At 71.5% G+C, this 230686-nt stretch carries 173 protein-coding genes and 4 pseudogenes (2 of these 177 only partly in view); 94 read left to right on the top strand and 83 right to left on the bottom strand.

What is annotated here, in order from left to right; translation table 11 throughout:
- The 3 genes from ACFYY1_RS19375 to ACFYY1_RS19365 all read left to right on the top strand — a co-directional run.
- A protein-coding gene (locus ACFYY1_RS19375) for a phosphatase PAP2 family protein (protein WP_388586839.1) crosses the window boundary here: on the top strand, window positions 1-6 show its 3' end. It extends 693 nt beyond the left edge of the window; the window shows 6 of its 699 coding nt (coding positions 694-699); its start codon lies off the left edge, out of view; it ends in the stop codon at window positions 4-6.
- An 89-nt stretch (window positions 7-95) separates the two neighbouring features.
- Window positions 96-797: an HAD family hydrolase gene (locus ACFYY1_RS19370; RefSeq protein ID WP_388586836.1), complete on the top strand. Its 702-nt coding sequence runs from the start codon at window positions 96-98 to the stop codon at window positions 795-797.
- Window positions 798-866: 69 nt separating this feature from the next.
- A complete protein-coding gene (locus tag ACFYY1_RS19365) occupies window positions 867-1046 on the top strand; it encodes a hypothetical protein (RefSeq protein ID WP_388586833.1) in 180 nt (59 codons plus the stop codon).
- 164 nt (window positions 1047-1210) lie between these two features.
- Here ACFYY1_RS19365 and ACFYY1_RS19360 read toward each other — a convergent pair whose 3' ends face one another.
- Window positions 1211-2701: an LVIVD repeat-containing protein gene (locus ACFYY1_RS19360; protein ID WP_388586830.1), complete on the bottom strand. Its 1491-nt coding sequence runs from the start codon at window positions 2699-2701 to the stop codon at window positions 1211-1213.
- Between the two features lie 158 nt (window positions 2702-2859).
- Here ACFYY1_RS19360 and ACFYY1_RS19355 point away from each other — a divergent pair, with 158 nt between their 5' ends.
- Both ACFYY1_RS19355 and ACFYY1_RS19350 read left to right on the top strand, forming a co-directional pair.
- Window positions 2860-3546: a DUF305 domain-containing protein gene (locus tag ACFYY1_RS19355; protein ID WP_388586827.1), complete on the top strand. Its 687-nt coding sequence runs from the start codon at window positions 2860-2862 to the stop codon at window positions 3544-3546.
- A 77-nt stretch (window positions 3547-3623) separates the two neighbouring features.
- The gene (locus ACFYY1_RS19350; RefSeq protein WP_388586824.1) at window positions 3624-5036 is read left to right on the top strand and encodes an FAD-dependent oxidoreductase; all 1413 of its coding nucleotides are present in this window, start codon (window positions 3624-3626) and stop codon (window positions 5034-5036) included.
- Here the strand turns inward: ACFYY1_RS19350 and ACFYY1_RS19345 are convergent.
- The 3 genes from ACFYY1_RS19345 to ACFYY1_RS19335 all read right to left on the bottom strand — a co-directional run bounded on the left by ACFYY1_RS19345 (window position 5033) and on the right by ACFYY1_RS19335 (window position 7163).
- Window positions 5033-5416, bottom strand: a complete 384-nt coding sequence (locus tag ACFYY1_RS19345) for an ArsR/SmtB family transcription factor (RefSeq protein WP_388586821.1) — start codon at window positions 5414-5416, stop codon at window positions 5033-5035. The genes ACFYY1_RS19350 and ACFYY1_RS19345 overlap by 4 nt on opposite strands.
- Before the next feature lie 188 nt (window positions 5417-5604).
- The gene (locus tag ACFYY1_RS19340; protein ID WP_388586818.1) at window positions 5605-6702 is read right to left on the bottom strand and encodes an NADH:flavin oxidoreductase/NADH oxidase; all 1098 of its coding nucleotides are present in this window, start codon (window positions 6700-6702) and stop codon (window positions 5605-5607) included.
- Window positions 6703-6773: 71 nt separating this feature from the next.
- Window positions 6774-7163, bottom strand: a complete 390-nt coding sequence (locus tag ACFYY1_RS19335) for a hypothetical protein (protein WP_388586816.1) — start codon at window positions 7161-7163, stop codon at window positions 6774-6776.
- Between the two features lie 181 nt (window positions 7164-7344).
- Here ACFYY1_RS19335 and ACFYY1_RS19330 point away from each other — a divergent pair, with 181 nt between their 5' ends.
- On the top strand, window positions 7345-7908 hold the full coding sequence (locus tag ACFYY1_RS19330; RefSeq protein WP_388586813.1) for a GNAT family N-acetyltransferase: 564 nt from the start codon (window positions 7345-7347) through the stop codon (window positions 7906-7908).
- Here the strand turns inward: ACFYY1_RS19330 and ACFYY1_RS19325 are convergent.
- Complete coding sequence (locus ACFYY1_RS19325) at window positions 7896-8612, bottom strand: cupin domain-containing protein (protein WP_388586810.1); 717 nt, start codon at window positions 8610-8612, stop codon at window positions 7896-7898. The genes ACFYY1_RS19330 and ACFYY1_RS19325 overlap by 13 nt on opposite strands.
- A 194-nt stretch (window positions 8613-8806) precedes the next feature.
- On the opposite strand from ACFYY1_RS19325, the gene ACFYY1_RS19320 reads away from it, so the two are divergent.
- The gene (locus ACFYY1_RS19320) at window positions 8807-9895 is read left to right on the top strand and encodes a WD40/YVTN/BNR-like repeat-containing protein (RefSeq protein WP_388586807.1); all 1089 of its coding nucleotides are present in this window, start codon (window positions 8807-8809) and stop codon (window positions 9893-9895) included.
- 61 nt (window positions 9896-9956) lie between these two features.
- A pseudogene (locus ACFYY1_RS19315) lies at window positions 9957-12196 on the top strand (hypothetical protein).
- 85 nt (window positions 12197-12281) lie between these two features.
- On the opposite strand, the gene ACFYY1_RS19310 reads toward ACFYY1_RS19315, so the two are convergent.
- Window positions 12282-12959: a uracil-DNA glycosylase gene (locus tag ACFYY1_RS19310; RefSeq protein ID WP_266735092.1), complete on the bottom strand. Its 678-nt coding sequence runs from the start codon at window positions 12957-12959 to the stop codon at window positions 12282-12284.
- Window positions 12960-13101: 142 nt separating this feature from the next.
- Between ACFYY1_RS19310 and ACFYY1_RS19305 the strand changes: the two genes are divergently transcribed.
- Together ACFYY1_RS19305 and ACFYY1_RS19300 are read left to right on the top strand one after the other, a co-directional pair.
- Window positions 13102-14178, top strand: coding sequence for an N-acetylglucosamine kinase (locus ACFYY1_RS19305; RefSeq protein WP_388586804.1), 1077 nt, complete (start codon window positions 13102-13104; stop codon window positions 14176-14178).
- A gap of 119 nt (window positions 14179-14297) precedes the next feature.
- Window positions 14298-15221: a sirohydrochlorin chelatase gene (locus tag ACFYY1_RS19300; RefSeq protein WP_388586801.1), complete on the top strand. Its 924-nt coding sequence runs from the start codon at window positions 14298-14300 to the stop codon at window positions 15219-15221.
- Between the two features lie 99 nt (window positions 15222-15320).
- Here ACFYY1_RS19300 and ACFYY1_RS19295 read toward each other — a convergent pair whose 3' ends face one another.
- The 7 genes from ACFYY1_RS19295 to ACFYY1_RS19265 form a co-directional block, all read right to left on the bottom strand.
- Window positions 15321-16406 (bottom strand): lactonase family protein, encoded by a 1086-nt coding sequence (locus ACFYY1_RS19295; protein ID WP_388586798.1) that lies wholly within the window; start codon window positions 16404-16406, stop codon window positions 15321-15323.
- 150 nt (window positions 16407-16556) lie between these two features.
- Complete coding sequence (locus tag ACFYY1_RS19290) at window positions 16557-18068, bottom strand: FUSC family protein (RefSeq protein WP_388586795.1); 1512 nt, start codon at window positions 18066-18068, stop codon at window positions 16557-16559.
- Window positions 18069-18394: 326 nt separating this feature from the next.
- The gene (locus tag ACFYY1_RS19285) at window positions 18395-19549 is read right to left on the bottom strand and encodes a glycosyltransferase family 4 protein (RefSeq protein WP_388586793.1); all 1155 of its coding nucleotides are present in this window, start codon (window positions 19547-19549) and stop codon (window positions 18395-18397) included.
- A 250-nt stretch (window positions 19550-19799) separates the two neighbouring features.
- A complete protein-coding gene (locus ACFYY1_RS19280; RefSeq protein WP_388586790.1) occupies window positions 19800-20471 on the bottom strand; it encodes a response regulator in 672 nt (223 codons plus the stop codon).
- Window positions 20468-21838: a sensor histidine kinase gene (locus ACFYY1_RS19275; RefSeq protein ID WP_388586787.1), complete on the bottom strand. Its 1371-nt coding sequence runs from the start codon at window positions 21836-21838 to the stop codon at window positions 20468-20470. The genes ACFYY1_RS19280 and ACFYY1_RS19275 overlap by 4 nt, the downstream gene beginning before the upstream one ends.
- Window positions 21839-21863: 25 nt before the next feature.
- Window positions 21864-23030, bottom strand: coding sequence for an acyltransferase (locus ACFYY1_RS19270; RefSeq protein ID WP_388586784.1), 1167 nt, complete (start codon window positions 23028-23030; stop codon window positions 21864-21866).
- Entirely contained in the window at window positions 23023-24000 is a 978-nt protein-coding gene (locus ACFYY1_RS19265; protein WP_388586781.1) for an alpha/beta hydrolase, read from the bottom strand. The genes ACFYY1_RS19270 and ACFYY1_RS19265 overlap by 8 nt, the downstream gene beginning before the upstream one ends.
- A 235-nt stretch (window positions 24001-24235) precedes the next feature.
- Here ACFYY1_RS19265 and ACFYY1_RS19260 point away from each other — a divergent pair, with 235 nt between their 5' ends.
- From ACFYY1_RS19260 to ACFYY1_RS19245, 4 genes are all read left to right on the top strand, one after another.
- Window positions 24236-24721, top strand: a complete 486-nt coding sequence (locus tag ACFYY1_RS19260; protein WP_388586778.1) for an Lrp/AsnC family transcriptional regulator — start codon at window positions 24236-24238, stop codon at window positions 24719-24721.
- Window positions 24722-24953: 232 nt separating this feature from the next.
- Entirely contained in the window at window positions 24954-26216 is a 1263-nt protein-coding gene (locus ACFYY1_RS19255) for a protein kinase (protein WP_388586775.1), read from the top strand.
- 126 nt (window positions 26217-26342) lie between these two features.
- Complete coding sequence (locus ACFYY1_RS19250) at window positions 26343-26882, top strand: hypothetical protein (RefSeq protein ID WP_388586772.1); 540 nt, start codon at window positions 26343-26345, stop codon at window positions 26880-26882.
- 251 nt (window positions 26883-27133) lie between these two features.
- Entirely contained in the window at window positions 27134-30631 is a 3498-nt protein-coding gene (locus ACFYY1_RS19245) for a M28 family peptidase (RefSeq protein ID WP_388586770.1), read from the top strand.
- Between the two features lie 59 nt (window positions 30632-30690).
- Here the strand turns inward: ACFYY1_RS19245 and ACFYY1_RS19240 are convergent, their stop codons facing one another.
- Entirely contained in the window at window positions 30691-32136 is a 1446-nt protein-coding gene (locus tag ACFYY1_RS19240; RefSeq protein WP_388586767.1) for a helix-turn-helix domain-containing protein, read from the bottom strand.
- A gap of 629 nt (window positions 32137-32765) precedes the next feature.
- Between ACFYY1_RS19240 and ACFYY1_RS19235 the strand changes: the two genes are divergently transcribed.
- From ACFYY1_RS19235 to ACFYY1_RS19220, 4 genes are all read left to right on the top strand, one after another.
- On the top strand, window positions 32766-33722 hold the full coding sequence (locus ACFYY1_RS19235; protein ID WP_388586764.1) for a DUF3048 domain-containing protein: 957 nt from the start codon (window positions 32766-32768) through the stop codon (window positions 33720-33722).
- Between the two features lie 224 nt (window positions 33723-33946).
- Window positions 33947-34609 (top strand): DedA family protein, encoded by a 663-nt coding sequence (locus ACFYY1_RS19230; protein WP_388586761.1) that lies wholly within the window; start codon window positions 33947-33949, stop codon window positions 34607-34609.
- A gap of 92 nt (window positions 34610-34701) precedes the next feature.
- A complete protein-coding gene (locus ACFYY1_RS19225; protein WP_388586758.1) occupies window positions 34702-35919 on the top strand; it encodes a histidine kinase in 1218 nt (405 codons plus the stop codon).
- Window positions 35919-36554: a response regulator gene (locus ACFYY1_RS19220; protein ID WP_388586906.1), complete on the top strand. Its 636-nt coding sequence runs from the start codon at window positions 35919-35921 to the stop codon at window positions 36552-36554. Before ACFYY1_RS19225 ends, ACFYY1_RS19220 begins: the two co-directional genes overlap by 1 nt.
- Window positions 36555-36569: 15 nt before the next feature.
- Here the strand turns inward: ACFYY1_RS19220 and ACFYY1_RS19215 are convergent, their stop codons facing one another.
- The 3 genes from ACFYY1_RS19215 to ACFYY1_RS19205 all read right to left on the bottom strand — a co-directional run bounded on the left by ACFYY1_RS19215 (window position 36570) and on the right by ACFYY1_RS19205 (window position 39946).
- Complete coding sequence (locus ACFYY1_RS19215) at window positions 36570-37925, bottom strand: dipeptidase (RefSeq protein ID WP_388586755.1); 1356 nt, start codon at window positions 37923-37925, stop codon at window positions 36570-36572.
- Window positions 37926-38030: 105 nt separating this feature from the next.
- Window positions 38031-38453, bottom strand: a complete 423-nt coding sequence (locus ACFYY1_RS19210; protein ID WP_388586752.1) for a hypothetical protein — start codon at window positions 38451-38453, stop codon at window positions 38031-38033.
- Between the two features lie 11 nt (window positions 38454-38464).
- Window positions 38465-39946 carry an APC family permease gene (locus tag ACFYY1_RS19205; RefSeq protein ID WP_388586748.1) on the bottom strand — a complete coding sequence of 494 codons (1482 nt, stop codon included), beginning with the start codon at window positions 39944-39946 and terminating at the stop codon, window positions 38465-38467.
- 394 nt (window positions 39947-40340) lie between these two features.
- On the opposite strand from ACFYY1_RS19205, the gene ACFYY1_RS19200 reads away from it, so the two are divergent.
- Window positions 40341-41669 carry a geranylgeranyl reductase family protein gene (locus tag ACFYY1_RS19200; protein ID WP_388586745.1) on the top strand — a complete coding sequence of 443 codons (1329 nt, stop codon included), beginning with the start codon at window positions 40341-40343 and terminating at the stop codon, window positions 41667-41669.
- A gap of 58 nt (window positions 41670-41727) precedes the next feature.
- Here the strand turns inward: ACFYY1_RS19200 and ACFYY1_RS19195 are convergent, their stop codons facing one another.
- Window positions 41728-42552 carry a LysR family substrate-binding domain-containing protein gene (locus ACFYY1_RS19195; RefSeq protein WP_388586742.1) on the bottom strand — a complete coding sequence of 275 codons (825 nt, stop codon included), beginning with the start codon at window positions 42550-42552 and terminating at the stop codon, window positions 41728-41730.
- A gap of 58 nt (window positions 42553-42610) precedes the next feature.
- Here ACFYY1_RS19195 and ACFYY1_RS19190 point away from each other — a divergent pair, with 58 nt between their 5' ends.
- Window positions 42611-43015, top strand: coding sequence for a DUF5997 family protein (locus ACFYY1_RS19190; RefSeq protein WP_388586735.1), 405 nt, complete (start codon window positions 42611-42613; stop codon window positions 43013-43015).
- 102 nt (window positions 43016-43117) lie between these two features.
- Here the strand turns inward: ACFYY1_RS19190 and ACFYY1_RS19185 are convergent, their stop codons facing one another.
- Window positions 43118-43630, bottom strand: coding sequence for a nucleoside deaminase (locus ACFYY1_RS19185; RefSeq protein WP_388586732.1), 513 nt, complete (start codon window positions 43628-43630; stop codon window positions 43118-43120).
- 190 nt (window positions 43631-43820) lie between these two features.
- Between ACFYY1_RS19185 and ACFYY1_RS19180 the strand changes: the two genes are divergently transcribed.
- Together ACFYY1_RS19180 and ACFYY1_RS19175 are read left to right on the top strand one after the other, a co-directional pair.
- The gene (locus ACFYY1_RS19180; RefSeq protein ID WP_388586729.1) at window positions 43821-44984 is read left to right on the top strand and encodes an MFS transporter; all 1164 of its coding nucleotides are present in this window, start codon (window positions 43821-43823) and stop codon (window positions 44982-44984) included.
- 29 nt (window positions 44985-45013) lie between these two features.
- A complete protein-coding gene (locus ACFYY1_RS19175; RefSeq protein ID WP_388586726.1) occupies window positions 45014-46201 on the top strand; it encodes an amidohydrolase in 1188 nt (395 codons plus the stop codon).
- Between the two features lie 549 nt (window positions 46202-46750).
- Here the strand turns inward: ACFYY1_RS19175 and ACFYY1_RS19170 are convergent.
- Window positions 46751-47929: a PucR family transcriptional regulator gene (locus ACFYY1_RS19170; RefSeq protein ID WP_388586723.1), complete on the bottom strand. Its 1179-nt coding sequence runs from the start codon at window positions 47927-47929 to the stop codon at window positions 46751-46753.
- Window positions 47930-48122: 193 nt separating this feature from the next.
- Between ACFYY1_RS19170 and ACFYY1_RS19165 the strand changes: the two genes are divergently transcribed.
- Window positions 48123-49865, top strand: a complete 1743-nt coding sequence (locus ACFYY1_RS19165; protein ID WP_388586720.1) for an aldehyde dehydrogenase family protein — start codon at window positions 48123-48125, stop codon at window positions 49863-49865.
- A gap of 74 nt (window positions 49866-49939) precedes the next feature.
- Here the strand turns inward: ACFYY1_RS19165 and ACFYY1_RS19160 are convergent, their stop codons facing one another.
- From ACFYY1_RS19160 to ACFYY1_RS19135, 6 genes are read right to left on the bottom strand one after another with little or no spacing between them, the layout of a single operon-like run.
- Entirely contained in the window at window positions 49940-50095 is a 156-nt protein-coding gene (locus ACFYY1_RS19160; RefSeq protein WP_266735132.1) for a DUF6131 family protein, read from the bottom strand.
- 48 nt (window positions 50096-50143) lie between these two features.
- Entirely contained in the window at window positions 50144-51511 is a 1368-nt protein-coding gene (locus ACFYY1_RS19155; RefSeq protein ID WP_388586717.1) for an MFS transporter, read from the bottom strand.
- Window positions 51508-51966 carry a nitrite reductase (NAD(P)H) small subunit family protein gene (locus ACFYY1_RS19150; RefSeq protein WP_388586714.1) on the bottom strand — a complete coding sequence of 153 codons (459 nt, stop codon included), beginning with the start codon at window positions 51964-51966 and terminating at the stop codon, window positions 51508-51510. The genes ACFYY1_RS19155 and ACFYY1_RS19150 overlap by 4 nt, the downstream gene beginning before the upstream one ends.
- Window positions 51963-54545: a nitrite reductase large subunit NirB gene (gene nirB / locus ACFYY1_RS19145; RefSeq protein ID WP_388586711.1), complete on the bottom strand. Its 2583-nt coding sequence runs from the start codon at window positions 54543-54545 to the stop codon at window positions 51963-51965. Before nirB ends, ACFYY1_RS19150 begins: the two co-directional genes overlap by 4 nt.
- Window positions 54546-54576: 31 nt before the next feature.
- The gene (locus tag ACFYY1_RS19140) at window positions 54577-55803 is read right to left on the bottom strand and encodes an NAD(P)/FAD-dependent oxidoreductase (protein ID WP_388586708.1); all 1227 of its coding nucleotides are present in this window, start codon (window positions 55801-55803) and stop codon (window positions 54577-54579) included.
- Window positions 55800-57878, bottom strand: a complete 2079-nt coding sequence (locus ACFYY1_RS19135) for a molybdopterin oxidoreductase family protein (protein ID WP_388586705.1) — start codon at window positions 57876-57878, stop codon at window positions 55800-55802. Before ACFYY1_RS19135 ends, ACFYY1_RS19140 begins: the two co-directional genes overlap by 4 nt.
- A 191-nt stretch (window positions 57879-58069) precedes the next feature.
- On the opposite strand from ACFYY1_RS19135, the gene ACFYY1_RS19130 reads away from it, so the two are divergent.
- Together ACFYY1_RS19130 and ACFYY1_RS19125 are read left to right on the top strand one after the other, a co-directional pair.
- Window positions 58070-59197 (top strand): uroporphyrinogen-III synthase, encoded by a 1128-nt coding sequence (locus ACFYY1_RS19130; protein WP_388586702.1) that lies wholly within the window; start codon window positions 58070-58072, stop codon window positions 59195-59197.
- Window positions 59194-59946, top strand: coding sequence for a sirohydrochlorin chelatase (locus ACFYY1_RS19125; protein WP_388586699.1), 753 nt, complete (start codon window positions 59194-59196; stop codon window positions 59944-59946). Before ACFYY1_RS19130 ends, ACFYY1_RS19125 begins: the two co-directional genes overlap by 4 nt.
- Here the strand turns inward: ACFYY1_RS19125 and ACFYY1_RS19120 are convergent.
- The 3 genes from ACFYY1_RS19120 to ACFYY1_RS19110 all read right to left on the bottom strand — a co-directional run bounded on the left by ACFYY1_RS19120 (window position 59930) and on the right by ACFYY1_RS19110 (window position 63444).
- Window positions 59930-60550, bottom strand: coding sequence for an L-threonylcarbamoyladenylate synthase (locus tag ACFYY1_RS19120; RefSeq protein WP_388586696.1), 621 nt, complete (start codon window positions 60548-60550; stop codon window positions 59930-59932). The two genes, ACFYY1_RS19125 and ACFYY1_RS19120, sit on opposite strands and share 17 nt — an antisense overlap.
- Window positions 60551-60663: 113 nt before the next feature.
- Window positions 60664-62625 (bottom strand): DUF4157 domain-containing protein, encoded by a 1962-nt coding sequence (locus ACFYY1_RS19115; RefSeq protein WP_388586693.1) that lies wholly within the window; start codon window positions 62623-62625, stop codon window positions 60664-60666.
- 177 nt (window positions 62626-62802) lie between these two features.
- Window positions 62803-63444: a DUF1345 domain-containing protein gene (locus ACFYY1_RS19110; RefSeq protein WP_388586690.1), complete on the bottom strand. Its 642-nt coding sequence runs from the start codon at window positions 63442-63444 to the stop codon at window positions 62803-62805.
- A gap of 198 nt (window positions 63445-63642) precedes the next feature.
- On the opposite strand from ACFYY1_RS19110, the gene ACFYY1_RS19105 reads away from it, so the two are divergent.
- Entirely contained in the window at window positions 63643-65958 is a 2316-nt protein-coding gene (locus ACFYY1_RS19105) for an FdhF/YdeP family oxidoreductase (protein ID WP_388586687.1), read from the top strand.
- Between the two features lie 27 nt (window positions 65959-65985).
- On the opposite strand, the gene ACFYY1_RS19100 is transcribed toward ACFYY1_RS19105, so the two are convergent.
- The 9 genes from ACFYY1_RS19100 to ACFYY1_RS19060 form a co-directional block, all read right to left on the bottom strand.
- Window positions 65986-67722 carry an FUSC family protein gene (locus tag ACFYY1_RS19100; RefSeq protein WP_388586684.1) on the bottom strand — a complete coding sequence of 579 codons (1737 nt, stop codon included), beginning with the start codon at window positions 67720-67722 and terminating at the stop codon, window positions 65986-65988.
- Between the two features lie 116 nt (window positions 67723-67838).
- Entirely contained in the window at window positions 67839-69239 is a 1401-nt protein-coding gene (locus ACFYY1_RS19095; RefSeq protein WP_388586681.1) for an MDR family MFS transporter, read from the bottom strand.
- A complete protein-coding gene (locus tag ACFYY1_RS19090) occupies window positions 69236-79210 on the bottom strand; it encodes an amino acid adenylation domain-containing protein (protein ID WP_388586678.1) in 9975 nt (3324 codons plus the stop codon). The genes ACFYY1_RS19095 and ACFYY1_RS19090 overlap by 4 nt, the downstream gene beginning before the upstream one ends.
- 1 nt (window position 79211) lies before the next feature.
- Complete coding sequence (locus ACFYY1_RS19085; protein ID WP_388586675.1) at window positions 79212-79997, bottom strand: ABC transporter ATP-binding protein; 786 nt, start codon at window positions 79995-79997, stop codon at window positions 79212-79214.
- Window positions 79994-80989, bottom strand: coding sequence for a FecCD family ABC transporter permease (locus ACFYY1_RS19080; RefSeq protein WP_388586673.1), 996 nt, complete (start codon window positions 80987-80989; stop codon window positions 79994-79996). The genes ACFYY1_RS19085 and ACFYY1_RS19080 overlap by 4 nt, the downstream gene beginning before the upstream one ends.
- Window positions 80986-82008, bottom strand: a complete 1023-nt coding sequence (locus ACFYY1_RS19075; RefSeq protein ID WP_388586670.1) for a FecCD family ABC transporter permease — start codon at window positions 82006-82008, stop codon at window positions 80986-80988. Before ACFYY1_RS19075 ends, ACFYY1_RS19080 begins: the two co-directional genes overlap by 4 nt.
- Window positions 82005-83003 (bottom strand): ABC transporter substrate-binding protein, encoded by a 999-nt coding sequence (locus tag ACFYY1_RS19070; protein WP_388586667.1) that lies wholly within the window; start codon window positions 83001-83003, stop codon window positions 82005-82007. Before ACFYY1_RS19070 ends, ACFYY1_RS19075 begins: the two co-directional genes overlap by 4 nt.
- A gap of 104 nt (window positions 83004-83107) precedes the next feature.
- Window positions 83108-83959, bottom strand: a complete 852-nt coding sequence (locus ACFYY1_RS19065; RefSeq protein ID WP_388586664.1) for a siderophore-interacting protein — start codon at window positions 83957-83959, stop codon at window positions 83108-83110.
- Window positions 83956-84195, bottom strand: coding sequence for a phosphopantetheine-binding protein (locus ACFYY1_RS19060; RefSeq protein ID WP_388586661.1), 240 nt, complete (start codon window positions 84193-84195; stop codon window positions 83956-83958). The genes ACFYY1_RS19065 and ACFYY1_RS19060 overlap by 4 nt, the downstream gene beginning before the upstream one ends.
- Before the next feature lie 287 nt (window positions 84196-84482).
- On the opposite strand from ACFYY1_RS19060, the gene ACFYY1_RS19055 reads away from it, so the two are divergent.
- The 6 genes from ACFYY1_RS19055 to ACFYY1_RS19030 all read left to right on the top strand — a co-directional run bounded on the left by ACFYY1_RS19055 (window position 84483) and on the right by ACFYY1_RS19030 (window position 92607).
- Window positions 84483-85325, top strand: a complete 843-nt coding sequence (locus tag ACFYY1_RS19055; RefSeq protein WP_388586658.1) for a 2,3-dihydro-2,3-dihydroxybenzoate dehydrogenase — start codon at window positions 84483-84485, stop codon at window positions 85323-85325.
- 54 nt (window positions 85326-85379) lie between these two features.
- Window positions 85380-86594 (top strand): isochorismate synthase DhbC, encoded by a 1215-nt coding sequence (gene dhbC, locus ACFYY1_RS19050; protein ID WP_388586655.1) that lies wholly within the window; start codon window positions 85380-85382, stop codon window positions 86592-86594.
- Window positions 86591-88228 carry a (2,3-dihydroxybenzoyl)adenylate synthase gene (locus ACFYY1_RS19045; RefSeq protein WP_388586652.1) on the top strand — a complete coding sequence of 546 codons (1638 nt, stop codon included), beginning with the start codon at window positions 86591-86593 and terminating at the stop codon, window positions 88226-88228. The genes dhbC and ACFYY1_RS19045 overlap by 4 nt, the downstream gene beginning before the upstream one ends.
- A gap of 41 nt (window positions 88229-88269) precedes the next feature.
- The gene (locus ACFYY1_RS19040) at window positions 88270-88902 is read left to right on the top strand and encodes an isochorismatase family protein (protein WP_388586649.1); all 633 of its coding nucleotides are present in this window, start codon (window positions 88270-88272) and stop codon (window positions 88900-88902) included.
- Window positions 88903-88989: 87 nt separating this feature from the next.
- A complete protein-coding gene (locus ACFYY1_RS19035) occupies window positions 88990-91038 on the top strand; it encodes a DUF4139 domain-containing protein (protein ID WP_388586646.1) in 2049 nt (682 codons plus the stop codon).
- Window positions 91039-91044: 6 nt separating this feature from the next.
- Window positions 91045-92607 carry a mucoidy inhibitor MuiA family protein gene (locus ACFYY1_RS19030; protein ID WP_388586643.1) on the top strand — a complete coding sequence of 521 codons (1563 nt, stop codon included), beginning with the start codon at window positions 91045-91047 and terminating at the stop codon, window positions 92605-92607.
- 25 nt (window positions 92608-92632) lie between these two features.
- Here the strand turns inward: ACFYY1_RS19030 and ACFYY1_RS19025 are convergent, their stop codons facing one another.
- The 3 genes from ACFYY1_RS19025 to ACFYY1_RS19015 all read right to left on the bottom strand — a co-directional run bounded on the left by ACFYY1_RS19025 (window position 92633) and on the right by ACFYY1_RS19015 (window position 97512).
- Window positions 92633-93730 (bottom strand): hypothetical protein, encoded by a 1098-nt coding sequence (locus tag ACFYY1_RS19025; RefSeq protein ID WP_388586640.1) that lies wholly within the window; start codon window positions 93728-93730, stop codon window positions 92633-92635.
- Window positions 93727-94989 (bottom strand): hypothetical protein, encoded by a 1263-nt coding sequence (locus tag ACFYY1_RS19020; RefSeq protein ID WP_388586637.1) that lies wholly within the window; start codon window positions 94987-94989, stop codon window positions 93727-93729. The genes ACFYY1_RS19025 and ACFYY1_RS19020 overlap by 4 nt, the downstream gene beginning before the upstream one ends.
- A 402-nt stretch (window positions 94990-95391) precedes the next feature.
- Window positions 95392-97512 (bottom strand): LamG domain-containing protein, encoded by a 2121-nt coding sequence (locus ACFYY1_RS19015; protein ID WP_388586635.1) that lies wholly within the window; start codon window positions 97510-97512, stop codon window positions 95392-95394.
- Window positions 97513-97908: 396 nt separating this feature from the next.
- On the opposite strand from ACFYY1_RS19015, the gene ACFYY1_RS19010 reads away from it, so the two are divergent.
- Entirely contained in the window at window positions 97909-99771 is a 1863-nt protein-coding gene (locus ACFYY1_RS19010) for an APC family permease (RefSeq protein ID WP_388586632.1), read from the top strand.
- A gap of 228 nt (window positions 99772-99999) precedes the next feature.
- Here ACFYY1_RS19010 and ACFYY1_RS19005 read toward each other — a convergent pair whose 3' ends face one another.
- The 6 genes from ACFYY1_RS19005 to ACFYY1_RS18980 form a co-directional block, all read right to left on the bottom strand.
- Window positions 100000-100776, bottom strand: coding sequence for a fumarylacetoacetate hydrolase family protein (locus tag ACFYY1_RS19005; protein ID WP_388586629.1), 777 nt, complete (start codon window positions 100774-100776; stop codon window positions 100000-100002).
- 41 nt (window positions 100777-100817) lie between these two features.
- Window positions 100818-102329 (bottom strand): sensor histidine kinase, encoded by a 1512-nt coding sequence (locus tag ACFYY1_RS19000; protein WP_388586626.1) that lies wholly within the window; start codon window positions 102327-102329, stop codon window positions 100818-100820.
- Window positions 102326-103072 carry a response regulator transcription factor gene (locus tag ACFYY1_RS18995; RefSeq protein WP_388586623.1) on the bottom strand — a complete coding sequence of 249 codons (747 nt, stop codon included), beginning with the start codon at window positions 103070-103072 and terminating at the stop codon, window positions 102326-102328. Before ACFYY1_RS18995 ends, ACFYY1_RS19000 begins: the two co-directional genes overlap by 4 nt.
- A 108-nt stretch (window positions 103073-103180) precedes the next feature.
- Complete coding sequence (locus ACFYY1_RS18990) at window positions 103181-104896, bottom strand: CotH kinase family protein (protein WP_388586620.1); 1716 nt, start codon at window positions 104894-104896, stop codon at window positions 103181-103183.
- Window positions 104896-105573 carry a DUF4956 domain-containing protein gene (locus ACFYY1_RS18985; protein WP_358951428.1) on the bottom strand — a complete coding sequence of 226 codons (678 nt, stop codon included), beginning with the start codon at window positions 105571-105573 and terminating at the stop codon, window positions 104896-104898. The genes ACFYY1_RS18990 and ACFYY1_RS18985 overlap by 1 nt, the downstream gene beginning before the upstream one ends.
- Entirely contained in the window at window positions 105570-106433 is an 864-nt protein-coding gene (locus ACFYY1_RS18980; RefSeq protein WP_388586617.1) for a polyphosphate polymerase domain-containing protein, read from the bottom strand. Before ACFYY1_RS18980 ends, ACFYY1_RS18985 begins: the two co-directional genes overlap by 4 nt.
- Window positions 106434-106906: 473 nt before the next feature.
- Between ACFYY1_RS18980 and ACFYY1_RS18975 the strand changes: the two genes are divergently transcribed.
- From ACFYY1_RS18975 to ACFYY1_RS18965, 3 genes are all read left to right on the top strand, one after another.
- On the top strand, window positions 106907-108319 hold the full coding sequence (locus ACFYY1_RS18975) for a family 2B encapsulin nanocompartment shell protein (RefSeq protein ID WP_388586614.1): 1413 nt from the start codon (window positions 106907-106909) through the stop codon (window positions 108317-108319).
- Window positions 108320-108423: 104 nt separating this feature from the next.
- On the top strand, window positions 108424-109728 hold the full coding sequence (locus ACFYY1_RS18970; protein WP_388586611.1) for a family 2 encapsulin nanocompartment cargo protein terpene cyclase: 1305 nt from the start codon (window positions 108424-108426) through the stop codon (window positions 109726-109728).
- A 16-nt stretch (window positions 109729-109744) separates the two neighbouring features.
- Window positions 109745-110626, top strand: a complete 882-nt coding sequence (locus ACFYY1_RS18965; protein WP_388586608.1) for a geranyl diphosphate 2-C-methyltransferase — start codon at window positions 109745-109747, stop codon at window positions 110624-110626.
- Window positions 110627-110689: 63 nt separating this feature from the next.
- Here ACFYY1_RS18965 and ACFYY1_RS18960 read toward each other — a convergent pair whose 3' ends face one another.
- Window positions 110690-112921 (bottom strand): serine/threonine-protein kinase, encoded by a 2232-nt coding sequence (locus ACFYY1_RS18960; RefSeq protein ID WP_388586605.1) that lies wholly within the window; start codon window positions 112919-112921, stop codon window positions 110690-110692.
- A gap of 249 nt (window positions 112922-113170) precedes the next feature.
- On the bottom strand, window positions 113171-113845 hold the full coding sequence (locus tag ACFYY1_RS18955; protein WP_388586602.1) for a CBS domain-containing protein: 675 nt from the start codon (window positions 113843-113845) through the stop codon (window positions 113171-113173).
- Window positions 113846-114120: 275 nt separating this feature from the next.
- On the opposite strand from ACFYY1_RS18955, the gene ppk2 reads away from it, so the two are divergent.
- On the top strand, window positions 114121-114942 hold the full coding sequence (gene ppk2, locus ACFYY1_RS18950; RefSeq protein ID WP_388586599.1) for a polyphosphate kinase 2: 822 nt from the start codon (window positions 114121-114123) through the stop codon (window positions 114940-114942).
- 15 nt (window positions 114943-114957) lie between these two features.
- On the opposite strand, the gene ACFYY1_RS18945 is transcribed toward ppk2, so the two are convergent.
- A complete protein-coding gene (locus tag ACFYY1_RS18945; RefSeq protein ID WP_388586903.1) occupies window positions 114958-115830 on the bottom strand; it encodes a universal stress protein in 873 nt (290 codons plus the stop codon).
- Between the two features lie 259 nt (window positions 115831-116089).
- Here ACFYY1_RS18945 and ACFYY1_RS18940 point away from each other — a divergent pair, with 259 nt between their 5' ends.
- The 5 genes from ACFYY1_RS18940 to ACFYY1_RS18920 all read left to right on the top strand — a co-directional run bounded on the left by ACFYY1_RS18940 (window position 116090) and on the right by ACFYY1_RS18920 (window position 119635).
- On the top strand, window positions 116090-116554 hold the full coding sequence (locus tag ACFYY1_RS18940; protein ID WP_388586596.1) for a cyclic nucleotide-binding domain-containing protein: 465 nt from the start codon (window positions 116090-116092) through the stop codon (window positions 116552-116554).
- Between the two features lie 47 nt (window positions 116555-116601).
- Entirely contained in the window at window positions 116602-117225 is a 624-nt protein-coding gene (locus tag ACFYY1_RS18935) for a CBS domain-containing protein (protein ID WP_388586593.1), read from the top strand.
- A gap of 223 nt (window positions 117226-117448) precedes the next feature.
- Window positions 117449-118051, top strand: a complete 603-nt coding sequence (locus ACFYY1_RS18930; RefSeq protein ID WP_388586590.1) for a CBS domain-containing protein — start codon at window positions 117449-117451, stop codon at window positions 118049-118051.
- Between the two features lie 14 nt (window positions 118052-118065).
- Window positions 118066-118689 carry a CBS domain-containing protein gene (locus ACFYY1_RS18925; RefSeq protein WP_388586587.1) on the top strand — a complete coding sequence of 208 codons (624 nt, stop codon included), beginning with the start codon at window positions 118066-118068 and terminating at the stop codon, window positions 118687-118689.
- A 70-nt stretch (window positions 118690-118759) separates the two neighbouring features.
- Complete coding sequence (locus ACFYY1_RS18920) at window positions 118760-119635, top strand: universal stress protein (protein WP_388586585.1); 876 nt, start codon at window positions 118760-118762, stop codon at window positions 119633-119635.
- Window positions 119636-119672: 37 nt separating this feature from the next.
- On the opposite strand, the gene ACFYY1_RS18915 is transcribed toward ACFYY1_RS18920, so the two are convergent.
- Window positions 119673-120701, bottom strand: coding sequence for a zinc-dependent alcohol dehydrogenase family protein (locus ACFYY1_RS18915; protein WP_388586583.1), 1029 nt, complete (start codon window positions 120699-120701; stop codon window positions 119673-119675).
- A gap of 245 nt (window positions 120702-120946) precedes the next feature.
- Here ACFYY1_RS18915 and ACFYY1_RS18910 point away from each other — a divergent pair, with 245 nt between their 5' ends.
- Window positions 120947-121708 (top strand): HAD family hydrolase, encoded by a 762-nt coding sequence (locus ACFYY1_RS18910; RefSeq protein WP_388586580.1) that lies wholly within the window; start codon window positions 120947-120949, stop codon window positions 121706-121708.
- A gap of 80 nt (window positions 121709-121788) precedes the next feature.
- Here the strand turns inward: ACFYY1_RS18910 and ACFYY1_RS18905 are convergent, their stop codons facing one another.
- On the bottom strand, window positions 121789-124191 hold the full coding sequence (locus ACFYY1_RS18905; protein WP_388586577.1) for a glycoside hydrolase family 65 protein: 2403 nt from the start codon (window positions 124189-124191) through the stop codon (window positions 121789-121791).
- Between the two features lie 451 nt (window positions 124192-124642).
- Here ACFYY1_RS18905 and ACFYY1_RS18900 point away from each other — a divergent pair, with 451 nt between their 5' ends.
- Together ACFYY1_RS18900 and ACFYY1_RS18895 are read left to right on the top strand one after the other, a co-directional pair.
- Window positions 124643-125296, top strand: coding sequence for a CBS domain-containing protein (locus tag ACFYY1_RS18900; RefSeq protein ID WP_388586573.1), 654 nt, complete (start codon window positions 124643-124645; stop codon window positions 125294-125296).
- A 429-nt stretch (window positions 125297-125725) separates the two neighbouring features.
- Window positions 125726-126439: a response regulator gene (locus tag ACFYY1_RS18895; RefSeq protein ID WP_388586570.1), complete on the top strand. Its 714-nt coding sequence runs from the start codon at window positions 125726-125728 to the stop codon at window positions 126437-126439.
- A 33-nt stretch (window positions 126440-126472) separates the two neighbouring features.
- On the opposite strand, the gene ACFYY1_RS18890 is transcribed toward ACFYY1_RS18895, so the two are convergent.
- Window positions 126473-128098 (bottom strand): GAF domain-containing protein, encoded by a 1626-nt coding sequence (locus ACFYY1_RS18890; RefSeq protein ID WP_388586900.1) that lies wholly within the window; start codon window positions 128096-128098, stop codon window positions 126473-126475.
- 357 nt (window positions 128099-128455) lie between these two features.
- Between ACFYY1_RS18890 and ACFYY1_RS18885 the strand changes: the two genes are divergently transcribed.
- On the top strand, window positions 128456-130135 hold the full coding sequence (locus ACFYY1_RS18885) for a hydrogenase maturation protein (RefSeq protein WP_388586567.1): 1680 nt from the start codon (window positions 128456-128458) through the stop codon (window positions 130133-130135).
- Window positions 130136-130157: 22 nt separating this feature from the next.
- Here the strand turns inward: ACFYY1_RS18885 and hypB are convergent, their stop codons facing one another.
- Window positions 130158-130892 (bottom strand): hydrogenase nickel incorporation protein HypB, encoded by a 735-nt coding sequence (gene hypB / locus ACFYY1_RS18880; RefSeq protein ID WP_388586564.1) that lies wholly within the window; start codon window positions 130890-130892, stop codon window positions 130158-130160.
- Window positions 130893-130946: 54 nt separating this feature from the next.
- On the bottom strand, window positions 130947-131276 hold the full coding sequence (locus ACFYY1_RS18875) for a hydrogenase maturation nickel metallochaperone HypA (RefSeq protein WP_388586561.1): 330 nt from the start codon (window positions 131274-131276) through the stop codon (window positions 130947-130949).
- 259 nt (window positions 131277-131535) lie between these two features.
- Here ACFYY1_RS18875 and ACFYY1_RS18870 point away from each other — a divergent pair, with 259 nt between their 5' ends.
- The 14 genes from ACFYY1_RS18870 to ACFYY1_RS18805 all read left to right on the top strand — a co-directional run bounded on the left by ACFYY1_RS18870 (window position 131536) and on the right by ACFYY1_RS18805 (window position 147566).
- Window positions 131536-132591: a hydrogenase expression protein HypE gene (locus ACFYY1_RS18870; protein ID WP_388586558.1), complete on the top strand. Its 1056-nt coding sequence runs from the start codon at window positions 131536-131538 to the stop codon at window positions 132589-132591.
- A 46-nt stretch (window positions 132592-132637) separates the two neighbouring features.
- On the top strand, window positions 132638-134431 hold the full coding sequence (locus ACFYY1_RS18865; RefSeq protein WP_388586556.1) for a nickel-dependent hydrogenase large subunit: 1794 nt from the start codon (window positions 132638-132640) through the stop codon (window positions 134429-134431).
- Complete coding sequence (locus ACFYY1_RS18860) at window positions 134431-135375, top strand: NifU family protein (protein ID WP_388586553.1); 945 nt, start codon at window positions 134431-134433, stop codon at window positions 135373-135375. Before ACFYY1_RS18865 ends, ACFYY1_RS18860 begins: the two co-directional genes overlap by 1 nt.
- Entirely contained in the window at window positions 135372-136025 is a 654-nt protein-coding gene (locus tag ACFYY1_RS18855) for a DUF5947 family protein (protein ID WP_388586551.1), read from the top strand. The genes ACFYY1_RS18860 and ACFYY1_RS18855 overlap by 4 nt, the downstream gene beginning before the upstream one ends.
- Window positions 136022-136663, top strand: coding sequence for a DUF6084 family protein (locus ACFYY1_RS18850; RefSeq protein ID WP_388586550.1), 642 nt, complete (start codon window positions 136022-136024; stop codon window positions 136661-136663). Before ACFYY1_RS18855 ends, ACFYY1_RS18850 begins: the two co-directional genes overlap by 4 nt.
- Window positions 136660-138063: a hypothetical protein gene (locus ACFYY1_RS18845; RefSeq protein WP_388586548.1), complete on the top strand. Its 1404-nt coding sequence runs from the start codon at window positions 136660-136662 to the stop codon at window positions 138061-138063. Before ACFYY1_RS18850 ends, ACFYY1_RS18845 begins: the two co-directional genes overlap by 4 nt.
- Entirely contained in the window at window positions 138060-138179 is a 120-nt protein-coding gene (locus tag ACFYY1_RS18840) for a DUF6893 family small protein (RefSeq protein ID WP_388586545.1), read from the top strand. Before ACFYY1_RS18845 ends, ACFYY1_RS18840 begins: the two co-directional genes overlap by 4 nt.
- A gap of 36 nt (window positions 138180-138215) precedes the next feature.
- The gene (locus ACFYY1_RS18835) at window positions 138216-138746 is read left to right on the top strand and encodes a hydrogenase maturation protease (RefSeq protein WP_388586543.1); all 531 of its coding nucleotides are present in this window, start codon (window positions 138216-138218) and stop codon (window positions 138744-138746) included.
- A gap of 2 nt (window positions 138747-138748) precedes the next feature.
- A complete protein-coding gene (gene hypF, locus ACFYY1_RS18830) occupies window positions 138749-141301 on the top strand; it encodes a carbamoyltransferase HypF (RefSeq protein ID WP_388586541.1) in 2553 nt (850 codons plus the stop codon).
- A 57-nt stretch (window positions 141302-141358) separates the two neighbouring features.
- Complete coding sequence (locus tag ACFYY1_RS18825) at window positions 141359-141655, top strand: HypC/HybG/HupF family hydrogenase formation chaperone (protein WP_388586540.1); 297 nt, start codon at window positions 141359-141361, stop codon at window positions 141653-141655.
- Window positions 141652-142755: a hydrogenase formation protein HypD gene (hypD, locus tag ACFYY1_RS18820; protein ID WP_388586538.1), complete on the top strand. Its 1104-nt coding sequence runs from the start codon at window positions 141652-141654 to the stop codon at window positions 142753-142755. The genes ACFYY1_RS18825 and hypD overlap by 4 nt, the downstream gene beginning before the upstream one ends.
- A 17-nt stretch (window positions 142756-142772) precedes the next feature.
- On the top strand, window positions 142773-143852 hold the full coding sequence (gene hypE / locus ACFYY1_RS18815) for a hydrogenase expression/formation protein HypE (RefSeq protein ID WP_388586897.1): 1080 nt from the start codon (window positions 142773-142775) through the stop codon (window positions 143850-143852).
- Entirely contained in the window at window positions 143853-144602 is a 750-nt protein-coding gene (locus ACFYY1_RS18810) for a DUF6390 family protein (RefSeq protein WP_388586537.1), read from the top strand.
- 273 nt (window positions 144603-144875) lie between these two features.
- A complete protein-coding gene (locus tag ACFYY1_RS18805) occupies window positions 144876-147566 on the top strand; it encodes a SpoIIE family protein phosphatase (protein ID WP_388586535.1) in 2691 nt (896 codons plus the stop codon).
- A gap of 177 nt (window positions 147567-147743) precedes the next feature.
- Here ACFYY1_RS18805 and ACFYY1_RS18800 read toward each other — a convergent pair whose 3' ends face one another.
- Together ACFYY1_RS18800 and ACFYY1_RS18795 are read right to left on the bottom strand one after the other, a co-directional pair.
- Entirely contained in the window at window positions 147744-149681 is a 1938-nt protein-coding gene (locus ACFYY1_RS18800) for a glycoside hydrolase family 5 protein (protein ID WP_388586532.1), read from the bottom strand.
- A 153-nt stretch (window positions 149682-149834) separates the two neighbouring features.
- Window positions 149835-151025: an ROK family protein gene (locus ACFYY1_RS18795; RefSeq protein ID WP_388586530.1), complete on the bottom strand. Its 1191-nt coding sequence runs from the start codon at window positions 151023-151025 to the stop codon at window positions 149835-149837.
- Between the two features lie 193 nt (window positions 151026-151218).
- On the opposite strand from ACFYY1_RS18795, the gene ACFYY1_RS18790 reads away from it, so the two are divergent.
- Complete coding sequence (locus tag ACFYY1_RS18790; RefSeq protein WP_388586528.1) at window positions 151219-153348, top strand: alpha-galactosidase; 2130 nt, start codon at window positions 151219-151221, stop codon at window positions 153346-153348.
- A gap of 489 nt (window positions 153349-153837) precedes the next feature.
- Window positions 153838-154935: a hypothetical protein gene (locus ACFYY1_RS18785; RefSeq protein ID WP_388586525.1), complete on the top strand. Its 1098-nt coding sequence runs from the start codon at window positions 153838-153840 to the stop codon at window positions 154933-154935.
- A gap of 75 nt (window positions 154936-155010) precedes the next feature.
- On the opposite strand, the gene ACFYY1_RS18780 is transcribed toward ACFYY1_RS18785, so the two are convergent.
- Window positions 155011-156174 (bottom strand): ROK family protein, encoded by a 1164-nt coding sequence (locus tag ACFYY1_RS18780; RefSeq protein ID WP_388586522.1) that lies wholly within the window; start codon window positions 156172-156174, stop codon window positions 155011-155013.
- 197 nt (window positions 156175-156371) lie between these two features.
- On the opposite strand from ACFYY1_RS18780, the gene ACFYY1_RS18775 reads away from it, so the two are divergent.
- Window positions 156372-158987 (top strand): alpha-N-acetylglucosaminidase TIM-barrel domain-containing protein, encoded by a 2616-nt coding sequence (locus ACFYY1_RS18775; protein ID WP_388586520.1) that lies wholly within the window; start codon window positions 156372-156374, stop codon window positions 158985-158987.
- 258 nt (window positions 158988-159245) lie between these two features.
- On the opposite strand, the gene ACFYY1_RS18770 is transcribed toward ACFYY1_RS18775, so the two are convergent.
- The 8 genes from ACFYY1_RS18770 to ACFYY1_RS18735 form a co-directional block, all read right to left on the bottom strand.
- A complete protein-coding gene (locus ACFYY1_RS18770) occupies window positions 159246-161480 on the bottom strand; it encodes a TIM-barrel domain-containing protein (protein WP_388586518.1) in 2235 nt (744 codons plus the stop codon).
- Window positions 161477-162589 carry a glycoside hydrolase family 15 protein gene (locus ACFYY1_RS18765; protein WP_388586515.1) on the bottom strand — a complete coding sequence of 371 codons (1113 nt, stop codon included), beginning with the start codon at window positions 162587-162589 and terminating at the stop codon, window positions 161477-161479. The genes ACFYY1_RS18770 and ACFYY1_RS18765 overlap by 4 nt, the downstream gene beginning before the upstream one ends.
- Before the next feature lie 43 nt (window positions 162590-162632).
- A complete protein-coding gene (locus ACFYY1_RS18760; protein ID WP_388586512.1) occupies window positions 162633-163925 on the bottom strand; it encodes an ABC transporter substrate-binding protein in 1293 nt (430 codons plus the stop codon).
- Between the two features lie 7 nt (window positions 163926-163932).
- A complete protein-coding gene (locus ACFYY1_RS18755; protein ID WP_388586509.1) occupies window positions 163933-164769 on the bottom strand; it encodes a carbohydrate ABC transporter permease in 837 nt (278 codons plus the stop codon).
- The gene (locus ACFYY1_RS18750) at window positions 164766-165647 is read right to left on the bottom strand and encodes a carbohydrate ABC transporter permease (RefSeq protein WP_388586506.1); all 882 of its coding nucleotides are present in this window, start codon (window positions 165645-165647) and stop codon (window positions 164766-164768) included. The genes ACFYY1_RS18755 and ACFYY1_RS18750 overlap by 4 nt, the downstream gene beginning before the upstream one ends.
- Window positions 165644-166852, bottom strand: a complete 1209-nt coding sequence (locus tag ACFYY1_RS18745; protein ID WP_388586504.1) for an ROK family protein — start codon at window positions 166850-166852, stop codon at window positions 165644-165646. The genes ACFYY1_RS18750 and ACFYY1_RS18745 overlap by 4 nt, the downstream gene beginning before the upstream one ends.
- Window positions 166853-167466: 614 nt before the next feature.
- Window positions 167467-167718 (bottom strand): hypothetical protein, encoded by a 252-nt coding sequence (locus ACFYY1_RS18740; protein ID WP_388586502.1) that lies wholly within the window; start codon window positions 167716-167718, stop codon window positions 167467-167469.
- Window positions 167719-167874: 156 nt separating this feature from the next.
- On the bottom strand, window positions 167875-168465 hold the full coding sequence (locus ACFYY1_RS18735; RefSeq protein WP_388586499.1) for a hypothetical protein: 591 nt from the start codon (window positions 168463-168465) through the stop codon (window positions 167875-167877).
- A gap of 610 nt (window positions 168466-169075) precedes the next feature.
- On the opposite strand from ACFYY1_RS18735, the pseudogene ACFYY1_RS18730 reads away from it, so the two are divergent.
- Window positions 169076-169417 (top strand): annotated as a pseudogene (locus tag ACFYY1_RS18730) (IS5/IS1182 family transposase); the annotation flags it as partial.
- Between the two features lie 222 nt (window positions 169418-169639).
- Here ACFYY1_RS18730 and ACFYY1_RS18725 read toward each other — a convergent pair.
- The 5 genes from ACFYY1_RS18725 to ACFYY1_RS18705 all read right to left on the bottom strand — a co-directional run bounded on the left by ACFYY1_RS18725 (window position 169640) and on the right by ACFYY1_RS18705 (window position 178432).
- Window positions 169640-170935 (bottom strand): TIGR02679 family protein, encoded by a 1296-nt coding sequence (locus ACFYY1_RS18725; protein ID WP_388586498.1) that lies wholly within the window; start codon window positions 170933-170935, stop codon window positions 169640-169642.
- Window positions 170932-175089, bottom strand: coding sequence for a TIGR02680 family protein (locus ACFYY1_RS18720; RefSeq protein ID WP_388586495.1), 4158 nt, complete (start codon window positions 175087-175089; stop codon window positions 170932-170934). Before ACFYY1_RS18720 ends, ACFYY1_RS18725 begins: the two co-directional genes overlap by 4 nt.
- Window positions 175086-176399: a TIGR02678 family protein gene (locus tag ACFYY1_RS18715; RefSeq protein WP_388586493.1), complete on the bottom strand. Its 1314-nt coding sequence runs from the start codon at window positions 176397-176399 to the stop codon at window positions 175086-175088. Before ACFYY1_RS18715 ends, ACFYY1_RS18720 begins: the two co-directional genes overlap by 4 nt.
- Window positions 176396-177952 (bottom strand): TIGR02677 family protein, encoded by a 1557-nt coding sequence (locus ACFYY1_RS18710; protein ID WP_388586490.1) that lies wholly within the window; start codon window positions 177950-177952, stop codon window positions 176396-176398. The genes ACFYY1_RS18715 and ACFYY1_RS18710 overlap by 4 nt, the downstream gene beginning before the upstream one ends.
- A 129-nt stretch (window positions 177953-178081) precedes the next feature.
- On the bottom strand, window positions 178082-178432 hold the full coding sequence (locus ACFYY1_RS18705; protein ID WP_388586487.1) for a hypothetical protein: 351 nt from the start codon (window positions 178430-178432) through the stop codon (window positions 178082-178084).
- Between the two features lie 354 nt (window positions 178433-178786).
- On the opposite strand from ACFYY1_RS18705, the gene ACFYY1_RS18700 reads away from it, so the two are divergent.
- Entirely contained in the window at window positions 178787-179227 is a 441-nt protein-coding gene (locus tag ACFYY1_RS18700; protein ID WP_388586485.1) for a hypothetical protein, read from the top strand.
- A gap of 492 nt (window positions 179228-179719) precedes the next feature.
- Here ACFYY1_RS18700 and ACFYY1_RS18695 read toward each other — a convergent pair whose 3' ends face one another.
- Window positions 179720-180139 carry an FKBP-type peptidyl-prolyl cis-trans isomerase gene (locus ACFYY1_RS18695; RefSeq protein ID WP_388586483.1) on the bottom strand — a complete coding sequence of 140 codons (420 nt, stop codon included), beginning with the start codon at window positions 180137-180139 and terminating at the stop codon, window positions 179720-179722.
- 246 nt (window positions 180140-180385) lie between these two features.
- Here ACFYY1_RS18695 and ACFYY1_RS18690 point away from each other — a divergent pair, with 246 nt between their 5' ends.
- A complete protein-coding gene (locus tag ACFYY1_RS18690) occupies window positions 180386-181258 on the top strand; it encodes a hypothetical protein (protein WP_388586481.1) in 873 nt (290 codons plus the stop codon).
- A gap of 27 nt (window positions 181259-181285) precedes the next feature.
- Here the strand turns inward: ACFYY1_RS18690 and ACFYY1_RS18685 are convergent, their stop codons facing one another.
- The gene (locus ACFYY1_RS18685) at window positions 181286-182107 is read right to left on the bottom strand and encodes a hypothetical protein (RefSeq protein ID WP_388586478.1); all 822 of its coding nucleotides are present in this window, start codon (window positions 182105-182107) and stop codon (window positions 181286-181288) included.
- Window positions 182108-182288: 181 nt separating this feature from the next.
- Here ACFYY1_RS18685 and ACFYY1_RS18680 point away from each other — a divergent pair, with 181 nt between their 5' ends.
- The 7 genes and pseudogenes from ACFYY1_RS18680 to ACFYY1_RS18650 all read left to right on the top strand — a co-directional run bounded on the left by ACFYY1_RS18680 (window position 182289) and on the right by ACFYY1_RS18650 (window position 192110).
- Entirely contained in the window at window positions 182289-182657 is a 369-nt protein-coding gene (locus ACFYY1_RS18680) for an SseB family protein (RefSeq protein WP_388586894.1), read from the top strand.
- A complete protein-coding gene (locus tag ACFYY1_RS18675; RefSeq protein WP_388586477.1) occupies window positions 182647-183312 on the top strand; it encodes a hypothetical protein in 666 nt (221 codons plus the stop codon). The genes ACFYY1_RS18680 and ACFYY1_RS18675 overlap by 11 nt, the downstream gene beginning before the upstream one ends.
- Before the next feature lie 2 nt (window positions 183313-183314).
- Window positions 183315-188111 (top strand): putative T7SS-secreted protein, encoded by a 4797-nt coding sequence (locus tag ACFYY1_RS18670; RefSeq protein ID WP_388586474.1) that lies wholly within the window; start codon window positions 183315-183317, stop codon window positions 188109-188111.
- Window positions 188099-188581: a hypothetical protein gene (locus tag ACFYY1_RS18665; RefSeq protein ID WP_351258552.1), complete on the top strand. Its 483-nt coding sequence runs from the start codon at window positions 188099-188101 to the stop codon at window positions 188579-188581. Before ACFYY1_RS18670 ends, ACFYY1_RS18665 begins: the two co-directional genes overlap by 13 nt.
- Window positions 188582-189418: 837 nt before the next feature.
- Window positions 189419-189770 (top strand): annotated as a pseudogene (locus ACFYY1_RS18660) (transposase); the annotation flags it as partial.
- A gap of 552 nt (window positions 189771-190322) precedes the next feature.
- Window positions 190323-191159: a hypothetical protein gene (locus tag ACFYY1_RS18655; RefSeq protein ID WP_388586472.1), complete on the top strand. Its 837-nt coding sequence runs from the start codon at window positions 190323-190325 to the stop codon at window positions 191157-191159.
- Window positions 191160-191353: 194 nt separating this feature from the next.
- Window positions 191354-192110 (top strand): annotated as a pseudogene (locus tag ACFYY1_RS18650) (transposase family protein).
- 1253 nt (window positions 192111-193363) lie between these two features.
- Here the strand turns inward: ACFYY1_RS18650 and ACFYY1_RS18645 are convergent.
- Both ACFYY1_RS18645 and ACFYY1_RS18640 read right to left on the bottom strand, forming a co-directional pair.
- Window positions 193364-194518 carry a recombinase family protein gene (locus tag ACFYY1_RS18645; protein WP_388586470.1) on the bottom strand — a complete coding sequence of 385 codons (1155 nt, stop codon included), beginning with the start codon at window positions 194516-194518 and terminating at the stop codon, window positions 193364-193366.
- 66 nt (window positions 194519-194584) lie between these two features.
- On the bottom strand, window positions 194585-195007 hold the full coding sequence (locus ACFYY1_RS18640) for a secondary thiamine-phosphate synthase enzyme YjbQ (RefSeq protein WP_388586467.1): 423 nt from the start codon (window positions 195005-195007) through the stop codon (window positions 194585-194587).
- A 92-nt stretch (window positions 195008-195099) separates the two neighbouring features.
- Between ACFYY1_RS18640 and ACFYY1_RS18635 the strand changes: the two genes are divergently transcribed.
- From ACFYY1_RS18635 to ACFYY1_RS18610, 6 genes are all read left to right on the top strand, one after another.
- The gene (locus ACFYY1_RS18635; protein WP_356089011.1) at window positions 195100-195183 is read left to right on the top strand and encodes a putative leader peptide; all 84 of its coding nucleotides are present in this window, start codon (window positions 195100-195102) and stop codon (window positions 195181-195183) included.
- Between the two features lie 204 nt (window positions 195184-195387).
- On the top strand, window positions 195388-196281 hold the full coding sequence (locus ACFYY1_RS18630) for an ABC transporter permease (protein WP_388586465.1): 894 nt from the start codon (window positions 195388-195390) through the stop codon (window positions 196279-196281).
- On the top strand, window positions 196254-197057 hold the full coding sequence (locus ACFYY1_RS18625; RefSeq protein ID WP_388586463.1) for an ABC transporter ATP-binding protein: 804 nt from the start codon (window positions 196254-196256) through the stop codon (window positions 197055-197057). Before ACFYY1_RS18630 ends, ACFYY1_RS18625 begins: the two co-directional genes overlap by 28 nt.
- Window positions 197058-197130: 73 nt before the next feature.
- The gene (locus ACFYY1_RS18620; RefSeq protein WP_388586461.1) at window positions 197131-198159 is read left to right on the top strand and encodes an ABC transporter substrate-binding protein; all 1029 of its coding nucleotides are present in this window, start codon (window positions 197131-197133) and stop codon (window positions 198157-198159) included.
- Window positions 198156-199364 carry an LLM class flavin-dependent oxidoreductase gene (locus ACFYY1_RS18615; RefSeq protein ID WP_388586458.1) on the top strand — a complete coding sequence of 403 codons (1209 nt, stop codon included), beginning with the start codon at window positions 198156-198158 and terminating at the stop codon, window positions 199362-199364. The genes ACFYY1_RS18620 and ACFYY1_RS18615 overlap by 4 nt, the downstream gene beginning before the upstream one ends.
- Window positions 199365-199474: 110 nt before the next feature.
- The gene (locus ACFYY1_RS18610) at window positions 199475-200599 is read left to right on the top strand and encodes an NAD(P)-binding domain-containing protein (protein ID WP_388586456.1); all 1125 of its coding nucleotides are present in this window, start codon (window positions 199475-199477) and stop codon (window positions 200597-200599) included.
- Between the two features lie 132 nt (window positions 200600-200731).
- Here the strand turns inward: ACFYY1_RS18610 and mltG are convergent, their stop codons facing one another.
- Both mltG and ACFYY1_RS18600 read right to left on the bottom strand, forming a co-directional pair.
- A complete protein-coding gene (mltG, locus tag ACFYY1_RS18605) occupies window positions 200732-201580 on the bottom strand; it encodes an endolytic transglycosylase MltG (protein ID WP_388586453.1) in 849 nt (282 codons plus the stop codon).
- Between the two features lie 380 nt (window positions 201581-201960).
- The gene (locus ACFYY1_RS18600; RefSeq protein WP_388586451.1) at window positions 201961-203766 is read right to left on the bottom strand and encodes an ABC transporter ATP-binding protein; all 1806 of its coding nucleotides are present in this window, start codon (window positions 203764-203766) and stop codon (window positions 201961-201963) included.
- Between the two features lie 147 nt (window positions 203767-203913).
- Between ACFYY1_RS18600 and ACFYY1_RS18595 the strand changes: the two genes are divergently transcribed.
- The 5 genes from ACFYY1_RS18595 to ACFYY1_RS18575 all read left to right on the top strand — a co-directional run bounded on the left by ACFYY1_RS18595 (window position 203914) and on the right by ACFYY1_RS18575 (window position 213074).
- Complete coding sequence (locus ACFYY1_RS18595; RefSeq protein WP_388586448.1) at window positions 203914-204357, top strand: MarR family winged helix-turn-helix transcriptional regulator; 444 nt, start codon at window positions 203914-203916, stop codon at window positions 204355-204357.
- A gap of 73 nt (window positions 204358-204430) precedes the next feature.
- A complete protein-coding gene (locus ACFYY1_RS18590; RefSeq protein WP_388586444.1) occupies window positions 204431-207382 on the top strand; it encodes an FAD-binding and (Fe-S)-binding domain-containing protein in 2952 nt (983 codons plus the stop codon).
- Between the two features lie 271 nt (window positions 207383-207653).
- Window positions 207654-209105, top strand: a complete 1452-nt coding sequence (locus ACFYY1_RS18585; RefSeq protein WP_388586442.1) for a Gfo/Idh/MocA family protein — start codon at window positions 207654-207656, stop codon at window positions 209103-209105.
- 271 nt (window positions 209106-209376) lie between these two features.
- A complete protein-coding gene (locus ACFYY1_RS18580; protein ID WP_388586440.1) occupies window positions 209377-211296 on the top strand; it encodes an ABC transporter transmembrane domain-containing protein in 1920 nt (639 codons plus the stop codon).
- Window positions 211293-213074: an ABC transporter ATP-binding protein gene (locus tag ACFYY1_RS18575; RefSeq protein ID WP_388586438.1), complete on the top strand. Its 1782-nt coding sequence runs from the start codon at window positions 211293-211295 to the stop codon at window positions 213072-213074. Before ACFYY1_RS18580 ends, ACFYY1_RS18575 begins: the two co-directional genes overlap by 4 nt.
- A 34-nt stretch (window positions 213075-213108) precedes the next feature.
- Here ACFYY1_RS18575 and ACFYY1_RS18570 read toward each other — a convergent pair whose 3' ends face one another.
- Entirely contained in the window at window positions 213109-213900 is a 792-nt protein-coding gene (locus ACFYY1_RS18570) for a metal-dependent hydrolase (RefSeq protein ID WP_388586437.1), read from the bottom strand.
- Between the two features lie 79 nt (window positions 213901-213979).
- Between ACFYY1_RS18570 and ACFYY1_RS18565 the strand changes: the two genes are divergently transcribed.
- The gene (locus ACFYY1_RS18565; RefSeq protein WP_388586435.1) at window positions 213980-216553 is read left to right on the top strand and encodes a DEAD/DEAH box helicase; all 2574 of its coding nucleotides are present in this window, start codon (window positions 213980-213982) and stop codon (window positions 216551-216553) included.
- 49 nt (window positions 216554-216602) lie between these two features.
- Window positions 216603-217475, top strand: coding sequence for an acyl-CoA thioesterase II (locus ACFYY1_RS18560; protein WP_266735210.1), 873 nt, complete (start codon window positions 216603-216605; stop codon window positions 217473-217475).
- 14 nt (window positions 217476-217489) lie between these two features.
- Here the strand turns inward: ACFYY1_RS18560 and ACFYY1_RS18555 are convergent, their stop codons facing one another.
- Window positions 217490-217729 carry a DUF6011 domain-containing protein gene (locus ACFYY1_RS18555; protein ID WP_388586432.1) on the bottom strand — a complete coding sequence of 80 codons (240 nt, stop codon included), beginning with the start codon at window positions 217727-217729 and terminating at the stop codon, window positions 217490-217492.
- Window positions 217730-217949: 220 nt separating this feature from the next.
- On the opposite strand from ACFYY1_RS18555, the gene ACFYY1_RS18550 reads away from it, so the two are divergent.
- Entirely contained in the window at window positions 217950-218609 is a 660-nt protein-coding gene (locus tag ACFYY1_RS18550) for a hypothetical protein (protein WP_388586429.1), read from the top strand.
- Between the two features lie 67 nt (window positions 218610-218676).
- On the opposite strand, the gene ACFYY1_RS18545 is transcribed toward ACFYY1_RS18550, so the two are convergent.
- On the bottom strand, window positions 218677-218973 hold the full coding sequence (locus ACFYY1_RS18545; RefSeq protein WP_266735215.1) for an SHOCT domain-containing protein: 297 nt from the start codon (window positions 218971-218973) through the stop codon (window positions 218677-218679).
- Between the two features lie 162 nt (window positions 218974-219135).
- Window positions 219136-219579, bottom strand: a complete 444-nt coding sequence (locus ACFYY1_RS18540) for a DUF6325 family protein (RefSeq protein ID WP_351253777.1) — start codon at window positions 219577-219579, stop codon at window positions 219136-219138.
- Between the two features lie 283 nt (window positions 219580-219862).
- Here ACFYY1_RS18540 and ACFYY1_RS18535 point away from each other — a divergent pair, with 283 nt between their 5' ends.
- Together ACFYY1_RS18535 and ACFYY1_RS18530 are read left to right on the top strand one after the other, a co-directional pair.
- Window positions 219863-220702, top strand: coding sequence for an SDR family oxidoreductase (locus ACFYY1_RS18535; protein WP_388586427.1), 840 nt, complete (start codon window positions 219863-219865; stop codon window positions 220700-220702).
- 49 nt (window positions 220703-220751) lie between these two features.
- On the top strand, window positions 220752-222518 hold the full coding sequence (locus tag ACFYY1_RS18530) for a cation:proton antiporter (protein ID WP_388586424.1): 1767 nt from the start codon (window positions 220752-220754) through the stop codon (window positions 222516-222518).
- 6 nt (window positions 222519-222524) lie between these two features.
- Here ACFYY1_RS18530 and ACFYY1_RS18525 read toward each other — a convergent pair whose 3' ends face one another.
- Window positions 222525-224357, bottom strand: a complete 1833-nt coding sequence (locus ACFYY1_RS18525; protein WP_388586423.1) for a glycoside hydrolase family 15 protein — start codon at window positions 224355-224357, stop codon at window positions 222525-222527.
- A gap of 356 nt (window positions 224358-224713) precedes the next feature.
- Here ACFYY1_RS18525 and ACFYY1_RS18520 point away from each other — a divergent pair, with 356 nt between their 5' ends.
- From ACFYY1_RS18520 to ACFYY1_RS18505, 4 genes are all read left to right on the top strand, one after another.
- Window positions 224714-226138: a DUF2252 domain-containing protein gene (locus ACFYY1_RS18520; protein ID WP_388586890.1), complete on the top strand. Its 1425-nt coding sequence runs from the start codon at window positions 224714-224716 to the stop codon at window positions 226136-226138.
- 170 nt (window positions 226139-226308) lie between these two features.
- The gene (locus tag ACFYY1_RS18515; protein WP_388586420.1) at window positions 226309-227637 is read left to right on the top strand and encodes a chloride channel protein; all 1329 of its coding nucleotides are present in this window, start codon (window positions 226309-226311) and stop codon (window positions 227635-227637) included.
- 98 nt (window positions 227638-227735) lie between these two features.
- A complete protein-coding gene (locus ACFYY1_RS18510; RefSeq protein ID WP_388586417.1) occupies window positions 227736-228278 on the top strand; it encodes a GNAT family N-acetyltransferase in 543 nt (180 codons plus the stop codon).
- A 227-nt stretch (window positions 228279-228505) separates the two neighbouring features.
- The gene (locus tag ACFYY1_RS18505; protein WP_388586415.1) at window positions 228506-228994 is read left to right on the top strand and encodes a glutathione peroxidase; all 489 of its coding nucleotides are present in this window, start codon (window positions 228506-228508) and stop codon (window positions 228992-228994) included.
- Window positions 228995-229060: 66 nt separating this feature from the next.
- On the opposite strand, the gene ACFYY1_RS18500 is transcribed toward ACFYY1_RS18505, so the two are convergent.
- Window positions 229061-230287 carry an acyl-CoA dehydrogenase family protein gene (locus tag ACFYY1_RS18500; RefSeq protein WP_388586412.1) on the bottom strand — a complete coding sequence of 409 codons (1227 nt, stop codon included), beginning with the start codon at window positions 230285-230287 and terminating at the stop codon, window positions 229061-229063.
- Window positions 230288-230460: 173 nt separating this feature from the next.
- Here ACFYY1_RS18500 and ACFYY1_RS18495 point away from each other — a divergent pair, with 173 nt between their 5' ends.
- Window positions 230461-230686, top strand: the 5' end (the start) of a protein-coding gene (locus ACFYY1_RS18495; protein ID WP_388586409.1) for a TetR family transcriptional regulator. It continues 425 nt past the right edge of the window; only the first 226 of its 651 coding nucleotides appear in the window; the start codon lies at window positions 230461-230463; its stop codon lies beyond the right edge, outside the window.

The raw sequence follows: 230686 nt of genomic DNA, 5'->3' as shown, positions 1-230686 counted from the left end.
TCCTGAGCCGGCCCCGACCGGCCGCGTCACGCCTTCCCCCGATGCGGGGCGGGCCGCCTTGTCGGGGCCGCCCCGCACCGGGGAGGATCGCAGCCATGCAGATCAAGGGTGTGCTCTTCGACTTCTCCGGGACTCTCTTCCGCATCGAGTCCGTCCGGTCCTGGCTGCGCGCGGTCCTCGCCGAGCAGGGGGTGACGGTGGACGAGGCCGACTTCGAGCGGTGCGCGGGTGAGCTGGAGGCCGCCGGGGCGCTGCCGGGCGGCCCGCCTCCCCGGCACGTCCCCGCCCGGCTCGCCGCCGCGTACGCCACCCGTGACGAGAGCGCGGAACTGCACCGGGAGGCGTACACCGGGCTGGCCCGGCAGGTGGCCCTGCCTGATCCCGGACTGTACGACGCTCTGTACGAGCGGCATCGGACACCGGCCGCCTGGGAACCGTATCCGGACGCGGCGGAGGTGCTCGGCGCGCTGCACGACAGCGGAATCCGGATCGGTGTGGTCAGCAACATCGGCTGGGACCCGCGGCCGGTCTTCCGCGCGCACGGCCTGGACCCCCTGATCGACGCCTACGTGCTGTCGTACGAGCTCGGCGTCCAGAAGCCGGACTCACGGATCTTCCACATCGCCTGCACAGATCTCGGGCTGGATCCGGCGGATGTGGTGATGGTCGGCGACGACCGGAACGCGGACGGCGGGGCCGCCGCACTGGGCTGTGACGTGCGGTTCGTACAGCATCTGCCAGTGGCGGAGCGGCCCGACGGACTGCGGACGCTCGGACTGGTGCCGGACGTTGCCTGACAGACATGTGAGAGATGTCCCTGACGCCCAATGGGTCTGATTGTCACATCGGGGCCTTAGCCTGTATGCATGTCCCGTTCTCCGTGCCCCTCCGACTCCACGCGCACCGCCGCCGTGGTCAACAAAGAGATCCGTGAGCTGTGGCAGCGCTCGGGCGGCTGTCTGTCGCCCGAGGACGAGGAGCAGTACCAGCGCCTGCTGGTGGAGTGGGCCGCCGCGACGGGCGGCGGAGGCAGGTCCGCCGCCTAGAAGCGCGCCGACCCGCGAACCGCGCTGTCCCGCGGGGCGGTGGATCCGCCCCGCGGGACAGCCTTCCGTTTCACGGTGGATCCGGCCGGGTGGAGGTTCCGGTCGGGTGGTGGATCCGGTCGCGTGTCGTGCAGCGGATCCGGTCATGCTGTGGATCCGGCCGGTCAGCGGTCGAAGTACTCCGGCTGGGTCTGCACGTTGAGCTCGTCCAGCCGCACCCGCTTCGCCGGGTCGGTCCGCCGGTCGTCGAGCTTCAGGACGTCGAAGCCCTTGGCGATGTCGTTGGAGTAGATGTAGCCGTTGTAGTAGTACGCCGACCAGGGGCCGGCCGTGGTGACCGCGTCGGTGCTGACCGGGCCGCGCTCGAAGTAGCCGATCTCCTTGGGCTTCGACGAGTCGGTGAAGTCCCACACCGACACCCCACCCTGGTACCAGGCCTGGACCATCAGGTCGCGGCCCTTGACCGGGATGATCGAGCCGTTGTGGGCGACGCAGACCTCGGTGTCGGCCTGCGGGCGGTCGATCTTGAAGTAGCTGCGGAAGACCAGCTTGCGGTGGTCGCCCTTGCCGACGATGTCGTAGATGCCGTTGGCGCCGCGCTTCGGGCCGATCTCCTCGTTGCAGGTGGCCGCGCCACCGCCGCCGAGCTCATCGGTGAAGACGACCTTGTCCGTCGTCTGGTTGAACGTCGCCGAGTGCCAGAACGCGAAGTTCACGTTGTCCTGCACCCGGTCGATGACCTTCGGGTTCTCCGGGTCCTTGATGGAGAACAGCAGCCCGTCGCCCATGCAGGCACCGGCGGCCAGGTCCTTCGAGGGCAGCACGGTGATGTCGTGGCAGCCGGTGGTCTTGGAGACGCCCGGGTTGTCCGGGGCACCCGGGTTGCCGCCGTCCGGGAAGAGCACCGGGAAGTTCACGACCGCCGCCTTCTCGGGCGCGTTGCGCGGCACCTTGATGACGGAGATCCCGTCGTGCGGCGGCTGGCAGTCGGGGAACGTCGCGCTCGGCGAGTACGAGGAGACATACACGTACACGTTGTTGCGCTCGGGAACCAGTGTGTGGGTGTGCGATCCGCACGCGGTCTCGACGGCGGCGACGTACTTCGGGTTGCGCTTGTCGCTGATGTCGAAGACCTTCATGCCCTCCCAGGAGGACTTCTCCGTGGCGGGCTGGGTGGTGCTGGTGCAGGAGTTGTCGCTGCGCGAGGAGTCGGTGGACAGGAAGAGCAGGTTGCCCGAGACCGATATGTCGTTCTGCGAGCCGGGGCAGAGAACCTGCGAGACCGTCTTCGGGGAGCTGGGGTTGCTGATGTCGAAGATCCGGAAGCCGTCGTAGTTTCCGGCGAAGGCGTACTTCCCCTGGAAGGCCAGGTCCGTGTTGAGGCCCTTGAACGCGTCCTTCGGGACGTTGGCCAGATGAGTGATGTTGGAGCTGTGGACGATCTCGTCCACGCCTGGTACCTCGCCGCTCTCGATCGCGGCCTCGGCCTCTGCCTGCTGGGCGGCGGAGACACCCGTCCGGGCCTCGCCCCGGTCCCCGGGGTCGGGCGTCGCGGCCGCGGGTCCGGCCATCAGCAACGTGGCCAGCAGGCCGGCGGCTGCCGTCGCCACGCCCAGCCGTCTGCGCCGCACCGGGCTCGTGTGCAACGAATTCACTGCGTCCTCCCATGGATCCGAACGTAGTTGAACGGTTCACGGACCTCGGCAGTATCGTCCTTGCCATGGTGATCCCAACAGATGGCAACAGAGACGTAATGAAAGTTTCTGATCGCTGCTGCGCGGAAGCGTGTTAGGACGGTCGGCAACCACCCCATATGGCCATGGAGGTCCACTTGTTGATCCGCCGTCAGACCATGTGTGCACGTAGCTCCGCATTTGTCGCAGTAGCCGTTTCGGCCGTCCTCGCCCTCGCCGCGTGCGATGCGGGGAACGGCGAAAGCCGCACCGAGGCGCGGACGGACGGGGGTCCTTCGGTGGTGGCTCCCGGAAAGCCGGGGGAGCCCGCACGGACGCTCTCCGTCGAGGAGGCCGCGAAGGCCGCCGGGGACGACAGCCCCAACTCGGCCGACTACCGCTATGCGCAGATGATGATCCAACACCACGCCCAGGCCCTGGAGATGACCCGGCTCGTCCCGTCCCGTTCCGGTTCCGCCTCCGTCAAACGGCTCGCCGAGCGCATAACCGCCGGCCAGAAGCCGGAGATCGGCGCCATGGAGGGGTGGCTCACGCACAACGGCGGAGCGAAGCGCGCATCCGCCCACGACCACTCGGCGATGCCCGGGATGGCGACCGGGACGCAGCTGAAGAAGTTGCGCGCGGCGGACGGCGCGGCCTTCGACAAGCTCTTCCTGAAGTTGATGATCACCCATCACCAGGGGGCGATCACGATGGCGACCGAGGTGCTCGCGGAGGGGAACAACGTGCAGATCGAGGAGATGGCCGGCGACGTCGTCGCGCAGCAGACGGTGGAGATCAACCGAATGCGCACGATGTCGTCCTGACGACGGTCCCGGCGCGCCTCTCCCCCGCTCACCCCGCCGGTGCCATGCTGGAGGCATCCTCCGGGAAGAGGTGCGCCGTGCTCCGTGTCGCCGTCGTCGGCTCCGGCCCCAGCGGGGTCTACACCGCCCAGGCCCTGGTCGCGCAGGACCGGGTTCCCGATGTCCGGGTCCATGTGCTGGACCGGCTCCCCTGCCCGTACGGTCTGGTGCGTTACGGCGTCGCGCCGGACCACGAGAAGATCAAGTCGCTGCAGAACAGCCTGCGGACCGTTCTGGAGCACGAGCGGATCACCTTCCTCGGCAACGTTGAGGTGGGCGGGGGCGGGATTCCGCCCGAGCGGCTCGGCGAGCTCTACGACGCGGTGGTCTACTGCGTCGGGGCCGCGACCGACCGCTCGCTCGCCGTCCCCGGTGAGGATCTGCCCGGCAGTTTCTCCGCCACCGAGTTCGTCTCCTGGTACAGCGCGCACCCCGACGCGGCGGCCGACGGCTTCCCGCTGCGGGCCCGTTCGGCCGTGGTGATCGGGGTCGGCAACGTGGCGGTGGACGTGGCGCGGATTCTCGCGCGGAGCGCACAGGAGCTGCACCCCACCGACGTGCCGCACGGTGCGCTCGGCGCGCTGGCGGGCAGCCGGGTGCGCGAGATCCACATGGCGGGCAGACGCGGCCCCTCCCAGGCCAGGTTCACCACCAAGGAGCTGCGCGAACTGGGCAGCCTGCCGCAGGCCCGGATCGTGGTGGACGAGACGGAGCTCGCCCTCGATCCGGCGTACGCGCATCCGTCCGCCCGGCAGTCTCCCGCCCTGTCCTCGCCGCCGAACGCGCCGCCCCCGACGGCGGCGGCCCGGCGCAATGTCGAGGTCCTGCGCGGATGGGCCGCGGCCGGCAGCGAGGGCGCGGGTCCCGGCGGGCATCCGCCGCGCACCATCCGCCTGCGGTTCTTCCTGCGCCCCGTCGAGCTGCTGGAGCGGTACGGCCGGGTGGCCGGGGTCCGGTTCGCCCGGACCGTGCCGGACGGCAGCGGGGGTGTGCGCGACGCCGGTACGTACGAGGACATCGACGCCCAGCTCGTGCTGCGGGCGGTCGGCTACCGGGGGATCCCGCTGCCCGGACTGCCCTTCGACCCGGTACGCGGGACGGTGCCGCATCTGGCTGGGCGGGTGCTGCGGGACGGGGTGCCGTCCCCCGGAGAGTACGTCGCCGGGTGGATCAAGCGGGGGCCGACCGGGGTGATCGGCTCGAACCGGTCGTGTGCCAAGGAGACGGTGGCGTCGCTGCTCGACGACGTCCCGCTGCTCGCCGGGCACCCGTCGGCATCCGATCCCGTGGCAGCGCTGCGGGCGTGGGGGCTGCGTCCGGTGGAGTGGGACGGATGGCTGTCCATCGAGCGGGCGGAGGTGGCGCTCGGCCGGTCGCTGGGCCGGGAGCGGGTGAAGATCCCGGACTGGGCGGGACTGCTGAACGCCGCGCGGGACGGGGCCCGGGGCTAGGGGCGGTCCTCGCCGACGCGCCGGAGCTGCTGGTTCGCCGCGTCGAGGACGCTGTCGAGGAGCCCGGGGAACAGCGCGTCCAGGTCGTCTCGCCGCAGCCCGTTCATCTTGGCCGTGCCCCGGTAGATCTGCTGGACGATCCCGCTCTCGCGCAGCACCCGGAAGTGGTGCGTGGAGGTGGACTTGGAGACCGGCAGCTCGAAACAGGAGCAGGTGAGTTCGGCGTCGGCGGCGGCCAGCTCACGGACGATGCGCAGTCGCATCGGGTCGGAGAGCGCGTGGAGCACCCCCTCGATGCGGATCTCGTCCCGCGCGGGGTGGTCGAGCACGCGACCGCCCGCCTCGGCGGTACTCGTGGCAGGGGTGCTGGCGGCGGTCACGTCGGCTCCACTTGCTGTTGTCGCTCGGATCCTTCTTGGTCGGGCTCTTCATAATACGAGATTCGTCGTAGTTCTACACGCACGGTCCCGCGCCGCGTGGAGTGCGGCCATGGGGTCCCGGGCCGCCCCGGCCCGGGACCCCATGACGCATGACGGCGCGCGGGGTCCGGCCGGGTCCGTGCGGGGCCTCAGACCGCGCGGAGGTACTGCTCCGGCTTGCGGAGTTCGCTGCCCAGTTCGCGGGCCGCTTCCTGGGCCCACGACGGGCTGCGCAGCAGTTCGCGCCCGAGGAGCACGGCGTCGGCCCGCCCCTCGGTGATGATCTTCTCGGCCTGCTGCGGCTCGGTGATCAGGCCCACCGCCGCCACCGGAAGCGAGGTCTCGGACCTGACCCGCTCGGCGAAGGGGACCTGGTACCCCGGCCCGGTCGCGATGCGGGCGCGCGGGGCGTTCCCGCCGCTGGAGACGTCCAGCAGGTCGACCCCGTGGGCCTGGAGCCGGGCGGCCAGCCGCACGGTCTCGTCGACCGTCCAGCCCTCGCGGTCGTCCTCGTCGTTCTCCGTGAGCCAGTCCGTCGCGGAGATCCGGAAGAAGACAGGCAGTTCCTGCGGCCAGACCTCACGCACCGCGTCGACGATCTCCAGGGCGAGGCGGGTGCGGTTCTCGAAGCTGCCGCCGTACTCGTCGGTGCGCCGGTTGCTGTGCGGCGAGAGGAACTGCCCGATGAGATACCCGTGGGCGCCGTGCACCTCGGCGACCTCGAACCCGGCGTCCAGAGCGCGGCGCGCGGCCTCGCGGAACTGGTCGACGACGCCCCGGATCTCGTTCACGGTCAGCTCGTGCGGCACGGGGTGGCCGTCGTCGAACGGCAGCGGGCTCGGGGCGACGGGCGTCCAGCCGTGCGCCTTCGGCCCGACCGGCCCGCCGCCCAGCCAAGGGGCCGCCGTGGAGGCCTTGCGCCCGGCGTGCGCGAGCTGGATGCCGGCGACGGAGCCCTGCCCCTTGATGAATGCCGTGATCCGGCGGAGGGCGGCGACCTGGGTGTCGTTCCAGATGCCGAGGTCGGCGGGGCTGATCCGGCCCTCGGGACTGACGGCCGTCGCCTCGGTGATGACGAGCCCGGTGCCGCCGATGGCTCGCGCCGCGAGATGGGCGAAGTGCCAGTCGGTCGCGACGCCCTGATCGGGCCCGTCCGGTGCGGCGCTGTACTGGCACATGGGCGCCATCCAGACCCGGTTGGGGATGACCAGCGACCGCAGGGTGTAGGGCTCGAACAGGGCACTCACGTCGGACTCCGTTTCGACGGGTACGGAAGAATCGTTAGTACGATACATCCCGTACTACGACGCTCGTCAAATTACGATGACTCTCGTACTACCCGGAGCGTGATGTCGGCGTCCGCGTCATAGCCCTGGGTCCAGCTGCGCCCGGCACCGGACCTCCAGGTCACGTGGACGGTGGCACCGTCGGCCCTGACGTCCTCCACCGTCATGGCCCGGTCGCCGTCCCGTACGTCCCCCCGGCGCAGTTCGCGCGCCTTGACGGTGACGGGCTCCACCGACCGCGCGCTGTCGGCCTCGTCCGCCGCGAGGGTGAGCGCCGCCGCCAGCTCCCGGGCCCCGGCCGGGGTGCAGATCAGCGACAGCTCCCCCGAGGGCGCCTCGGCCCTGATCGCGACCCGCGCCCCGACGGGGTTCACCGTCAGTCCTGCCGCACGCCCTTCGGCGTCCTCGATCCCGCTCGTCATCGCTCCACGCTTCCTCTCGCCCGGCCGACCCTTCGTTCGTCCGGCCGCATTCTTCCCTCGGACCGAATTCTTTCCTCACCTCCGGCCGGTTCCCGAATCCCGCGTCCGGCCGGTCGGGGGCGCACCGGCCTGCGGCTATTGCGTTGCTGACCGCCCGGGAGCCTGCGTAGCGTCACCGGCCATGACGACCCCCGCCCTGCACACCGCACGCCTGCGACTCGCGCCGTACACGCCGGACGACGAGGAGGACTTCGTCGCACTCTTCCAGGACACCCGGGTATCCCGCTGGATGGGCGAAGGACCCCAGAGCGCGGCCGAGGACCGCGCCCTGTTCGGGCGGATCTTCAGCAAGGTCTACGCACAGGACCTGTTCGACGTCTGGGCGGTCCGGCACGAGGGCCGGTTCGTCGGCCATGCGGAGATCAAGCCGTCGGCGGACGTGGGCGGCCACGAGATCGTCTACGCACTGACCGCCACCGCCTGGGGGCAGGGGTTCGGCACGGAGATCGCACAGGCATTGACCGGGTACGGATTCGAGACGCTCGGGCTCGCCGAGGTGCATGCCACGGTGGCCGCCGACAACGCCGCGTCACTGGCGCTGCTGGGCCGGATCGGTTTCCGGCATGTCCGGGACACGGTGGAGGGTGACGGCAGCACGACCCGGGTCCTGACCCGCTCCGCCGCCTCCGCCGCCTCCGACGCCGCCGGGGCCGCCGGGGCCGCCGGGGCCGGTCAGCCCCGGTAGACGTCCAGACGGCCGCACATGCCGAACTTTCCGTACGCGGAAGGCTGTTCGGCATGCACACAGGCTTCGGCGAGGTAGTCGCCGTCACCCCGTGCCACGGCGTCGAGCTGGGCGCCGGTCACCTCGGAAGCGGCGGCGGCTCCCCGCTGCCAGCGGCCGCGCCAGTCCTCGGCCCTCGGGCGTACGAGCGCGGCCGCGGCCCGATGGAACGCCGCGAGCGGCTCGGGGTCGCCCGCTTCGGTGGCCCGGCGCAGGGCGAGAAAGCCCTCCACGGCCAGATCGCGGCGGGCGCGGGCGGCCCGTTCCTGATCCGCTTCCGGGCCGCCGACGGGCAGGGCGACCGACGCCCGGTAGACATCGGGGTCCGCCAGACGGTCCGGCGGCAGGGTGAGTACGGCATCGCCCGCCTCCGGCAGTCCGCTGTTCTCCATGAGGACGACGATGCGCAGCCCGTCCTCGTTGACGAGCCGGTGGATCGTGCCCGGCGTGAACCACACCAGCGCCCCCGGGGCCAGCGGTGTCTGCCGGAATCCTGACGCGGTGAGGGTCTGCACCGAGCCCGTGCCGCCGACCACCACGTACCCCTCGGAGCAGGTGAGGTGGAGATGGGGTGTCCCGCCGCGCAGGCCGTCCGCGGTGGGCCAGTCGTACACCCGCAGGTGGGACACGGCGACGGCGCCGGGCAACCCTTCGAAGGTCGGCACAGCTGCTCCTCGGTCTCGGCCCGGCAACCGCTCGGCGGGCTCTCGGCAAGCGCTTTCCACGCCCGCTGCACCGTACCCGCGCCGGCCGTGGAAGCAACAGGGCCCGGGTGTCACGGCTGCGCTCCGGCCCTCTGTCAGTGGTCGGGGGCAGACTTGCCGATATCCGACACAACGGCGTTTCGGGAGGTTCGGCCATGACCGACGTACTGCTCACCGTGGGCACCCGCAAGGGACTCTTCATCGGCCGCAGGCGCGGCGGCACGTGGGAGTTCGACGGCCCGCATTTCAATGCCCAGGCGGTCTGTTCGATCGCCATCGACACCCGCAGGCGGGTTCCACGTCTCCTGGCCGGCGGTGACAGCGCGCACTGGGGACCCTCGGTCTTCCACTCGGACGATCTGGGCAGGACCTGGGTCGAACCACGACAACCGGCGGTGAGGTTCCCCCGGTTCACCGGGACATCGCTGGAGCGGGTCTGGCAGTTGCATCCGGCGGGCCCCGAAGCTCCCGATGTCGTGTACGCGGGGACCGAGCCCGCCGCGCTCTTCCGTTCGGAGGACGGCGGGGAGTCGTTCGAGCTGGTCCGTCCGCTGTGGGAGCACCCGACGCGTTCGCAATGGGTGCCCGGCGGGGGCGGCGAGGGGCTGCACACCATCCTGACGGACCCGAGGGACGCCAGGGCCGTGACCGTCGCGGTGTCCACGGCCGGGGTGTTCCGCACCAAGGACGGCGGTGCGAGCTGGGCTCCGTCGAACAAGGGGGTGTCCGCGGTCTTCCTCCCCGACCCGGAGCCGGAGTTCGGTCAGTGCGTCCACAAGGTGGCGAGGGATGCGGTCGACCTCGACCGGCTCTATCTCCAGAACCACTGGGGAGTTTTCCGGAGCGACGACTCCGGGGACCACTGGACCGACATCGGACGGACACTGCCCTCGGACTTCGGTTTCGCCGTGTCCGCGCACCCGCACCGCGCGGACACGGCCTACATCTTCCCGATCAACGCCGATGCCGACCGGGTGCCCGCCGAGCACCGCTGCCGGGTGTTCCGGACCACCGACGCGGGCAGCACCTGGGAGCCGTTGTCGACGGGCCTGCCCGAGGAGACGCACTACGGCACGGTGTTGCGCGACGCGCTCTGCACGGACGACGCCGACCCCTCGGGGGTCTATTTCGGCAATCGCAACGGCGAGCTGTACGCGAGCGCGGACGACGGGGACAGCTGGCAGCAGCTCGCTTCGCACCTGCCGGACGTCCTGTGCGTGCGAGCGGCGGTGATCGACGCCTGACCCACCACCGGCAGCCGGCAGGCGCAGCCGGCGCCCGGTCGAACGGCACCCGGGTCGGCGCGTGCCGCCACTGGGCCGGTTCCTCCTGGCCATCGAACCAACTCGGCTCCCCGAAGCAGCAGTTCCGCGCGATGTGACGCGGCCTGAGGCAACCCCTGGGCTTCGCTCTCCGTCCTCCGGGAGCGGGGGCCCAGGGATCTCTGCTGTTCCTGCACGGCCGTCACTACACGTGCTTCAACGCCAAGGGCGACCAGGGCATCTCCTGGCCCTGCGCGGCGGGCACGCGTCCGGTGCCGAGCCATCAGGGCTATCTGCGCGACCAGAAGCTCCTGGCCTCCCAGGGCTACGTCACGGTGTCCGTCTCGGCCAACGGGATCAATGGGCAGGACGACAGCGCCGGCGACGGTGGCGCCCAGGCGCGCTCGTCCCTGGTGCGACTGCATCTGGCCCGCTGGGCGGACTGGGCCGCCCAGCGGTCCGCAGCGCCCTTGGCCGTGCGTGCCGCACCGCCGGCCGACATGTCCCGGGTGCTGCTCGTGGGCCACTCCCGGGGCGGCGAAGGCGTCAACCGGGCCGCGCTCGACAGCCTCTCCCGGCCGCCCGCGGACCAGGACGGCTACCGCGGCGCGGTGCGCTAGCGCATTCGTGGCACCGTCCTGATCGGCCCGACCGTCTTCGGGCAGAACCCGGTCCCCGATGTGCCGTCCATGACCATCCTGCCGGGCTGCGACGGCGACGTGTCCGACCTCCAGGGCCAGATCTACGTCGACGGCACCCGGGGCGTCAGCCGTGGCGCCGCACTGCACAGCGCGGTCTACATGGTCGGCGCCAACCACAACTTCTTCAACAGCGAGTGGACGCCGGGGCAGGCGAAGGCGCCCGCCGAAGACGACTTCCGGGACGACGGCACGCCGGACCCGGTGTGCACGCCCGGCAGGAAGGCCCGGCTCACCGCCGCTTCGCAGCAGGCCGCCGGGGCCACGTACATCGCCGCCGCGGCCCGGCTGTTCGTCGCGGGCGACGACCGCGTTCCTGCCGGACACCTCGATGTCCGTGACGGGCGGCCGGGTGTGCGCGCAGGTGGATCCCGATCCGCGCCGCGCCTGTCTGCCGCCCGAGGGGGCCGCCGTCTCCCCGCACTTCGCCATGTGGGAGACCGTGCGGGAGCCCGGCCGTCACGCGGTCGCGATGCGCTGGTCGAAGCCGGGCGGGGCGGTGCGGATCCGTCCCGCGCGTCCGGTCTCCGTGGCGGGCGCCGAGTCGCTGGCGCTGCGGGTGATCGTGCCGCCCGACACCACCGGCACCCGGCTGGACATCGCCCTCACCGACACCTCGGGCCGACGGGCCACGCTCGGCCGCGCGAGGATCGACGGGCTGCCGGGAAGCGACCGGACCGCCTCCTACTGGGGACGCGAGATCCGTGTGCCGCTCTCCGCCGCCGTGCGGAGCAAGGTGGACCTGAAGCATGTGCAGAGCCTGGAGCTGACTCCGGGAAGCGGCTCGGGGCGGGCCTGGCTGGTGGACGCCTGGGGCCGGCGCCCCGGTACACCCGCGGTCCGGGCGGCCTCGCTGCCGCGCGTCGACATCGGCCGTCTGGAGGTCGAGGAAGGCGACTTCGGGGTCCGCACCTACCGCGTTCCGGTCACCGTCTCCGGGCGCGGCAGCGGACAGGTCCGGCTGTTCGTCACCGGGCCGGGCGCGGACGGGCCCCGCCACCGGACGGTGACGGTGCGTCCGGGCAGCCATGACATCGATGTGCCGGTCGAGGTGCGGGGCAACACCCGCTTCGGCCACGACATCACGCACAGCGCGTTCGTCAAGGCGGCCCGGGGCGCAGTCGTGGGCTCCCACCTCGGGGGCGTGACCGTGCGGAACGACGATCCGATGCCCACGATCGAGGTGAAGCCGGTCGCGGACCAGGTCACCGAGGGGCAGAGCCTGCGTTGGAAGGTCTCGCTCTCCGCGGTCGCCGATGTCGATGTCGACTCGGCCGGATTCGCGGTCCAGCCGGTCGGCCGGGGTACGGAACTGTCCACGGTGGACGTCGACGGACCGTGGCTGCGGGACACGTTCGGCGAGTCGCCCGACCCGGCCCGGCCCCTGTCCGAGGTGGCGGAGCCGGCGTTCCTCCTGGCCGTGGTTCCCGCCGGGAAGCCGAGTGCCGAGGTGACCGTGCCCACGGTCCGCGACGCGCTGGAGGAGCCCGAGGAATCACTGCGGATGCAGCTGATGACCTACGGCGATTCCTGGGAGCCGCAGGAAGGGCCGGTGTTCACCGGCACGGTCCGCGACGGGTCCTGAACCGTACCGGCCGGCGCATCGACGGGAAGGAGGCGTGGCCCCGGCTCCACGGAGGGGCCGGGGCCACGACCGGGGCCGACAGGGCCTACGGCAGCTGCCAGTCGACGGCCTGGGCCCCCTGGCGCAGCAGGAGTTCATTGGTACGGCTGAACGGGCGCGAGCCGAAGAAGCCGCGGTCCGCCGACATCGGCGAGGGGTGCGCGGACTCGATCGCCGGGTAGCCGTCGAGGAACGGCCGCAGGTTGCGGGCGTCGCGCCCCCACAGCACGGACACCAGCGGCTTGCCGCGTGCGGCCAGGGCCCGGATGGCCTGTTCGGTCACTTCCTCCCAGCCCTTGCCGCGGTGCGCGCCCGGTTTGCGGGGCGCCGTGGTGAGTGCCCTGTTCAGCAGCAGTACGCCCTGTCGCGTCCAGGGCGTCAGGTCACCGTTCGACGGCCGCGGAAGTCCCAGGTCCGTGTGCATCTCCCGGAAGATGTTCTCCAGGCTGCCGGGCACCTGGGGGACCTCGGGGGCCACGGAGAAGCTCAGCCCCACCGCCATCCCCGGTGTCGGGTAGGGGTCCTGACCGACGATCAGGACGCGTACGTCGTCGAAGGGCTGCTGGAACGCGCGCAGAACGTTCGCTCCGGCCGGCAGATAGGTGCGTCCCGCCGCCACCTCCGCACGCAGGAAATCGCCCATCGCGGCGATGCGTCCGGCCACGGGGGCGAGTGCCTCGGCCCAGCCGGGCTCGACTACTTCATTCAACGGTCGTGGTGCCACGGAAGGTCACTCTACCGGCGTAAACGCCACGCCCTCGGCCCGAACCCGGTCCGGGCCGCCGAACTCGCACTCCCCCGGCCCGTTCTCGCGGTACGGGGGATAGGCTGCCGCCGTCATTCGTCTTCCTCCCTGGAGTCGGCCCATGAGCTCACCGCGACGATCACCGGAAAGCACCGGCGCCGGTGTGCGTCCGGACGAGGCGGCGGCCGCATCGGGTCCGTACGTGCTCGGCGTGGACTCGGGGGGTTCGGGGCTGCGCGTGGCACTGGGCGTCGTCGGCCCGTCAGAGCCCTTGGCGACGACGGACTGCGCCGCTCCGGTGCGCACCGGAGCGGCCGGGATCGACGCGGCCCATCTGCTGGAACAACTGCTGCCCGCCGCCCGCCGGCTGCTGGAGCGGTGCGGCGGCGAGGACGGCGCCGGGATCGACGCCGTGGCGATCGGTGCCGCCGGCATGGCGACGCTCGGCGGGCAGCTGCGCGCGGAGCTGCCCTCGGCGCTGGAGAGCGCGCTCGGGGTGCGGCGGCTGGCGCTGGCCGCCGATGCCGTGACCGCGTACGCGGGGGCGGTCGGCCAGCGCCCGGGGGCGGTCGTCGCAGCCGGCACGGGCATGATCGCGCTGGGCACGGACCTGACGAGCTGGCGCCGGGCCGACGGCTGGGGGCATCTGCTGGGCGACAGCGGCGGCGGGGCCTGGATCGGCCGGGCCGGACTCGACGCGGCCATGCGTGCCCATGACGGGCGGCGCGGCGGATCCGCCGCTCTGCTGTCCCGGCTGGAGGCGGTGTTCGGGCCGGCACCGGAGCTTCCCGGGCTGCTCTATCCGCGTACCGACCGGCCTGCCGTGCTGGCCTCGTTCGCGCCCGAGGTCGCCGCGTGCGCCGGGCACGATCCGGTCGCCGCGGGCATTCTGCGGGAGGCCGCGGCACATGTCGCGGAGGCGGCCGCCGCGGTGTGCCCGGAGGCGGGCGCCGACGGCGAACCATGCGAAGTGGCGCTGACGGGCGGCTTGTTCCGGATGGGCGATCCGCTGCTCGTACCGCTGCGCGAGGAGCTGGCCCGACAGCTTCCGCAGGCACGGGCGGTCCCCGGTTCGGGTGATCCATTGGCCGGCGCGCTGTCCATCGCCCGGGCGTTGGCGACCGGGGATCTGCGGCTGCCCCGCCACCCGACGCTGCTCCGGGTGCCTGGTGAGGGACCTGAGGACAAGCCCGAGTAGGTGGCGACAGAGCAGGACAGTAGACCAGTAAGCCACTCATCGGATAAAAGTGGACAGATAACGCCTGTCCGGACCCTCCCCGAACAGAGCCGCACCCAAAACCAGTAGCATGCGGCGCCATGAGCACCCCCACTGGGCCCGCTTCCGGCCTGCCTGTACGAATGCCGCGACCTCGCCAGTCCGGACGGCACCGCCGCCCGGAGCCCGTGGTCGCACCCGAGGGCGCTGCCGCGCTCGTTCTCGCCGTCCCCGGTACACCCTCCCCGGCCACGCGCAGTCTGGCCGAGGAGGTGATCAGCATCGCCCGTTCCGAGCTGCCCGGCCTCAACGCCCGGATCGGCTACCTCGACAGCGACGATGCCGAGTACCCGACGCTCTCCGCCGTACTCACCCACTGCGCGGCCGAGCGTGTCGCGCGCTACGAGCAGGCGCAGGCCGCGGGCCGTGAGGTCGCCGCGCCCGAGGGGCCGTCCGCCGTCGTCGTGCCGCTGCTCGCGGGGCCGGACAGCGCCCTGATCCGGCGGATACGACAGGCCGTGATGGACAGCGGTACGCAGGTCGAGCTGACCGATGTGCTCGGCCCGCACCCGCTGCTCGCCGAGGCACTGCACGTACGGCTCTCCGAGGCCGGTCTGGCCCGTGCCGACCGCGCCAGGCTCTTCACGGTGGCCACGGCCGCCGACGGCATCGTCCTGGCCACGGTGGGTGGCGACGAGGCCGTGCAGGCCGCCGGGATCACCGGCATGCTGCTGGCCGCCCGGCTCGCGGTTCCGGTGATGGCCGCGGCGCTCGACGTCGAGGGTTCGGTCGCGTCGATCGCCGAGCAGCTCACGAGCTCCGGCTCGGCGCAGCTCGCGCTGGCCCCGTACCTGGTGGGTCCGGAGGTGGCCGAGGGTCTGCTGGACGCCGCCGCGAAGGAGGCGGGCTGCGCGACGGCCGAGCCGCTCGGCGCGTACCCGGCGATCGGCAAGCTCGTGCTGTCGATGTACATGACGACGCTCGGCATCACGCCCGTCGCGCCTCAGGGCGCCCAGGCGCACTGACCCCGTGCCGGGTGCGCCCGGCAGCCGGACGGTGCACGAACGCCGGACGGGCCCGGAGAACCGGGCCCGTCCGGCGTTCGTGCTGTGCGCGGCGCGGGGTCAGGCGAAGATCACGCAGGACGCTGCGGGGACGGCCAGTGAGCCCGCGCGACGCGGGATGCCGGTCTCCGGGTCGATGTCGAACCAGCTGACGTCGCCGGACCGCTCGTTGGCCGCGTACAGCCGACGGCCGGTGGGGTCGAGTGCGAGGTCGCGTGGCCAGTGCCCGCCGCAGTCCACGGTCGTGACCAGGGTCGCCCGCTCGCCGGTCGCGTCGAGCGCCAGGACCGAGATGCTGTCGTGGCCCCGGTTGGCGGTCCAGAGGAACCGCCCGTCGTGCGAGACGACCACCTCGGAGGGGTACGTCGCCGGCTCGCCGTCCGCCGTCCGCGTCGCGGGCAGCACGGAGGTCTCCCCCACCGGCTCCAGGACGCCCGCGGCCGCGTTCCACCTGCACACGGTGACGGTCGGTTCGAGTTCGTTCAGGACGTAGGCGTGGCCGCCGGCCGGGTGGAAGGCCAGGTGGCGCGGGCCGGTGCCCGGCCGCAGGGCCGTCTCGCCGTGCAGCCGCAGCGCCCCGGTCGTCGTGTCGAGCGCGCAGATCCGTACGGAGTCGGTCCCGAGGTCCACGCCGAGCACCCAGTTCCCCGACGGGTCGGGCAGCACCTGGTGGGCGTGCGGGCCCCGCTGCCGGTCGGCGTCCGGGCCGCTGCCCTCGTGCCGGAACACGGCGGTGGCCGGGCCGAGGGACCCGTCCGGCCTCACGGGCAGGACGCTCACGCTGCCGGAGCCGTAGTTGGCGGTGAGCAGATGACCGCCCGCGAGCGCGAGATGGGTCGGTCCGTCGCCGTCCACCGGGTGGATCTCGCCGATCGGCTCCGGTACGTCGCCGGTGACGTCCAGGGCGGCTGCCGCACCGGGCTCGGTCTCGCTGACCGCGTAGAGGGCGCCGCCGCCCGGCCCCGGCCCATGGCCCAGGGCGAGATACGAGGGGTCGGGCACCGCGTCCGTGGCACCGAGAACGGTCAGCGCCCCGGTCTCCCGGTCCACGGCGGCGACGGTGATTCCCCGTCCGCCCGCCGAGGTGAACGACCCGATGAACGCCCGCACCGCGCCGTCGCCGCTGCCCGCTGCACTGTCAGTCACCGCACTGCCCCTCTCAGCCGACCGACCACGGCGGCCCGTACCGTCGTGATCTTCCGGGGCGACGGTAGCAGTCAGCCGTAAGGTCCAGACCAGTGCCTCGGCTGCCGGAGCCGCCGGGGAGGGCTCGGCCATCCCGCCGCGGGCGAGGGCTCAGGCGTCGGCCGGAATGCGGCCTGCCCTCCGCAGGGGAACCGCGAGTTCGAGCAGGGCCCGCTCCAGCGCATGAAGATGGGCGAGCACCGGTTCGACGCCTGCGGGCTCCGTGGCCGTCGCGTTGTCGGGTCGGGGTTCCCGCCCGAGGGCCGGTGCGTCGGTGAGGGCCTCCACGGCAGCCTCCACACGCCAGCAGGCCGCGGCGAGCCGGACATCGTGCGAGGCCTCCGGATCGGCGGCGACGGAGGCCAGGCCGCGCACCTCGCGTGCGCAGTCGTCGAGCAGCGCGAGCACCTGCCGCGCCCGTCGCTTGCGGGCCTTCAGCGGGTTGAGCGGATGCTCCAGCGGCGCGAGCGACAGGCGCACCCGGCCGAGGATCGCCTCCAGTTCGGCAACGCGCCGGGGCGGGTCGGCTTCCTCGCTCCCGGCGATCCGGGCGGCGGCCTCCGCCGTGCACGTGTGCACGCACCGCAGCGCCCGCTCCACCCACGCCTCGGTCACCGCGTGCGTGGTCACCGGCAGCACGAACAGCACGGCCAGTACGGCACCGAGCGCCCCGACCGCCGTCTCGGCCACCCGCAGCACGAGCAGATCCGCGTCGAGCACGCCGAGCAGCCCGTACAGCATGCTCGCCATCACGGTCACGGCCAGCATCATCCAGGTGTAGGAAACAGCGGCGGTATAGAAGATTCCGAACACGCTCAGGGCCACCACCACGGCGGCCACGACCGGCTCGTGGTGCAGCGGCACAGCCACGGCGAAGCCCAGCCCGATCCCGAGCACCGTCCCCAGGAATCGTCTGAACCCGCGCACGACGGCCTCGCCCCGCGAGGTCGTGGCCACGAACACCCACCAGGTGGCGCCGACCGCCCAGTACCAACGCTGATCGGAGAGCACCTGCCCGACCGCGAGCGCGAACCCCGCCCCCGACGTCGCTTGCACTGCCTGCCGTGTCGTGATCCGGCCGAGTCCCGATGCCCCGGCGGGGAGGGCGACTGCCACGGGCACCGTGAGCCGTCGCTCGTAGCACCACACCCCGAACCGCACCACTGACGACGCGACGAGCGACAGCAGCACGGCCGCGTACAGCTCGGGCAGCCGGCCGGGCACGGTGTGCAGGAACTGGGCGGAGAAATAGGCCATGAAGCCGAACACCCCCAACGCGTGCCCGCGAGGTCCCCACCGCCGCGCGTACACCCCTGCCCCCACGACGGCGAGGAACGCCAGGTCGCGCGCGACGGGCACATCGTGCAGCACGGCGGCGAGCGTGAGCACCGGGAGACCGACGACGGGAAGAAGCGCGGTCGTGATCGCCTGCCCACGCACCGTCGGGTCGGTCACCGTGAACAGTGCGAGCAGCGCGGCCAGGCCACCGGTGACGGCCGCTGCCAATGAGTGCCCGAACGCCCCGCACAACGCGACGGCCAGCCCGATGCCGAGCACGGCCCGGGACGCGAACCGCAGCCGGATCCGCCCCGGATCGGGTGCGACGAACACCTTCTTCAGCAAGTTACCCCGTCCCTTTCGCGCACGGACCAGCGCAGACATGAGAAAGGCGCCGCAGAGATCCCTGGGGGAACCCGCAGCGCCATTGACATCCCCATCTCAGCACCTGGGGGACTAGTGGTTCAAATCAGCCCTGACCCTATGGACCAATGGCCCAGCATGGCTTCTCCATGCTTGGCCGCATCGAAGCCAACGGCCCAACCTCACGCGACACCGACGCCCGAACGACAGCCGCCGGCCCGGAACCTCCACCCGATCACCGCAGCTCCCGCCGCCGGACCCACGCCGCCATCGAGGACCGCCCCGGCGACCCGCCCCCGCGCGGCTCGCTACTCCTCGCCCGGCAGGGGCGCCGTCACCTCCTCGACGGGGGTGAGGAGGTCCGTCAGGTGGCGGGCCGAGGCGTCCCACGACCAGGACTCCCGGACCCATGCACGGCCCGCCGCGCCCATCGCCTCCCGGTCGGGGTCCAGGAGTATCCCGGTCAGCGCCTCGGCGACCGCCGCGGGGTCGGTGCCGTCCACGACCCGGCCGGTCCTGCCGTCGAGAACGGTATCCGGGGCGCCGCCCGAATCGCCGACCACCACCGGCAGGCCGCTCGCCGCCGCCTCCAGGAACACGATCCCGAGCCCCTCCGCCTCCAGGCCGGCCCGCCGGGTACGGCACGGCATCGCGAAGACGTCCGCCGCGGCGTAGAACGGCGGGGTGTCGGTGTGGGCGACGCCGCCCACGAAGCGGACCGCTCCCCCGCCATACCGCGCCGCCAGTTTGCGCAGCCGGGCCTCGTCGGGCCCCCGGCCGACCACCACCAGCTCGGCGTCGGGCACCTTGCTCCGGATCAGCGGCAGGGCCCGGATGAGCGTGTCCTGGCCCTTGCGGGGAACGAGCCTGGCCACACAGAGGATGACGCGCCCGCCGTGCGGGGCGGGTTCGGCGCGTGGGCCGAATCCGGCACCGGCGCGGGGCCGGTACGCCTCGGCGTCGACGCCGGGAACCAGCCGGCTCATGCGGGCCCGCGGGCCGAGCGCGGGCTCGATCCGGGCGCGGGTGTACTGGCCCAGATACGTGACCACGTCGACGCCGTCGCCTATCCGGCGCATCAGCCCGCGCGCACCGGGTGTCCGCGCCCACCAGATCTCGTGGCCGTGGGTGGTCGCCACCATGCGCCGTACGCCGCTGCGCCGCAGGGCCGGCGCCATCAGGGCCAGCGGGGCGGCGGCACCGAACCAGACCCGGTCGCAGCCGTGGGCCCCGGCGATCTCGACGGCCCTGCGGGTGACCCGGCCGGTCGGCAGCAGGGTGCGGCTGGAATCCCGTACGACGGGGAACGGGAGGCTCGCGTCGTAGGCGGTGTCCCCGGGCTCGTGCGAGGTGTAGACGACCACGTCGTCGTCCGGCACCCGGGTGGCCATCGCGTGCACGAAGGTCTCGATGCCGCCCTGCCGCGGCGGGAAGTCATTGGTGATGACGAGTGTGGTGCCCATGGACTCTTCGGTTCCTTCGGTCGGATACGGAATCGGTCGGACCGTGCACGGAGACGGCTCGATGCCGTGGTCCGGAGGGCGCGACGACTCGCCGGGCGGCCCTCGGCCGCTCGGTGGTCCCGGGTCGTACGCCTCCGGGTGGTGGCGTACCCGCCGTCCTCCGGGCATGCCGGAGCGAGCGACGGGCGCGGACGCCGCGCCGGTTGCGTTGTGCTGTGCTGTGCTGTTCGGGTCGTGTTGTGGAGCCGGCTCAGTAGCCGGACGGGCGCACCAGGCCCGTTTCGTAGGCGTGGACCGCTGCCTGGGTCCGGTCGCGCAGACCCAGCTTGGACAGGATCCGGCCCACATGGGACTTCACGGTCTGTTCGGCGACCACGAGTCGCGTGGCGATCTCGGTGTTGGACAGGCCCTGTGCGATCAGGGCCAGGACCTCGGTCTCACGTTCCGTCAGTTCGCCGGTGCGGTCCCTGAGCGGGGCGCGTGGACCGGCGCTCACCCGGGCGAACTCGGCGATCAGCCGCTTGGTGATGTTCGGGGCGAGCAGGGCCTCGCCCTCCGCCACCACCCTTACCGCATGGGCCAGTTCGTCGGCCGACGCGTCCTTCAGGAGGAACCCGGACGCGCCCGCGCGCAGCGCCTCGTAGACGTACTCGTCGAGATCGAAGGTGGTCAGGACGAGGACCTTGACGGTGGCGCCGTCGGCCCCGGTGATGACGCGGGTCGCCTCGATGCCGCCGAGCCGGGGCATGCGGATGTCCATCAGGACGACGTCCGGGGCGAGTTCGGCCACCTTCTCCACGGCGTCCGCACCGTCCACCGCCTGGCCGACGACCTCGATGCCGGGTTCGGCGTTCAGCAGCACCGTGAAGCCCTGCCGGACCATCATCTGGTCGTCGGCGATCAGTACGCGGATGGCCGTCATCGGGTTTCCTCGGCAGGGTCGGTGGGATCGGGGGGATCCGCAAGGTCGGTGCGGTCGACGGGCCCGGCGGTGGGCCGTGCGGGCAGTATCGCAGTGACTTCGTAGCCGCCGTCGGGGGTGGGGCCGGTGGCGAGTTCTCCGCCCAGCATCGCGGCGCGCTCGCGCATGCCGAGCAGGCCGTGGCCCTCGCCCGTGGTGGGCGGGGCGGGGCGGACCGGTGCGGTGTTGGTGATCCGCACCGTGACCCCGGAGCTCCGGTGACGGATCTCCACCCGCACCGGGGCCCCCGGTGCGTGCCGCATCGCGTTGCTGAGCGCCTCCTGCACGATGCGGAACGCCGACAGCTCGACCCCCGGCGACAGCGGACGCGGCTCCCCGGTGATCCCGGCGGTGACCTCCACCCCGGCTCCGCGCGCGTTGCCGATCAGCTCGTCCAGTCGTTCCAGCGTGGGCTGCGGGGCGTGCCGCGCGGCCTGCGGCAGGGGGTCCTCGGAGCGCAGTACACCGAGGACCCGGCGCAGTTCGGTGAGCGCGTCGACCGCGTTCCTGCGGATGCCCTCGACGTTCTCCCGCAGTTCGTCGGACGGGTTCTCGACCAGGTGCGGGACGACCTGCGCCTGGATGGAGATGACCGACATGTGGTGGGCGACCACGTCGTGCAGCTCGCGTGCGATGCGGTTGCGCTCCTCCAGCAGGGTGCGTCTGGCGCGCTCCTCGGCGGTGAGCTCCTCCTGTTCGACCAGCCGGGTACGGGCCACCGCGAGGCCGCGCAGCGCGATGCCCAGCACCACCGTAATGACGAGGACGCCGATGGCGATGCGGATGTCGTTGGCGCTGCGCCAAGGGGTGGCCGCTCCGCAGAGGAGCCCCGCCAGCACGGTGATCGTCAGGGTCTCGGCGGCGATCCGGGGGCGCAGCCGCAGCGCGAGCAGGAACAGCACCCCGGCCTGCATCGCGATCCCGGCCCCGCTCCAGGGGAACGCGCCGTTCCACGGGAATCGCACCCCGGAGCCGACGTTCGCGGCGAACGGGGTGACCAGCACCGTGGCGAGCATCGACGCCCACCAGGCCTGGAGCGGGCGGTACAGGGCGACGATGATCGCCACCGACTGGACCCCGGCGAGCAGGAGGCCGAGCTGAACGCCCATCCCGAAGTCGAAGGCGTACTGGTTGGTGCCCGCGATGAGCACCCCCACCGCGATCATCACCAGCGGCACCATGATCACCGGCCGCCACTCCAGCCAACGCGGTCTCCCCGGCTGACCGTTCGGATCGATCGCCGTGGTCGCGAGGTCCTCGCGCAGGGTACGGGGCAGTTTCCGCAGTACCCGCAGTACCCGCAGTACCCGCGCCGAATGCTTCGTCATGTCCCCCCGGTTCACAGTTCGCACCTTAGACACGTCGTGCCGTCATCGAACCGGCGGGGCGTCCCTCGCGGACGACCAGGTTCTTCGTCCGTGTGCGCCGCTGCCGTTCGTGACCGCGGAACGCCAGCAGGCAGATCAGCAGCGCCGCGGCGAACGCCGGCAGCCAGGCCAGCCGGGCGAGTACCCAGCCGGGCTCATCGGGCAGGTCGTGCAGGCCCGGCAGCATGCCGCCCGCCCACAGGCCGGTCGCGGTGACCGCGATCATCGCCGTCTGGTGCCACAGGAACACCGTCATCGACGAGAGGTTCACCGCCGCCACCACCGCCCAGAGCGCGGGGCGCCGCAGCACCCGGCGCAGCGGGCCGGTCAGCAGCAGCGCCGCCCCGCACTGCGCAAGGCCGAAGGTGACCGCGGCAAGGGTCGGCGGGTCGAGATTGGAGACGGCCGTACCGGGGACCCCGACCATGGCCGCGGGGTATCCGGCCCACAGGACCAGCGCCGCGGTCGCCGCGGCTCCGCCGAGCAGCAGCGTCCAGCCGGTGCGGCGGCCGCACAGTTCGCCCCGGGCCCAGGCCGCGCCCAGGCAGTACGGCACCAGCCAGCCCGCCGCCACGTTGACCGAGGAGAGTCCGCCGGGCGCGTCCAGGCCGAACCGGTACAGGTCGACGACCAGCACGACGGCGAACGGCCACAGCGGATGCAGCTTCGCCACCAGCGGGGTGGCCGCCGTCAGCGCCGCGAAGACCACGAGGAACCAGAGCGGGGACCAGACCAGCTTGCACAGTGCGCGCACGGTGTCCTGGTCCACGCCGGAGGCGAGCATCGCGCAGGCCGCCACGGCCCAGACGACCGGCACCACGGCCAGCGGCCGCAGCAGCCGGCTCATCCGCGCACGGAGCCACCGGCCGTAACTCTCGCCCCTGGCGCGGGCGGAGGCATGGCTTCGCGCGCCGACGACTCCGCCGACCAGGAAGAAGACCGCGAGGGTCTGGAACAGCCAGGACGCCGGGGTGAGTCCGGGCAGGTACCGCAGCGGGCTCGCCCCGTGCACGGTGCCGCTGTCGACGACCAGCGCGGTCACCAGCCAGTGGCCGAGGACCACACCGAGGATGGCGACGGCGCGCAGGGCGTCGACCGCCCGGTCGCGGTCGGCGGGGGTTGCGGACTCGGTCCGCCGTACGAAGTCACGCATGGCGCTCTCCCGTGGGGTCTGCGGATCCAGCCGCTCCGGCCACGATCCGGGCAATGTTCCTCAGTGGTTCGGAACCGGCCTTCAGGTAGTCGCTGTGACCGCCGGAGCCCGCCGCGAAGATCTTGGCGCCGAATCCGGGCGCGACCGGGTCCGCACCGAATCCGATGTCCACGAAGGGCAGTCGGAGCACGGTGTGCGGCACGTCCGCGATCCAGTCGCCGCTGCTGCGGCCGGCCCAGACGGTGGCCGCGGTGTGCAGCGCGGCGGCGTCCGGGTAGCCGGTGCCCGGGCTGCCGTACAGGACGATGCCGGCGACCCGCAGTCGGTGGGCGGCCCGCGCGCAGACGACGGAGCCGTAGGAGTGGCAGAGCAGGGTGGTCCGGGCCGCGGGCTTCAGATGCCTCAACCCATCCATGAACCGCACCAGTTCGGGAGCGGCCTCGGCGGCCCGCCCCGAGGTGAGCGAGGCCGGGCTCACCGTCGCCGGCGTCCGGTACCCGAGCCAGGCGACCACCGCCGAGCGCCCGCCCAGCTCCTCGCGCAGGGCCCGCGCACCGTTGCGCAGGCGCCAGTAGTGGTCGATGCCGATGCCCGCACCGGGGATCAGCACGGCGATGCGTTCCGCGCGGGACAGATCGCCGAACACCTCGGCCGAGCGGCCGCCGTCCCTGCCGTCGAAGGCGAGGAAGCGGCGCGCGGGATCGGCCATCTCGCGCAGTGCGGCGGCCCGCTTGTGGTCTCCGTGGCGGGCCGCCGCCCGCTCGGCCGCGCCGATGTCGGCCCGGGTCGCGCCGTACCGCTCGGCGAGGACCTCGGGTGCGGCGCTGGTCAGCGGGGCGTGGACGGCCGGGGCGGGTGCCGGTACCGCCGCCGGGCCCTCCGCGCCCGAGAGGGGCAGGGCCACCGAGGCGGCCACCAGTGCGGCAAGCATGCCTCGGCGCAGGCGGGACCTGCTCGGATGGGACGGCATGGCGGTTTGTTCCTCCCGTACCTGGTGGCTGTGTGCTCGGGTGCTCGGGTAGAGAAGCTATGAACAGGGCGCCGTAGTCGGCGTCCCACCGGGGTGTGAACCTTTTCCGTAGCTCTCAGGGACTACAGGTATGACGGGCGGTCGGCTTCGGACCAGGGCGCTCCGGACGGGCCCCGGCTGTGCCGTTGGTACAGTCGCAGCCCGGATCGTCGTACCAGGAGGAGGCCGGCGGACCATGGCGGTGGACGCTCTCGACACCCGTATCCTTCGGTTGCTCATCGAGCAGCCCCGTACCAGCGTCCGCGAGTACGCGCGTATCCTCTCCATCGCCCGGGGCACCCTCCAGGCCCGTCTCGACCGGCTGGAGCGGGACGGTGTGATCACCGGCACCGGCCCGGTCCTCTCCCCCGCCGCCCTGGGCCACCCGGTGCTGGCCTTCGTCCATCTCGAAGTCACCCAGGGGCACCTGGACGAAGTCGGCGAGGCGCTCGCCGCGGTGCCCGAGATCATCGAGGCGTTCTCGACGACGGGCGGCGGGGATCTGCTGGCGCGGGTGGTGGCCCGGGACAACGGGCACCTGGAGGATGTGATCCAGCGGCTGATCCAGTTGCCCGGGGTGGTCAGGACACGTACCGAGGTGGCGTTGCGGGAACGCGTGCCGCACCGGCTGCTGCCGCTGGTCGAATCGGTCGGCCGTACGGCGGCCGGCGGCCGGAACTGACCACCGGGGCGCTGGACGTACAACGGTTCGGTACTGAAGGCGCGGACGGGGCCGCTCCGCTGGAACGCCGGGTCCGGCGGCCCGATATCCTGATCTTGCCGCGCGCCCCCCACCTCGTCCCGACCCCGTCGGGTCGTCGCCGTGGCAGCAGAAGCGGCCCACAATTCGAGATTGGTGCACAGTGCTGGTAGCTGGTCGGTACCGGTTGGTTTCCCCCATCGGCCGTGGCGGCATGGGGGAGGTGTGGCGTGCCTCGGACGAAGTCCTCGGCAGAGCCGTCGCCGTGAAGCTGCTCCTCGGCGACCACGCCGACGAGTCGGCCACCGCCCGGTTCCGGCTGGAGGCGCAGACCGCGGCCCGGCTGAGCCACCCTCATCTGGTGGCGGTGTTCGACTTCGGGGCCTGGGAGGACCGCTTCTACCTCGTGATGGAGCTCGTCGAGGGCAGGAGCCTGGGCGATCTCCTCAACGCCGAGGAGCGGCTCGGTGCCGAACAGGTGGCCCGGATCGCCGGGCAGGCCGCCGCGGGGCTCGCCGCCGCCCACCGGCAGGGCATCGTGCACCGCGACATCAAACCCGGGAACCTGATGCTGGACGCCGAAGGGTCCGTCAAGATCGGCGACTTCGGCATCGCCCAGTTCGTCGACGACCCCTCCGCCGCGCTGACCACCACGGGACAGATCGTCGGCACCAGCCTCTATCTCGCCCCGGAACGCGCCCTGGGCCGCACGGCCGGTGCGGCGTCCGACATGTACTCCCTCGGCTGTGTGATCTACCAACTCCTGCTGGGAGACCCGCCGTTCCGCTCGGACACGGCGACCGCCACGCTCTATCAGCATGTCGACACGGCGCCCGTTCCGCTCAGACAGCGGGGTGTCGACCTGTCCCCGGCCTTCGACTCCTATCTGCTCGGGCTGCTCGCGAAGCAGCCCGAGGACCGGCCCAGCGCCCAGCAGGTCGCCGAATGGTTCCAGAGCGATGCCTGGCGGGGACAGCCGGAGCCGCTGCCGATGTACGCGCCGGATCCGCCCTACGCGGCGAGCGGTGGTCCGCGCATCCCCGCACCCGCCCCGGCCGGGACCGGCCGTCCGCATGTCCCGGCCGCGGGCCCCGCGTTCGGCTCCGCCCCGACAGCCGGCTCCGCCCAGCAGGGCGACGGTCCGGCGACGTACCGGCTGCCGCAGTCCGGTGGTCACCGACGGCGCCCGGCGGACCGGACCGCGGCCGCCCGGCGGAGCACCGGCGCCCGCGAGGCGATCAGGCGTCGGCCCAGGGTGGCCAGCGCCATCGCCGGCACGGTCGCCTTCATCGCGGCCGTGTATGTGGGGATGGTGTTGTTCTCCCCGGATTCCGGCTCGGCCGATACCCCGGACACCGGCTCGACCGCGACCACCGGGCCCGATTCGTCCGTACCCTCGTCCGCCCCGTCCGCCCCGTCCGCCCCGCTGGATCCGGCCGGGGACGAGGAGGGCGACGAGGGCGACGAGGGCGACTGACCCCGTCGCCGGGCGCCCGGCGCTCCACGGCCACCGCGTCAAGCAACCGTCAGGGCTCCGCGCCCCGGCATCAGCGGTGCGTCAACGAGAGTCCGCCGGGCCGGCGCGCCCTCTAGCGTCACTGCCATGCAACGCCACACCGGCCTGCGGTGGCCGTCTCCTGCCGGCATGACCGCCCACGACCACGGCTGGGCCGCGGACCTGCGCTTCGCGGTCCACTGCGCCGTCGCGCTCCTCGGTCTGCTCCTGGCCGTCGACGCGGCGGCCCACCATCTGACCTGGCCACGCGCCCTGTTGTGGACGGGCCTCTCCGCCCTGCTGTGGGCGGTCCTGGTGCCGCCGCGGGTCCGCGCGGGCGCTGGGTGGCTCTCGTCCAGGCGCCTGTTCCACGAGCGGACCGTGCGCACCGACCGGCTGGTGTCGGCGCGCTGGTCGGAGGGCGTCGCCCAGCGCCTGGTGCTCCGGGATGCCGACGGCCACCGGGTCGAGGTCGACCCGGAGGTGTTCCTCGCGAACCCGGCGCTGTGGCACCGGCTGGACGAGGACGTCCGCGGCTGCGTGGAGCGCGGGACGCTGCGGTGCGGGGTGACGGCACTGCGGCAGCTGGCCGACCGTATCGACCGCAGGCACGCGCGGGCGGTGTTCACGGTCTCCGGGCTGGAGTGACCGCTCCGCGCCGGACCGGAGCAACCGCCCTGCCTGCCAAGGCCGTTGTGCGATCCCACCAGCGCGGCTTGACCAAACTTGCCAAGTCCCCCGGCACCCCTCGCAGTTCATTGACGAGTCCATGACGACGTGTGAGTGTTCGGTCGCTCGATCACGGACACCACGCACGGGGACGCCCGGCGACGGCCGGGGCACGTGTGCCGACGTACGCGGCTGCCCGTGATCGAGGCCCCCCAAGTCAAGGAGCCTCGATGAAACTCAGACCGTTGACGGCCGGGACGACCCTGGCCGTCCTCGCCGCGATGCTGGTCGTCACCGGCGGGCAGCCGGCGTCCGCCGAACCGGCCCCGCCCGCCCCCTCAGCGCTCTCGGCCGCCGTGTCGGCGGCCGACCGGGCGGCCGCCAGTGGTCTCGACACCCTGGCCAAGGGACCCGAGGAGCGGTACGAGCGCCAGATGGTGACCCCGTGGGTCAAGGGCATGTACTCCGTCGCCTACCAGCGCACCTATCGCGGTCTGCCGGTCGTCGGCGGGGACGCCGTCGTGGTGGCCGACTCCGAGGGCCGGGTACGCGGCACCCAGTCGGCCGTGTCCCGGCGGATCAACGTACCGACCACACCGACCGTTTCCGCCAGGGCGGCCGAGACCACCGCCCGCAAGCAGCTCCGCACGGTGAAGCGGGTGGAATCGCGCCGGCTCGTGGTCCGTGCCACGGACAAGTCCTCCCGGCTGGCGTGGGAGACGGTGCTCACCGGACGCACCGCCAAGGCCCCCAGCCGGCTGCACGTCTTCGTCGACGCGGGCACCGGCAAGGTCATCGACAGCTACGACGACGTCAGGGCGGGCACCGGCAACAGCCAGTGGAACGGACCGTCTCCGCTGGCCATCGACACCACCGCCTCGGGCAGCAGCTACTCGCTGCGGGACCCCAACCGGCCCGGCCTGAGCTGCGCCGACTACAGCACGGGCAGTGTCTTCACCAAGTCGAGCGACTCCTGGGGCACCGGCAACGCCTCCAGCAAGGAGACCGGCTGCGTCGACGTCATGTGGGCGGCGCAGCACGAGTGGAACATGCTCAAGGACTGGCTGGGCCGCAACGGGCACAACGGCAACGGCGGCAGCTGGCCGGTCAAGGTCGGGCTGAACGACGTCAACGCCTACTGGGACGGCTCGTCGGTCTCCATCGGCCACAACAACGCCAATCAGTGGATCGGCGCGATGGACGTGGTGGGCCATGAGTTCGGCCACGGCATCGACCAGTTCACGCCCGGCGGCGCCAACAACGAGTCCGGTCTCGGCGAGGCCACCGGCGACATCATGGGCGCCCTGACCGAGGCGTACACCAATGAGCCGGCTCCGTACGACGACCCCGACTACACCGTCGGCGAGAAGATCGACCTGGTCGGGAACGGGCCGATCCGGATCATGTACAACCCGGGGCAGACCGGCGACCCGAACTGCTACAGCTCCTCGATACCCAACACCGAGGAGCACGCCGCGGCCGGTCCGCTCAACCACTGGTTCTACCTGCTGGCCGAGGGCTCGAACCCGGGCGGCGGGAAGCCGTCCAGCCCCACCTGCAACAGCTCGTCGGTCACCGGCGTCGGTATCCAGAGCGCCGGCAAGGTCTTCTACGGCGGCATGCTGCTGAAGACGAGCGGGATGACCTACAAGCGCTACCGCACGGCCACGTTGACCGCTGCGAAGAACCTCGACCAGAGCTGTGTGCTCTTCGACCGGACCAAGGCCGCCTGGGACGCCATCAGTGTGCCCGCGCAGAGCGGCGACCCGGCCTGTACGCCCAGTGGCAACAACGACTTCACGATCTCCCTGGACCCGGGGTCGGGCTCGGTGAAGCCGGGCAGTTCGGTGACGGCCACGGTGCGGACCACGGTCAGTTCCGGGAGCGCGCAGACGGTCGCTCTGACGGCGAGCGGCCTGCCGAGCGGTGTCACCGCGACCTTCAGCCCGTCGTCGGTGCAGGCCGGGGCGAACTCGACGATGACCGTGTCGGCGTCCTCGAACGCCGCGCCCGGCGCGTACACCTTCACGGTGAAGGGTGACGGCACCCAGAGCCACACCGCGCAGTACAACCTGACCGTCGACAACGGGGGCGGCAATCCGGGCGGCAGCGCACCGGACATCAGCGTCGCCAACGTGCAGGCGCACCTCACCCAGCTGAACACCATCGCCACCCAGAACGGCGGCAACCGCCGGGCAGGCAGTGCCGGTTACACGGCCTCCCTCGCCTATGTGAAGAGCAAGCTGCAGGCGGCCGGCTACACCGTCAGCGAGCAGACCTGCACCAGCTGCACCTACCGCGGCAACAACCTGATCGCCGACTGGCCGGGCGGGCCGTCCGACCAGACGATCATGTTCGGTGCCCACCTGGACGGCGTCTCGGCCGGCCCCGGCATCAACGACAACGGATCGGGCTCCGCAACGCTGCTGGAGAACGCCCTCACCCTGGCCCAGCGCAACCCCACCATGACGAAGCACGTCCGCTTCGCCTGGTGGAACGGCGAGGAGCAGGGGCTTCAGGGATCGGAGTACTACGTCGGCCAGCTCAGCTCCACCGAGCGCAGCGCCGTCAAGGCGTACTACAACTTCGACATGGTGGCCTCGACCAACGGCGGCTACTTCATCAACAACATCAACTCGGCGGCCTCGGCGCCCATGAAGGAGTACTGGGACTCGCTGAACCTCGCGCCGGAGGAGAACGTCGAGGGCCAGGGCCGGTCCGACGACTACTCCTTCCAGCAGGGTGGCATCCCCACGTCGGGCTACGCGACCGGCGCCAGCGACACCAAGACATCGGCGCAGGCCGCCAAGTGGGGCGGCACGGCGGGCCGTTCCTACGACTCCTGCTACCACTCGTCCTGCGACACCACGGCCAACATCAACGCGACCGCGCTCGACCGCAGCGCCGACGGGGTCGCCCACACCATCTGGAAGACCTCCGTCGGCACCACCGCGCCCGCCGACGACTTCTCCGTCTCGGTGAAGCCGGTCTCCGGCAACGTCCAGCCGGGCGGCTCGGTCACCGCGAGCGTGTCCACCGCGACGACCGCCGGCTCCGCCCAGACCGTGAAGCTGACGGCCTCCGGCGCGCCGAGCGGCGTCACCGTCTCGTTCGCCCCGGCGTCCGTGCAGTCGGGTTCCTCCTCCACGATGACCATCTCGGCCGGGGCCCAGGCCGCGGCGGGCACGTACACCCTCACGGTGACCGGCACCGGCACGGCCACCCACACCACCACGTACTCGCTCGTCGTCGGTGGCGGCTCCACCTGCCAGGCCCGGCAGGTCGTCGCCAACGGCGGCTTCGAGGACGGCGTCACCCCGTGGACCCAGACGGACGGGGTGATCAACAACCGGACGTCGGAGGAGCCTGCCCACTCGGGCTCGTACACGGCCTGGCTCGGTGGCTGGGGATCCACCCACTCGGACACGGTCTCGCAGTCGCTGACCGTCCCCGCGGGCTGCTCGACGTACAAGCTGTCCTTCTATCTGAGCACCGACACGGACGAGTCGGCGGGTGACCCGACCGCGTACGACACGTTCACCGTGAAGCTGGGGACCAGGACGCTCGCGACGTACTCCAACGTGGACGCCACGGGTTCCTACATCCAGAAGACCTTCGACGTCGGCGAGTTCGCCGGCCAGACGGTCACGCTCGGATTCACCAGCAATGAGGACGCCTATCTGCAGACCAGCTTCGTCGTCGACGACGTGACGCTGAACGCCGGCTGATCCTTGCCGGTGCTGCATCCGGGGCGGGGCGTGTGCACACACGCCCCGCCTCCGGCGTGTCAGCGGACGACGGCCGCCAGCCTGCGGGTGAAGTCGTCGGTCTCCCGACGGTTGTCGTGCCGGGCCGCCAACCGGCTGTGCAGTCCGCGCAGTTCCTGTCCGAGCAGCGTCGAGGCGGTGACCTCGGTGGTGTCCAGGACCGGTCCGGCGATGGCGATCGCCGCCTGCGGGTCCTGGGCGCAGGCATGCGCGTCCGCCATCCGTACCTGGAACAGCATCCGCGCCGAGTGCATCTCCGGCGGGAGCAGACCCAGCGCGGTGCGGGCCGCGCCCACCGCGCGCAGGGCCAGCCGACGGTCCCCGGTCGCCGCCGCCAGGTCCCGCAGCGCCCCGGCGGCGCCGGACTCCACCCGCAGGCGCACCGAGGCGACGGACAGCCAGGGCGCCTCCGTCTCGTCCTGCTCGCCGACCCGGTCCAGCTGCGACCAGGCACGGTCGATGTGGCCCAGCGTCTGGCGGGCGTCGCCCCGTACCGCGTGGCCGCGTGCCAGGTACAGATCGCTCATGGCGCCGGCCCAGTACCGGCCGACTGCGGCCTGCCGGATCGCGCCTCCGTAGGCGAGGGCGGACGGGCCGTCGCCCTCCAGGCGGGCCAGTGTGCTCATGTCGCTGAGCGCGGCCACCTCCGTCCCGACGTGACCGGCCAGTTGGGCCCAGACCAGCGAGCGGTCGAGCCAGGCCATCGCGGTCGCGTTGCGGCCCCACAGCAGCCGCAGACAGCCGGCGGACTGCGCGTACTCGGCTGCCAGCGGGGCGAGTTGACGTTGGTAGGGCGCGGCGGGCAGGGCCATCCAGCGGAGCATCGCGTGCAGCGTGCGTTCGACCACGACGGTCGCTCCCGGCCAGGCGCGCTCCTCGTCGGCCCGCAGGCAGACGGCGAGCAGCGCCGTGAGGGCGTGCACCGTGTCGATGTCCAGCGCGGGGTGCGACGCGGCGGCCGGGCCGAGGGAGCAGAAGGCCGAGTGCAGGGCGACGACGTCGGCGAGTACCGGGACGGTGCAGCCGTCCCGGCCGTGCACCGGGCACATCAGCCCGTAGCTGGGCAGTCCGGCGGGCAGGACGGTGTCCGGGGGCAGCATCGCGAGCAGGGCGCCTCCCGCGGGCTCCCCCGGCAGCGGCCCCTGCCGGGCGGGGGCCGGTGCGGGGCGCGCCGCCGTGCCCTCCTCGCCCGTACCGCCCGCTCCCTCGGCCTCGGCCGCCTCGCAGGCGGCGAGGAGAGCACCGTCCGCCCTCATCAGCTCGTCCAGCCTGCGGGCCAGCGGCAGCGGGGTCCTGCGGGTGCCGTGCTCCAGTTTGCTGATGGCGGTGTGGTCGTAGCCGACGCGGGCCCCCACCTGGGCCTGGGTGAGCCCGGCGCGCCTGCGCCACTGGCGCAGCCGGGTGCCGAAGGCCCGCCATGCCTCCGCGGTACGGGCGTCGGGCGCGGGGCCCATGCCCTCGGTCACCCGGAACTCCGCGGAGCCCCGCCGGATGCCCCACCCATGTCATGCCCATGGCTCATAGCGGGGAAGGATAGCGAGCGCACGGGTGCACTGTCCCCGGTGCGGCGGGAAGACGGCGCCGCCGCGCAACTCCCTTGCCCGGACGGCCGGTCGGGAGGGTCCTTCCGGCCACCCGGGCTCCGTCCGCCGGGCGGTCCCGGGAGGCCCCGGCCCGAACGGTGCCCGTGGGGGCCGGGACAGGGGCGCGTCCACCGCTGTTGGCAACTGTTCGGACTCCGTGACCGGAAGATTCACGCGGGGGCCGCATGAACGCCTCACGCGCCGGGCATATGACGGGAGACCGACAGGGGGTGGTGGCAATGGGCCGCATCAGGATCGTCCGCCGACCGCAGCTGCCGTCCCGTCCGCCGCCCCTCGATCTGAGGACCCCCTCGGGCCGCCCGTTGCCGTACTGAGCGCGGCGCCCGACGCCGCGCCGTGGAGCCGGCCGAGGACCGTCCGCCCCGCCCCGCGGGAACCCCTGGTGCGCCCTTCTGCGTAATGATGGGCAGAGCCGTCGCGGCGAGCGGCCGCGGCCGGAGGCATCGCGCCGGCCGACCCGGAAGGGAGGCCGGCCCGGAAGGGCGGCCGTCATGCACTCGTTCAGGACGTGGAGGCCGGGCGCGGCATCAGCGCTCGTGCCGGCACTGCTCACCGCCGCGCTGGCGGGCTGCCAGGGCGGGGGCACGACTTCCTCGCCCGGCAGCCCCCAGCCGTCCACGTCCGGCGGATCACGCGCCCACGTCCTCGCCGTGAAGATCGACAACGTCGGACCCGCCCGCCCGCAGACCGGGCTCGACAAGGCGGACCTCGTCTATGTGGAGCAGGTCGAGGCCGGTCTCAGCCGCATACTCGCCGCCTACTCGTCCCGGCTGCCGCCCGTGGTCGGGCCGGTGCGCAGCGCCCGGGAGACGGATCTGGAGCTGCTCCGGCAGTTCGACCGGCCGACGCTCGCCTTCTCCGGGGCCCAGAGCAAGCTCCTGCCGGTCATCGCGGCGGCCCCGCTGGATCCGCTGCCTCCCGAGAAGGCCCCGGACGCGTATTTCCGCTCCGGTGACCGCGCGGCGCCGCACAACCTGTATCTGCGCCCCGGCCGGACCCCGCACGCCACCACCGGTGTGAACGCGGCCGAGGACATCGGACTGTCCTTCGCCGCGGCCGTGCCGGGTGGCAGACCGGTCGCCGATCGAACGGTGCGCTACCCGGCGGCGCGCTTCACGTTCACCTGGTCGGCCGAACAGCGCCAGTGGCTCGTCTCCATGGACGGCGCCCCGGCCCGTACGTCGGAAGGCGCCCGGCTCGGCGCGGCCGATGTGGTGGTGCAGTACGTGACCGTGCGCCCCTCGCAGTACCAGGACCGGTGGGGCAGCAAGTCCCCGTACACCGAGACCGTGGGCTCCGGCTCCGCCGTGGTGCTGCGCGACGGCAAGGAGTACGACGCCCGCTGGTCGCGTCCCGCGGCCGGTTCCACGACCGCCTTCACCACCCGGGACGGCAAGCGCATGACGTTCGCACGGGGCCAGGTCTGGGTCGTCTTCGCACAGAAATGACGGCCGCCCGCAGCGCCGGTGAGCGGGCGCCGCCGGTCCGGAGCGGGTGCGGCCAACCCGTCGGCGCGGCGCCGGGGTTACGGAAAACCGCAGGGTGGCGGATGCGGAGTACAGCATCCGGCCGGGTGGATTTCCTCGTACCGGTGCCGGTCATCGGTTCCTAGCGTTGCCGGTGCGGCGCGGCGGACTTCTCGCGCCTCACCACAACGGCCAGGAGTCAGTTCATGGATCTCGTCATTCTCGGTCTCGCCAAGGAACCCGCGGGCGGTGTCGCCGGCTGGGCGGCCGGCCTCGTCGACACCATGGGAGGCCCGGGAGCCGGGCTCGCCATCGCCCTGGAGAACCTCTTTCCGCCGCTGCCCAGCGAGGTCATTCTACCGCTGACCGGGTTCGCGGCGGGGCAGGGTGTCATCACTCTGGCCTCCGCACTCTGGTGGACCACACTGGGTTCGGTGGTGGGTGCGGTGGCTCTGTACTGGATCGGGACGCTCTTCGGCCGCGACCGCATGCACGCGATCTGGGCGAGGCTTCCGCTGGTGCGGGGTTCCGATCTGGAGCGTACGGAGCAGTGGTTCGCGAGGCACGGCACCAAGGCCGTCCTGCTGGGCCGCATGGTGCCGATCTTCCGCAGTCTCATCTCCGTGCCGGCCGGTGTGGAGCGGATGCCGCTGCCGCTCTTCGTGACCCTGACCGCCGTGGGCAGTCTGGTGTGGAACTCGGTGCTCGTGATGGCCGGTTACTGGCTGGGCGACCGCTGGGATCTGGTGGAGACCTACGTCGGGGTCCTGTCCAAGGCCGTTCTCGTCCTGGTCCTGCTGGCCGTCGCCGGGTATGTGACCGTACGCCTGAGGTCCGGTGGCCGGGCACAGCACCGCCGGGTTTCCTGAGCCCCGTGCCCCGGCTCCGTACGCCGTCGACGGCTCCCGCCCGGCCGGAAGGATCTTGCCGTGTCCCCGCCGTACCACTAGCCTCGGCAACCGTGCAGGGGGACTTCGCGGACGGTACGACCGGTCGGCTGCCGGAGCTGTCCGGTCTTCGGCCCGGCGGGGCGGGCGCGCCGGTGACCCGGGCGTGTCCCTGGCCCCGCAGGGCCTCTGGCGCTCTGCTCGGTTGCTGCACCGCCCTGTTCGGGCTGCTGTACTTCGCCGTGCCGGGCGGGTTGTCGCTGCCGTTCGTGCTGTGGCCCCGTACCCGGCCGCGTGCGCTGGCCCTGCTGAGTGCCGGGGCGCGTGGGCTCGCCGGGCTGGAACGGATCCGCCGCAGTGTCTTCTTCGGCGACGTGTTTCCCGCGCACCACGCGTCCGACCGGGATGTTCTCCGCTACCTGGCCGCCCGCACCGGCGCGGGGACGCTGTTCGCCGTGGTCCTCGCGCTGCTGGGGTACGGGGCCGTGCTGGCCGGATTGCTGGCCGCGGGCGTGGTCCGCGACCCCACCGACTGGCAGGGGCTGCTCGCCCAGGCGGTCCTCGGGAGTGTGCTGCTCTTCCTCGATGTGCAAGGGATCCTCTCGCTGAACGCGCTCGACTCCCGGTTGGCCCGCGAGCATTTCGGGCCGTCGGAACGGGAGTTGCTGGAGCAGCGCATCGCCGAACTGGCCGCCAGTCGGGCCGGGGTGCTCCAGGCGGTCGACGCGGAACGCAGGCGCATCGAGCGCGATCTGCACGACGGTGTGCAGCAGCGGCTCGTCGCACTGGCCATGCTGCTGGGCCGGGCCCGCCGCAACCGGCACCCCGAACAGGCCGAGTCGCTCCTCCAACAGGCCCACCAGGCCTCCCGGGAGGTCCTCACGGAGCTGCGCGAGGTGGCCTGGCGGGTCTACCCTTCGGCCCTCGACGACCTGGGGCTGGAGGAGGCTCTGGGCGGGGTGGCCCAACGCTGCGGCATTCCCCTGCACATGGAGTTCGCGCTGCCGCTGCCGTTGCCCCGGCCGGTGGAGACCGCCGCCTACTTCGTGGTCTGCGAGGCCGTGACCAACGCGGCCAAGCACGCGCGGGCGACCCGTATCCGGGTGAGGGTCCGGGGCGACGGGGACCGGGTCTCGGTGTCCGTCCAGGACAACGGCACCGGCGGCGCGGATCCGCTGGGCGGCGGACTGGCCGGGCTGCGCAGCCGGGTGGACGCGCTGGACGGCCGGCTGCACATCGACAGCCCCTGCGGGGGCCCCACCACGATCACCGCGGAGTTGCCGTGCGCGTAATGCTCGCCGAGGACTCGACCCTGCTGCGGGAGGGCCTGGCCCTGCTGCTGGCGGAGGAGGGGCACGAGGTCCTCGCCTCGGTGGGGGACGGTGACTCCCTCGTCCGGGCCGTCGAGGCGGACCCGCCGGACCTCGTCGTCGTCGACATCCGGATGCCGCCGACCCACACCGACGAGGGGCTGCGGGCCGCACTGGCGATCCGCGAGCGGTGGCCCCTGGTCGGTGTGCTGGTGCTCTCCCAGCACGTGGAGCGCAACTACGCGGTGCGGCTGCTGTCCCAGAGCGCCGAGCGGGTCGGCTATCTGCTCAAGGACCGGGTCGCGCAGGTCGACGAGTTCCTGGAGTCGCTGGAACGGATCCACGCGGGCGGGGCGTCCATCGACGCGGAGGTCGTAAGGCAGTTGGTGGTGCGGACCACGCACGTCGACCCGTTGGCCGGGCTGACGCCCCGGGAGCGCACCGTGCTGCAGGAGCTGGCGCAGGGCCGCAGCAACGCGGCCATCGCGCAGCAGCTGCACATCTCGCTGAGTTCGGTCGAGAAGAACCTCAACTCGGTCTTCGAGAAGCTCGATCTGCCACGCGCCACCGGCTACAGCAGGCGGGTGCTGGCGGTCCTGCGCTATCTGGAGTCGTAGCGGGGCCTCGACCGCTCAGTCGCGCCGCGCGGCGGCGTACCGGCTCAGGAAGAGGGCCTCGACATGGGCCATGTGCTGGATCTCGGTGGGGTCGACGCTCTCATTGGGGGCGTGGATGAGGCATTGCGGTTCCTCCACGCCCATCAGGACGATCTCGGCGCGCGGGTAGGCGTTGCCGAAGACGTTGCACAGCGGGATGGAGCCACCCTGCCCGAGGGCGGCCATCGGCTCTCCGTAGACGTCCGCCATGGCCCGGCCCAGGGTCGCGTAGGCCGGTCCGTCGGTGGCGGCCCGGAACGGTGCGCCGGTCCCCTCGGACTCGACCGAGACGTGCGCTCCCCAGGGGGCGGCCTTCTCCAGGTGGGCGGTCAGGGCCAACAGCGCGGCGTCCGCGTTCGTCCCCGGCGGTACGCGCAGGCCGACCCGGGCCCGCGCGGTGCCCTGGATCGCGGCGGACGAGCCGACGACCGGTGGGCAGTCGATACCGAGGACGGTGACGGCGGGGCGGGCCCAGAGCCGGTCGGAGACCGTGCCGGAGCCGGTGAGCGAGACCCCGTCCAGCACATCGGCGTCGCGCCGGAACTGCTCCTCGTCGTAGGGCGCCCCCGACCAGGTGCCGGAGGAGTCGAGTCCGTCGATGCGCGTTCCGCCGTCCGGGGCGCGCAGGGTGGACAGGATCTGGATGAGGGCGGCGAGGGCGTCCGGGGCCGGTCCGCCGAACATGCCCGAGTGCACTTCGGCGCCGAGCGTGGACACGGTCACCACGACACCGGCGAGGCCGCGCAGGGAGGTGGTGACGGTCGGCCGTCCCACGGCTGCGTTGCCCGTGTCGCAGATCAGCAGCGCGTCGGCCAGGAACTGCTCGCGGTGCTGCTCGACGTACGCCTCCAGGCCGCCGGTGCCCTGTTCCTCCGAGCCCTCGGCGACGAACCGCAGCCCGACCGGCAGATCGTCCCCGAGGGCCCGCAGTGCGGTGAGGTGCATGACGATGTTGCCCTTGCAGTCCGCGGTGCCGCGTCCGTACCAGCGGCCGTCGCGCTCGGTGAGCGTGAAGGGGGGCGAGGTCCAGGCGTCGTCGTCGAGCGGCGGCTGGACGTCGTAGTGGCAGTAGAGCAGCACGGTCGGCGCGCCGGGCGGCGGCGGGCGGTGGCCGAGCACGGCCGCGCTGCCGTCGGGCGTCTCGGCGAGGTGCACATCGCGCAGCCCCGCCTCGGTGAAGGCGTCGGCGACCCACTGGGCCGCCTTGCGGCATTCCTCGGGCGGGTACTGACGGGGGTCGGCGACGGAGGGGATCGAGACCAGTTCGGTGAGGTCCGCCTTCGCACGCGGCATCAGGGCGGCGATCCGGTCGGCCAGTTCGTGCTCGCTCATCGTTGTCTCCCGGTCGTCGGTCCGGACCTGGATGGTCCGGGGGCTTGTTGCTCTGCTTCGGGCGGCCTCTGATTCGGGGCGGCCCCGGCTTCGGGGCGGACGGGTTCAGCGCCGGACCGTGCTGTCGGTCCTGAGCTCGTCGACGGTCCGGTCGAACGCCTCGACCTGGTCCGGGCAGTAGACCTCAAGGACGATCCGCTCGGCTCCGATCGCCCTGGTGTCGGCGATGACGGGGCGTTGCCCGGGGCCGCCCGAGCCGTTGGACAGCTGGATCTTCCACAGGGCGGTCGTGAGCGCGTCGTCGGGGGACTCGCAGACGATGCCGCCGTCGGTGCCGAGGAGCCGCTGGACGGTGCCGGTGTCGGGGGCCGGGTATCCGGCCTCCACCAACTGGCCGCTGAGCTCCTCGGCCTTCCGGTGGGACTCGTCGGTGGCCTTGACGCCCGTGTACTGGATGACTCCGACGACGACCAGACCGATCAGCAGCACGATCGCACCGAGGTAGATCCAGCGGTGCTCGGAAGCCATGCGCGTGGGGCTCATGCGCCACCGTCCGCCGCCGCGCCGTCCTGCCCGGCGGGAGTGCGCCAGTTCGGCTTGCGGAGCCTGAGGAAGAGGTACGGCACGAGCAGACCGAGCACGACGAGCCCGCCGCCGACCAGAGCGATGTACGACCAGACGCTGCCGCCGCCGAACTGCGACGACGGTACGAAGCCGATCACCAGGGCGGCGAGCGAGGCGAGCAGACCGAGGACGCACAGCGGTACGAGGGCGGGGGCACGGTAGCCGCGCGGGTGGTCGGGCTGGGTCCTGCGCAGCCGGATCGCGGCGGCGAACATCAGCAGGTAGACGATGAGATACACCTGCGTGGTGATCACGGAGAAGATCCAGTAGGCGCTGGAGACATCGGGGATCAGCGCGTACATGAGGGCGATGGCGGTGGTCACGACGCCCTGGGTGACCAGGATGTTCTGCTGGATGCCGTTCTTGTTGAGCTTCTGGAGGAAAGGTGGCAGGTAGCCCTCCTCCCGGGAGATCAGCAGCAGGCCCTTGGACGGCCCCGCCAGCCAGGTGAGCATGCCGCCGAGCGCCGCCGCGACCAGGGCGACGGCCACGACCGGGGTGAGCCAGCCGATGTGGAAGTACGAGAAGAACGCGTCGAACGCCTGCATCACACCGGCCGTCAGGCTGAGCTGATCGGCCGGGACGACCCAGCTGATGGCCAGCGCCGGAAGGATGAAGATCAGCAGCACCAGTCCCATGGCGAGGAACATCGACCGCGGGTACTCCCTGGCCGGGTTCTTCAGCGACGAGACGTGGACAGCGTTCATCTCCATGCCGGAGTAGCTGAGGAAGTTGTTGACGATCAGGACGAGGCTGGCGAGCCCGGTCCACTGCGGAAGCAGATGACCGGCGGTCATGGGAGCCGCGGAGCCGTTGCCCTGGCCCAGGAAGACGAAGCCGAGCACGACGAGCACGGTGCCCGGAACCAGCGTCCCGATGATCAGGCCCCAGGACGAGAGCCCCGCGACGGCCTTCGTGCCCCGGGCGGAGACCCACACCCCGGTCCAGTACAGGACCATGATCACGATCGCGGTGTAGACGCCGTTGCCGGCCAGGCCCGGATCGATGACATAGGCGATGGTGCCGGCGACGTACGCGAGCAGGCTCGGGTAGTAGAAGATCGTCATCGCGAACTGGCACCACACGGCGAGGAATCCCAGCGGCTTCGACAACCCCTCGCTCACCCAGCGGTAGACCCCGCCGTTCCACCCCGACGCCAGTTCGGCGGAGACCAGCGCCGTGGGCATCAGGAACACGATCGCCGGGACGACGTAGAGGAAGACGCAGGCCAGTCCGTACACGGCCATCGTCGGGGCGGACCGCAGGCTGGCCACCGAGGCGGTGGTCATCAGCGCCAGCGTCACCCAGGTCATCCCCGGCACCGCGGGCTTCCTGGCCCGGGACCGCGATGCGGGGATCTCCGACTCGGCTTCCGAGGGGACGTCCATGGTGCTCATACGGCACTCCTTGCGGCGGCAGAGCCTTGCTGGCGGGAAGGGGCGACGGAACTCGTGCGGCCCGGGGGCGGGCGGGAGGGGGCCTCGGTGTGCGGCGGCCGGGAGGAGCCTGGTGACGCGGCGTCGGCCGGTGCGCGGGGTGCGCCCCCGGGCGGGTCGGGATCGGCCGAGAACCTCCGACTCGCCGGACGACACTCCATCAGAGGTGCCCCTTTCACCCGAGCAGCTGGTCAGCAAGGGTAAATTGTCACGGTTTCAGATGGTTCGCATCTTGAGGTTCCTGCCGGAGGGTGCCGGATTTCCGGACCGGGTCACACACCGGCCGTCCTTGATCGATGATGAAGCGGACGACTGCCGTCCCCGGTACGGCACCGGCTTCAGGAAGGGGTTCCCGATGCGGGAAACGACGCCAGACCGGTCCGGGGCGGACGCCCGGTCCGACCACGGCTCGGACGAGGAAGCCCAGGTGATCGTGGTGGGAGCGGGGCCCGCGGGATCCGCTGCCGCCTTCCACCTCGCCAGAGCGGGCGTCGATGTCCTGCTGCTGGAGAAGTCCCGCTTCCCCCGGGAGAAGGTGTGCGGGGACGGTCTGACGCCGCGTGCGGTCCACCAGCTCATCAGAATGGGCGTCGACATCAAGGCTCCGGGCTGGACCCGCTCGCGCGGGATGCGCTGGGTGGCCGGGGAGCATCAGGTCCACATCGACTGGCCCGCGCTCGGCCGCTATCCGGACTTCGGCCTCTCACGCAGTCGGCACGACTTCGACGACATCCTCGCCCGGCACGCCGTCGCCGCCGGAGCACGGCTGCGCAGCGGGGTGAAGGTCACCGAGCCGCTGACCGACCGGGCGGGCCGCATCACCGGTGTCACCGCCGTCACCGAGGAGAAGGAGCCCCTGGCCTTCCACGCCCCGATCGTGATCGCCGCCGACGGCGCCTCCGCCCGCCTCGCCCTCGCCATGGGTCTCCAGCGGGACCGGAACCGGCAGATCGCGACGGCCGCCCGCCGCTACTACCGCAGCCCCGAGCGCTCCGCGGAGGAGTACCTGGAACTGTGGGCCGACCTCCGGTTCCCCGGGAGCGATCACTATCTGCCCGGGTACGGCTGGATCTTCCCCATGGGCGACGGCCGCGTCAACGTCGGCCTCGGCGCGCTGCCGCACCGCCGGCACGGAAAGGCGGACCTGCGCGCCACGCTGGACGCATGGCTGGCCCGCACCCCCGAGGCATGGGGGCTGCGCGAGGAGAACGCGGAGGGCCCCGTCCGCAGCGCCGCCCTTCCGCTGGGCTTCAACCGCCATCCCCTCTACACCCGCGGGCTCCTGCTCGTCGGCGACTCCGGAGGCATGATCAGCCCCTGGAACGGCGAGGGGATCGGCCAGGCCATGGAAGCCGGCGAGGTCGCCGCCGAGACCGCCGCGCTGGCCCTCGCGATGCCCCGGGGCCCCCGGCGCGAGCAGGTGCTGCACGGCTACCCGATCGAGATGAACCGCCGCTGGGGGCGCTACTACCGCCTCGGCAACACGGCCGCCGACCTGATCTTCAGCCGCTCCGGATTCCAGCCGGTCCTCAACCGTTACGTGATGGGGTCGCCGTTCCTGCTCAACACCCTGGCCCGGCTGCTCACCAACCTCACGGACAAGCCCTCGCACGACCTGGTCGACCATCTGCTCAACGGCGTCGTGCGCCTCGTGCCGGAGCCGAAGGTACGGCGCAGGCGCTGAGCGCGGGACCGTGCGGCGCACCGGGCGGTCCCCGGTGCGCCGTACGTGCGCGCTCGCCTCAGGGGCGGCGACGGGGTTTGCCGCGTCTGGCGGCCTTGGGGGCGGCGGAGCCGCCGCTCCGGGGGCTCTTCCCGCCGGACTTCCCGGCGGTCCTGGCCCCCGGCTTTCCGGCCGACTTGCCCGCCGACTTTCCTGCGGCGGGCTTCCGCCCGGTGCCGCCCTTGTCGGCGCGCTCGTCCTTCGCCGTCGCCTTCGTCCGGGCCTGGGACCTGGGGCGGCCCCGTGTGCTGTTGACGGTCCGCCCGCGGACGATCCCGATGAACTCCTCCACCAGATCGGTGGTCTCGTCCTCCAGCCACGACAGCGCGACGCGCGATTCGGGTGCGTCGGTCACCGGCCGGTACGTGAGGTCCTTGCGGTGGTGGAGGCGGGCGAGCGACTGCGGTACGACGAGCAGCCCCACCCCCGCGGCCACCAGCTCGACGGCGTCCGCCGTGGTGGCGGGACGCTCGTTGGCCGGCCGCCCGGGGCGGTCCTCCCAGTCGAGGGTGTCGTCGAGGGGGTGCAGCACGATGTCGTCGGCCAGCTCCGCGGCCGAGACCTCGTCGACGGTCGCCATGACGTGGTCCTTCGGGACCACGACCACGGTCGTCTCGGTATAGAGGGGGATGGCGCTGAGAGCCGTCCGGTCGATCGGCAGCCGTACGAGGCCGACGTCGGCCTCACGCCCCCGCAGCGCGTCGGACGCCTCGGCGGCCGACACCCCCACGAGGGTCAGCGGGACGTCGGGCAGCCGCTCGTTCCAGATCCGCACCCACTTTCCGGGTGTCACCCCCGGGACATACGCGAGCCGGAACGAAGGGGTTTCTTCCGAGCTTGTCACTCCGCCAGGTTACCGGCCCTGGTCAGAGGTAGCGCACATGCTCGATACCCTTGTCCGTATGACGTCGCACAAGACCGCCCAGACGATGAAGCCCGCGACCGCGGCAAAGAAGCTGGGTGTGTACCTAGAGGCCACCCCCGCCGAGTTCCAGGAGGGTGTCGTCTCGCGCACCGAGCTGAACGCACTGCAGGCCGATCCGCCCGAGTGGCTGCAGGAGCTGCGACGCAACGGCCCGCACCCCCGGCCGGTGGTCGCCGCGAAGCTGGGTGTCTCGATCTCGGGGCTCGCCCGTGGCGGAATCACCGAAGCTCTCACGACGGAGCAGATCGAAGCGCTGAAGAAGGAAGCCCCCGACTGGCTCCAGCAGGAACGCACCACCCAGGCGGAGGTCCGCAAGGAGGCGGTGCGGATCAAGGAGAAGAACGCTGCCCGCGCGGACCGGTCCGACGACCAGCGTTCCTGAACGCCCCCGCCCGGGGCGAACGCGGAATCCCGCCCCGGGGTCTTCCTGCCTGCCCCTGTCCGGGGCGGGCAGGAAGACCCCGGGAAACCCGGGAAAGAACCCTCAGCCGTCGGTGGCCACGCCCAGCATCCGGGCGTGCAGGGCGCGGACCTCGTCGGCGAGCTCCGGATCGGGGCCTGCCACCGGGATGCCCGGAGCGACGGCGTTGATGGGGAGGGCCGCGACCGGCCCCGCGTCGAAGCCCCAACTCCGGCGCCACTCCACGAGTTGGTCGCAGCCGGACGCGTACACGATGCGGCCGAGGCCGACCCAGGCGTGGGCCGCGCTGCACATCGGGCAGTGCTCGCCGGACGTGTAGACCACGCCGGCGCTCCGCTCCTGCGGGGACATGTTCTCGGCCGCCCAGCGCGCGATCTCGAACTCCGGGTGGCGGGTCGCGTCGCCGCCCTGGACCCGGTTGCGGTCCTCGAACCGGACCGTGCCGTGCTCGTCCACGAGCAGCGAGCCGAACGGCTCGTCACCGGCCGCGAGGGCCTCACGCGCGAGATCGACGCAACGACGGAGGAACTCGCGGTCTTTTGCTGTGACAGACTGCGGATCGTTCATTGTGCTCATAGCACCAGGCTAACAGTCGAGCGGTATTCGGTATACCATTTACGCGCGTGGGCGGCCCCTGTTGCCGCCCTCCTTCGCATGCCGGCCGGCCGCGACGGCCGGTCCGTCGACGGCGCCACGGAGGCAGCAGCCAGTGAGGAACGCTCCGGCGGAAAGCGCCGCCCGGGAATCGGTCAGGAACGCACCGGGCATGCCCGCGCTGCTGCTCATGACGGCGACAGGGTTCGCGGGGTTCGCGGTGCTGCTGCCCACCGCACCGCTCTGGGCCGTGCACGGCGGGGCCGATGCCGCCGGCGCCGGTTCGGTCAACGCGGTCCTGATGCTCTGCACCGTGCTCGCCCAGACCCTGGTCCCGACGGCGATACGCCGCGTGGGCTGGCGGACCACCCTGGTCTGCGGGATGGTCCTGCTCGGCGTTCCCGCGCTCCTGCACCTGCTGACCGCGCAGCTCGGCGCGGTGCTCGCGCTCGCCGCGGTGCGCGGACTCGGGTTCGGGGTGCTCACGGTCTGCGGCGCCGGTGCCGTCGCCGAACTCGTCGAACCCGCGCGGCGCGGGCAGGCGATCGGTGCGTACGGTCTGGCGATCGCGGGGCCCCAGTTCATCCTGGTGTCGACCGCGCCGTGGGCCGCGCAGAACCTGGGCTTCGAGGTCGTGTTCGCCATCGGCGCGCTGCCCCTGCTCGGCGTGGTGCCCGCGCTCCGGCTGGCCCGCCGGCTGGACGGACAGCCGGCCGGGGCCGAGAGCGAGCCCGACCGGGCCGCCGCGCCGGACAGGCGCGCCGTGTACCTTCCGCTGCTGCGGCCGATGCTGCTCCTGCTCGGCGTCACCACGGCCGGCGGCGCCCTGATCACCTTCGCCCCGCAGATGAGCGGGGACTCCACCGCGACGACGGCCGGGCTGCTGCTCCTGACGGGAACGGCGGCCGTCTCCCGCTGGCGGTTCGGCGCGCTGGCCGACCGGTACGGGACGGAGCCGTTCCGCTGGCCGCTCGTGATCGTCACGGCGGCCGGACTCGCCCTGACGGCCTGGGCGGTGGCCGAGCCGGAGGCGACGGCCCTGGTGCCGCTGCTCGCCGGGATGGCCCTGGTCGGGATCAGCTACGGCGGGCTCCAGAACCTGACCCTGGTCGACGCCTTCGCCGCCGTCGACAGCCGGTCCAGCGGCGTCGCGAGCGCCGTGTGGAACATCGGTTTCGACGGTGGTACGGGAGTGGGCGCCCTCCTCGTCGGCTACCTGGCGACGGGGGCCTCGTTCTCCCTGGCGCTCCTGGCCACGGCCGTGCTCTGCCTCGCCACGCTGCCGCTCGCCTTCACGGGCCGGCGCGGCGCCGCTCCCCGCCGACAGGCCGGCTGACCCGAATCCATTCGGTATACCATAACTGCATGGCTCATGTGATACTGACGAACGTCCGCCCCTGGGGTTCGGCGCCCGCGGACATCGTGCTGTCCGGCGCCGAGATCCTCTCCGTAGTGCCCGCCGGAACGGCGGTCGACGAGGGCGAGCGCCTGGACGGCGGCGGCCTTCTCGCCCTGCCCGGCTTCATCAACGCGCACGCCCACCTCGACAAGAGCTGGTGGGGAAAGCCGTGGGTCTCCTACGGTGGCGAGGCCACGACCCAGGGGCGCATTTCCCACGAGCGCGCGGAGCGTGACGGACTCGGTATCCCGGGCACGTCCTCGACCACCGCCACGCTGGGCGAGTTCCTCCGCCATGGCACGACGGCGGTACGCAGCCACGTGGACGTCGACCTCGGTGTCGGGCTGCGCGGCATCGAGGTGGTCCGCGAGGCGGTGGCCGGGTTCGGCGGCGCGATCGAGGTGGAGATCGTCGCGTTCCCGCAGGACGGTGTGATGCGCCGTCCCGGCGTGCTGGAACTCCTCGACAAGGCGGCCGGGGCCGGGGCCACCTCCATCGGCGGCCTCGACCCCGCTTCGATCGACCGCGACCCGGTGGCGCAGCTCGACGGCCTCTTCGACATCGCGGAGCGACGCGGCGTCGGGCTCGACATCCACCTGCACGACGGAGGTGAGCTCGGCGCCTTCCAGATCGAGCTCATCGCCCAGCGCACCCTGCGCGCGGGGCTGCAGAACAAGGTGACGGTCTCGCACGGCTTCGCCCTGGGCGAGCTTCCGGCGGACCGGCAGCAGCGGGTGCTCGAAGCCTGTGAGGAGGCCGGTGTCTCCTGGGCGACCGTGGCCCCGGTCCGCACCGCGCCGCTGCCCTGGCGCGGGATGCGGGACCGCGGTGTCGCGATCGGCCTCGGCACCGACGGGATCCGGGACCTGTGGTCGCCGTACGGGGACGGCGACATCCTTCGCGTCGCGCTCGACTTCGCCCGGCTGCACGGCCTGCGCACCGACGAGGAGCTCGCGTACGCGGTGGAGCTGGCCACCACGCGCGCGGCGGGCTTCGTGCACCGAGACAGCCACGACATCGTCGCGGGGGCACGTGCGGACATCGTGCTCGTGGACGCCGAGAACGTCCAGGACGCCCTGGTCCGCGCGCCGCGCCGGCAACTGGTGGTGGCCGGTGGACGCGTGGTGGTCCGGGACGGCGAACTCCAGGTCTGATCCGGGTCCGATCCAGATCCGATCGGGGTCGGTGACGACCGGTACGGCCGCGGCGGACACGTTCCGCCGCGGCCGTTCCCGCACCCGGTCGTAGCGGTCGCAGAGCACTCCGGCGAAGGGCCCCAGGAGCATGGGGGCGAGCCGTACGGCGGTGAACACGGCGAGCAGGAACTCGGACCCGGTGGCGTCGAACACGAGCCAGCCCATGACGAACGTCTGGGTCCACGCGCCGCCGTAGAAGAACAGGTTGGAGACCCACAGCAGGCGGAAACCCGGGCTGCTGCGCAACGAGGCCAGTGCCTTGCCGGCACCCGCCGCCGCCCGCGGTTCCCCCGGTTCGAACCACGCCGATGCCTCCACCGGCTCCTTCTGCGACAACGCACCCCTCCTCGTCCGACGCCCCGCCCCGGTCCGCGGACCGGCCGGTCCTCCCACAGGAGCGGGTCGACGAAGGGCAGGGTGATCCCCGCCGGAAATGGTATCCCGAAAGTGCGGGGCCGGTCGGGGCGGTTCGCCGGGCCCTGTTCGCGGCTGCGGCCGGACAGCCCCTCAGCGGGTGTCGCCGGTCAGGCGCCGCGCCCGCAGGGCGACATAGAGCTCGGCGGCGTCGACCGGGCGGGTCGGGGCGCGGCCCGTCAGCTCGGTGATACGGGCGATCCGGTACAGCACCGTGTTGCGGTGGCAGTGGAGCCGGCGTGCCGCCTCGGCGGTCGAGCCGTCCGCGGCGAACCACGCGTCCAGGGTGTCGAGCAGGGCCGCGTCGCCGCCGTCGCCGGAGAGCAGCGGCCCGAGCACGTTCTCGCCGAGCTCGGCCGCGGACTCGGCGTGGGCCGCGACGAGGGCGTCGATCGGGGCGCTTCCGTAGCAGTGGACGCCGGTCCCTGCCGGGGCCACGCACTCCAGGGCGATCCGTGCCTGGCGCACCGCTTCGGGCGCCGCGGCGAGCGTGGTGAACGGCCGGCTCACGCCCACCCGGGCGGTCGCCGTCTGCCGTACGGTCCGGAGCACCGCGGCGGCCGCGGCCTCGCCGGCCGGGGCGACCAGGCCCAGCCGCTCGCCCAGTTCGGTGGTCCACGCGGATGCCACGTCGATGTCGGCCAGCCGGGCGGCGATCTTGGGGAGCGGGTCCTCGCCGTCGCGCCCGAGTTCGCCCGCCACGACGTGGAACGAGGCCCGTTCCGGCAGGCCCAGAGCGCGTTGGACGCCCGCGGCGCTGCCGAACCGTACGTCGTCGGACCCCTCGAAGACACGGAGCAGCGTGACCCGTCGCGCCACCTGCTCCTGCTGTTCCCGGTCGTCGGCGACCTCGCGGTAGGCCTCGGTCGCGGCGGTGGAGCAGCGGTCCAGGACGGCCCAGAAGTGGGTGGAGCGGCGCAGCAGCGCGTCGGCCTGCTCGCCGGGCGTGGCTCGGGCTATCGCACGCTCCCAGATCTCCATGCCGCCGAGCCGGAAGGCATGCAGCAGCGCCGGGAGCGGGACGCCGTGTTCGGCCTTGGTCCGCCCGGCCCGCCGGGCCGTCTCCTCGCAGACGTCGGGGCCGCCGGTCTCCTTGCGCAGAAGGGCCTCGATGTTGGCGTGGACGAGGTCGCGGAGCAGATCGGGCGGGAACGGGCTCGCGGTGTAACCGGACTCGTCCGCGGCGATCTTCCGGACGGTCACGTCGGTGAGTTCGCCGACGGAGGCGAGGATCCCGGCGAAGACGGGGCCGCAGCCCGTGGTGTCGCGCATGCCCCCACCGTACCCGCCCCGTCCACGGTCGAATTGTGCGGCCGCACAGTACAGTTCGGCGGATCTTGCGGTGCCCGCCCATGGTGGGCCGTTCGGATCTCCGTCATCTTGGTGTGGTCCGAAGAACCTTGTGCCACGGACCAACTCCGCAGCACGGCGCCTGTCCGTGCGGTCGCGATCGAGGGAGAGCACCATGACTGCCGCAGCACCCGAAGGCAGCACCGGGACGACGACCGGGGACACACCCGGACTCGACACGGTGCTGGCCGAACTCGCGGAGGGTGAACGGCGTTGGGCCGCGACGTCCCTGGCCGAGCGGGGCGCCCTGCTGACCCGGGTCCACGCGGCGGTCTGCGCCGAGGCCGAGAACTGGGTACGGATCGCGAGCCGGATCAAGCTGCTGCCGGACGACTCGCCGCTCGTCGGTGAGGAGTGGCTCTCCGGTCCGTACGCGCTGCTGACCTCCCTGGACGCGCTCGCCCGCACGCTGCGGACCATCGCGTCGGGCCACGGCCCGCTCGACGGTGCGAAGTTCGGGCAGGCGCCGGGCGGCCGGGTGAGTGTGCCGGTCCTTCCGCTCACCGCGCGGGACCGGCTGCTCATGAACGGCTTCAGCGCCGAGGTGTGGATGCCGCCCCGGGTCGACGCGGACACGGTGCGGCGCCGGGCGGGCCTCGGCGCGCTGCACCCGGAGCGCACTTCGGGCATCGGTCTCGTCCTCGGCGCAGGCAACATCACTTCCATCGCGCCACTCGACGTGCTGTACGAACTGGTCGCGCACAACCGGGTCGTCGTACTGAAGCTCAATCCGGTGCTGGGCGAGCTCGAACCGGTCCTGCGGCGCGCGCTCGCACCGCTCGTCGACCACGGTGTCCTGCGCATCGTCACCGGAGGGGGCGACGTCGGCGGCTACCTCGCCCACCATCCGGACGTCGCGCACGTCCACATCACCGGCGCCCTCGCCACCCATGACGTCGTCGCCTTCGGACCGGGCGAGGAGGGCCGGGCCCGCAAGGCCGCCGGCACCCCGCTGCTCGACAAGCCCATGACGAGCGAACTCGGCGGCGTCTCCCCGGTGATCGTGGTCCCGGGCGCGTGGAGCACCGCCGATCTCCGCTACCAGGCCGAACACATCGCGACCCAGCGGCTGCACAACAGCGGCCACAACTGCATCGCCTCGCAAGTGGTCGTGGTCAGCGGCGACTGGCCGCAGCGCGAGGCCTTTCTCGGGCATCTCCGGGACGCCCTGCGGACGGCCCCGGCCCGGCCCGCCTGGTATCCGGACAGCGCCGACCGGCTGGCCGACGCGGCGCACAGCCATCCGGGTGCCGAGTGGCAGGGCGCGGCGGGGTCACGTCTGCTGGTCGAGCTCGGCGGCGACGAGAGCCCGGGGGCGGCGGTGGAGACGACCGAGTACTTCGCGCCCGTGCTCGGCGTCCTCACCCTGCCGGGCCTGGGCTCCGAGTTCCTGGACCGGGCCGTCGAGCGGGCCAACCGGGACCTGTTCGGCACGCTCGGGGCGAACATCGTGATCGACCCGGCCACCATGAAGCGCCTGGGCCGGTCGTTGGACCGTGCGGTGGCGGAGCTGCGGTACGGGACGGTCGCCGTCAACGCCTGGACGGCGCTCGGCTTCCTCACCGCGACGGCGCCGTGGGGCGCCTTCCCCGGCCACACCGTCGCGGACGCCGGCAGCGGGACCGGCGTCGTGCACAACGCCCTGCTGATCGACGCACCGGAACGCACCGTCGTCCGGGGGCCGTTCCGGCCCTTCCCGAGGTCGGTCGCGGGCGGCGAGTTCGCGCTGTTCCCGAAGCCGCCGTGGTTCGTCACCGCGCGCAGCGCCGCTCTGACGGGCCGCCGGCTCACCCGGCTGGCGCAGCGGCCGTCCTGGGCACGGATGCCGGCCGTGTTCGCCGCGGCCTTCCGGGCCTGAGCACGCGCCCGGTCCGTACGGAGCCGATGGCGCCGGGGCTTCGACCCGCGCACCGGGCGGTCGGCACGGCAGCACTACCAGTAGTGGCGCCGGCCGCCCACCGCGTGCCCGACGGCGCCCAGGATCCACAGGACGGCGCCGATCACGACGAGCACGATCCCGATGGTCCACAGGATCGAGATTCCGGCCACCAGGCCGATGAGCAGCAGAATGACACCGAGGACGATCATGACGTCCTCCCATCGTGCGGCTCCTCCCAGTATGCGCCCGGGCCCCGGTCATACGCCGGGCAGCCGGCCCTCGGACCGGCGCAGATAGCAGGTCCAGGTCACCACCAGGCACAGACCGTAGTACCCGAGGAACGCCACGTACGCCGCCTGCCCGTTCCCCGTCTCCAGGAAGGACTGCCGGAAGGCCAGGTTGACCAGTACTCCGCCGAAGGCGCCGATGGCCCCCGCCGCTCCGATCAGGGCCGTGGTACGGCGCCGTGAGCGTCGCTCGGCCTCGGCCTGCGGGACCCCCTGCGCGACCTCCGCCCGTGCCGTGGCCCGGAAGATCGCCGGGATCATCTTGTACGTCGAGCCGTTCCCCGCCCCGCTGAGGACGAAGAGCGCGACGAACCCGCCGAGGAACAGCGTCAGGGAGTGCTGCCGTGACGCCTCCAGCACCGCGCCCGCGCCCAGTGCCATGGCTGCGAAGGTCCAGAAGGTGACCCGGGCGCCACCGTGGCGGTCCGCCAGGAGACCGCCCAGCGGGCGGGAGAGCGAGCCGAGCAGTGGCCCGAGGAAGGTGAGGGCCGCCGCCTTCGCCGGGGTGTCGAACTGCTGGTGGAACTGGACCTGGAGGACCTGTCCGAAGGCGAAGCCGAAGCCGATGAACGAGCCGAAGGTACCGATGTAGAGCAGCGACATCACCCGGCCGTGCGTGTTCCCCAGCACCTCGCGCATGGCGCCGCGCTCGCCGCGTGCGGTCGCGAGGTTGTCCATCCGCAGCGCCGCGCCGAGCGCCACCAGCACGATCAGCGGCAGGTAGACGAGGATCAGCAGCCGTGGGTGGCCGGCGCCCGCGGTGGCCAGCACCAGGAGGCCGAGCAGCTGTACGGCCGGAACGCCGAGATTGCCGCCGCCGGCGTTCACCCCCAGTGCCCAGCCCTTGAGGCGCTGGGGGTAGAAGGCGTTGATGTTGGCCATCGAGGAGGCGAAGTTGCCGCCGCCGACCCCGGCCACGGCGGCCACCGCGAGCAGCGTGCCGTACGAGACCCCGGGCTTGAGCACGATCCCGGCCAGGACGGTCGGCACGAGCAGCAACAGAGCGCTGAACACGGTCCAGTTGCGGCCGCCGAAGCGCGCCACGGCGACGGTGTACGGGATCCGCAGCACCGCTCCGAGTGCGGTGGGCAGCGCGGTGAGGGTGAACTTCCCGGCCGCGTCGATGTGGTACTCGGGGCCGAGGAAGAGGACCAGTACCGACCACAGGCTCCAGACGGAGAAGCCGATGTGTTCGCTCAGGACCGAGTGGACCAGGTTGCGGCGGGCGATCCGGGCGCCTGCCAGGGTCCAGAATTCGCTGTCCTCGGGATCCCAGTCCTCGATCCGCCGGGAGCCGGTGCGGCCGGTGGTGACGCCTGCGGTGGTGGTGGTGCTCATCGGTTCACCTCCGCAGGGGTGCCCGCGACCACACGCACGGGCCAGACGCGCAGGTCGGCGGGGATGCCGTCGGGGGTGTGCGGCTCGTCCAGCGAGCGTCCGGTGCGCAGTTCGAAGGCATGCTTGAACATCGGCGAGATCACCACGGGCACCCCGAGCCGGCTGCCGAGCAGCCCCCGGGAGATGACGTGGGCGCCGCTGAACGGGTCGCGGTTGGCCAGTGCGTGCACCGTGCCGCCGCGCTCGCGGAAGAGCGCGACCTGCTCGTCCCGCGGGCCGACCAGCACCGCGATCCCGCGTCCCGGGTCCAGATCCCGGTACCGGCACACCGGCGTCCAGGTCCGCCCGTCGTCGATCTCCACCACGGGTTCGATCTCCATCACGGGTTCGGTGTTCGTGTCGGGGGTGGCGCTCGTTCCGGGGGTGGTGTTCGTGTCGGGGGTGGTCCCGTTCATCGTGTGCGTACCTCCAGGGCCGGGCCGGCGATCAGGGCCGGAGTGAGGGGGAACCCGTCCTCGTCGGGGCGGGCCGGGCGGATCCCGTCGCGTTCGTGGACGAAGCGCACGGTGGGGTCGGGCGTTCCCGGGGCGTTGGCGAAGGAGACGAAGCGGCGTACCCGCTCGGGGTCGGCCAGGGTCGCCGCCCACTCGTCCTCGTACGTCTCGACGTGCCGTGCCATCAGTTCGTCGAGGTCCGCGCAGATGCCGAGCGAGTCGTCCAGGACGACGGCGCGCAGGTGGTCGAGGCCGCCCTCCAGGCGTTCCAGCCAGGGGGCGGTGCGCTCCAGGCGGTCGGCGGTGCGGATGTAGAACATCAGGAACCGGTCGATGGTGCGGATCAGGGTGTCGTGGTCCAGGCCGGCCGCCAGCAGATCGGCGTGGCGCGGGGTCGTTCCGCCGTTGCCGCCGACGTAGAGGTTCCACCCCTCCGACGTGGCGATCACCCCGAAGTCCTTGCTCTGCGCCTCCGCGCACTCGCGGGCGCAGCCGGACACCGCGGACTTGAGTTTGTGCGGTGCCCGCAGGCCCCGGTAGCGCAGTTCCAGTTCGATCGCCAGGGCCACCGAGTCCTGGACGCCGTAGCGGCACCAGGACTGCCCGACACAGGACTTGACCGTGCGCAGGGCCTTTCCGTAGGCGTGGCCGGACTCGAATCCGGCGTCCACCAGGCGGCGCCAGATCCCCGGCAGCTGGTCGACGGTGGCGCCGAAGAGATCGATCCGCTGGCCGCCGGTGATCTTGGTGTAGAGGCCGTGGTCGCGGGCGATCTCGCCGATGGTGATGAGCCCTTCGGCGGTGATCTCGCCGCCGGGGATCCGGGGCACCACGGAGTAGGAGCCGTTGCGCTGGAGATTGGCCAGGAAGTGGTCGTTGGTGTCCTGGAGTGCGGCCTGTTCGCCGTCCAGGACGTGGCCGTTGCCGAGGGCGGCCAGGATCGAGGCGACGGTGGGTTTGCAGATGTCGCAGCCCTCGCCGTTGCCGTGTTCGTCGATCAGCCGGGAGAAGCCGGTGATGCCCTTGACGCGGACGATCTCGTAGAGCTCCGCTCGGGTGCGGGTGAAGTGTTCGCACAGGCCCCGGGCCACCTCGTGCCCGCCCGCCGCCAGCTCATCGGCCACGACGGAGCCCAGCAGTTCGACGCAACTGCCGCATCCGGTACCGGCCTTGGTGCACTTCTTGACCTCGGGGACGGTACGCATGCCCTGTTCCGAAACGGCCGCCCTGACGGCCCCCTTGCTGACGTTGTGACAGGAGCAGACCACCGCCTCGTCCGGCAGTACCGGCGGGCCGCTCCCCCGGCCGTCCGGAGCGGCCGGGAGCAGCAGTTGTTCCGCCGGCGCCGGCAGTCGGGAGCGGCTCGCGGCGAGCGGGCGGAGTACGGCGTACGAGTCGGCGTCGCCGACCAGCACTCCGCCGAGCAGCCGGCCGTCCGGGCCGACGACCAGCTTCTTGTAGATTCCGGCCCTGCTGTTGGCATAGAGCACTTCCAGAGCGCCTTCGGTGGTGCCCAGCGCGTCGCCGAAGCTGGCCACGTCCACACCCAGCAGCTTGAGCTTGGTGGAGGTGTCGGCCCCGGTGAACCCGGCGGTGGTGCCGGTGAGTTCGCGGGCCACCGTGTCGGCCATCGCATAGCCGGGGGCGACCAGGCCGTAGACCCGGCCGTCGGCGGCGAGCGCGCACTCACCGATCGCCCGGATGTGCGGGTCGGCCGTGCGGCAGTGCTCGTCCACCACGATCCCGCCGCGTTCGCCCACCGGCAGCCCGCAGTCGCGGGCCAGCTGGTCGCGCGGGCGCACACCGGCCGAGAAGACCACCAGGTCGACGGCGAGGCGGGTGCCGTCGGAGAGCGCCATGGTGCGGACCCGGCCGTGCTCGTCGGTGTCGATCCGCTGCGTGCCGGCCCCGGTGTGGACCTGGACTCCGAGGTCCTCGATCTTGCGCCGGAGCACCGCGCCGCCGCCGTCGTCCACCTGGAGGGCCATCAGCCGGGGTGCGAACTCCACCACATGGGTCTCCAGGCCCATGGCCCGCAGCGCCCCGGCCGCCTCCAGGCCGAGGAGCCCGCCGCCGACCACCGCGCCGACCGCGGCCCGGCCCGCGCTCGCGGTGATCGCCTCCAGGTCCTCGATGGTCCGGTAGACATGGCAGCCGGTGGCGTCGTGGCCGGGCACCGGCGGCACGAACGGGTAGGAGCCGGTGGCCAGCACCAGGGCGTCGTAGCGCAGTACGTCGCCGCTGCGGGTGGTGACGGTACGGGCCTCCCGGTCGATCGCGGTGGCCGGGTCGGCCAGACGCAGCTCGATGCCGTGCCGCTCGATGAACCCCGGCGGGCACAGGGTCAGTTCCTCCGCCGACGTGCCGGAGAACCAACTGGTGAGATGGACCCGGTCGTAGGCGGGGCGGGGTTCCTCGGCGAGCACGGTGACGCGCCAGCGGTGTGTCTGCTCGGTGGTCGCCGGCTGCTCGTGCAGGGCTTCCAGGAAGCGCTGTCCGACCATGCCGTGGCCGACCAGGACCAGGGATTTCTCGATCACGGACGGTCTCCTCGGGTGATGTCACGGGGGGTCATCGGATGGTGGGGGCGAGCAGGTCGAGGGGGTCCTCGGGCAGCGGGTCGTCGCGCTCGTAGGCGCGGGCCAGATCGCCGGCCGCGGCCAGGTCGCCGAGCAGGATGCCGCCGACGAGCCGGTCGCCGCGGAGCACGAGCTTCTTGTACGAGCCACGCGTCGGGTCGACCAGGCGCAGCACGTCGGTGCCGGGGACGTCCTCGCCCACCTCGCCGAAGGCCGCGTACTCCAGGGTCCCCGCGGTGAGCCGGGTCATCGGGCGCGAGCCGGTGTAGCGCGCGTCCCCGTCCGCGCCCGCCAGCCGGGCCGCGAGCAGATCGGCCTGCTCCCAGGCGGGGCCGGCCAGTCCGTGGACGGTGCCCCGGTGTTCGGCGCAGTCGCCGATCGCGTACACCCCGGGCGCGGAGGCCGCCAGCCGGTCGTCCACCACCACACCCTTGCGTACCGTGATCCCGGCCGCCTCCGCCAGGCCGGTGCGCGGGCGGACCCCGCAGGCGAGCACCACCAGGTCCGCTTCCAGCAGGTATCCGCCGGCCAGTTCGACGCCGGTGACGCGCGCTCCGCCGCGCAGGGCACGGGCCCGGTTGCCCGGGTAGGTCTCCACGCCCAGCGCGGCGAGGTGGGCGCGCAGTGCGTTCCCGGCCCGCTCGTCGAGGTGGCGTTCGATCAGGTACGGGGCCTGGTGGACGATCTCCACCGGAAGGCCGAGCGCGGCCAGTGCGCGGGCGGCGCTCACCCCGAGCACCCCGCCGCCGATCACGACGGCGCGTTCGGCTGCGGCGGCTTCCTCGGCGAGGCGGGCGCAGTCGGCCAGGGTACGGAAGGCGTGCACACCTTCCTTCAGCCCGGCCCTGTGCCCGTCCTTCCGTCCATGGGGTTCGAACAGGCCGCGCAGGGGCGGCAGTACGGGGTTGGCACCGGTGGCCAGGACCAGTTCGTCGTAGCCGGCCGACTCGTCCCCGGACAGCCTCAGCCGACGTTCCACCGGGTCCAGGCCGACCACTTCGCAGCCGCTGCGCACGATCGTGCCGGCACCCTGGGGCAGCGCGATCGCCTCCGGGTCGTGCCGCCCGGTCAGCACATCGGCCAGCAGCACCCGGTTGTACGGGCCGCGCGGCTCGGCCCCGTACAGCACCACTTCCGCTTCGCCGCCGTGCGCCCGGTACTGCTGCGCGAACCTGGCGGCCGCCATCCCGGCACCGGCCACCGCGATCCGGCGGCTCATCGGATCCGCTCCACCCGCACGGCGCAGACCTTGAACTCGGGCATCCCGGAGACCGGGTCGAGGGCCGGGTTGGTGAGCGTGTTGGCCCGCCCGGCGCCCGCCCAGTGGAACGGCATGAAGACGGTGTCGGGCCGGATCGCCGCGGTCACCCGGGCGGGGGCGACCGCGCGGCCGCGCCGGCTGGTGACCCTGAGCGGCTCCCCCTCGGCCACGCCGAGCCGCGCCGCCAGCTGCGGGTGGAGTTCCACGAACGGGCCGGGCGCCGCCCGGTTCAGCTCGGGCACCCGGCGGGTCTGGGCGCCGCTCTGGTACTGGGAGAGGACCCGCCCGGTCGTGAGGTGGAGCGGGTACTCCCGGTCGGGTTCCTCGGCGGCCGGGCGGTGGGTGACCGGGGCGAAGCGGGCCCGGCCGTCCGGGGTGGCGAAGCGGTCCAGGAACAGCCTGGGTGTGCCGGGGTGCTCCGCGTCGGGGCAGGGCCAGAAGACCCCGTTCTCGGCCCGGATCCGCGGGTAGCTGATCCCGGCGTAGTCGGCCGGTCCTCCGGCCGAGGCGCGGCGGAGTTCTTGGAAGGCCTCCTCGGCCTGCTCGGGGAAGCCGTCGTCCACGCCGAGCCGGGCGGCCAGTTCGTGCAGGATGTGCAGGTCGGTGCGGACGCCCGGCGGCGGGGTCAGTGCCGCCCGGCGCAGGATCACCCGGCCCTCCAGGTTGGTGGTCGTGCCGGTCTCCTCCGCCCACTGCGCCGCGGGCAGCACCACGTCGGCGAGGTGCGCGGTCTCGGAGAGCACCAGGTCGCTGACCGCGAGGAAGTCCAGGGCCCGCAGCCGCTCGGTGACATGGGCGGCGTTCGGCGCGGAGACCACCGGGTTGGAGCCCATCACCAGCAGTGCCCGGGCGCCGCCCGCCGTGCCCAGACCGTCCAGCAGCTCGTAGGCCGAGCGGCCCGCGCCCGGCAGGTCGTCGGGGTCCACGCCCCAGATGTCCGCGATGTGCGCGCGGGCGGCGGGGTCCGTGATCGAGCGGTAGCCGGGCAGCTGGTCGGCCTTCTGGCCGTGTTCCCGCCCGCCCTGTCCGTTGCCCTGCCCGGTCAGGCAGCCGTAGCCGGAGCCGGGCCGGCCGGCCTTGCCGAGCGCCAGGCAGAGGTTGATCCAGGCGCCGACGGTGTCCGTCCCCTTGCTGTGCTGCTCGGAGCCGCGTGCGGTGAGCACCATGCCGGTGGCGGCGTCGGCGAAGAGCCGCAGGGCCTCGCGGAGTTGGTGCACCGGCACGCCGGTGAGGGCTTCCACCCGTTCCGGCCAGTGCGCCGTCGCCGCGGTGCGGGCCGCCTCGAAGCCGGTGGTGCGCCCGGCGACGAAGCCCTCGTCCACCCTGCGGTCGGCGATGGCCAGGTGCAGCAGGCCCAGCGCGAGCGCCAGATCGGTGCCGGGGACGGGTTGCAGGTGCAGGTCGGCCTGTTCGGCGGTACGGGTGCGCCGCGGATCCACCACGATCAGCGTGCCTCCGTTGGCGCGGAGTTCGCTGAAGTGGCGCAGGGCGGGGGGCATGGTGTCGGCCGGGTTCGCGCCGACCAGGATCACGCAGCCCGTGGTGGCGATGTCGGCCATCGGGAAGGGCAGTCCGCGGTCCAGGCCGAAGGCGATCCGGTGCGCGGCGGCCGCCGAGGACATGCAGAACCGGCCGTTGTAGTCGATGTTCGGGGTACGGAGCACCACCCGGGCGAACTTGCCGAGCAGGTAGGCCTTCTCGTTGGTGAGTCCGCCGCCGCCGAAGACCGCGACCGCGTCCCGCCCGTGGCGCCGGCCGGCCGCCGCCAGCCCGGAGGCCACCCGGTCGAGGGCCTCGCCCCAGGAGGCCTCGCGCAGCTCGCCGCCCCGCACGTCGCGTACCAGCGGCGCGGTCAGCCGGACCCCGGCGCCGAGCACCGCGGTGGCCGACCGGCCCTTGCCGCACAGCGCGCCGCGGTTGACGGGGAAGTCGGGGCGTTCCAGTACCTGCGCCTCGCCGCCGTCCTGCGCCGCCCGCAGGCGCATGCCGCACTGCAACGAGCAGTACGGGCAGTGGGTGTCGGTCGTCGTCATGCCCCGAGCGTCGATGGCCGCCGTTTCGCGGCCGGGTCGGCCCTGTTGCGTCCGGGGTACGACTCCTTCACCGGCCGCCGGACCCGGGGTGACCAGGCGGAAACCTCGCGTAACGTCAGGGGGCCTGCCGCTTACGACGACGTGACGGGGGTGACACGTGACCGAAACAGCGCCGCCGGAACCTTCAGGACATGAACAGCACCCAGCCCGCGGGCCCGCTCGTCGGCTTCACCATCGGGGTCACCGCCGCACGCCGGCGCGAGGAACTCGTCGCGCTGCTGCGCCGGCGCGGGGCCACGGTGGTCGAGGCGCCCGCGCTGCGGATCCTCCCGCTGGAGGACGACGCGGCGCTGCGCCGGGCCACCGCGCGCTGTCTGACCGGGCCGCTCGACTATGTGGTGGCGACCACCGGGGTCGGCTGGCGCGGCTGGCTGAGCGCGGCCGACGGCTGGGGGTACGGCGCGCGGCTGGCCGAGGTGTGCCGGGACGCCGTGGTGCTCACGCGCGGCCCGAAGGCGACCGGTGCGGTGCGTGCCGGGGGCCTGAGCGAGACCTACTCCCCCGTGACCGAGACCACCGACGCGCTGCTGACCTGGCTGCTGGCGCGCGAGCTGCCGGGCAGACGGATCGCCGTGCAGGAGCACGGAGTGCCGCTGGACGCCTTCTCCGCCGCGCTGCGTGAGCGGGGCGCCGAGGTGATCCCGATCCCGGTCTATCGCTGGGGCCCGCCGCCCGATCCGTCGCCGCTGCGCCGACTGGTCGAGCAGACGGTCCGTCGTGAACTGCACGCGCTCACCTTCACCAGCGCGCCCGCGATCGACGCCTTCCTCGCCGCCGCGGCCGGACTCGGGCTCGGCGACGAGGTGTTGACCGCGCTGCGGGAGGATGTGCTGCCGGTCTGCGTGGGGCCGGTCTGCGGCCGCCGGCTGGAGGAGGCCGAAGTCGCCGTGCTCCACCCCGAGAGGGGGCGGCTCGGCGCCATGGTGCGGACCGTCGAGGCCGCACTGCCGGCGCACGCCAGGCGTGAAGTACGCGCCGGTTCCAGCACCTTGGTGCTCCAGGGAAACGCCGTACTGATCGACGGCGGCCCGCCGGTGCGGCTTCCGCCGCTGCTCGCGGCCGTGCTGCGGGCGCTGGCCGAGCAGCCGGGGCGGGTGCTCAGCCGGGCCGAGCTGCTGCGCCGCGTCTGGGTCACCGGCCAGGCCGACGAGCACGCGGTGGAGGCGGCGGTCGCCCGGCTGCGCGGGGCGCTGGACGGGCACGCCCGGCTGGTGCGTACGGTCCCCAAGCGGGGCTACAGCCTGGCGGCGGCGACATGAGGGACGAGACGGCGCCGGCGCTGCTGGCCGTGGCGCACGGCACCCGGGACCGGGCGGGCATCGCCGCCTACCGGGCCTTGCTCGACCTGGTACGTGCCCGGCGGCCCGGTCTGACGGCCGAGCTGTCCTTCCTGGACCTCGCGCCGCCGACACCGGCCCAGGTGCTCGCCGCCCGTCGCGGTCCGGTGGTGCTGGTGCCGCTGCTGCTGAACACCGGCCACCACGTGACGGTGGACCTGCCCGCCGTCCGGGCCGCCGCGCCCCACCCGGGCATCCGGCAGGCGGCACCGCTCGGCCCGGACCCGTTGCTGGCCGCCGCCCTGGCCGACCGGCTCGCGGAGGCGGGCCGGAGCGCGGGCGGCCACGGATTGTCCGGGCCCGACGCCGTCGTACTGGCGGCCGCCGGGTCCACCGACCCGGCGGCCCGTGCGGACACCGAGGTGATGGCCGGTCTGCTCCGGGAGCGGCTCGGGCGCCCGGTGCTCGCCGCCTACCTCTGCGCGAACGCGCCGTCGCCGGCCGAGGCGGTGCGGGCCCTGCGGGCCGCGGGTCATCGCCGGGTGGCGGTGGCCCGCCATCTGATGGCTCCGGGCCATTTCGCCCGCCGCGCGCAGGAAGCCGGCGGCTGCCTCGTATCGGCCCCGCTGGGCGCGCACCCCGAGGTGGCGCGCCTGGTGCTGAAGCGCTTCGACGAGGCGTCCGGGGAGACGGCGCGGCATCCGGCCGGGGCGGCTATTCGAACCGTGTGACGTCTCCGGCGCCCCGGCGGACGATCTCGGGTTCGCCGCCGGAGAAGTCGATGACGGTGGTCGGCTCGGTGCCGCAGTCGCCCGAGTCGACGACGGCGTCCACCACATGATCGAGGCGTTCCTTGATCTCCCAGCCCTGTGTCATCGGCTCGTCCTCGTCGGGCAGGAGCAGGGTGCTGGACAGGAGCGGCTCCCCGAGTTCGGCGAGCAGCGCCTGGGTGACCACATGGTCGGGGATCCGTACGCCGACCGTCTTCTTCTTCGGGTGCAGCAGCTGGCGCGGCACCTCTCTGGTCGCGGGAAGGATGAAGGTGTAACTGCCGGGTGTCGCGGCCTTGATCGCACGGAACACGTCGTTGTCGACCTGCACGAACTGCCCCAGCTGGGCGAAGTTCTGGCAGACGAGCGTGAAGTGGTGGCGGTCGTCGAGGTTCCGGATCGAGCGGATCCTGCTGATCCCGTCACGGCTGCCCAGCTGGCATCCCAGTGCGTAGCAGGAGTCCGTCGGATACGCGACGAGGGCGCCGGACCGGATGCTGTCGGCAACGCTGCTGATGGTGCGCCGCTGAGGATTCTCGGGGTGCACGTCGAAGTACTTCGCCATTCGCGGAGTCTAAGCGCTGTCCGGTATCCGCCCCCTCGCTTCAAGGCGGACGCCGCCGTATCGGGTGAGTGGCGGGCGGCTCCGCGAGGCGCCCGGGCGCCGGCTCGATTCGGTCATTGCTCGGTCAGCGACCGCCAGGCCCGGGTCATGGCATGGAGCAGTGCGATCCTGCTTCGGACCGCCATGTCCACCACCTCGGCGTCGAGGCCCTTCAGTTGCGCGTCATCCTTGATCTTCTTCTTGAGTCCTGCGGCGTACCTGGTGTCGTCGGCGGCCAGGTCCATGTCCGCCAGCTTCCCGAGCACACCCACGTCGGTCACCTTCGTGTAGACGAGGTCGGCCAGGGCCAGCTTCTGCCGGGGGTCCAGTCCGTACGCCGCGGCGACGCGGTCCTGCCACTCCTGCTGCCTGGCGTGGCTCTGGGTGAGATCGAAGAGCTTGTCGAGGGTGGCTCCGGTGACGGCCGCACCGCGCTCGTGTCCGCCGACCTTCTTGCCGATCCGGCCCATGTCGGTGGTGATCGCGTACCGGGAGTCGAAGCCCTGCGTCGCGCCCGTGCGCCGGGAACGCAGCGACTCCACCAGTTGCTCGCCCTCCTCCTTGCCGGTTCCGAAGGAGATGCCGTCCTCCAGCTGGTACATGTCCCATTCCGTCTTCACCTTCACGAAGGTGTTCGGCTCGGGGTAGTAGACGGCACTCGGGTTCAACGCGGCCATGGCGTCCCGCACGGCCTGGTCCACCTGGCCGGCGTGCCAGATCAGGATGCCGTCGGCGGTGGCCCTGGTGCTCGCGGGAGCCGTGTAGCCGCCGCTGAAGAGGTCCGTCTCCCCCGTGCCGAGGGCGGTGTCGGCCGCGGAGAAGAGCGGCCCCGCCGCCGTGGCGAACGACTGGGTGTCGGAGTCGCCGATGTGCAGGTAGACGTGTTCCCTGCCCCGTTCCTTCAGCTTCTCCACCAGTTCGGCCACCTTGGGGTCGCGCTGGATCCGGTCCCTTATCTCGCCGTACGGAATGGTGTCCTGGCCGATGTCCGTGGCGGAGGTGACGCGGTGGTCGGACCAGGTGAAGCCGATGATCTCGACCCGGAACCGGTCGGCGTCCCAACGGCTCGTGAAATTGCTGATCTTGTTCCTCAGCAGCTTCTCCGGGTCGGTCCCCGGGGCGCGCCAGCAGTTCACCCCGATCACCAGGGCGAATCTGTCCACGAGCGAGACGCCCTCGTCGAATCCCGTGGTGTACATGTCGGCGATCGCGAAGAGGTCCAGGTCCTCCCTGAGCAGGGCGGGGACGAGCGCCACCGTCCCGACACCGCCCTCCTTCACCTGGCCCTCCCCGAACGCCCCAGCGCTCGCTGCCACGTCGAGGCCGGTGAGCGTCGCCCTCCGCTGTACGGCCGCGGGCCCCGCCGTGGTCGCGGACCGGGGAGCCGAACGCCCTGCCGCCCGCTGGACCGCTGCCCCGGCAGTGGTACGGAGTCCCATGGCGTGCGTGGCACTCGCCTCGGCCTCGCGCTCGAAGCGGTCGGACGGGTCGCTGACCTTGAGGCCGTCCCCCCGGTCGGTGCCCGCGACGGCGCCCCGGCGTTGCTGGATGACGTGGGTGAGTTCGTGGGCGAGGGTATGGGGGTCGCCGCCGCCGGTGCCGAACACGATGTGGTTGCCGCTGGTGTACGCGTGCGCGCCGACCTCGGCGGCGGAGGCCCTCGCCGCGGCGTCGGTGTGGATGCGGACGTCGGAGAAGTCCGCGCCGAGGCGGGCCTCCATGTCGGTGCGGGTCTCCTCGTCCAGCGCCCGGCCCGGAGTACGCAGCACGTCGTGGACGGTGGACCGCTGCACCGCCGGGTACGGGGGTGGCTCCTGGGCCCAGGGGTGGCCGGCCGCACGGAGCATCTGGACGACCACGGCATTGCCCGGTCCGGCCTGAAGCGCCGCCAGTGCGGTGGGCGGATCCTCGGTCCGGGTGCCCGGTGCGGGGCGGACCGTGGTGGTGACGGGCGGACCGGCCGACTTCTCCGGCCGCCGAGGGGTGTTGTGGCGGTGCGCGTGTGTCATGCCGCTGCTTTCCCTGTCGCTGTCCATGGCCGCCTTCTGATCCTTGCCGAGCATAGGTGCCGGTCCGTCGTCATGGCGACGCGTTCGTGAACGGCCGGATCGTCATCATTCCGTCGGGCGTGAACGGCTCCGACAGCGAACACGAGGCCCGCATGCCGTCCTTCGCCCGCGCGCAGCCGTGAGGAGCGGACCGGACCGGCCGGATCAGCCGGTGACGATTCCGGCGACGAGGTTGATGGTGGTGGCCAGGATGCTCGCGCCGAACACGTAGGACAGCAGGCAGTGCCGCAGGACGACCGCGCGGATGGCGGAGCTGGAGACTCCGGTGTCGGAGACCTGGTAGGTCATCCCGAGGTTGTAGCTGAAGTAGAGGAAGTCGACGTACTTCGGCGGGTCCTGCGTGTTGAAATCGATCCCGCCCTCGGACGGCACGTAGTAGAGGTGTGCGTAACGGGTGGCGTACATCAGGTGGAGCGACGCCCAGGCCATGAACACACCGCAGAGCGCCGTCGCGGCCGCCGCATGACTCAGGTCCGTATGGCCGACCAGGAGCAGCACCACGATGCCGACCAGTCCGCACAGGGAGGCGGCGACGACGGCCAGCTCCTCCAGGACGGGCCGGAACTCCTCGCGCCGGACGTTGCGGTGGGTGGTGGCCGCGTCCATGGGCCACAGCACCATCCACCCCGTCACCACGAAGAGCGTCTCCGCCACGGCGATTCCGGTCAGGACGCCCAGCGGCCCGTTGGCCGGCACGGCGGTGACCACGCCGACCGCCGCGCCGGTGATCACCGCGGCGACGAGGCGTGGCACCGCGGAGAGCGTCGGCCACTGCTTCCTGGACATCAGGGGTGACCACCTCGATGGCTCGGCGGATCACCGTGCCCGGCCGGGACGAGTACGTCCACGCTATCGGCGCCCGCGCCGGGGTGCAGCCCGGCGCGGGCGCCGATAGCCTGCCCGAAAGGATCGGTTCCGTCCGGAATCGCACTCCTTCTCGGGATCGCCCCCCACCTCGCCCGAACGGCGGAAGGGTTGAAGACCTTGAGCACCGACCACGACGAGCAGCAGCCACTGGAACCCGCGGTCGGTCCCGCCCCCGAGGCCGATCCGGAGTTCCGCCCCTACCACCACCCCGCGGCGGGCTGGGGCGCGGCGAAGAGCGTGACCGGTTTCCTGGTGCGCGAGGGTGCTCTCGTCGACGGTCCGCGGGCCATCATGCGGATGAACCACGAGAACACCGGGTTCGACTGTCCGGGATGCGCGTGGCCGGACGACACCAAGGGCCTGCATCTGGACATCTGCGAGAACGGAATCAAGCACGTCACCTGGGAGATGACCCGCAAGCGGGTCGGGCGCGAGTTCTTCGCGGCCCATTCGGTGACCGAGCTGTCCGGGTGGAGCGACTACGACCTGGAGAACCAGGGCCGGCTGACCGAACCGATGGTGTACGACCCCGAGTCGGACCACTACGTCCCGATCAGCTGGAAGGACGCCTTCGAGCTGGTCGGCAGCACACTGCGCGGGCTCGACGACCCGAATCAGGCGTCGTTCTACACCTCCGGCCGGCTCGGCAACGAGGCCACCTTCCTCTACCAGCTGATGGCCCGTGAGCTGGGCACGAACAACCTGCCGGACTGCTCCAACATGTGCCACGAGGCCAGTGGCCGCGCCCTTCAGGCGTCCCTGGGCACCGGCAAGGGCACCGTCGACCTCAAGGACTGGGAGTCCGCCGACGCGCTGTTCATCCTGGGGGTCAACGCCGCTTCCAACGCGCCCCGGATGCTCACCTCCCTCGCCGAGGCACACCGCCGCGGCGCACAGATCGTGCACATCAACCCGCTCGTCGAGGCGGCGGCCACCCGCACCATCGTCCCCCACGACTTCACGGACATGGCCCTGTTCAGGACGACCCGGACCAGCACCCTCAATCTGCAACCGCGCATCGGTGGCGACATGGCGCTGCTGCGCGGCATGGCCAAGTGGGTGCTGGAGCAGTCCGAATCCGATCCCAGGGCACTGGACCGGGAGTTCATCGACCGGCACACCTCGGGCTTCGAGGAGTACCGGGCGCTGTGCGAGGCCACGTCGTGGGAGGAGATCGAGACCCAGTCCGGGCTGAGCCGCGCCGACATCCTCAAGGCGGCACGGGTGTACGGCGAGGCCGACCGCTCCATCGTCAGCTGGTGCCTGGGGCTCACCCAGCACGAACACGGTGTCGACACCGTCCGGGAGATCGTCAACCTGCTCCTGCTCCGCGGCAACCTGGGGCGGGAGGGCGCGGGCCCCTCCCCCGTACGCGGGCACAGCAACGTACAGGGCAACCGCACCTGCGGCATCGACCACCGGCCCGGCGACGCGTTCCTGGACCGCCTCGCCGAGGTGTGCGGGATCGAGCCGCCCCGTGAGCACGGCCTGGACACCGTGAACACGATCAAGGCGATGCGGCGCGGCGACGTGAAGGTGTTCGTCGGCATGGGCGGCAACTTCGCCCTCGCGGCGCCCGACACCCCGGCCACGTACGCGGCGCTGCGCACCTGCGAACTCACCGTCCAGGTGAGCACCAAGCTCAACCGCAGCCATCTCGTCCACGGTCGCCGGGCCCTGATCCTGCCGTGCCTCGGCCGTACCGAGAAGGACCATCAGCGCAAGGGCGTCCAGAGCACGTCCGTCGAGGACTCGATGAGCATGGTCCACCTGTCCATCGGCATGAAGCGCCCCGCCTCCCCGCACCTGCTGTCCGAGCCGGCCATCGTCGCCGGCATGGCGCAGGCCGCGCTGCCCGACAGCGACACGCCCTGGCACTGGTACGTCGAGGACTACGACCGGATCCGCGACACCATGGCCCGGGCCCTCGACGGCTTCGAGGACTTCAACCGCCGGGTACGCCTGCCGCTCGGCTTCCGGATCAAGCAGCCCGCCCGTGAACTGGTCTTCCTGACCCCGTCCGGACGCGCCGAGTTCTCCACCGCCGCCCTGCCCGACGTCGTTCCCGCCCCCGGCACGCTGGCCCTGGGCACCATGCGCTCCCACGACCAGTGGAACACCACCATCTACTCCGACAACGACCGCTACCGCGGCATCAAGAACCTGCGCACGCTCGTCTTCATGAACCGGGCCGACATGCGTGAACGCGGCATCGCCGACCTCGGCCCCGTCGACATCACGAGCACCGCCAGGGATGGCAGCCGGCGGTCCCTCAAGGGCTACCTCGCCATCCCCTACGACATCCCCCGGGGCTGCGCGGCCGGCTACATGCCGGAGATGAACGTGCTGTGCGCGCTCGGCGACTACAGCACCCAGAGCGACCAGCCGATCATGAAGCACGTCAATGTCACCATCGGCCCCGCGGCCGGCTGAGCCGTCCGTGCACGGGGTCGCCGCGCGTCACCGCCACCGGACGAACCGTTCCAGGAGCAGGTAGGCCCGCTGTTCCGTGGCGGCGAGTTCGGCGGGGTCGATCTCGGCGGGCCAGAGCTCGCCCGCCGCCGCGTCGTCGGCCTCGCGCAGCTCCACCACCGCTGCCGCCAGGTAGGTCTGGACGACCGGGAACGACGCCTCCAGGCGGTTGTCCAGGAAGTGCTCCGCGTGTTCGGACGCCTGCGTGCACGCGGCCAGCGCGCGTTCCGCCCGGAGCGCGGCGTGGTCATGGACCACCAGCAGCGCACAGCCGAGCGCGACGACGATGCCGAGGACGCTGCCCAGGGCCCGGTCCAGGACGAGGGCCCCGGTGGGTGAGGGCGCGGCCAGGTCGGCCATCAGGAGCGCCAACGGGGTGAGGAAGACGACGCCGAGGCCGTAGTTGCGGGCCACGACGTACTCCAGCAGGAACTCCAGCAGCACGATCACGAGGACGAGCACCAGGGGATCGGGGTGCACGGCGAGCACGCCGAGCGCGAGCAGCAGCCCGGCGACCGTGCCCAGGGTGCGCTGCACCGCCCGCCGGGCCGCCGTCCGGACGTTGACCGAGTGCAGTACCGCGGCGGCCGAGATCGCCGCCCAGTAGCCGTGGCCGAGGCCCAGCAGGAGGGCCGTCCATCCCGCCAGGCCGGTGCCGAGGGCCATCCGCAGGGCGGGCACGAGCAGGACCGGCCCGTGGCCGTGGCGGCCGTGGTGCCGTCCCGTCACCAGTTCCGCGGCGCGCAGCTCGGCGGCGCGCCCGTCGGCGGGACCGGCCGGGGCGGGCCCGGGACCGGCCTCGGGGGCCGGGCCGGCCCGGTCGGTCGCGGGTGGGAGCGACAGCTCGGGCAGCAGTCGCGGTTCCCGGCGGCGACGGCTCACCAGCAGCCGGACCTGGCGGCGCAGGTGCCGCTCCAGACCGGCGGGTGCGCCGGGCGTCCGGCGGGCGGAACCGATGAGCAGCGACCAGGAGAAGTCGGTGAGGCGCAGGCAGGTGCCGCCCCGGGGGCCCCGCGCGGCGGCCGTCGGGGGCAGGACGCCGAGGGTCCGGTACGCCTGGAGCACGGCGGCGGTCGCCCGGTGCCTGCCGGGACCCCCGCCGCGCCCCGCGTCGGCCGCCCCGCCCAGCTCGGCGAGCTCGCGGAGTGCCGCGGCGACGGCGAGCCGCTGCGGACGGTCCGGGTGCACGAACCAGCCCGCCACGGCCAGCACCCAGGCGACGGCCGCACCCGACGCGGCCAGCGCGGTCTGCGGGAGTACGTCGGCGGGGGCCGGGGAGCCATTGGCCGCCACGGCGAAGGAGAAGAGCAGCAGCACGGCGCCCAGCCCGCTCAGACCTGCCGCGTCGCAGGCGAGCTTCGCGGCTCCGGCCACCACGGCCATGGCCGCGACCACCACCGCGGCGCCCGCTCCCCCGTCCCGCGGGTGGGCCCAGGTGGCGAGCGCCGAACCGCAGCCCACACAGGCGGTCATGGCCACCGCGACCAGTGCGAGGGTGCGGGCCCGACGCCCGTAGGGCAGGTTGCGGCCGAACGTGGTGGTGAAGGAGCCCAGCATGGCGTACACGGCCTGGTCGGCCCGCCCTGCGAGGGCCATCGGCAGCGCCGGCAGCGCCATGGCCAGCGCGGCACGCAGGGCGAAGGAGAAGGCGCCGTCCACCCTGTGCAGGGCGAGTGCGCCGCGTGGGGAGAGCGCACGCCCCAGATGGTCTGCCGAACGCCGCATTCCGCTCCCGGTGACCACGGGGAGCGGAATGCGCAAACGGGGCATATCTGGTGTATATCACCCGCTCTTGCGCCGGGGCACCTGCTCCCGTGCCCGGCCGTGCGATGGCTCGCGGCTCATGGCCTCCTGGCCTCGGTCCGGGGCAGCCGCGTCGCCCCTACGGCGGCGAACAGGCAGAAGCCGAGCACCCACCAGAACGTGTCGCCGAACGCGGCGGAGATGTCCGGGCCGCGGGCGGACAGCCGGTTCTGCAGGACCACCGCGAGGGCGGCGGTGCCGACCGAGCCGCCCACGGTGTTGAGCAGGTTGAGCGCCCCGGAGGCACGCGGGAGCTGCTCGGGCGCGATGCGGCTGTAGACGATGTTCATCACGGGCGCGCCGACCATGGCCATCCCGAAGCCGCGTACCACCAGCGCAGCGGCGATCACGGCGTCCGGGACCCCGTGGCCGAGCCGGGTGAACGGCACCGTGCCCGCGAGGATCAGCACGATGCCGGTGACGACCAGGGTCCTCGGCGCGACCCTGCGGATGGTCCGGTTGACCAGCACCGACCCGGCCGCCGCGCCCAGCCCCTGGGGGGCGAGCAGCAGCCCCGCCTGCCATGCCGTCATTCCGCGGCCGGCCTGGAAGTACAGCGGCAGCAGGAACATCGTGCCGAAGACCGACGCGCCCAGTACGAGCAGGGCCACGGCGGCGGCGCCGAAGGGCGGCCGGGCGAACAGCCGGGGATCGATCAGCGGTGTGCGGCGGGTCCGCAGCCCGTGCACGGTGAAGCCGGCCAGCAGCGCCAGCCCCGCGGACACTCCGGCCACCGCCGGGAGGGTCCGGTCGTGGGCGACCTCGGTCAGCCCGTACACCAGCACGGCCAGGCCGGGTGAGAGCAGCAGGGCGCCGCGCAGGTCGAACGCCGTCCGCCGCGTCGAGGGCGGTACGGCGGGCACGTGACGGCGGGCGAGCAGCACCGCGGCCACCCCGATCGGCAGGTTGACCAGGAACAGCCACGGCCATGGCGCCACCGCGAGGATCGAGCCACCCACGAGCGGGCCGAACACCGGTGACAGCAGCGGGACGACCGCGACGACACTGATCACCCGCCCGGTGCGGGCGGGGCCCGCGACGCGGGCCAGCAGCGCCTGCCCGGTCGCCGGAAGCAGCCCGCCGCCGAGGCCCTGGACCACCCGGAACACGACCAGGCTGGTCACCGACCAGGCCGCCGCGCACAGCACCGATCCGAGCAGGAACACCCCCACGGCGGCGAGCCAGGTCCGCCGGCCGCCGAACCGGTCGGCCAGCCAGCCGGACGCGGGCACGGCGGCGACGACGGCCAGCAGGTAGGCGGTGCTGACCCACTGGATCCCGGCGACGGAGGCGTCGAACTCCTCGGTCAGGCTGTCGATGCCGACGCTGACGATCGTGGCGTCCAGCGTCGCCATGAAGGTGCCGAGCACCAGGATGAACGCGGTCCGCAGCAGCTGTCCGTCCACCCGCTCGTCCGGCGGCGCGGCTTTCGCGGTCACCGGCCCTCCAGGAGATCGCGCACGTCGTTGTCGAGGTGCTTGTCCAGGGAGCGGAGCAGGCCGAGGAGCTCCTCGGCGAGCCCGTCGACGGACACGCCGGCCCGGTGGGCGAGCACACCGGTCCAGCCGTCCCCGTCCGGCATGACGGTCAGCGTCACGGGGTGGTGGGTGGCCTCGCGGAAGCGGGTGGCGAGGACCGTGAGTCCCGGGGCGGGTGCGCGGAGGCGGTCCGGGTCGACCGGGTAGTTCTCGAACACCACCAGGCTGTCGAACAGCCTGCGCCGCCCGGTCAGCCGTTCCAGGTCGGACAGGGCCACGTGGTGGTGCTCGACCAGCGACCGCTGCCGGGACTGGAGGCCGGCGAGCGTCTCGGCGAGCGTGCCGCCGAGACGTGCCCGTACCGGCACGGTGTTGGCCAGCAGCCCGATGATCTCCTCCACGCCCGCCAGCTCCGGGGGACGGCAGGAGACCATGGTGCCGAAGCAGACGTCCGCCCGGCCGGAGCGCCGGGCGAGCAGCACCGCCCACGCGCCCTGCACCAGTGTGTTGCGGGTCAGACCGCGCCGGGCCGCGAGGCCGGTCAGCTCGGCGACCAGCGCCGCGTCGAACTCGATGACCTCGGGTTCCTGCCAGGCCGGACCGGGTTCGCCGGTGCCCAGGTGGTCGCCCTCGGGCAGCCCGTCCAGCTCGGCCGCCCAGGCACCGAGGCCCGGTTCGTGGTCCGCGCACCAGTCCAGGTAGTCGGCGAACGGCACGGGGGCGGGCAGGTCGGGGGCCTCGCCGCAGACCCTCGCCGTGTAGAGCGCGAACAGCTCGGTGAGGATGCGCGGGGCCGACCAGCCGTCGGAGAGCACATGATGGCTGGTCAGGACCAGGTCGGCGCGCTGGGGGCCGCTCCGGATCACGGTCAGGCGCAGCAGCGGGCCCCGGGCCAGGTCGAACGGCTCGGCCAGATCCGCCGCCAGCACCTCCTCGGCCTCCCCGTCGACCACCCGGAAGTCCGGCCGGGGCGCGGCGGGGATCACCGCCAGGTCGGCGGGGAACACGGCGCCCAGGTTCGGGTGACGGACCAGCAGGTCGGCGCCCGCGGCGCGCAGGGCGTCGGTGTCGAGCGGCCCGGCGAGGGTGAACGCCGACTGCACGGTGTACGGGTCGGGGCGCTCGGTGCGCGAGTGCCGCAGCATCACCTCCTGCAAGGGGGTGAGCGGTTGTACGTCGGCGACCGGGCGGTCGCGGTCGAGCGCCCCGGCCTCCGGTGCGGCGGCGACCCGCAGGAGCGCGGTCCGCAGCTTCTCGGCCAGGTCCTCGACCTCGGCGGCGGTGAACAGCTCGGACGGGTGGGTGATCCGGACCCCGAGCAGGCCGTCGCGTACCAGGGCGTTGACCATCAGGGCGTACGGCAAGGGCATCGCGTCCCGGCCGCCCGAGCCGAGCGGGTCGGCGTCCGGGGGCGCCTGCCACGGCGTCTCCCGGTCGGGGGCGCCGGGGTACCGGCCGAGGTAGTTCCAGGCGATCTCCGGTGCCACCGGGTCCAGCAGGCCCGCCGTGGTGAGGATGCCGTGGCCGAGGCCGTCGCCCTGTGCGCGCAGCCGCTCCGCGACCGCCCGCACGTCGTCGTCCGCGTCGAGCCGTACGGGGTGCACGGCGGTGAACCAGCCGACGGTCTGGGACACGTCGACGTGGCGCGGGCGGCCGTGGCTCTCCAGCGCGACCAGCACCTCGGGGGTCCCGCGCCAGTCCCGTACCGCCCGGGCGAGTGCCGTCAGCAGCACGGCGTCCGGTGTGGTGCGGCAGGCGGCCGGCAGGGTCGTGATCAGTGCGCGGGTCGAATCGGCGTCGAGCCGGATCTCGTGGTGCGCCGCGGTGGCCGCGGTGTCCCGCGCGGGGTCGAGCGGGCGGGTGGTGAGTGCCGGGGTGGCGTTCATCCGCCGCCAGTGCGGCAGTTCGGCCCGGCGGTCGGCGTCGCGCAGCGACCGCGCCCAGCCGAGGAAGGACTGCCCGTGCCGGGCCGGCGAGCCGCCCGCGTACACGTGCTCCAGGTCGTCCAGCAGGACGCGCCAGGACACCGAGTCGACGATCAGGTGGTGCGCGATCAGGGCGAGCCGGCCCGGCCGGCCCGGTCCGGCGTCCACCCACACCGCGCGCAGCAGCGGACCGGTGCGCGGGTCCATCGCGTCCCGGGCTGCGGCGATCGCGGCGTCCACCGGGGCCCGCAGATCGTGCGAGGCCCGTACGCAGGTCAGTACCTCGGCGCCGGTCACCGCACCGGCCGGCGGGATGCGCAGGGCGTCGCCGGCCAGGTGGGCCCGGAGCACGTCGTGCCGGGCCAGGAGCGTGTCGAGCACCGCCCGCCAGCTCGTGGCGTCGCCACCGGGCGGGACGCAGATCTCCACCCACTGGCAGAAGCCGTCCGCGGCGGCCCCCGCCCGGCGCAGCAGGTCCCGCATGACGGGGGTCAGCGGCGCGTCCCCGGTCGCGGGTGCGTCACCGGCGTCGAGTGCGCGGGCCCGCGCCGCGATCCCGGCGACCGTCGCGCCCTCGAACACGTCCCGCGCGCTCAGGCCGAGTCCCCGGCGCCGGGCCCGCGACACCACTTGCAGCGAGACGATGCTGTCCCCGCCGATGGCGAAGAAGTCGTCGTCGGGGCCGATCCCATCGGTGCCCAGGACGTCCCGGAACACGTCGAGCAGCAACGCCTCGGCCTCGGTGGCGGGTTCGCGCCGGGCCGTGACCGCGGTCTCGGGAGCCGGCAGCGCGGCGGCGTCGAGCTTGCCGCCGGGGGTCAGCGGCAGCCGGTCGATCGGCACGAGCGCCGTCGGCACCATGTGGTCGGGCAGTTCCCCGGCCAGGTACTCGCGCAGCCGCGCGGTGTCCGGTTCGGCGCCGTCGGCCGGGATGACGTAGCCGACGAGCCTGCCCTCCCGCATGATCACGGCGCAGGCGCGTACGTCGGGGTGGCCGGTCAGTGTGGACTCGATCTCGCCCAGCTCGACCCGGAAGCCGCGGACCTTGACCTGGTGGTCGGCCCGGCCGAGGAACACCAGCTGTCCGTCCGGGCGCCACCGCACCAGGTCGCCCGTGCGGTACATCCGCTCGCCCGGCGGGCCGAACGGGTCGGCCACGAACGCGGCGGCGGTCAGGCCGGGGCGGCCGAGGTAGCCGCGGGCCAGGCTCGGCCCGGCGAGGTACAGCTCACCGGTCACGCCCACGCCGGCCGGCTGGAGCCCGCCGTCGAGGACGTAGGCGCGGACGTTGGGGTCGGGGCGGCCGATCGGCAGCGGTCCCTCGTCGTCCGGGGCGTAGTGCCATGTCGTGGAGTTGATGGTGACCTCGGTCGGCCCGTAGGCGTTGAACAGCGCCCTGCGGCCCGTGCCCCAGCGCCGCGCCAGTTCGGGGTCGAGGCGCTCGGCGCCGACGACGAAGAACACGTCGGGGTCGACGGTGCGGTCGTCGGGCATCGCGGCCAGGAACGACGGGAGCAGATTCACTCCGGTCACCCGGTGCTCGACGATGTAGTCGAGCAGTTCGTCGCCGGGGACGCGCACCTCCTCGGGCGCGATCACGGACGTACCGCCGGAGAGCAGCGGCACCATGGTCTGCCAGAACGCGACGTCGAAGCCGGTCGACGCGAAGTGCAGGTACCGGTCGTGCTCGGTGACCCCGACGACCTCCTCCTGGAGCGCGATCAGGTCGGGCACGCCCCGGTGGGTCACACCGACGCCCTTGGGCCGCCCGGTGGTGCCGGAGGTGTAGATGACGTACGCGAGGGCGTCCTCGGTGAGCCTTTCGCGTGCCTGGGCCGGGTCCGTGTCCGGTACGCCGGCGAGGGTGGCGGGGTCGTCCAGCCGCAGGACGGGGATGTCGCGGTCGACGGGCAGTTCGGCGCCGGTCGTCACGGCGGCGGCCGGGGCGATGTCGTCGAACATGTAGGCCAGCCGTTCCCGGGGGTAGCTCGCGTCCATCGGCACGTACACGGCGCCGGCCCTGGCCACACCGAACAGGGCCACGGTCATCTCGATGTCGCGTCCCGTCAGGACCGCGACCGGGTCCTGGGGCCGCACCCCGCGCGCGATCAGCGCATGGGCGAGCCGATTGGCCCGGCGGTCCAACTCCTGGTAGCTCAGGCTGCGTTCGCGGCAGACCAGGGCCTCGGCGCCGGGCCTGCGGTCCACCTGGGCGGCGAACTCGTCCAGCCAGTGGCCGCGTTGCCTGGCAGGGACGGCGGAAGTGCCGGTGCGCAGCATCCGGGCCCGCTCGTCGGGGGCGAGCGGGGACAGCCGGAGCACGGGCCGTGCCGGGTCGTCGACGATCTCCCGCAGCAGGTTGTGCAGCCAGCGGCCGTAGTCGCGCACGGTCTCCCGGGTGAAGGCGCTCGGCTGGTGTCCGAGGCCGATGGTGATCTCGTCGTCCGGGATCACGATGACGGTCAGCGCGTAGTGCGTGGCGTCGGTGATGTCCACCCCGGCCAGGTCGAGCCCGGGGGCGAGCGGAGTGCGCTTCCGGCTGGAGAGCGGGAAGTTCTCCATGACCAGCATCGTGTCGAAGAGTTCGCCGAGGCCGGCCGCCCGCTGGATCGCGGGCAGCCCCACGTGGTGGTGCTCGGCCAGTACGACGCTCTCGGCGTGCACCCGTGCCATGAGGTCCAGCACGGTCTCGTCCTGGGTGTGCCGCACGCGCACCGGGATCGTGGTGCCGAGCTGTCCGATCATCGACTCCACGCCATCGACCTCGGCGGGCCGCCCGGACACCGGGCAGCCGAACACGACGTCGCGGCGGCCGGTGAGCCTGCCGAGCAGCAGGCCCCAGGCCGTCTGGAGCACCGTCGTCAGGGTGACGCCCCGCTCACGGGCGAACGCGCGCAGCCGGTCGCTGAACCCGCGCCCCAGCCGGACGGTCTCGCGGCCGGGCCGCTCGACGGCGGTGCCGGTGCTCGCGGGTGCCAGCCGGGTCGATTCGTCGACGCCCGCCAGCGCGTTCCGCCAGGCGGTGAGCGATGCCTCCCGGTCCCGGCCCGCCAGCCAGCGGAAGTACTCCGACAGCGGCGGGGCGGCGGGGGCGGCGGGGCCGCCGCCCAGCTCGGCGTAGACGGCGAGCAGGGTGCGGCCGACCAGCGGCATGGACCAGCCGTCGAGCAGGGCGTGGTGGTTGGTGATCACGAGCTTGTGCTCGGCGGGCCCGACCCGGGACAGCAAGAAGCGGATCAGCGGCGGCCGGGCCGGGTCGAACGGGCGCTCCAGGTCGGCGCGGGCCGCTTCGGGGAACCGGTCGTCCTCCCGCCAGTCCAGGGCGACTTCGGCGGGAATCACCTGCACCACCAGGTCCCCGGCCGTGGCCAGGTGGGCCCGCAGGGCGGGGTGGCGGCGCAGCAGTTCGTGCGCGGCCCCGGCCATCCGGTCCGGGTCCAGCTCGCCGAGCAGCGTGGTCACGGCCTGGACGACGTAGACGTCGGCGGCGTGGTCGTCGCGGACCAGGGTGTGGAAGGACAGTCCGACCTGGAGGGGTGTGGCGGGCAGTACGTCGGCGATGCGGCCGGTGCGTTCGAGGGCGTCGATGGCTGCCTGGTCGAGGCCGGCCAGCGGGATGTCCGACGGGGTGAGCCCGCCCCCGGTGTGCAGCGCGTGCGCGGCCAGCGCGTCCAGCGCCGCCGCCCAGGCCTGCTGAAGGGCCGACACGGCTTCGGTGCCGAGCACCCCGGTCGCGGCGACCCACTCGACGGCGAGCCGTGGCGCGCCCTCCTCGTGGACGAAGCAGTTGAGCGCCAGCACCTGTTCCAGGGCCTTGGCGCCGGGCTCGATCACCCGGAAGGCGTCCTGTTCCGGCAGGCGCCAGCCGGTCTCCGGGAGCGGGGCGAACCGGCCCAGGTAGTTGAGCAGCACGTCCGGTGGCGGGGTGGCCGCGAGTTCGCGGGCGGCCTCCGGGTCGAGGTGGCGCAGGACTCCGTAGCCGACCCCGCCGTCGGGGACGGCGCGCCGTGCTTCCTTGGCGGCCCGCAGCGTCCGCCCCACGTCGTCGGAGGCGGGGACGCGCACCGGGTACTCGCTGGTGAACCAGCCGACGGTACGGGCCAGGTCGAGGTGTTCGCGGCCGTGGCTCTCCATCGACACGGTCACCGCGTTCTCTCGCAGGCCCCAGCCCCGCAGGGCGAGTACGAGCGCGGCGAGCAGCACCTCGTCGACACCGGCGCGATACGCCGCGGGCAGGGTGGTCAGCAGCGCCTCGGTGGCCTCGGCCGAGGCCACGGTGACCGAGCGGTGGGCGGTCGACACCTTGTCGCGCGCCGGGTCCAGCGGCCGGGCGCCCAGCCGGGACGCGGCGCCGAGCGCGGTCCGCCAGTGGTCGAGTTCGCCGCGCCGCGCACCGGATTCCCCCTGACGGGCGAGGAGTCGGGCGTGGAACCGCCAGGACGCCCCGACGGGGTCGAGCGTGCCGCCGGTGCAGGCCGTGTGCAGGTCGGGCAGCAGGATGCGCCAGGACACGCCGTCCATGGCGAGGTGGTGCACGACGACGACCAGCCGGTCCGGGGTGCCGTCGCCGGTGCGCAGCAGGGCCGCGCGCAGCAGGTCGCCGGAGCGCGGGTCGAGTTCGCCCGCGAGCCGCCCGGCCAGGGCGGTCACGTCCTCGCCGTGCACCTCGTCGACGACGGCCCGCACCAGGCCGCGGGGCAGTACGTCCAGGCCGTCGCCGGCCCGCAGCCGCAGCGCGTCGTGGTGGTCGAGCACCGTCTGCACGCCCGTGACCAGGTCGTGGTGGTCGAGTCCGTCTACCTGCAGGGCGGTCCACTGCGCGTATCCGGCGACGGCGTCCACGTCGGGGTGCGGGTCGAGCAGGCCGCGCGCGATCGGCGGGGCGGGCACGGGCCCGGTCGGGTCGTCCGCCGGCTCGGGGGTCCGCGACAGCGGTTCGGCCGAGGCCGCCAGGGCGGCGAAGCTGCGGCGTGCCAGCAGGTCCCGGGGCCGCAGTCCGAGGCCCGCCGCCCGCAGTCTGCTGCTGGCGGTGATCGCGGTGATGCTGTCGCCGCCCAGCGCGTAGAAGTCGTCGTCCACGCCGACCCGTTCGACGCCGAGCGCCTCGGCGAGGACCGCGCAGAGCAGCCGCTCCCGCTCGGTGCCCGGCTCCCGGCCGCCGCTGTGCAGGGCGGGCGCGGGCAGGGCTTCGCGGTCGAGCTTGCCGTTGGGCGTGACCGGCAGCCGGTCCAGTACCACCACCGCCGCGGGCACCAGGTGTTCGGGCAGCCGCTCGGCCAGGTGGGCACGTGCCGCGTCCCCGGTGACCGAGGCGGACACGACGTAGCCGACCAGCCGCGACGACCGCACCGCGGCGGCCGCCGCGGTCACCCCGGGCACCGCGGCGAGCGCCGCCTCGACCTCGCCGGTCTCCACCCGGTGGCCGCGGATCTTGACCTGCCCGTCGCCCCGGCCCAGGTACTCCAGGCCCCGGCCGGGCGCCCAGCGGGCCAGGTCGCCGGTGCGGTACATCCGCTGCCCCGGCACGCCGAAGGGGTCGGCGACGAAGCGTTCGGCGCTCGCCCCGGGGCGGCCGAGGTAGCCGCGGGCCAGGTGCGGCCCGGCCAGGTACAGTTCGCCCGCCGTGCCGTGCGGCACCGGTTGCAGCGCGCTGTCCAGGAGGTAGGTGCGGGTGCCCGCGAGCGGGTGGCCGACGGCCGGCTCGTCGCCCTCGATCCGTGCGGTGGTGCTGTCCACGGTCGCCTCGGTCGGCCCGTAGATGTTGCGTGCGGTGATCCCCGATCCGGCGATCCGCCGCCACAGTGCGGGCGGGGTGGCTTCTCCGCCGAGGACCAGGAGCGTGGGCCGCAGGTCCAGCAGGCCGCCGTCGACCAGTGGCGCGGCCATGGACGGTGTGGTGTCCACGATGTCGATGCCGTCGCGGGCGTACGCGGCGAGCAGGGCGTCGGCGTCGCGGGAGGTGTCGGCGTCGTAGACGTGCAGTTCGTGCCCGCACAGCAGCCACACCAGGTGGTCGAAGGCGGAGTCGAAGGCGAACGAGTAGGTGTGCGCGGCGCGCAGCCGCCTGCCCGCGGCCCGTTCGGCCTCGGCGACGACGGTCGAGCGCTGGTGGTGCAGCAGCGCGGCCAGGCCGCCGGCGCGGCCGAGTACGCCCTTGGGGCGTCCGGTGGACCCGGAGGTGTGGATGACGTAGGCGAGGTGCTCGGAGTGCCGGGGCGCGGCCAGTTCACCGGTGGTCAGGGGCGCGCCGGACAGCCCGGCGGCCTCGGCGAGCAGGGTGTGCCACGGCAGTCCGTCGACCGCGCCGGCGGTCAGTACCAGCGCGGGGCGGGTGTCGTCGATCAGCTCGCGCAGCCGCTCGGGCGGGTACGCGGTGTCCAGGGGCTGGAACGCGGCGCCCGCGTCCAGCACGGCCAGCAGGGCGGTCACCGAGTCGGCCGAGCGGGGCAGGGCGAGGGCCACGATGTCGTCGGCCCCGATCCCGCGCGCCCGCAGGGCGCGGGCCAACCGGTGCACCCGGTCCGCCAGTCCGGCCGCGGACAGCCGGTCGTCCCCGCAGACCAGGGCGGTGTGCCCGGGGTGGGCGGCGGCCATCGCGTCGAAGGCGTCCGGCACGTCCACCGGTGTGCCGGGCAGCGCGGGCGGGCACCAGTCGGCGAGCAGCCGGTCCACGTCGTCGGTCAGGGCGATCCGCCCGACGGGCAGGCCGTCGGCGAGCCCGGACAGCAGCGCCCGCAGCCCGGCGAGCAGGCCGTCGACGGCGGCCTGGTCCTTGGAGCGGGCGTCGACCTCGAAGCCGAGCAGCAGCCCGCCGTCACGGGTCGGCAGGACGCTGAGGCCCATGTCCTCGGGCGGGCCGCCCGCGACGTTGCGCATCACACCGGCGGCCCCGGCGAAGTCGAGTGCCAGGTCGAACGCCTTGAGGTTGATCCCGCGCCCGTGCAGCAGCGCGCCCGCGCCGGGCGCCGCGAGGTCCCGGGGCAGGTCCTCGCCCCGGTAGCGCTGGTGGTCGCGCATCTCGCGCAGGGCGGTGGCGACCCGCCGGCTCAGCTCCACGAGGTCGTCCCCGGCGCGCACGGTCACCCGCAGCGGCAGCACGTTGACGGCCATCGCGGGGGTGCGCAGTTCGGCCGAGCCGGCCCGGCACATCAGGGGCAGTGCGAACACCACGTCGGTGCGGCCCAGCATGCGGTGCAGGAAGGCGGCGTAGCCGGCGATCAGCGCCTCGCCCCAGGTGACGCCGGCCCGGTCGGCGAAGGCGCGCAGCCGGGCCGTCTCGTCGGGGCGGACGACGGCGCGGGCGGTCAGGGTGCGGCCGGGCCGACCGCCGGCGGCGAAGCCACCGGGCTCGTCGAGGTCGGGCAGCGGGGTGAACCGCTCGACCCAGTACGCGCGGTCCTCGGCGCTTCGGTCGCTGTCCCGGTAGGCCCGGTCGGCGGCGACGAGGTCGGCGAACCGGCCGAACGTCGACCGGGGCACATCGGTTCCGCGCACCAGGGCGGTGTAGCGGGCGGCGGTGCGGCGGGCGAGCAGGGAGGCGGTGTAGCCGTCGAAGACCAGGTGGTGGCCTAGCTGGGTGTACCAGACCTCGTGGTCCGACAGCTTGATGACGGTACGTGAGCAGAGCGCCCGGTCGACCATGCCCCGGCAGGCTTCGGCGGCCCGCCCCCGCTCGTCCTCGACGAGCGCTTGAGCGGCGGCCGCGGGGTCGGCGGCACCGCTGACGTCGATCACCTCGGGCAGCGCGACCGGTTCCCCGCTCACCGCCTGGCGCGGCCCGTCCGGGGTGTCGTACACCCGCAGTCGCAGGGTCTCGGCCTCTTCGGTGGTCGCCCGGACCGCTTCCGCGAGCGCGTCCACGTCGACCGGTTCGTCGCCGGATATCTCCACCACGTCGCCGACCAGGTAGTACGGCGAGTCGGGTTCGAGGCGCTGCGCGTGCCAGATGCCCCTCTGGGCGCCGGTCAGGGCGAGCAGGCCGTCCGAGGAGGCGCTTGCGGTGCTCAACTTACTCTCCTAGCAGTGTGGGAACGACCATCGGTGTGCCGGTCACCGGGTCGGGGACGATGACGCTCGGCAGGTCGAAGACGTCCTTGATCAGTGCGGCGTCCACGACGTCCCCGGGCTCGCCCTCGGCGACGACGCGGCCGTCCTTCATGGCGATCAGGTGGTCGGCGAACCGGCATGCCTGGTTGATGTCGTGGAGGACCGCGACCACCGTGCGGCCCTCGTCGCGCAGCCGCGCGAGCAGGCCGAGCAGTTGGTACTGGTGGGTGATGTCCAGGAACGACGTGGGTTCGTCGAGCAGCAGGTACGGCGTCTGCTGGGCGAGCACCATGGCCATCCACACCCGTTGCCGCTGTCCGCCGGACAGCTCCCGCACCGGCCGGTCCCCCAGGCCGCCGACGCCGGCGGCGGCCATCGCCGTGTCGACGGCCGCCTCGTCGTCCGGCGACCACAGGGCCAGCATCGACTGGTGCGGGAACCTTCCCCGGCCCACCAGTTGCCGGACCCTGATGTCGTCGGGCGCCGGCGGGTCCTGCGGCAGGAAGCCGAGTTGCCTGGCCAGTGCCTTGGGGGCGTAGCGGCCGACCTCGCGGCCGTCGAGTTCCACCTGCCCGGAATCCGGGCGCAGCAGCCGGACCAGCGCGCTCAGCAGGGTCGATTTCCCGCAGGCGTTGGGGCCGACGATGGCGGTGAACGCGCCGTCGGGGACATCGGTGCTCAGCCGGGTGGATACGACCCGGTCTCCGTGGCGCAGGGTCAGGTCCCGCGCCGTCAGGCGTGCGGTCACGCGCGCCTCACCTCCTTGGTCAGCAGCCAGATCAGGTAGCAGCCGCCGATCGCGGTGCTCACCACGCCGACGGGCAGCGCGACGGGGGCCAGCAGCATCTGGGCGATCAGGTCGGCGCCCAGGAGCAGTACGGCCCCGGCCAGGGCGGCCGGGAGCAGTGGCACTCCGGCGGCGCCCGCGAGTCTGCGGCCGATCTGCGGGGCGGCCAGGGCGATGAACGCGATCGGGCCGGCCACCGCGGTCACCGTGGCCGTGCAGCCGACGCCGACCAGCACCATCAGCAGCCGCAGCCGGTCGATCCCGACGCCGGTGGTCACCGCGACCGCGTCGCCGAGCGACGCCTGGTGCATGGCGTGCGCCCGAGAGGCCATCAGGGCCAGCAGTACGGCGATCACCGTGAAGGGGATCCCCAGGTCGGCCCAGCCCACTCCGTTGAGCGAGCCGGCGCTCCAGCCGACGGCGGCGATCGCCACCTCCAGTTCGGCGCGCAGCACGATCCAGGAGTTGACCGCGGTCACCATCGCGTTGATCGCGATGCCGATGACCACCAACCGGAGCCCGGAGAAGCCCCGTTCGAACGACAGCAGGTAGATCGCGGCCGCGACGGCCAGCCCGCCGAGCACCGAACCGACGGCGAGTTGCGCGGAGGTGCCCGAGAGCACGGTGAGGGCGACCAGGGCGCCGGTGTAGGCGCCCGCGTCGAGGCCGATGACGTCCGGGCTGCCCATCGGGTTGCGGGTGAGGTTCTGGAAGATCGCCCCCGCCACACCGAGTGCGGCGCCGAAGACCAGCCCGGCCAGTACGCGTGGCAGCCGCCAGTCCCGGATCACCACGGAGCGGTCCGTCCCGGTGAGCGCGGCGAACACCTCGCCGGGGGTGGACCATGACGCCCCGTAGCACAGCCCGAGCAGGCCCAGGCCCAGCAGCAGGGGGACCAGCGCGGCGCAGAGCAGCAGGGTGCGGCGCTCGATCCTCGGTAGGGGTACGGTCACAGCGACCCCGTCCCGTGCCGGCGGACGGCCCGGATCAGCATGGGGCCGCCGAGGAACGCGGTCACGACGGCCACGGGCACCTCGCCGGTGGGCAGCAGGACCCGCGCCCCGATGTCGGCGACCAGGAGCAGGATCGGCCCCAGCACCATCGCGTAAAGGATCAGCCAGGGCACCGAGCCCGCCGCCGGCCTGCGCACCAGGTGCGGCACGATCAGCCCGACGAAGAGAATCGGTCCGGCCACCGCCGTCGCCGCCCCGCTGAGCACGGTGATCAGCACCAGGGCGGCGGCCCGTGTCCGGCCCACGCCCGCGCCCAGTGTCCGTGCCACGTTCTCCCCCAGCGTCAGGGCGTTCAGTGCCCGGCTCAGCAGCAGCGCGCCGAGCAGGGCCACGGCGATCGCGGTCAACGGCAGGGCCAGTGGCGCCTGTTCGCGGCCCGCGAGCGATCCGACCGACCAGAACCGGTAGGTGTCGAAGACGTCCGGGAGCATCAGCCGCATGCCCAGCGCGACGCCGCCCAGTACCGCGGTCAGGGCCACTCCGGTGAGGACCAGGCGCAGCGGTGAGCGCTGTCCGACCGCGGCGACCAGCAGCGCGGCGAGTACGGATCCGGCGATCGCGAAGCCCAGTTCGCCCGCCTGTCCGCCGGCCGGCCCGAGCGCCGAGCCGATGGTGACGGCGAATCCGGCGCCCGCGGTGACCCCGAGGATGCCGGGCTCGGCCAGCGGGTTGCGGGCCAGCGTCTGGATCAGCGCGCCGGCCACCGCGAGCGCGGCGCCCACCGCGATGGCCAGCAGTGCGCGCGGCGCCCGGATGTCGCGCACGATCACCTGGTCGTCGGTGCCCTGGTGGTCGAAGAGTGCCCGCACCACCTCGGCGGGCGGAACGTGGCGGGCCCCGACGCCCATGCCGATCACGGCGATCGCTGCCAGCAGCAGCAGTCCGCCGACGAGCAGGCCGATCCGCGGCCCGGCCCGCCCGGTCCCCGCCGTCCGGGAGACGCGGCCCGCGACGGTCACCGGTTCAGCAGCGGAGCGAGCGACTTGTCGATCGCGTCCAGGGTCTGGACGGCCTCGCCGTAGGTCGCGGCCTCGGTGTAGCGGAACGGGAACGCCTTGCCGGCCTTGACGGCGGGCAGGTTCTTCCAGAGCTTCGAGTCCAGGACGTACTGGACGGACTTGGGGACGCTGCCGTCGGCGGCGACCGAGTACGTCAGGACGTCGGCCTCGCGGAAGGCGGCCGGGAGTTCCTCGATGGAGGGGTACTCGCTGACCGATTGCGAACCGGGGCCGGGCTTCTTGACCTTGCCGTAGTACTTCGCGCCGAGGTCCTCGGCGATGTTGGTGCCCCACGAGCCGTCGAACTCGCGCTGGAAGGTGCCCTTGGCGGCGTCCCCGTACGCGCCGACGTGGCCCAACTTGAGCTGCGGCAGCACGTCCTCGTACTTCTTGGCCAGCTCCGCGGCCTTGGCCTCGTACGTGTCCTTCGCGGCGTCGAACTGCTTGAGCGAGCCCGCGGCGTCGGACTGCTTGCGGGACAGTTCGCGCCAGGCGGACGGCACGGTCGGGCCGATCGCCACGACCGGGGCGATGGACTCCAGCCGCTTGACGTCGATGTCGCCGAGCACGGGGGCGGGCACACCGATGACGATGAGGTCGGGGTCGGCCTCGGCGACGGCCTCGTAGTTGGTCTCGGCCGCCTGCTCCCCCGCCACCTTGGGGAGCTTCTTGTACTCGGCCAGGTCCTCCGTGGACATCATCGGCTCGCCGCGCTGCCACGACGAGATCCCGACCAGCGGTGCATCGGCCTCGATGAGGGCGGGCACGGCATAGCCGGTGGCCACCACGCGCTTCGGGTCGGCCGGGATGGTGATCTTGCCGTTGTCCGCGGCGAACACCCGGGTCGCGCCCTGGTCCGAGGCGTCCGACCCGCTCTGCGAGGAGAACCCGCAGCCGGTCAGGATCAGTGCCAGCGAAGCGGCTCCGACCAGGCCGGACGATCTGCGTATGGACATGGAACACTCCTTGTTGCTCAGGTGAGGCACACCTTGTTCGGTGGCCTTTTGGTCAGGACGGACCGGAGAGCGGCGTCACGCCCGCCCCCTGTCCGGCCGGTCGGTCAGTGGTCGTCCTCGTCGAAGTCGGCGACGCCGCGCTTCCAGTAACCGGTGATGTCGCTGTCGGCCTTCTCCAGGCGCAGTTCGTCGCGGGCCCAGCGGCGCAGCGGTTTGATCTGCCCCGCCTCGCCGGCGGCCCACACGTACACCCGCTCCCCCTCGGGCACGGTCACCGCGGTCACGGACCGTGCCAGCGCGTCGCCGGTTCCGGCCGGCCGGTCGCCGCGGTGCAGCCAGCACACCTCGACGCCCTCGGGCGCGGACAGCTCGATCTCCTGCGCGGCGTCGACGACTTCGACGAACGCCCAGCCCTTCGAGCTCCTGGGCAGTTCCTCCAGCCATCGCGCGATCGCGGGCAGGGCCGTGATGTCGCCCGCGAGCAGATAGCGGTCGTAGGTGTGCGGGACGATCGTTCCGCCGGGCGGCCCCGCGATGTGCATGATGTCGCCGGGCCGCGCCCCCTGCGCCCAGTCCGAGGCGAGGCCGCCGTCGTGCAGGGCGACGTCGAGGTCGATCTCGCCCGCGACCAGGTCGTGGCGGCGCACGGTGTACTCCCGCGAGACGGACGCCGGTCGCGGCCAGCTCAGCATCAGTCCGTTCCGCTCGGGCAGCCGCAGCGAACCGTCCGGATCCGGGAAGAGCAGTTTCACGTGTTCGTCCGGCGCGTGGGCCTCGAACCCCTCGGCGCCGGGCCCGCCCAGCGTCACCCGCAGCAGGCCGGCGCCGACCATGGCGGTGCGTACGACCTCGGTCGCCCGGATGCCGATCGGGTAGCCCACCTTCTCGGCGCGGCGGCCCGCCCGGACCTCCGCGATCCGGTCCAGGTGACGGTGCCGGTGATCGATCCGGCTCATGCGGCACCGCCCGTCAACAGCTGGGTCCAGTGCCCCAGTTCGGGCTGCTCGGCCAGATCGGCGAACTCCAGCGCGGACGCTCCGGCGCCACGCCAGCGGTCGACCAGGACCATGATCCGCACCGAGTCCAGGCCGAGGTCGACGAGGTTCTCCTCGGGCGCGATCCCGGCGGGGTCGCAGCCGAGCAGTTCCGCGACGTCCGCACGGACGCGTTCGGGCGACAGGGTCTGATTCATCGGGTTGCTCCTGCGGAGATGGATGCCGGCAGCGCGGTCGACGCGTCGGCGGTGATGGGGAGACGGCGCCACGGCGGAGGATCGGCGACCCACTCCACACTAAGGCAAGGCTAACCTAACTTACGCATCGGGCGTAGAGCACCGGCCCTTCTCGCATTGCGGGACATCCGCACCCCAACTCCCCGCACGGGCCCGCCCGTCAGGTCACCACGAGCCCGCAACGGCACCCTCTCCATGCAATTTAAGTTAGGTTAGCCTTACCTGACTTTCCCGAACGGAGGTTACTCATGCCTGGCCTCACTCCTACGCACATATCGGGCAGGAGCGGCGAGTTCGACGGTCGTACCGTCCTGGTCACCGGTGCCGCACAAGGCATCGGAGCGGCTGTCGCCGAGCTGTTCGCCGGCCTCGGCGCCAAGGTGGCCGCCACCGACCGCGCGCGGGACGGCATCGATGCCCTGGCCGCCCGGTGGAAACGGCGACAGGCGGAGAAACCGGGGAGCGGACGCCCGACGGGCCGTCTGGAGCCGTACGTCATGGACGTCACCGACCGGCCGTCGGTGGAGCGCACCGTGGCCCGGACCGAGCGCGAACTCGGCCCCATCGACGTACTCGTGAACGTCGCGGGCATCCTGCGTCCCGGCCCCGCCACCGAACTCCGCGCCGAGGACTGGTCGGACACCTTCGCGGTGAACACCGACGGCGTCCTGCACACCTCGCAGACCGTCGCACCGCTGATGGCCGGCCGGGGCAACGGCTGTGTCATCACCGTCGGTTCCAACGCCGCCGGGATCCCCCGCACCGGCATGGCCGCCTACGCCGCTTCGAAGGCCGCGGCGGTCATGTTCACCAAATGCCTGGGCCTCGAACTCGCCCGCAGCGGCGTACGGTGCAACGTCGTCGCACCCGGATCCACCGACACGGCGATGCAACGCGCCCTGTGGACCGGCTCCGACGCCGAACAGCGCGTCGTCGACGGAGACCCTGCGACCTACCGCACCGGTATCCCGCTGGGCCGGATCGCCGCCCCCGAGGACATCGCCGACGCCGTCGCGTTCCTCGCCTCGGACCGCGCCCGCCACATCACCATGCAGGAGCTGTACGTCGACGGCGGCGCGACCCTGCGCTGAACCACCCGCAACTCCCCACCCCCCTCAGGCACAACCATCGAGAATGGAGTCACCGTGTCGACGGCTTCCCAGGTCGCCACGCACCTGCCCCCGGCCCCTCCCGCCCACCCGGCCCACCCGGCCGTAGGCGCCGCCACCTCGCTCCTGGACTCCTACGCCCCGGGCGACCACTTCCTCGCCACCCCCGGCCGCACCCTGCTGGCCCGCGGCGCGGCACGCCCCGTACCCGACGACGCGCGGCCCCTGGACGAGCGGGTGGACGCCACCCTGGCCGAGGCCGCCGCGGCCGGGCAGGAATCGCCCGTGGTCATCGGCGCCGTCCCGTTCGACCACGAGGCACCGGCCGCCCTGAGCGTGCCGACGGCCCTGCGCATCGCGCCCCCGCTCGCCTCCGACCCGCTGATCGCCCTGCCCGCCGACGCCACCGGCCCGGCGGACTGGCGGATACGCCCGGTCCCCGAACCCGAGGTCTACGGAGCGGGCGTCGCCTCGGCCGTGGAGCGCATGTGGCGCGGAGAGTTCAGCAAGGTGGTGCTCGCCCGCACCCTCGAACTCACCTCCCCCGCCCCGCTCGACCTGCCCGGGATGCTCCAGCGCCTGGCCCGCCGCGACCCCACCGGCCACACCTTCGCACTGCCGGCCGGTGACGGACGCACCCTCATCGGCGCCAGTCCGGAACTCCTGGTCTCCCGGCAGGGACGACGGGTGGTCGCCAATCCGCTCGCCGGGTCCACCCCGCGCAGCACCGACCTGGCCGAGGACGTCCGCCGCGCCGCCACCCTCCTGGAGTCCGCGAAGGACCTGCACGAGCACGCCGTCGTGGTGGACGCCGTCCACCAGGCCCTGGCCCCGCACTGCACGGAGCTGACCCTCCCGGCCCGGCCGACCCTGATCCGCACCGCCACCATGTGGCACCTGTCCACCACGGTCACCGGCACGCTCGCCTCCCCCGACGTCTCGGCCCTGGCCCTGGCCCGCGCCCTGCACCCGACCCCGGCCGTGTGCGGCACCCCCACCGAAACGGCCCGGCGGATCATCGCGGAGACCGAGCCGTTCGACCGCGGCTTCTTCACCGGGATGGTGGGCTGGGGCGACGCCCGGGGCGACGGCGAGTGGGTCGTCACGATCCGCTGTGCCGAGGCCGAGGAACGCACACTGCGCCTCTACGCGGGCGCCGGCATCGTGGCGGCGTCCGTGCCCGAGGCGGAGACCGTCGAGACGGCGGCCAAGTTCCGTACCTTCCTCAGCGCCGTGGGGGCCGAACTGTGAGCCCGTACGACGCCCCCACCTGGCCGGCCGAGTTCGCCGAGCGGTACCGGGCCGCGGGCTGGTGGCGCGGCGAGACGTTCGGCTCCATGCTCCGGGAGCGCGCCGAGGCGCACCCGGACCGGATCGCCGTGGTCGACCCCGTCGCGGGAACCCGGTGGAGCTACGCGGAACTGGACCGGCGCGCCGACCGGCTGGCCGCCGGCCTCCTCGCCCGGAACATCACCAAGGGCGACCGGGTGGTGGTCCAACTGCCCAATGTCGCGGAGTTCTTCGAGGTCGTCTTCGCGCTGTTCCGGATCGGCGCGCTGCCCGTGTTCGCGCTGCCGGCCCACCGCGAGAGCGAGATCTCCTACTTCTGCGAGTTCACCGAGGCGGTCGCGTACGTCGTCGCGGCACAGCACGACGGCTACGACTACCGCGAACTGGCGGCCCGCACCCGGGCCGGCGCACCCGCGCTGCGGCACGTGTTCGTCGCCACCGGGGACCCCGGCGAGTTCGAGGCGCTGTCCGACGTGGCGACGGATCCGGTCGGACACGATGCTCCGCGCCCGGCCGACCTGGCCTTCCTCCAGCTCTCCGGCGGCAGCACCGGCGTACCGAAACTGATTCCGCGCACCCACGACGACTACATCTACTCGCTCCGCGGCTCCAACGAGATCTGCGGGGTCGACGAGGAGAGCGTCTACCTCTGTGCGCTGCCCGCGGCCCACAACTTCCCGCTTTCCTCCCCCGGTTCGCTCGGCACGCTCTACGCCGGAGGCCGCGTGGTGCTGTGCCCGCACCCCTCACCCGAGGTGGCCTTCCCGCTGATCGAACGGGAACGGGTCACCCTCACCGGACTGGTCCCGCCCCTGGCCCTGCTCTGGACCCGGGCGGCCACCACCACCGCGCACGACCTCGGCAGCCTCGACGTCCTGCTGGTGGGTGGCGCCAAGTTCAGCGAGGAGGCCGCGCGTCGGGTCCGGCCTGCGCTCGGCTGCACCTTGCAGCAGGTCTTCGGCATGGCCGAGGGCCTGGTCAACTACACCCGGCTGGACGACCCGGTCGAGGTGATCGTCACCACCCAGGGGCGGCCCATCTCACCGGACGACGAGATCCTGGTCGTCGACGACCAGGACCAGGAGGTCGCACCGGGCGAAACGGGCCATCTGCTGACGCGCGGCCCCTACACGATCCGGGGCTACTGGCGAGCACCGGAACACAACGCCCGGTCGTTCACCGAGGACGGCTTCTACCGCACGGGCGACGTCGTCCGGACCACCCCCACCGGCCACATCGTCGTCGAGGGCCGCGCCAAGGACCAGATCAACCGGGGCGGCGAGAAGATCGCCGCCGAGGAGGTGGAGAACCACCTCCTGGCCCACCCCCGCGTCCACGACGCCAACGTGGTGGCCGAGCCGGACCCGTACCTGGGCGAACGCACCTGCGCGTACGTGATCCTGCGGCCGGGCGCGGGTCCGCTGAAGGCGGTGGACGTCAAAGAGTTCGTACGTGAACGGGGTCTGGCCGCGTACAAGGTGCCCGACCGGGTCGAGTTCGTGGACGCGTTCCCGCAGACCGGCGTCGGAAAGATCTCCAAGAAGGCGCTACGGACCGCCGCGGCCCGGAACACGTCCGTCCCTCCATCGGCCTGACCCTCCCGTGAACATCCTCCCCTGAACGGAATCCCCGCACCATGGCCCTGCCCGCCATCGCCCCGTACCCCATGCCGGCCGCCGGCGAGCTGCCCGCCAACCGGGTCGGGTGGACCGTCGACCCGTCACGTGCGGTGCTCCTCGTCCACGATCTGCAGAACCACTTCCTGTCGGCCTACGATCCCTCTGCCGCGCCGATCCCCGAACTCCTTTCGCACGTGGCGGAGTTGAAGAGGGCGGCGACGCGGCTCGGCGTCCCGGTGCTCTACACCGCGCAGCCCGGCGGCCAGAGCCCCGAACAGCGCGGACTGCAACAGGACTTCTGGGGTCCGGGCCTGCCGGCCGACCCGCACGCCGCCGCGATCGCCGAGGCCGTCGCGCCCGACGAGGGCGACACGGTGCTCACCAAGTGGAAGTACAGCGGCTTCGTCCGCACCGACCTCCTGGAACGCCTGCGCGAACAGGGCCGCGACCAGATCGTCATCACCGGCGTCTACGCCCACATCGGCGTCCTGATGACCGCGTGCGACGCCTGGATGCAGGACATCCAGGCCTTCGTGGTGGCCGACGCGGTGGCCGACTTCTCCGCCGAGGACCATGCGATGGCCCTGCGCTGGGCGGCGGGCAGATGCGCGGTCGTCACGAGCACCCGGGCCGTCTTCGAGGGGAGCTGACCGTCGCCGTACGCAGGATCGGCGCGGGCGCGCGGACCGGCCCGGCGTAAGCTGCGTTCGGCATGGACACGGCTGGGGGCGGAGCACATGACGGATGAGTCGGCACGGCGTTGGGGCTCGGCCCTCGATTCGGTCGTGGTGTACGCGCAGGGCGCGATCTGCCGGCGCCTGGCCCGGGGCAGCGTGTCGCCCGACGGCCGGGTGCGGGTGACGGGTCTGCCCCGCTCGCTGGACCCGGGCTCGCTGCGGGCCGGTGTCCTCGGCTCCCCCGGGGTGCGCGTCACCGAGGCCCGGGTGGAGGTCGAGGCCGAGCCGGTCGCCCCGGGCACGCCCGACGCGTTGCGGCGCGAGGTCGAGCGGCTGAGCGACGAGCACGCGGCAGCGCAAGGACGCCGCGACCGGCAGCTGAGCCTGATCGAGGAGGTCAGGGCTCTCCACCCGGTCCCGCCTGCCCGCAAGCGGGACGATCCGCACCGCCGTACCCCGGTCGACGCCTGGCTGGAGCTCGCCGGCTTCGTCGACGAGCGGCTGGCGGGGCTGCACGAGCGTCTCGTCGAGTTGGAGGAGGCGCTGCGCGCCGTCGAGCACGAGCTCGACGGCGCCGCCGACCGGCTCGCGCGGGCCTCCACCGACGCGCCGTCGGCACATGTGGAGACCACGGTCTGTGCGGTGCTGACCCTCACCGGCGCCGACACCGGTGGCGCGGAGGTGGAGGTGGAGCTGGAGTACGGGGTGCCGGGCGCCGTCTGGGTGCCGGCCTACCGCCTGGCTCACCGTCAGGGCGACGGCAGCGGCAGGCTGATGCTGCGCGCCTCGGTCGCGCAGCGGACCGGCGAGGACTGGACCGGTGTGCGCATCGCCCTGGCCACCGCCGATCTCCGGCGCCGCACCGACCTGCCGAGGCTCCGGTCGATGCGGATCGGACGCAGCCAGCCCGCCCCCGCGCCCTCCGGCTGGCGCGAGCCCCCGGCCGGGCTCGTCGACCTGTTCTCCGGGTACGACGCGGCAGGTCCCCGCCCGGTCCCGGCATCCGCGGTGTTGGTGGGCGGCAGCGCCCCGGTGGCCGTCGCGGCCGAGCCGGCTCTGCCCCCGCCGCCTCCCCCGCCCCCTACACCGGCCCCGGCCCAGGCCCCGCTGAGCTACGGCGCTGCGCCGGCCGTGTTCCCGGCGCCGAGCGGCGGGTACGGCGCTCCCCCGGCAGCCTCGGGCAGCAGGTCCTTCCCGCGTGCCGCCGGCGCCGCCATGGCTCCCCCGGCTCCAGGCGGGGCCGTGCCACCGCCGCCGGCCCCGGCAGCCGGTCCGCCGCAGCCGAGCGGCGCCGAACTCGACTACGCCGAGCTGGTCCTGTGCGGCCCCGAGGAGACGGGCGGTCGCAGGGGCCGGCTGTTTCCCGGCTCCCCCTACGACCCGGTGGCGGCCGAGTACCGCCGCCGCGCCGAGACGGTGGCCTCGCTGCCGCTGCCCGGTCAGGCCGTACGGCCCCGCGAGTCGGCGGGTTCCTTCGACCACCGCTTCGATGCCGCCGCCCGCGCGGACATCCCGTCGGACGGCACCTGGCACACCGTCACCGTCGGCGAGATCCCGGTCGGTCTGCGGACCGAGTACCTCTGTGTGCCGTCCGTGGAGCAGACCGTGTACGCGACGCTGGTGCTCTCCAACTCCACCGACCAGGCGCTGCTGGCCGGCCCGGTGGAGATCACCGTCGACGACGACTACCTGCTGACCGCCGCACTGCCCACGCTCGCCCCCGGCGGGGTCCGCCGGGTGGGGCTCGGGCCGGCCGAAGGCATCCGGGTCACCCGCCGCACCAATCTGCACGAGTCCACCGCGGGGCTGCGCAACAACACCACCGTGCTCGACCACCGCGTCCACGTGGAACTGTCCAATGGGCTGGCGAGGCCCGTCACGGTGGAGGTCCACGAACGGGTTCCGGTCTCCTCCGAGCCGGACGTCCGGATCGAGGAACGGGCCGACTGGACGGCGCCCGAGGAAGACACGGGGCCCGACCGGCATGCGCCGGGCACCCGCGTCTGGCGACTCGCCCTGCCCGCAGGCGCCACCGCCGCTCTCGACGGCGGCTACGAGATCCGCATCCCGACCGGCAAGGCCCTGGTCGGCGGCAACCGCAGGAGCTGACACACCATGTCCACGGCCCCGAAGCCGATCGCCCTCCCCGTCACCGCCGTCACCTGCCTTGAGGACCGCGCCCACGTCGAGCGCGCCGTCGTGCTCGATCTGGAGGCCGGGGTCCAGCGGCTGCGTCTCGGGCCGGTCAGCGCGCTGGCCGTCGACCGGACCCTCCATGCCGAGCTGACCGCCGAGCACCCCGCGACCGTGCTCGACGTACGGATCGTCCGCAGCTGGACGCCGCGCGCGCCGCTGCCGCCCACCCAGGACGACTCCGCCCTGCGCCACCGCGTACACGCCCTCGAAGAGGAACGGCTGACCCTGGGGCAGCGGCGCGACCGGCTGAAGACCCGGCTCGACCTGCTCGGCCGCCTCGCCGCCGATCTGCTGCGGGAGATCGGCGAGGGCGCGGGCCACGGGGAGACCGAAGGGGCCCGCTGGTCCCGGGAACTGGACCGGGTGGACGCCGAACGCGACGAACACGGCGAGCAACTCCGCGCCACGGACGCCCGGTTGGCCGCCATCGCCGCCGAACTGCGGGCAGCCGAGCGGGCCATGGAGCTCGCCGAGGAGGAGCCCGCCGAGCTGGTCGGCCATGTCGAGCTGACCGTGGAGGCCGCGGCCGCCGGGCCGGCCGGGCTGCGGCTGAGCCACCTCACCCCGTGTGCGCTGTGGCGGCCCGCCTACCGGGCCGTGCTCGACGGGGACTCCTTGACGCTGGAGACCGACGCGATGGTCTGGCAGCGCACCGGCGAGGACTGGTCGGACGTACGGCTGACACTGTCGACGGCCCGCTCGGCCCTGGCCACCGATCCGCCACGGCTGGACGAGGACCGGCTGACCCTCAAGGACCGCTCCGCGGCGGAGCGCCGCACGGTCGACGTGGAGCTGCGCGAGGAGGAGATCGGGGCCCTCGGCCCGGCCCCGGTGCTCGGTCTGCCGGGGGTGGACGACGGCGGCGAGACGCGGGTGCTGAGATCCCCCGCGCCGGTCTCGGTGCCCGGTGACGGCCACGCCCACCGGGTGCCGCTGTCCGCCTTCACCACGGCCGCACGCAGCGAGTACGCCTGCTCACCGGAGCTTTCTCCACTGGTCACCCAGGTGGTGCGGTTCGACAACCTGTCCGGCCACGCGCTGCTCGCCGGGCCTGTGGACCTGGTGCGCGGGAGCGGCTTCGGCGGGCGCGGCACGCTGGACTTCACCGCCCCCGGCACCCCCGCCGAGCTGGCCTTCGGCAGCTGCGACGACTACCGGGTGGTCCGGCGGGCCGAGGAGTCCCGCGACTCCACCGGGATCACACAGCGGACCGTGGTCACCCGCACGGTCCGGCTGCACCTGTCCCGGTTCTCCGCCCCCGGGGAGCAGGACGATCGGGTGGTCGTCCTGCGGGAGCGGGTTCCGGTGTCCGAGGTCTCGGCGGTGGAGATCCGGTTGCGGAAGGGTTCGTGCTCCCCGGCGCCCGACGCGGTCGACGCCGAGGGCGTCGTCCGCTGGGACGTCCCGCTCCCGCCCGGTGGCCGACGCACGGTCACCCTGGTCTACGAGGTGTCGGCGAGCGCCAAGGTCACCGGGCTCTGAGGCCGGTGGCCGGTCGCCCGGGATGTCACGGGGTGGCCGGGGCGGAACATCCGTGGCCCTTCGCCGAACGCTCGGCGAAGGCCCGCAGTGCCGCACGTTCGTAGGCGAGGTCCGCGTCGCTTCTGGGGTAGTCGAGGCGCTCGCGCGCATCGGCCCACGGCTGCAGGGTGAACAGGGCCCGGCCGTCGGGGCACTCGGCCGTTGTCCAGCTCATCCGGCCGCCGGGGTCGCGCTGATGTGCGGGTGTGCCGGAGTCCGGTGCGCCCATGAAGGATCGCTGCTTGGCCAGGAACAACTGCTGTTGCGCGTAGGGGCCGAAGTCCGCTTCGAGTCTGTAGCGCCTCCTGCGGTCGGCGTCGCCGAGCAGGCAGGTCTCGTGCGGGGCGCCCCCGCGGGCCGTCTCGGTGGCGATCGCCATGCCGTGTGCGGCGGGAATGCCGGAGCAGGTCCCGTCCGCCGTGCCGAGCGGCTCGTAGTCGTCCTCGGTCACCGGCAGGCCGAGGCTGCTGACGGGCTTCCCGAGCTCGGCCCCGCAGTGCCGGGCCTTCGAGGCCCTGGACGCGGTGGAGGTGGCGATCCTGGTGAGCTCCGGTCTTTCGGCCGGGTCGTCCAGTGACGTGGAGCCAGTTGTCGTGACGGATACGTACAAGCCCTTGGCACTGCGTGTCCCGGTGCACTTCAGGACCAGGCTCGTGGTCACGTCCTCGTACTCGGCGGCACTGAAGAGATCCGCCTCCGCGTCGTCTCCCGGGTCGGCTCCGAAGAGCCCTGTCCATCCGTGGCCGACCGGCACGGCGAACGCCCACGGAGCGCCCGTGAAAAGGGAGTCCGGGCGCTTCCCGGTCTGTGGGGTGTCGAGGACGCGGATCTCGACGGTGCCACCGTCGTGCACGCCCACCGCACAGCCCACCAGGCCCGCGCCGCTTGCTTCGTTCTCGACCTCGACGGCTCCCGCGCCGAGCACGCCGCGCACCACGTTCCGGTCGAGCAGGCCGCCGCAGGCTCCGTCGAGCGCCGACTCGTCGCTCCAGCGCTGGAAGTCGCCGTGCACCTGGAGATACCCGGCGACGACGACGGCCGCGGCAGCCAGGGCCACGACCGCCCGCAGGACGTTGCGTCTCACCGCCATCCCTCCACCTCTCCCAGGATCCTGGATTCATGACACCCCTGCTGCCGGGGCCAGCCGTCGGGGTCGGCGAGATAGCTGTCCATCAGCTTGCGGGCGTCCTTGGAGTACTTGGTCCGCTCCGTCCCAGTGAGCGTGTACGCACTGAGATCGTTGGTCTCCATACGGATGGTGACCCGGTGGTACGTGCTGCCCGCGGCACACTCCGACCCTGCCCACAGGGCGAGTTCGCGCGACCCCGACTCCGGGATGTCCCTGGTCCGTTCCCCTTCGCGGAAGCCGAAGCCGTCACCGTCGTTTCGGTACTGGGCGTCGGCCGAGTCCCTGAGCGGCCCGGACCAGCTCGCCGCCGAGACCTCGACGACCGCACCGTCGGGTGGCGTCGGGTCGGTGTGAATCGGGTCCATGCGGTCCAGGACGGTGGCGGTGCAGACGCTCACCAGCCGTGAGTCCTGCAGATCACCGCTCGCGGTCCACTTGCCGGGGAAACCCGCTCGCCTGCCGACCCCGCGGCACTTCTTCACACCCAGACCCGGCTCGTCGATCCGCACGACCTCGATGTTGCCGCCGTCCGCGTCCTTGGTGACATGGGCCTCGTACGTGTCGAGGACCCGCGTGGGCGGCTTCAGCGGGGAGCCGCCGCACTTCTGCGCGGCGGTGATCCCGTTGGCGACCCGGACCGCGGTACGGAGGCCGCGGAGGTACCCGGCCTGCTTCCCCTTGCCGGGAACGGGCAGATCGACATCGGCCGCGACGTACATCCCCGGCACCTCGCGGGCCCGCCCCGCCAGCCCGCCGGGACACTCGGCGACGACCCACGCCCGCCCCCGCTCGTCCACCCGGCCGGTGAGTCCGGGTGCCTCGTACCCGTCGTTGTCGACGCCGGGCAGGATGTCCTCGGCCCGCAACGTCATCGGTATCCCGGAAATGATCGCGACGGCCCGTACCCGCACCGATCCGTGCCCCGGCCAGGTGACGGAGCAGTTCACCAGGGAGTGGCTGTCCTCATCGGGATCGAGCACGGTGCCGTACTGAGTGACCTCGCCCGCGACGTCGTCGGGCACGAGGCCCCGCAGCTCCTCGTACGGCAGCAGCCCCGCACAGGCACGCTTCAACTGCGCCCGGTTCGCCGCCACATGGCGCTGCTCGTCCGGCCGGCCGCCGCCCTCCGGGAAGAGCACCACCCCCGTGACGAGCAGCACGAGCGGCAGCCCTATGAGCAACGGCTTGCGCAGCCTTGACGGCACTCGGCCCACGGAGCCCCCTCCCCCAGTACCACTGGCGCATCCAAGTCATCGCCGGTGAATCGAACAATGGAACCTATCAGAGCCCGCAGCCCCGACCGCTGAGTGCTTCCAGGGCTCTGGAGAACGGCCGGGCGCCGTCCTCTCCGGCTGAGCGCACCACCAGTGGCCCGGTACCCTCGCGACCAACACGAGGGGGAGCTGAGGCCCGTGCCGAGGCTGGCGCTGCACAGCGAGTTCCGCTACATCCACGAGCCGCTGCCCATGTGCGGGCCTTGGCGGAAGCCGCCGGGACACGGCCGGCAGGGGATGTGCTGCTCCTGGCGGACCTCGACGCGATGGCCTGAGGGCTGACGGGCCCGGCCTGACCACGCCCCCCGGCGCGGTCAGACCTCCCGTCTCAGGCTTCAGGCCTCAGTCGAGGTACGCGAACGACTGCACCTGGGACGCGGTGAGGGCTCCCGTGAAGACACGGACGGTGTCCGCCCCGCCGTGGAAGTACTCGCCCCAGCCGCCGTCGGCGGTGTGGCCGCGGCCGATCTGGAGCGGGCCCGGGGCGTTCCAGGAGGCGTTGAACTCCGTGTCGGCCACGGCCTCACCGTCGACGTACAGGGTGATGTGCCCCTCGGAGTCGTCGTACACGACGACCACTTCGTCGGAGAACGAGGTGGGAGCGCCTGGTCCGGCGACAACGGTCTCCGTGGCGCCCGGTCCGCCGGCGTCGGTGACGATCAGCTGCCACTGGGACGCGGCCGGGTCGTAGCGGACCTTGAAGGCGTCGCTGTCGGCGTCGCCCTGCGACAGCACGGTCATCGGCCGGTCGGGGGCGGTGTCCGCGAAGCGGACCCGCAGGCCGGCGCTGAAGCTGTCGGCGGTGTCGACGACGGGGCCGCTGGTGGCGGCGTAGTCGTCCGTACCGTCCAGGGCCAGGTGGTCGTTGCCGTCGAGGGCGCTCGCCGGGAAGTCGACGCAGTCGGGGTCTTCGAGGCAGCCCTCGATATCGGGGGTGTAGAAACCGGCGCCGCCGTGCAGGGTGAGCGGCTGGTCGCCGTCCCGGCCGGGGATCACACCGTCGTCGGTCCGCTCGATGTCCCAGGCGGCGACCCGTTCGGCGGGGCGGGCGCCCAGTCGCTCGATCTCCTCGCGGGGCACGACCCGGTCCCAGACGCGGACGTCGCCGATCTCGCCCTGCCAGCGCTCGCCGGAGTCGCCGCGGGCGCGGCCGATCTGGAAGGCGCCGGGGGCGGCCACCGGGGCGACGCCGGTCTCGGAGTCGACCTCCTTGCCGTTCACGTAGAGCCGCAGTGTGTTGTCCTCGGTGTCGTACAGGCCGGCCAGGTGGGCCCAGCCGCCGGCCGAGGCGCTGCCGCCGGTGAGGGTGGTGGCGCCGTAGCGGAAGGCCCAGGTGGCGGAGGAGTCCGAGGCCGGGCGCAGGCCGAGGGTGAAGGCGGAGGTGTCGTCGGCGGCGTCCTGGCCGGCCACCGTCATCGCGGTGCCGGTGGCGGCGGGGCGGACCCAGGCGGAGAGGGCGAAGGTCTTGGTGGTGTCCGTCGCGGGGGCGTCCGGGGTGAGGTAGCCGTTGCCCCGGCCGTCGAGGCTGACGGTGGCGGTGAGGTCGGTGCGGGAGGGAGCGGAGGCGCCGAAGCGGACGCCGCTGCCGGCGCGGGCCGCGGGGCCGGTCTCGGCGGCGGCGTGGTCCGCTCCTGCCGGGTCGGCGAGCTTCCAGTGGGCGACGGGTGCGCGGCCCTCGGCGACGCGCATCCAGTAGGTCGTCTCGGAGCTGTACCGCCCGGCCCGGTCGACGGCGCGGACCTGCATGTAGTAGGGCCCGCCGGATTCCGGCATCCACCGGACGGTGGCCGGTCCGCCCGGCTCCTCGGGCCGGACCCGCTTCGGTACGGAGCCGAGAACGGTGTAGACGTACTCGACGACGTCCTGGGACGGGGAGTCGAAGGTGAAGCTGCCGTAGACGCCGACGCCGTCGTGCCAGCCGCTGTCGTCGTCCGGGTACTGCTCCGAGGCCACCGTCGCGGGCTCGGGGCTGACCGTGTCGATGATGAACCGGCAGGTGGCGCCAGGGGTTTCGTCGCTCCAGGCGGACGTCGCGGCCTCGTCGTCGACGGCCCGGACGTGCCAGGAGATGACGGTGTCGGCCGGGAGGTCGGCGGGGGTCCGCCACAGCTGGGTGATGGGAGACTTCACGATGCCGGAGGTGTGGGTGCGGCGCTGCTGGGCTCCGTCGGCGTCGGTCCACCACGCCTCGAACTCGGCGCCGGCCCCGTTGGACTCCCACTCCTCGTTGTCCTCCGTCGGGTCCTCGACGACGGCCCGGAGTTCGGGTGCGCGGGGCACGTAGACGGGCTCGTCGGAGCAGGCCTTGGTGGAGTCGACGGTGAGGGTGTCGATGCCCGGCTGATACGGAGGCAGGTTGCCCCCGGCCGCCGTGGCGATGCCCGGGGTGGCGGCGAGCAGCACGGCTGCCAGCCCCGTGGCCGCGGCGGCGGTTCTCGCGCGCCGACCGGAATGCGTCTTCATACGGTGGGGTCCCCCCTGTTTCGGTTGTCCAGTCCTGCGCGGGGCGGTTCGCAGCGTTCGGCTCGCGCAGGGGGCTGCGCGGAGACCGGCAGCCGTCATGCTCGCCGTCGGTCTCGGGCTGCATGACTCTAGAGCGCTGTTCGAACGCATTCAAAACGATTTCCGCAACTGGCGGAATCGCGACGTCACCGAGCCGCAACAGGCCTGCCCCTGCGACCCGTTCCTGCGGTGGCGCGCCCCTTGTGCGCCACGGGCAGCCGTCCCCCGGTCCTGACCATCGCCGTCAAGAACGCGGGAAAAGATCGGCCTGCGGCGCCAAGAACGCGCCAGCAACCGACCCGACCGGCCGGAGACAGGCGCACTCTGAGCGAGACCTGCACGGAGGAGCCCTTACCCATGTCCGTTCTCAGCTCGGAGTCCAGCGCGGCGCCGATCGTCGAAGTGCCTCCTGATGACGGGGCCCGTCACAAGCTCACGACCATTACGGGGCTGGCCGCCCTGTCGCTCGACGCGATGGCGTCGGTTGCGTACGGGCCGGAGGCCATCGTCCTCGTCCTGGCGGCCGCGGGCGGATACGGGCTCGGCTTCACGCTCCCCGTCACCGTGGCGATCGCCCTGCTGCTGGCGGTGCTCGTCGCCTCGTACCGGCAGGTCATCGCGGCGTTTCCGGACGGTGGAGGAAGCTACGCGGTCGCCAGGACACATCTGGGCCGCCGCACCAGTCTGGTCGCCGCCGCGTCCCTGGTCCTGGACTACGTCCTGAACGTGGCCGTCGCCGTGACCGCGGGCGTGGCAGCGCTGACCTCCGCGTTCCCGGAGCTGTACGGCGATCGCCTGTGGCTGTGCCTCGCGGTACTGGTCCTGATCACCGGCGTGAATCTGCGCGGGATCGTGGACTCGGCGCGTGCGTTCATCGTGCCGACCGCGGTGTTCGTCGGAGCGATCTTCGCTCTCATCGTGGTCGGCCTGTTCCGCGACGCCCCGGTGAGCACGGAAGCGGCCGCCGGCCATGCGTCCGTACTCGGCACCGACGCCACCACGGTCGGTGCGCTGCTCCTCCTCAAGGCCTTCGCCTCGGGCTGTTCGGCACTGACCGGTGTCGAGGCCATCGCCAACGCCGTGCCGTCGTTCCGTGCCCCGGCCACCCGCCGCGCACAGCGTGCCGAGGTGGCCCTCGGCGCACTGCTCGGCGCGATGCTGATCGGTCTGTCCGTGCTGATCTCCCGGTTCGGGTTGCAGCCGGTCGAAGGCGTGACCGTGCTGGCGCAGCTCGCCGACGCGTCCTTCGGGCACGATCTCGCCTTCTACGTCGTGCAGTTCGCCACGATGGTGCTGCTGGCCCTGTCCGCGAACACGTCGTTCGGCGGTCTGCCGGTGCTGCTCAAGCTGCTGGCCCGCGACAACTACCTGCCGCATGTCTTCGGGCTCAAGGCCGACCGGCAGGTCCACCGCCACGGGGTCCTCACGCTCGCGGCCGTGTCCGCCCTGCTTCTGGTCTTCTCCGGGGGCGACACCAACACCCTCGTCCCGCTGTTCGCGATCGGTGTGTTCATCGGCTTCACCATCGCTCAGACCGGCATGGTCGTCCACTGGCGCGCGGTCCGCGGCGACAAGTGGGCGGGCAAGGCCTTGTTGAACGGTCTGGGCGCGCTCCTGACGGGTGTCAGCGCGGTCGTCGTCACGGCGACCAAGTTCCACGACGGCGCGTGGCTGATTGTCGTCACCCTGCCCCTGCTGGTCGCCGGCTTCGAGTCCGTCCACCGCGCCTACACCGGGATCGGTGAGCGGCTGGGCGTCGGCCGTATCCCGGAGCCCCCGCACCGCGACCGGTCGCTGATCGTGGTTCCGGTCTCGTCCCTGACCCGGCTCACCAGCGAGGCTCTCACCGCGGCGGTGTCCCTCGGCTACGAGGTCCACGCCGTGACGGTCTGTCACCCGGACCCCGAGGACCGCGAGCAGACCGAGGCGCTGGAACGGGACTGGGCACTGTGGAATCCGGGTGTCCCCCTGATCCGGATCACCTCCGGCCGCCGCACGGTCGGCCGCCCGGTCGCCGGGTACGTACGGAAGCTGGCGTCCGCCGATCCGGGCCTGCGGGTCACCGTGCTCATCCCCGAGGTCGAACCGGCCCATCTGTGGCAGCGGCTGCTGCAGAACCAGCGTGGTGCGGTCGTCGCCCACGCGGTCCGGCACGAGACGAACGCAATCATCTGCCGCCTGCGGTTCCGGCTCCTGGACGGCTCGGCCGAGCTGCGATGATCGGGAGGCACGACACGGTGTGCCCACCAGGGCCCGCGTCATCAAGACCTCATCAAGGCCGGGCGGAAATCGAGTACGGGAGCGTCCGTCCCGGTTACACCTGAGGTGGAGGTGGGGCTCATGCTCAAGTACCTCACCAGAGGCCGAGTGGCGGTCGGGGCCGCCCTCGCGCTGCCGCCGGCCGACAGGGGTCCACGTCGGCTGAGTCGGTGGAGCGCCGGGCCGTCGTCAGTGGGTGATGGTGGTGCGGAGTTCACCGATTCCTCTGATGGCGACGGTGAGTCGGCTGCCGTCGTGGATTCGGCCGGTACCGGTCGCGGCAGGGGTGCCCGTGGTGATCAGGTCGCCGGGCATCAGTGTGGTGCGGGTGCTGGTGCGTGCGATGAGGGTGGCGACGTCGAAAAGCAGATCGGAGGTGTTGGCCTTCTGTCTCGGGTGGCCGTCGAGGGTCGCGGTCAGAGTGAGACCGCGGGCGCCGGGCGGCAGTTCGTCGGGGGTGACGAGCTGGGGTCCCAGGGCGACGACGGCCGGACGGCCGGGGACGGCGACGGTGTTGACGGTGGTGTAACCGGCGATGCTCCGCAGGGCTTTGGTCACGGGGACGTGAGAGGTCTCCCGCCCGATCACCACTCCGAGTTCGGCCCCCCATCGGATGTCCGGTGCGGGAGCGATGCGGATGGTGTCCCGGTCACCGACGACGCGGTCGACGGGGGTGGTCAGCAGCCGGGGTGCCGGTGGTTGCGGGGTATTCAGTTCCTTGGCGCGGGTCGCGTAGTTCACCTGCACCTGGGTGAAGGTGACGAGCCGGGTGGTGAGCGGACCGGTGTCCGTCGGGGCGTGGGTGCGGGTGAGGACTTCGCCGGGGGCGGCGGCGCGGTCCTGCCACGCCTCGCCGGTGGTGACGAGGGTGCCGACGTCGGGGAAGGGCAGGAGGGTGAGGCGGTTCCTGTCCACGCGGGCGGCGGCGGTGCGGGTGCTGGTGATGCGCAAGGTGGTCAGTCTCATCGGTGGGCTCTCTCCATGCACTGACTCATCGGTGGGCTCCCTCAGTGCACGGACAGAAGGAGGCGGAAGGTGCATCCGGCTGCGGGTCGGGTGTCGAGTTCCATGCGGCCCTGGTGGGCTTCGGCGATCGCCGCGGCGATCGCGAGGCCGAGACCGCTGCCGGGCTCGGCGGCGTCCGCCGGGGCGGCGCGGAAGAAGCGGTCGAAGACGTGGAGTGCATCATCGGGGGTGAGACCGGGGCCGGTGTCGGCCACCTCGATCACGGCGGCCGCGGTGCCGGGCTCCAGTGCGGGGGTGGCGCTGGTGCGGCCGGGCCGGTCGACGCCGCCGGTGGCGGGACCGGTGCGGATGGTGCCGACGCGGACGTGGATGCGGGCGGTGGCCGGGGTGTGGGCGCAGGCGTTGGCCAGCAGGTTGCTCACGACCTGGGCGAGCTGGTCGGCGTCGCCGACTGCCTCGACGACATCGAGTTCCTGACCGCTGCTGTCGGCGGAGCCGCTGAGGAGCGGTTCGAGGGTGATGGTGCGCCCGGGGTGGCGCACGGCGGTGCTGGTGATGCTGTCGGCTGCCAGGGAGAGCAGGTCCACGGGTTCTCGGCGGGGGTCGGGGGCGTGGCCGAGTTTGGCGAGCAGGAAGAGGTCGTCGACCAGCCGGCTCATGCGGTCGGCGTTGGCGGCGATCAGCGCGTGGGCCTCGGTGCGGCGCTCGGCGGGCATGCGGGGGTCGTCGTGGAGGAGTTCGGCGAAACCCTGGATGGCGGTGAGCGGGGTGCGCAGTTCGTGTCCGGCGTCGGCCATGAAGCGGCGCATCTGCCGTTCGGAGGCGGCGGTGCGGTGCAGGGCGGTGCGCAACCGGTCGAGCATGGTGTTCAGGGCCTGCCCCAGCCGGCCGACCTCGGTGGCCGGGTCGGTGTCGGGCACGCGCAGGTCCACGTCGCCGTCGGTGATCTGCTGGGCGGTGCGCTCGACCCGTGAGAGGGGGCGCAGGCCCAGGCGTACGGCGGCGTTGCCGAGCAGGGCGACGCCTGCGGCGACGATCAGGCCGAGGAGCATGCTGATCCACAGCAGCTTGGTGGTCGCGCCGTCCACGGTGTCCAGGGGCAGGGCGACGACGGCGCGCATGCGGTCGGGTCCGGAGTCGGCGACCACGCGCCAGCTGCCGCTGCCGTCGGTGGCCTCCACGGTGGCGGGCTCGCCGTTGCGCAGGCTCAGTGCCCTGGCGCGGGAGGGCAGCCGGGGTCCCCGGTCGTCGCCGCGGCCCAGGGAGGCGTCCATCAGGCGGCCGTCGGAGTCGTAGAAGAAGACGCGGTAGTCCGAGGGCAGGATGTCGTGGTCATCGGGGGTGTGCAGCCGGCCGTCGTCGGCGATGTCCTCGTAGACCCGGGTGGGTGGCTGGAAGCCGGTGAGCTGTTCGTCGACCTGATCGGTGAGCCAGGAGCGCAGCACGGTCAGTCCGGCGGTCTGGCACAGCAGCACGGCGCAGGTCGCCAGGACGGTGGCGATGAGCACGAGCCGGGTGCGCAGCGAGCGCGGGGGTCTGGCGCGGCTGCTCACGGGTCGAGGGTTCCGGTGCCGCCGCCCGGCAGACGCAGGCAGTAGCCGACGCCACGGACGGTGTGGATCAACGCGGGCGGGGTGGTGTCGATCTTGCGGCGCAGGTTCTTGATGTAGGTGTCGACGATCCGGGTGTCGCCGGCGAAGTCGTACCGCCACACCTCCTGCAGGATCTCCCTCTTGCCGAGCACCCGGTCCGCCTGTGCCATCAGGCAGGCCAGCAGCCGGAACTCGGTCGGTGACAGCTTCAGGTCGCGTCCGGAGCGCCGGACGGTGTGGGCGTCCTCGTCCAGGACGAGGTCGGCGTGGCGCAGGGGCGGCCGGGTGCGGGCCGAAGAGGCCGGGGCCGCCGCGCGGCGCAGGATCGCGCGGATGCGCAGCAGCACCTCCTGGACGTGGAAGGGCTTGGTGACGTAGTCGTCGCCGCCGGAGCTGAGACCGATGATGCGGTCCTCGACCTCGGTGCGGGCGGTGAGGAACAGCACCGGTGTGTACAGGCCCTGGGCGCGCAGCCGGCGGGTGAGGTCGAAGCCGTCGGCGTCGGGCAGCATCACGTCCATGACGATCAGGCCGGGCCGGCTGTCGGCCGCCTTGGACATGGCCTCCCGGCCGGTGACGGCTGCGACGACGGCGTATCCGGCGGCGCCCAGGGCGGAGGTGAGCAGGGTACGGATGCTGGGGTCGTCCTCGACGACGAGGATCGTGGACCGGGCCGGGGGCGGCCCGGAGGCGGGGCGGGGCATGTGCGGCTCACTGGGGTAGAGGGTGGTGCCGCGCGAGGTTAGCGGCACCAGCTGTGAGAAGGGACCGGAGCCCGGGACGGACGGGGACGGCCGCCCCGGGCTCCGGGGTCATCCGGTGACCTGCTTGTTCTTCGCGAGCGCCGCGGTGCGCTCGGTCACCGTCGTACGCAGCTTCTTCACGGCGGCGTCCAGTTCCTTCGAGGAGCCGGCCGCCTCGCGGGCCTGCTCCGCGATGGTGTCGAGGGCTTGCTTCGCCGTGCCGGACCCGTACGTCTTCGCGTACACCTTCTTGTACGCCGCCTTGTAGATCGCGTCGAAGGCGTCGGATTCCAGGAACCGGTCCTTGAGGGCGTGCCCGCCCATCGACCTGCCCTGGCCCGCCTCACCGTTCCCGCCGCCCGGCATGCCTTCGGGCATCTCCGGCATCCCCTCCGGCAGCTCCGGCATGCCTTCGGGCATCTCGGGCATGCCCTCGGGCAGGCCGCCCTCCGGTCCGCCCGGCCCGCCGCCCATGCTGACCTTGTCGTCCGGGCCGGCAGCGGTGTCGCCGGAGAGACTGAGGTTGTAGTCCCACCCCAGGACGGAGAACTTCCTGGTGTCCAGGTCGTACCAGAGCAGGTAGTTCTTGCCGGGCCCGGAGATGTCGTCGGAGTTCAGCAGAAGGTTCTGCGTGGCGATGTACGTGGCGAGCGAGTCGACGTCCACGTACTGGTGCAGCTCCTCCTCGAACTCCTTGTCGGAGGCTTCGTCCACCCACTTGATCAGCTTCATGACCGGTTCCAGGTCCTGGCTGCCGGCCTTGTTGAGCTGCCGGAAGGACGTCTCGTAGTCGGACGGGTCGTCGCCGCGGTAGTCGAAACTCCCGCCGGCCCGTGCCTTGTACAGCACCCCGTTGCCGTCACCGACGGCCTCGGCGTAGTCGGTGTCCGGATTGTCGACCATCAGCCGGGTCACCGCGGGCCGGTTGTTGACCTGTACCGAGGTGAAGCTGTACGCCTCGGCGGGCTGCCCCGAGGACTTCGTCAGCGACAGTGCCAGCGCCTCGTTCAACGGCAGCTGCTCGTCGCTGCCGGGGCGCAGCGAGATCTCCCGCTCACCCTGGTAGGCGCGCCCCTCGATGTACTCGTCGATCTTGATCAGCCAGGGCAGTTCCTCGGGCTTCTTCGCGGACAGGTCGTACTGCACCATCCCGGCCGGGCCCCCGCCGTTCGCTCCCTTCGCTCCTTCCGCTCCTTTCGCTCCGTTCCCGCCGGGCTGCTGCCCGGTGGTGCCGGGACCGCCGCCGGTGTTCCGGCCGCGGTCCCGGCCCCCGTCCGCGCCCTGATCGGCGGCGGGCGGGGCGCCCTGCTGGGCACCGGCTCGTCCGGGCATGTTCCGGCCGCCACCGGGCATGCCCATGCCGTTGCCCCGCAGGGACGACAGGGTGGAGTTCCCCTTGAGACGGATCCCGACGTCCTCCAGATGGACGCCGTCGATCGTCAGGTCGGCCGAGAGGTAGTCCTTCGTGCCCTCGTCCTCGAACTCCTTCATCATCTTGTCGAAGTCGGTCTGCTCGTAGGTGAGCTGGATCGAGTGGGACACCGACGCGTCGTACAGGTCGACGGTGCCCTCGACGTTCTGCGTGATGGTGTCGGCCTCCACCCGCGAGGAGGAGGTCACATACGGCGACACACGGGCATCGCCGAAGAAGTGGACCGCCACCGCGAGTCCCGCGCACAACGCCCCGGCCGGCTTCCAGTGGTGCCGCAGCCGCACCGGCAGCCGGTCCCTCAGGCGACGCCTGCGCACCGGAACCACCACTGGGTCCCGCTCGTCGCCCGGCATCACAGATCCGTGGTGTCGTAACCGGTCAGGACCGTCACCCGCTGCCCGGACGTACGCTCCTGGAGTGCCGCGACGAGATCGCCGGGCTCGGTGCCCTTCTTCATCCGCACGGTGTAGAAGACCTCGGTCAGCGCTCCCCCGCGGATCGTCTCGGTGCTCACGAGCTCGTACTCGGTGGTGTACTTGATCAGCACGTCGGCGATCGCCGGGCCGTAGTCCTCGCCCGGCGGCACCTGGACCTTGACGACCTGCCGCTGCACGTTGAGGGCGAACCAGTTGAACTTGAACATGACCAGGATGACGACACAGACCACCACGGCGCCGGCCACGGCCAGCGTGTAGAAGCGGGCACCGCAGGCCATGCCGATCGCCATGGTGAGGAAGATGAACCCGACGTCCCGCGTCTCCTTGACCGCGTTCCGGAACCGGACCACCGACAACGCGCCGACCAGGGAGAACGCCCGTGCCAGGTTGGAGCCGACCACCAGCATGATCAGTGCGACGACCATGCCGACGATCACGAGGGTCTGGACGTAGGACTGGCTGTAGGACACGTTGCGGTGGGTGTACCGGTACGTGTAGCCGATCACCGTGCTCAGGATGAACGACAGCGCCATGGCCACCACGACATCGGTGACGCTGAACGTCCCGCTGAGTTCCTGCAGATCGAAGTTCACTGTGCTCCTGCTTTCAGCAGCGTGTGCGGCTGCTGCTCGATGGGGGCGGGCGGCGGGAAGTCCGCCTCGTTGATGTGGAAGACCGAGCGCGGCGCAAGGCCGAACGCCTCGATGGACTGCACGTACTTGGAGATCCGGACCAGGCCGAGGTTGCGCCGGGCGGCCAGGTCGGTGATCCAGTGCGGGGTGCGCTCGTTCACCTTGATCTCCATCACCGACATGTGCGGCGGGATGGTGAACCGGTTCTCCGGGGTGGGGGTGCCGAAGAGGAAGTCCCGGTCCCGGCCGCGTATGCGCCGGTCGAAGGTGACCCGCAGCCCGGTGTCGGCGTCCCGGCCCACCAGGGCCTCGCGCTGGTAGCCGGTGATCGCGGTGGGCCGCAGATCCAGCCGTACGACCAGTTCGAGAACCTCCTGGATGAAGGCGCTCTCCTTCGCCGTGTGGTCGACCATCTCGCGGCCGTCGCACAACCGTCGCGCCACCCCGTACGGCAGGGTGATCCGCCGCTTCTGCGTGACCCGGTTGACGCGCTGCTTGATCTCCACGCACACCGGCGACTCGTCGGTGACCCCGTCCAGATCCCCGTAGTGCCGGATCCGCAGCTTGCGGCGGAACTTCAGACCTTCGATCTTCTCCCAGTAGAACCGCAGTTGAGGAGAGTCGTAGTACAGGCTCCACACGCCGTATCCGCCCACCGGGCTGTTGAGATCGCGGTCCATCCGCTCGCCCAGCTCGTCCCGGATCTCCGCGGCCTGTTCGACCGGAACCAGATACTTCAACTCGAACCGGTTGAACGCGTGCAGCCTGCTGGCCACATGCAGCGGCTGCCCGTCCTCGTCTGCTCCTACTGCTTGAGACACCTGTGTCTCCTCCTCCTCGTACGTCCCGGACCGGCCGGCGAGAAGGAACGCAATCAACCGCACATGAGGACGCCGTGAGAATCACGGGTGGATTGCGGGAGTACTCCAGGTGTCCGCCAGGTGAACACGCGGGGAGAAGCCCGAGCCTGTCGCCGGTACCCCCGCCGCACGGCACTCCTGCCGCCCCGGACTCATCGGTCCCACACCGCTGAAGTCGCACCGGCCCCTCGCCGGGACGCGTCGCCGAACGCGGCTGGATCTCGCTGATACTCGGACAAACATCACGCGGGCACGATCATCGTATCGAGTTAATGTCGGCAACTTTCCTTGGTCCGGGGAGCGAAGCGCCCATTAGTGTCCCTGTGGACCTGGACGGATTCCCGTTCGCATAAACCTTTTCCCTCTGTTGCCCCCTGTTGCCCCGTTGCGCCCTCATACGCGCATCGACGCCCTCATCAAGGAGAGCTCGCCCGATGACCACTGATTCGAGCCCGGAAGCACGACTGGAGCTGCCCCGACAGTCCAGCCTGGGCACGGCGGCTGCCCGCAACCTCGCCACCACGACCAAGTCCGCCCCGCAGATGCAGGAGATCACCTCTCGCTGGCTGCTGCGGATGCTCCCCTGGGTGGAGGCCCGGGGTGGGGCATACCGGGTGAACCGTCGTCTGGCCTACACCGTCGGCGACGGGAGCGTGGACTTCGTCCAGGACGGCTCCGCCGTCAGGGTGATCCCCCGTGAGCTCGGTGAACTGGCGCTGCTGCGCGGCTTCGACGACGTGGAGGTACTGACGGCCATCGCCGATCGGTGCGTCCAGCGAGACTTCCGGTCCGGCGAGACACTGGTCGAGCGCGGGACGCCCGCGGACAAGCTCCACCTGATCGCCCACGGCCGCATCAGGCAGTCCTCCGTGGGGAGTTACGGCGACGAGGTCGCTCTGGACGTACTCGCCGACGGCGACCGGTTCGGAGAGAACGTCCTCCTGGACGAGGACGCCCAGTGGGAGCAGACCGCCACCGCCGAGACCTCGGGCACACTGCTCACACTGTCACGCGCCGACTTCGCTGCCGTGCTGTCCACGGCGCCGAGCCTCCAGATCCACATCGAAGAGTTCTCAGCGCTCTCCCGCCGGCGGCAGAACCATCGCGGTGAAGCGGAGATCGCGATGTCGGCCGGCCACACCGGCGAGCACGAGCTGCCCGGCGCGTTCGTCGACTACGAACTCGATCCCCGCGAGTACGAACTCTCGGTCGCCCAGACCGTTCTGCGGATCCACACGAGGGTGGCCGACCTCTACAACGGGCCGATGAACCAGACCGAGCAGCAACTCAGGCTCACCATCGAGGCGTTGCGCGAGCGCCAGGAGCACGAGCTCATCAACAACCGGGAGTTCGGCCTGCTCCACAACGCCGACTTCAAGCAGCGCATCCACACACACTCCGGCCCTCCGACCCCGGACGACCTGGACGAACTGCTCTGCCGGCGCCGCGGATCCAAGTTCTTCCTCGCGCACCCCCGGACGATCGCGGCGATCGGGCGTGAGTTCAACGCGCGCGGCCTCTACCCGGACCACGTCGACCTCGGCGGCCAGCAGGTCCCGGCCTGGCGCGGGGTCCCGATCCTTCCGTGCAACAAGATCCCCGTCACACCGGAGAAGACCAGCTCGATCCTTGTCATGCGTACCGGCGAGGACAACCAGGGCGTCGTCGGTCTGCACCAGACCGGCCTGCCGGACGAGTACGAACCGGGTCTGTCGGTCCGCTTCATGGGCATCGACGAGAAGGCCATCATGTCCTACCTCGTCAGTACCTACTACTCCGCCGCGATCCTCGTGCCGGACGCGGTCGGCGTGCTGGAGAACGTGCAGATCGCCCGCTGGCCCAAGTAGCGGCCCGGCCCGAAGGGCCTGGTGCGACACCCCGGACGCCCGGGGGAAGTCACGCATGCCCGAAGGGCTCCGGTACAGCCGTCCACCCCACCGAGGAGCCATGGATGCCCACGCCTGAGCTGCCACCACCACAGTCGAGCCTGTCAGAGGCCGCTTCCCGCTTCGGGGCGCACGTACTCGCCGCCGCCCGCGCCTGCGATGTCAGGGCCGCCACCGGCGGCCCGCCGTCCACACCTGCCCTGTCCTCCCCGCCCGCGCTTTCCGCGCCCGCCCCGACTCCCCCCGGCACCCCGGCAGCCGAAGTACCGGCACCGGGGACCGCCCTGGACCGGATCCTGCGCGGCCCCAGCGGCCTGGGCACGGCGGGCCTGCGCCTGATCCCGCGGGAGGAACCCCCGACGCCTGCGGCCCCGCCGGCACCCACGGCGGAAGGCACGCCGGTCCCGGGCCTCTATCACCATCCGGTGCCCGAGCCCGACCCGGTGCGGGTCGAGGAGGTCAGCCGAAGGATCAAATCCTGGGCACTGGACGAGGTCGCCCTGTACCCCGAGGACTGGGAGGAGCAGTTCGACGGATTCTCCGTGGGCCGCTACATGGTCGGCTGTCATCCGGACGCGCCCACCGTCGACCACCTGATGGTCGCCACACGCCTGATGGTGGCCGAGAACGCGGTGGACGACTGCTACTGCGAGGACCACGGGGGCTCGCCCATCGGCCTCGGCGAACGCCTCCTGCTGGCGCACACCGCCCTCGACCCCCTGCACACGACGGAGGAGTACCAGCCGCAATGGGCGAAGTCCCTCCACGCGGACGCGCCCCGGCGTGCCTACCGCTCCGCCATGGAGTACTTCGTCCGAGCGGCGAGCCCCTCCCAGGCGGACCGGCTCCGGCACGACATGGCCCGGCTTCACATGGGGTACCTCGCCGAAGCGGCCTGGGCCCAGCTGGACCACGTCCCGGAGGTGTGGGAGTACCTGGCGATGCGCCAGTTCAACAACTTCCGTCCCTGCCCGACCATCACCGACACCGTCGGCGGCTACGAACTGCCGGCGGACCTGCACGCCCAACCCGCCGTGCAGAGGGTCATCGCCCTCGCGGGCAACGCGACGACCATCGTGAACGACCTGTACTCGTACACCAAGGAACTCGCTGCTCCCGGCCGGCACCTGAACCTGCCCGTCGTGATCGCCGAACGTGAGGGCCTCTCCGACCGGGACGCCTATCTGAAGTCGGTCGAGGTCCACAACGACCTGATGCACGACTTCGAGACCGAAGCCGCCGTCCTGGCCGCCGCCTGCCCCGCCCCGCCCGTGCAGCGCTTTCTACGGGGCGTGGCCGCGTGGGTCGACGGCAACCACCACTGGCACCAGTCCAACACCTATCGCTACAGCCTTCCCGACTTCTGGTAAGAGAATGGACACACTCATGACCAACACCGAACTCACCGCCGCCCCCACCGCCCTGCGCGTCCCCCGCCCGGCGACGCCCTACCAGAGCGACATCGCCCGCTACTGGGACGGAGAGGCCAGGCCCGTGAACCTGCGTCTCGGCGATGTCGACGGCCTCTACCACCACCACTACGGCATCGGTGCAGTCGACCACGCCGCACTCGGCGAGCCCGAGGACAGCGAGAGCGAGAAGAAACTCATCGGCGAACTCCACCGACTGGAGTCGGCGCAGGCGGAGTTCCTCCTGGGGCATCTCGGCGACATCGGGCGTGACGACACCCTGGTGGACGCCGGCTGTGGCCGCGGCGGCTCGATGGTGATGGCCCACCAGCGCTTCGGATGCAAGGTCGAAGGTGTCACGCTGTCGGCCAAGCAAGCCGACTTCGCCAACAACCGTGCCCGTGAACTGCGCCTTCAGGACCACGTCCGCGCCCGCGTCTGCAACATGCTCGCCATGCCCTTCGAGACCGGGTCGGCCGCAGCCTCCTGGAACAACGAGTCGAGCATGTACGTCGATCTGCACGACCTCTTCGCCGAGCATTCCCGCGTCCTTGAGGTCGGCGGCCGCTACGTGACCATCACCGGCTGCTGGAACCCGCGGTACGGCCAGCCCTCGAAGTGGGTCTCGCAGATCAACGCCCACTTCGAGTGCAACATCCACTCGCGCCGGGAGTACCTGCGTGCCATGGCCGACAATCGTCTCGTGCCACAGGCCGTCGTCGACCTCACCCCCGACACCCTGCCCTACTGGGAGCTGAGGGCCACGTCCTCGCTCGTCACGGGAATCGAGGACGCGTTCATCAACTCCTACCGGGACGGGTCCTTCCAGTACCTGCTCATCGCGGCCGACCGCGTCTGATCTCCTGCTGACCGGGAGGGCCCGCTCCGACGGAACGGGCCCTCCCTCGCGACCCCGCCGGGGTCAGCCCGACTTCGGCGGCTTCTGCGTGTCGAAGGCGAAGAGGGTGTTCTTCGCCGCGGCCACGACCACCGCACGCCCCGCGACGGTCACGCGCGGGCTCGCGCCCACCTCACCCGTCAGACCATCGGCCTGCGGATCGGTTGTCCACAGCGGCTTGCCGTCGGACGGTGACAGCGCGACCACCCGGCCGGTGGCCGAGCTGAAATACAGCGCGCCGTCGCCCGACGCGGGACCCGACGCGCCCTCGACGCCCGTCTGCCGGGACCATTTCTTCCGGCCGGTCGCGGGGTCGATCGCCGTGATGAGACCGGTCTGGCCGCTCACGTAGAGGGTGCCGTCCGCCATGCCGGGCGTCCCCTCGTACGTCTCGGCCAGCCGGGAGTAGGTGACCTTCCGCGAGGCCGGGTCGACCCGCGCCACCCTGTCGTAGCCGGCCAGTTCCCATCCTTCCCTGTGCTCCTGAAGGAGCACGAGCCTGCCGTCGGCGACACCCATCGGCACGACGGGACCGTCGACCGCGATGGGCCTGCCGAGCGTCCCCGAGGCACGGTCGACCGGGTACAGGGTGGAGTGGCGCACCTCCGACCCGTCCACCTCCGCGTCCGTCGCGCACATCGCGAGGAGCCGCGGGCCCACCGGGACGGGAGCGCACTGTGTGCCCGCGGGGAACGGCACCTGCCAGGTGACCGTACCGCTGTGCGCGTCGCGGGCCTCGAAGCGGGAGTTGGAGGCGTCGACCGTCACGACTGCGGAACCGACCACGAGGGCGTCCTGGGTCCGGCCCGTGACGGCCTGCGACTGGGCACCGGACGGCACGGACCACAGCTCCCGGCCGGTGTCCGCGTCGATGGCCACCACCTCGTCGCGAGGGCCTTGCGTGGCGTTCTGGGCGGCGAAGCGGTAACCGAGCACCGTGTCGTCGGTGGCGCCCACCAGGTGCATGCCCTGGACGGGGATGCCCGGACTCTTCGCCGTCCACACCCGCGAGCCGTCCGAGGTCCTGATCCGGGTCGCGACCACGCCTCCGCCCCCGCAGAAGACCGCGTCGCCGCGCGCGACGCAACGCAGTTCGTCGGGGGTGCGCTCGCTGCCGCCCGGCACAGTCGTGCGCCACGGCTCGAAGCCGGCCGGAAGCGAGGCGACCGGCGCCGCGACCGTGTCGCCCGGGTCGCCGTCACCATTCCCCCCGAAGGCGCCCGCCTGCAACGCGGCGACTCCCCCGCCGATCGCCGTCACCGCGACCGCGGCCGCGAGCACGGGGCGCCATCGGCGACGGAGGCGGCGGCCGATGGTGCCGGCGCTGCCCGTGTCGGGACCGGCCGGGGCGGTGGCCGGTCCCGGGGTGGCCGGCGTCGCGAGGTGATGCTGGGTGATCATGTCGCGGGTGCGGCCCACGCCGCTCCCTTGCGCGTCGCTCCCGCCGAGGTCGGCCGGCAGGTCCCGCAGCAGCACCAGGAGTTCGTCCGCCGAGGGGCGCCCCTCGGGCTCCTTGGCCAGACACGACTCGACGACCGTGCGCAGGGCCACCGGTACGGCGTCCAGTGAAGGTTCCTCGTGCACCACCTGGTACGCCGTCATGTACGGGCTGTCCGCGTCGAAGGGCCCGCGGCCCGTCGCCGCGTACACCAGCAGCGTCCCCAGCGAGAAGACGTCGGACCGCGGCCCCACATCACGCGGCGCCTGCAACTGCTCCGGCGACATGAAGGGCGGCGTACCGATGACCCGCCCCGTCATCGTCAGCGTCTGCTGGTCCGCGGCGCGCGAAATACCGAAGTCGATGACGCGCGGGCCCTCCTGGGAGAGCACGACGTTCGAAGGCTTCAGGTCACGGTGGACCACCCCCACCCGGTGGATGTCGCGCAGCGCCTCCGCCAGCCCGATGCCGAGCCTCCGCAGCTCCGCTCCGTCCAGCCGGCCCTTCTCCGCGATGCGCTGGGCGAGCGTGGGTCCTTCGATGTAGGTCGTCGCCATCCACGGCTGCTCGGCCTCGGGGGCGGCATCGACCACGGCGGCGGTGAACGCGCCGCTCACCCGCCTCGCCGCCGCCACCTCCTGCCGGAAACGGATGCGGAACTCGTCGTCCGCCGCGAACTGCTGGTGGATCAGCTTGATCGCGACAGGCCGCCCCGAGCTCGTACGGGCCAGAAAGACCGTGCCCATGCCACCCGAGCCGAGGCGCGCCTCAAGCGGATAACCGCCGATCTCGGCTGGGTCACCTCCGCGCAGCGACACTCTTCCCGACCTCCCGTCCCCCGTGCGACTCCGACACCACGGGCCTGCGTATCCGTACTGCACACAAACTAGCCGCAGGGCAGTAGGGCGCGGCAAAGCGGGTGACGTTCAGGGCCCCCGGGGCCGCTCCCGCGGGCCGGACCGGGGCGTCACGCCCGACGGTCCCCGCGAGGCGCAGATACGAAAGGCATACCGGGAGCACGTCCGGCCCTGTGGTCGGACAGCATCGGACAACAGCGGCGCGGTGGCTCACGGGCCGGCGGGCGGACCCGGTACGTCGTCGGTCCGGTAGGCCAGGTGCCCGGTCACGGACACCACACCGTCGACACTCCTGCACAAACGTTCGACGACGGGGATCAGGCTCTTGAACTCGACGGAACCTCTCAAGGCCACCTCCCCCTGCCGGACCTCGGCCGTCACCGCCGAGGCAGCGAGGCCCATCGTCTGCTGCAACACGTCCCGGTCGATTTCCTCACGGATGGCATCGTCGCGGCGCAGGAAGACCCGTAGCAGGTCTCTGCGGCTGACGATGCCCAGCAGCCTGTCCGTCTCGTCCACGACGGGCAGGCGTTTCACATTCTGCACCTCCATGAGGCGGGCGGCCTCGACCACGGTCCACTCCGGACGTGCGCACACCGCGGGAGCCGACATCAGCTCCTCGGCCCTGGCCCCCTCCGCCTTGGCCCGCTCCCACGCCTCCAGATGCGGGACCGGGGTCCGGCCGGTCGGATCGGCCAGGTCGGCGGACTTGCGCAGCAGGTCGGCCTCGGACACGACACCCATGGGCCGGTCCAGCTCGTCCACCACGGGCACCGCGGTGACATCGTTCTCCGCCAGCAGTTCGACGATCTCCTTGAACGGCAGGTCACGTCGCGCCCGCACGACGTCCCGGGTCATGAGCTCTGCAACGGTCCGGTGATGCATGTGACTCGCCTCTCTGGGACAGAAGGGGTCATGTATCGAGCCGATCAGGAACCGGACGTCCACGGTTGAGCCGACCGGGATCGTCTTCGGGGCCGAGCGGGTCCCGGGGACGGCCCACCCGGCCCCAGGGCATCGTGCTCTCCTCGCAGGCGGGACAGGACGTCCCGGTGCCGGCCCGCCAGGGCTCCGGAACGCGTCGTGCCGGATCTGCGCGGCGGCGCCCGTTCGGCGCTGACACTTGACTTCGGGCATGGTCTCCTCCGTAACGTCGCCCCATGTCGGACGAGAAGAAGCCGGGCACACCCGGAAAGCTGCCGCGCCCGGTGTACGAGCGTGAGCTGTACCGGCTCCAGACGGAGCTGGTGAAGCTCCAGGAGTGGGTACGCGCCGAAGGCGCACGGCTCGTCGTGGTGTTCGAGGGACGTGACGCGGCGGGCAAGGGCAGCACGATCAAGCGCGTGACCGAGCATCTCAACCCCCGGGTGGCGCGTATCGTCGCGCTGCCGCGGCCCACCGAGCGCGAGCGCGGCCAGTGGTACTTCCAGCGTTACGTCGAGCACCTTCCGGCCCCGGGGGAAGTGGTCCTGCTCGACCGGAGCTGGTACAACCGCGCCGGCGTCGAGCGCGTCATGGGCTTCTGCACCATGGAGGAGCACCAGCGGTTCCTCAGGCAGTGCCCGGTCTTCGAGCGGATGCTGGTGGAGGACGGCATCCTGTTGCGCAAGTACTGGTTCTCGGTCAGTGACGCGGTACAGGAGGAACGGTTCCGGCGCAGGCTGCAGGATCCCACCCGCCGGTGGAAGCTCTCGCCGATGGATCTGGAATCGATCACCCGCTGGGAGTCCTACTCGCGCGCGAAGGACGAGATGTTCGTCCACACCGACATCTCGGAGGCCCCGTGGTACGTCGTCGAGAGCGACGACAAGCGCAGGGCCAGGCTGAACATGATCTCCCACCTCCTGTCGACCGTGCCGTACGAGACGGTCGACCCGCCGGTGATCGAACTGCCCCCGCGGCCTCCGTCCACCGGGTACCAGCGACCGCCGAGAGACCTTCAGACGTACGTCCCCGACCACGCGTCGCAGCTCGGGAAGTGAGGCGGGAGCGCACGATCAGACGGCGAGAGGTACGACGGCCACCGGGCAGTCGGCATGGTGGAGCAGCGCATGGGCGACGCGCCCGAGCTGGGGTCCGAGGTGGCTCCGGCGGCGGCGCGCTCCGACGACCACCAGGTCTGCGGCGGCCGAGCGGTGCACCAGTACCTTTGCGGCCGTTCCCTCGACCGCCGCCGGGTGCAGCCGAACGGTCGGGTCTTCGCGTACGGTCTGCGCCACCGCCTCGTCGATCAGGGTCGCCGCACGTTCCTTGTGGTACAGGTGCTCACTGGCAGTACGCCGGGGGTCGGCATGGTCGTGCCCGGGACACCGCCAGGCGTGTACGGCATCCAGTTCGCAGCCCCTCGCCCCGGCCTCGCGAAAGGCGAACCGGATCGCCGCCGATCCATGCTCCGGATCCCCGACGCCCAGGAGGATCCGCCCGTGCCCGCCTTCGATTCCGGCCCTGTCACCGCGCACGACGATGACGGGACACGGGGCCCGCGCGGCCACGGCCAGGCTGACGGAGCCGAGCAGGAGTCCGGTCAGCGCGCCACGGCCTCGCTCCCCCGTGATCAGCGCCTCGGCATGGCGCCCCTCCCGCAACAGCGCGATCACCGCGTCCTCGGGCGTCACCTGGGCCGCGACATCGAGATCCGGACGACGACGGCGGGCCCGCTCAGCGGCGTATTCGAGGATGCGGCCGGCGAGTGCCTGCTCCGAAGGGCGGCCCAGGGTGAGTGCGAGTGCGGCGCCCTCGTACTGCTCCCACCCGGACGCGTACACCAGCCGCAGCGGCAGCCCTCGGACGGCTGCCTCGTCGGCGGCCCAGTCGACCGCCCGCAGACTGCTCTCCGATCCGTCCACACCCGAGACCAGGGGCAGCTTCATCATCCCCACCACCTTCCGTTCGTCTGACGGAACGAGCGCCTGTTCCCACGGTCGCACCGGAGCAGGCCGACGGTGAGGGCCGATTCGGCCCGGACGGGGAACGTTCGACCCCTTTCATGGTCAGGCCGGACAGCATCGCGCGACGTGCTCAAGACGGCGGTGGAGGGACCGGGCGGGCCGGCGGCAGGGGCCGGACGGCCCATGCCCGTGACCGGCCGCCCTGCGATGCTGAGAGCGGAGACCACGAAGGAGGCCACCGATGAGCGGTTCTGCCACTCGTATCACCTCGGCCCTGCCCGCCCGGTACCGTGCCCGTCTGATGGGGATCGGGCGGGAGGTCAATTTCGCCCAAAGCGCCCGCCTCTTCGACGAGGGGGACCACGCGGACCGCTTCTGGATCCTGCGCTCGGGCACCGTCACACTGGACATCCGCGTACCCGGCAGCGCCCCGGTGGTCATCGAAAGTCTCGGACCGGGCGAACTGGTCGGCTGGTCCTGGCTGTTCAAGCCCTACATCTGGCACCTCGGGGCGGAGGCGATGACACCCGTCCGTACCCATGAGTTCGACGCGGAGACCGTACTCATGGCGATGGACGCGGATCCCGCCTTCGGTTCGGCCGTCGGCCACTGGGTCGGGCAGGTCCTCGCCGACCGCCTGCAGGCCACCCGGATCCGTCTGCTCGATCTCTACGCCCCTCGTGGCACCGGCCGGTCCGGGTGGTGAGCACGCCGTCGCGCCGTCGCCCGTCAGTCACACCGGAGGAGCAACCCATGGCCGCCTCCCCGTACACCGTCAGCGACGTCATGACCCACACGGCCGTGGCCATCGGCCGCGAGGCCTCGTACAAGGAGATCGTCGAGCTGCTGCAGCAATGGCGGGTCAGCGCGGTGCCGGTCCTCGAAGGCGAGGGCCGAGTCGTCGGCGTCGTCTCCGAGGCGGACCTGCTGCCGAAGGAGGAGTTCCGGCAGGACGAACCGAAGCCGCCCGGCCAACTGGAGGGCGCGTCCAAAGCCGACGCCGTACTGGCCGGGGATCTGATGTCGGCTCCGGCCGTCACCGTCCACCCCGGCGCCACGCTCGCCGAGGCCGCTCGCATCATGGCGCGCAAGCATGTGAAACGACTACCCGTCGTGAACGATCTCGGCATGCTGGAAGGCGTCGTGAGCCGCAGCGACCTCCTGAAGGTGTTCCTGCGCCCGGACGAGGAGATCGACGAGGAGATCCGGTCCACCGTGATCGCCGGGCTGTCCCCTCCCGACCGGGTGGACCTCACCGTCCTGGACGGTGTCGTCACCGTTCGAGGGCCGCTGCGGGACCGTGCACTGGTACCCCTTCTGGTCCGGGCCGTGCGCGCGGTCGAGGGCGTGGTGGACGTACGCATGGAACTCGACTGAGGCCAGGACGGGACCGGACGCCGCCCTCGGGGCTCGCTGCCGCCGGCTCCCGGGGGACCCGGACACCCGGATCACGATCGCGCTCATGACGCCGACGGCCTCTGAGCGTCCGCGCCGGGGCAGCAGGGCCGAGCAGTCCCCGGCGGACCCCGGGTGGTCCTACCGGAGGGCGCCGGCGATGCCGACGCTCGGAGGTACAGGGCTTCGCATTCCTGGAGGAACGATGAAACATCTGCGTACCGTCGACGACGTGATGACGCACGCCGTCGTCACGGTCGGCCGCGGAGCGCCGTTCAAGGACATCGTGGAAGCAATGCGGAAGTGGCGGATCAGCGCGCTGCCCGTCGTGTCCGACGAGGGACGGGTCGTCGGCGTGGTCTCCGAAGCGGACCTTCTGCTCAAGGCACAGGGCGCGGACGAGTCCCGTGCCGTCACCGCCGGTCGGCTGATGACCGTCCCTGCCGTGACGGTGCCCCGGGGCGCGGGCATTGCGGCGGCGGCCCGGCTGATGGCCCGAGGCCACCTCAAGCGGCTGCCGGTCGTCGAGGAGGACGGACGTCTCGTGGGCGTGGTCAGCCGGGGTGATCTGCTCAAGATCCACCTCCGTCCGGACGAGGACATCGCGCAGGAGTTGCGGGAGCTGATCACGACCCGGCTGATCCCCGCGGGCTCCGCGACCGTGCACGTCCGTGTGTCCGATGGCATCGTCGGTCTGAGCGGCACCGTTCCCGACCCGTCACTCGGTGACGTGCTGGTACGTGTCGCGCGCACGGTGCCGGGAGTCGTGGACGTCTCGGCCCGGTTCGGGTCCGAAGTTCCCGCGTGAACGGGAGGGCGACGATGAGGCATCGCAACGTCTGCGATCTCATGACGCCGACGGCCATCAGCGTCCAGCGCGGCACCGCGTTCAAGGAGATCGCCCGGATCCTCGACGAGTTCGGCATCACCGCCGTGCCCGTCCTGGACGAGAACGGGTGCCCTGTGGGCGTCGTCTCCGAGGCCGACCTGCTCCGCCGGCACGACACCGGGAACACCGCCGCCGATCTCATGAGTCACCCGGCGATCACCGCGGCTCCCGGGTGGAGCGCCGTCCGCGCCGCACGCGTCATGGACAAGCACAAGGTCAAGAGGCTCCCTGTCATCGACGGCGAAGGCCGGCTGATCGGGGTCCTGAGCCGCAGCGACCTTCTGCAGCTCTTCCTGCGCAGGGACCGGGCCATACAGGAGGAGATCCTCGAAGACGTCCTGACGCACACGCTGCGGCTCAGTCCCTCGTCGCTGACCGTCGAGGTCACCGACGGTGTCGTGACCCTCAGTGGCACCGTGATCCGGCGCAGCCTCGTCCCCGTCGTCCTGCGCCTGTGCCGGAGCGTCGACGGAGTCGTGGACGTGGTCGACCGGCTCGGACACGAGCAGGACGACCTGTCCGACGACACGGGCGTGGACACCCGGCAACCGCCGTGAGGGCCCCGGTCCGCCGACGCGTACACGAGTTCCTCACCGACCGAAGCAGCCCTGCCCCAGGAGGACCATCATGAACCGGCGAATCGTCGTCGGCCTCGACGGATCCGCGGAGAGTGTCGCGGCAGCTCATTGGGGTGCGCGGGAAGCGCTCCTTCGAGGTGCGCCCCTCCATCTCGTCCATGCCGAAATGTGGTCTTCGCCCCACGTCGGTCCGTCGGCCGGTTCCGAAGAACGCCGCCGAGCGGCTCGGACCTTCCTTCGTGAAGCCTCCGACGAGCTGCTGGGCACGCACCCGCGGCTGGCTGTCAGCGCCGAATCGTTCGACGGACAACCAGCCGCCTCGCTGGCCCGTGCCACGGCGGGCGCGAGCATGCTGGTGCTCGGCTCCCGAGGACTGGGCACGTTCAGGGGTTTCGTCCTCGGTTCCGTCGGCATGTCCGTCATCCACGCCGTGGAGCAGCCCGTCGTCCTGGTGCGCGCGAGCGAGGACGCGCTGCCGCACACCCAGGGGCGGCACCGGGACCGCGACGTGGTCGTCGGCGTCGACACCGCTCGGCCGTGCGACGCCCTGCTCTCCTTCGCGTTCGACGAGGCGTCGCGGCGGGGCTGCACACTCCGTGCGCTGCACAGCTGGACGCTGCCCCCGCTGGCCGGGTACGGAGGCGCGTACGGCCCTGAGACCAACGCCCGGATCGCCGCGATCGAGCGAACCGGCCTGGACGACATGCTGCGGCCCTGGCAGGACATGTACCCGGCTGTCGACCTCGACGCGCAGGCGACGCTCGGACGCGCCTCCGTACAACTCCTGGAGGCAGGTTCCGGAGCGGGTCTGATGGTTGTCGGCCGTCACATCCGCCGGTCCTCGCTCGGCAGGCACATCGGCCCGATCGCTCACGCGGTCCTCCATCACTCCACCGCACCCGTCGCCGTCATCGCTCACGAATGACGAGGTCGCCGTGCCGGCCACCGAGCAGGTCCGGCCATCAGCCCGGTACGAGGACGGCGGCGCCGTCGACCCGGTCGGCGGCCAGGTCCCTCAGCGCCTGGTCGGCACGGCTCAGCGGATACGGACTGGCGGTGACCCGCAAGCCGATCCGTGCGGCCGTGTCCAGGAAGTCACGGCCGTCCTGCCGGGTGTTGGAGGTGACGCTGCGCAGGTTCCGTTCCTCGAAGAGGTGACGCCGGTAATCGAGCACGGGGATGTCGGTGAGGTGGATGCCCGCGACTGCGAGCGTTCCCGACCGGTCCAGTGCCTCCAGCGCCACGGGCACCAATGCGCCGACCGGTGCGAACAGGATCGCCGCGTCCAGTGGTTCGGGCGGACGGTCGTAGGCACCGCCCACGGAAGAGGCGCCCAGGTCGACGGCGAGTTCGCGGGCGCGGGCCGACCGGGTGAGCACGTGCACCCTCGCTCCTTCGGCCAGCGCGACCTGCGCCGCCAGATGGGCCGAGGCCCCGAAGCCGTAGATCCCGAGCCGGCCACCCGGTGGCAGGGCGCTGCGGCGCAGGGCGCGGTAGCCGATGATCCCGGCACACAGCAGCGGCGCCAGCAGGACGGCGTCCTGATCCTCCGGGAGCCGGTAGGCGTAGTCGGCCGGTACGAGAGCGACGTCGGCGAATCCGCCGTCCGCGTCCCAGCCGGTGTAGAGGGAGGCCGGGCAGAGGTTCTCGCGACCGGCCCGGCAGTAGCGGCAGTGGCCGCAGGTGCTGCGCAGCCAAGCCCCACCGGCCCGCTCCCCGGGCCGGAACCCCGTGACGGACTCGCCGACGGCGGCCACCCGGCCGACGATCTCATGGCCGGGAACGGTCGACGCCCGGTGCGGGCGCAGGTCGCCCTCGGCAAGGTGCAGGTCGGTGCGGCACACACCGCACGCCTCCACCCTCAGCAGCAGTTCACTCGGCCCCGGCGAGGGCACCGCTCGCCGCACAGGCACCAGCGGGCCGTCCCCGATCGGACCAGGGCTCCCTACGGCCCACCCGGTCAGCGTCTCCGAAGCCGGCGCACGCACCATGCTCCCAGCCTCACGCCGGCCGGCGGGTACAGCAAACGCTCATCGCGGAACGAAGGACCGCAGCCGCACACCGCACGGCCGGCAAACGCTCACCGCCCGCCGGACGGCCCCGGCCGCACACCGCTTGTCCGGCGAACTCGCCCAGGTGGTTCGGGCAGGTACCGCAAGCCCGCCGATGCGGTCGGCGCGCCCTCGGCCGGCAGCCGTGATGCCATGGAGAGGGCTCCCTGACGGAGGGATCCGCCATGACCGGCACACCGTCCCTGGCCGCCTGCCTGCGCTCGCTGCGGGCCGTGGTCTTCGACACCGACGGCGTGGTCATCGATTCCGCGCGGGTCCACGCCGCGGCCTGGCAGGGTGCTTTCGACGCCTGTCTGTCGGCCGCGGGCGGGCAGCGCCCGTTCGATCCGGTGACCGACTATCTCCGCCACGTGGACGGCCGGTCACGGCTGGACGGGGCCGCCGGCTTCCTGGCCTCCCGGGGGCTGGATCTGCCGCTCGGCGATCCCGGTGACGCGCCGGGCACCGCCACGGTGTGGGCCGTCGCGGCCCGCAAGGAGGAACTGTTCACCGCGAGCGTGCGTGCGCACGGCGTCGCCGCATGGCCGGGCACCGTCCGTCTGCTGCACACACTGCGGCGTGAGCGGATGCCCTGCGCCGCTGTTTCGGCGTCCCGTCACGCGACCGGGCTGATGACCGCGGCAGGCGTGATCGGCCTCTTCCGGAGTGTGGTGGACGGCAACGAGGCGCGTCGGCTGGGTCTTCCGGGCAAACCGGACCCGGCGCTCTTCCTGGAGGCCGCCCGTCGGCTGGGGGTTCCGGCTCGGGACACGGCCGTGCTGGAGGACGCGACGGTCGGTGTCGAGGCCGGCCGGCGGGGCGGATTCGGTCTGGTGGTGGGAGTGGACCGCACGGCCGGAGGAAACAATTCGGCCGGACTGCGCCGCCATGGCGCCGATGTGGTCGTGACCGACCCCGGCGAGCTGTTGACCCCCGGGACGGACTGAGAATCGCGGCCCGTTCCCGGTCGCGCGCGGGCCATGGGCCGGCCGACCGGTCCGACGGACCGCGCCGGGCCCGCGAGGAGTCAGCGCGCCGGCAGGCGGAACCAGTGCTGCTCCCCCGCGGCCACGGTCACCAGCCGCTCGCCGGGCAGACACACGGTCAGCGGGGCAGCCGGTCGCGAGCGCGGCACGCGGATCCCCAGTCGGCCGGGCAGGAGACGGACACGGATGCCCCGGTGCCCGCGGTAACAGATGGTGAACGTGCAGCGCGGCAACTCCGTGAGCGGAACGGGGTCGATGTGGAGCCCGTCCGGGCCCGCCTCCAGTCCTGCGACGCCCCGTTCGACGAGATCGAGGGTGCCGGCCATGGCACCGAGGTGGATGCCCTCGCCGGTGGTGCCGCCCTGGACATCCGCCACATCGCTGAGCAGGGCTTCCTCGCAGTACCGCCAGGCGTCCTGGCCTCTCGCCCGCGCGAGCACCCAGCCGTGCACCAGGCTGCTGAGGGTCGAACCATGACTGGTGCGATCCAGGTAGTAGCCGACCGTCGCGCGCCACGTCTCGTCGTCGAGCCGGTATCCGAGACGGTCGAAGAGGGACCGCAGCTCGGCCGGGCGGAAGAGGTAGCCGAGCATGAGTGTGTCGGCCTGCTTGGACGCCTGATAGCGATTGACCGTGTCCCCTTCGGACTCCAGGATCCGGTCGAGCCGGCGGATGTCGCAGTATCGGGAGCGGTAGGCGTCCCAGTCCAGTTCGGCCAGCTCGCCGTAGCCCTCGAACTGGCTGATCACACCGCCGTGGAAGGGCACGTACAGCCGACGGGAGATGTCCTCCCAGCGGCTCAGCGTCCCGTCGTCCAGGCCGAACCGTTCGGCCAGCTCCCGTCGACGGGCCTCGGGGAGCCCGCCGAACGCCTCAAGGGCGCGGGCGAGCACCCAGGCCGCGGTCACGTTGGTGTACGCGTTGTCGTCGATCCCGGGAGCCGTGGCCCCGGGATAGGCGTCGTGGTACTCGTCCGGTCCCACCACACCGCGGATGCGGTAGCGCCCACGACCGGCGTCGTACGTGGCCGAAGCGCCCCAGTAGCCGGCGATGTCGAGCAGCAGCTCCGCCCCCGGTCCCTGGACGAATCCGGTGTCGCCGGTGCTCTGCCCGTACCGCCACACGTTCCAGGCGATGGCCGATCCGACGTGACGCTGCAGGTGCGAGTGGTCGGGCAGCCAGCGGCCCGAGCGGGGGTTGAGGTGCAGCGTCTGCGTCTCCTCGGCTCCCGAACTGCCGCTCTGCCAGGGAAACATCGCTCCTCGCAGGCCTGCCCGGCGGGCCGCTTCACGGGCCGCCGGCAGGCGCCGGTGACGGTACATGAGAAGGCCCCGCGCCACTTCCGGGAAGTGCAGGGTGATGCAGGGCAGTACGAACAGCTCGTCCCAGAAGACGTGTCCCCGGTACGCCTCGCCGTGCAGGCCCCTGGCGGGCACTCCGACGTCCAGCTCGGCCGTGTGCGGGGACAGCGTCTGCAGGACGTGGAAGAGGTGGAGCCGAAGGATGCGCCCCGCTTCGCCGGGTACCTTCAGCTCGCCCTGGCTCCACAGGCGTTCCCAGGCCGCACGGTGGGAGGCCAGCAGTCTCTCGAACGGCGCCGAGTGCGACGCGTGCTCGACGGCGAGCGGCAGGGGGTCGCCCGAGGGGCGGTCCAGCGACGTGTACAGCGCGGCGCACTTCACCACGGCGGCGGAATGCCCGCGGGAGACCGGCAGCCTGAAGCTCTGGACCGTTCCGGTCCCGGTGCAGCTCGATCCCACCGCCACGAGGGGCCGCGACGACGTGCGCACGGCGACGGCGATACGGATCCTGGACGAACGGGTCCGGCAGGAGAGCCAGGCCACGCCGTCCGCTCCGGCTCCGGCCCGGTGGCCGGTGAGATGGCGTCCGTCCAGCCCCCGGTATCGCTCGACACCCCTGTTGGTGACGTCACCGTCGATGACGGACTCGACCTCGACGGCCCCGCTCCAGCCGTACCCGTGGAAGGTGGTTCTCTGGGCGGCGAGGTACGGGTCGCCCATGTGGACGAGTCTGGTGTGGCTGACGCGGAGCCGACGGCCTTGGCCGTCCTGGAAGAACAGGTGGCGGGTGAGGACGCCGCCGCGCAGGTCGAGCGATACCTGGTGGCGCCGCAGGCTCGGGTCATCGGTGGTGAGCCAGTCCCCCGCCGGTCCGTCGTCCGGCAGGCAGCGGTAGCGCAGGCGTGTCCAGTCGGGCAGGTCGACCATGTCCTCGTTGCCGACCCGTTCGCCCGCGACCTCCGAGTAGAGGCGGTCGTAGCACCCGGCCGCGTAGGTGCCAGGGCAGTGGACCGCGTCGGCGCGCGACTCGGGTGCGGCGCCCCTGGTGGCGAATCTGCCGTTGCCGAGCGTGCACAGGGCTTCGGTCGTCCGCTCCGCCTTGGGGTCGTAACCGTTGAAGTCCCACTCGCAGGCCGTGCTCATGGCTGAGCCGGGGCTCTCCCGGTACGGGCCCGCTCCGCATGGGCCGGTCGGTCCCGGCCAGGACCTTTCGGGCCTCTCCCGCCCCGGCTGCGTGGATGTGATGGTGAGGACACTGCCACCCACCGAAGAAGGGGGCCGGGGATGTCCGAGGCAGAACCGCACCTGGCCGCGCCCGGGACGAGACCCGCGCTGCTGCGCTTCCCCGGCTGCGTCCGGACCATCACCGGCAGCAAGTTCTCATCGAGTGCGACCATGCCCGGATCCTCCTCGACTTCGGCCTCTTCCAGGGTTTCGCGGTCCTGCGCAGCCGCAACCGGGCGAAGCTGCCGTGCGACGCCTCGTACCTCCACGCCGTGGTCACCGCCCATGCCCGCCCGGACCACCACGGCCCCTCGTCGTTCTCCCCGCAGCAGCGGCCGACCGCTTGCCCGCATCCATCGAGGAACCTGCCATGACCTCCACCCGGTACACCGTCAGTGACGTCATGACGAAGACCGTCGTCACCGTCGCACCCGACACGGAATTCAAGGAGATCGCCGACGCCATGAAGCGGTGGAAGGTCACCGCCGTGCCCGTCGTCGAAGACGGGGGCCCGGTCGTCGGCGTCGTCTCCGAAGCCGACCTGCTCCCGAAGGAGGAATTCCACGACCACCCGCCCGGCCTGGTCGACCAGATGCGCCGCCTGGCCGACACGGCCAAGGCCGGCTCGGTCCGGGCCGAGGACCTGATGACGAGCCCCGCCATCACGATCGAGCCCGGCGCGTCCCTCCCCCGGGCCGCTCGGCTCATGGCCGCCCGGCGTGTCAAGCGCCTCCCGGTCGTCGACGCCGACGGCAGCCTCAAGGGCATCGTGAGCCGCGCCGATCTCCTCAAGATCTTCCTGCGCCCCGACGACGACCTCGCCGCCGAAATACGCCGCGAGGCCATCGACCGCCTGTTCCCCGACTCGCGCCGGGACGTGAAGGTCGACGTCACCCGGGGTGTGGCCACGCTCAGCGGTCGTGTCGCCGACGCCGCCCTCGTTCCGGTCGCCGCCCGCCTCGCTCAGTCCGTGGAGGGCATCGTCGGCGTGGACTGCCGGCTCGAAGGCCCGGCATCGGCCTGAGTGCCGTCCCTGCCGAGGAGCCGGCCAGGACCGAAACAGGGGCGAACGACCCCATACGCGCTGTGGGGCGATCCGCTCCATGCTGAAGTCATCGTTCCTTCCCGCCCCCGGGAGACCCACGATGCTCACCGAAGCACTCGACGACACGGCACCGGCCGGGCTCGTCGCCGATGCCGTCGCCGCCCCGTGCGGCCCGCGGCATGGGCTGGGCGGGTCGCGGAACCAGGCCGGTCGGCCCAAGCGCCGTGCGTACCGGGCAGCACACGATGGAACGGAACCGGTTGCTGCGGCCGTACGGCCCCGGGCCGACGCTCCCGAGGGCTGAACGGACCGGAGAACGGGACCGTTCGCACCTGGTGTGTTCCGCTTGTACGGACTGACGAGGGCGAGCGGGACCGCGCAAAGCCCCTGCGGGCGAGGAGGACCGCCATGAGCGACGACACGGGGTTCTCGGCGCAGAAGCCGATCCGCGTGTTCCTGCTGGACGACCACGAGGTGGTCAGGCGCGGCGTGCAGGATCTGCTCGACGCGGAACCCGACATCGAAGTCGTCGGCGACGCCGGCACGGCCGATCACGCGTTGGCCCGCGGCCCGGCGCTCCGCCCCGACGTGGCGATTCTCGATGTACGGCTGCCGGACGGCGACGGGATCACGGTCTGCCGTGAGCTGCGTTCACGGATGCCGGAGCTGGCCTGCCTGATGCTCACCTCGTTCGACGACGACGAGGCACTGCTCGACGCGATCATGGCGGGCGCGGCCGGCTACGTACTGAAGGAGATCAAGGGCTCGGACCTCGTCGCCGCCGTCCGGACGCTGGCTTCCGGGCACTCGACCCTCGACCCGGCCACGACGACTCGGCTGATGAACAGCCTGCGCGAGGAGGAGTCCGGCTCCGGCGCCGACAAGGAGACCGATGCGCTGTCGGCACTGTCCCCGAGAGAGAAGGACGTCCTCGCACTGATCGGTGAAGGGCTGACCAACAACCAGATCGGCAAGCGCCTCTACCTGTCGGAGAAGACGGTCAAGAACCACATCTCCCGTCTGCTGGCGAAGCTCGGTGTGGAGCGCCGGATCCAGGCGGCGGTGATCGCCGCGCACGCCTCGGAAGCCTCCCCACCCGGTGCCGAGCACCATGGGATCTGACCGTACGGCTCCTCGAAGCACCCCGCCCCCGCATCAGGAGAGTCGCAGCGGCACCCGCCAGCTCAGCCGGGTACCGCCCTGGGCGGACTCCCCCACACTCATCCCCCCGCCGAGTTTCTCGGCGCGCCGTGCGAGGTTGTCGAGCCCGCTCCGGGAACCGCTGTGTGCCGGCATGCCCACACCGTTGTCGGACACGACCAGGTTCACCTCGCCCTCCCCCACCATCAGTGAGATGTCCACCGCCGTCGCCCGTGCGTGGCGGGTGACATTGCTCAGCGCCTCGCCGAGCACCGCGACCACCTGCTCGGCGGTCCCGGCCGGCACATCGGTGTCGATCAGTCCTCCCATCCGCAGCGAGGGCTGGAAGCCCAGGGTCCGGGCGGCCTGCTCGACCGTGGCCGCCGTTCGGGCACGGAGCCCCTGGCCGGCCCGGCCCGAGTCACCGGCGCGGAGTGCGAAGATGGTGGACCGGATGATCTTGATGGTCTCGTCCAGATCGTCCACCGCGCGCAACAGCCGCTCACTCGCCTGGGGCTGTTCCACGAGCCGCACCACGCTCTGCAGGGTCATTCCGGTGGCGAACAGCCGTTGGATGGCCAGATCGTGCAGATCCCGGGCGATGCGGTCGCGTTCCTCCAGCAGGGCGATCTGCTCGGCGGAATCGCGCCGTTCGGTGAGCTCCATCGCCAGTGCCGCCTGTCCGGCGAATGCCAGCAGGAGCGCGGCCTCCGCACCGGTGAAGGCGGGACGTTCCCGTACCCGGGCCAGCAGCAGCACCCCACGGGTCCGCTCCCCCGCGACCATCGGCACCGCGACCGCGGGGCCGAGCCCCGCCCACCTCGGCGAGCCCTCGGTGGTCCTCGGATCATGTTCGACATCGAGGCTGGTGACCGGCTCGCCCGCGTCGAGTGCGGCGCCGGCGAACGATCCCTCTCGCGGCAGCTCCAGACCGCGATGCATCTCGGCGTCCAGCCCGGACGCCTGTGCCACGCGGAGGGAATCCCCTGCTGCGGGCCGTGCCAGCACGCCGAGATCCGCGGCGAGAACGTGTGCGGAGTGATCAACGATCATCCGCAGGACGTGTGCCTCGTCCGCTCCGCTCAGCAAGGTCGCGACGATCTCGCTGTTGGCTTCCTGCCAGCGTTGGCGGTCGCGCGTCTCCACGTACAGACGGGCGTTCTCGATGGCCACTCCCGCAGCCACCGCGAGCGTCGACAGCGCGATCTCGTCCTCGGCGTCGAACGCCCGGCCGCCCCGCTTCTCGGTCAGGTAGAGGTTGCCGAACACCTTGTCGCGAACCCGGACGGGGACCCCCAGGAACGAGTGCATCGGGGGGTGGTTCGGCGGAAACCCGTAGGACGAAGGATGAGCGGAGAGTTCCACCAGCCGCAACGGCTCGGGGTGGCGGATCAGTTCGCCGAGGATGCCGTGTCCCTCGGGCAGGGGGCCGATGGCCTCGCGCTGCTCCCGCGTGATGCCCACCGGCAGGAACTGTGCGAGCCGGGTTCCCTCACCGACCACTCCCAGGGCCCCGTACTCGGCGTCGACCACGACGACCGCGGCCTCGACGATCCGGCGCAGCACCTGGGGCAGATCGAGTCCTCTGCCCACCGACATGACGGCATCCAGCAGCAGGGCCGCCTCGACCGGTCCCCGCATCACGGAGTCGAGCCGCTCCTGGAGGTCCCCCGGCAGTGTGCCCAGCCGACGGTGCGCTTCTCCGCAGTGGCCGGATCCCCTGTCGTCGTTGCCGCCGCTGTTCTCGCCGTTGCCGCCGTTGTCGCCCACGGTGCCTCCGTCGTGACCCACGGAGCGAACCGGGGTCACATCTTCACGGTAGTGGCTTCACGGCGAGAAGCATCCGGTGGGTTCGACGAGCGAAGCAGCGCGTGGGATCCCTGTCCGCTCAGTGCGCTTCGGGTGAATTCCCGGCATGTTCCCGCCGAGTGGGTCCCGCTGAGCAGGAGCCCACGCCCAGGCTCGATCAGGACGGACCGCAGCCACCGGGAGATCGCCGTGCACATCCTGCTTGTCGCAAGCGCCTTCAACAGCCTTACCCAACGTGTCCAGGCGGAGCTGAGGGACCACGGGCACTCCGTTGCCGTGCAGCTCGCGCACGAGGAGGACCCGGTCCGGGAAGCCGTCCGCCGGGAGTGCCCGGACCTTGTCGTGGCCCCGTACCTGAAGACCGCGATCCCGAGGGACGTCTGGTCGGTCCACACCTGTCTCGTCGTCCATCCGGGGCCGGTCGGCGACCGCGGGCCCTCGTCGCTGGACTGGGCCGTCCACGAGGGAGCGGACCGCTGGGGCGTCACCGTGCTGCAGGCGAACGCGGAGATGGACGCGGGCGACGTGTGGGCGTCCGTGACCTGTCCGCTGCCCCCGGTGGGCAAGAGCGACCTGTACCGCAACGAGATCTCGGACGCCGCCGTGGAGGCGGTGCTCCTGGCGGTCGCGCACTTCGCGTCGGGGACGTACACCCCGGCGCCGCAGGCCCCCGGCGCCGGCTGCCGCCCCCTGTTCCGCCAATCGCTGCGTCGCATCGACTGGCGGTCGGACTCCACCGCGACGGTGGCCCGCAAGCTCAGGGCGGCCGACTCCCAGCCCGGTGTGCTCGACGAGTTGCTGGGGGGCGAGTGGTTCCTGCACGGCGGGTATCCCGACTACCGGCTGGGCGGGCGTCCGGGGGATGTGGTGGCCACCCGGGACGGCGCGATCTGCCGGGCGACCACCGACGGTGCGGTGTGGATCCCCGAGCTGCGGCCACGGCGGGCGCCGGGCGGCCCGGCCACCTTCAAGCTCCCCGCCACCTCGGCGCTGGCCGGGCGGCTGTCCGCCGTGCCCGAGCGGCCGGCTCCGCTGCACCGGGGCGGGGACGACGACACCTGGTCCGAGATCGGCTACCGGGAGGAGGCCGGGACCGGCTTCCTGTCCTTCTCGTTCCGTGGCGGCGCGATGAGCACGGCGCAGTGTCAACGCCTGCTGCGCTCCTACCTGTTCGCCTGCTCCCGGCCCACTTCGGTGCTGGTCGTCGGCGGCGGCCGGGACTTCTTCGCCAACGGCATCCACCTCAACGTGATCGAGGCGGCGGCCGATCCCGGCGCCGAGTCCTGGGCCAACATCAATGCCATGGACGATCTGGTGGAGGCGGTGCTGACCACCACGGACCGGCTCGTCGTCGCCGCTCTGGCCGGAAACGCCGCGGCGGGCGGGGTGATGCTGGCCCTCGCCGCCGACGAGGTGTGGTGCAGGGCGGGAGCGGTGTTCAATCCGCATTACCGCCTGATGGGGCTGTACGGATCGGAGTACTGGACGTACACGCTGCCGCGGCGGGTGGGGGCGCCGGCTGCCGACCGGCTCATGCGGGACGCCCTGCCGGTCAGCTCCGCCGCGGCCCATCGGCTCGGGCTGGTCGACAGGGTGATCCCGTGCGCACCCCAGTCGTTCGACTCGGAGGTCGGCGCCCTGGCGACCCGCCTGGCGGCCCTGCCCGCGACGCAGTCCCGGATCCACGCGAAGAAGGAGGAACGGGACCGGGTCGCCCTGGCTCCGTACCGGGAGGCCGAACTCGACCGTATGCACCGCATCTTCGCGGACCCGCACCACCCGTACCACCGGCTGCGCCGGGCCTTCGTCCGCAAGGAGCGCCCGGCGTCGGCCACCGCGGTCCCTCGGCCCCCGTTCCCCCGGGGCTGACCGCGGTACGGCGGCGGAGCGGCTACCGCTGCTCCGCCAGCCAGTCGTACCAGTGGGCCAGGCCCTCTCCGGTGGTCGCGGAGACCGTCAGCACGCGCACGTCCGGGTTCACCGAGCGCGCGTGCTGCGCGCACCGCTCGACGTCGAAGTCGACATGGGGCAGGAGATCGGACTTGTTGATCAGGATCAGGTCGGCGGCGGCGAACATGTACGGGTACTTCAGCGGCTTGTCCGTGCCCTCGGTGACCGAGATGATCACCACCTTGCTGCGCTCCCCCAGGTCGAACAGGGCGGGGCACACCAGGTTTCCGACGTTCTCCACCATCAGCAGCGATCCCTCGGCCGGGGACAGCGCCGTGAGGGCGTCCCGCATCATCTGCGCGTCGAGGTGGCACCCCGCCCCCGTGTTCACCTGCACCACGGCGCAGCCCGTACGCCTGATCCGGTCGGCGTCGAGCCTGGTCTCCTGATCGCCCTCGATGACGGCCACCGGCCGGTGGCCGACGAGGTCGGTGACCGTGCGTTCCAGCAGGGTGGTCTTGCCTGCGCCCGGTGAGCTCATCATGTTCACGGCCACGACGCCGCGGTCGGTCATCCACGCCCGGTTGCGCTCCGCGAGCAGGTCGTTCCTGGCGAGTACCTTCTGCTCGATGGTGACGGTCCCACCGGCTCCACCCGGCTGACGACGCTCGTGCGGATGAGGGTGCGGATGCGGATGCGGATGTCCGTGGCCCGGCGCATCATCCTCCCGCAGCATCACGACCCTGGTCCCGCCGGAGTCCTCGGCACAGCCGCACGTACCGCACATGGTTCAGCCCACTTCCATGGAGACGATCTGCAGTTCCTGTCCCGATGTGATCTCCACATCCGCGCTGCCACAGGGACACAGCAGAATCAGGTCGGTCAGAGTGAACGCGACGGCACAGGTGCGGCAGCGGCCGGCGCCGGGCGGCTGGTCGATCTCCAACTGCGCGCCCTCGGCGGCCGTTCCCTCCGCGACCAGGCCGAAACAGAACCGCATCGAGTCGGGCACCACGGCCGTGAGCACGCCGACGCGGACGCGGACGGAGCGAACCGGACGCCCCCCGGCGCGCTCGCACACCGAGTCGACGACGCTCTGCGTGATGGCCAGCTCGTGCACCGGTGCCTCGTCCTTCCGCGGGTGACTCCGACCGTAGGGCCGCCGGAGGACCGTGGCGCCGACCGAGGGGCCGGTCCCCCGCCCGGACCACCCGAGCGGCCCACCGCATGCCGTCATTCGGCCCCCGGTGACGAGCCGGGGCGGCGAATTCCCCTGTTGCCGGTGTCCACGAATCGAGGCGTGATGGTAGCAATGTTCGCGTACCCATCCGTGGGGGCCGATGCCCGGTTGGGCCGTCATCCTGAAAGGCGACACTGCCATGCCGACAAAGGAAGCGGTAAAGGCCGAGGACACACTGATCCACGTGCTGTGGATCAACGCAGGACTGAGCTGCGACGGCGATTCTGTCGCACTGACCGCAGCCACGCAGCCGAGCATCGAGGAAATCGCGCTCGGCGCCCTGCCGGGGCTTCCGCAGGTCGCCGTCCACTGGCCGCTCATCGATTTCGAATGCGGCCCGAACGGCGGTGCCGATGACTTCCTCGAATGGTTCTTCAAGGCCGATCGCGGAGAACTGGAACCGTTCGTCCTGGTGGTCGAGGGATCCATTCCGAACGAGCGGTTGCACGACGAGGGTTACTGGTGCGGGTTCGGCAACGACCCCGCCACCGGCCAGCCGATGACGACCAGCGAGTGGCTCGACCGGCTGGCTCCGAAGGCGACCGCGGTCGTCGCGGTCGGCACCTGCGCGACGTACGGCGGCATCCACGCCATGGCGGGCAACCCGACCGGCGCAATGGGGGTTCCCGACTACCTGGGCTGGGACTGGAAGTCCAAGGCCGGAATCCCGATCGTGTGCGTCCCGGGGTGCCCGATCCAGCCGGACAACCTCTCGGAGACACTCACCTACCTGCTCTACATGGCCACCGACCAGGCGCCGATGATCCCGCTCGACGACGCGCTGCGGCCGACGTGGCTGTTCGGGTCGACGGTCCACGAGGGCTGCGACCGGGCCGGGTACTACGAGCAGGCCGACTTCGCGACGGAGTACGGCTCACCGAAGTGCATCGTCAAGCTGGGCTGCTGGGGTCCCGCGGTCAAGTGCAACGTGCCCAAGCGCGGCTGGATGAACGGCATCGGCGGCTGCCCCAACGTCGGTGGCATCTGCATCGGCTGCACCATGCCCGGGTTCCCGGACAAGTTCATGCCGTTCATGGACGAGCCCCCCGGCGGAAAACTCTCGACCAACGCGGTCGGACTCTACGGATCGACGATCCGGCGGCTGCGCGGCCTCACCACCCATGCCCTGGACCGTGAACCGAAATGGCGCAAGCCCGGCAAGAAACTCACCACCGGCGCCACACGCACCTGGTGAGTGACCACGTACATCACCGCAACGGAAAGAAAGAAGAGGCGGCGCAATGACCGCAACGCAGCACAAGGGTGCCGGGGGCGGCCAGGGAAAGACCGACCTCGTCGAAATGGCGTGGGATCCCATTACCCGGATCGTCGGCAGCCTGGGTATCTACACAAAGATCGACTTCAAGCAGAAGGTGGTCGCCGAGTGTCACAGCACCAGCTCCATCTTCCGGGGCTATTCGGTCTTCATGAAGGGCAAGGACCCCAGGGACGCGCACTTCATCACGAGTCGCATCTGCGGAATCTGCGGTGACAACCACGCCACATGTTCCTGTTACACGCAGAACATGGCGTACGGGGTGAAGCCGCCGAACCTCGGCGAATGGATCGTGAATCTCGGCGAGGCCGCGGAGTACATGTTCGACCACAACATCTTCCAGGAGAACCTGGTCGGGGTCGACTACTGCGAGAAGATGGTCGCGGAGACCAACCCCGGGGTACTGGAACAGGCCAACCGCACCCCCTCCCCGCACGCCGACGCGCACGGATACAAGACCATCGGCGACATCATGCGCTCGCTCAACCCGTTCACCGGCGAGTTCTACCGCGAGGCGCTCCAGGTCAGCCGGATGACCCGGGAGATGTTCTGCCTGATGGAGGGCCGGCACGTGCACCCCTCCACGCTCTATCCCGGCGGGGTCGGCACCGTGGCGACCATCCAGCTGATGACGGACTACATCACCCGCCTCCAGCGGTACGTCGAGTTCATGAAGAAGGTCGTGCCGATGCACGACGATCTCTTCGACTTCTTCTACGAGGCCCTGCCGGGGTACGAGCAGGTCGGCAACCGGCGCATCCTGCTGGGCTGCTGGGGCTCCTTCCAGGACCCGGAGCACTGCAACTTCGAGTACAAGGACATGACCGCCTGGGGCCGGAAGATGTACGTCACCCCCGGTGTCGTCGTCGACGGGAAGCTGGTCACCACCGACCTGGTGAAGATCAACCTGGGCATCCGGATCCTGCTCGGTTCGTCGTACTACAACGACTGGGACGAGCAGGAGACCTTCGTCTCCCACGACCCGCTCGGCAATCCGGTCGACCGGCGTCACCCCTGGAACCAGCACACCAACCCGCAGCCGCAGAAGCGGGACCTGGACGACAAGTACAGCTGGGTCATGTCACCGCGGTGGTTCGACGGCAAGGACTACCTGGCGCTCGACACGGGCGGCGGTCCGCTCGCACGGCTGTGGACCACCGCGCTGGCCGGTCTGGTCGACATCGGCTACGTCCAGGCCACCGGCCACAGTGTCAGGATCAACCTCCCCAAGACCGCCCTCAAGGGGCCGGTGGAGCTGGAGTGGCACGTCCCGAAGTGGAGCAACACCATCGAGCGCAACCGGGCACGCAGCTACTTCCAGGCCTACGCGGCCGCCTGCGCGCTCCACTTCGCGGAGCAGGCCCTCGCGGAGATCCGCTCCGGGAACACCAAGACCTGGGAGAAGTTCGAGGTCCCCGAGGAGGGCGTGGGCTGCGGGTTCACCGAGGCGGTCCGCGGTGTCCTCTCCCACCACATGGTGATCCGGGACGGCAAGATCGCCAACTACCACCCGTACCCGCCGACTCCGTGGAACGCGAGTCCCCGTGACACGTACGGCACTCCCGGCCCGTACGAGGACGCCGTGCAGGGCCAGCCGATCTTCGAGGAGAACGACCGGGAGCACTTCAAGGGCATCGACATCATGCGCACGGTGCGCAGCTTCGATCCCTGTCTGCCCTGCGGTGTGCACATGTATCTCGGCGAGGGCAAGAAGCTGGAGCTCCTGCACTCCCCCACCCAGTCCGCGGGCAGTGAGTGATGGCGCGGGAGGACTCCCCGGCCGCGCCCGACTGGCGGACGACCGGTGAACGCATCGACACCCTGATCGCCGCCAGCGGCTCGGGCGGCGCGGTCGCCCGCGAGCGCAGCGAGGAACTGGTCCGGCTCGTCACCGACTTCTACGGTGCCGGGCTGGAACGGTTGCTCGACCTCGTGCACGAGCAGGGGCGGCTGGACGACGAGGTCCTGGCCGCCCTGGCCGACGACGAGCTGGTGGCCGGCGTCCTGCTGGTGCACGGGCTGCATCCGTACGGCGTGGAGACCCGGGTCGAGCGGGCCCTGGAGAGCGTACGACCGTATCTGGGTTCGCACGGCGGCGATGTGGAGCTGCTCGCCGTCACCGACGAGGGCACCGTCCGGTTGAGGCTGCTGGGCAGTTGTGACGGCTGCCCGTCGTCCTCGGTCACGCTCAGGCTGGCCGTACAGGGTGCTGTGGAGGCGGCGGCGCCGGAGATCACCTCGATCGAGGTCGAGACCGCGGCCGGTGAGGGCGCCGGGGCAGCGGGGCCGCTGGTAGCGGTGGACTCGCTGTTCACCCGGCTGCGCACGGAGCCCGGGACGGCCGGCGACGACGGCGCGTCGTGGGAGGCCGTGCCGGAGCTGTCGGGGCTGGAGTCCGGCGCCGTGGCCCGGTTCGGTGTCGGCAGGATGCCGGTGGTGGCCTGCCGGGTGGGCACGGATCTCTTCGCCTTCGAGGACCGGTGCGCGCGCTGCGAGCATCCGTTCGAGGGTGGCACGCTGGCGCGTCGGCTGGGCGGTCGGTCCGGTGACGCGATCCTGCGCTGCGCCGGGTGCCATGCACACTACGACGTGCGGCGGGCCGGGATCTGCCTCGACGAGGACGGTGCCCACCTGGCCCCGCTGCCCCTGCTGTCGGACGGTGCCGCGGTCTCGGTGGCGGTCCCCGCGGCGGTGGCACCGTGATCCCCGCCGGCCGTTCCGCCTCGCCGGCCTCCACCCTGCTGCGACTGAGGCGCAATCGGCCACGGCCGCCCGCCGGCGAGCGCTGCGAGATGTGCGCGGAACCGATCGGCGAGACCCACTCCCATGTGGTGAACCTCGACAGCCGCGCTCTGATGTGTTCCTGCCGGGCCTGCTGTCTGCTGTTCACCGACGAGAACGCGGAGCTGCGCTACCGGGCGGTCCCCGAGCGATATCTGCACTTCGCCGGGCTGACCGTGGACGGGCGCGCCTGGGACGAGCTGCAGATTCCCGTGGGGCTCGCCTTCCTGTTCCGCAGCTCCGTCCAGGACCGGATGGTCGCGTTCTACCCCGGGCCCGCCGGAGCCACCGAGTCGGAACTGCCGCTGGACGCCTGGGATGCCGTCGTCGAGTCGTGCCCGGAGCTCGCCGTGCTGCGTCCGGACGTGGAGGCGCTGCTGATCCGGCGTACGGCCCGGAGCGACGCTTCGTGCCATCTGGTGCCGATCGACGCCTGTTACGAGTTGGTGGGGCAACTGCGCTCGCTGTGGCGCGGGTTCGATGGTGGTGCCGAGGCCCGTGCCGCAGTGGACGGCTTCTTCGCCCGGGTGGCGGACCGCAGCCGGCCCGCCGCGGGGATCGGGGCGCCGTGAACGACTTCGCGTTCTCCGTGCTCGACGTGGTGGCCGATCCGTACGCGGCCGCTCCGCAGCTGACCGCGCGGCTGCGGATCGAGGAGCGGACGGGCCGGCGGATCCACGCCATCGCGCTGCACTGCCAGGTCCGCATCGAGCCGCAGCGGCGCCATTACGACGAGGCCGAACAGAGCGGCCTGGTGGCGCTGTTCGGCGGCCGGGAGCGCTGGACGGACACCCTGAGGCCGTTCCAGTGGATGAGCTGCGACACCACTGTGCAGGGGTTCAGCGGTGCGACCGAGGTCGATCTCGCCCTGCCCTGCACCTACGACTTCGACGTGATCGGTTCCCGCTACCTGCACGCCCTGGGCGAGGGTTCGGTGCCCCTCGCCCTGATGTTCTCGGGCACGGTCTTCACCCGCGGCAGCAAGGGCTTCGGGGTCGAGCAGGTGCCGTGGGACTGCGAGGCCCGGCACCCCATGCCGGTCGAGGTGTGGCGACGCATGGTGGCGGCGCACTACCCGAGCACCGGATGGATCCGGCTGGACCACGAGGTGCTGGCACGCTTCGCGGACTTCCGGGCCCGGCGCGGGCTGATCAGCTGGGACGAGACGGTCCAGGCCCTCCTGGCCGAGCACGACGAGGTGGTCCTGTGAGTCTCGACCAGGTGCGTTCGATCGCCGACGCCGTCCTGTACGAGGGGTACCTCCTGTACCCGTACCGGGCGAGTTCGCACAAGAACCGGTCGCGCTGGCAGTTCGGGGTCCTGGGCCCGCCGCACGCGACGGCGGCGAGTTTCGGCGAGGAGCCGGAGATGGAGATGCAGTGCCTGCTGGCACCGCACGACGGGCCGCCGGCCGTCACCGTGCATCTGCGCTTCCTTCAGCTCCAGGCCCGCGAGGTGCGGAGCACGGGCGGGGACGGGGTGGACGCACCGGTCGAGCAGCTCGTCGTCGACGGGGTGCCGGTGATGTCCTGGGACGAGGCCGTCGAGCGTGAAGTCGTGCTGACCGCCCTGCCGTTGGGGGAGGTGACGGACACCGTCCATGAGGTCCCGGGCGGCGAGGACACCGAGCCGGTGACCGACGCGCGGGATGTGATGGTGGGCCGGATCGTGCGGCGGCGGCTGCCGTTGACGGTCCGGGTCCGCACCCGGGCCGTCGTCGACGACGGATACGTGCGTCTCTCGGTGGCGGTCCGCAACGAGCATCCGGAGCCCGCGGCCACCAAGGACGCCGCGATCCGGTCCTCGCTGATCGGCGCGCATCTGCTGCTGCGGGCGCACGACGCGGGGTTCGTCTCACTGCTCGAACCGCCCGCCGGGGCGGCGGCGGCCGCCGGCCGTTGCCGCCAGCGCAGGTGCTGGCCCGTGCTGGCCGGACCGAAGGGCACGAAGGACACGCTCCTCGGTGCGCCGATCATCCTGTACGACTACCCGGAGGTCGCCGAGCAGAGCCCCGGAGCACTGTTCGACTCGACCGAGATCGACGAGATCCTGACCCTCCGTGTGATGACCATGACGGAGGAGGAGAAGGCGGAGGCCCGTGCCACCGATCCCCGGGCCCGGGAGATCATCGACCGGTGCGACGGCATGTCGCCGGCCGGCCTCCAGCAGTTGCACGGCCTGCTGCGCGACCCGCACCGGCCGCCGCCCGCGGCTCCCGTGGACCCGGCGGCCGATGTCCGGGACGTGGAACCCGCCGCCTTCGACACCGCGGGCGCACCCTGGTGGAACCCGGCGGCCGACGCCTCGGTACGGCCCGGGAGCGACGAGGTCGTGATCGACGGGGTCCGGGTGGCCAAGGACAGCCTGGTCCGCGTCCACCCCTCCCGGCGGGCGGACGCGCAGGATCTGTTCTTCGCCGGCCAGGTGGCCCGGGTGACGGCCGTCCTCTCGGACGTGGACGGTGGTACGCACATCGCCCTGGTCCTTCTCGACGATCCCGCTGCGGACCTGCACGACTGGTACGGCCGCTACTTCTACTTCGCGCCCGACGAACTGACACCCCTGAGCGCCGAGGAGACGGCGCAGCACCGAGAGGAGAACCGCTCATGAAGACCCTGGGCCTCATCACCGCTGGAGCGGCCACGGCCGTGGCGCTCGTCGCCGTGGCGGTCGGGATCAGGTCGATCCCCGACATCCGCCGATACCTGCGCATCCGTTCGATGTGAATCCCGACCCGAGTGGAGTGGGCGGCTGCGCCGACGATGACGAAGGAACCCGACACCGCTGCCCGGGTGCTGGTCGCGGGCATCGGAAATCTGTTTCTCGGCGACGACGGCTTCGGCCCGGAGGTCGTGCGCCGGCTGGCCCACGACGGCGGGGTGCCCCCGCAGGTCCGGGTGGTGGACTACGGCATCCGCGGCATGCATCTCGCGTACGACCTGCTCGACGGGTACGACGCGCTGGTTCTGGTCGACGCCTACCCGGGGGGCGGCGCCCCCGGGGAGGTGACGGTGCTCCGCATCGGTGTGGAGGACCTCGGTTCGGGTGAATTCGACGCACATGGGATGAATCCGGTAGCTGTCCTTGCAAACCTGGATCAACTGGGCGGTACGCTTCCGCTCACCTACCTCGTCGGCTGCACACCCGCCGGAGTCGAGGAGGGCATCGGGCTCGGCGAAGCCGTCGACCGCGCGGTGCCCGAGGCGATGCAGGCAGTGCACACCCTGATCCGGCAGCTCGTGCCGGCCGTACCGACCGCGTCCGTGAACAGCACCCGACCCCGGAGATCCTGATCATGTGCCTAGGCATTCCTGGCCGCGTCGTGGAGATCGTGGACGGGTATGCGGGCCAGCTGGCTCTGGTGGACGTGGAGGGCGCCAGGCGCCGGGTCAATATCGGCATGCTCGACGAGGCGCCCGGTCGCGACGACTGGGTGCTTCTCCACATGGGCTTCGCCGTCGAGCTCATCGATCGCGCGAAGGCCCAGGAGGCCCTGTCGGGGCTGGAGATGATGGGCCGCGGCCGGGAGCAGCGGATCCGGCGCAGATTCGAGGTGCGCGGCGTCGTGCAGGGCGTGGGCTTCCGGCCCTTCGTCTATGTCACCGCCTCGGAGCTGCTGCTCACGGGCTCGGTGACGAACACCGGCGACGGGGTGCTCGCCGAGGTCGAGGGAGCGGCCGGGGCCGTGGAGGAGTTCGGCCGCCGCCTGAGCGCCGATGCTCCTCCGCTCGCGGTCGTCGAGGACCTGCGTACGACCGAGCTGCCGACGCGCGGCGGTACGGGCTTCACCATCGAACCCTCCAGCGCGTCCGACCGGGCAAGGACGCTGGTCCCTCCCGACATCGCCACCTGCCGGGACTGCCTCGACGAGCTGGGCGATCCGTCGAACCGGCGCTACCGCCACCCGTTCATCACCTGCACGCACTGCGGCCCCCGGTTCACGATCGTCACCGGACTGCCGTACGACCGGGCCGCCACCACGATGGCTGAGTTCGAGATGTGCGGGGCCTGCCGGGCGGAGTACGAGGACCCGCGCGACCGGCGCTTCCACGCCCAGCCGATCGCCTGTCCCGACTGCGGACCGCGGCTCGAACTGGTCGGCCGGGAAGGCGTGTCCCTGTCCCGTGACGAGGACGCCCTGCGTACGGCCCGGAAGCTCCTCGCAGAGGGCGGGATCATCGCGGTCAAGGGGCTCGGCGGGTACCACCTGGTGTGCGATGCCCGCGACGACGCGGCCGTGGCCGAGCTGCGCCGGCGCAAGCAGCGCGGCGGCAAGCCGTTCGCGGTGATGGTGCCGGATCTCGGCGTCGCGCGGCGGCTGGTGACCGTCACGGCGGACGAGGAGGAGCTCCTGTCCGGAGGCCGCCGTCCGATCGTGCTCCTGCCCCGGCATCCCGCCGGTCCCGGGGGCGGGGTGTCCGACGCCGTGGCGCCCGGCAGCCCCCACCTCGGGCTGCTCCTTCCGTACACCCCGCTGCACGTCCTGCTCTTCGGGATCGGGGACGACGATCCGGGCCCGGACGCGCTGGTGATGACGTCGGCCAATCTGTCGGGCGAGCCGATCGTCACCGACGACGGCGACGCAATGACCGTTCTGGCACCGCTGGTCGACGCCTGGCTACGGCACGACCGGCGCATCCATGTACCGTGCGACGACTCGGTCAGCCGCTGGGCCGCCGGTGCCGAGCTGCCGCTGCGCCGCTCGCGCGGATACGCCCCGCTGCCGCTCGCACTGCCCTTCGACGTGCCCCCGACGCTCGCCGTGGGAGCCGACCTGAAGAACACCTGTGCCCTGGCCGAGGGCCGTTACGCCTGGCTGAGCCAGCACATCGGCGACATGGACGACGTGTCCACGGTCGGCGCCCTGACCCGGACCGAGAAGCATCTGGAGGACCTCACCGGGGTGGTGCCCACCCGGCTGGTGGCCGACCGTCACCCCGGCTACCACTCCGGCGACTGGGCTCGTGCCCACGCGGCCGGGCGGCCGGTCCGCACCGTGCAGCACCACCACGCGCACATCGCGTCCGTGATGGCGGAGCACGGCCTGGGCGCGGACGAGCGCGTGATCGGCATCGCCTTCGACGGCACCGGCCACGGCGCCGACGGGGCGGCCTGGGGCGGCGAGGTCCTGGTGGCCGGCTACGCGTCGTCCAGCAGGGCCGCGCACCTGGGGTACGTACCGCTGGCCGGGGGCGACGCGAGTGTGCTGCGGCCGTACCGGATGGCCCTCGCGCACCTGCACGCGGCCGGCGTCCCCTGGGACGACGACATGCCCGCGGTCCGCGCCTGCCCGCCCGCCGAACGCGACGTACTGGCCCATCAGTTCGCCACCGGATTCGGCTGCGTGCCCACTTCGGGCGTGGGCCGGATCTTCGACGCGGTCGCTTCCCTGGCCGGCGTCCGGCACGTGGTGACGTACGAGGCGGAGGCGGCCATGGAACTGGAAGGGCTGGCCCGTGCCGCCGCAGCCGGCCCCACCGCGGCGGAGGACGGCTACCGCTTCGCCATCCGTCAGGGGAAAGGGGAGGAACCCGCCGTCGCGGATCCGGGCCCCGTAATCCGGGCCGTGGTGTCCGACGTACGCGCCGGCGTTCCGGCCGAGCTGATCGCCGCGCGTCTCCACACCGCCCTCGCCGCTCTGGCCGTCCGCCTCGCAAACCTCTGCCGCACCCGCACCGGACTCTCCACCGTGGCGCTGGGCGGCGGCGTATTCCAGAACGCCGTACTGCTCGAAGCGGTGCAACGCGGCCTGACCGAACGGGGTTTCACCGTTCTGCGGCCGCTTCTGCTCCCCCCGAACGACGGCGGGATCGCCCTCGGCCAGCTCATGATCGCCGCATCGGTCTGATGCCGCCGCACGACCGTACCGCCGTACCTCAAGAGGGATCCACAGAGGAGAGAGACCATGTGTCTGGCTGTTCCGGGGCGCGTCCTCAGCACCGCCGAAGTCGACGGCACCGTGATGGCCGAGGTCGATTTCGGCGGGGTGCGCAAGGAGGTGTGTCTCCAGTACATCCCCGATGCGACCGTCGGCGAATACGTCATCGTGCACGTCGGATTCGCCATCCAGCGCCTCGACGAACGGTCGGCACTGGACACCCTTGCCGACTTCGAGCGGCTCGGCATCCTGGCCGAGGAGTTCGGAGACGGTTTCGACCACGCGGCCCAGCAGGACGCGTCTCCCGAAGGAGTCGGCCGGTGAAGTATCTCGAAGAGTTCAGCGACCCCGATCTCGCGAAGAAGCTGATCGACCGGATCCACGCGGCCACCACGCGGAGGTGGGCCCTGATGGAGGTCTGCGGCGGCCAGACCCACTCCATCATCCGGCATGGCATCGACCAACTGCTGCCGGACAGTGTGGAGATGATCCACGGACCGGGATGTCCCGTCTGCGTCACCCCGCTGGAGACCATCGACCGTGCGCTGGCGATCGCCGCCCGGCCCGGCGTCGTCTTCTGCTCGTTCGGCGACATGCTGCGCGTGCCCGGCAGCAGCCAGGACCTCTTCTCCGTCAGGAGCGCCGGCGGCGACGTGCGCGTGGTGTACTCGCCCCTGGACGCGCTGAGGATCGCCCGGGAGAACCCCGACCGCGAAGTCGTCTTCTTCGGGATCGGGTTCGAGACCACCGCCCCCGCGAACGCCATGACGGTGTACCAGGCCCAGCGGTTCGGTGTGCGGAACTTCTCGCTGCTGGTGTCCCATGTGCTGGTGCCGCCGGCGATCGCCGCGATCATGGAGTCCTCGACGTGCCGGGTGCAGGCGTTCCTCGCCGCGGGCCATGTGTGCAGTGTGATGGGGACGGCCGAGTACCCGGCGCTGGCCCGGAAGTACAAGGTGCCGATCGTGGTGACCGGCTTCGAGCCGCTGGACATCCTCGAAGGGATCCGCCGGACCGTCGTCCAGCTGGAGGCGGGCCGGCACGAGATGGAGAACGCCTACCCCAGGGCCGTGCGCGAGGAGGGCAACGTGCCCGCCATGGAAATGCTCGCCGATGTCTTCGAGGTGACCGACCGGACCTGGCGCGGCATCGGGGAGATTCCCCGCAGCGGCTGGCGGCTCTCCGAGAAGTACCGGGCGTTCGACGCGGAGCAGCGGTTCGACGTGACGGACATCCACACCGCCGAGTCGTCGCTCTGCCGCTCGGGCGAAGTCCTCCAGGGCCTGATCAAGCCCCATCTGTGCGAGGCGTTCGGCAAGGAGTGCACGCCGAGGAATCCGCTCGGCGCGACCATGGTGTCGTCCGAGGGCGCGTGCGCCGCGTACTACACCCACCGCCGCCTGGAACTGGTCGATGCGAGGTGACTGACGCGATGCAGGAAATGACCGCCGTGGTGAACGACGTGCCCGGTCTCGACTTCGAGGGGTGGGCCTGCCCGGTGCCGCTGCGGGACATCCCGTCCGTCGTCATGGGTCACGGGGGCGGCGGTGCGATGTCCGGCGAGCTGATCGAGCACCTGTTCCTGCCCGCGTACGGTGCCGCGGCCGCCGCCGACCTCGGTGACTCGGCCGTACTGACGGTCGGCTCCGGTACGCGCCTCGCCTTCTCCACGGACTCCTTCGTGGTGAAGCCGATGTTCTTCCCCGGTGGGTCCATCGGGGAGCTGGCGGTGAACGGCACGGTCAACGACCTGGCCATGTCGGGTGCGACGCCGCTGTTCCTGTCCACCGCCTTCATCCTCGCCGAGGGCACCGCGCTGAGCGACGTCGGCCGGATCGCACAGGCGGTGGGCCGGGCCGCCGAGGACGCCGGCGTACGCCTGGTCACCGGGGACACGAAAGTCGTGGAACACGGCAGTGGTGACGGCGTCTACCTCAACACCTCGGGCATCGGCGTGATCCCTCCCGGTGTCGACGTCCATGCCCGCCGGGCGCTGCCCGGCGACGCGGTGCTCGTCAGCGGCGACATCGGTGTGCACGGTGTGGCCGTGATGAGCTGCCGGGAGGGCCTCGAATTCGGCACGACGGTGGAGAGCGACACCGCAGCACTGCACGGACTGGTCGCCGCCATGCTCGCCACCGGTGCCGACCTCCATGTGCTCCGGGACCCCACACGCGGGGGCGTCTCGGCTTCGCTGAACGAGATCGCCCGCGCCTCGGACGTGGGCGTCGAACTGGTCGAGCGGCTGCTTCCCGTGCCGCCCGAGGTGCGCGACGCGTGCAGTCTGCTCGGGCTCGACCCGCTCCAGGTGGCCAACGAGGGCAAACTGATCGCGATCGTCCCGGCCGCGGACGCGGACCGGGTGCTGGCCGCCATGCGGGCCCATCCCCTGGGCAGGTCCGCCTGCCGGATCGGCAGCTGCGTTCCGGATCACGCCGGGATGGTCGTGGCGAGGACGGGGCTGGGCGGGAGCCGGGTGATCGGGCTGCCGATCGGCGAACAACTACCGAGGATCTGCTGAGTGAGTGCCGAGGGCGCCCTGCTGTTCGCGCGATACGCCTATCCGCCCAACGAGCTCGGCTACTGCGGCCCCGCCGGTGCGACGGCCCTCCTGCGCCGTGACGCCACCGCCGAGATCGAGCGGCGCGCCCGGCGGTTCGAGGGGGCCTGGTGCTATCTCCAGTTCCTCGCGGAGACGGCCGGGCTGGCGGACCCGCTCGACGTGCGGGTGGTCGAGGCGTACTGGATCGGCAACGAGCTGCTGGACCGGGCCGATCCCGCCGCTCTGGTGGAGCGCATGAGCGACCGGTTCCGGGGACAGCCCGGCGGCACCTGGCGCAAGGCCGGGCGGCGCGCCCTGGCCCATCACAGCTTCCAGGTGTTCGAGGTGTATCCGTGGGCCCCGATGCTGCGGTCGAGCGGCCATCCGACCGCCCTGTCCGTGCTCGACCAGTGCCGCGTCCGTACAGGAGTGGTGGTGGCCGCCGACAGGGACTTCGCGACCGTGCGGTCACGCCCGCTGTGCTGGGACGGTGCGGGGCTTGCCGACGGCGCGTGGCGGGAGGAGACCGTACGCTGCTCGGCCGGTGGACTGACGCTGCTCGACGGGCTCTGTGCCGGCGACCGGGTGGCGCTGCACTGGGACTGGGTGTGCGATGTGATCACCGACGAACAGGCCCGGCGCATCGAGTTCCTCGAGGAGCGCCGCCGTACCGGTCTGGGCCTCGCTTCCTCCGGCCCGGGCATCGGCGTCCACGGCTCTCCGGGCTGACGGCAGACGACTCCATCGATTCCTGACGCGGTCGGCCGGCCTGCCTTCTCCGGAGCCGGCAAGTACGGTAATCGCTCACCGCGGAACGGAGCACTGCGGCCGCACGCGGTATCCGTGCCCTCCTGGCGCCGATCCGGTCCCACTACTGCCGGGTTGTCGTCGGACGACCACTCGGTACCGCCTCCGAGCGCGCCCCGACCGCACGCACCTTCGATCTCACGGTGTTACAAAGGGCACTGGGTTAGTCGTTTGGGCCGATCCCGGAGCGCACAGATGCGGTCACTCACGGGCAAGTACCCCCGGAGCCTCGCAGGCCAGGTCTTCGCCCTGCAGGTGGTCGTGGTCGTGCTCCTCGTGGCCGCTTCGGTGCTGGCGCTCGTAGTGCAGGCCCGGCACGACAGCAGTACTGAGGCGAGAAACCGCTCCCTCGCCGTCGCGCAGGCCTACGCTCATTCACCGGGCGTCCTGGCGGCGCTGAAGGCTCCTGATCCTTCCAAGGTGCTCCAGCCGCTCACCGAGGCGGGGCGGAAGGCGACGGGCGTCGACTTCATCGTGGTGATGGACACGAAAGGGATCCGCTACACCCACCCCCGGCCGGAGCTGATCGGGAAGAAGGCCGTCGCCACCCTCGCGCCGGCACTGGCGGGACACGTGTACACCGAGAGAGTCAACGGCCCGCTCGGCCGCGAGGTGCAGGTCATCGTCCCCGTCCACGATCACGCGCTGGTCGTCGCCCTGGTGGCTGCCGGCATGAAGATCGAGAGTGTGACCGGCATGGTGGCACGGCAGATGCCGATCATCCTCGGTGCGGGAGCGGTTGCGCTCGGAGTGGCCACGAGCGGGACGGCCCTGGTGACCGGGCGGCTGCGACGGCAGACCTACCGCCTGGGCCCTGCCGAGATGAATCGCATGTACGAGCATCACGACGCGGTGCTGCACGCCGTGCGCGAAGGCGTGCTCATCGTCGGCGAAGGCGGACGGCTGCTGCTGGCCAACGACGAGGCCCGACGGCTGCTGGATCTGCCGCTCGACGCCGAGGGACGAAGCATCCCGGACTTGTCCAGCATTGATCCCGGCATGGTGGAGCTCCTGACCTCGGGGCGCGCTGCCACGGACGAAGTGCACCTCGTGGGGAGCCGACTACTCGCGGTGAACCAGCGGCCGACGGGTCGCCGCGGTGGGCCCCGGGGGACAGTCGTGACCTTGCGTGACTCCACAGAGCTGCGGGCGCTGTCCGGCAGGGCGGAGCACGCCCGCGAGCGGCTCCGCCTGCTGTACGACGCCGGTCTCGGCATCGGTGCCACGCTCGATGTGGTGCGCACGGCCGAGGAACTGACCGAGATCGCGGTTCCCCGGCTCGCCGACTTCACGACCGTCGATCTGGCCGAACCGGTCCTCCACGGGGACGAGCCGACCGGTACGGACACGGTCATGCGCCGCACCGCGGTACGCGGCATCCGGGACGACCATCCCCTGTACGAACTCGGTCAGCTGATCAGCTTTCCTTCCTCCACGCCACAGGCAGGGGCCTTCGCCGCAGGCCGGCCGGAGCTGGTGCCCCACCTGTCCGAAGCTCCCGGCTGGCTCGCCCAGGACCCGGAGCGGAGACGGAGGATCGTCGATTACGGCATCCATTCGCTCATCACGGTGCCTCTCCAGGCACGGGGCGTCATCCTGGGCATGGCCAACTTCTGGCGCTCCGAGAAGCCCCAGCCGTTCGAGGAGGACGACCTGTCCCTGGCCGAAGAACTGGTCGCACGGGCGGCCGTCAGCATCGACAACGCCCGCCGCTACACCCGTGAGCACGCCATGGCCATGACTCTGCAACGCAGCCTGCTCCCGCGGGCCCTGCCCGAACAGAGCGCGCTCGACGTAGCCCATCGCTACCTGCCCGCCTACTCCGGGGTGAGCGGCGACTGGTTCGACGTGATCCCGCTCCCGGGCAGCCGGGTGGCGCTGGTCGTCGGGGATGTCGTCGGCCACGGCCTGCATGCCGCCGCGACGATGGGACGGCTCCGCACGGCCGTGCACAACTTCTCCACACTCGACCTGCCGCCCGACGAGATCCTCCGCCACCTCGACGACCTGATCGGGCGCATCGACCAGGAGGAGACGGAGTCCGGCGCCGACGCGGCGATCATCGGGGCCACCTGCCTGTACGCGATCTACGACCCCGTCTCCCGCCACTGCACCATGGCTCGGGCCGGGCATCCCCTGCCCGCACTGGTCAGGCCCGACGGCAGTGTGTCGTTCCCCGACCTGCCGGCCGGCCCGCCCCTGGGCCTGGGTGGTATGCCGTTCGAGGCGGCGGAACTGCAAGTGGCGGAAGGCACGCAGTTCATCCTCTACACCGACGGGCTCATCGAGGACCGCACCCGAGACATCGACGTGGGGATCGAGCTGCTGCGTGAGACCCTGGCGTGCCACCCCGACCGGTCGCCGGAGGAGAGCTGCCAGGCGGTCCTCGACGCGCTCCTGCCGGATCGGCCGAAGGACGATGTGGCACTGCTCATCGCCCGGACACGGGCGATCCCGCCCGACCGTGTCGCCGACTGGGACGTACCGTTCGATCCCGCTGCCGTGGCGGGAATGCGTGCTGTCGTGGCCGAGAAGCTCGACGACTGGGGTCTGTCCGAGCTCGTGTTCGCCACGGAACTGGTGCTCAGCGAGTTGATCACCAACGCGATCCGCTACGGCTCCGCACCGGTCACCGTACGACTGCTGCTCGACCGCACCCTGACCTGTGAGGTGGGCGACAGCAGCAGCACCTCGCCCCATCTGTGCGATGCCGCCGCGATGGACGAAGGGGGCCGCGGCCTGTTCCTCGTCGGACAACTGGCCGAGCGCTGGGGCACCCGTTATAACCCCCGAGGAAAGATCATCTGGGCGGAGATGGCGCTGCCCCGGCCCGACGGGGGCACGGAGGGCACGGTGTGGTCGGCCATTCTCGACGCAGAACTCTGACCGCTGACCGCCCGGCCGAGAACGAACGGGAGATCCGCGTCCGTGAGGACGAGTCCCAGACCGAGGGCCTCCTCGCGGAAGGCGCGCAGACGGTACGGGCCGGGCCGGCCGCCCGGAGTCGGGCGGCCGGAATCGCTCGGAGGTCGGTCGTGACGGGCCTGAAGTCGATGGGACGGCTCAGGCGAGCGGGCGGCACAGCAGGGCGTCGGGGACGCCGCCGTGGTTCCACTTCCAGGTGTAGGCGACGCCGGCGAGGTACTCGTTGTCGCGGCACTGGCCCTTGTAGTGGCCCGGTGCCCAGTCACTGGCGGTCGAGCCGCCGGTGGCGGGCCGGTTGTCGCCGCCGTCGAACCAGAGGGCGCGGCCGGTGGTGGGAAGGGCGGCGGTCGCGGGTGCGCACAGGAGGGCCGCCATGGCGTTTCCGCTCACGCTGTAGCCGACGGCGAAGGTGTTGCCGGGGCACTGGAGCTTGTTGTAGCCGCTCGCCCAGTCGCCGCCGGTGACGTACCGCTCGTCGGTGACGACGGTCCAGGGGCCGCTCGCCTTCGCCGGCTGCCCGGCGTCGGTGCACAGTCCTCGGCTGCTGCTCCGGGCGATCCCGGTCACGCGCTGACTGTCGGGGCAGTTGGCCTTGCGGTTGCCCGGCGACCAGTCCGGCTTCGCGAGCATGCCGGCGGAGACGTTGTAGTCGGCGTGGTCCAGGTCGAGCATGTTCCAGCGCGGGGTCGGGGCGATCCGGCCGGTGCGGCCGGGGGCGTTGACGAGCTTGTTCCAGTCGGTGGCGCGCCAGTCGCCCGCGTCCATGACGCCGAGCCGGGTGCCGTTCGCGCTGTAGTTGACCATGGCCCAGTTGTCCTGCGGTGTGCCGTTCGTGTCGGTCCAGCCGACGAGGGGCCAGATGGCGAAGTCGGTGTCGTTCTTCACCATGATGTCGGTGAAGTTGGCGAACCAGGCACGTTCCTTGGCGTCGGTCTCTCCACGGCCTGCGGCGCCGAACTCGCTGATCCACACGGGTGCGGTGAAGTGCTGGCCGGACCGGGTGACGAACAGTGCCTGGTCGTCGACGACCTGGGCGAGCTGTGCGGGGGTGAGCTCCTCGTAGCGCGGGTCGTGTGTCTCGCCCGTGCCGGTGGCGCCGGTGTGGTTCGGTCCCGTGTAGCCGTAGAAGTGGGCGGCGTAGACGAGTTTGTCGGAGCGGATCAGCGTGTTGGACAGGGTGGCGACCGGGGTGAGCGTCGGGCGGCCGTGGGGGGTCAGATCGGTGGGTATGCCCTGCCAGTTGATGCCCTCCATGATGACGAGCATGTCCGGGTTGGCCTGCAGGATCTTGTTACCGGCCTCTTCCAGCGCCTTGTTGAGGTCGTGGTCGTCGCCCCAGCCCCAGTTGGGATCGTCCCAGGTGTCGCGTCGGACCTCGTTGCGCAGGTCGGCTCCGACGACCCGCTTGTCGGCCTGGTAGCGCTTGGCCAGGAACACCCAGTCGTCGATCCACTGCTGGGTCGACTGGCCGCTGTTCCAGCGCTCGTTGCCGTCCAGGCCGCAGCAGAAGCGGTAGCTGGTGGTGTGGTTGTTGAGGATGACGGCGAAGCCGTCCGTGGTCAGGGCCCCGACGACGGCGTCGAGCACCTGCAGCGGGGTCTTGCCCTTGAGCTGCGGGTTGGCGGCGACGGCCGAGTCCGGGACGACGCTCGTGTCGTGGATCAGGGCATTGGCGAAGGGCAGCCGGATGCTGTTGAGGCCCAGGGCGTGGAAGTCGGCCAGGATCTGGGCCATCGGCTTCCGGTCCAGGCCGAGCGGGATGTTGTTCGACATCTGCCTGGCCTGGTGGTTGGCGACGTCCCCCACGTCGCCGCTGCCCGTCCAGGTGCCCTGCGCGCCGGCCCAGTTTCCTGACTTGAGCTTGAACCGGTCGCCGTCGGCGTCGACGACGTACCGGTCCCGGGTCGACAGCGGGGCGGTCCATGAGGCGGCGAGTTGCCCGCCGGTGAGGGCCGGGGGCGGCGCCGTCCCCGTGTCCGCCGCGGCGGCGTGGGGGGTGAGGGTGGCGAGGACGAGCGCGGACGAGGTGACGAGGCCTGCGGTCGCGCGTCGGAGCAAGGTGAAGCGGGATGTCACGGGGGCTCCTTACGGGTGGGGGTGCGTGCGTCTGCCTTGTGCGTGGTACAGGGTGGTGCGGTGCGGGGTCAGCCCTTGAGGCCGCTGGTACTAGACGTCGAGGGTGGTCTTCGCTCCGGAGGAGGGAGTCGTACGCGACGGCTGCGCGAGTGCTCAGCCGACGCCGATCGTGGTGGTGGCCGCGTACTGCGGGAAGAGGGCCTGGATGGCCACGGCAGCACCGCCTCGGGCCCATTCCTCCCAGGGGAGCGGCCGCAGCGACAGCGGGCACCGGGAAGCCGCCCCGAAGGCGTGTTCGGCGTACGCCTCCTGGATGTGGCGGCTGAACAGGTCGTAGGCGTCGGCGCCTTCGCCGCTGACGACGACACGCTCCGGGCCGACGAGGCTGACCAGTGCGGAGATGCCGACCCCGATGGCGTGTCCGGCCCTGGCGAAGGCTTCGCGGGCTGCCGGGTGGCCCTCCCTGGCGATGTCGGCGGCCTCGCAGAACGTGAGGTGCGGCTCCGCGGTGGCCTGGCGGACCGCTGCGAGGATCGCGTCGGTCGAGGCGATCGCCTCGACGCAGCCGCGCCCCCCGCAGCGGCAGCGCGGACCGGTCGGGTCGACACAGAGGTGTCCGACCTCCCCCGCGACCCCGTACGCCCCCCTGATCAACTGCCCGTTGACGACGAGCGCGGAGCCGATACCCGCACCGATGGTGACCAGCGCGAAGTATTCGGTGCCGATGCCCTCGCCGAACCAGTGCTCCGCGACGGCCAGGGCTCTGACGTCGTTCTCGACGGTTACTGCCAGGCCGGTGGCTTCGGTGAGCAGTTCCGCGAGCGGGACCTCGCGCCAGCCCAGCAGGCCGGAGTGGCGGAGCCGGCCGCTTTCGCGGTCCACGTCCCCGTTGACCGCGACGCCGAGGTGTCGGGTCCGGTCCCGGAACGCGGGTTCGGTGTCGAGCAGTTCGTCGACCAGTTCGGCGGTCAGCTCGGCGACGGCCCCGGGGGTGCAGCCGTCGAGCGGCCTGCCCGCGGTGGCCCGGATCCCGGCCCGCAGATCGCAGACGGCGCCGAAGACCTGGTCGCCACTGATCTTCAATCCGATGAAGTACTCCCGGTCGGGGTCGACCGCGAGAGGGTTGACCGGTCGGCCGGCACCGGGCGCGGTGCGCTCGGGCGGAAGTTCGTACAGATAGCCGTCGTCGATGAGGGGCCTGGCCGCCTTCGTGACCGCGGTCGAGGAGAGTCCCGTCCGCCGTGCCAGTTCCACTCTGCTGAGCGGCCCCTCCGCAAGAAGCAGGGCGAGGACCGCGGTCTCGGCGGGCGCACTGACCAGAGGGCGGGAGTGATGTCGAAACACGGGAGCAACATAGAGCAAATAAATAACTTCTTCCAGTATTGATTTGGGTGTGGGTGCCGCCCTACGCTCGGGCCCTCCTCTGCTCCCCCAGGACTTCTCCAACACCACTCCGTCTTGCCGGTGTTGTGCCACCTCTTCTCCAAATAGCCCTGGACCGCACCCTGTTCCTCACCAGACCTCAGGGGATCCATCCGTGCACGCCACGCTCCCGCCCGTCACCTTCGAACCCGGCCCCGGCCTCGCGGTCCTGCGCACGCCGAACAGCCTCTACGCGCTGCGCCTCGCCGCCGACGGCAGCCCGCGGCACCTCCACTGGGGCCTGCCGCTCGACACCGCGGCGCTCGCCGACCTCCCGGACGCGGTCTCCCCTGCGGCGAGCAGCTTCGAGGCCGACGCGGCCGCCGACGAACTCGCGCCGCAGACCGGGGCGCGCTTCGGCCCGGCCGGCCTTCAGGTCCGCTTCGCCGACGGGACCCGGGGCGCCCAGTGGCGGTTCGCCGGTCACACCATGGACGGCGGCGAACTGCGGTTGCGCCTCGACGACCGGCACCACCCCCTGCGGGCCGAACTCTGCTACCGCGTCCGGAGCGACACCGACGTCATCGAGCGCTGGACGGAACTGACCCACACCGGGGCCGCGGACGGTCCGCCGGATCCGATCACCGTCGACCGGCTGGACTCGGCGTCATGGACCGCTCCTCCGCTGCCCGACTACCGGCTCAGCCATCTGACCGGGGGCTGGAACAGCGAGTTCCAGCTCCAGCGCGACCGGCTTCCCGTCGCAGAGACCGTACTGACCAGCCGTCGAGGTCTCACCAGCCACCACGCCAGTCCCTGGCTGGCCCTCGACGACGGCACCGCGAGCGAGGACCAGGGGGAGGTCCGGAGCACGGCGCTCGCCTGGAGCGGCAGCTGGCGCGTCACGATCCACCGTGACCCGACCGGCCGCACCACCTGGACCGGCGGATTCGGCCACGAGGGCCTCAGCTGGACCTTGCAGCCGGGCGAGACCCTCCGCACACCGGTGTACGCCGGGCTGTTCACCCCGCACGGCTTCGGCGGCGCCGCCCGCGCCTGGCACGACTACGTACGCCGGCACGTCCTGCCCGAGCCCGAGCGGGACCGGCCGGTGCTCTACAACTCGTGGGAAGCCACCGGATTCGACGTCGACGAGGCCGGTCAGATCCGTCTGGCCCAGGTGGCCGCGCGCGTCGGTGCCGAACTCTTCGTCCTGGACGACGGCTGGTTCGGCACCCGGCGCGACGACCGGTCCGGGCTCGGCGACTGGACTCCTCGCCCCGAGGCCTTCCCCCGGGGACTGCGGCCGCTCGCCGACGAGGTGCACCGCCTCGGCATGGGCTTCGGGCTGTGGGTCGAGCCGGAAATGGTCAACCGCGACAGCGAGTTGTACCGCGCGCACCCGGACTGGGTCCTCCACTCCCCCCAGCTCGACGCGACCGAACTGCGCAACCAGCTCGTGCTGAACTTCGCCCGGCCCGAGGTCGAGGCCTGGGCCCGGCAGACCCTCGACCACCTGGTGCGCGAGAACGGCGTCGACTGGCTCAAGTGGGACGCCAACCGGGCCTTCACCGAAGCGGGATGGGACGGCCACCCCGACCCCGACCGCCTGTGGATCGACCACACCCGTGCCGTCCACCGCATCATGGACCGGCTCCGTGCCGCCCACCCCGGCCTGCGCATCGAGGCGTGCGCGGGCGGCGGCGGGCGCGTCGACCTCGGCATCCTCGCCCGCACCGACCAGGCCTGGACCTCGGACAACACCGACCCGGTCGACCGGATCGGCATCCAGCACGGCTTCGGTCAGCTCTTCCCCGCCCAGGCCATGGCCGCGTGGGTGACCGACAGTCCCAACACCGCCACCGGCCGGCGCACCCCGCTGCGCTTCCGCTTCCATGTCGCCATGGCAGGCGCGCTGGGTCTCGGCGGCGACCTGACGTCGTGGTCCGAGGAGGAACTCTCCGAAGCCGCGGGGCTCGTGGCCGAGTACAAGCTGATCCGTCCGCTCGTGCAGAGGGGGCACCAGCACCGGGTCGCCCCGGCCACCGAGCCGGTGACGGCCGTCCACTACGCGGCTCCGGACGACAGCGAGCACGTGCTCCTCGTCTGGCGTCCCACCACCCGCTTCGGCCACCGCTCCGCCCCGGTACGGTTGCCCGCTCTCGATCCCGAGGCGCGCTACCTGGACCCGGAGCTGAACCAGGTCCACAGCGGCGCCGTCCTCGTACGCCACGGCATCGACCCGCGGCTTCCCATCGGCGACTACGCCAGCAGCCTGACCCGGCTCCGTCGCGTCGGCCCCTGACACCTCCCTCTCACGCCCACCCACGAGTCCCCTGGAACCGCCCATGAACAGCGCCCACGTGCTGGTGATCGGCACCGACGGCGTACGCCTCGACCTCGCCTGCGGTCCCGGCCTGACCCCCGGCAAGGCCCCGTCGCCCCTCCACCACGCCGACGTCGCCACGCACGTCCACACCGCCCTCGGTATCACGCCCGACCTCACTGGACCTTGGACGGCACCGCCTTCACCGCGTGAGGCCGAGGCCCAGGACACCATGTCTTCCGGAAGATTTCCCATACTTCCGCCCTGTCTGAACACTTACATGAAGTGCCGGACAATCACTTTCCGGAGCGGAAGCGCGCAAGGTGTCCGCCCGCATCGGGCCGCGGCTGTTACGGCCGGCGCCCGACCGCCCCGCATTCCGCACCGCATCGCGTTCGTCGAGTTTCATCGCCGCTCCCTGGGGCGCGCATCATCAAAGGAGGGGAGACCCGTCGACGAGGAGTGGCGATGAAGTTGTCGTTTCTTGAACCCCTCTACGCGGAGCCGGGTCCGTTCGCCTCCGTGTACCTGGACACCTCCCGGGACGTCGAGCATCCCGAGCGAGCGATCGCGCTGCGCTGGCAGCGGCTGCGCGACAGTCTGTCGCGTCAGGGCTCGGACCGGGCGCTGCTGAACGCACTGGAGGAGGCGGTCGGTGCCGACACAGCGGTGCCGGGGGTGCACGGTCAGGCCATCTTCGCCGCCCATGGCGCACTCGTCCTGGACGGGGAGCTGCCCAGGCCGCCCGAACACGACTCCGCGCGCTACAGCACCCTGCCGGACGCGATGCCCCTGGTCGGACAGCACGTTCCGGAGATCCCCTACATGGCCGTGGTCGTCCACTACGGCGGCCTCCCGACCGCCGAGACCCACGGCTGGGTGACTCTGGAGGCGGAGACCGGCACCTGGCCCGCGTCCACCGTCACCCCGGGTGAGCGGCTGCACCGCAGGGTAGCGGTGGCGACCTGGCACCGCACCGCCCTCCGGCTCGGCCACCGGCTGGACGAACGGGCACGGCGCGCCCATGCCGACGCCGTCGTCGTGGGCGGGGACGAGTGGGCGTGCAACGTGCTGATCCGCCGCCTGCCGCACGCCCTGCGGGACAAGGTCGTACGGGTGGGCGGCCGGACCCCCACCGACACCGGACGCGCCCTGTTGGAGCCGCAGCTCGACGGCGTCTTCCGCGGCCACATGGCCGCGCACGACCGGGAACTCGTGGACGTCTTCATCGGCCGGCGCGCCCTGGACGGCCCCATGACGGAGGGGCTGGCCGCGACTGTCGCCGCGCTCCAGCGCGGCCAGGTCGCGGCACTGCTGCTGAACCGGCCGCCAGGAGCCTCGCTGCGCCTCTGGACGGGCTCCCAGCCCACTCAGCTCGCCCTGACCGAGGCGGAACTGACCTCCTTCGGCGTTCGGGCCCCGCGCGAGGAACGCGCCGACGAGGCCCTCGTCCGGGCCCTCGTCGGCACCGGCGCCGAGCTGGTCGTCGTACCGGAGAACGAGCTGAGGTTGCACGAGGGCGTGGGCACGCTGCTGCGGTACACCGACCCGGGGACTCCGTCCTGACACCGGCCCGCCGCGCCCCCGGTTCACGGCTGCCCCTGGGCGCCGACGTACCGGCCAGGTGCTCGCGGCGCCTGCTCAGCCCTGGGACGTTCCCTGCATCCGCTCCTCCGCGATTCCCAGGCAATGGCGCACCGCGCCCAGCGCCACGGCCTGCTCCCCCAGCGTCGACGCATGGATGGTGACCGGTACCAGGGCGTGGAGTCGGAGGTGGCGGCGGACCGGCTCCAGCAGGACGTCTCCCGCCCGGGACACTCCTCCACCGATGACGACGCGGTCCGGGTCGAGCACCAGCAGCATCGCGGCCAGACCGCGTGCGAAGCGGGCAGCCACCCGCTCCACGACATCGGTGGCGGCCCGGTCACCGGCCGCCGCCGCCTCGAAGAGCGGTGCGATGTCGTCCTCGTCGCCTGCCGGCGCGCCGGCCTCCAGGGCGAGCCGATGGATGGCTGCCGCCCCGACCAACCGCTCGAACGGTCCGGTGCCGTCGGAGGGGCGCGGTGCGGGAGGCGCGTCGGGGTCGGATGCCAGGTCGATGAAGCCCAGCTCCCCGGCGGCGGCCGAATGCCCGCGATACGGCTTGCCGTTGATGACGATGCCGCAGCCGATGCGCCGGCCCCACTGCACGAATACCAGGCTCTCGTTCTCGGCGTCGGCCCCCCGTCGCCGTTCGGCGAGGACGGCGAGGTTGACGTCGTTGTCGATGGACACCGGGCAGTGCAACCAGTCGCCGAGTCGCGTCACCGCGGGCAGCCCGGCCCAGCCGGGGATGCTCGGAGCCAGCAGTATCTCGCCGCGGTCCCGGTCGACGATGCCGGGCGTGCCGGCAGTCACCGCCCACAGCTGGGACAGCGGAACTTCCGCCTCCCTGACCGCGGTGGTCAGTGCGGCGCGAACGGTGTCGACCATCTGCAGCCCGTCAGTGCCCGCGTCCACCGCTGCGTGATGGACCGTCAGGACCCGACCCGCGAGGTCTGCGATCGCCACCAGCACCTTGTGGGGTCCGATGTCTATTCCGGCGACGTACCCCGTCTCGGCGCGGAACCTGGCGTACTGCGCCGGCCGTCCGGGCTGCAGCGAATTGCCCGTGGAGGTGAACTCCACCAGGCCGCGGTCCCGCAGGTCCGCCAGGGCTCTTGTCACCGCGGGCCGTGACAGCCCCGTGGCCGCGGCGAGGCCGCTGACGCTGGTGGCGGTGGAGTCGGCCTCCCGCAGCGCCGCCAGGACGGCAGCGACGTTCATCCGCCGAAGCACATGCGGCCCGTTCGCCGCTGTTCTCCTGGCTGCCATGTGCGTCCGTACCCCCACCCTCCCCGCTGTCGTGCTGGGCACTCTACCCAGCCGGTCCACAACGAGCGGTCCGGTGTATTGACGGGCTTCATCACCCGCCTCCATATTATCGAACGCTCCATTAATAATCCCTCTCCGATGGGCTGCCAATGAGAGAACCGAGATCCTGGACCGCCGCGTTCCTGGCCATGGCCCTTGCCGCACTGGCCACGGTCCTGGGCACTTCCACCACCGCCGCAGCCACCGGGACCGGGGCCGCCGCGGTGGCTTCCGCCGGCCGGCCCGCCTTCGCCACGGGTCCGGCCAGAGCAGCCCTCGCACGGCTGCTGCCGCGCCACGTCTCCCAGTTCACACTCGTCCCGGTGAGCCGCCCCGAGTCCGGCGACTACTTCGTCGTCTCCGGCAGCGCCGGCGATCTCCGTGTCCAGGGAACCAGCCCCGCCGTGATCCTCAGCGGCGTCAACTGGTACCTGAAGTACACCGCGAAGGTCGACCTCGGATGGCCGGGCGACAGCACGGCGAAACTGCCCCGCACACTGCCCGCCCCCGCCGGCACCGTCCGCAAGGACGCCTCGGTGCCACACCGCTTCGCGCTCAACGACACCGACGACGGCTACTCCGGCGCCTACCGCGACTGGGCCGCCTACGAGAAGCAGATCGATCTGCTCGCCCTGCACGGCGCGAACGAGGTCTTCGTCCAGATGGGCGCCGATGCCGTCTACTACGCGGCCCTCCAGGACTTCGGCTACTCCAAGGACGAGCTCCGGTCCTGGATCCCCGGCCCGGCGCACCAGCCGTGGTGGCTGATGCAGAACATGTTCGGCTTCGGCGGCCCCGTCTCCGAGCAGCAGCTGCAGGACCGTGCGGAACTCGGCCGCAGGATCGCGGACCGACTGCGCCAACTCGGCATGAACCCGGTGCTGCCCGGCTATTACGGCACCGTCCCGCCGCGGTTCACGGAGAAGAACCCCACCGGACCGGTCGTCCCGCAGGGCGGCTGGGTCGGCTTCGACCGGCCCGACTGGCTCGACCCGCGCAGCGAGATGTTCCCCGCGGTCGCCGCCTCGTTCTACCGCCACCAGCGCGAACTCTTCGGCGACTCCACGATGTACAAGATGGACCTGCTCCACGAGGGCGGACGGCCGGGCGACGTCCCCATCGGCGACGCCGCCAAGGCCGTGATGAAGGCGCTGCAGACCGCGCACCCCGGTGCCACCTGGACCCTGCTCGGCTGGCAGAACAACCCCTCCACGCACATCATCGACGCCGTCGACAAGAGCAAGCTGTTCATCGTCGACGGGCTGTCCGACCGCTACAACGGCCTCGACCGGGAAGCCTCCTGGCACGGCGCGCCCTACGCGTTCGGCACGATCCCCAACTTCGGCGGTCACACCACCATCGGCGCCAACACCGCGGTCTGGGCCGAACGCTTCGACCAGTGGCGCACCAAGCCCGGCAGCGCGCTGAAGGGCATCGCGTACCTGCCGGAAGGCACCGGCGGCAACCCCGTCGCCTACGAGCTGTTCACCGAACTGGCCTGGCGTACCGGCCCGGTGGACCAGAAGGCGTGGTTCGCCCAGTACGCGGAGCGCCGTTACGGCGGCGAGGACCCGCATGCCGCCAAGGCGTGGGAGCTGCTGCGCAGCGGCCCGTACAGCACCCCGTCCGGCACATGGAGCGAGTCCCAGGACAGCCTCTTCACCGCCCGCCCGCGGCTGACGGCGACCACCGCGGCCAGCTGGAGCCCCGGCGGGATGCGCTACGACGCGAGCACCGTGCAGCGGGCGCTGGTCGAACTGCTGCAGGTCGCGCCCGGACTGCGGACCACGGACGCCTATCGCTTCGACCTGGTCGACGTCGCACGACAGGCCCTGGCCAACCACAGCCGGACCCTGCTCCCGCAGATCAAGGCCGCCTACGACGCCAAGGACCTGACCCGCTTCCGTCAGCGGGCCGCCGAGTGGAGGAGCGACCTCGCCCTGCTGGACGAACTGCTCGCCACCGACACGCGGTTCCTCCTCGGCCCGTGGCTGGAGGACGCCAAGTCCTCGGGCACCACGGAGGCGGAGAAGGCGGCGGCCGAGTTCGACGCCCGCTCCGTCCTCACCACCTGGGGCCACCGCTCCGGCAGCGACTCGGGCGGCCTGCGCGACTACGCCAACCGGGAATGGTCCGGGCTGGTCTCCGACTTCTACGCCATGCGCTGGACCAAGTACCTCGACTCCCTCGACACCGCGCTGGCCACCGGCCAGGCCCCGGTCTCCATCGACTGGTTCGCCGTCGAGAACGCCTGGAACCAGCAGCGCGACACCTACCCCGTCAACGCCTCGGGCGACCCGGTGGCACTGGCCACCGCGGTACGCGACGCACTGCCCGCCCCGCCGCCCTCGGGACCGGTCACCGGCGCCGACGGCACGTGTGTGGAGGTCACTGGCGGAAACTCCGCCGACGGCACCGCACTGCGGCTCGACCAGTGTGACGGAACCCCCGCCCAGACCTGGACGGTCCCGGGCGACGGCACCCTGCGCGCCTACGGCAAGTGCATGGACGTCAGAAACGGCTCCACCGCGGACGGCACCGTCGTGCAGCTCTACCAGTGCAACGGCACCCCCGCCCAGTCCTGGACCGCACAAGAAGACCGGACCCTGCGGAACACCAAGTCAGGACTGTGCCTGCACGCCGAGGGGGGCGGCAGCGACGGCACACGCCTGCTGATCCGGACCTGCACAGCGGGCCCCGACCAGCAATGGAACGTACCCGCCTGAACGACCGGCCGGTCGCCGGCCTCCGCAAGCCTCGACAACCGGGAGAACAGCCCGGAGGGACCGCACCCCCACCCCCACACGGCCCGCTCCATCCGGGCTGACCGCACGCGAGAAACACCTCGCGGCCAGGAAGTGCCTCCCGCTTCGACGCCTGCCCCGATGCGCTCGATGAGGGGACGTCAGCGCAGACGCCGGGCGGCACCGGTCCGTCAGGTCCCAGTGCTGCCCGGCGTCGCATGTGCTCTTCTCCGTGCGGGGTCAGATGAGTTCGGAGAAGAGCGGTTTCAGGGTCGGCCACCGCCCGGCCGTCACGAAGACCGGAATAGTGCCGAGGGGTGCCTCACGGAGGATCTCCTGGCCGCCCGCGACCGTCTCGCCCGTCCATGCGTCGACCCATTCCGTACCGGCGGGCAGGTAGACGGTGCGGCGCGTGGCACCGGGTTCGGTGACCGGAGCGACGAGCAGCGCCGAGCCGAGCCGGAAATGGTCCTGGTGGTCCCAGATCCTCGGGTCGTCGGTGTGGTCGAAGAAAAGGCCACGCATCAGCGGCTTGTTCTCGGCCAGGCCCGCCTTCGTCTCCTCGGCCAGGTACGGGATCAGGCGTTCACGCAGCTTGGCGTAGCGGCGGAAGCTGTCGAGGACGGCCGGGTCACCGGAGCGGTCCGCGATGTTCCACGGGGTGCGGTCGCGCAGCGGCAGGCGGTGATGGTTGTACTCGGAGTGGTACTGCATGACCGGCACGAACGTGGAGAACTCAGTGGCGCGAACGTACAGTTCGGCGTCCGGGACGTCGCCGGAGAAGCCCGCGAGGTCCCACCCCCAGTAGACGATGCCGCACGCGGAGGCGGTGATGCCGGCATTGACGGAGTGGCGGTAGGCGTCCCAGGTGGAGTCCTCGTCGCCCGCCCAGAAGGCGCCCGCGTTCTGCGATCCGGTGAATCCGGCACGGCTGAAGGTGACCGGCGGCTTGCCGCTCTCCCGCAGCAACTCGCCGTAGGCTCGCGGGTATTCGACGGGGAAGAGGTTGTTGGTGACGTCGCCGCTGGTGCCGTCGGCGTAGCGCAGGTCGGCGCCCCAGGCGTGCTCGCCGCCATCGGTCTTGAAGCCGTCGATACCGACCTCGTCAACGAGGTAGCGACGCTTGGACAGCCACCACTCGCGGGCCTCGGGCTTGGTCAGATCGGGCATCAGGGAGAGCGGGAACCACCAGCCGCGGTTGCGGTAGGGCCGCTTGCCGCCCTCCTCCTGGACGCCGTACCCGTTGTCGATCATGGCCTTGGCGTCGGCGGCGGCCTGCCCGGACGGGTTCGGGCGCATTTTCATCAACGGGATCTGCCACAGCAGCACCTTGATGCCGCGCGCGTGCAGTTCGTCGACCATGGCCTTGGGGTCGGGCCAGGCGCCGTCGGCGGGGAAGGTGAAGTCGGCGAGCCGGTGCGCCGATCCGTCCTCGTTGACCTCGTACTGCGCGTCGCGGAACGCGGTGAACGTCGCCTCGTCGCTCCACGCCTCGATGACGAGGGCGCGGACGGGGACGTCGGTGTCGCGGTGGCGGTCCATCTCGGCCATGACACGAGCCTGGGTGTTCCACTCGTTGCCGCTGGCCCACAGGCCGAACACCCACTCGGGGAGTTCTTCGGGGCGGCCCGCCTCGTCGAGGAAGGCGCCGAGCACGTCGGCGGGGGTGCCTCGGTAGCAGTGGGTGTCGAGGACACCGTCGCCGCCGACCTCCGCCTCGATCCACAGCAGGTCCGTGTCCGTGGCTCCGATGTCGTACCAGGTGCGGCGGGAGGTGCGGACGTGGAAGCCCCAGCCGTCACCTCCGATGACGAGGGCGAACGGCATCGGCAGATAGGTGCGGGTGGTGAAGCCCTGGCCCTTGTACTGCTCGAAGACCTGGGCATCGAGGGCGACGCCGCGCTGGTCGACCGCGTTGTAGCGCTCGCCGAAGCCGACGACGTGCTCTCCCTCGGCCAGCCGCAGGGCGAAGCGGACGCGCAGTGGGGTGCCGTCGGCGGCCCGCAGGGTGCGGGCGGTGCCGGGCACGAGACGGGTGGCCGGGCCCGACACCGTCAGGGCGTCCGCGCCGTCGTGCCAGGTGGCGGGCGCCACGGTGTACCAGCGGGTGGAGCGGGTACGGCCGTCGGTGTGCGTGGCGGTGAAACGGTAACGGGCACTCGCGCCCTGGGCGAGGGGCTGCGGGCGGACGACCCAGCGCCTGCGTCCGCCGCGGCCGGCTCCGGACGCGGCGGCGGCCAGGTGGCTGTCGTTGTCGCCGCCGGAGTCGCCGGCCGGCGCCTCGTCCGCCTCGACGGCGGCGGTCAGGAAGGTGACGGTCTCGCCGGTTGCCCACTCGCACACCACTGCCGTGATGGCCGGGCCGGTGGAGGCGCGCACGTCGAAGGCCTCTCCGGCGAGCGGCGTGGCCGGCACGATCTGGTCGTCGGTCGGCTCGTAGGCGTGGCCGGAGCCGTGCGGGCGGTGGCGGATCACAGGGAGACTCCGAGTTCGTCGGCGAGGATGAGGTACATGGCATGGGACCAGAGCAGCGGGGTGGCGTTGTGCCCCCAGCGCTCCTCCCATTCGGTGAGGCGGCGCGGCGCCTGGAGCCGTACGCCGGGGGCCTGCTCGGGCAGCAGGTGGTCCTCGGTGGCGTACGAGGCGATCCAGTCGAGCGCGCGGCGCGCATCGGCGGTGCGGCCGATGCGCGCGTAGTGCCAGCCGAGGAATCCGGTGAGTACGGGCCACTGGCCGCCGCCGTAGAAGGTGTCGCCGAGGTAGCGGTAGACGCCGCCGTCGGGCTGCACGATGTCAAGTTCCGCGGCGTGCAGGGTCGCGGCGGCGACCGGGCCGTCCAGGGGTACGTTCCCGAACGGGGTCAGGCAGGCGAGCAGGCTGCCGTCGACCTGCTTGCTGCCCAGCCACTTCGCCAAGTGCCCCTCGTACATGCCGCGTTCGCGCACGAGCGTGTCGATGGCGTCGATGGTGTGCGCGCACAGGTCGCGGTCGGCGAGGCCGGCTTCGGCGACGGCGCGCAGTCCGCCGCGGATCGCGCCGAGGGTGGCGCCGTGCACCTGGTCGTTGTACTCCTCCCACCAGTCGTAGCAGGGGGTGGACCAGGTCGCGGTGAGGTAGTCCACGGTCAGGCGGACGGCCTCGCGGTAGGGCTCGGGGTCCGAGCCATGCCGGGCGAGGTGGGCCGTCAGGGCCCACAACCACGTTCCGTAGCCGTCGAGTTGAAAGTCCCACCAGCCGACCTCGCCGGTGTCCTCGCCGTCGAGCGTGTAACGGGTGGGCAGATAGGCCACCTCGTCGGGGCGCTCGCCGCGGCGCAGCGCGTCGAGCAGTTCCTCGATGCGGCCCGCGCGGTCGGTGACGACCTGGGCGCACCAGCGGTGGAAGGCGTCCGCGCTGTCCGGGGCGCCTGCCCGGGAGGCGGCCTCGGCGATGAAGGAGCCGTCCCGGAACCACGAGTAGCGGTAGACCTCGAAGGCCGGACAGGCCGGATAGGCGCCGGACGGGGCCTGGTTCTCGGTGATCACCTCGATGCTGCGGCGCAGCAGAGCGGGGTGGTCGAGGGCGTGCGGGATGGGCACGTTCATGTCTCCTGCGGGGTGTTCACGTACGGAGGGCATCGGGGGTGCGTCAGTCGTCGGCCGCGTCCAGCAGCGGCTGGATCTCTGCGGCGGCCTTGTGGAGGGCCTTCTCCACGGTGGTGGAGCCGATCACGACGGCTTCGAGCTGGTTGGTGACGATGTCGGCGATCTTCGCCTGGTCGACGAGCTGCGGGCTGGGGGCCACGTCGTCGAGGGCGTCGAAGACGGCGGCCCGGTTGTCCGGGGGCGTCTGGGCGACGTAGCTCTTCTTCAGCTCGCCGCTGGTGGCCGGGGAGAGTTCCCAGGAAGTGTCGATGCGCAGTTCGGCGACCTCCTGGGAGGTGGTCAGGTAGCGCATCCACTCCCAGGCGGCGTCCGCGTTCCTGGACTGGCTGGACAGGGCGAGGGTGTTCTGGAAGACCGAGTTGGCCTTCTTGTCCGAGGTGGCGGCGGGTTCGAGGACGACGTCCCAGTTCTTCGGGCCGGCTTCGGTGAGGGTGGGGAAGAACCACGAACCACTGTGCCACATGCCGAGCTTGCCCTCGGTGAACAGTTTGGTGTCGTAGTCCGCAGCCCCGCCCATCTGTGCCTGCGTCGGCATGGTCGTACCGACCTTGCCGGTCAGCCACGTGGCGGCGGCGACACCCTGCGGGCTGTCGAAGGCCACCTTCTTCCCGTCCTTCGACAGGAAGCTCCCGCCGTTCTGGGCGAGCGCCTTGGTGAACTCCAGGTAGGAGGTGTGCTGGAAGTCGCCGAAGATGCCGTCGCCGAGCGCACTGATCTTCTCCGCGGCCTTCTGCTCGTCCTGCCACGTCCAGTCGGCCGTGGGGTAGGAGACGCCCGCCTTGTCGAACAACTCCTTGTTGTAGAAGAGGAGTTCGGTGGAGAAGCTGGATGGCAGGCCGTACTGCTTTCCCTGGTAGGCGAACGCGGACAGGGACGAGTCGGTGAAGTGGTCGCGCACGCCGCTCTTCGCGACGCGGCCGTCCAGGTCCGCGAGGGCGCCCGAGTCGGCGTAGGTGGTGAAGTTGTCCTGGTTGAGCTCGAAGACGTCGGGTGCGGTGCCACCCGCGACGGCGGTCTGCAACTGCGTGAAGTACTGGTCGAACGGGGCGGTCTGCACCCGGATGTCGATGCCGGGGTGCGCCTTCTCGAAGGACTTCTCCAGCTCGGCCAGGTCCTTGAGGTGGTCGGGTGCCGCCGTGAACGTCATGTAGTGCACGATCTTGCGTCCGTCACCGGAGGTGGCGCGGGTCGCCGAGCCCTGGGTACAGCCGGCGGCCAGCAGCACCACGGCCGCGGCGAGAGCCGTCATGGCGCGGCGCCTGGTGGGATGGTTCATCGGGGGCCTACTTCAGTCCGGTGGTGGCGATGGAGCGGACGATGTGCTTCTGCGCGAAGAGGTAGAGGAGCAGCATCGGTACGACGCTGATGACCGAGCCCGCCATGACGACGTTCCACTGAGTGGTGAACTGGCCCTGGAGGGACGAGAGTCCGAGCGGCAGTGTGTACAGCTCGGGCGAGCGGGTCACCACCAGCGGCCACAGGAAGTTGTTCCAGGAGGCCATGAACCCGAAGACGGTGAACGTGGCGAGCGCGGGACGCACCAGGGGCAGCACGACGGCCCACAGGATCCGCATGTGCCCGGCACCGTCGACGAGGGCCGCCTCCTCCAGTTCGCGCGGCACGGACAGCATGGCCTGCCGGATCAGAAACGTCCCGAAGGCGGAGGCCAGGCCGGGCAGCATGATCCCGGCGTAGGTGTCGATGAGACCGATCTGCTTCATCTCCACGAACAGCGGGACGAGCAGCACCTGTTGGGGGATCATCATCGTCGCCAGATACACCATGAACAGGGTGTCGCGGCCGCGGAAGGTGAAGCGGGCGAAGGCATACGCGGCGAGGGTGCTGGTCACCAGTTGGGCGAGCGTCGAGAGGACCGAGATCCACAGGGAGTTGCCGAGGATCCGCCAGAACGGCAGCGCGTCTGAGAGCCTGCCGAAGTTCCCGGTGGTCAGGTCGGAGAGACGGGGCACCGAGCCGAGCGAACCGTCGGGCTGGAACGCGGTGAGCACCATCCAGGCGAACGGGAAGAGCATGCACAGCGCGCCGACGACGAGCGCGATGGTGACGACGGTGCCGCGCAGCGAATGGCGTGGACCGGGTGCGGGGGTCACGGCGGTCACTGGGCATCCACCACCTTGCGCTGTACGCGCGACTGGACCACGGAGACGATCAGGATCACCACGAACAGCACCCAGCTGAGCGCGCTCGCGTATCCGATCTTCCCGTAGCGGAAGGAATTGTCGTAGACGGCCGAGACCACCGTCGTGGTGGCGCCGGCCGGGCCGCCGCCCGTCATCACGAAGACCTGGTCGAACACCTGGAAACCGTTGATGAGGGAGATCATGACGACGAAGAGACTGGAGGGAGCGAGCAGCGGGAACGTCACGTGCCGGAAGCGCTGCCAGGCGGTGACGCCGTCGACCTTCGCGGCCTCGTACACGCTCTCCGGGATCGCCTGGAGCCCGGCGAGCAGGATCACCATGACGAAGCCGAGGTCCTTCCACGCGGAGGCGAGGATGACGGACGGCATGGCCCAGGTCGGGTCGGTCCACCAGCCGGGGCCGTCGATCCCGAACCAGCCGAGGACGGCGTTGAGCGCGCCGGAGTTCGGGTTGAGGATCCACTTCCACACGAGGGCGACGACGACCCAACTGGTCACCACGGGCAGGAAGTAGATCCCGCGCAGGAGGTTCCGGCCGCGCATCGCACGGTTGAGGCCGAGGGCGATGAGCAGCCCGCCGACGTAGACGAGCGGCAGGTAACCGACCACGTAGTAGAGGGTGTTGCGGAACGCCTTCCATGTGTCGGCGCTGGTGAGGACCTCGCGGTAGTTGTCCAGGCCCGTCCACGTCATCGGCTTGAGCAGGTTCCAGTCGTGGAAGCTGATCCACAGCGAGCCGAGCATGGGACCAAGGACGAACGCGAGGATGAGCACGAAGCTCGGCGCGAGGAGCAGAGTGAGCAGCGCCGCCTTGCGGGGGCCGGTGAGCGTGTTCACGAGGTCGCGCCGGCTTTCCCGAGACGTGCCCGCACCGCGTCCGCCGGACCGACCCCGTGGTCACCGGCGTTGAAGGGAGCCGACAGGACGACGGCCGCGGCGCCTTGTGCCCACGCCTGGTCGTTCCAGTCGTCGGTGATCACGTCGAGGCCCTGGACCGGGCGGAAGAGGTGGCTGCGCAGGGCGGGTTCGAACCCGTCGCGCAGATACGGCCACAGTGCGACGCCCTCGCCCGTGACGACGACGGCGCCGGGGTCGAGCACGTTGGCGACGCCCGCGAGCGTACGGCCGAGCAGACGGCCCGCGCCGCGCAGCATTTCGAGGGCCGCGCTCTCCCCCGCCTCCGCGAGGGCCACCAGGGACTCCGGCCGGTCGCCCTCCCGGAGCAGGCCATGCTCGATGGCGGTGCGCATGAGCCCGGCGAAACCGGTGTAGGCCTCCAGGCAGCCCCGGTTGCCGCACTGGCACTGGCGCCCGTTGTCCATGACGGGTACGTGGCCGATCTCACCGGCCGCACCCCGGGCGCCCCGACGCACCGAGCCGCCGTCGACGACCGCGAGGCCGACACCGTAACCGAGGGTGAGGACGAGGAAGTCGTCGCGGCCGCGCCCGTGCCCGTAGAGGAGCTGGGCGGCGCCGACCGTGTTCACGTCGTTGTCCACCAGGACGGGCACGGCGAGCGCCTGGGACAACACCTTGCCCAGCGGGACCCGGCGCCAGCCGAGTACGGGCGAGTCGACACTGCCGTCGGTGTCGACCCGGCCGGGCACCCCGGCCCCGAGCCCCATCAGCGGGGCCGCACCGCGAACGGCGTGCACCTCAGGGGCAAGCAGCACGACAAGACGGTCCAGGGCATCGGCGTCCAGGGCGTCGAAGGGGTGCGTGACACAGCCGGTGACCGAGCCGTCGAGCGTGACATGCACGACGGTCACATGATCGGGCGCGACCTTCACTCCGATGGCACGCCCCGCATCGGCGACGACGGCGAGCCGGATCGCCGGGCGGCCACCCGCCGAGGGCACCGAGTCGGCCTCGACGATCAATCCCTCGGCGAGCAGGCGCTTCGTGATCTGAGTGACGGTCGCCGGGCTGAGGTCCAGCTGCCGGGCGATCTCGGTCCGGCTCAGCGGACCACTGCGCCCGAGCAACGCGAGAACCGCCGTGCGGGACAGGCCGCGGGGCGAGGTGTGGGCACTTGGTGACACGCGCCACACCTCCTTTCTTGGGCTTACGTGGAGCGACTCACAGCGCAGCCGCTAATTTCGGACACTAAATTTAGTGGCAAACATAAGTGCCGTGCGAGTGCGTGTCAACGCTCCGCCACCGAGCCCCTCCGCGGCGAACGACGGCCGAGTCCACGCACACCAGGCCGGGCACGGAGATCTCAGTGCGCCGCGACAGGACAACCCGAGGACCGCCGCGGGCAACGCCGTCACGCGAGAATCGAGAGTCGGACCTGCCGCCGCGGATCGTCCTTGTTCATGTCCGCGAAACTCCGTAACCGCCACCGACGCGGCAGCCGGGGCGGTCGCCTACCGGATTCCACCCGCACCAGGGCGGCAGGCTCCCGCTCCTCCAGCGAGCCCATGACCGATGCATGCCACCGGCTACTCGACGTCATCCAGGACGAACGAAACGGCCCGCCCCTGCCCCGATCACACGGAGCCATGCCTGCCCGGCGAAGACCCAGCAGTCATGACTGGAAAGACAACGGCTTCGGTCGGGCAGAGCGCTTATGCCCGACCTCGCCGTCTCTCGGACATCGGTCGAACGGCTCGTGCGCCACGTCGGCCTCGCCGGGCTCAGCCGACGGGGCGGATCAGCCGCGTTCCTGTGCCTCGCGGGCGCGGTCGCACATGAGCCGCATCAGTTCCTCCGCCTGCTTCTCGGAGCCGACTCCGTCGCGGACCGGTCCGTAGTGCATCTCGATGAGGACAGTGCCGACACGGGCCCGCCACATCAGGTGGGAACCGATCTGGGAGGGGTCCGCCATCTCCTCGTCCTCGACCTCGTAGGCGCTGGTCGCGCTCTGGTCACCCAGCGTTCGGCTGGGGAAAGGCTTCTCCTTCATGCTCCCGGGGTTTGTCGCGTGCTGGGTCATTTCGGCGAAACCCTGCGCTGCGATTGCCGTGTCCGGGCAGGCAAATGTGTCGTACCGCACCTTCAAGTCGCTGAACCCCGAGCCGTCCCGCTCCTGGGACTCGTACTCCGCCAGGGCGTTGTGGCACTAGGTTCCGTTCTCCGTGAGGTGCGCCGGCTGCGACGTCTCCCACGCACCCGACAGGTCGGTCAGCCCCGGCAGCATCCGCTCCGCCTCGACCGCGCTCAGCGCCCGTACCCGACTGCCCTTCCCCCCACCGCTCTCCGGGCCGACCAGTTGCACCACCCCGTAGACGAGGAGAGCAGCCACCACGACGAGCGCGGCCGCCAGGCCCAGCAGCCCGGCGGTCGTGTTCGGCTTGTTGACGGTGATCGGCCCGAGCGAGATCTGGTTCCCGCGCATCTTCGTACCGTTGACCGTCACGACGTTCGTCATGTGAGTCGTCGACACGTTCAGGCGCGCCGCCAAGGTCTGCTGGAACCCGGGGTCCGCCCGCAGTTCCTCGCGGAGCACCCGCTCCGCCTCCCGCCGGGCTCCCTCGTCCCCGGGCGCGGCTGCCACTCCGGCCAGCGCCGCCTGCCCCTGCGGCGTCGCGGCCAGCCGCTCCCGCACGAGCCGGACGACCCCGGTGGCGGTCTCCTGTGAGGAATGCGGCGGCGAGATCCACCGCGATCGTTCCGAGTCGGTGGCGCTCGTCCGTGCCGAGATCGGCCGCACGGTCCCGGACGGTGGTCAAGTACTGGCAGAGAACCTGCCCGGTCACCCCGTCCGGGACGAGTCGCCGGGCCAGGACACGGTCGACCCGGCCGGCGGGCAGCGGAAGGGCGCTCCTGGGTATCCGTAACAATGTGACGCGGCCCTGTCCACGTTCATCCGGAACAAGGGTGTTCAGCGGGTGCGAGGTGTCGAAGAACACCAGACTGCCGGTGGGGATCTCGGCCTCGTTGTCGTGCTGGTGGGTGACCATCGGACTGCCACCGATCAGGGCGAGCTGATACGTTTCCGGGTCACCGCGCCTGATGTGCCGCGGTGTCCGCGCGGCATGAAGCGGTTCGAAGACGAGGTGCGTGAGCTGCGCGGAGCCGAGATCCACTCCGGTCACCTGAGCTTCGAAACCGTGGGCATGGGCACTTCCGAGGGAGAAGGCAGCGACATTCTCCCGCACCAGCCCCGCGAACCAGTCGAACCTGTCGCCTTGCGGCAGTTCACCACTCGACAGCGAGACCAGGGCGCCGGCACCAGCACCTTGCCCTTCTGCCGACACCCGCTCCTCCGACATGGCCACCATCATGGGCGTGACACTCATGGCTCGGCAACCACTCCCCGGCGTTCACCACCGGACCACCTCGGCGCCCCACTGTTCTGGGCGTCCTGGAGCAAGCCCCGCCGCTGCCTGCGCAGATGCCAGAACAAGCACACGATTCCCGAGCCGAAGGACCAGCGGGCCAACCGCAAACGCCGCGGCAGCAACGGCAGCCGGCCCACCGGCTTCGACAAGGAGCAATACGAGCGACGCAATGAAGTCGAGCGGACCATCAACCGGATCAAGAACTTCCGAGCCGTGGCAACCCGCTACGAGAATCGGGCCTACGTCTTCCGCGGCACCGTCACCGTCGCCGCGATCCGGCTCCGGCTTCAGCTTCGGCTCCGGCTCCGGCTCCGGACGTGATCAGCCTGACAGAACCTGGCCGAGGAAACTCAACCGAACCTGACGGTTGGTGTTGCTCGTGTTCGTGTCCACCAGACTCCGTTAGGACAACTGCCAAGGTACTCGATCGCACCTTCCACGTGATGCGTCATCGAAAGATGTCGCGCAGAGCGGGAGCGAACATAGTTGCAGGTCAGCGCGGGTGTGCGGCCGCTCCGAGCACCCTTTCGGGCGTCTGGAGCGTCATAAGCGGCCAGAGGAGCACTCCGGCCGCGCCGTAGCAGCGAGGTCTTCCAACAGCACATCGGCCACCAGCTCCTCGACCATGGCGATGCCGTGCTCCGCCATTACTTCAGCCAGCTCGGGATCCCACGGCGCTACGGTAATGCGCCCGGGGTGAGGGCCGCGCGCGTTGCAGGCGACCGCGGCTCGGTAGTCCCCTGCCGTCATACGCCAGGGGTGCGCTCCCGTCTTGTCCAAGACGTATGCGGCGATGCGGATGCCCTCGCCATCGAAGTCACCGTGGTAACGAAGAGCGGCACCCCGGTCGACGAGTAGGCGCAGGAGCTGGATCGCGGCACTGTTGGGCCAGCCGGACGTGCAGACGAGCGGCGGGCAGTCGGGGCCGAAGCGGCGAAGAGCGAGGGCCAAGATGCTGGGGTTCTCCACCACGTGGACGACGTGTGGGGCAAGGGCGGCGGGCAAGGTGAGCTCACCCGGGTTCCGGACGTGGGCGAGGGTCAGGCTGGCTGCCTGACCTGCCTCGGTGCACAGGCGGGCCACACGGGCGAGCAGGCCGTCGCCGACGAGGCGTAGTCCGCCGACGACGACGGTGGCGGACAGCTCGTCATCTGCGACGCCCGCTTGGGTCCACAGGGCGCGCCGTTCCGCTGCGGACTGCGGTGGAGCAGCGTCGTACAGGGTCGCCAGGGCGCGCAGGACGAGCGTTGAGAGAGGTGTGCCGTCGTCGAGAGCGTGCGCGTGGCCGTTCAGAACCCGGGCCGCGAAGACGGGCAAGGGTTCGGCCTGACCGGGGAGTTCGGCGAGCACCCTGAGCGCATCGGTGAGCAGCGTACGGGTACGTTCCGCCGAGCCGCCGACCAGGCCAGTGGCCCGACAGGAAGCGGCCCAATCGGCGAACACCGGCTGCGCCCGTAGCGTGTCATGACCGGCCAGCCAGGCCCACAGCCCTGAGCGTTCGTCGTCCTGGCGGCGCCGTTCGCCGGCTCTGTCGCCAAGCGGTCCGACGAGTGCGGTGACGACCTCTGGGACGGTACGGCCGGAGAGTTCGGTGACGGCTTCCTCCAAGCGGGCCAGAGCAACGGAGGGGCGGGGGTCCGGCAGGCGGTCGAGGCCGAGGAGATCGGCGAGGGCCTCCCGCTGGGGCTCGTCCAGCGGCCCGAGGCGTACACGCGCGACGGGGCGGCCAGAGGAGAGACGGTCGTGGACCGTCTGCCAGAGGGGGCGGAGTTCGGGGCGGCGCAGGGTGGCTTCGCCCGGTGCCGGTTGTGTGGCGGTCGTGGCGTCCGCGGCCGTCATTCCGCCTCCATGCCGGTGCCGTTCCAGACGAAGCGCGCGCTGGTGACGGCTTCGTCGTTGCCATCGGTGAGGAGTTGGTGGACGGCGATACCGGGCAGCTCGCGATAGGTGCCCCACTCGTGGTCGGAGGTGATCATGAGGTCCAGGTCGAGTGCGGCGAGCAGGGCGAAGACTTGTCCTCGGTTGACGGTGTCGACGCCGACGAAGACCTCGTCGAGCAGGATCAGACGGGGCCCCAGGGGCACGTCCTCGTAGTGGGCGGCGACGGCGGCGAACAGCGGCAGGTGCAGGGCGATGGCCTTCTCCCCTCCCGAGAGAGCACCGTGAAGGCGCTTGGTCAGCGGCTGCCAGCCGTTTCCGTCCGCCCGGTCGAGCCGGACGGTGAAGCTGTGCCAGGCGGTGTAGTCGAGCACCTCACCGAGGTGCTCCTCCCAGCTCGCGGCCGTGTCGCTGTTCTTGGCCTCCTCGATGCGGCCGCGGAAGAAGGCGTGCAGGGCCTCCCTGTCGGACTCGGTGACCCGGCCGGGGTCCTTCAGGAGCAGCTGGCGGGCGGTGCGGGTGCTGTCGGGGAGGTCTGGGCGGACGTCCCAGACGAGCTGGACCGCGACGTTGGAGGCGGTACGGACCCGCTCCAAGTGCCCGTTCATGTGCGCGACGAGTTCGCCGGCCCGGCGGATTCGGGCGGCGAGGTGACGACGGATGTCACCGGTAAGGATCTGGTCGAAGAGACGCCGCTCTGCGGTGCTGATGTCGCCACGGCTGCGGTCGCGTTCCTGGGTGAGCGTGGTGAGCAGGCCGGTCGCTCCGACGCGTACGCCATCCAGGGTGGCGGTGAAGAGCTGGACGTCATCGTCGGGCTCCAGAGCCAGGTCGGCACGGACACCAAGGTGTCCACGGGCCTCGTGGACGGCTTCGGAGAGGCGGGTCGCGGCGTCGCCGAGGTTCCGTAGCGCGTACGGGAGCCCGGGCCACTGGGCCGCGGTGGCGCGGGCGGCCTCCAGAGTGGCCTTGGTGCCGTCCCCGAAGTCGAGTTCCGGTGCGATTCCGGCGTCCTCGGCCAGGCCGACGAGGCACAGGTGCCGGAACCGGCGCGCCGCGCCGTCCCGGGCCGCGACGGCCTTCTCCCGTCGCTCGGCGTCCTGGCTGCTCGTGGCTTTCAGTTCTCCGATGTGCCCTTCCAGGTCCACGAGGAGACGGTTCGCCCGCCGGGCGTCGTCCCGGCAGCGGTCCCGTTCGGCGCGCGTCTCCGCGACGCGAGCGACGATCTGTCGGTAGTCCTCTCCGACGGTCGCCTCCACCGCTTGCAGGCGCGCCGTCATCCCGACAGCCTTCGCCTCGGCGACGGCCGCGTCCCTGGCACTCTCGTCCGCGATGCGGCGGGACCGGTCTGCCTGCGCGGCCGTCTGCCGAGCCCGCTCGGCGGCGGTAGCCGCTGTAAGACGGGCATCGACCCAGCTGTCGGCGAGGTCGCGGAACCTCTCGATGCCGCCGGAGAAGCTCCGCAACCGGTCGCGGTCAGTGGGCAGTCCGTGTTCTGCCGCCCGGCGGCTCAGCATGCGCAGCGCGTCCGCCACCTCTGTCTCGCGCCGGGCGAGGTGCATGGTCGTGTCGCGTACGACCTCGTCCCTGGCGGCCACCACCTCCTCGGCCCGGTCCCAGTCCCGTCGGCGCGCGTCGAGCTCTCGGTGGTCGGGCCGGGCGGCCTGGTCAGCATCCAGCCGGGCGGCTCGGGCGTCGAGCTCGTACAGCTGGTCGTCGAGGGCAGCGAGGGCGGCGTCCGTCTCCTCGATACGCCCGGTCAGTTCGGCGATCCTGCGTTGCCGGGTCCGCTGCCGGGCGAGAGCACCGATGAAGGCGGGTTCCGACTTGCTCCAGGTCCCGGTGGCCGGCCCCAGGCGCCAAGCTCCTCCGGCGGAAACGGCAGCCTGGTGGCCGCTGGGAAGGGTGGTGCCGTAAGCAACGCCGACAAGGATTCGGGTCACGGTGTCGGCCGGTACGGGGATGTTCGCCTCTGGCCGCAGCACGTCGAGCAGGCTGGGCCCCGGGGCGGCTGCGGCCAAGGTGGCCTCGACACGGGTGTCGTGACCCGGCAGCGTGATCCCTTCCGAAGGGCTGACCCACGCATCAAGGAGACCCGAGGCCTCCAGTGCGGCTTCTACCGCTGCCTGGACAGCGACCGGAACGCCTTCGTGAAAGGCCACCAGCCGCCACAATGGTGCTCCCGCCGCCGTTGCGCGGACGGTGGTGCGAGTGAGCGGAGCGGGCGGCGGAAGGTCGCTCTCGCCGCTGAGCCGACGCACCTCCTCGTCAAGCCTGTCCCGCTCCTCCCCCAGACCTCGGTGTGCGGCTCGTACACCGACTCGCGCCGTGGCGATCTCCTGGTCCAGCGGTCGCGCGGCGGCATCGACCAACGCGCGCACATCTGCTTCGACCGCCGCCTTGGCCGCCAGTTCGCCGGGATCGGCGATGCTCAGCTCCGTGCAGTCCGCAGCCCAGGCCAGCAGCCGTTCCGCCTGCCCGGCGACGGCGTCGTCCCAGGCTCCGGCGGTCTCGTCCCTGTGAACGATCGCCTCCCCGAGCCTGGTGCGTGCCTCGTCCAGCAGGCCCTCAGCAGTGCCCCGGTCGCGCACCGCGCGGTCGTGCTCCTCGATCGCCTCGGTGATGTGGGTGACCTGCTCACGTCGGGCGGTGACCGCGCCCCGGAGCAGTCGGCGGGCCCGGCGGGCTGCGTCCTCTCCCGGCGTACGAGCGATGGCACCGAAATTCTCGGGTCGTCGGCCGCCTGTCCCGCTCCCCAGGCCGTCGCTGAGAGGCGCCGCCGGTTTCACGTCGAGAATCGCCTCCACTTCGTGGTGGACGGATTCCATGCCCGAGGCCCGGGCCGACCGGTGTACTTCGTCCGCGGCTTCACGCGCGTGCTCGTCGAAGGTGTGGGCGTGCCCCGCTGTCTCGTCGGCGAGCTTCCGGTCCTCCTCCGCTCCGGTCCTGGCGGACCGAGCGGTCATATGCCGCTCCTTGGCGGCTGCGACCAGGCCTGCGGTGTCGCGGCGGAGTCGGTCGAGCTCCTCCCCCTTCTGGTACGCGTCGCTCTCACGCAGCCCCTCGACGGTCTCGTCCAGGACGTGTGCCCGCAGCTCCTGTTCGTCGCGCAGGATCTGGGTCGACTCGCGTTCCGCGAGCGCCTCGTCGAGTTCCTCATCGCTCTGGCGGGCGGCGCGGGTGAGGTCGTCCATGTCGGTCGTCGCGGAGATCAGTCCGGCCGCACCGGCGCGCAGTACCCGGCGGGCGTAGGCGCGCTGCCGGGATGCGACGGTCTCGGCCACTGCTACTTCGGCGTCGAGCCGGTCGAGGTGGTCGCGTTGCCGGTCCAGACGCTCGAAGCCCTCGGCGAGCTCGGTGATCTCTCCCTCACCGAGCGGAGGCAGGGCGCGGGACAGCAAGGTGGACAGCAGGGAAGGGTCGAGTCGTTCGGACAGCTTGGGCTGGCGCAGCTGGAGCAGCGCGGAGAGCAGCGATTCGTACCGCTGCTCCGCCATGCCTGCGAAGAGCGCGCGCCGGACAGCGGTGCGGTAGTCGGTGGCTGACGGGTACACCTCGCCTTGGTCGCGAAGAGCTGCGGCGAGAGCGGCCTTGGTCAGGGGCTGCCCCGCCTCGTTGACGAGTGGTACGCCGTCGGGGTGGGCGATCCGGGAGCCGGTGGTGAAGTACTCAGCGTGTGCCGTACTGGTGTGCACGCTCGCGTGCAGGCGAGCACCGCAGCCGAACCACTGTTCGGCGCCGTCGTCACCGACGCGGCGGAACTCCATCCACACGTACCCCACGCGCGTCTTGCCGGAGGCTCCCGCACCCAGCATGTTCCAGTGCATGGTTCGTTCCGAACCGCCGAACGTGGACAGGCGGTTGGGACGGAGGCTGGCGTCGAAGAGGAAGGGGAGCAGCAGTTCCAGGGCCTTGGACTTGCCGGAGCCGTTCTGACCACGCAGCAGCAGACGCCCCTGGTGGAAGGTGAAGGTCTCGTCGTAGTAGCGCCAGACGTTGAGGATGCCCGCGCGGTGGGGCTGCCAGCGGCTGCGGGCGGCGTCCGGCTCTCGAGCGGGCGGCAGCTCGGTGCCCTCCTCGGGCCGCCGCTGGAGGGGAAGCTCTGTCACGTTCACTGCGTGTCTCCTTCCGCGGCGACGCCGCTGGAAGCGGTAGTGCCTTCCGGGTCGCTCTTCGGGCCCGGGCTCGTGGTCTCCGTCAGGCGGTAGCGGTATGCGGCCGGTCGTGCGACGACGCGGCCCCAAGCTCTGTCGGCCAGGCCGACATCGAGCAGGACGCGCACGGCGTCGTCGGCCAGCCGTGCCGGACCGTCCTCGGACTGGTACGCCTTGGCCCAGCCCGGGTAGCGACGCAGCTGATCGGCCCCGACCTCGGCCAGCTGCTCGGACAGCAACCCTGCGGGAGTTGCGCAGAGTGGTTCGAGGAGAAGCAACGCGGCAACACGGGCGGTGGAAGTGTCGTCGGGGAAGCGGACATCGGTGGCGATACCGTCCGGATCGACGAGGAGGAAGCCCTCGGCCCGTTCTTCCAAGAGGAAGCCGGCTTGTTCGACCGAGCGGCGCAGGATCTGACGGCCGGTCAGGGAAGTGACGTACGCGAGCTCGTCCTCGGCAAGGTCGGCCCGGTACAGCACGGGGTCGTCGAAGAGACGGCGGAGCACCGAGTGGCGCAGTTTCAGGTTGCGTTGGGCGTCCGTGGTGGCGTTCTCGCCGGGCGACTCGTCGGCCGTCCCGTCGACGGCCGTGCCGCCGTAGCGGCGCTCCCGCACCAGGCTGGTGAGGAGGTCCTCGAACCGTGCGGGCACCTGGTCCGGGGGCACTGCGAGCCGGGAGGCGCCGACGGGCGCGGTCGGCAGCCGCATCAGCAGCGTGTTGTCCACCCGGTAGAGCACCTTCGCCTCCGCGGAGTCGGCGTACGCCTCGGTCGACCCGTCCACGGCGCGCAGCACGTCGTACGACTCCAGCAGCTTCAGGACGTCGACGAAAGCCATCCGCTCCGGCCGGTGCACCGGGTCGAATGCCGGGAGTGCTCGGTCGGCCGCCGTTGCCTGGACGACGCGGTCGGCAAGCATGCCGATGGTCGTCATCGGCATCGAGAGCAGCTCGGCCGCTGTGACGCAGAGCAGGACGTAGCGCCGACGGTCGAAGGGGGCCCGACCGGACCGTGCTCTGCGCGCCGGGCGGGAGCCGTCGGGATTCGCGCGGATCTTGGTGAGGCGGGCATACCCGCGACGGGGCTCCACGACCAGGCTCCAGCCGCACGTGTAGTCGAACCAACGGGCCAGCGGGTCACGACGACGTCGTACCAGTTCGAAACCGGTCGGGTCGGCGGCCTCGGTGAGCAGTGGACGGGCCAGGAGGAGGCGGATGGCACGGGCGACCTCCTCCCGTTCCGCGGAAGCAAGTTGGTTGGCGAGCGTGCTCATCCGGCCGTCTCCTGTCCCATGGCGGCGCGGACCGCCGGAAAAGCGGTCGCTCCGACCGCGGTCATGATGTGGACGACGTAGTCCGGTCCCGCCAGAGTCCCCTTCGCGGTGTGCAATACGGCGGTACGCGCGTCGGGGGGCGACGACAGCGCGACCTCCACCCTGCCGTCCCCGGTCGTGGCCCGGCGCAGACCGCCCGCGTCCGACGGGGCGGCCAGGGCCCGGCCCAACAGGTCCAGCAGGTGGTCGAAGACCGCCGGGTCCAGGGCGCCGAAGGAGGAGAGCCGCACAGGTCCGTCCGTCTCCAGCGCCTGCCAGGCGCGCGCGAGTTCCACCCGCTCCGCACGAGCCCGCTCGGCACGCTCGGCCCTCACGGCCGCCACGTCCCTCACTTTGCCGGTGCGCGTGAAGCGCTCCGTCCGTCCACTGGTCCGCAGCAGCGCCGACACCTCCACCGGCGGCGCCTCGGACCAGGAACGGGACGAGGAGATCAGCTCCGGGTCGGGGTGGGCGAGGTGGGCGTGGCGCGCCGATCCAAGACCGAAGGCCGTCGACCACAGCCGGTGCAGGTCGTCCTCCTCGGGAGCCGCCGCGAACCAGCGCGCCAGCTCCCGGAAGTCCTGTACCGCGCTGGAGGAGCGGCGCCGGGACTCGTTGATCCGCTCCAGGACCTGCAGGAGGGAGACGATGGCGCGCCGGGCGATGTCGTGCAGCTGCTCGATCCGGGGGCGCGTCCCGTCGTCCGGCAGGAACCAGGCCCGCAGGCCCGACCAGCGCGCCCGCCGGCTCTCCAGCCAGCCGACCCCTGGGTCCTCCCCCGGCACCGGTGGTAGCTCTGCCCCCCGCAGGGCCCGCTGGCGCAGCACCGCGATGCCCTGCTCCTCCACGCGGGCCACGGCTGCAGCGACCGTCTCGCCGCGCCGGTCGAGATTGACCAGGAACTCCTGGAGGTACGCGACGGTGGCGGCCTTGACCTCACGGAACACGTCCAGGTCCGCGCCCTCGGCGCGCAGGAGCCGCTGCAGCTGACCGTTGAAGGCCTTGGTGTTCTCCACCAGGGCCTCCAGATGACCCTCCAGCTCCCGAACGGTGCTGAAGATCCGGCGGTCGGCCGCGGCGGATTCACCGGACAGCACGGTCAGCTCGTCGAGCCGATCGGTGATCGCCTCGAGCACTGCGGTCTGCAGCGCCCCCGTCGAGGCCAGCACCTCCAGGGCGTGTCGCAGCCCTGCCAGCGCGGCCTCGCCCCGACGGGTCAGCGAGTAGTGCAGGTTGCGCCGCTCATACTCCTCGGCCGTACGGTAGTTCTCGGCGTGGTTGTGGACCACATCGAGGAGTTCCCACCCCACCAGCCGTTTCAGCGTGTCATGCAGTTCCTCGTCCTCGAGGTCCGCGATCCAGCCCACCGCACGCAGCCGCTCGCGTACGCCGTCGAGCGCGAGCGTGGTCTCCAGGTGTTCGCCTGCCACGCCGAAGGCCTCGAGGACGGCCCCGTTCAGGTCGGACTTCTCCCCCGTGGTGAACCGGAACATCTCCGGCGGAACCCTGCGCATGCTTGTACGTCCCCTTCCTCTGCCGCCACCCCTGCGGCACTTCGGTCCCTACCGTAGGGGCAGCTCCGAATCCCGGTCTCGTGTCGTTGTCGTCACTGTGAAGGCAGTCATGGCAGTCATGGCCGGGGGCTACTCCATGCTCTCGAACGGGTAGACAAGGCTCTGCGCGCCCCGGATGCCGGAGACCAGCACGTTGCCGCTCGGCCGGTAGGGCAGGTGCTTCAGCGGCTCCAGGATGATCTGTACGGTGACCGGCGCCGTTCCCGCCTCCAGGCCGGAGACGACCACGAGGAAGAAGGCGTCGCTCTCGATCGCCCGCTGGAACTCCGCGGGGATGAGTTGGATCGTGTCCGGCTTGGCACCGCCGTACGTCTTGAGTTCGTAGAACCGGGCCGGCTCGTCCACCGCGTCCACGCCCGGGCCGTGCTGGGTCCTCAGGTCGCGCAGCTCGGTCTCGTCCAGCGCCAGAGCCCTGCGCACGAGGTCCAGCGCCGCCTTCTCCTGCTCAACGGTCGTGTAGGGACGTGCGGAGGTGAGCTGTTGAGGGGCGGCCGAGCCGGACCGGAGCTGTGGCAGGCCCGACGTGCCCCTCTTCGGGACGTTGCCGGTCGCGGGCCCGGCCTCGGACTGTGGTGCCGTGAGGTTCCCTCGATGCCTTGAGGCCCTCGGGCCCACCGCCCCGGTACCTTGGTGGGCCATCAACGTATCGGCATTCACACAGGTCAAAGCATCGGTGACGCTGGTTACCAGGCGTTGCAGCATTGTTGGCCGGTGTTAAGACTTTGCCGGGGCCCTGGTGCCCGGGGTGGCGGCCGGGCAGGCTAGTTTGCTCGGATGAGTCTCCTTGATGATGTGGCCGAGCGCGACGGCTGGCGGTGCTGGGTGTGTGACGAAGCGGTCGACCCCGACGAGTCGGTGAACGACCCACGGGGGCCCAGCGTCGACAGCCGGACTGCCGACCGGAAGGCCAAGGTCGCCGAGCGGCTCGCGCACCGCGGATGCAACACCCGCAAGGGCGCGGTCAAGGTGGTCATCGCCTGGCCGGACCGCCTGTACGTGGTCGAACCCGCGCCGCTGATCACCGTTGCCGGGAGACTGGAGCGCAAGGGGGGCCGCGAGATGGTGGGCCGTTGTCCGACCAGGCGGGACGCCCAAGAGGCGGCGGATTGGCTGGTGGACCGGTTCTCCCGACTGGTACCGGGACTGCCGGTGACCGCCGGCATCGAGCCGGGCGGCGGCCAGTTCCTCGTCATCCTGACCACCGGCCGCCGCTGACCAGGGATCACCAGCGCACACTCGCGTCGAGCCGAACCGTCGGCCCACACCGACCATCGCGAGCCGAGGTAGAGGTGCCCGGGGGGTTCTCTGTTCTGGATCTCCTTCAACTCGGCCCGAAGCCCGCGCATGGCGCTGAGGTATATCCGACCGTCGCGGACAGCCGGTTTGTCGGGGAGATTGTGGTCAGATGCCAGGTCTTCGACGGTGACGCTCCATGTGCCGCTGTCGGCCGGCTGATCGCCGGGAGCGGACGCATCTGCTGGCAGTATTGTCTCGGGATCCCCCCATCCAGGCCGAGCGTATGCCCGAGCGTCTCGACCAGGCCAACGCTATTCCGCCTGCTGGTCTCCATGTGCCGGGATCCGGGACCGGGCACACCCTTGGCAGGCCGCCACCTCACGCGCCATGGGTTGAGGAGGTGTCTGTCGATGAGTGCATCTGTCCTTACGTGGGAGCGACAGGGCCCCCAGCCCCTCAGGAGCGCCAGGTTCAGGCCGAGCCGGACAAGCCGGGCCTCGCTCCGGCGGGCCCGCCCACCACCGTGAGCAGGTCCACGACGAAGATCAGCGTCGAGCCCGCCGGGATCAACGGAGAGGGTGACTGCCTGCCGTAACCGAGACGCGGAGGAACAATGATCTCGCGCCGGCCGCCGACCTTCATTCCCCTTACCCCCCGGTCCCAGCCCTTGATGACCTTGCCACCGCCCACGGCGAACTTGAACGGCCGGCCCCGCTCCCAGGAGGAGTCGAACTCCCTTCCGGACGCGAACGTGACCCCTACATAGTGAACCTGGACGACCCTGCCCGGCTGCGCCTCGGGTCCATCCCCAACCACGAGGTCCCGGATCGTCAACTCGGTGGTCGCGACACCCTCCGGAACCACGATTCTGGGCTTCGTCAGTTCGCTCATCACGGTCCCATCGCTCGCCACCGGAATCCCTCGCACGGGCCGACCGGACACATGGACATTCCATGCGGCAGGCAATCACGCTACGGCAATGCCCGTGCTTCAAGGTGCACCCCGGGCCCCGGAGGCGGGTCAAGGACCGATCGATGCACGCCCCGGAGTGAGCGCGTAGGCACCTGCCCGCCGGACGCAATCCGGGCGGATATCGTCCACCTGCGGCGGAGTGCAGGCGGTGTCCACTACAGGAAAGTGGCCACAGCAAGGCTGGCTCATCAGCTGACTGTCAGGAAGAACTTCACGAAGTGCTCGGTCACCGACGACGTGATCGCCGCCATCCTCCGGGCTCGCCAGGCCGGCATCCCCGTCATCGTGTACCTGAGCTACTCGGGACTCGGCCCGGACACTGAACGCGGAATCGATCACGCGGCGCTGCGTACGAACTTCCCGCGCCTGCACGCGCACGGCATCCCCGTCATCCACTACTGGCGACCGCTGATGCCCGCGAACTCCGCCCCCGAGACCATCACCCACGTCTTGGACTGGGCCGCCCGCTACGCCGCCTGCTCGGTCGCCGTCGGTCTCAAGGTGAAGCCAGGTGCACGCGACCAGCTCGCGGCGCTGTGGCCCGAACTCGCGGACGACGCTCTGCCTCTCGAAGCCGCCGATGCCGTCTGGCCCCGCGAGACCTGGGAGCTTCTGGAGACCCTCCCCTCCCGCTACCCCGACCACCCCATCTACCAGACGAACTCCTGTGCCCTCACTCACGTCCTCGGCCGACCGGACTCCCACCTCGTCCACGGCACCAGCACCTGCACCGACAACCACTGCCCTGCCGAACAACGCCGACTGTGCGCCGCCTCAGCGCCCCCGCCAGTTACACCCGACGACATCCAGCAGCACCTCGTATGGCTCGGCGTACCCACGGTTCACCCCATCCACTGGGACTCCGAACGGCGTACCGCAACCGTGGAAGGTGCCCTCGCGCTGCGCGACTGCAACAACTCCGCGCAACGCTTCGAGATCGGTGTGCAAGCACCACGACAGACCAGGGACACCTACTGGTCAGGAAAGTTCGGCGGCAGCCAGCCGCTCGTCCTCGGCCCCCGAAACACCAGCGGATAGCGGCCCACACGCGAGTCGAGGCTCAGGTTATGTGGTTCCCTCGGCCGAGCGTGCCCGCTCGATGCCCGCCTCCACATGCTTCTCCAGTTCGGACATCGTTCTGAAGAACGCAGTCGCCAGATCCACGTCATGTAGGTGGGCCAAGACCAGCACCGACCACAAGCAGTCAGACAGCTCATGCTCAAGAGCTGGCCGCCAGCCCGGGATCCGCCGTGCGCCCTCCGCCGCCGCAGCAAGTTTTGCAAGATCACCAACATCTCCGACAAACCCGAGCATGAACTCTTCCCGAGTCCACTCCCGGCCCACCAGCCGATTCCTCTCGTCATAGAGCCGCTTCACCACCAGCGCGCGCTCTTCCAGCTCTCCCAGCCAAACATCCACCGAAACCTCCAGGAAGTAGCCCATAGCGAGGATGTCTTGCCCGTGAGCCGACACCGTGACAGCCCGCTGCGGCGGCGTGGCGCACCGCCAGGGCTCGCGCCGTCCCAGACCTGCAGGCCAACTGGAGCGCAACCAGTGCTGCCGGAAGCCCAGGTGACCGGGGCGACGCCCGCATAGGTGGCCAGGAACGACCGCTTCTCGCTCGGCGGGCCGGTCCCCGATCTCGGCGAGGAGGTAGGCGCCGAGCGTCGGGCTGATCCCCGGGATCCGGGCGGTGAGGGGGTAGTGCCGCTGGCGGGTGTAGGCCGCGTACATGTCCTTCTCCAGATCTGCGGCTGTCAAGGCCGCGCGGTCCAAGACGGCCAAGAGGTCTCTGATCCGCACCGACTCGGCGTCCTCCACCCGAGGATCAAGGAGCATGACGGGACGGCAGAACAGCAGGTGCAGCCGCTCGGCCTCGGCGTCCACTGCGCGGGTCCGGCCGGCCTCCCTCAGCCGCCGACCAGCCAGTGCGACGTCGATGCGCGGAAGCCGCCGTCCCGACCACTCGTCCGGTTTCTACGGTGCATCAGTTACCTCAGAGGAGGATGGGGCCGTGGAAGAGTTGAGGACGGCGTTGGCAGAGCGTATTTCCGGGCAACGGGTGGGAATGGGTGATCCGCGGGCGCTGGTGGGTGAGATGCGGCGTGCGGTTCTTCTGGTCCCGTTGGCCGGGACTGGTCTGTGGAGTGCTCGTTTTGGCGGTGTTCGGTGGGTCTGCGCGTTCACTGACGAGACTGCCCTGGCTCACTTTGCCGTTCGCCGTGCCCCGGGCGACCGTTTGACGGACTACGTCGCGCTGCTCGGGGCGCGGATCGTGGATGAGATCCTGCCAACCTTGGACGTGCCCGCGGGTCTTGCCTTGGACATTGCGAGCAAGGACGGGGCAATGTTCTTCCCGCCGGTCACCGGAATCGTCGCGGACGCTGCAGCGGTCGACTCCGGTGTGGCAGTGGAGGGGGCCGGCTATGGGCGGTGACGGGGCGGACCTCGCCTTCGATGAGGCGTCGGTAGCGAAGTTCACACAAGGTGTGGGCTCGGTCATTGATCAACTCGGTGAGCTTGGCGGCGCCACCGGCTCGGTGATGGGCAAGGGGTTCTCGGGGCTGGCCATGACGGGGATGGAAGCTGGGCATCGCGGGCTGTCGGTGGATTTCGAGGATTTCTGCGAACGGTGGGAGTGGGGGGTGCGCGCCCTGGTGAGCGACGCGAGCGTGCTTGCGGACCGTCTGGGGCTGGCGGCGGGCACGCAGTGGGAGACTGACCAGTATGTCGAGGGCTCGCTGAAGGTCGGCGTGAGTGCCCTGATGAATGGCAACCCGCACGCCAGTGAGGAGGACATCGCCCAGCAGGGCTGGGGCGACGTCCTCACCCCTGATTACCTGGACCCGGACTTCAGCGCTGAGTCGTTTGCGCAGGCCGGCCAGGACGTGGAGCAGACCTGGAAGGACACTGGCCGCACCGTCCTTTCCGAGGGGAAGGGGGGTCAGATGTCGGAGCAGCTCAATACCACGTTCGGCATCAGTGACGGCCAGTGGGACCGGGCCCTGGACGACACGTTCGGGCCGTCGCCCGAGGAACGCGCTCAGCAGGGGCAGCGACAGGGTGGCCCGGCCACGGGCGGGGACGACTGAGAATGGGCATCGGGGATTTCGTCAGCGACATCACGCCGGACTCGGTCGAGGACGCCATCGAGGGCGGTGTCGAGTGGGTAGGCAACCGGGTCGAGGACGCCGGGAACTGGACGGCGGACCGGCTGGACGATGTGGGCTGGGATTCTGCCTCGGACTGGGTGCGGGAGCAGTCGCGTTCGGTGGCGAACCGGATGGGCGCCGAGGTCGAGGAGATGGACCTCGGGCAGACCGAGGACAAGACCAAGCTGGTGTTTGGCAGCCCCGGGAAGCTTCGCTCCACTGCGAAGCAACTCCGGTCCTTTCAGAAGGCGTTCGACAAAGCCGGTAGCGGGATGAAGGGTCTCGATTCCTCACGGCTGAAGGGTGAGGCAGCCGATGCGCTGCGCACTGCGGTGAGTACCCAGCCGCCGAAGTGGTTCACCGGTGCCGATGTCTGCGAGAAGGCAGCTGCTGCGCTGGAGTCGTTCGCCGACACCGTCACCTGGGCGCAGAACCAGGCGCAGACGGCGATCGAGGTGTGGAAGGAGGGTGTCAAGGCCTCCCAGGACGCGGCCGAGGGGCATCGCAAGCGGATCGGTGACTACAACAAGGCCGTCGACCGGTACAACGCGCTGGCCCCTGAGGATCGCGACCCGAGTTCTCTGCCGCCCTGTCCCGCGCCGACGTTCGACGATCCGGGCAAGGCGCTCATGCGGGATGCGCAGGAACTCCTTGCCCTGGCCCGCGAGCAGCGGAACACTGCCGCGGAGGTTGCCCGCGCTTCCATTCGTGCTGTTCGTGACATGGCTCCGGAGAAGCCGTCGTACGCGCAGCAGGTGATCAGTGGTCTGCAGGAGCAGCAGATCATCAACGAACACGTCGGCGGCGGCATCATCAAGGGTGCTGCGGGGCTGGTGAATTTCGTCCGGGGAGTCAATCCGCTGGACCCGTACAACCTCACCCATCCCGCCGAGTACACCACCAGTCTCAACAGTCTTGCCGCCGGTCTGGTGGTTGCCGCGAACGACCCGGTCGGCACCGGCAAGCAGATGGTCAGTGACTTCATGAAGGACCCGGCGGAAGGGTTTGGCCGGTTGCTGCCCGACACGGCACTGACCTTGGCCACCGGTGGGGGCGGGTCCGTCGTCAAGGGTGTCCGCCTGATCGAGGACATGGCCAAGAAGTTCCGGGCCCGCAGGCTGCTCGATGACGCTCCCCACGGCGCGCACAACCGCCCCGACGGGCGCCGCGTCGTTGTCGGCACCGACCCGGTGGACCTCGCCTCGGGCCGGATGTTCCTGCCCCAGACCGATCTGGTGCTGCCAGGCACCCTGCCGCTGGCCTTCACCCGCCGCACCGAGTCCGGCCTGCTGGCAGGCCGGTTCCTCGGCCCGTCCTGGACCTCCACCGTTGACGAGCGCCTGGAGATCGATACGGCCGGCGTCATCCACGTCACCGCCGACGGCCTCCTGATCCCCTATCCGCACCCCGTCCCAGGCATCCCGACCTGTCCGGAGTCCGGAACCGCCCGCACGCTGCTGGCCCGTGACACGGGCGGCGATTACACCGTCACTGATCCCGGAACCGGCCTGGTCCGGCACTTCACCGCCCCCGCCGGCAGCGAACCGGGCGGCGACGGCGATGCCTGGCTGGACCAGGTCGAGGACCGCCACGGCAACTGGTGGGCCGTGGAACGTGCCGGGAACGGCACACCGCTCGCCCTGCTCTGTTCGGCGAACCGGCGAGTCGTCGTCGCCATGAGCGAGGGCCGGATCACGGCCCTGTCCCTGGCGGGCGCCGGGGAGGGCGGGGCGGACCTGCCGTTGATGTACTACGGCTACGAGGACGGCAACCTCAGCTCCGTCGTCAAACCGTCTGGCGCCACCACCCGGTACGTCCACGACGACCGGAGTCGCGTCACCGCCTGGATCGACTCCAACAACAGCCGCTACGACTACACCTACGACGATCGCGACCGCGTCATCGCCGAAGGCGGTCAGGCCGGCCACATCCAGATCACCCTCACCTACACCGAACCCGACCCGAAGAGCGGCCTTCGCACCACCACCCTCACCACGGCCGGCGGACACACCACCCGGCACCAGATCGATCAACGCTGCCAGATAGTGGCCACCACCGATCCGCTCGGCCACACCACCCGCTTCATGTACGACGACCGCGGCAACGCCCTGACCCGCACCGATCCGCTGGGCCGCACCACCGCCTTCGTCCACGACGAGGAAGGCCGCCTGCTCGCTGTCACCCGCCCGGATGGGAGCGAACTGCGCACCATTCGCGGCCCATCGGGGTTGTCCACGGAATTCCGCGGGCCGGACGGCGCCCGCTGGCTCCAGGAGTTCGACGAGTACGGCAACCGCACCGCCGTCACCGACCCGGCCGGCACCACCACCCGGTACGCCTACGACAGCCGGGGCAGTCTGACCACCGTCACCGATGCCCTCGGCGCGACCACCACCGTGCGCTGCGACGCCGCGGGCCTGCCGGTGGCAGTGACCGATCCGGCCGGAGGCACCACCCGCCTGGAACGTGATGCCCTGGGCAGGGTCATGCGCACCACCGACCCGGTGGGCAACGTGACCCGGGTCGAGCGGGACCCGGACGGCAATCTCGCCCGCCGTGTCGCACCGGACGGTTCCACCGAGTCATGGACATACGACGGCGAGGGGAACCCCCTCAGTCACACCGGTCCGGCCGACGGCATATCCCGCTTCGAGTACACCCACTTCGACCTGCTCACCACCCGCACCGGACCCGACGGCACCCGCCACACGTTCGAGCACGACGCGGAACTGCGGCTGACCCGGGTCACCGGCCCGCACGGCACCTGGTCCTACACCTACGACGCCGCCGGGCGGCTCGCTTCCGAGACGGACTTCGACGGCCGCACCCTCACCTACCAGTACGACGCGGCAGGGCAGCTCACCGCCCGGACCGACGCACTCGGCCGGACCGTGTCCTACACCTACGACCAGCTCGGCCAGGCGGTCCGCAAGGACGTGGCGGGCAAGGTGACCACCTACGCCTACGACCGGGCCGGACGCCTGCTCCACGCGGCCGGACCGGACAGCGAGATCCTCTACGTGTACGACCGGCGCGGCCGGACCAAGACCGAACTCGTCGACGGCCGCGCCATGAACTACGCCTACGACACCCTGGGCCGCAGGGCCCGCCGCATCACCCCCACCGGCGCGGTCACCGAGTACGGCTACGACGCCGCCGGCCGAACCGCCCGTATGACCAGCGGCGGCCGCGAGATCACCTTCACCCACGACGCGGCCGGCCGGGAACTTCAGCGAGCCTTCGGCAACTCCCTCGCCCTGGCCTCCGCCTGGGACGAGGCCGGAAGGATCTGCGCCCAGCACCTGACGGCCCGAGACCGTTCCCTCAACCACCGTCACTACACCCACCGCGCCGACGGCTATCTCACCTCCGTGACCGACGATCTGTCAGGCACCCGCAACTTCGATCTGGACCCGACCGGGCAGGTCACCGCCGTCCACGCCGAGGACTGGACCGAGCGCTACGCCTACGACGCCGCCGGCAACCAGACGACGGCCTCCTGGCCCGGCACCCAACCCGGCCACGACGCCACCGGCCCCCGCTCCTACACCGGAACCTCCCTCACCAGAGCCGGCAACGTCCGCTTCGAACACGACGCCCTCGGCCGCGTGACCCTGCGCCAGAGAACCCGCCTCTCACGCAAACCCGACACCTGGCGCTACGAGTGGGACGCGGAAGACCGTCTCGCCGCCGTGATCACCCCCGACGGCACCCGTTGGCGCTACCGCTACGACCCCCTGGGCCGCCGCACCGCGAAGCAACGCCTCACCGACGACGGCGAAACAGTCGCCGAGGAAGTCCGTTTCTCCTGGGACGGCAAGACCCTGTGCGAACAGACGATCCACACACCAGATCTTTCACACGTGGTCGCCCTCACCTGGGACCATCGCGGCCTTGTGCCGCTGGCCCAGACCGAACGCCTCCTCGCCCCGGACACGCACCAGGACGAGATCGACCGCCGGTTCTTCGCCATAGCCACCGACCTCGTGGGAACACCCACCGAACTGGTCGACGAGTCCGGCGAGATCGCCTGGCGCGCCCGGAGCACCCTCTGGGGCACCACCGCCTGGGCCCGCTCCAGCACGGCCTACACCCCGCTGCGCTTCCCCGGCCAGTACTACGACCCCGAGACCGGCCTCCACTACAACCTCTTCCGCCACTACGACCCCGAGACCGGCCGATACACCTCCCCGGACCCGCTCGGCCTCGGCCCCGCGCCGAACCCGGTCGCCTACGTGCACAACCCGTTCACCATCTGCGACCCCCTCGGCCTGTCGCCGTACTCACGGTTCAAAGGTCTGGGCTGGCTGACGGACAAGGAGCTCAAACGCCCGTCGTTCCGGTACCAGCGGCTCGTCACCGACCAGAGCTACGAGCAGCAGTGGATCCTGCCGGACGGCCGGGAAGTCCACGTCGACGGCGGCCCGCGGGACGGCTGGATCACAGAGGCCAAGTGGACCGGAGGAGACAACCTTTCCGAATGGAAGAAGTCCACGTACAACCCCAAATTCGAATATTACGACGAGGGTCGGCTCACCGCACAGGCCGACAAGCTGCTCGCCCTCAACGAGGATCTCGGAGGCAAGGGAGTCCGCTATATGGTGTCCAATGAATGGGGTGCCGCGCATATGAACGAAGTGCTGTCCAAGGCCTTCCCCGAGGCCTACGCCAGCGGGCAGCTGAAGGCGTATCACGTGCCCGGCAACGGCATGAGTGGAATGGGCAAATGGCTGAAGTGATCGCAATGCTGGAAGAGCTCAGGGGCATCGCCCCGCTGACCGCCGAAGGCGCGGCAGCGCGGTTCTCGGCCCAGGAGTGGACGCCCAGAGGCAAGCCCCGCGACGGCGTGGAGACATCATGGGAAAGGAACGGCATTCGGGGCTGGACCCAGACGCTCGAAGGTGAAGCGGTCATCGTCTCATTCACCGTCTGGATCCGTGACGTCGACGAGTCGGGTTATTTCGACGACCTGGATGCCGTCTACGAGCAGGGGGAGCAGGCGCTGGCCGACTTCCTGCCTGAGATCGAGGGTTCCTCTCTCGCCGGCCACCTCGTCGAAGGCGAACAGACCGCAGCGGACAAGGACGAGTTCATCGCAGTGAAGAAGTGGACCCTCGACGGCCGAACCCTGACAGCCGGTGTGAGCCAGCATGACACCGATCTGCCCGTGATGGTCGTGGTGGCGCTGGAGGAGACCGTACCCGCCTGACCCGCTCCACCGACAGAAGGCCCGTGCCGCCGCCCGCCGCGAGGCACGGGCGCGGCCGCAGCTGGACCTCTGCAGAGCCGGCCTCCGGCGGCACGAGCTGAGCCTGGTGAAAATCGCGCACCCGGCAACCAGGGAGCAGCCAGACCTGGTGGCGGTCACAGAAGCGGGCCGTACCGCAGTCGGGTAGGGCGCAGGGCCCCCGGACAGGCTTCCTGCCCGGGATGAGACCGGCAGTCAATCTGAGGGATCCGAAGGGCGCTGGCCCTTGCCCTCGCGGGCGACTACGCCCGCAGGCCCCGGCCCGCAGGACGCGCTCGGCCTCGGCACCTCACCCTCCGGACCGGGCCTCCACTGCGACAGCGAGAGGATCTCCGGGCCGAAGTACCGACGGACCACCCGATGGCGCCGTCCCGGCCTACGACGGTCGTCATCCTCGGTTCGGCGGTGTCGGGCCGCCGGGCGCGCGCGTACGGCGCACGGTCAGCCGGTGCTCCACGTCATCGGCCGGCCCTACCGAGTCCGCTGGCGGTACCTGGTGCTGGTGGGGATGCCGGCCCGGTTGCGGCGCCGCAGGGCCATGTCGAGGGCGTCGAGGGCGTGCTCTCAGGCGCTCGTCATCGCAGAGCCGCAGGGCACATTGCCATGCAGTCAGATGCTCATCTGAAGAGCATGACCGCGCGGGGCCTCTCCGGCGTTCACGGAAGGCTGCATCGGTGGAATGACCCGTTGCAGGTCTCGTGCTTTCCGCTGGGCCTCTCCACGAACCTCGTCAGGGACATTGCCTTCTTCCCGGATAAGGGATCACTCCTTATGGCGTTGTCGTTCGTTGAACGGTGCATGACGGATCTGGTTGAGCGGCTGGTGCCGGACGAGTTGTGGGTGCTGTTTCGGCGGGTGGTGCCACCGACGGAGGTGAAGCGTCCACAGGGTGGGGGGCCGGCGTCGGGCGGGTGACCGTGAGGCACTGGCCGCGATCGTGTTCGTGGCGACGTCGGGCTGCACGTGGAGGCAGTTGCCTCCGGTGTTCGGTCCGCGCTGGCAGACGGTGTACCGAGGTTTCGCCCAGTGGAACCGGGACCGGGTCTGGGCGAGGCTCCACCGTGTCGTTCTCGACGAACTCGGCGCCCGTGGCGAGCTGGACTGGTCCCGGTGCGCCATCGACTCCGTGAGCCTCCGGGCCTCAAAAGGGGGCCACTGAGCCTTTTCCAACCTTGCTCTGGAGTGCAGCAGTCAGTCTGGCAACAGGGTGAAGTGCCCGGTAGATGTGTTTTCGACCAAGAGAACCCCCGTCTGCGGATACCGCCCGCAGCCGCCCCCCTTCTTCCGCCAGCCCGGCACGCCTCCCGCCCCCGGCAGACATCAGTCGCCTGGCCCGAGCAGCGCAAGGTCCGGAGCCGGTGGAAGGCGTTCTACACACACCAAACGAGGCGAAAAGCGTCGCGGAATCCGGTTTGGACCGTGCGAACGCCGCCCTCTCAGTTGACTCACTCTCCTTCGGAAACAGCCTCAGTTCCGGGGTCATGTGTGCATGTCACCTACAGATTTAGCGAGTGCCGTCGTCGCCGCCCTTGCCTCGGGTGCCGCGTCCGGTGCCGGCACCGCTGCTGGCACGGCTGCCGGCACCGCTGCCTTCACCCGCCTCGCAGAGCTCGTGCGCAGTCGCCTCGGTCGCTCGGATGAGGGGCGCGGGGCACTCGGCCTGTGGGACGCGGAACCCGGATCGGAGCAGGCGGCGGAGGCGGTGCGGGCACGCCTGACCGTGGAGCTGGAGGGGGATCCCGGTCTCGCCGAGCAGTTGCGGGCCGCGCTGCAGCCCGGGCCTCCACCGGTTCCGCCGCACCCGCCGGCGATTATCCAGCGTGTCCACATCGGCGGCGACGCCAACCGTGCCACCATCAACGTTGTGCCGCTGCACCTGAAGAAGACCACGGGCGTGGTGGCGACCCTCGCTGTCATCGGCGTGGTGTTGGCCCTGCTGGTCGCACTGGGCCTCCGCAGTGTGGTGCAGTTGCTCGGCGACGACGAAGGCGAGCGCAAGGTGGCTCCCCTCTCCGAGTTGGCCACCGTCAAGAGCGTCCTCCCCGACAGCGACAGCCTGCCGGCCGAGTTCAAGAGCCAGGGCGATCCGGTGGTGACCACGGGGGAACAGGGCTGTCAGCCCGAATGTGAGGGGCTTCTGTTCACTGCCAGGACAACCATGGGGCGCGAGAGACCGCAGAAGACGGCCGTGCTCTACGTTGCGGCCTACGACAGCGCCCCGCACGCTGCCCAAGGGTTCGAGCAGATTCGTAGGGATTTGACCGACTCCTCGGAGAAGACCCTCATCTCGTTCCCGTCCATGGGCGACACCAGTACCGCCTACCAGTTCACCCCCGGCAAGAACGTCCTCAACGAGGACGACGAATCCATCGAGGAGGCCGAAGCAGGGGCCCTTGTCGGAACGGTCGTCGTCTTCGTCCGCTACACAACCGCGGTAGGAGACCTGGAGCCGTCGCTCACCGCACTCGGACGGATGATGGCGGACCGGGCACAGCAAGCGCAGAACGGGAGCAGCCCCTCTGCCACCGCATCCATCTGATGCCTGCGAGGTGCCGGTGCTCCCCTGGTCGGCCCTCCAGAGGAGCCCAGCTCTGACCGCTCTCAGCGGCCTGGATGAATGAGCCTTTTCCGAGCTGGTGGTGACGGCCGCGAGTTGGACGGGCCTGCGCAACGACGAAGCTCCTGGTAGACGGGTTCTCGACCAAGATCACCCGTGTCTGCCAGGAGCTTCGCGTGCTTGTCTACCCGTCGGCGATTGATCTGTCCAGCCGCACCCTGCGGGTTCCTGACCGAACGGCTGAAGGCCAGCCGGCAGGAGATCGGTACGCGTTGGCGGCGCCTTCCCGCGGAGCGTCAGGCTCTGCTCGCCCTGGCTCACCTGCGGTGCGGTGACACCTACGCCCAGCTGGCCGCCGGGTTCGGCGTCGGGATCGCGACTGTCTACCGCTACATACGTGAAGCCGTCGAGGTTCTGGCCACCCTCGCCCCGTCCTTGACCGAGGCCATGCGGACGATCCGGGAGAAGGCATTCGTCATCCTCGACGGCACCCTGCTGCCGATCGACCGCATCGCCGCCGACACCCCCTACTACTCCGGGAAGCACAAGCGTCACGGCATGAACGTGCAGGTCCTCACCGACCCGTTTGGACGGCTGCTCTGGGTCTCGCCGACTCTGCCCGGCTCGACTCACGACCTGACCGCCGCACGACAGCACGGAATCATCGAAGCCCTCACCGAAGCCGGACTCAGATGCTGGGCGGACAAGGCGTATCAAGGCGCCGGCGGACCCGTCCGGGTACCGTTTCGGGGCCGGCGCCTCAAACGGTGGAAGCTCCGCCACAACACCACCCACGCCAAGATCCGCTGCCTCGGCGAGCAGGCCATGGCCACTCACAAGGGGTGGCGCCTCCTGCCGAAGCTCCGCTGCAGCACCAACCGCATCACCAACGTCGTGAAGGCCGTCCTCGTCCTCCACCACGCATCAGCGTGAGGTTGGAAAAGGCTCAGTGACCAAGGACCAGTCAGGAAGTACGAAATCCCCTGGACACCGGCTACCCCACACAGAGCTGAAGGTAACTAAACAGCGAGCCCGTACGAGTCGTCCCGGACCTCCGATCCCGCCAACCGAACCACCGGCCTGGCCAGAGCCACCTCGACTCCTGATCGCGTCTTCATCAGCTTCCGCTGGAGCCTGAAACTTGCTTCCACCGGGCCGGATCCCCATTCATGGTTTCGCATGAGGCCACAGAGAGAAAGGAAAACCCCCACGAAGTGGACTGCATAAAGACGGGACCGACAGCGGGCGCGGAGACGATGCTGAACATCAACGCCACGTCAGGACTGGCCCCGCGAATTGAGGCCGCACGACGAAACGTCCCGGAGTGACACCCACAGGGACGGCCACATTTCCATTTCTGGCTCACATTTCGACTCCCGCCACAGATGCACTGCTCACATGCGTCCTTCAGAGGGGCTAGAGCGTTAAGGACAGAGTCGGGACTTTTGATCTCTATCGCAATCTCGTCGACCAGAACGGCCCGAACGAACTCACCGGCAGCCGCAGGGCCGTCATGCCGCTCCGAGGGCAAGGCTTCGGCGATGGCCTGGTCGACTGCGCAGTCCCGCGACGTGATCGTCCAGGCTGGATTGGCAACCGAGCAGTCAGCTCGGAGTTCCGCCACCGACGCTTCACACATTGCCTTCTCATTCGTTCCGGCCACTTTCACTCACCTTCTCGATTGCCCTGATGCGGCAAACCTTCCCAGCCCTGTTCGGCTTGGCCGTGCCGGGAATACGCAGTATGGGAGGCGACGTGGGTGATCCGCTCTTCAGGCGCATCACCCACGCGAGTCATCCTCTACGACAGAGCTGTTGGGTTCCGCTCAGGTCCGTGAATGAAACCAGGCGCCCAGCGGACTGGTGCGCTGGAAGGGAAGAGGGTCATCCGAACACCGAAGTCGATCAGAATCTCTTTGCGGGCCTGCACGTCCGACGCCTTGAACCAACGGTCCGCAACGGTCTCACCGGTCGGCCGCCGAACCATGCCCGGCGCTCGCTGGGGCTCAGCCTCAAGGGCAGTGAGCTCACGTCCCAGCGCGGCGTACCGATCACGGAACCAGGCCGCGTCGTCCGGCGAGTCGTACAGCCCGGCCTCACGGTCGGCTCGAAGTCGTTCGCGGCTGGCCCGCGTCTCCGCGATGCGCTCGGGGATGCCGTTCCCGGGGTCGTACACCGTCTCGTAGATCAGGCCGTCACCGAACTCGCGAAGGAACCATTCTTCAACGTAGGAGTCGAGGAGATGGGTGTGAATGAGCGGTGCAGGACGACAGTTCTGGGCGTGACGCCACCCCTTGTTCCGGGCTGTACAGGTGTAGCGCGGAGGCGCGTCCTTCGACGTCTGGGTGTACAGCCGAGTGTGGCACTGCCGCAGAGAGCGATCTCCGTAAGAAGGTACTCACGGTTCGATCGGCGTGTCCAAGGTGCCCTCCGCGCGAGTATCACCTTCTTCAGCGCCTCATGAGTCGCCCGGTCCCACAGCCCCTCGCAAAGCCTTACGAAGTTCCCGTCCTTGCCGAGCACCGGCTTGTGCTGGTGCATCAGGTAGCCGAGAGTGGCCTCCGACAGGAGGATGTTCTTCAGGCTCTGCGGAGACCACGGGCGACCTCCAGCCGGCTTGCCGTACATCATGCCCAAGTGGCCCGCCGGCGACGGTTCTCCCGCACGGTTGAGACGGGCCGCCTCACTGCTGGGAGTGACGTTCTCGGGATCGGCCAGGATCCGACGGGCGACTTCCCGTATCACCTCCGAAGCGTGCGGATGCAGTTCAATACGGTCGATCTTGCCGCCCATCACCTTCCGCACGTACTGGAAGCCGCACGACGGCTTGCCCTTCGGGCGGCCGGCCGCACGGGTCTTGATCGTCGCGTCGCGGTTCCGGCGCTGGATCGCCCGGTGTTCCATCTGTGCGCCCCAGGCTTCCACGGTGAAGCGGTTCTCGTCGGCCGGATCGTCCAGTTCCCAGGCACCGTCGTGCCCATACGTGACGAGCATCTTCTTCTCGTCCCGCATCTTGTAACCGGTATTCAGGCAGTCGACGACATTGCGACCGAGCCGGTCCACCGCGGCCGCGACCAAGCCATCGCAGGGACCCCTCTCATCACGAAGCCACGGGCCCAGCATCGGGCGGGTCATGGGGTCGGTGGCGCCCGAGACCTCCCAGTCGTCGGCCCAGCCGATGATGTGTGCGCCGACGGAAGCAGCGGCCGTGAGCACGCTCTCCCGCTGGCGCTCGGGGGATGATGTAGCCAGCTTCACGCGCGACAGTCGCCGCACTCCGAGCAGGCATTTGCCGCATCCGTCATAGGGACGCTCGATCGTATGTGGGGCCGTACCGTGCAAGATTCTCTCCGTTCGCGCACGCATGGTACGGAGAATCGGCGGCACGACCCCTGGGAGCGATCTTGGTCAACCCAGGAAGCTCAGACGAACCTGACGGTTGACATTAGAGATGTTGGTGTCGACCAGGCACACCGACTGCCACGTCCCCAGCTCCAGCCGTCCCCCGATCACCGGAAGCGTCGCGTGGGGTGGGACGAGGGCGGGCAGTACGTGGTCACGGCCGTGGCCGGGGCTGCCGTGGCGGTGTTGCCAGCGGCCGTCGGCGGGCAGCAGGGTGTGGAGGGTGGCCAGGAGGTCGTCGTCGCTGCCGGAACCGGTCTCCAGGACCGCGATGCCGGCGGTCGCGTGCGGTACGAAGATGTTGAGGAGGCCGTCCCTGGAGGCGGCGTTCCGGGCGAGGAACTGCTCGCACTCGGCGGTCAGGTCGGTGACGGTCTCCGTCGTGCCGGTGGTGAGGTGCAGAACGCTGGTGGCGAAGGCGTGGGGCATGGGCCCATCATCGCGCCCATGGGGCAAGATCGCGCGTCCATCTGCCGAGACATCATTGACCGCTTCAGTGATGGATCGCTACGTTCAGCAGCATGTTCCGTTCAGCTCTGCTCACTTCGCGCGGTCACATCGACCTGCTGCGGGTGGCCTCCGCCGCGTGTCGTCACGGCTGCTGACGTTCTTTCAGCTCCTTCTTCGCCGGTGACCGGGCGCTCCTGCCGCCTGTTCCCCCTGCCGTACCCGTCTGCCCGTACGCGCACCGGCGTACCCCACCCCGTCCGCCGCTCGGCGTGACCCCGCTGCCGTAACGGCGGCGGTGGCTCGCGCTGCCCTGGTCGCGGTGCGCTTCTCCCTGCCCGTGGACCGCTCGTGGAGCCCTCATGACCATCAGCCATGCCCTCGCACCACCGGACATGTCTTCGGAATCCGGTGAGTTTCCTGCTTCTTCCCATCCTCGGCCGCTCGACCTGGAGCCTGTTGTGCCGGCCTCCGTACGGGGTGCGTGCCTGCGGGCGCTGCCTCGTTGGCTTCGGCGTGCCGTCGGGCCGCTGCTGCTGCTCGCGCTGTGGCAGGCGCTCAGTGCCACCGGCGTCCTGCACGCCGATGTACTCGCTTCGCCCGGCACCATCGCCCGTGCCGGGTCGGATCTGATCGCTGACGGGACGCTGCCCTCGGCGATGGGGATCTCGCTTCAGCGGGTCGCCGCGGGGCTGGTGCTCGGGGGCGTCACCGGAACGGCGCTCGCGCTGGTCTCCGGTCTCTCGCGGCTCGGCGAGGATCTGGTGGACGCGAGTGTGCAGATGCTGCGCACCGTCCCCTGGGTCGGGCTGATCCCGCTCTTCATCATCTGGCTGGGCATCGGCGAGGCTCCGAAGGTGGCGCTCATCGCGCTCGGTGTGGCCTTTCACCTGTACCTCAATGTGTACGCGGGCATTCGCGGGGTCGACGCCCAACTCATCGAGGTCGGTGAGTCGTTGGGGCTCGGCCGCTGGGGACTGATCCGGCATGTGGTGCTGCCGGGCGCGCTGCCCGGGGCCATGACCGGGCTCCGGTACTCGCTCGCCACCGCATGGCTGGCCCTGGTCTTCGGCGAGTCCGTCAACGCCGACGCCGGGATCGGCTTCCTGATGAACCAGGCCCGGGAGTTCTTCCGCACCGACGTCATCGTCGTCTGCCTGGTCGTCTACGCCTTCCTCGGCCTCACCGCCGATGTCATCGTCCGCACACTCGAAAGGCTGCTGCTGCAATGGCGACCGACCTTCACGGGGCAGTGAGCCCCACCGCACCGGCCGGCCCCGCCGAGAGCGCGGTGCGGGTGCGGGGGCTGACCCGTTCCTTCGACGGCAGGGCCGTCGTCGACGGGCTCGATCTCACCCTGCGCGCCGGAGAGTTCACCGCACTGCTCGGTCGCAGTGGCTGCGGGAAGTCGACACTGCTGCGGGTGCTCGCCGGGCTGGACCGTGAGATCGAGGGCACGGTGCTCGTGCCGAGACGACGGGCGGTCGCCTTCCAGGCACCACGGCTCATGCCGTGGAAGCGGGTCTGGCGCAATGTGCTGCTGGGCCTGCCCGGAAAGCCCGAACGGGCCGTTGCCGAGCGCGCGTTGGCGGAGGTCGGGCTCGGGGAGCGGTCCGGGGCGTGGCCCAAGACGCTCTCCGGGGGTGAGGCACAGCGCGCCTCGCTGGCCCGCGCCCTGGTGCGTGAGCCCGATCTGCTGCTGCTCGACGAACCGTTCGGCGCGCTGGACGCGTTGACCCGTATCAAGGCGCAGCGGCTGGTGGCCGAGCTCTGGCAGCGGCGCGGCTGCGCCGTGCTGCTGGTCACCCACGATGTGGACGAGGCGCTGCTGCTGGCCGACCGCGCGCTGGTGATGCGGGACGGAGCGATCGCGTACGACACACCCGTCGCTCTGGACCGGCCGCGCGGTGCGAGCGATGCCGGGTTCGCGGCCTTGCGCTCCCGGCTGCTGGCCGAGTTGGGCGTCGACGGCGACGCACCCGCCACGGCCGGCGAGGCCGATGAGGTCGATGAGGTCGATGAGGCCGCCTGAGGCGGGGCTCCAGCCATCCGTCTCCGCCGCTCCCGCCGCTCATGACGAAAGACGAAGGACGAAAGAGGCTCCGATGAGACGTCGTGCTCTGCCCGCCCTCCTGCTGCCCCTGGCTCTGCTGCTGTCGGCCTGCGGCGGTGCCACGTCCGCCGCCACCGCCGGCGACACCGACGGGAAGGGCAGTGTCACCCTCGACGTCGGCGACCAGAAGGGTGGTTACGAAGCCATCCTGCGGGCCTCCGGTGAACTGGACGATCTCGACTACCGGATCAAGTGGTCGACCTTCACCTCCGGCCCCCCGCTCCTGGAGGCGGTCCATGCCCAGGCCGTGGACCTCGGGGGCGTCGGCAACACGCCACCCGTCTTCGCGGCGGGTTCCGATTCCAGGATCGTCGTGGTGGGAGCCGCCCACGGATCGTCCGACGGCGAGGCCATCGTCGTACCCGAGGACTCGCCGCTGAAGTCTCCGAAGCAGCTCAAGGGCCGGTCGATCGCGGTGGCGCAGGGCAGTTCGGCCCACTACCAGCTGATCGCCTCGCTGAAGAAAGCGGGGCTCGGCATCGAGGACGTGAAGCCGAAGTACCTTCAGCCGGCGGACGCGCTGGCCGCGTTCAGCCGGGGCAAGGTCGACGCCTGGGCCATCTGGGACCCGTACACCTCGCAGGTCCTGCGCACCACGAAGTCCCGGGTACTGACCACCGGTCAGGGCGTCGTGAACGGTCTCAGCTTCCAGGTGGCCTCGCCGGCCGCGCTCAAGGACCCCGGGAAGTCCCGGGCCATCGGTGATCTGCTGCGCCGTCTGCAGCGGGCGCAGTCCTGGGTGTTCAAGCATCCCGATGCCTGGGCGAAGGTCTGGGCGAAGGAGACCGGGCTGCCGTACGAGGTGGCCCTGGACGCGGTCAGGCGCAGTGCCGGGACCCGGGTGTCCGTGGCCCTCGATCCTGCCGCGATCGCCTCCGAGCAGGCGATCGCCGACACCTTCGCCGATCTGGAGCTCATTCCGAGGCGCTTCTCCTTCGAGAAGTACGTCGACCCCCGTTTCAACCGCGATCTGCCTCCGTCCTCCACCGCTCCCCGCTCCTTCGGAAAGGCCTCGTCATGAATGTTCATCTGCACTGGTTCCTGCCCACCGGTGGTGACGGGCGTACGCTCGTCGACCGGCACGCCTACACCGACGGCGGGATCAAGCGGGACCGGATCACTCCGGTGAGCGGCGTGCGCGCCCCCGACATCGAGTACCTGGCGCAGATCGCCAAGGCCGCCGAGCAGTTGGGCTTCGAGGCCGTGCTGACGCCCACCGGGACCTGGTGCGAGGACGCCTGGCTGACGACGGTGGCGCTGGCCCAGCACACGGAGCGGCTGAAGTTCCTGGTGGCGTTCCGGCCGGGGGTGATCTCACCGGTGCTCGCCGCGCAGATGGCGGCGACCTATCAGCGGATCACCCGGGGGCGGCTGCTGCTCAACGTCGTCACGGGTGGCGACTCGACGGAGCAGCGGCGGTTCGGTGACCACCTGGACCACGACCGGCGTTACGCGCGGACCGCGGAGTTCCTCTCGGTGGTGCGGGGCGCGTGGAGCGGACGCCCCTTCGACTTCGAGGGCGAGCACTACCAGGTGGAGGGCGGGCTGACCGCGCTGCCGCCGAACCCGCTGCCGGACATCTTCTTCGGCGGGTCGTCGGCGGCGGCCGGTCCGGTGGCCGCCGCTCACGCCGATGTCTATCTGACCTGGGGCGAGCCGCCGGCCGCGGTGAAGGAGAAGATCGACTGGATCCGCGGCCTGGCCGAGGAGCAGGGCCGTACGGTCCGCTTCGGCATCCGGCTGCACACGATCTCCCGCGACTCCTCGCGCGAGGCATGGGCGACGGCCGGCCGGCTGCTGGGCGATCTCGATGCCGGGACGATCGCGGCCGCCCAGCAGGCGCTGGGGCGGAGCGAGTCGGTCGGGCAGCAGCGGATGCTGGCGCTGCACGGCGGTTCGCGCGACAAGCTGGAGATCGCGCCGAACCTGTGGGCGGGCGTCGGGCTGGTGCGGGGCGGTGCCGGAACGGCGCTGGTGGGCAGTCATGCGGAGGTCGCCGACCGGATCGAGGAGTACCACGAGCTGGGTGTGGAGCACTTCGTGCTGTCCGGTTACCCGCATCTGGAGGAGGCGTACTGGTTCGGCGAGGGCGTGACGCCCGAGCTGGCCGCGCGCGGCCTGTTGTCGACCGTACCGGCGTCGCCGTTGCTGGGGGTTCCCGCCGCGAACGGCCGGCCGGCGTCGGCGCCGGGCGGGGCGCCGTTGCTGGTCGCCGGGGGCCGCTGACCGGGCGGCGCGACCAGCGGGCGGGCCGGGCCGTCGACCAGCGGAGGAAGCCCCGGGGCCGGGCCGGGCCGACCGGGAAGATCCTCGACCGCGACAGAGTTAGTAGAAGCGTGAACAACTCTGGGGTGGCCGCAGTACGCGAGGTCGATGTCGTCGTGATAGGCGCCGGACAGGCAGGACTGTCCGGCGCCTACCATCTACGGCGCGCCGGCCTGGAGCCCGATCGCGACTTCGTGGTGCTCGACCACGCCCCGCGCCCCGGTGGAGCCTGGCAGTTCCGCTGGCCCTCGCTCACCTACGGCAAGGTCCACGGCATGCACGCGCTGCCCGGCATGGAGCTCACCGGAGCGGACGAGCGCCGGCCCTCCTCCGAGGTGATCGGTGAGTACTTCGCCGACTACGAGCGCACCTTCGACCTGCGGGTCCACCGGCCCGTCGAGGTGAGCGCGGTACGCGAGGGCGCCGGCGGCCGGCTGCTCGTCGAGAGCTCCGAGGGTACGTACGCCACCCGTGCCCTGATCAACGCCACCGGCACCTGGGACCGGCCGTTCTGGCCGCGCTACCCGGGCCAGGAGAGCTTCCGGGGGCGGCAGCTGCACACCGCGGACTACCCGGGTCCGGCGGATTTCGCCGGGCAGCGTGTGGTGGTGGTCGGTGGCGGGGCCTCGGGGACGCAGCACCTGATGGAGATCGCCGAGGTGGCCGCCGAGACGTACTGGGTGACGCGGCGGCCGCCGGTCTTCCGGGAGGGGCCCTTCGACGCGGACCGGGGGCGGGCCGCGGTGGCGATGGTGGAGGAGCGGGTGCGGCGCGGGCTGCCGCCACAGAGTGTGGTGTCCGTGACCGGGCTGCCGCTCACGGACGCGGTGCGGCGGGCCCGCGAGACGGGGGTGCTGGACCGGCTGCCGATGTTCGACCGGATCACTCCGAGCGGGGTGGCGTGGGACGACGGGCGGACGGTCGAGGCGGACGTCATCCTCTGGGCCACCGGTTTCCGGGCCGCCATCGACCATCTCGCGCCCCTGAAGCTGCGCGAGCCGGGCGGCGGCATCCGGGTCGAGGGCACCGAGGCGGTCCGCGACGCGCGCGTCCATCTCGTCGGGTACGGGCCGTCCGCCAGCACGATCGGCGCCAACCGGGCGGGGCGGGCCGCGGTGCGCGCGATCGTCCGGCTGCTGGACGGGAAGGACACGGCGACGGACGTCGACGAGGTGTTCACGCCCGCCGCGGTGTGACGGAGCGGAGACTCAGCCGGCGGACACGCTGCGGTCGGGGACTCAGCCGGCGGACACGCTGCGGGCGGGTGCTCAGCCGGCGGACGCGCTGCGGTCAGGGACTCAGCCGGCGGACACGTTGCGGTCGGGGACTCAGCCGGCGGACGCGCTGCGGCGATTGCGGTTGAACTCCGCCACGTTCTTCTGGTGTTCCGTGTAACTGCTGGTGAATCGGGTGTCCCCGGGCGCGACCGTGACGAAGTACAACCATGCTCCGGGAGTGGGGTCGATCGCCGCCGTCATCGCCTGCTCCCCCGGGTTGCCGATGGGGGTGGGAGGCAGCCCCTCCCGCTCGTAGCTGTTGTACGGACTGTCGATCTTCGTGTCGCCCGTGGTGGTGTGCAGGGTGCTGCGGTTCAGCGCGTAGTTGAGTGTGGAATCCATCTGGAGCGGCATGCCCCGGTCCAGCCGGTTGTAGATCACTCTGGCGACCTTGCCCATGTCGGCCACGGTGTCCGCCTCGGCCTGCACGATGCTTGCGATCGTCACCGTCTGGTACACCGATACGCCGTTGCGCTGCGCGCCCGTGGCGATGTGGTCCGCGCCGAATCGTTCGACCGCGGTGTCGGCCATGTACCCGAGCAGACTCTGCGGGGTCGTGGCGGAGGTGACGGGGTACGTCGCCGGGAAGAGGTAGCCCTCGGGGTTGCCCTTCGCCGCGGCAGGGAGCGGCAGGTCCGCCGTGGCGGCGGCCTTCTCGGTGGTCCCGGGCTCGACATCGAGGGACTTGTCGACCGCCGCGTACACCTGGGAGGCCCGCCACCCCTCGGGGATGACGAGCGAACGGGCCCGCTCGACCTCGGGCCCTCGCGTCAGCAGCGGTACGAGCACTGCCGCTGCCACGACCAGGGCCAGGACGACTCCGATGAACAGGACCAGACGGCCGCGCCGGGTCGGGCGGAGAGAGCGACGGGGCGGGGTGTCCGGGGGTTCGTTCACCATGCGGGCACGCTATCCCGCCGTCCGGAACCGGGCCCTGGCGACACGAGCCCCGCGGTTCATGAATGGAACACACGAACAGGGGATCGGGTGTTCGCTGGAACGCGTGATCGTTCCGGGATTCGTTGCTCAACTCCGCTGCGGCACAGGATGATTACAGGGCGCAAGCGACGGGCTGCAGACCGCGATTGCGCTGTCCCAGATTTGCAATACGCACAAGGAGAAGCACCAAATGAACTTCCTCACCAACCTGCTCGCCGGCATCGTCCACTTCGTGGGTTGGCTCGTCTGACCATTGCTCCGCCCGGCGCCGTCGCTCCCCGTCCCACGGGAGCGGCGGCGTCGCCGCGTGTGCGGCCCGACGGTCCGCCCGGTCCCGTCGATCAGCTTGTCGCGGGGGCCAGTTGGGTGTCCCGACGGACCAGCGCGGCATAGCGGCCGTCCTGCTGGAGCAACTCCTCGTGGCTGCCGCGCTCGGCGGTCCGGCCGTGGTCCAGGACGACGATCTGGTCGGCGTCGCGGACGGTGGAGAGCCGGTGCGCGATGGTGATGGTGGTGCGTCCCTCGGAGAGCGCGTCGATGGCTTCCTGCACGGCGAATTCCGTACGGGTGTCGAGGGCGCTCGTCGCCTCGTCGAGCACCAGGACGGGCGGGTCGCGCAGGATCGTGCGGGCGATGGCGAGGCGCTGCTTCTCGCCGCCCGAGAAGCGGTAGCCGCGTTCGCCGACGAGGGTGTCGTAGCCGTCGGGCAGTGAGGCGATGTGGTCATGGATCTGTGCCGCACGGGCCGCCGCCTCGATCTCGGCGTCGGTCGCGTCCGGTTTGGCGAAGCGCAGGTTGTCGGCGACCGAGGCATGGAAGAGGTAGGTCTCCTGGGAGACCACGCCCACGGCTCTGGCCAGGGTGTCGAAATCCAGATCGCGCACATCGACCCCGTCGAGCGTGACCCGGCCGCCGGTGACGTCGTAGAGCCTGGGCACCAGATAGCTGAGCGTGGACTTGCCGGATCCGGTCGGGCCGACGACCGCCAGGCTGCCGCCGGCCGGGACGGTCACATCGATGCCGCTGAGGGTCGGGCCGCTCTTCTCGTCGTAGCTGAAATCGACGTCCTCGAAGCGGATCTCGCCGCGGACGCTCTCCAGCCGGACCGGGTTCTCGGGCTCGGTGATGTCCACTTCGAGGTCGAGGTACTCGAAGATCCGCTGGAAGAGCGCGAGGGACGTCTGCATGTCCACACCGGTGGAGAGCAGGCTCACGGCGGGCCGGAAGAGGCCCTGCTGGAGCGAGACGAAGGCGACGAGCGTACCGATGGAGACGGCGGGTCCGCCGGACTGCAGGGCGAGGCCCGCCGCCCAGTAGATGACCGCGGGCATGGCGGCCATGACGATGCCGATCGTGGACATCCGCCACCGCCCGGCCATGCTGGAGCGCACTTCGAGGTCGACGAGCTTCTCGGACTCCTCGGCGAAGCCCTTGGTGAGGGAGTCCGCGCGGCCCATGGTCCGGCCCAGCAGAATGCCGCTGACGGAGAGCGACTCGGTCACCGTGGCCGCCATCGCGGCCATCTGCTTCTGGCGCCGGGTGGTGATCTTCTTGCGCTCACGGCCGACCCGGCGGCTGATCCAGACGAAGACCGGCAGCAGCAGGAGCGAGACCAGGGTGAGCCGCCAGTCGAGCGCCAGCATGGCGACGACCGTGGCCACGACCGCGGTGAGGTTGGAGACCAGTGAGGTCGCCGTGGAGGTGACGGTCGCCTGCATGCCGCCGATGTCGTTGGCGATCCGGGACTGGACCTCGCCGGTGCGGGTCCGCGTGAAGAAGGCGAGCGGCATCCGCTGCAGCTGGGCGTAGACGGCGGTGCGCAGGTCGTGCATGACGCGCTGGCCGACCGTGGTGGAGATCAGGGTCTGCAGGACGCCGAAGACACTGGTCGTCACGGCGGTGAGGATCATGCCGAGGGCGAGGAGGGACAGCAGTCCCGTACGCCCCTGGGGGATGGCCGTGTCCAGGATCTCGCGCAGCAGGAACGGAGAGGCGACCGACACCAGTGACGAGGCGCCGACGAGCAGGCCGACCAGCGCCAGCCGGCCTCGGTAAGGACGGAAGAGGCGCAGGATGCGGCGCACCTCGGCGGGCGGACGGCTCTCGTCCCGCGGCGGGGGTGTCCAGTTGATCGTGTCGGGTTTCATGGGCTCCTTCGTCGGGCGTGCGACGGCTGTGACCCGGGCGGGGCGCGACCGGAAGACCGGGCGAGGGCGAGGGCGAGCCGATTTTCGAGAGCATAGCTCATTGTTACCTATACTCACAATGAACAAGGTCCTGATATTGTTCCCTCCATGGACTCCTCCGACGCCGACGGCGTGCTCGCCGAGCAGTTGCTGCGGGTCACCCGCAGGCTCCAGCGGATCCAGAGCCGCCAGCTGGAGCCGATCGGCATCACGCCCGCGCAGTTCCGGCTGCTGCGCACCGTCGCGCATTTCGACGGCCCGCCCCGGATGGCCGATCTCGCGCAGCGCCTGGACGTCGTCCCGCGCGCCGTGACCACTCTGGTCGACGGCCTGGAGGCGAGCGGACGGGTGCGTCGCGCCCCCGATCCGGACAGCCGCCGGGTGGTCCGCATCGAGATCACCGAGGAGGGCCTCGCCACGCTCCGGTCGCTGCGTGACGCGCGCCGGGCCGCCGCAGAGGAGATCCTGGCTCCACTGACCGCCGATCAGCGCGAGGTGCTCGGCGGACTGCTGTCCGCTCTGGTCAACGGAATGCCGGAGCGCCGCTGCTGAGGGACGCCCCTCTGGACACCGGGCGGCGCGTCCGCCGCCCGGTACCGAACCGAACCGCCGAGGAGAGCTCGACATGCCATTGCTGGAGCCGAAGCCGGAAGCACTGCGTCCCGACGCGGTGCGCAAGCCCTCCGTGGACCGGGTCCCCGACCGGCAGGCTCCGGGCACGCCCGAACCGCTGCGCGGCGAGCTGATCGCCCTGCTCGGGCCTCAGAAGGTGCTCTGGAAGGTCTCCGACCTGGTGAAGTACGCCTCCGACGCCAGTCCTTACCGTTTCCTCCCCCAGGTCGTGGTGGTCCCGGAGGACCTCGACGACGTCTCGGCGATCCTTTCGTACGCGCACGACAGGGGCCGCGAGGTCGTCTTCCGGGCCGCCGGCACCAGCCTGAACGGCCAGGCCCAGGGCGAGGACATCCTGGTCGACGTCCGCCACCACTGGGCGGGCATCGAGGTGCTGGACGACGGGGCGCGGGCCCGCATCCGCCCGGGTACGACGGTCGTGCGGGCCAACGCCGCCCTCGCCCGGCACGGCCGGCTGCTGGGTCCCGACCCGGCCAGCGCGATCGCCTGCACGATCGGCGGGGTCGTCGCCAACAACGCCTCGGGGATGACGGCGGGAACGACCCGCAATTCCTACCGCACGGTCTCCTCGCTCACCTTCGTGCTGCCGAGCGGCACCGTCGTCGACACGGGCGACCCGGCCGCGGACGAGGACCTCGCCCACGCCGAGCCGGGCCTGTGCGAAGGGCTGCTGGCCCTGAAGGCGGAGATCGAGGCGGACGCGGAGCTCACGGCCCGGATCCGGGCCAAGTACGAGATCAAGAACACCAACGGCTACCGGCTCGACGCCTTCCTGGACGGCTCGACGCCGGTGCAGATCCTGCGCGGCCTGATGGTCGGTTCCGAGGGGACCTTCGGCTTCATCTCCGAGGTCGTCTTCGACACGCTGCCGCTGGACCGCCGGATCTCCACGGCCCTGCTGTTCTTCCCCTCCCTCACCGCGGCGGCGGCCGCCGTGCCCCGTTTCAACGAGGCGGGCGCGATCGCCGTCGAGCTGATGGACGGCAATACGCTGCGCGCCTCGGTGAGCGTCAAGGGCGTACCGGCGGACTGGGCCGAGCTGCCCAAGGAGACCACGGCACTGCTGGTGGAGTTCCGCGCTCCGGACGAGCCCGGCCAGGAGGCGTACGAGCGGGCGGCGGCGGCCGTCGTCGAGGAGCTCGACCTGGTCGCCCCCGTCCCCTCGGTGACCAATGCGTTCACCCGCGACGCCAAGGTCATCTCCGGTTACTGGAAGGCCCGCAAGGCATTCGTCAGCGCGGTCGGCGGATCCCGGCCCTCGGGTACGACGCTGATCACGGAGGACTTCGCGGTGCCGCCCTCCCGGCTGGCCGAGGCCTGCGAGGCGTTGCTCGGTCTCCAGGCGCAGCACGGCTTCGACGCCGCCGTCGCCGGCCACGCCGCGCACGGGAACCTGCACTTCCTGCTCGCCTTCGACGCGGCGAAGCCGTCCGACGTCGACCGCTACGCCGCGTTCATGGACGACTTCTGCCGGCTGACGGTGGAGCGCTTCGACGGCTCCCTGAAGGCCGAGCACGCCACCGGCCGCAACATCGCCCCGTTCCTGGAGCTGGAGTGGGGTCCGAAGGCGACCGAGCTGATGTGGCGCACCAAGCAGATCATCGACCCCGACGGGGTCCTCGCGCCCCGCATCGTCCTCGACCGCGACCCGAAGGCCCATCTGCGCGGGCTGAAGACCATCCCCGAGGTCGAGGCGATCGCCGATCCCTGCATCGAGTGCGGCTTCTGCGAGCCCACCTGCCCCAGCCACGATCTGACGACGTCCCCGCGTCAGCGGATCGTGCTGCGGCGGGAGATGCTGCGCCAGCCGGACGGCTCCCCGGTGGAGACGCAACTGCTCGACGCGTACGGCTACGACGCCGTCGACACCTGTGCGGGCGACTCGACGTGCAAGCTCGCCTGCCCGGTGGGCATCGACACCGGCGCGATGATGAAGGACTTCCGCCACCGGCGGCACTCGCCGCGCGAGGAGCGGATCGCGGCGCTCACCGCGAAGAACTTCAAGGCTGTGGAGGCGGCGGCGCGGCTCGCGGTGGCCGCGGCCGGCCGGATCGGTGACCGGCTGGGTGACGGACCGCTGGAGACCATCACCGCGCTCGCCCGCAGGGCCGTGCGCCCCGATCTGGTGCCCGAGTGGCTGCCGGAGATTCCCGGCGCCGCCGCCCGGAAGCTGCCCCGTACCTCCCGCGTCGGGGCGAGCGCCGTCTACTACCCGGCGTGTGTGAACCGCATCTTCGGCGACCCCGAGGGCCATCGCGGTCCTTCGCTCCCGCAGGCCGTCGTCGCCGTGTCCGCCCGCGCCGGAAAGCCGGTGTGGATCCCGGACGATGTCGCGGGGACCTGCTGCGCGACGATCTGGCACTCCAAGGGGTACGACGAGGGCAACGCCGTGATGGCCAACCGCATCGTGGAGGCGGCCTGGGGCTGGACGGCCGGCGGAAAGCTGCCGCTGGTCGTCGACGCCTCCTCGTGCACCCTGGGCATCGCCCATGAGGTGGTGCCGTATCTCACCGATGACAACCGGGAGTTGCACCGGGAGCTGACCATCGTCGACTCCCTGGTATGGGCGGCCGACGAGCTGCTTCCGGAACTGACGGTGCTGCGGAGGATCGGTTCGGCGGTCCTGCATCCGACGTGCTCCATGCAGCATCTGGACGATGTGGAGCAGTTGCGTACGGTCGCGGAGGCCTGTGCCGAGGAGGTCGTGATCCCCGACGACGCCGGATGCTGCGCCTTCGCCGGCGATCGGGGCATGCTGCACAAGGAGTTGACGGCCTCGGCGACGGCGAAGGAGGCCGCCGAGGTGAAGTCGCGCGCGTACGACGCGTACCTCTCGGCCAACCGCATGTGCGAGATCGGCATGGACCGGGCCACGGGACAGCAGTACTACTCGGTGCTGATGGAGCTGGAACGGGCCACCCGGCCGGGGCCCGTCGTGCGCTGACCCCCGAAACCGGGGCCGTCGTGCGCTGACCATCGGACCCGGGGCCGTCGTGCTGGTCACCCGGCCGTACGGCCCCCATTCACCGTCCCGGATCGCCGGGCGGGCTCGACGCGTTCGAGCCCGCCCGGCTTTTTCGTGCGGGCACGAAAGTCCATGGTTTCGACACAGGAGTCCAATCGCTCCCCTTGCGCAACAGCAGACTCAACTACCAGGGTCCTTACCGAGGTTCATTCACCAGCCGCGCACGTCAGACCCCCTTTCTGGAGGATCGATGAACGACGCAGCACAGCAGAACGACGGCACGCAGGGTGGCGACGAGGGTTCCGTGAGCCGCCGCTCGGTCCTGCGGACGACCGCCACGGTGGCCGGTGCCGGGCTCGGACTCAGCGCTCTTGGCAGCTCCCCTGCGGCCGCCGCACCCGGCCGGGGGCCCGAGGCCGCCACCGCGGACCAGGCGGCCGCTCCGAAGCGCCAGGGCACGACCATGGTGGGGGTCCCCTTCGAGGGGCGCTCCACCGTGCGGGTCGGCATCGTCGGCCTCGGCAACCGCGGTGGCAGCATGATCGACCTCTTCCTCGCCGTCACCGGCGTACAGGTCGTCGCCGTCTGCGACCCGGTCAAGGCCAAGGCGCAGCGGGCCGCCGCGAAGGTGACCGCCGCGGGTCAGCCGGCGCCCGCCGTCTACACCAACGGCGAGGACGACTACGAGAACCTCTGCAAGCGCGGGGACATCGACTTCGTCTATGTGGCGACGCCCTGGGACTTCCACTTCCAGATGGCGAAGACCGCCATGCTGAACGGCAAGCACGTCGGTGTGGAGTGTCCGATCGCGCTCCAGCTCGACCAGCTCTGGGAGCTGGTCGACCTGTCCGAGCGGACCAGGCGCCACTGCATGCAGCTGGAGAACTGCTGTTACGGACGGAACGAGATGCGGGTGCTGCGCATGGCGCACGCCGGTCTCTTCGGTGATCTGCTGCACGGTGCGGGCGCCTACAACCACGATCTGCGCGGCCTGATGTTCGACCCGGACTACTACGAAGGCCCCTGGCGCAGGCTGTGGCACACCCGGCTGCGTGGCGACCTCTACCCCAACCACGGGTTCGGCCCGGTCGCCAATTACATGGACATCAACCGCGGCGACCGTGCGGTGAGCATCACCAGTGTCGGTTCCCCGTCCCTCGGGCTGGCCGAGTACCGCGAGAAGAACATGCCGGCCGGCGACCCGAGCTGGAAGGAGACCTATATCGAATCCGACCGGACCATCAGTCTCGTCCAGACCGCCAAGGGACGGGTCATCCGGCTGGAGCACGACGTGTCCACCCCGCATCCGTACTCCCGGATCAACAGCCTCGGCGGCACGAAGGGCGTCTTCGAGGACTACCCCGCCCGCATCTACATCGAGCCCGACCACACCAATGACAGCTGGGGCGACTTCGCCAAGTACCAGGACTGGGACCACTGGCTGTGGAAGGAGTACGCCAATCCGCCCGGCGGCCACGGCGGCATGGACTACATGCTGGTGTTCCGGCTGATGCAGTGCATGCGGCTCGGCCTCGTCCCCGACTTCGACGTGTACGACGCGGCGACCTGGACGTCGCCCGTGCCGCTCAGCCACCTGTCCATCAGGGCGAAGGGCGCGCCGCAGCAGATTCCGGACTTCACCCGCGGTGAGTGGAAGAAGGCCCGCTCCGGCATGGACTCGGAGAACCCGGAGAAGGCCTGACCGGCCGGGCGGGCCGGGCACGGACCCAGCCGGGGCCGAGCCGGCCCGGCCCGCCCGCCCCTGCGCGTCGCAGCCCTGGCAGCAGCGGCAATGCCCATGTGGCCGTGTGGCCGTGGCAATGGCAGTGGGCAGTGGGCAGTGGCGCGATACGGCCGTTCCGGGAAAAAACCAATTGCTCGAACCGGCGTCCCGGGGTGAACCTGGCACGGGTTTGGATCATTCGCCTTGATCCATCCACCGAACCACCAGGCACACCGAACCATGGGACGTCATGCAGATTCGCGATCTTCCCTACCCGGATCCCGGCGATCCCGATGTCCGCTCAGGCCCTCGCTTCCTCCTCTGGCTGGGGCGCAACCAGCTCGGGGGCCAGCTCGCTTCCCTGTCCTGGGGCCTGCTGCACCAATGCTCCCTCGCCGGTCTGCCGCCCGCCGTCGGCCTGGCCGTCCAGGCGGTCGTCGACCGTTCCGGCAGCCGGCTCGCATGGTCGGGCGGGCTGATCGCGGTCCTGGGTGTGCTGATGGCGGTGGGCGACACGATGTTGCACCGGACGGCCATCACCAACTGGATCACCGCCGCGGCACGGGTCCAGCAGCTGCTGGCCCGCAAGACCGCGGAGCTCGGTTCGGCGCTGACGCGCCGGGTCGCGGCGGGTGAGGTGATCGCGGTGTCCACAGCGGACGTCGAGAAGATCGGCTGGTTCGTCGAGGCGCTCTCGCGGTTCGCCGCGGCAGCCGTCGCGCTGGTACTGATCTGTGTGGGGCTCCTGCTGTATCTGCCGTCTCTGGGCATTCTGGTGGCGGTCTCCGTACCGCTGCTGGCCCTCGCCGTGCTGCCGCTGCTCCCCCGGGCGACCCGGCGTGCGGACCTCCAGCGCGAGAAGGCGGGCAGGGCCACGGAACTGGCCTCGGACACCGTGGCGGGGCTGCGGGTGCTGCGCGGGATCGGTGGCGAGGAACTCTTCCTCGGCCGCTATCGGCGCGCCTCCCAGGAGGTCCGCGAGGCCGCGGTGCGCAGCGCGCGGATGTGGTCGCTGATCTCGGCGATCCAGGTGCTGCTGCCGGGCGTGCTACTCGTCTCCCTGGTCGTGTACGGAGCGATGCTGGCCCGGGACGGCCGGATCGAGGTCGGCCAGCTGGTCACGGTGTACAGCGCGGCGGCCCTGCTGCTGTACCCGCTCCGCCACTTCGAGGAGATCGCGATGGCGTACTCCTTCTCGCGGCCCTCCGCCCAGCGGGCGGTACGGGTGCTGTCGTTGCACCGTACGGCCCAGCCGCCGGGCGTCGCCGCCGCACCGGCCGCCGACGCCGCGCCGACCGGTGATCTGTACGACCCGGTGACCGGTCTGATGGCCCCGGCCGGGCTGTTCACCGCGGTGGTCTGCGGGGATCCGGACGAGGCCGGCCGGCTGGCGGAGCGGCTCGGCGGGCACGCCCGGACGGACCCGGACCCGGACCCGGCTCCCGACGAGGACGGGAGCGCCGCACGGGCAAAGGACGCAACACCCGGCTCCGCGGCGCGGACAACGCCGTCCGTCCTGCTCGGTGGCGTGCCGCTGGACGAACTCCCGCTGGACTCCGCCCGGACCGCCGTGCTCGTCCAGGACAAGGACCCGGTGCTGCTCTCCGGCACGCTGCGCGAGCTGCTGGACGTCCCGTCGTCGGGCCGGGTGCGTACCGATGAGGCGCTGGCGGCCGCGCAGTGCGGCGATGTGCTGGACTCCTTGGCGCAGGCGTCGCTCACCACGGACGGCGACCCGATGACGACCCGGATCACCGAACGCGGCCGGTCGCTCTCGGGCGGCCAGCGGCAGCGGCTCGCGCTGGCCCGCTCCCTGGTCGCCGACCCGGAGGCGCTGGTCCTCGACGAGCCGACCTCCGCCGTCGACTCGCACACGGAGGCCCTGGTCGCCGCCGGGATCAAGGCGTTGCGCCAGGGCCGTACCACCGTGGCGTTCGCCTCCTCGCCCCTGCTGCTCGACCTCGCGGACCGGGTGGTGCTGGTGCACCGGGGCACCGTCGTCGCGGTCGGCGGGCACCGCGAGCTCCTGCGCACGGACCCCCGCTACCGGGCGGTCGTGACACGTGAGACGGACGACGAGGCCGAGGCCCTGGCCTCCTGCGGCACGACCGGAGCGACCGGAACGACCGGAACGACCGGAACGATCGAGGAAATCGAGGAACGGGCATGATCGGCGTAGCGGAACCGGCGTACGACCCGGCCGCGCCGGAGTCGGCGACGACCCTGCCGGTCGGCACCCCCGCCACCGTACGGAGCTATGTACGGGAACTGCTGCGGCGCCATCGCGGGCGGTTCGCCGTGCTCGTCGCGTGCAACGCCATCGCGGTCGTCGCGTCGATCGTGGGCCCGTATCTGCTGGGCGGGCTGGTCGAGGACCTCTCCGAGGGGGTGCGGGACCTCCATCTGGAGCGCACCGCCGGGGTGTTCGCGCTCGCGCTGGTCGTGCAGACCGTGTTCACCCGGCAGATGCGCCTGCGCAGCGCGATGCTCGGTGAGGAGATGCTCGCCGATCTGCGCGAGGACTTCCTCGTACGGTCGGTGCGACTGCCGCCGGGAGTGCTGGAGCGGGCCGGGACCGGCGATCTGCTCTCCAGGATCACCACGGACATCGACCGGTTGGCCAACGCGATGCGCGAGGCCGTGCCGCAGCTGGCGATCGGTGTGGTGTGGGCGGGGCTGCTGCTCGCCGCCCTCACCGTGACGGCCCCGCCGCTGGCGCTCTCGGTGCTGCTCGCCCTGCCCGTGCTGATCCTCGGCTGCCGCTGGTACTTCAAGCGGGCGCCGTCCGCGTACCGTTCGGAGGCCGCGGGGTACGCCGCGGTCGCCGCGACGCTCGCGGAGACCGTGGATGCCGGACGGACCGTGGAGGCGCACCGGCTGGGTGCGCGCCGGGTGGCGCTGTCGGACACCCGCATCGCCCGTTGGGCGGCGTGGGAGCGGTACACGCTCTTCCTGCGTTCCGTTCTCTTCCCCGTCATCAATGTCACCTATGTGACGATCCTGGGCGCGGTGCTGATGCTCGGCGGCTGGTTCGTCATCGAGGGCCGGCTGACCGTGGGGCAGCTGACCACGGGGGCGCTGCTGGCGCAGATGATGGTCGACCCGATCGGCCTGATCCTGCGCTGGTACGACGAGTTGCAGGTCGCCCAGGTGTCGCTGGCCCGGCTGGTCGGGGTGCGGGACATCGAACCGGACGCGGGCGATGCGGAGCTCGTCCCGGACGGCCGGGACGTCCGGGCCGACGAGGTGCGCTTCGGGTACCGCGCCGGGCTCGACGTCCTGCACCGGGTGTCGCTGGACGTCGCACCGGGTACGCGCCTGGCGCTGGTCGGCCCGTCCGGCGCCGGCAAGTCCACGCTGGGCCGGCTGCTGGCCGGGATCTACGCCCCGCGCGCGGGCGGAGTGACGCTCGGCGGTGCCGAGTTGTCGCGGATGCGGGCGGAGGACGTACGTACGCATGTGGCGCTGGTCAATCAGGAGCACCATGTGTTCGTCGGTTCGCTGCGCGACAATCTGCTGCTGGCCCGGACGGGCGCCGAGGACGCCGAGCTGTGGGCGTCGCTGGCCGCCGTCGACGCGGACGGCTGGGCGAAGGCCCTGCAGGAGGGGCTGGACACCGAGGTCGGCTCCGGTGGTCTGGCGCTGACCCCGGCGCAGGCCCAGCAGATCGCGCTGGCCCGGCTGGTCCTGGCCGATCCGCACACGCTGGTGCTGGACGAGGCGACCTCCCTGCTGGACCCGCGGGCCGCCCGCCGCCTGGAGCGCTCACTGGCCCGGGTGCTGGACGGCCGTACGGTCGTGGCGATCGCCCACCGGCTGCACACCGCGCACGACGCGGATGTGATCGCGGTGGTGGAGCGCGGCCGGATCAGTGAGCTGGGCAGTCATGACGAGCTGGTGGCGGCGGACGGCGCGTACGCGGCGCTGTGGCGGTCCTGGCACGGCTGAGGGACTGCCGTGGGGGTACCCGGGGCGGGGCGGGTCAGATGAAGTTCAGCGCGGCCGCCCCGCCCACTCCCCCGAGCACCATGAACGCCGGCATCAGCACCTTCAGCTCCACCCAGCTCCCGGCCCGGAACCGCATGGCCTTCGGCGGGCCGATCGGGTACCAGCGCTTGCGGCCGATCGGGATGGGCCACAGGATCGGGCAGCCCGAGACGGTGAGCGCGTCGCCGATGTCGTGGACGAGGGCGCCGAGCACGATGGGCAGCCCGAGCCAGAGGTACTCCTGGCCGGGGTCGGTGAACAGCCAGTTGGAGCCGTTGCCCGGCTGGTCCAGGACTCCGGCCAGTATCCAGGCGCTGGTCGCGCCGAGCAGCCAGACCAGGACGTCGCTGGACATCCGGGCGGCCCGCCACAGCAGCCCTTCGACGGCGAGCACCAGGTGGACGAAGAGGATCGCCAGCACCGCCCACCGGCCGCCGGTGATCGCCGCGGCGGAGGCTCCGGCGCCGATCAGGACCGCCCACACCCAGGTGTGGGTCAGCGTCCGGTGGCCGCCGTTGCGGGTCGAGTCGCCGCGCATCCGGGTCGCCTTGTACACGGCGTGCGAGAGCTTGTCGACGATTTCGCAGACCCCCCGGGACACCGGGCCGAAGGCACGCGAGATGGTCGCCGACTTGTGGTCGAGGTCCGGGGCCAGGGCGGCTCCGGCGGTGATCAGCGCCCCGACGACGAGGACGGGCCACGGCATCGCATGGCCGGCGGCCGCCGCCGCCGCGCCCACCCCCAGCCAGGCCGCCGCCCCTGACAGCGAGTGTGCCGGTCCCATCATGTCTCTTCCCGCCCCCAGAGTCGTATCCGCCGCCATTGCCGTTGTGGCACGGCCGAGTTGAGTGGGAAGCGTATCGCCCATGATCTTCATACCGTCGTCCGGTTCCCTCATCCGGGCGGAAGGCAGGCAAGATGGGGGCGTGACCCTTATCGATCAGCTGCCCCCGACCGACGACCCCGACGCCCTCTTCGAGGCTTTCTCGTCATGGACCGAGACGCGGGGCATCACCCTCTATCCGGCCCAGGAGGAGGCGCTGATCGAGGTGGTCTCCGGCGCGAATGTGATCCTTTCCACCCCGACCGGCTCCGGAAAGAGCCTGGTCGCGGCGGGTGCGCACTTCACCGCACTGGCCCAGGACAAGGTCACCTTCTACACCGCGCCGATCAAGGCACTGGTCTCGGAGAAGTTCTTCGACCTGTGCAAGCTGTTCGGCACGGAGAACGTCGGCATGCTCACCGGCGACGCCTCGGTCAACGCGGACGCCCCGGTGATCTGCTGCACGGCCGAGGTGCTGGCCTCCATCGCGCTGCGTGACGGCAAGTACGCCGACATCGGCCAGGTCGTGATGGACGAGTTCCACTTCTACGCCGAGCAGGACCGCGGCTGGGCCTGGCAGATCCCGCTGCTGGAGCTGCCGCAGGCCCAGTTCATCCTGATGTCGGCCACGCTCGGCGACGTCCGGATGTTCGAGGAGGACCTGACCCGCCGTACCGGCCGCCCCACGTCCGTGGTGCGTTCGGCGACCCGGCCGGTCCCGCTCAGCTACGAGTACCGGCTGACCCCGATCACCGAGACCCTCACCGAGCTCCTGGACACCCGGCAGTCGCCGGTCTACATCGTGCACTTCACCCAGGCCGCGGCCGTCGAGCGGGCGCAGTCGCTGATGAGCATCAACATGTGCACCAAGGAGGAGAAGGAGAAGATCGCCGATCTGATCGGCAACTTCCGCTTCACCACCAAGTTCGGCCAGAACCTCTCCCGCTATGTGCGGCACGGCATCGGGGTGCACCACGCGGGCATGCTGCCGAAGTACCGGCGCCTGGTGGAGAAGCTCGCCCAGGCCGGTCTGCTGAAGGTGATCTGCGGTACGGACACCCTCGGCGTCGGTGTCAACGTCCCCATCCGCACAGTGCTGTTCACCGCGCTCACCAAGTACGACGGCACCCGGGTGCGTACGCTGCGCGCCCGTGAGTTCCACCAGATCGCCGGCCGCGCGGGACGGGCCGGATTCGACACGGCGGGCTTCGTCGTGGCGCAGGCTCCCGAGCACGTCATCGAGAACGAGAAGGCCGTCAAGAAGGCCGGCGACGACCCGAAGAAGAAGCGCAAGGTGGTCCGCAAGAAGGCCCCCGAGGGCTTCGTCGCCTGGTCGGAGACCACGTTCGACAAGCTGATCCAGTCCGACCCGGAGCCGTTGACCTCCCGTTTCCGGGTCACGCACACCATGCTGCTGTCCGTGATCGCCCGCCCCGGCAACGCCTTCGAGGCGATGCGGCGGCTGCTGGAGGACAACCACGAGCCGCGCCGGGCGCAGCTGCGGCACATCCGCCGGGCCATCGCGATCTACCGCTCGCTGCTGGACGGCGGCGTCGTGGAGCAGCTCGACGAGCCGGACGCGGAGGGCCGGATCGTCCGGCTCACCGTCGATCTCCAGCAGGACTTCGCGCTCAACCAGCCGCTGTCCACGTTCGCGCTGGCCGCTTTCGACCTGCTGGACCCGGATTCCCCCTCGTACGCGCTGGACATGGTCTCCGTCGTCGAGTCGACGCTCGACGACCCACGGCAGATCCTCGCCGCGCAGCAGAACAAGGCGCGCGGCGAAGCGGTCGGGCAGATGAAGGCGGACGGTGTCGAGTACGAGGAGCGGATGGAGCTGCTCCAGGAGGTCACGTACCCGAAGCCGCTGAGCGAGCTGCTGTGGCACGCCTACGACGTGTACCGCAGGAGCCACCCGTGGGTGGGCGACCACCCGGTCTCGCCGAAGTCCGTGATCCGTGACATGTACGAACGCGCCATGACGTTCACGGAGTTCACCTCCAACTACGAGCTGGCCCGTACCGAGGGCATCGTGCTGCGCTATCTGGCCAGTGCGTACAAGGCGCTGGAGCACACCATCCCGGACGACATCAAGTCCGAGGACCTGGAGGATCTGATCGCCTGGCTCGGCGAGATGGTGCGCCAGGTGGACTCCAGCCTGCTCGACGAGTGGGAGCAGCTGGCCAACCCCGAGGTGGAAACCGCCGAGGAGGCTCAGGAGCGGGCCGACGAGGTGAAGCCGGTCACGGCCAACGCCCGCGCCTTCCGGGTGCTGGTGCGCAACGCGATGTTCCGCCGGGTCGAGCTGGCCGCGCTGGACAAGGTGGGCGAGCTCGGTGAGCTGGACGGCGACGCGGGCTGGGACGAGGACGCGTGGGGCGATGCGATGGACGCCTACTGGGACGAGTACGACGACCTGGGCACCGGTCCGGACGCCCGCGGTCCGAAGCTGCTGAAGATCGACGAGGACGCGGCGCACGGGCTGTGGCGGGTCCGGCAGACGTTCGCCGACCCGAACGGCGACCACGACTGGGGCATCAGCGCGGAGATCGATCTGGCCGCCTCGGACGAGGAGGGCCGGGCCGTGGTCCGCGTGACCTCCGTCGGCCAGCTGTGAGGACATACGCCGCGGGCGCGGCGCCGCTGCGAGAGTGGAGACGAACCGCATGACGAATCCCGCCGAGCGCCTGGTCGATCTGCTCGACCTGGAGCGGATCGAGGTCAACATATTCCGTGGGCGCAGCCCGCAGGAGTCCCTGCAGCGGGTCTTCGGCGGGCAGGTCGCCGGACAGGCGCTGGTGGCGGCCGGCCGGACCACCGACGGGGACCGGCCGGTCCACTCGCTGCACGCGTACTTCCTGCGTCCGGGGCGGCCGGGTGTGCCGATCGTGTACGAGGTGGAGCGCGTCCGGGACGGCCGGTCGTTCACCACCCGCCGGGTCACGGCCGTCCAGCAGGGCCGGACGATCTTCAATCTGACGGCGTCCTTCCACCGGCCGGAGGAGGCGGGCTTCGAGCACCAGCTGCCGCCGGCCCGCGAGGTCCCGGATCCGGAGGAGCTGCCGACCGTCGCCGAGGAGGTCCGGGAACACCTCGGGGCGCTCCCGGAGGCACTGGAGCGGATGGCCCGCCGGCAGCCCTTCGACATCCGGTACGTCGACCGGTTGCGCTGGACGAAGGAAGAGGTCGAGGACGCGGACCCGCGCAGCGCGGTGTGGATGCGCGCGGTCGGCCCGCTGGGGGACGACCCGCTGGTGCACACATGTGCACTGACGTACGCCAGCGACATGACGCTGCTCGACGCGGTCCGTATCCCGGTGGAGCCGCTGTGGGGGCCGCGCGGCTTCGACATGGCCTCGCTGGACCACGCGATGTGGTTCCACCGTCCGTTCCGGGCGGACGAGTGGTTCCTCTACGACCAGGAGTCGCCGGTCGCGACGGGCGGCCGGGGGCTGGCACGGGGCCGGATCTACGACCGGGACGGCAACCTGCTGGTGTCCGTGGTGCAGGAGGGGCTGTTCCGCCGTCTCGGCGCATAGCCCGCTGCCCCGGGTCAGACGCCGGGCAGCGGGTCCTGCTCGACCTCGTGGCGGCGGGTGCGGATGTCCGGGGGCGCCGGGTGGAGCTTGGCGTCGCAGGCGGGGCCGAGGCCGGTGCGGCGTGAGGCCGTACCGGTGAGCGGGCGGCCGCACATGCGGCAGCGCACCACCTTCCGGCGGGCCGGGGCGTCCCCGGGCGGCGGCTCGGTGCCGGTTCCGGGGAACGGCTCGGGGAGGGGCTCGGCGGATTCCACGGACCGATCTTCTCAGGGCGCCGTCCGCCGTGCGACGTCCGAGCGGCACGCGGACACCCGGGTGATACACGGGCGTCCCAGCGGCACGCCGATGTCCGAGCGAGACACGGGCGTCCGAGCGGTACACGGGCGTCCGAGCGAGACACGGGCGTCCGAGCGGTACATGGGCGTCCGAGCAGTACGCACACGTCCGAGCAGTACACAACGGAGGAGTTCACCGGTGAGCAGCGTGCTGACCTTGAAGCCGACCACAGCATCGCCCGGCGGCCGTGTCGTCGAGTTCGCCGACGCACCCGGCGGCGAGTCCCGGGTGGTCGCCCATGTGGAGCGCGAACTGCCGGAGGGCGGGATACCCGCGTACCTCGCGGCCCGTAAGTCGGGGGTGCGTTCCTTCGTCCTGTGGGCCGACAGCGAGCGCCGGACCCGGCTGGCCACCCTGGTCACCGCGTCCGCGGCCGACGGCGTGGCCACGTACCAGGTGCTGGGCGCGCAGGGCGAGCTGATCGGCACGCTCGTCCGGGAGAAGGCCCTCCACGGCAAGGGGCTGCGGACCCGCTGGACGATCGCCCAGACCGGCTGCCCGGAGGCGGTCGGCTTCAAGGGCCGGATCTTCTGGTGGTACGTGTGGTGGCTGCTGTTCCCGATCCAGGTGGCGATCGGCGTGGGCAGCCTGCTGAGCGGCGGGGGCGATGTGGCGCGCGGGCCGCGGCGCGTCATCTGGCGGGCCGGCCGGGAGGTTCCGCTGGAGTTCCTCTCGGACGACGACGAGGTCCATGTCCACGCGCCGTGGGTCGACTGGCGGCTCGCGGCGGCGCTGAGCGCGCTGATCCGTACCTTCGACAGCTGGCTGGGCACGCCCTGGGACGACAAGCGGGAGTGAGCCGGGCCCGTCGTGGCTCCCGTCGTCCTGACGGGCCCGCGCGGTCCCGGTCGCCCGGCCGGACCGGTCAGGAGCCGAGGATCCTGGCCTTCTGGGCCTCGAACTCGCTCTCGCTCAGCACTCCCTGGCTCTTGAGGTCGCCGAGATCCTTGAGCTGGGCGATCTTGTTGCTCATCTCGTCCTCCGGCGCGAGGGACGTGGGCGCGGGCGGCGGGGGCGCCGCGGCGGCCTGCTGGGCCTGCGCCTGCTCGGCGTCCTGGCGCGCCCAGCGGCCCGCCTGTCGCCGCGAGACCCGGTTGGAGACCGAGGTGGCGGTTCCGGCGATCACCGCTGTACGGGCGACGCCACGAAGAAGGCCTGGCATGGTGCATCTCCTTTTGACTGGCTGGTGCGGGGGCCGGTTGCCTGGCCGGTGCGGGAAGGGGAGCGGCTGTCCGGCCGGCGCGGGGGGAGAGACCGGTTGTCCGGTCGGTGCGGGGCCCGGCCGGCGCCATGAGGACCGTCGGTGCTGCGGGGGCCGACCGGCTCAGACCCCGGCCTCGGCCGCGTCGAGCGATGCCAGGATCTCCTGGACCGGGATGCGCCCGTTGGCGACGAGGCGTCCCCCCGAGCGGCGCAGCGCCGCCGCGAGCGGTCCGGCCCACACGTTCTCGTAGATGACGATCCCGGCGGCGCTGCCGGGTTCGAGGACGGCGCTCACCTCGTCGATGTCGTCCCGGCCGAGCAGTCCGGAGGACACCCCTTCGAACACGGCCAGGTCCTCGTGCCCGTTCGCGGTCAGCTCGGAGAGCTCCACGCCCGCGACCGTTCCGTCCTCGCTCTTCCGGAGGAAGACCAGGTCCAGGATCCGGATGATTCCCCGGTCGACCAGGTCGACCAGCAGGGGCAGTCCCTCGCCCGTCATCCGGCTGCCCGGGAATTCGATCACCAGGTAGTCGATCGGCCCCGTCTCGTCGGTCTCGCTGCTCACACCGGCTCCTCAGAATCTCGACTGCCCCGGGTCCGCCAGGGCCTGTGCCTCCGTCATTGGAACAGTGGGCGGGCCGGTGCGCATCTCGGTCGTGGCGGCGGGCGGACTCGGCACCGGTTGCTCCGTCGGAGGGACAGCGGGTCACTCCGACGGCCGAGTGGTGCGAGCCGTGCCCCGCCCGTGCCCGGCCGCCGCGGATGGTTGTCGCGCGCGGACGGCCTGCCCGGGCCGGTCCGGATTCCTGTGGTCCGGACACCGCCGCGCGGGACGACAGGAGACCAGGATGACTTCACCGGCGGACGCGGCCCGGCAGCAGGTGCCGTTGCCCCTGTTGCGGGGCCAGAAGGCGCTGGTGACAGGTGCGAGCTCCGGCATCGGCAGGGCGACCGCGGTGGAGCTGGGACGGGCGGGCGCCGATGTCGTCGTCAACTACGTCGCCGGCCGTGAGGCGGCCGAGGAAGTGGTGCGGGAGATCGAGACCTTCGGCGTGCGGGCGTACGCCCATGAGGCGGATGTCTCCCGGGAGGAGCAGGTCGTCGCCATGTTCGCCCGCATGGTCGAGGAGTTCGGCACGGTCGACGTCCTGGTCGCCAACGCCGGCCTGCAGCGGGACGCCGCCGCCGCGGAGATGACCCTGGACCAGTGGAACAAGGTGCTGGACGTCAATCTCACCGGACAGTTCCTGTGCGCCCGGGAAGCGGTCAAGGAGTTCGACCGCCGGGGCGTCGTGCCCGAGGTGTCCCGCGCCGCCGGGAAGATCATCTGCATGAGCTCGGTCCACCAGGTCATTCCGTGGTCGGGGCATCTGAACTACGCCGCGTCCAAGGGCGGCGTCCTCATGCTGATGCAGACCCTGGCCCAGGAATGCGCGCCCCGGGGCATCCGGGTCAACGCCGTGGCCCCCGGTGCCATCCGTACCCCCATCAACACCAGTGCCTGGGACACCCCCGAGGCCGAGGCCGAACTCCTCAAGCTGATCCCGTACCGCAGGGTGGGCGATCCGCCGGACATCGCCACCGCGGTGACCCTGCTGGCGTCCGACCTGATGGATTACGTCGTGGGCACCACCCTCTACGTCGACGGCGGGATGACGCTCTTCCCCGGCTTCGCCACCGGAGGCTGACCCCGTTCGCGAGGGCGGCCGATCACCTGGCATCCGAGGAGGCACGGACATGACGGCTGATGAAGTGATGGTGGGTGTGGGGCTCGTCGTGGTGCTCGCGGTCGGCTCCCAGCTGCTGGCGAGCCGGCTGCGGGTTCCCGCCCTGCTGGTCCTGCTGCCGGTCGGGTTCGCCGCCGGGGCGCTGACGGACGACGTCAATCCCGAGAAGCTGCTCGGCGAGGCCTTCTCGCCGCTGGTCTCGCTCGCGGTGGCGGTGATCCTCTACGAGGCGGGGCTCGGCCTGGAGATCAGCCGGCTGCGGGGCCATACGCGTCGCATCGTGGTCAGGCTGCTCTGGCTGGGGGCGCTCATCACCTGGCTGTCCGCCGCGCTGTTCGCGGTGCCGGTGCTGGACATGTCCGAGGGCGCGGCCGTGATGCTGGGCGCGATCCTCGTCGTGTCCGGCCCGACCGTCGTCGGGCCCCTGCTCAACTTCGTACGGCCCTCCGAGCGCCTTCAGCGCATCCTCGTCTGGGAGGGCTCCTTGATCGATCCGGTCGGCGGCATCCTGGGGGCGCTGGTCTTCCATGCCGTGGTCGCGGGTGAACTCAAGGGTTTCGGGAGCCAGTTGGAGCAGTTCTCGGCGAGCGTCGCGGTGGGCGCGGTGGGCGGCGTGGTCGGGGCCGGTGTGCTGTGGCTGCTGCTGCGCCGGGCCCGGCTGAACGAGGAGCTGGCCACGTCGGCACAGATCGCGGCGGTGATCGGGATCGCCGCCGCCTGTGACGCGCTCCGCGAGGACACCGGGCTCATCTCCGCGGTCGTGATGGGTATGGCCATGGCGAATCTGCCGGGCCTGGACCTTCCGGCCCGCCGGCCGTTCCTCGACACCCTGGTCTCGCTGATCATCGGTCTGTTGTTCATCTCCATCTCGGCCACGGTCACCCCGGCCTCGCTGCGCCACGTAGTGCTGCCCTCGCTCGCCCTGGTCGCCCTCCTGGTGCTGGTGGTGCGCCCGCTCGTGGCCCTGGTGTCGACGGCCGGTACCGATGTCCGGGGCGGGGAGCGGTGGTTCATCGGGTGGATGGCCCCGCGCGGCATCGTCGCCGCGGCGACGGCTTCCACGTTCTCGGCGACCCTGGTGGCGCGGGGCGTCGACGGCGCCGAGCGGATCCTTCCCGCGACCTTCGTGGTGATCGTCGCCACCGTCACGCTGTACGGCCTGACGGCGCTCCCGGTCGCCCGGAGGCTGAAGGTGCTGCGCCCGTCCCGGTCCCGGCCGCTGCTGGTGGGCGGCGCACCCTGGGCCGTCGATCTGGGGCGCGCGCTGAACTCGGCGGGGCTGGACGTGCTGATGTGGGCGGGTGCCGAGCGCCAGCGGGCCCGGATCGAGGAGGCCGGGCTGCCCCTGGCGACGGGCGAGCTGCTGGCGGCGGCCTCGGGTGCCGGGGCGGAACTGGAGGGCATCACCGGTGTGCTGCTGCTCACCGAGGAGGACGACTTCAACGCGCTGGCGGCGATGACCCTGCGGGAGAGCGTCGACGGCCCGGTCCACCGACTCGCTCCGGGCGCCGACAGCCAGGGCGTGGTGGCGCCGTACACCGGGGGCGAGCCCCTCTTCCGTACCGGCCTGACCGGGCCGGAGCTGGCCCGCAGGTACGAGGCCGGGGCCCGGGTGCTGACGCGGCGGGCCGACGGAGCCGTACCGGCCGGGTACGACGTGCTGTTCGTCGTACGCGCCGACGGGCTGCTCGCCCCGGTCACCCGCACGCACACCCCGGATGCCCGGCCGGGCGACACCGCCGTCCTCCTCGGGCCCCCGTCGCCCGACAGCTTCTGAGCGCCCTCAGCCGCGTTCCCCGGCGCGTGCCGCGTCCAGCGCCTCGTCCAGGGTCCGCGCCGCCGTGATGAGCGAGAAGTGGGTGAACGCCTGTGGGAAGTTGCCGAGTTGTTCGCCGCTGGGACCGATCTCCTCGGCGAACAGGCCGACATGGTTGGCGTACGTGAGCATCTTCTCGAAGGTGTAGCGGGCCTTGCGCAGCCGGCCCGCGCGGGCCAGGGCGTCGACGTACAGGAACGTGCAGAGGCTGAACGTGCCCTCGGATCCCCGCAGTCCGTCCGGGGAGGCCGCGGGGTCGTAGCGGTAGACGAGGCTGTCGGAGACGAGCGTACGGTCCATGGCGTCGAGCGTGGCGAGCCAGCCGGGGTCCTTCGGGGCGAGGAACCCCACCCGGGGCATCAGCAGCAGCGAGGCGTCCAGCACCGTGCTGCCGTAGTACTGGACGAATGCCTGCTCGGACTCGCTCCAGCCGCGTTCCATGACCTGTTCGAGAATGGCGTCCCTGGCACCCGTCCACCGGGCGGTGTCGGCGGGCCGGCTGAGATCGGCCGCCAGGCGCAGGCCGCGGTCGAACGCCGCCCAGCACATCACCCGGCTGTAGGTGAAGTCCTGCCGTCCGCCGCGGGTCTCCCAGACGCCCTCGTCGGGCCGGTCCCAGCGGTCCACGAGCCAGTCCAGGGTCCGGGCCACCACCTGCCAGCCCCGGTAACCCGCCTGGATGCCCACCTCGCGGCCTTCGGACAGGGCGTAGAGGGCCTCGCCGTAGATGTCGAGCTGCAACTGACCGGCGGCCGCGTTGCCGAGCCGTACCGGGTACGAGCCCCGGTAGCCCTCGAAATGGGCCAGGGTCTCCTCCGTCAGCAGCGGCTCGCCGTCGACGCGGTACATGATCCGCAGGGGTTCGTCGCCGCTGTCGTCCGCCCGGAGCCGGTCGCCCAGCCAGTGGTTGAAGGCGATCGCCTCGTCCACGAAGCCGAGGTCGAGCAGGGCCCGGACCGACAGCGAGCCGTCCCTGACCCAGGTGTAGCGGTAGTCCCAGTTGCGTTCGCCGCCGACCTGCTCGGGCAGTCCCATGGTCGCCGCCGCGACGGGTGCGCCGGAGGGAGCGTAGGTGAGCAGTTTGAGCGTGATGGCGGAGCGGTTGACCATGTCGGACCAGCGGCCCCGGTAGTGGGAGCCGCGCACCCACCGCTGCCAGTGGTCGACGGCGTCCCAGAGCTGTTCCGTGACGGCGTCGACGGTCGGTTCGGGAGGTGCGGGCCCGTCCGCCGCGCAGACGGTGAGGACCGCGAAGGCCGACTCGCCGACGCTCAGCACCACTTCGCCCACCGCGTCCCGGTCGTCGCGTGCCAGGGGGAATCCGGTTTGGAGGTGGGCCGCGATCCCCGGCGCCCGGAACACGGCTCCCCCGGGGCGCAGTTCGAGTTCGTGTTCGGCCCGGCCGTAGTCGAACCGGGGCCGGCACTCCATGGCGAAGCGTACGGTCCCGCGCACCGCGCGCACGGTCCGCACCAGGGTGTGCCGGTCGGTAGGGGTCCCGGTGCGTGCGGGCGGCATCCAGTCGAGCACCTCGCCGACGCCGTCCGGCGACATGAAGCGGGTGACCAGGACCGCGGTATCCGGGTAGTAGAGCTGGCGGCAGGAACTCTCGGGCTCGTCGGGCGCCAGCCGGAAGAAGCCGCCGTCGTCGTGGTCGAGCAGTGCGGCGAAGATGCTGGGGGAATCGAACCTCGGGGCGGCGAACCAGTCGACGACACCCCGCGCGGAGACGAGTGCGGCGGTCTGCAGGTCGCCGATCAGCCCGTGTTCGGCTATGGGCGGGTACCGGTCCATGAGCATCCACTCCCGGGGTCCGTGACCATCCGTTTCCGGACGGACCGCTCCGGCCTCCACTATCCGCCAGGCACCCCGTGCCCGCTCGCCCGGACCGCCCCGGCCCGGCGGTCCGGGCGGTAGCGGTCCGGGCGGTAGCGGTCCGGGCGGTAGCGGTCCGGGCGCGGGACGTGACGGGCGGCGTCCAGATGATGCCGGAACCGGGCCGAGCCGCGATGATCGGACTCGGGGCACGGACGCCGCACGCCCGCCAGGGGCTACGGGACGGCCCCGGGCGCCGGCGAGAGCGGTGCACGCCCGTGGAGCGGTGGCGCATCCCCGTGGAGCGGTGGCGCTCGCCCGTGAGCAGTCAGGAGGACCCGATGCCGCAGGACGCGACCTCGATGCTCAGGACGGCACCGGACGCGACGCCGGAGCAGCGGGCGGCTCGCGGGAAGGCGGCCCGGCGGGCGGCCCCGCGGTCGAGTCACGCCGAGTTCGAACCGCCGGCCGACCGGCCCGACCCGCTGGCCGTCCTCGAAGCCCAGTCCGCGGCCCGGGTGCCCGAACTCGTACCGATCCGCTACGGCCGGATGGCCGAGTCGCCGTTCCGCTTCTACCGGGGCGCCGCCGCGATCATGGCCTCCGACCTGGCCACCACTCCGGACTGCGGGATCAGGGCCCAACTGGTCGGGGACGCCCATCTGCTGAACTTCGGACTGTTCGCCTCGCCGGAACGGAATCTGCTGTTCGACATCAACGACTTCGACGAGACGTCACCGGGGCCCTGGGAGTGGGACGTCAAGCGCCTGGCGGCCAGCTTCGTCGTCGCGGGCCGGGCGAACGGCTTCAGCGACCGGGAGCGCGCGGACATCGTGCTGACGACGGTGCGGTCGTACCGCGAGTCGATGATCCGGTTCGCCGGAATGCGCAATCTCGATGTGTGGTACTCGCGGACCGACATCGGCCGGCTCGAAGCGCTGGCCTCCCGCCAGTTGACGAGGCGCGGCCGCAAGAGGCTGGCGCGGGCCGCGGCCAAGGCCCGCACGCGGGACAATCTGCAGGCCTTCGAGAAGCTCACCGGGACGGTGGGCGGACAGCCGCGCATCGTGGCGGACCCGCCGCTGCTCGTACCGCTGGCCGATCTGCTCCCGGCGGGCGAGCGCGACGCGACGCAGGAGCCGCTCCGCGAACTGATCGGCCGCTACGGCCGCAGCCTGCCGTCGGACCGGCGGACCCTGCTCTCCGACTTCGGGTGCGTGGACATGGCGCGCAAGGTGGTCGGCGTCGGCAGTGTCGGTACGCGTTGCTGGATCATCCTGATGCTCGGCAGGGACGGCGGGGATCCGCTGCTCCTCCAGGCCAAGGAGGCCGGTACCTCGGTGCTCGCACCCCATGCCGGCCCCGGCCCGTACCGGAACCAGGGCGAGCGCGTGGTCGCGGGACAGCGGCTGATGCAGGCGGCGAGCGACATCTTCCTCGGCTGGGACCGGGTGGAGGGGATCGACGGCAGGCGCCGCGACTTCTACGTACGCCAGTTGCGCGACTGGAAGGGCGCCATGGAGCCGGAGGACATGGCGCCGTCCGGCATGCAGGTCCTCGGCGAGGCGTGCGGCACCGCACTGGCCCGCGCCCACGCCCGTTCCGGCGACCGGATCGCCATCGCGGCCTACCTGGGGCGCGGCCACTCGTTCGACCGGGCGCTGACGTACTTCGCCGAGAAGTACGCCGACTGCAACGAGCGGGACCACCGGGCGCTCGTCGGCGCGGTGCGGGCGGGCCGTCTTCCCGCGGCCCGGGACGTCTGAGCCTCTCCCGGCCCCGCCCGCGCGCTGGTCCAGGGGAATGGCGGTACGGAAGTCGCCGCACCTGCCCAGCGGGTACATCACGGGCCGAATGCGCACCTTGTGCTATCTCCTTGTGGACGCTTGCGGGACAGCGTGTTCCGGACGGTTGTGACGCCGAGGAGACAACGATCATGTCGACCGAGCCCGCCGCGACTCCCACGGCGGCAGTGAACCCCTCCGCGCTGATCCGCACCCGCGGTTACGCGGTGCTCCTGGTGATGGCGGCGGCTCTCGGAGTCCCGGTCTCGGCGGTGGCGTTCGGCTTCCTCGCGCTCGTCCACGAACTCCAGTCGCTCACCTACCACGACCTGCCCCGGGCCCTCGGTTTCGCCGGTACGCCGTCCTGGTGGCCGGTGCCGCTGCTCGCTGTCGCGGGCCTGCTGGTCGGGCTGGCCGTCCGCCACCTGCCGGGCGGCGGCGGTCACCGGCCCGCCGACGGGATGGTGAGCACGGGGGCACCGTCGGCGGTGGAACTGCCCGGCATCGTGCTGGCGGCGCTCGCCTCGCTGGGCCTCGGGGCGGTGGTCGGTCCCGAGGCACCGCTCATCGCACTCGGCGGCGGCCTGGCCGCGCTCGCGGCGCGCCTGGTCAGGCCCGGCATCGGTCCCGGCGCGAGTGCCGTGATGGGGGCCGCGGGCGGCTTTGCCGCGATCAGCGCGCTGCTGGGGTCGCCGCTCCTGGGGGCCTTTCTGCTGATGGAGACCTCCGGCCTGGCCGGGATGACGCTCGGGATGGTCCTGGTGCCGGGTCTGCTGGCGTCCGGCGTCGGCGCGCTCATCTTCACCGGACTCGGTTCGTGGACCGGGCTCGGGACGTACTCCCTGGCACTTCACCATGTGCCCGGCGCCACGGCGCCCGACCTCGCGCGATTCGGCTGGGCGCTTGTCGTGGGCGTGGCCGCGGCGTTCGTCGGTACGGGTATCCAGCGGCTCGCGCTGTTCCTCCAGGCGCGGGTGGTGCGGCGGACCGTGACGGCCACCGTCGTCATGGGCCTGGTCGTCGGCGCGGCGGCTCTCGTGTACGCGCAGAGCACCGGACGGGACGCGTCCGGGGTGCTGTACTCCGGGGAGGAGGCCCTCGATCCGCTGCTGGCGCAGAGCGCCGGATACTCGGTGGGCACGCTCGTGGCGCTGGTCGCCTGCAAGGCGGTGGCGTACTGCGCGTCCTTGAGCAGCTTCCGGGGCGGCCCGGTCTTCCCGGCGATGTTCGTGGGAGCGGCGGGCGGGACCGCCCTGTCCCATTTGCCGGGGCTGGACCTCACGTCGGGTTTCGCGATGGGTATCGGCGCCATGTGCGTGGCGATGCTGAAGCTCCCGATGACCTCGGTGCTGCTGGCGACGCTGCTGCTGGGGTCCGAGGGCCTCACGGTCATGCCTCTCGTGATCGTCGCGGTCGTGGTCTCCTACGTCGTCACGCTCAGGCTCGCGCCGCCGGCCGGCGTCCGGCCGGATCGAGGGTGACGGGCCTGCGCCGTGACCTCGGACGCCCTCCCTCTCCTCGTACCGTCCGCGGACGGACGATACCCTGGTGATCGTTCTGCCCTGGGAGGACCTTGCGCATGACTGAGATCGTCGCCGTATGCGGGAACGAACTGGTCACCTACGCCGATGAGTTGGCCGCGCTCCTGGTGGACACCGTGGACAGCGGGTCGTCGGTGGGTTTCCTCGCGCCGCTGGACCGTGACGCGGCCGCCGTCTGGTGGCGGGAGCGGGCCGGGGACGTGGACGCCGGTCTGCTCCAGGTGTGGATCGCCCGCGACGCGGAACGGGTCGCGGGGACCATCGCCCTGTCCCGGGCCCGGCTGCCCAACGCCCGTCACCGCGCGGAGGTGGCCAAGCTGATGGTTCGTCCGTCGGCGCGCGGCCGGGGCCTGGGCCGGTCGCTGCTCGACGCCGCCGAACGGTCGGCCGCCGGGGCGGGCGTCACCCTGCTGGTCCTGGACACCGAGAGCGGAAGTCCCGCCGAGCGGCTCTACCGTTCGGCGGGCTGGACGGAGTGCGGCTCGATCCCGGACTACGCCGAGGACCCGGCCGGTGTCCTGAAGCCGACGACCCTCTACTACAAGGCGATCGGCCCCGCGCGGGCGCTGCCCGACCGGTGACGGTGCGCCGGTCTCCCGGCCCAGGCACAGGAGTTCGACCCCCGGCCCGTATCCGTACACGGGTCGCTCATCGGGGTCATGCCCCGGTCGCCGCGACGCCCGTACTCCCGCAGGTCGGTGAGGTGCGGGGCTCCGGACGGCCGGCGGACCGGCTTCGTACGGACCTGTTCCGGCCCGTTCCGGGCGTGACAATGGCTGTTGGAAGCCACACCTCACGAGGAGACCTCATGACGCTGCACGACATCCCCCTGCGCACGCTCACCGGTGAGCCCACATCCCTGGCCGACTACCGGGGCCGGGCCGTCCTGTTGGTGAATGTCGCGTCCAAGTGCGGGCTCACCCCGCAGTACGAGGGCCTGGAGCGGCTCCAGAGCGAGTACGCGGACCGCGGCTTCACCGTGCTCGGCGTGCCGTGCAACCAGTTCGCCGGCCAGGAGCCGGGGAGCCCGGAGGAGATCCAGACCTTCTGCTCGACGACGTACGGGGTCAGCTTCCCGCTGCTGGAGAAGACCGAGGTGAACGGCGAGGGGCGCCACCCGCTCTATGCCGAGCTGGCCCAGCTGGCGGACGCGGACGGCGAGGCCGGTGACGTCCAGTGGAACTTCGAGAAGTTCCTCATCTCGCCGACGGGCGTACCGGTCGCGCGCCTGCGCCCGGGCACGGAGCCCCAGGCGCCGGAGCTCATCGCGGCCATCGAGGCCCAGCTGCCGGCCTGAGGATCGTGTCCTCGATCGCCGGGCGGGCCCGGGCAAGGCCGCCCGGCGATCGAGCAACGCGGAGCTCTAGCGGATCGGCATGCCCGACAGGGTGCGGGCGATCACGAGGCGCTGGATCTCGCTGGTGCCCTCGAAGATCGTGTAGATCGCCGCGTCCCGGTGCATCCGCTCCACCGGGTACTCACGGGTGAAGCCGTTGCCGCCGAGGATCTGGACGGCCTGGGCAGTGACCTTCTTCGCGGTCTCGCTCGCGTACAGCTTGGACATCGAGCCCTCGGCCGAGGTGAACGGCTTGCCGGTGGTCGCCATCCAGGAGGCGCGCCACACCAGCAGCCGGGCCGCGTCGATCTGCGTACGCATGTCGGCGAGCTGGAAGGCGATGCCCTGGTTGTCGATGATGGGCCGGCCGAACTGGGTGCGGGTCTTCGCGTAGTCCAGCGCCACCTCGTACGCGGCCCGGGCGGTGCCGACCGCCATGGCGCCGACCGCGGGGCGGGACGCCTCGAAGGTGGCCATCGCCGCGTTCTTCACCCGCTCACCGCCGGAGGCGGCGCGCTCGCGGGCCCGCGCCAGGCGCTGGTCGAGCTTCTCCTTGCCGCCGAGCAGGCAGTGGCCGGGGATCCGGACGTCCTCCAGGACGACCTCGGCGGTGTGCGAGGCGCGGATGCCGTGCTTCTTGAACTTCTGGCCCTGGGAGAGGCCGGGGGTGTTCGGCGGCACGATGAACGAGGCATGGCCCTTGGAGCCCAGCTCCGGGTCGACCACGGCGACGACGACATGGACGTTGGCGATGCCGCCGTTGGTCGCCCAGGTCTTGGTGCCGTTGAGCACCCACTCGTCCTTGGCCTGGTCGTACACCGCGCGGGTGCGCATCGAGGCGACGTCGGATCCGGCGTCCGGCTCGGAGGAGCAGAAGGCCGCGACCTTGACGTCGTCGGCGTCGCCGTACATCTGCGGGATCCAGGTGCCGATCTGCTCCTCGGTGCCGTTGGCGAGGACGCCCACGGCCGCCAGGCCCGTACCGACGATGGACAGGGCGATGCCCGCGTCCCCCCAGAAGAGCTCCTCCATGGCCATGGGGATGCCGAGGCCCGTAGGGTCGAAGAACTGCTGGGCGTAGAAGTCGAGGGAGTAGATGCCTACCTTGGCCGCCTCCTGGATGACGGGCCAGGGCGTTTCCTCACGCTCGTCCCATTCGGAAGCCGCCGGGCGGATCACATCCGCGGCGAAGCCGTGAAGCCAGTCACGGACCTGCTTCTGGTCATCGTTGAGTTCGAGCGTGAACTCCGCCATGTTCCCCTCCACGTACTGCTGTGAAAAACCACTCGTTACTTGCGGTAACCGCAGTCTGTTACCGACAAGTAGCCTCTGTCAACCGCCCGGGTTCGGATCCGCGTCGCGTTGGGCAGGGTGTTACGTTGCGCAGGCAGGACGCATTTGCACGGCCAGGGGCGGGGAGAGGCGACATGGAGAGCACACGACAGGCAGAGCGACAGCGGACAGCGGCCGAGAGCCGCCGCCGCGAGCTGCTCGAAGCCGCCGACCGCGTGGTGCTCAGGGACGGGCCGGGGGCCTCGATGAACGCCATCGCGGCGGAGGCCGGGATCACCAAACCCATCCTCTACCGGCACTTCGGCGACAAGGGCGGCCTCTACCGCGCCCTCGCCAAGCGCCACACCGACGCCCTGCTGA

This window comes from Streptomyces sp. NPDC001890 (genome assembly GCF_042891445.1).
Classification (GTDB): domain Bacteria; phylum Actinomycetota; class Actinomycetes; order Streptomycetales; family Streptomycetaceae; genus Streptomyces.
This window is presented reverse-complemented; position numbering and strand designations above follow the sequence as displayed.

What these genes read in the sequence shown, in the direction of transcription:
- ACFYY1_RS19180 (WP_388586729.1), top strand. Translation starts at nt 43,821, where the DNA reads ATGCCCGCGCTGCTGCTCATGACGGCGACAGGGTTCGCGGGGTTCGCG.
- ACFYY1_RS19335 (WP_388586816.1), bottom strand. Translation starts at nt 7,163, where the DNA reads ATGACGAGCGGGATCGAGGACGCCGAAGGGCGTGCGGCAGGACTGACG.
- ACFYY1_RS18630 (WP_388586465.1), top strand. Translation starts at nt 195,388, where the DNA reads ATGACCATCAGCCATGCCCTCGCACCACCGGACATGTCTTCGGAATCC.
- ACFYY1_RS19285 (WP_388586793.1), bottom strand. Translation starts at nt 19,549, where the DNA reads ATGGGCACCACACTCGTCATCACCAATGACTTCCCGCCGCGGCAGGGC.
- ACFYY1_RS19220 (WP_388586906.1), top strand. Translation starts at nt 35,919, where the DNA reads ATGCTCGCCGAGGACTCGACCCTGCTGCGGGAGGGCCTGGCCCTGCTG.
- ACFYY1_RS18670 (WP_388586474.1), top strand. Translation starts at nt 183,315, where the DNA reads ATGGGCATCGGGGATTTCGTCAGCGACATCACGCCGGACTCGGTCGAG.
- ACFYY1_RS19070 (WP_388586667.1), bottom strand. Translation starts at nt 83,003, where the DNA reads ATGTCCATACGCAGATCGTCCGGCCTGGTCGGAGCCGCTTCGCTGGCA.
- ACFYY1_RS18760 (WP_388586512.1), bottom strand. Translation starts at nt 163,925, where the DNA reads ATGAACCATCCCACCAGGCGCCGCGCCATGACGGCTCTCGCCGCGGCC.
- ACFYY1_RS18640 (WP_388586467.1), bottom strand. Translation starts at nt 195,007, where the DNA reads ATGCCCCACGCCTTCGCCACCAGCGTTCTGCACCTCACCACCGGCACG.
- ACFYY1_RS18945 (WP_388586903.1), bottom strand. Translation starts at nt 115,830, where the DNA reads ATGAAGCTGCCCCTGGTCTCGGGTGTGGACGGATCGGAGAGCAGTCTG.
- ACFYY1_RS19270 (WP_388586784.1), bottom strand. Translation starts at nt 23,030, where the DNA reads ATGCGTGACTTCGTACGGCGGACCGAGTCCGCAACCCCCGCCGACCGC.
- ACFYY1_RS18905 (WP_388586577.1), bottom strand. Translation starts at nt 124,191, where the DNA reads ATGAGCACGGCCTGCGAGTGGGACTTCAACGGTTACGACCCCAAGGCG.
- ACFYY1_RS19215 (WP_388586755.1), bottom strand. Translation starts at nt 37,925, where the DNA reads ATGAGCGAGCACGAACTGGCCGACCGGATCGCCGCCCTGATGCCGCGT.
- ACFYY1_RS18615 (WP_388586458.1), top strand. Translation starts at nt 198,156, where the DNA reads ATGAATGTTCATCTGCACTGGTTCCTGCCCACCGGTGGTGACGGGCGT.
- ACFYY1_RS18545 (WP_266735215.1), bottom strand. Translation starts at nt 218,973, where the DNA reads ATGCCAGGCCTTCTTCGTGGCGTCGCCCGTACAGCGGTGATCGCCGGA.
- ACFYY1_RS18895 (WP_388586570.1), top strand. Translation starts at nt 125,726, where the DNA reads ATGAGCGACGACACGGGGTTCTCGGCGCAGAAGCCGATCCGCGTGTTC.
- ACFYY1_RS19320 (WP_388586807.1), top strand. Translation starts at nt 8,807, where the DNA reads ATGACCGACGTACTGCTCACCGTGGGCACCCGCAAGGGACTCTTCATC.
- ACFYY1_RS18930 (WP_388586590.1), top strand. Translation starts at nt 117,449, where the DNA reads ATGAAACATCTGCGTACCGTCGACGACGTGATGACGCACGCCGTCGTC.
- ACFYY1_RS19015 (WP_388586635.1), bottom strand. Translation starts at nt 97,512, where the DNA reads ATGAAGACGCATTCCGGTCGGCGCGCGAGAACCGCCGCCGCGGCCACG.
- ACFYY1_RS18740 (WP_388586502.1), bottom strand. Translation starts at nt 167,718, where the DNA reads ATGAAGGAGAAGCCTTTCCCCAGCCGAACGCTGGGTGACCAGAGCGCG.
- ACFYY1_RS19035 (WP_388586646.1), top strand. Translation starts at nt 88,990, where the DNA reads ATGACGGATGAGTCGGCACGGCGTTGGGGCTCGGCCCTCGATTCGGTC.
- ACFYY1_RS18870 (WP_388586558.1), top strand. Translation starts at nt 131,536, where the DNA reads ATGCCGACAAAGGAAGCGGTAAAGGCCGAGGACACACTGATCCACGTG.
- ACFYY1_RS18695 (WP_388586483.1), bottom strand. Translation starts at nt 180,139, where the DNA reads ATGAGCGAACTGACGAAGCCCAGAATCGTGGTTCCGGAGGGTGTCGCG.
- ACFYY1_RS19125 (WP_388586699.1), top strand. Translation starts at nt 59,194, where the DNA reads ATGAGGGACGAGACGGCGCCGGCGCTGCTGGCCGTGGCGCACGGCACC.
- ACFYY1_RS18520 (WP_388586890.1), top strand. Translation starts at nt 224,714, where the DNA reads ATGCCGCAGGACGCGACCTCGATGCTCAGGACGGCACCGGACGCGACG.
- ACFYY1_RS19115 (WP_388586693.1), bottom strand. Translation starts at nt 62,625, where the DNA reads ATGGACAGCGACAGGGAAAGCAGCGGCATGACACACGCGCACCGCCAC.
- ACFYY1_RS18620 (WP_388586461.1), top strand. Translation starts at nt 197,131, where the DNA reads ATGAGACGTCGTGCTCTGCCCGCCCTCCTGCTGCCCCTGGCTCTGCTG.
- ACFYY1_RS19355 (WP_388586827.1), top strand. Translation starts at nt 2,860, where the DNA reads ATGGCCATGGAGGTCCACTTGTTGATCCGCCGTCAGACCATGTGTGCA.
- ACFYY1_RS19060 (WP_388586661.1), bottom strand. Translation starts at nt 84,195, where the DNA reads ATGAATCAGACCCTGTCGCCCGAACGCGTCCGTGCGGACGTCGCGGAA.
- ACFYY1_RS18860 (WP_388586553.1), top strand. Translation starts at nt 134,431, where the DNA reads ATGGCGCGGGAGGACTCCCCGGCCGCGCCCGACTGGCGGACGACCGGT.
- ACFYY1_RS18585 (WP_388586442.1), top strand. Translation starts at nt 207,654, where the DNA reads ATGAACGACGCAGCACAGCAGAACGACGGCACGCAGGGTGGCGACGAG.
- ACFYY1_RS19040 (WP_388586649.1), top strand. Translation starts at nt 88,270, where the DNA reads ATGGCCCTGCCCGCCATCGCCCCGTACCCCATGCCGGCCGCCGGCGAG.
- ACFYY1_RS19135 (WP_388586705.1), bottom strand. Translation starts at nt 57,878, where the DNA reads ATGACGACGACCGACACCCACTGCCCGTACTGCTCGTTGCAGTGCGGC.
- ACFYY1_RS19130 (WP_388586702.1), top strand. Translation starts at nt 58,070, where the DNA reads ATGAACAGCACCCAGCCCGCGGGCCCGCTCGTCGGCTTCACCATCGGG.
- hypE (WP_388586897.1), top strand. Translation starts at nt 142,773, where the DNA reads ATGACCGCCGTGGTGAACGACGTGCCCGGTCTCGACTTCGAGGGGTGG.
- ACFYY1_RS18765 (WP_388586515.1), bottom strand. Translation starts at nt 162,589, where the DNA reads ATGAACGTGCCCATCCCGCACGCCCTCGACCACCCCGCTCTGCTGCGC.
- ACFYY1_RS18915 (WP_388586583.1), bottom strand. Translation starts at nt 120,701, where the DNA reads ATGGTGCGTGCGCCGGCTTCGGAGACGCTGACCGGGTGGGCCGTAGGG.
- ACFYY1_RS19185 (WP_388586732.1), bottom strand. Translation starts at nt 43,630, where the DNA reads ATGAGCACAATGAACGATCCGCAGTCTGTCACAGCAAAAGACCGCGAG.
- ACFYY1_RS19165 (WP_388586720.1), top strand. Translation starts at nt 48,123, where the DNA reads ATGACTGCCGCAGCACCCGAAGGCAGCACCGGGACGACGACCGGGGAC.
- ACFYY1_RS18920 (WP_388586585.1), top strand. Translation starts at nt 118,760, where the DNA reads ATGAACCGGCGAATCGTCGTCGGCCTCGACGGATCCGCGGAGAGTGTC.
- ACFYY1_RS18535 (WP_388586427.1), top strand. Translation starts at nt 219,863, where the DNA reads ATGACTTCACCGGCGGACGCGGCCCGGCAGCAGGTGCCGTTGCCCCTG.
- ACFYY1_RS18940 (WP_388586596.1), top strand. Translation starts at nt 116,090, where the DNA reads ATGAGCGGTTCTGCCACTCGTATCACCTCGGCCCTGCCCGCCCGGTAC.
- ACFYY1_RS18955 (WP_388586602.1), bottom strand. Translation starts at nt 113,845, where the DNA reads ATGCATCACCGGACCGTTGCAGAGCTCATGACCCGGGACGTCGTGCGG.
- ACFYY1_RS18595 (WP_388586448.1), top strand. Translation starts at nt 203,914, where the DNA reads ATGGACTCCTCCGACGCCGACGGCGTGCTCGCCGAGCAGTTGCTGCGG.
- ACFYY1_RS19005 (WP_388586629.1), bottom strand. Translation starts at nt 100,776, where the DNA reads ATGAGACTGACCACCTTGCGCATCACCAGCACCCGCACCGCCGCCGCC.
- ACFYY1_RS18600 (WP_388586451.1), bottom strand. Translation starts at nt 203,766, where the DNA reads ATGAAACCCGACACGATCAACTGGACACCCCCGCCGCGGGACGAGAGC.
- ACFYY1_RS18825 (WP_388586540.1), top strand. Translation starts at nt 141,359, where the DNA reads ATGTGTCTGGCTGTTCCGGGGCGCGTCCTCAGCACCGCCGAAGTCGAC.
- ACFYY1_RS18835 (WP_388586543.1), top strand. Translation starts at nt 138,216, where the DNA reads ATGACGAAGGAACCCGACACCGCTGCCCGGGTGCTGGTCGCGGGCATC.
- ACFYY1_RS19120 (WP_388586696.1), bottom strand. Translation starts at nt 60,550, where the DNA reads ATGGCGAAGTACTTCGACGTGCACCCCGAGAATCCTCAGCGGCGCACC.
- ACFYY1_RS18505 (WP_388586415.1), top strand. Translation starts at nt 228,506, where the DNA reads ATGACGCTGCACGACATCCCCCTGCGCACGCTCACCGGTGAGCCCACA.
- ACFYY1_RS18710 (WP_388586490.1), bottom strand. Translation starts at nt 177,952, where the DNA reads ATGCGCAGGGTTCCGCCGGAGATGTTCCGGTTCACCACGGGGGAGAAG.
- ACFYY1_RS18900 (WP_388586573.1), top strand. Translation starts at nt 124,643, where the DNA reads ATGACCTCCACCCGGTACACCGTCAGTGACGTCATGACGAAGACCGTC.
- ACFYY1_RS18780 (WP_388586522.1), bottom strand. Translation starts at nt 156,174, where the DNA reads ATGAACGTCGCTGCCGTCCTGGCGGCGCTGCGGGAGGCCGACTCCACC.
- ACFYY1_RS18700 (WP_388586485.1), top strand. Translation starts at nt 178,787, where the DNA reads ATGAGTCTCCTTGATGATGTGGCCGAGCGCGACGGCTGGCGGTGCTGG.
- ACFYY1_RS19160 (WP_266735132.1), bottom strand. Translation starts at nt 50,095, where the DNA reads ATGATCGTCCTCGGTGTCATTCTGCTGCTCATCGGCCTGGTGGCCGGA.
- ACFYY1_RS19150 (WP_388586714.1), bottom strand. Translation starts at nt 51,966, where the DNA reads ATGAACGGGACCACCCCCGACACGAACACCACCCCCGGAACGAGCGCC.
- ACFYY1_RS19170 (WP_388586723.1), bottom strand. Translation starts at nt 47,929, where the DNA reads ATGCGCGACACCACGGGCTGCGGCCCCGTCTTCGCCGGGATCCTCGCC.
- ACFYY1_RS19330 (WP_388586813.1), top strand. Translation starts at nt 7,345, where the DNA reads ATGACGACCCCCGCCCTGCACACCGCACGCCTGCGACTCGCGCCGTAC.
- ACFYY1_RS19300 (WP_388586801.1), top strand. Translation starts at nt 14,298, where the DNA reads ATGAGCACCCCCACTGGGCCCGCTTCCGGCCTGCCTGTACGAATGCCG.
- ACFYY1_RS19365 (WP_388586833.1), top strand. Translation starts at nt 867, where the DNA reads ATGTCCCGTTCTCCGTGCCCCTCCGACTCCACGCGCACCGCCGCCGTG.
- ACFYY1_RS18530 (WP_388586424.1), top strand. Translation starts at nt 220,752, where the DNA reads ATGACGGCTGATGAAGTGATGGTGGGTGTGGGGCTCGTCGTGGTGCTC.
- ACFYY1_RS18625 (WP_388586463.1), top strand. Translation starts at nt 196,254, where the DNA reads ATGGCGACCGACCTTCACGGGGCAGTGAGCCCCACCGCACCGGCCGGC.
- ACFYY1_RS19245 (WP_388586770.1), top strand. Translation starts at nt 27,134, where the DNA reads ATGAAACTCAGACCGTTGACGGCCGGGACGACCCTGGCCGTCCTCGCC.
- ACFYY1_RS19230 (WP_388586761.1), top strand. Translation starts at nt 33,947, where the DNA reads ATGGATCTCGTCATTCTCGGTCTCGCCAAGGAACCCGCGGGCGGTGTC.
- ACFYY1_RS18910 (WP_388586580.1), top strand. Translation starts at nt 120,947, where the DNA reads ATGACCGGCACACCGTCCCTGGCCGCCTGCCTGCGCTCGCTGCGGGCC.
- ACFYY1_RS19265 (WP_388586781.1), bottom strand. Translation starts at nt 24,000, where the DNA reads ATGCCGTCCCATCCGAGCAGGTCCCGCCTGCGCCGAGGCATGCTTGCC.
- ACFYY1_RS18935 (WP_388586593.1), top strand. Translation starts at nt 116,602, where the DNA reads ATGGCCGCCTCCCCGTACACCGTCAGCGACGTCATGACCCACACGGCC.
- ACFYY1_RS18570 (WP_388586437.1), bottom strand. Translation starts at nt 213,900, where the DNA reads ATGATGGGACCGGCACACTCGCTGTCAGGGGCGGCGGCCTGGCTGGGG.
- ACFYY1_RS19140 (WP_388586708.1), bottom strand. Translation starts at nt 55,803, where the DNA reads ATGAGCCGCCGGATCGCGGTGGCCGGTGCCGGGATGGCGGCCGCCAGG.
- ACFYY1_RS18805 (WP_388586535.1), top strand. Translation starts at nt 144,876, where the DNA reads ATGCGGTCACTCACGGGCAAGTACCCCCGGAGCCTCGCAGGCCAGGTC.
- ACFYY1_RS18635 (WP_356089011.1), top strand. Translation starts at nt 195,100, where the DNA reads ATGTTCCGTTCAGCTCTGCTCACTTCGCGCGGTCACATCGACCTGCTG.
- hypB (WP_388586564.1), bottom strand. Translation starts at nt 130,892, where the DNA reads ATGCTGCGGGAGGATGATGCGCCGGGCCACGGACATCCGCATCCGCAT.
- ACFYY1_RS18560 (WP_266735210.1), top strand. Translation starts at nt 216,603, where the DNA reads ATGACGAATCCCGCCGAGCGCCTGGTCGATCTGCTCGACCTGGAGCGG.
- ACFYY1_RS18575 (WP_388586438.1), top strand. Translation starts at nt 211,293, where the DNA reads ATGATCGGCGTAGCGGAACCGGCGTACGACCCGGCCGCGCCGGAGTCG.
- ACFYY1_RS18675 (WP_388586477.1), top strand. Translation starts at nt 182,647, where the DNA reads ATGGGCGGTGACGGGGCGGACCTCGCCTTCGATGAGGCGTCGGTAGCG.
- ACFYY1_RS19030 (WP_388586643.1), top strand. Translation starts at nt 91,045, where the DNA reads ATGTCCACGGCCCCGAAGCCGATCGCCCTCCCCGTCACCGCCGTCACC.
- ACFYY1_RS19100 (WP_388586684.1), bottom strand. Translation starts at nt 67,722, where the DNA reads ATGCGGCGTTCGGCAGACCATCTGGGGCGTGCGCTCTCCCCACGCGGC.
- ACFYY1_RS18975 (WP_388586614.1), top strand. Translation starts at nt 106,907, where the DNA reads ATGACCACTGATTCGAGCCCGGAAGCACGACTGGAGCTGCCCCGACAG.
- mltG (WP_388586453.1), bottom strand. Translation starts at nt 201,580, where the DNA reads ATGGTGAACGAACCCCCGGACACCCCGCCCCGTCGCTCTCTCCGCCCG.
- ACFYY1_RS19275 (WP_388586787.1), bottom strand. Translation starts at nt 21,838, where the DNA reads ATGACGAAGCATTCGGCGCGGGTACTGCGGGTACTGCGGGTACTGCGG.
- ACFYY1_RS19260 (WP_388586778.1), top strand. Translation starts at nt 24,236, where the DNA reads ATGGCGGTGGACGCTCTCGACACCCGTATCCTTCGGTTGCTCATCGAG.
- ACFYY1_RS18725 (WP_388586498.1), bottom strand. Translation starts at nt 170,935, where the DNA reads ATGACGGCCGCGGACGCCACGACCGCCACACAACCGGCACCGGGCGAA.
- ACFYY1_RS19255 (WP_388586775.1), top strand. Translation starts at nt 24,954, where the DNA reads ATGGGGGAGGTGTGGCGTGCCTCGGACGAAGTCCTCGGCAGAGCCGTC.
- ACFYY1_RS18925 (WP_388586587.1), top strand. Translation starts at nt 118,066, where the DNA reads ATGAGGCATCGCAACGTCTGCGATCTCATGACGCCGACGGCCATCAGC.
- ACFYY1_RS18990 (WP_388586620.1), bottom strand. Translation starts at nt 104,896, where the DNA reads ATGCCGGGCGACGAGCGGGACCCAGTGGTGGTTCCGGTGCGCAGGCGT.
- ACFYY1_RS19065 (WP_388586664.1), bottom strand. Translation starts at nt 83,959, where the DNA reads ATGAGCCGGATCGATCACCGGCACCGTCACCTGGACCGGATCGCGGAG.
- ACFYY1_RS18775 (WP_388586520.1), top strand. Translation starts at nt 156,372, where the DNA reads ATGAGAGAACCGAGATCCTGGACCGCCGCGTTCCTGGCCATGGCCCTT.
- ACFYY1_RS19370 (WP_388586836.1), top strand. Translation starts at nt 96, where the DNA reads ATGCAGATCAAGGGTGTGCTCTTCGACTTCTCCGGGACTCTCTTCCGC.
- ACFYY1_RS19280 (WP_388586790.1), bottom strand. Translation starts at nt 20,471, where the DNA reads ATGACGGCCATCCGCGTACTGATCGCCGACGACCAGATGATGGTCCGG.
- ACFYY1_RS19235 (WP_388586764.1), top strand. Translation starts at nt 32,766, where the DNA reads ATGCACTCGTTCAGGACGTGGAGGCCGGGCGCGGCATCAGCGCTCGTG.
- ACFYY1_RS19305 (WP_388586804.1), top strand. Translation starts at nt 13,102, where the DNA reads ATGAGCTCACCGCGACGATCACCGGAAAGCACCGGCGCCGGTGTGCGT.
- ACFYY1_RS18515 (WP_388586420.1), top strand. Translation starts at nt 226,309, where the DNA reads ATGTCGACCGAGCCCGCCGCGACTCCCACGGCGGCAGTGAACCCCTCC.
- ACFYY1_RS19200 (WP_388586745.1), top strand. Translation starts at nt 40,341, where the DNA reads ATGCGGGAAACGACGCCAGACCGGTCCGGGGCGGACGCCCGGTCCGAC.
- ACFYY1_RS19055 (WP_388586658.1), top strand. Translation starts at nt 84,483, where the DNA reads ATGCCTGGCCTCACTCCTACGCACATATCGGGCAGGAGCGGCGAGTTC.
- ppk2 (WP_388586599.1), top strand. Translation starts at nt 114,121, where the DNA reads ATGTCGGACGAGAAGAAGCCGGGCACACCCGGAAAGCTGCCGCGCCCG.
- ACFYY1_RS18525 (WP_388586423.1), bottom strand. Translation starts at nt 224,357, where the DNA reads ATGCTCATGGACCGGTACCCGCCCATAGCCGAACACGGGCTGATCGGC.
- ACFYY1_RS18565 (WP_388586435.1), top strand. Translation starts at nt 213,980, where the DNA reads ATGATCTTCATACCGTCGTCCGGTTCCCTCATCCGGGCGGAAGGCAGG.
- ACFYY1_RS18665 (WP_351258552.1), top strand. Translation starts at nt 188,099, where the DNA reads ATGGCTGAAGTGATCGCAATGCTGGAAGAGCTCAGGGGCATCGCCCCG.
- ACFYY1_RS18785 (WP_388586525.1), top strand. Translation starts at nt 153,838, where the DNA reads ATGAAGTTGTCGTTTCTTGAACCCCTCTACGCGGAGCCGGGTCCGTTC.
- hypF (WP_388586541.1), top strand. Translation starts at nt 138,749, where the DNA reads ATGTGCCTAGGCATTCCTGGCCGCGTCGTGGAGATCGTGGACGGGTAT.
- ACFYY1_RS18580 (WP_388586440.1), top strand. Translation starts at nt 209,377, where the DNA reads ATGCAGATTCGCGATCTTCCCTACCCGGATCCCGGCGATCCCGATGTC.
- ACFYY1_RS18995 (WP_388586623.1), bottom strand. Translation starts at nt 103,072, where the DNA reads ATGCCCCGCCCCGCCTCCGGGCCGCCCCCGGCCCGGTCCACGATCCTC.
- ACFYY1_RS18590 (WP_388586444.1), top strand. Translation starts at nt 204,431, where the DNA reads ATGCCATTGCTGGAGCCGAAGCCGGAAGCACTGCGTCCCGACGCGGTG.
- ACFYY1_RS18715 (WP_388586493.1), bottom strand. Translation starts at nt 176,399, where the DNA reads ATGAGCACGCTCGCCAACCAACTTGCTTCCGCGGAACGGGAGGAGGTC.
- ACFYY1_RS18970 (WP_388586611.1), top strand. Translation starts at nt 108,424, where the DNA reads ATGCCCACGCCTGAGCTGCCACCACCACAGTCGAGCCTGTCAGAGGCC.
- ACFYY1_RS18865 (WP_388586556.1), top strand. Translation starts at nt 132,638, where the DNA reads ATGACCGCAACGCAGCACAAGGGTGCCGGGGGCGGCCAGGGAAAGACC.
- ACFYY1_RS18840 (WP_388586545.1), top strand. Translation starts at nt 138,060, where the DNA reads ATGAAGACCCTGGGCCTCATCACCGCTGGAGCGGCCACGGCCGTGGCG.
- ACFYY1_RS19110 (WP_388586690.1), bottom strand. Translation starts at nt 63,444, where the DNA reads ATGTCCAGGAAGCAGTGGCCGACGCTCTCCGCGGTGCCACGCCTCGTC.
- ACFYY1_RS19175 (WP_388586726.1), top strand. Translation starts at nt 45,014, where the DNA reads ATGGCTCATGTGATACTGACGAACGTCCGCCCCTGGGGTTCGGCGCCC.
- ACFYY1_RS19250 (WP_388586772.1), top strand. Translation starts at nt 26,343, where the DNA reads ATGCAACGCCACACCGGCCTGCGGTGGCCGTCTCCTGCCGGCATGACC.
- ACFYY1_RS19010 (WP_388586632.1), top strand. Translation starts at nt 97,909, where the DNA reads ATGTCCGTTCTCAGCTCGGAGTCCAGCGCGGCGCCGATCGTCGAAGTG.
- ACFYY1_RS19210 (WP_388586752.1), bottom strand. Translation starts at nt 38,453, where the DNA reads ATGGCTTCCGAGCACCGCTGGATCTACCTCGGTGCGATCGTGCTGCTG.
- ACFYY1_RS18510 (WP_388586417.1), top strand. Translation starts at nt 227,736, where the DNA reads ATGACTGAGATCGTCGCCGTATGCGGGAACGAACTGGTCACCTACGCC.
- ACFYY1_RS19190 (WP_388586735.1), top strand. Translation starts at nt 42,611, where the DNA reads ATGACGTCGCACAAGACCGCCCAGACGATGAAGCCCGCGACCGCGGCA.
- ACFYY1_RS19205 (WP_388586748.1), bottom strand. Translation starts at nt 39,946, where the DNA reads ATGAGCACCATGGACGTCCCCTCGGAAGCCGAGTCGGAGATCCCCGCA.
- ACFYY1_RS18680 (WP_388586894.1), top strand. Translation starts at nt 182,289, where the DNA reads ATGGGTGATCCGCGGGCGCTGGTGGGTGAGATGCGGCGTGCGGTTCTT.
- ACFYY1_RS18500 (WP_388586412.1), bottom strand. Translation starts at nt 230,287, where the DNA reads ATGGCGGAGTTCACGCTCGAACTCAACGATGACCAGAAGCAGGTCCGT.
- ACFYY1_RS18890 (WP_388586900.1), bottom strand. Translation starts at nt 128,098, where the DNA reads ATGCGGGGACCGGTCGAGGCGGCCCTGCTGCTGGATGCCGTCATGTCG.
- ACFYY1_RS18965 (WP_388586608.1), top strand. Translation starts at nt 109,745, where the DNA reads ATGACCAACACCGAACTCACCGCCGCCCCCACCGCCCTGCGCGTCCCC.
- ACFYY1_RS19155 (WP_388586717.1), bottom strand. Translation starts at nt 51,511, where the DNA reads ATGAGCACCACCACCACCGCAGGCGTCACCACCGGCCGCACCGGCTCC.